The sequence below is a fragment of the Subtercola vilae genome (assembly GCF_004923255.1).
GTDB lineage: Bacteria > Actinomycetota > Actinomycetes > Actinomycetales > Microbacteriaceae > Subtercola > Subtercola vilae.
Genome location: NZ_QYRT01000005.1, coordinates 1 through 172,211, shown reverse-complemented (window position 1 = coordinate 172,211; position 172,211 = coordinate 1). Strand labels below are relative to the sequence as shown.

The following is a 172,211-nucleotide window of genomic DNA, read 5'->3' as shown; positions in this document are numbered from 1 at the left end:
ATGGTGGGTGTGTGTGGCCGGGCTGCGACCGCGGCCCGTCCTGGTGCGAAAGCCACCACGTCGACGACTGGAAACACCACACCTACGCACCAGGCCGTACAGACATCGATAACGGGGCACTGCTCTGTCACTTCCACCACACCCATGTGCATTCTTCTGAGTGGAAACTCGCCATGCAGAACGGCGTCCCCGTTTTGATCCCACCGAAAAGCATCGACTGGGAACAAACCCCCAGACCCTGCTCCCAAATCAGATCCAGACGACGCGGCCCACTACCAACGACACCATTACCGCCATGGGTCAGACAACCACGACCATACACAACCTGATTTCGGACTCTAAGTCCGAGCTTGCGAAGTAGCGCGTGCCCGCCACTGTGCGCGTCTTGCGTGCCCCGCTGAGTGCCTGCCGTCAACACCGTGTGGGGCGTGCCAGATCGTTCGCCGACCGGCGTAGCCTGTAACAGTGAGTACGAAACGAATCGCCCTTGTGACCGGTGCGACAGGGTATATCGGTGGCCGCTTGGTTCCACGGCTGCTCGAGGCGGGCTTTGACGTTCGGGTGCTGGTGCGATCTCCGCAGAAGCTCTCGGATGTGCCTTGGGCCGGCAAGGTCGAAATCGTGAAGGGTGACTTGAGCGAGAGGGCATCCATTGCCGACGCGTTCGAGAACGTCGACGTGCTCTACTACCTTGTGCACTCCATGGGCGGCAAAGGCAGCTTCGATGGAACTGAGTTGGCCTCGGCCCGAAATGTCGCCGAACTGGCTCTGGTCGCTCAGGTGAAACGCATCGTCTACCTGGGAGGGCTGCACCCGCAGGGCGTGAGCCTGTCGCAGCACCTGCGCTCGAGGGCTGCGGTCGGCAGTATCCTGATGCAGTCCGGCGTTCCAACGGTAGCTTTGCAGGCGGGCGTGGTCATCGGGTCGGGTTCGACGAGTTTTGAGATGATCCGCCATCTGACTGAGGTGTTGCCGTACATGCCGGCGCCGAAGTGGGTGCGCAACTTCATTCAGCCGATCGCCGTGCGTGACGTTCTCTACTATCTGATCGGGGCAGCAGATCTACCCGACGGGCTGAACCGAACGTTCGACATCGGCGGGCCGGATGTTCTGCGTTACGGCCAGATGATGAATGGGTACGCCGTCGAGGCTGGGCTGCATCAACGGCCGATCGCTCCGCTGCCGGTGCTGACGCCGTGGCTTGCCTCGCAGTGGGTGAATCTGGTTTCGCCGATTCCTCGCAACCTGGCCGTGCCGATCATCGAGTCGCTTCAGTTCGAATGTGTAGCGCAAGAACACGATATTCGGTCGCTCATCCCTGACCCGGAAGGCGGCCTCACGGGTTACCGCCGCGCAGTTCGCCTTGCGCTCGGCAAGATGCGCGATGGCCAGGTGGAGACGAGCTGGCAAGACAGCTATGTGCAGGGTGCACCGAGTGACACGCTGCCGAGCGACCCCGATTGGGCCGGCCACACCGTCTACACAGACCTTCAGGTGCGCGAGACCGATGCGAAGCCGGGCGACCTGTGGCGGGTCATCGAGGGCATCGGGGGTGACAACGGGTGGTACTCCTTTCCGCTCGCCTGGGCGGTTCGCGGTTGGATGGACAAGGTCGTCGGGGGAGTGGGGCTCCGACGCGGTCGCCGAAACCCCGATCACCTGCACACGGGCGATGCGCTCGACTTCTGGCGTGTCGAGCAAATCAAACGTGGCAACTTTCTGCGGCTCCGTGCGGAGATGAAGGTTCCCGGCCGAGCATGGCTCGAGATGACGGCGGCCCCTCGTGAAGGCGGCGGATCGCACTACACACAGCGGGCGGTGTTCTTTCCGCGCGGATTGGCCGGTCGGCTGTACTGGTATTCGATTCTGCCGTTTCACGGGTTCATTTTTCCCGGGATGGCGAATCGCATCACCGAGGCGGCGTTGCGTGAGGCGAAGCGAAAGAACGAGCATCCGGAGCCCACAGCACGGGTTGATGCGAGCAAAGCGACCACCGCCGAAGAGATCGCTTAGCATCTGCTTCGGTGCACACAGGGGTGGGCAGTCGCTGTGAAAGGTGCGTCGACTCTGGAGCTTTGGCTCGGCCAGCGAGAGAATGAATGACCGCGAAGCAGAACCATCACGGAGAAAACATCTCGGAGGCTCACATGCCCGAAAATTCAACACTCGTGTTTCTCGGCGACAGCCTGACAGCGGGCGGCAAGTGGCAAGAGTGGTTTCCTGATTTCGAAACCCACAACCTCGGAGTTGCGGGCGACACGTCAGACGATGTGAAGGCCCGACTCGACGAAGTCGTTGCCCTCGATCCAGGAACAATCGTCGTTCTCATCGGGGCCAACGATCTGGCCAAGAGGCGCACGGTCGAACACATCGTGCAGAACATCGAGACGACATTGGCGACACTGCGCAGTGAGTTGCCTGACGCCGAGATTCTGCTGCAGTCGGTGCTGCCGAGGGGGCACGAGTTCTCAGACGAGATCCGCGATATCAACCGCCATATCTGGCAGTTCGCGTCGAGCGTGCGCACGCACTATCTCGATCTCTGGCCGGCCCTCGGCCTCGCTGATGGCGAGTTGAACCCCGAATACACGACCGACCGGCTTCATCTCAATGAAGCCGGCTACGGGGCATGGCTCTCAGAGCTCGAGCCCGCACTCGAGCGAGTGCACGGGCTGCCGCCCAAGAGCCGCCCGATCCGGCTGCCGGAGCTGCGCAACATCAACAACTGACTCCGCCGAGGGTGCGGGGTGAGTGCAGCGGCACGAAGTGCGGCGGTCGGCCGCCAACGTGCCCGATGGCCTTCGACGCCGTCGCGACGCCGCGCTCGGCAGCCAAGGCACTGAGCGCTTCGAACCTCTTGGTATCGACCTCATCGCTGGCTGGCAGCCCACCCAGCAGCCCGCTGAGAAAGCCGGCGTTGAACGCGTCACCGGCTCCGGTGGTGTCGACAGGTTCGACGGGCACGCACGGGGCCTGTATGCGAAGGCCTGAGCTGGTGGCGACAAGGGCACCACGCCGACCCAGAGTGAGCGCCACGATTCGAAAGTGCTGCGTGAGGGCATCCACGATCGCTGCCGGCTCGGTGAGGCCGGTGAGGGCGATTCCCTCGTCGAGGTTCGGGAACAGGATGTCTGCCCCGCGCACCGCATCGAAGAACGCGGCTGCGCCGTGGTCGGCGATGAACCCTGACGAACCGGGGTCGACCGACACCGTGACCGAGTGCTGGGCTGCCCGCCGAATGAGTTCGGTGAACCCTTCGCGCGGCTGCCCGCTGAACAGCGTGTATCCCGTGAAGTGGAGGTGCGTCGCGGCCCGCAGCAGCTCGTCGCTGACATCGTGCGGTGAGGTGTCGACGTTCGCACCTCGCTCGGTGAGCATCGTGCGGGTGTCGTGTTCGTCGACGATCACCACGATAGTGCCGGTCGGCAACACGTTCTCGCCCAGCAGGTGAGGAGTGACCCCGGAGTCTCGGAGGGAGTTCTCGTGGCGCTGCGTGTCGACGACGTTGGTGCGACCCACAAAGTCCACGCGGGTGCCGAGCGAGCCGAGCCAGGCGGCCGTGTTCGCCGCCGACCCGCCCGCCCGGCGTTCGATGCTCGACAGGGTGTCTGTGTCGCTTCGGATGGGCCCCGACGGCCTGACGATGATGTCGTCGAACACATCGCCCACGATCACCACACGGGTATGCGCGGCGGTCGCCGACGAGAAGTGCCCAGCGACCCGGCCCGCGAGTGGGCCGGAGTCACTCACGGGTGCTCCAGGCCGTGGCGATCTCGCCAGCGAGCCGCACGTTGTTGCGGGCGATGTCGAGGTTCACCTCGAGGCTTCGCCCACCCGACGCGCCGACGATGTACGACAGCAGGAACGGCGTCACCGCCTTGCCCCGGATGCCCTGCGTATCGGCCGCAGACAGAGCCTCGAGCAGCACCCGGTCGTGCTCCTCGGGAAGCCACTGCAGCTCGATCGGCAACGGATTCGCCACGATGATTCCCTGCCCGTGGCCCAGCTCGTCTTGCGCCTGCATGACTGCGGCTATCTCCGCGGGCGAGTCGGCCGACCAGTCGATCTGCTCACCCGACTCGGTGAGCCAGAAGCTCGGAAAGTTCGTGGTGCGGTACCCGAGCACAGGAACGCTCAGGGTCTCAAGCCGCTCGAGCGTGCCCGCGATGTCGAGAACCGACTTGACCCCGGCAGCCACCACCGTGACCCCAGCGAGAGCGAGCGAGCTGAGGTCGGCTGACTCGTCGAAGGTCGTGCTCGCCCCGCGGTGCACACCGCCGAGGCCGCCCGTCGCGAACACCCGCACACCCGCCTTGCCTGCCAGATACGCCGTTGCCGCCACCGTGGTCGCACCGCTGATCTTCTTGGCCGCCAGAATAGGCAGGTCTCGAACACTCGCCTTGACCATGTCTTCGTTTGCAATTCGCGACACCCCGTCGGCGTCGAGCCCGATGCGTGGTACCCCGTCGAGCACTGCGATGGTGGCCGGCGTGACACCCGCGCTGAGCAGAATCTCTTCGAATTCCTGCGCCGCCGCCAGATTGCGGGGCCGAGGCAGCCCGTGCGAGATGATGGTCGATTCAAGCGCAACGACCGGGCGCCCGGCGGCCAGGGCCTCGGTGACGGCTTCGGAGATGACGAACGGCTGGTGTGAGCTGGGAGGCATGTGGTGCTTTCGGTCTCGGGTGCGGCCTGAGGAGCGGGCTGGCGTGCAGTTATTCGTTCTAGGCTAGGGCTTATGCCCTCACGAGACGATGCCATTTTCGACGAAGCCGAACACCTCGAACGTCTACGGGCACAGGAGCGTCTGCTGCAGTTCGAATCGTTCGACTACGACGATGCGTGGGCCGTCGGTTCGCGCCTTCGCGATGGCGCACTCGAACAAGACCTGCCCATCGCCATCTCGATCGTCTTCGGGCAGCAGCGCGTATTCCACGCGGGCCTGAGCGGCTCGTCGGCTGACAACGACGGCTGGCTCGAACGCAAGTTCAACGTGGTGCGGCGGTTCAATGAGGCCTCGTTCACCGTGGGCACCCTTTTTCGTTCGCGGGGCACCACGTTCGAGGCGAGCTCGAGGCTCGACCCGAACCAGTTCTCTGCCCACGGCGGCGCATTTCCGATTCGCGTTCGCGGCTCCATCGTGGGGATCGTCGGAGTCTCGGGCCTCGCTCAGGCTGACGACCACGACCTCGTCGTCGAAGCCCTCACGTGGTTGCGGGGCGAGCAGTGAGCAAGTCGTACCGCGAGCCGAACCGCCGGCCCGTGCAACCGCCGGCACGCCGGCCCGGCAGCGCAACCCAGTCCCGATACCCCACCTTCACCAGAACCGCGCTGGCGCCGGGACTGCTGGGTGCGATCATCCTGCTGGCCGCCGTCGCCGTGCTCAACTCAGGCTGGTTCACCATTTTTCAGTACGCCATCAGCATTCTCGCGCTGATCGTGTGCGTCTTCGCCTGGCAGGCCAGGCAATGGTGGTGGCTCATCGGGTTGGTGCCCATCGCTGTGATCTGGAATCCCGTGTACCCGCTCACGTTCGACGTGCTTCTGTGGGACGTCATGCACCTTGCCGCGGCGGTCATTTTCGTGGCCGCGGGCCTGCTGATCAAGATTCCCGTGTCGACGAAGAAGTAACCCGCCCGCGTCGGGTAGAATGGTGTATGCACCGCGCAGTTGCTCTAGCGCCGACCGTCATGCGTTGAATTCAAACACGCAGAATGTTGCTCGGCCCTGACTGCCGGTGTGAACCTCGTGCTGGCGTGCAGACGCCAGCTTCGGCTCACTACTCCACAGGAGGAGCATGTCCCGATCAGGCGCCCGCCGATCTACCCGCACTGTTGACAACACCGGTCTCATTCCGATTCTCGCGCGCAAGGTGCGCGAGGTCGAGGCCGCAGCTCAGCGCGGCAAGGTCGTTCCGTCGAACCGCACCAAGTTTCTGGTTGTCGCGCTGCTCATGCGCGAAGAGCGGGCCCGCATCAAGGGTGATGCCGAGCTCGGCGACGGCGAACGTGCCGAGCAGCTGAAACGCCTCGACGGCATCGCGGGCATCCTGGCCCAGACGGCCGCCCGCGACACCTCGCTCATCACCCTGCTCGAGAGCGACGCCGCGGTGTCGCCGGTGGCGCAGCGCATGCGCCGCGAATACCTGACGGATGCCGGCATCGAGGTTCCAGAAGAAGAGGCACCGGCACCGGTTGCTGCTTCGCCTTTCGCCGCCGGGTTCGGCTCGGGCGCCGGTTTTGCTCCCGGTTTTGCCGCAGACTTCGCCGAACGCCAGGTCATGCCGCAGTCGGTCAAGGCCCGCCAGCTCGCAAACCCCTTTCTCGCTCCCGACTTCAACGCCGCGGCCGCGCAGAAGCCCGCCTCCCGCGGGCGCCTGTCGAGCTGGGAACTGCTCGGCCCGCTCTACCGGGCGTTCGAGTACGGCTCCGGTGGAACCGTGGCCAGCATGGATCTGCCGCCCGCCCCGACCATCGACCGCATCTCGCCTCCCGGTCGCGAGCTCATGCACCACCAGGCGCGGTTCATCGCCTCTGTCGCCGCCGGTCACCGCTCTTTTCTGCTCGCTGATGAACCAGGGCTCGGCAAGACCGCACAGTCATTGCTCGCCGCCAGCGTGTCTGACTCGTACCCACTGCTCGCGGTCGTTCCTAACGTCGTGAAGATGAACTGGGCCCGTGAAGTGGAGATCTGGACCCCGCACCGCCGCGCCACGGTCATTCAGGGCGACGGCGCCAATCTCGACGCCTTCGCCGACGTGGTGATCGTGAACTACGACGTTCTCGACCGCCACCTCGCCTGGCTCGGCTCGCTCGGCTTTCGCGGCATGGTCGTCGACGAGGCCCACTTCATCAAGAACCTGCAGTCGCAGCGCTCGAAGAACGTACTCGCCCTCGCCGACCGCATCCGCCAGTTCGCACCCGGCGGCGACCCCCTGATGATGGCTCTCACCGGCACCCCGCTCATCAACGACGTCGACGACTTTCGCGCCATCTGGCAGTACCTCGGCTGGATCGACGGTGACAAACCCACCGCCGGGCTCATGGAGAAGCTCGAAGAGACCGGGCTCACCCCGGCCGACTTCGGCTTCTTCGCCGAAGCGCGCGAGGCCGTCATCGACATGGGCATCGTGCGCCGCAAAAAGGTCGACGTTGCAGCCGACCTGCCGGCGAAGCGGGTCGTCGATCTGCCGGTTGAACTCGACGATGACCTCGGCCGATCCATTCGCCAGGCCGAAGCTGAGCTGGGCAAGCGTCTGGTCACGCGATACCGCCGCTCGGCATCCAGTGCCGTCGGCGCCAGCTACGACACGTCAGACGGCCCCAACCCCGAACTCATGCGCATGGTCGCCAAGGCCGAGCTCGAAGAGTCGAAGGCGTCGTCGTCGGGCGAGAACGTGTTCACCATGGTGCGGAAGATCGGCCAGGCCAAGGCCGGCCTCGCCGCCGACTACGCCGCGCAGCTGGCCCGCTCGGTGGGCAAGGTGGTGTTCTTCGCCAAGCACATCGACGTCATGAACCAGGCAGAAGAGGCGCTGGCGAAGGCGGGGTTGAAGACCATCTCGATTCGCGGCGACCAGAGCGCTACATTCAGGCAGACGCAGATCGACGCGTTCAACAACGACCCAGCCGTCTCTGTGGCCGTGTGTTCGCTCACCGCCGCCGGCGTGGGGCTGAACCTGCAGGCCGCCTCGAACGTCGTGCTGGCCGAACTCTCGTGGACTGCAGCCGAACAGACCCAGGCCATCGACCGCGTGCACCGCATCGGCCAGGCCGAGCCGGTGACCGCGTGGCGCATCATCGCCGCCCAGACCATCGACTCGAAGATCGCCGAACTCATCGACAGCAAACAGGGCCTCGCCGCCCGCGCTCTCGACGGGTCTGACGTCGACATCACATCGACCGACAGCGTTCAGCTCGACGCCCTCGTGCACCTGCTCGAGCGCGCGCTGCTGGCGGGGGTGCGCTGATGATCTCCACCGGCAGTGCCGCCACCCACAACGTCGCCCTCGAGAATTCGCTCGAACCGGATGCTCCCGAAGAACTCTTCGGTGAGATCTCGGGTCTCACCGGGGCTCCGAGGTCGTGGCCGAAGCGTCACGGGCGCCCCGACGTCATCGTGCGAAAGGGCATGCTCGCCCTCGTCAACACCACACTCACGCCGCACGACGCCATGGTCGAAGACCTGCTGTTCGTCCGTCGCGCACTGATTGATTCGGCGATACCGTTCTTTCTCATCCGCGGCAACGACGAACGGCCGGTCGTCGTCGTCGACAAAGCTCTGCGACGAAAGCTCGAAGGGGCTCTGGCCGCGGCGTGCGAAGACGAGCCGATGTACTCGAAGACGGTACTGAAGACCGTTCGTGGCACCAAGCGCCCGCCGGTTCTGGTCAGTGAGGGAAGCCTTTCAGAGAGCCGAAAGGCGCGCATCTTCCGCGTGTATCGCCCCCGCGTCGAACCCATCGGCGGGCTCACCTACGGGTCGTCGATCGGCATCGAGCTGCAGCTGTGGAGCTTCGACGACGAGAACATCATCTGCCCGGTCGAGAACTCGCTCACTCGGCAGATCCTGCCCCGCAGCGAAGCCATTCCCACCACCGTCGACCTGTACGGCGTGCGCTGGAACACCCTTCGCGGCATGTTCGACGTGCAGGCCACCGACGTGGTGTTCGACATCGACATGGTCTTCTCCTGGGTCGACGGAAACGACATCGAGTACCAGCGTCGACGCAGGGCGCAGGCCAGCGAGTACGTCGCGGGCGACGGCGACGATTCGGATGCCCGGTACCGTCAGATCGACGAGCTGAAGTACGCCCTCAGATCGGTGTACCTGTTCGCCCCGTGGGTGCGGCGTATCTTCATCGCCACAGACTCTCCGAAGCCGACGTGGCTCGCCGAGCATCCGCGCGTCACCTTCGTTCGAAGCGAAGAGTTCTTCAGCGACCCGTCGGTGTTGCCCACACACAATTCGCAGGCCGTCGAGAGCCAGCTGCACAACATCCCGGGCATCAGCGAGCACTTTCTGTACTCGAACGATGACATGTTCTTCGGCCGGCCCGTACAACCGAACATGTTCTTCTCGTCGGGTGGGGTCACGAAGTTCATCGAAGCTCAGACGCGCATCGGGCTCGGTGAGAACGACCTCGAGCGCAGTGGTTTTGAGAACGCGGCGCGGGTCAATCGTCGCCTCTTGTTCGAGAAGTTCGGTCGCATCATCACGCGCCACCTCGAGCACGCGGCAGCGCCGCTTCGGCGCAGCGTGCTCACCGAACTCGAGCGGGAGTTTCCCGACGACTTCGCGCGCACCGCGGCGAGCCGGTTCCGGTCGAGCACCGACATCTCAGTGACGAACTCGCTGTACCACTACTACGCGCTCATGACGGGCCAGGCCGTGGTGCAGGAGGCCGCTCGGGTTCGCTACGTCGACACCACCCAGCGTTCGGGGCTCGGCATGTTGCCGGGGCTTCTCAACAAGCGCTCGTTCGACTTCTTCTGCCTGAACGATGGCAGCTACCCCGAGGTCTCGGCCGAGGAGCGCGCGTCGATCGTGCAGCTGTTTCTGGAGCAGTACTTTCCGTTCGCGGCACCGTGGGAGACCGGCGAGTAGAAGCGTTCGCGCTTATGTCGGGGTGCTACCCAACCGGGTATGCACCCCGACTACGCAGAGGCTCAGACGGAGACGCGAACCGCCGCAGCGGGCGCGAGTACCTTCTCTGCCGAGGTGCCGGGCGCCGAGACCGCGACGGGCGCGGCGACCGCAGCGATGGCGGGAACGGTGAGCGGCTCCTCGGCCACGACGGGCGCGCCGGCCGGGGGAGCGAACGAGACGCCGGCCTTCTCGAGGATGTCGGCAGTCTCGGCCGCGCTGACGAACGAGACCTCGGGGTAATGACCGATGGGCACGATCGAGTGCAGCACGGTGTTCTCGAAGACATGGATGAGGTTGAACGCCTGCGCACCATCTTGGGCGCGGGTGCCGCCGACCTCGACGTTCAGGTCTTGCGTGTAACAGGTGGCTGACGCGACCGACACGGGAACCCCGGCGAACATGGCCATGCTGGAGTAGTGCAGGTGGCCGGCGATGATCGAGCGCACGTCAGAACCCTGGATGACCTCGGCGAGGGACGCCTGGTCGCGAAGCTCCACCATCACGGCCAAATCGAGCACACTCGGCACGGGCGGGTGGTGCATGGCGAGAATCGTGCCGTGCGGCGCGGCCGTCGACAGCTCTTCGGCGAGCCAGTCGAGCTGCTCGGGCGTGACCTCACCGTAGTGCGACCCGGGAACAGTGGAGTCGAGCGTGATGATGCGGAGACCGTTCACGTCGTAGACGCGGTCGACCGGCTTCATCGACGGCAGCTGGTCGAGCAGGGTTGCGCGAAACGCCGCCCGGTTGTCGTGGTTGCCCATGACCCAGATAACCTCGGCGCCGAGCTCAGCTGCAGCCGGTTCGACAATGGCGCGCAGTTTCTCGTACGCCTTCGGATCACCCTTGTCGGCCAGATCTCCCGTGAAGACGATGGCTTCGGGGCGTGAACCCGAGGCATGCAATTCGGCGAGAATCTCGCGCAGATGGCCTTCGCTGTCGACCTTGCCGTACAGCAGGTCGTCATTGCCGACGAAGTGTGTGTCACTGAAGTGCAGAATGAAGTGGTCTGGCCGAGCGTACTGGGCCAAGCTGCTAGCCATCGAAGATAACCGTTTCGGGTAGTTTTACCGCGGTGTCAGGCGCATCGCGGGTATTTCTGAGTACCACCCAACCAGACGAAGCTGAACGTGTGGTAAACGCCACGCGGCAATGTGCACAAGTGTGTCATTCTGAATTCTTGTCTGAGGCAGCATGAGCGGTGACGAAAGCGGGTGTGCGGTGAAGAGTGTGAAATTCTCGAGCGTGATGAAGGGAATCACGGCCATTCGGCCGAGCAACCACCAGAACCCCTCGCGCGATACGGCGGCCCTCGCGGCAGATTCGGCTCCGGATGCCCGCGCCGAGGCCCGTCGCAACAGCACGATCGACAACGCCATCTACTCCGGTGGCACGCGGGTTCTGTCGCCCGCATCGCCGGCCGAGGCCATCACGGCACTCGAAACCATCCCCGATTCGCTCGGCTGGATCGGCCTCTTCCGGCCCAGTGCCGAAGAACTGTTGGCGATGGAGAACAGTTTCGGTCTGCATCCACTGGCCATCGAAGACGCGGTCGCGGCCCACCAACGGCCCAAACTCGAGCGCTACGGTGACGTGCTCTTCGTCGTGCTGCGCGCAGCCTTCTACGTCGATGAGCGCGAAGAGGTCGAGTTCGGCGAGCTGCACCTGTTCGTCGGGCCGAACTTCGTCGTCTCGGTTCGACACAGCGAGTCGCCCGATCTGTCGGTGGTGAGGCGCCGCATGGAGAGCGAGCCCGAACTGTTGTCGCTCGGCCCAGTGGCCGTGCTCTACGCCATCATGGACGCGGTGGTCGACCAGTACGCACCTGTCGTCGCCGGGCTTGAGACCGACATCGACCAGATCGAGGCACAGGTGTTCGAAGGCGACCCGTCGGTTTCGAGACGCATCTACGAACTCTCGCAGGAGGTGCTCGACTTTCAGCGGGCCACCCTTCCGCTCACCGCCATGCTGACGAACCTCCGCACACTGTTCGAGCAGGTCGAGGGCACTCTCGAACTCAAACGCGCCTTTCGTGACGTCGCCGACCACGTGACCGTGGTCAACGACCGCGTCGACGGCTTTCGGCAGACCCTGCGCGAGATTCTGACGGTGAACGCCACCCTCGTGGCGCAACGGCAGAACGAAGACATGAAGAAGCTCGCCGAGACGAGCAATCACCAGAACGATGAGGTGAAGAAGATCTCGGCGTGGGCCGCCATCTTCTTCGCCCCCACGGTGGTCACCGGAATCTACGGCATGAACTTCGACAACATGCCCGAACTGCACTTCACGTGGGGCTATCCGGCCGCGATCGGGCTGATGGTGGCGCTCAGTGTAGGCCTTTACGGCATGTTCAAGAAGCGCGGTTGGCTGTGAGCGAGTCGAGCGTACTGTGACTGCATGACGACATCGCTCTGGCTGGCCGAATCGAACCCGATCAGTACCGATCCGTTCGTCGACGGGGAAAAGTACGACGAGGTGATCGTCGGAGCCGGCCTCACCGGGCTGGTCACCGCGCTGCTGTTTGCTCGTGCCGGCAAGAAGGTGGCCGTGCTCGAGGCCCGCTTCATCGGCGCCACAGCGAGCGGAAACACCACAGCGAAGCTGTCGCTGCTGCAGGGCAGCCAACTGCAGAGCATCACGTCGCACACCTACCAGGCCGTGACCCAGGCCTACGTCGACGGCAACCGCGCGGGCCAGCGCTGGCTGCTCGACTACATCGAATCACGGGGCATCGCCGTGCAGTTTCGGGATGCCGTCAGCTACGCCGGTACGCCCGACGGGGTGTCGACGATCGCGAAGGAGTATCGGGTCGCGCGCTCGGTGGGGCTGGATGTTCGCCTCACGGCCGAGCTCGACCTGCCGTTCGAGACGTTCGGGGCCGTCGTGCTGCCCGAGCAGGCGCAGTTCGACCCGCTCGACGTGCTCACGGCACTGGCCGCCGACGTTCGCGCACTCGGCGGGGTCGTCGTCGACCAGACCCGCGTGGTCGCGGTGAAGGCGGGTGCCAGAGATTCGGGCTCCGCGCGGGTGCGCACGTCTCGGGGCGAGGTCTCCACCGATCATGTGCACCTCACCACGGGCTCGCCGATTCTCGATCGAGGGCTGTACTTCGCGAAGCTGAGCGCGAAGAGGTCGTACGTGACGTCGTACACGCTGCCTGGCAGTGGTGCGGGTGCGGCGCAGCTGCCCGAGGGCATGTTCCTGTCGGTCGACTCGCCGAGCCGGTCGCTGCGAACGGCGCCGGTCAGGCCCAGGCTCGGCGAGGCGGGCGACGGCGTTCAGTTGCTGGTGGGCGGCAACGGGCATCCGGTCGGCCGCGAACCGTCGACCCAGCTGATGATCGACGACCTGCACGAGTGGACCGAACGGTACTTTCCGGGCGCCCAGCCCACCCATTCGTGGAGCGCTCAAGACTACGAGACGCCGCACCGGGTTCCGTTCGTCGGCTGGCTGCCCCGCGGTCGCGGTCGCATCTACCTCGCGACGGGGTACGACAAGTGGGGTATGACCAACGCAGTCATGGCCGCACTCACGCTCGTCAGTGACGTGCTCGGCGACAGCCCCGAGTGGGCCGTCGTCATGCACCACCGCGCCACGTTGCCGGTGGCCATCGCCTCAGGCCTCGGCTCGAACGCGGCGGTGGGCTGGTGGGCCCTGAAGGGGTGGGCTGGGGCTCTGCTCGGCCCGGGTCTGGATGCCCTGCCCGAGCCGCACGAACGCGAGGGGTTGATCGGGCGTGCGGGGCTCCGCCCCACCGGTGTCTCGACGGTCGACGGCCGTACCTGCGCGGTCTCAGCTGTGTGCCCGCACCTCGGCGGGGTTCTGACCTGGAACAACGCCGAAGCGTCGTGGGACTGCCCTCTGCACGGCTCGCGCTTCGACGCGTCGGGTGCCCTGCTCGAGGGGCCCGCGACCCGCGACCTCAAGCGGTAGCCAGCGCGCGCGGCTGCGGGCGGGTCAGACGCCGGAGTCGCCTGCCAGCCGCGCGACGGCAGTGGTCGGGATCGACAGCCACGTGGGGCGGTTTCGCACCTCGTAGATGGCCTCGTACAGCGCCTTGTCGATCTCGAACGCATCGAGCAGGGCGTGATTGGCATGCAGGTCGAAACCCGAGCGGGCGATGTAACCGTCGAGGAACGCGGCGCGGGCATCCAGAGCCCACTGAGCGGCCGCCGTCACGGCATCATTCTGCGCGCTCTCGGCCGATGCGACCGCGAGGCTCTGGCCGTACGAGCCGGCGACGTAGTCGAACGAGCGCAGCATTCCGGCGATGTCGCGGAGCGCGAGGTCGGGCTGGCTGCGCTCGACCATCGGGCGCAGCGGCTCGCCTTCGAAGTCGACGATCACCCAGCCGCCGTTCGGCAGCGCGAGCACCTGGCCGAGGTGGTAGTCGCCGTGGATGCGCTGCAGTCGTGGCCACGGAGTCGCCTCGGCCGCCGCGAACAGCTTCTCGATGGCCGCGCTGTACTGGGCGAGTTCGGGTACTTCGCGAACGGCGCCTCCGTGGCGTCGGCGCATGCTCGCCATGACCCCCGCAATGAGATCGGGAGAGGGCTCGAGAGTGGGCAGCACGTCGGCGAGGGTCTGGTGGATCTCGGCCGTGGCCTCACCGAGCGCGCGGGCGGCGTCGATGAACGAGTGCCCGTTTTCGGCAACATCGCGGGCCACGGCGTCGAGGGCCACGCGCCAGGCGTCTTGCACACCCGGCAGGAACTCCTGCGCGAAGGCGAGGTGGCCCGAGGTGCGGCCGTCGGGCATGCGGGTGTCATCCCACTGACCCACGACGCTGCCGATCGACGCGGGAACCTTCGTCGACCCGGCTTTAGCGAGGGCCGACTGCAGCACGACGTCAGGATTGTTGCCGTGGTGCAGCACTCGGAAGACCTTGCAGATGACGGGCGTGTGCGGCTCGCCGCCGGGGCCCTCGACCCTGATGATGATCGACGTGTTCGACTGTTCGCCGCTCAGAACTTTGGCGCCGGTGGTGACGAGTGGATGCCCGGCGACCTGGCTGCGGCCCGACGCCGTCACTCCGTGTGAGGGGTCGGTCACGGCGTCAGCGGTGATGAGGTCGAGAAGCGCGGCGGCGTAGGCCGGGTCGTGGGCGCCGTCGTAGACGTGCAGGCGGGTGGGGGTGAGGGTCGTGACGAGCGAGGCGGCCAGGGCTGGGAGCGCTTCGCTTCGAAAGGTGAGCGGCACCTGGTAGAGCTTCGACTGCTGCCCTCCGGCGTCGAGCACGAGCCACGTCGCGACGCGAACGTCGGCGGCTTGCGTCGTCTCGGATGCAGTCGAGTCGACGTCGAAACTGCCGATGAGCCGGAGTGCGGGGGTGGTGCCTTTGCCTGCGAACCAGCGCTGCGCGGGCATCCATTCGGCAAGCGCAGCGAGAACGGCGTCACGATGGTCGTCGGTCAATGTTTCAGCCATGCTTACACCCTACAAGTCACGACCCTGCGCGGCCGGGGCGTGCGCGCACGCCCGAAACGGTATATAGGCTCAGGGGGTTTGGGTGCGGCCGAGAACGTCGAGCATCCAGGCTGATTCGTAGGCCGCTTCTTTCCAGCGCTCGTAGCGGCCGCTGACGCCGCCGTGGCCCGCGGTCATCTCGATCTTCAGCAGCGGGTCGGCGCCAGCTTCACGCAGGCGCGCGACCCATTTCGCTGGCTCGACGTAGAGCACGCGTGTGTCGTTGAGGCTCGTGACAGCGAGGATGCGCGGGTACCTGACCCCGTCACGCACGTTCTCGTAGGGCGAATACGTCTTCATGTACGCATACACCTCTGGGTCGTGGAGGGGGTCTCCCCACTCATCCCACTCGATGACGGTGAGCGGAAGCGACGGGTCGAGAATCGACGTCAGCGCATCGACGAACGGAACCTGCGCGAGAATGCCCGCGAACAGCTCAGGCGCGTCGTTTGCGACCGCACCCATCAGGAGCCCGCCCGCGCTGCCGCCCTGAGCGACGAGCAGTTCGGGGGTCGTCTGGCCGATCTCGACGAGGTGCCGCGCCGCCGCGATGAAATCGCTGAAGGTGTTTCGTTTCGTGAGGGTCTTGCCGCTCTCGTACCACCAGCGGCCGAGCTCTCCGCCGCCCCGAACGTGCGCGATGGCGAAGACCACCCCCCGGTCGAGCAGCGACAGCCTGGCGACCGAGAACGACGGGTCGATGCTCGCCTCGTACGACCCGTACCCGTAGAGAATCAGCGGAGCTGGCCCGGTGTGCGCGAAGTTGTCAACGCCAGGCGCGTCGGAGTCGCCCGGCGTCAGGTACACCAGCGACAAGGGCACGCGGGTTCCGTCGGGCGCAGTGGCCCACTCGCGCCGCTGCGTGTACCGCGACGAGTCGTACCCGCCCAGAACGGGTTGCTGCTTCAGCAGGCGCAGTTCACCCGTCGCCACCACGTAGTCGTACACCGTCGACGGCGTCACGAACGAGGTGAATCCCACCCGTAGTGTGGGCTGCCGCCACTCGGGGTTGCCGCCGGTGCCCGACGCGAACAGCGGCTCATCGAACGGAAGCTCGACGAGTTCGCCGTACCCCGCCGAGTCATGTACACCTGCGCCATCAGCTGTGCCATCACCAGTCCCAGCCAGCCGGATGACCGCCACCCTGCTGAGCGCATCGCGGCGGTATTGAACGCTGAGGTGGGTCTCGAACGCGTCGACGCTCTCGAGCCGGCGTTCGGGGTCGTGCGCCAGAACGGTGTGCTGGCGGGCGGAGTCGGTGGGGGCATCCACCGGCACCTCGACCAGCTCGAAGTTGTCACCGTTGCGGTTGTGCGTGATGAGGAGCTTGTCGACGCCGCCGATGACGGCGTGCTCGACCGAATACTCGACGCCCTCGACTCGCGGCCAGACGACAGCGAACTCGCCCTCGGGGTCTGCCGCGTCGAGCAGGTAGGCCTCGCTCGTGATGCTCGAACCCACGCCGATCTCGAGATACCTACGGCTGCGCGTGAGCCCCACCCCCACCCAGTAGCGCTCGTCGGGCTCGGTGAAGACGGAGACGTCAGCGTTCGTCTCGCCCTGAACGCCGCCCACCCGGTGCCGCCACACCGTGTCGGGCCGCCACGCGTCATCGACCGTCGGGTAGAACACGTGCGACGCATCGAGAGAGAAGGTGGCCCCCGGCGCCGTGTTCTCGACCACATCGGCGAGGTCGGCGCCCGTCAGCAGGTTTCGGATGCGCAGGGTGTACCGCTCGTCACCGACAGTGTCGATCGCATAGGCGAGCAGGGTTCCGTCGGTGCTCACGTCGAAACTGCCGAGCGAGTAGAAATCGGTGCCCTCGGCTTCGACGTTGTCGTCGAGCACCACCACCTCGCCCGGTACCGGCTCACCCGCGACGAGTTGCGGCGGCTGCCAGTCGTCTCGCCCGCTGATGGGTGCCCGCGCGTGAACGCCGTACTGCTTGCCTTCGACCGTGCGCGTGTAGTACCACCACTCGCCTTCCCGCACGGGCACCGACAAGTCGGTCTCGAGCGTTCGAGCCTTGATCTCGTCGAAGATGCGCGAGCGGAGCCCGGCCAGATGGGCGGTCTGCTGGTCGGCGAACGTGTTCTCGGCGGCGAGGTGCGCCAGCACCTCGTCGTTCTCGGGGTCGCGCAGCCACTCGTAGTTGTCGACGAACTCGTCGCCGTGGTGGCGGCGGGTGTGTGCGATCTTCGCGGCTACCGGCGCCGTGGCCGGTGCGACAGCGGGGGTACGGGCAGGGGTGCTCTCAGGCTCGTGCATGTGTCTACGCTAGCCGCTGCGTTAGCGTAGAAAGCATGAACCATCAGGTGCACATCGAGATCGAGCGAAAGTACGACGTGGCAGATTCGAGTGTGGTGCCCGACCTCATCGGGGTAGCCTCGATCGCCAGCGCGTCTGAGCCCGACACGGTGACCCTTGAAGCCGTCTATTTCGACACTCCAGACCTCGCGCTCGCAGCCCAGCGCATCGTGCTTCGGCGCAGGGTTGGCGGCGCAGACGAGGGCTGGCACATCAAGCTCCCGGGCGACGAGGGGCGCACGGAGCTGCACTGGCCGCTCGGCGACGAGTCGCCCATTCCCGAAGCGGTGCTCGACCTGGTCATGGTGCACGTTCGCGACCGAGAGGTCTCACCCGTCGCGCGCCTGACCACCACGCGCACCACAACCTGTCTCTTCGACGACAGCGGCCGGGCGCTGGCCGAGATCTGCGACGACCTGGTGTCGGCCGGCGACGTGATGTCGGGCCAGGTGCGGGTGTGGCGTGAGTGGGAGGTCGAGCTCGCCGAGGCAGCCCCTGGCTCGCCGAAGAAACGCCAGGCACTACTCGACGCGATCGAGCACGAACTCGGCCGCGCCGGGGCCATGCCCGCCTCGAGCGTGTCGAAGCTCGCCCACGCCCTCGGTCGTGAGCGGCTGGGCGACCCCGCCCCCCGCTGGGAGCTGACGTCGAAGAGCAGCGCGGGCGACGTACTGCGAGCGGCCGTGGCCGAACAGACGCTGAGGCTCAAGGCGGCCGACCCTCTGGTGCGCCAAGACGAGGCGGGTGCCGTGCACACCATGCGCTCATCCGTTCGTCGACTGCGCAGTGTGCTGGCCACCTACCGTTCAATTCTGTCGTCACCAGAGGCGAAACACCTGGAAAGCGAGCTGAGGGCGTTCGGCGGCGTTCTCGGCGACGCCCGCGACCCGCAGGTGATGCACGATCGGGCGCGCGACCTGGTGCGCTCGCAGTCGAACAAGCGCATGCACGAAGCCGTGTTGGCGCGGCTGGTCGTCAGCAAAGAGGCCGAGTACCAGCGTGCGCTGGCCTACCTTCGCCGTCTGATGTCGAGTGCGCGGTATTTCAGGCTTCTGGATGCCCTCGAAGCGTTCAGCGCCATGCCTTCGTTCAACCCGAAATCTGAACGGCCTGCCGCGAAGGCCCTCGCCAAAGGAATTTCAGACGACTATCGGCGGGTACGGGAACGCATGGCGGCCGTGAACGACGCGGCGAATCCCGAGGAGTGGAACCTGCGCATCCACCACGTACGAAAGGCCGCCCGCCGACTGCGCTTCGGTGTCGAGGCCGTCAGCTCGGGCGACACCGCCATTTTCGGCGACAAGGCCAGGCGTCTCGCGGGCGCTGCCGAACGGGTGCAGGATGCGCTGGGGGAGTACCGCGACAGCCTCACCCTGCAAGAGCTGCTGGTCAGTACCTCAGCCGTCGCTTCTGCTGAGGGAGAGAACACCTTCGGATTCGGCCGGCTGCACGCCCTCGAGCAAGTACGCTCAGACCAGGCTCTCGCCGAGTATGCGCGGGCCCGGGCCGAATTCACAGACGCGAAAAAGTGGTTGCCGTCGAGGTGATGTGACCCGCCGTGAACAGGCGGGTTGCCCCGAACGAGGGTGAGGCCGGTCGTGGCCGTGATGGGTAAACTTCAGACCATGCTCTGCCCGTTCTCGGTACAGGGCAGCGCCTACGAGACGGGGGCGGTTCGATGTTCGGCTTCAGACGCGGTGCAGAGGGTCAGCTGGCCTGGAACACGATGATGGAATGGCCGCTGACGGGGGTGTCGCTGCTCTTTCTGGTCGCGTACTCGTGGGATGTGATCGGCAACCTGCAGGCGAACTCGCACATGTACGCCGAGATTGTCATGTGGGCGGTGTGGGGCGTCTTCGTTGTCGACTACGTGGTCGAACTCCTGTTGGCACCTCGCCGTCTGCACTGGTTCTTCGTGCACTTTCTCGAGTTTCTGATCGTGGCGCTTCCGCTGCTGCGGCCGCTCAGGCTGCTGCGCCTCGTGATGCTTTTCACGGTGCTGCAACGCACGGCCGGTACGGCATTCCGCGGCCGGGTCGCCGTGTACGTCATCGGCTCGGCGGGCATGCTCGTGGTCATCGCAGCGCTCGGTGTGCTCGACGCGGAGCAGAACGTGCCGGGTGCGAACATCCGCACCATCGGTGACGCCCTGTGGTGGGCCTTCGTCACCATCACCACAGTGGGCTACGGCGACTACACACCCGTCACGTTCGAGGGTCGGCTGATTGCGGTGGGGCTCATGATGGCCGGCATCGCCCTGCTCGGTGTGGTCACCGCCACCCTCGCGAGCTGGCTGGTCGAGCGGGTGCGCAGCGGCGAGACGCGCGGGCTTCGCGCGAACGTCGAACACATCGACGCACTGTCGGCTCAGATCGAGGAGATGCGGCTCGAACTGGCCCACTCGCGTGAGCTGTTCTCCCAGGAGCTGCGTTCGTTGAAGCGCAGCCAGCCCAGCCGAAACCAGCCCAGCCGAAACCAGCCCAGCCGAAACCAGCCCAGCCGAAACCAGCCCAGCCGAAACCCACTCGGCCGCAGTCAGCTCACGTGGACCGCGGGGCGCAACCTGACGTCTTTCTCGGCCTCGCGCAGCACTTCACGGGTGACCGGGGCCACCTCTCCGCCACCGGTGATCAAGAATTTCAGCATGTTCGACACCGGGTTGCCCTCGGTCCACTCGAAGTAGATCTCGGGCACCACTCCGGTCTCGTCTCGAATGGTCAGCAGCACCACCGCGAGCGTGTTCGGCACGTTGCCGCTTCGCACCTCGAGCACGCGATAGCCGTGCTTCATGACCCCGCGAACCACCAGGTCTTCTTCGAAGTTCGACGAGTCGGCCGGGTACACCTCTACGAAGATGATCTTCGCGCTGGTGGGAATGTGGCTGTCGTGGCGTTCCTCTTTGTTCTTGATGCGGTACTCGAGCGCGCTGCCGTCGTCAGGCTCGTTGGCGATCAGGTGGATGACCCCCCGCTCGGCATCGGCGCGGAGAAACTCGAGCGCCGACTCGTCGAGCGTCACCGAGGTGGCCCGCAACTGAAAGCTGCGCTGCACCCGTGACACCAGCGAGATGACCAGGATGCCCAGAATGAACAGGGCGGCGATACGAACACCGTCGGGCCGTTCGAACACGTTGGCGACCGTGGTGTAGAGAAAGACGATCGAGACGATGCCGAATCCGATGGTGCGCTTGGGCTGCTTCTGCCGCTTGGCCGACAGGGTCACCGCAACCGACGCCGACGTGATGAGCACGAGCACTCCGGTCGCATAGGCGCCGCCCTGGGCATCCACATTCGCTTTGAAGGCGACGGTGATGAGAAACGCGATGCCCGTGAAGACCAGCACGAGCGGGCGCACGGCCCTGACCCACTGCGGCGCCATGCCGTAGCGGGGGAGGTAGCGCGGCACCAGGTTCAGAAGGCCGGCCATGGCTGACGCACCGGCGAACCACAGAATGCAGATGGTGCTGATGTCATAGAAGGTGCCGAACCCACTGCCGAGGTACTCGTGGGCGAGAAAGGCGAGCGCGCGGCCGTTCGCCGCGCCGCCGGGCTGAAACTCGGCCTGCGGTATGAGCAGCGTGGTCACAATGCTCGTGGCGATCAGGAACGTGCTCATGATCACCGCGGCCGTGGTCAGCAGTCGCCAGGTGCCCCGGATGCGCGCGGCTGGGTTCGCGGGGGTATCGGTCGCTGCGCCGGTGATCTGCGGCATCACGGCGACTCCGGTCTCGAAGCCTGAGAGGCCGAGCGCGAGCTTCGGAAACACGATGAGAGCAATGCCGACCATCACCAGTGGATTGCCGTGCTGCGCGTTCAGGGCGCTCCACCAGTCGGTGATCACGACGGTGTTGCCCACGACGTGGCCGACGGCCACGATGACCACGACGAGGTTCAGCACCAGGTAGACGGCGACCAGAACAGTGGCGATGCCGATGGCCTCTTTGAAGCCGCGGATGAACACGGCGCCGAGCAGAGCGATGAGCACCAGCGTGATGATGACCTCGTTGCCGTGGAACCACGACGGAGCGAACGGGTTCTCGATCGCGTGCGCTGTGGCATCAGCGGCCGACAGGGTGATGGTGATCATGAAGTCGGTGGCGGCGAATCCGAGCAGCACGAGCACGAAGAGCTTGCCGCCCCACCAGGGCAACAGCCGCTCGAGCATGGCGATCGAGCCTTCGCCCTTGAAACTCTCGCGGGCTACACGGCGGTACACCGGCAGGGCGCCGAACAGTGTCAGCAACACCAGAACGATGGTGGCGAAGGGCGACAGCAGCCCGGCGGCGAGAGCCGCGATGGCCGGCTGGTAGCCGAGGGTCGAGAAGTAGTCGACGCCGGTCAGGCACATGACGCGCCACCACGTGTGCGTCTTTTCGGCCTTGACGCCGTACGAGCCCTGGTAGCGGCCCGACTGGTCGACGAGCCCCTGCAGCAACCAGTGCCGGGCCCGGCCGTGCGAGGTCTTCGCAGGGTCGGCCACGACGTGGTGTGCTGATCCGGCACCGGGTTCGACGTTGGCCGAAGAGGGCCCGCGGGCGTCGGCGCCCGGGGAATCGGCATGCGGGGAATCGGCACGCGGGGAATCGGCACCGAGGAAGTCAGGTGGGTGCGTGCTCATCAGTGTGCTCCCGGTTCGAGACGTGCGTGCTTCAACAATACGAGGTGAAAGGCCGACGCGTTGCGCCCGCCGGTTGGCAGGCTCCGGATGCTCAGTGCAGGTTCCACGCCGGAACCGTGTCGAATCCGTCGGTCACGATGCCGCGGTCGAGGAACGCCACCAGATCGGCGAGCGAGCGCGCTGCAGTCTTCACCGCGCGGGGGTAGTCGGCCCAGCTGAGGGCAGATGCGGGGTACTCGATGGCCCGAACGGCAACCCCGGCCTGCTTGAGCAGCTCGGGTAGGTCTTCGGCGAAGCTCACGCCCTCAGCCACCACTGCCTCGCCCGCGCCCGCACGGGACGTGCCCAGCCGGGTGGCGCTCTGCTGGACGAGAGTGGGCGGAAGCTCGCTGAGCCGGGCCACCAGTGACGTGCGGAGGGCGACGGCTGTGCTCGGTGGGCCGAGCAGCAGCTGAAAGTCGGAGTCGATCAGCGCCTGGCGGAGCACCTGCACGCCACCGGCATCGAAAGCAGGGTCGTCGCGCAGGCGCATGGCCGTTCGAGAAGCCAGCGCAGCCCCGGTACCGACGCCGACCAGAGCGATTTTCGTGTACGCGCCACCCAGGAACGACGTGAGAACCTGAAAGGCCGCTTCCCGGTCGTCGATGACCGACTGCTCGATCTGCACGACCACGACCGTCACCGGCAGGGCGTGGGCGATCGAACTGGAGAGCCATTCGCCGCTTCGCGAAGCGAGTCCGGCAAGACTCGAGGCATCGGGAAACACGAGTACCAGCGGTGAATCGTCTGGCGTCGAAGGAGTAGCGAACCTCCGCAGTCGCACACGGTCTGGGCCGCCGGTGTTCTCGGTGTTCTCCGTGAGCACGGTGAGCATGCTGTCGTGCACCTCGACGCCCGCCGCGCGCCGACCGGCGTAGTGCCGCCGGGAGAACCCGAAGCGTGCCACCGCCCACGCTGCACTGAATGGCCTGGGGGAGGGCAGACCCGAACCCGGCGTTGTCACCGCATCGCGAGAGATCATGTCAGCACAGCCTAGTTTCGCCCGCTCAGTTTCGGTTGCGGGTCATCGTCGAGGTGTCGAGGGCAAGCTCCTCGGCGTCGATTCCGCGCAGCACACTGCGCATGACCTCTTCGTCGAGCTCGCCAGCGTTGCGCTCGCGCAGCACGATCGAGCGGCGGTGTTCGATGAGTTCGTGCCGCAGCTCTGTGAGCTGCGGGCCGCTGAGCCGAGGATGCGAAGCAGCGGTCGTGTCGACTCCGGCCGCGTCGATCTCCTGCTGCTCGAGTTCGTTCTCGTCGAGCAGCACGGCGACCTGCCTTTCGTACTGCTTCTGCAGAATGGAGAGCGACCGGTCGAGTTCTTCTCCGCCGTACTTGGCCGCCCACTCGTCGTGGTGCCTCTCCACGTATTCGTTCGTCTCCCGCACCGTGAGCTCGAAGATACGCACCTCGTCTTCGCGGTCTCGTTCGTCTTGACCCGAGTCGATGACACCCAACCGGGTGATCACCCACGGCAGCGTGAGCCCCTGCAGTAGCAGCGTGCCCACCGTCACCACGAACGCCACAAGGGTGATCGTGTCGCGCTCGGCGAACGCCCCGGCCGCGGTCATCGCGGGCACGGCCGCGGCGGCGGCGAGTGTCACCACACCGCGCATTCCCGTCCACGAGATCACGGTGAGTTCCCGCCAGCTCAGGTCAGGCTCCGGCTTCTCAAGGCGTGACCGCAGACGCCGAACGAGCGGCAGGCTCCGGATGCCCGGCTGGTTTCTGATGCGCCCGTACCGTAGCCTCGTGCGGTAGTACGCCGCGAACACAAATGCCGGGCGCACCAGAATGACCACCGCGAGAACCACGACCGCGAGTGTCAGCGACGGCAGCAGGCCGAGTGAGCTGCGGGCGACATCCGAGGCCACACTGCTCACCTGTAAGCCGATCAGAGCGAAGACGAATCCCTCGAGCAGCAGGTCAATCGACGCCCACACCGGCCGCTCCTGCAGACGAGTCTCGTAACCGGTTCGCGGTGAGTTGTAGCCGATGTAGAGCCCCGCTGCGACCACCGCCAGAACGCCAGACCCGTGCAGCGCCTCACCCGCGGCGTAGGCGCCGAACGGCACGAGCAGCCCCAGGGTCGCGCCCACGAGGGAGTCGCCGATGCGCACGCGAATGAACTGCACCACGTAACCGAGGGCGAGCCCCACGGCGATTCCGACGACGATGGTCACGACGAACATCCAGAGCACACCGCCGAAGCTCAGTGCCGAGCCGCCGATGACGGCCACGAACACTTTGAACAGGGTGAGCGAGGCGGCATCGTTGATGAGGCTCTCGCCCGACAGCACCGTCATCACCCGGCGGGGCAGGCCGAGACGGCGGCCGATCGCGCTTGCCGACACGGCGTCGGGTGGCGAGACCACCGCACCGAGCAGCAGTGCACCGGGGAGGGTGAGGGAGGGTACGAGCAGATAGGCCACCCCACCCACCACGAGAGCAGTCACGATGACGAGGCCGATGCCGAGCCGGCGAATCTGCCGGAGGCTCTGGTTGAAGTTCTGAAACGACACGTCGAGCGCGGCCGAATACAGAAGCGGCGGCAGGATGATGGTGAGAATCACCTCGGAGTTGATCTCCACGTCGGGCACCGCCGGAATCAGCGAGACTCCGAGCGCCACAGCCACCACCAGAAGCGGGGCCGGCCAGCCCCGCCAGCGCGCGAAAGCGCTGACCGCGAGCGATCCGGCCAGGATGAGCAGCAGTTCAGGGGTTTCCATTGCTGCTCACCCTAAGTGGTTCACAGGGCTCACGCCGTTGCGCCTGTTCCCACTCGTGCTGGTGAGCTGATGACGGGTATGCTTGCCGTCTCATAAGCGGGTTCGCGACGCGGAATGAAGAACGCGGCAACGACGCCGAGCAGCGCCACGACCGCCGCGATGGCGAAGCAGAGCTGAAACGAGAACTGCGTCGGAATGGCGTGCCCGTTCACGACAACAGCACTCGAGGCAAGAATGAGGCCGAGCACGGCGGCGGCCACGGTGGAGCCGAGGCTGCGCATCACCGAGTTCAGCCCGTTGGCGGCCGCCGTCTCGTTGGCCGGCACCGCGTGCATGATGAGGGTGGGCATTGCCGCGTAAGCGAAACCCACGCCGAAACCGACGGCTGTGGCGACCACCACTGCGTGCCAGACCTCGGTCATCAGCCCGATTGCCACTGCGTATCCGATGGCGATGATGACCCCGCCGAGAATGAGGCTGACCCGCGGGCCGCGAGCTGCACTGAGGCGGGCGGCGACCGGCGACATGAAGAACATCACCAGGCCGCTGGGCATGAGGCAGAGGCTGGCGACGAGCAGGCTCTGGCCGAGTCCGACCCCCGTGGAGGTGGGCGACTCGAGCAGCTGGGGCAGAACGGCTGCGCTGGCGAAGAACGCGAACCCCACGGTGATCGAGGCGAGGTTGGTGAGCAGCACCGGTCGGCGGGCGGCGATGCGCAGGTCGACCAGAGGGTTCTTCGAACGCAACTCGAACCAGCCCCACGCGAGCAGTACGAGCACGCCACCGGCGAGCATCCCGAGCGTGACGGGGCTCGACCAGCCCCACTCGCCACCCTTCGAGACGGCCAGCAGGATACCCACCAGGCCGATGGCGAAGCCGACCGAACCAATGATGTCGAAGTGACCGCCGGTGCGGAGGGTGCTGACGGGAACGATGAAGTAGACCAGGCCGAACCCGATCAGCGCGAGCAACCCCGAGAGCCAGAACAGGTAGTGCCAGTCGAGGTTCTGGGCGATGAGCGCGGAGACGGGCAGGCCCACTGCGCCGCCGATGCCGAGTGTGGCGCTCACCAGGGCGACGGCTGCGCCCAGGCGTTTCGGGTGCAGCACGTCACGCAGAATACTCACGCCGAGGGCGATGACGCCGAGGCCTGCGCCCTGCAGAACGCGGCCCGCGATCATCGGAACGATGTCATTCGACACGGCAGACACGATCGACCCGGCGAGCAGCAGCGCGAGAAGAACGAGAACAAGGCGACGCTTGCCGAACATGTCGCCGAGTCGGCCGCTGATGGGGGTGGTGATGGCGGCAGAGAGCAGTGTCGCGGTGAGAACCCACGTCGAGTTCGACGCAGTCGTGTTCAGCAGCTGGGGCAGTTCGGGCACGATGGGCGTCACGAGCGTCTGCATGAACGCAGCGATCAGACCGGTGAACGCGAGGGTGGCGATGATGGCACGTTCGTTCTCAGGTCGGGTGAGGCGCCTCCTCTCGCGGGCGGTCAGGATGCTCGGGCCGTCGGTCTGGGAGGAGTCAGTCACTCGTTAGCCAACAGCAACTAACCGGTTTGTATTCCCGTAGGGGAATGGATACCCGGCGAGGCCCGTGTTCCCGCCGATCCGGGCCGGATAGGCTGCAATCATGACCACCGTTTCTGGCGCACGTAGCCCGCATCTCCTGACCGAACCGATCAGAACGGCGGTGATCGGTTTCGGGTTGTCGGGGCGGGTGTTCCACTCGCCGTTCGTTGCGGCAGACCCCCGGTTCGCGCTGTCAGCCATCGTGACGGGCAACGCCGAACGGGTGGCAGAGGCGGGGGTGCTGCATCCATCGGCCCGCGTTCTCAGAAACACCGATGAACTGTTCGACCACGCCGACGAGTACGACCTGGTCGTGATCGGTTCGCCGCCCGTCACGCACTACCCGCTGGCGCTCACGGCGCTCGAAGCCGGGCTGGCCGTCGTCGTCGACAAGCCGTTCGCCGCAAACTCGTCGCAGGGTGCGCACCTCGTTGCCAGGGCGGCCGAGCTGGGCCAGGCGCTCACGGTGTTCCAGAACCGGCGATGGGACGCCGACTACCTCACGTTGGCCAAGCTGCTCGGCGCGGGCGAACTCGGCGACGTGTACCGGTTCGAGTCGCGGTTCGAGTGGTGGCGGCCCCAGGGCGGCAAGGCGTGGAAGAACGAGGCCACGGTGAGCGAGGGTGGCGGCATTCTGTTCGACCTCGGTACCCACTTGATCGACCAGGCGCTACAGCTGTTCGGGCCGATCGATGAGGTGTACTCCGAGGTGCGCACGCGCCGTGCGGGCGGTTCGGCTGACGACGACGCGTTCGTCGCCCTGAGGCACACCTCGGGAGTGCAGAGCCAGCTCTGGATGAACGGGCTCGCCGCCCAGAAGGGTGCACGGTTTCACGTGCTGGGCTCGCGCTCAGCCTTCACGAAGTGGGGGCTCGACGGCCAGGAGGCCGCGCTGAAGGGCGGAATGCTGCCGACCGACGCTGCGTACGGCATCGAGCCCGAGTCGGCATGGGCCGAAGTGGGCGTCGACGGTGACACTCGCCGAGTGCCGCTTGAACGCGGAGACTACTCTGCGTTCTACTCACAGCTGGGTGACGCTCTGACAACGGGGTCGGCGTTGCCGGTGGATGCGGCAGATTCGCAGGAGGTTCTCGAGATCATCGAGCAGTCGCACGCGGGCCGCGCGTAGGGTTTCTGCATGACAACAGAACGAGGGCTCGGGGCTGACGCAGCGAACAGGGCTGACGCAGCGAACAGGGCTGACGGGACGAGCAGGGCGTACACGATCGGTGTGACGGGAGTGACGGGCAACATCGGCGGTGCCGTCGGGCGTCTGCTCGCCTCGCACGGGCAGGGCTTTCGTGCGATCGTGCGTGACGCTGCTCGGGTTCCCGACTTCGCGGGTGCTGCGACGGCTGCAGGAAGGGCGGGTGACGTCGACGTCACGGTCGGGGTGACCGAATACAGCGATGCCAGGGCTGGTCGGGAGGCGCTCGAGGGTGTCGACGTGCTGTTCATGGTGTCGGCGGCCGAGTCGACCGACCGGGTCGCCGAGCATGTGCAGTTCATCCAGTCGGCCATCGAGGCCGGGGTTCAGCACATCGTCTACACGTCGTTCACGGGGGCCGGGCCCGCTGCCAGTTTCACGCTCGCGCGAGACCACGGCAGAACCGAAGAAGTCATCCGTGCCAGCGGGCTCGATTTCACGTTTCTGCGCGACAATTTCTATCTCGACGTGCTGGTCGCGTTCGCCGACGAGAACGGCGTCATCAGGGGCCCGGCCGGTGACGGGCGCATGGCCGCCGTGGCGCGGGCCGATGTCGCCGACGCCGCCGTGACCGTACTGCTCGCACCGGGCGAGCATCGCGGTGCGCTGTACGAGCTGACCGGCGGCGAGACCCTCACGTTCGGTGAACTGGCCGAGCGAACGACGAAGGCCACCGGGCGAACGGTGACGTTCCAGAACGAAAGCGTCGACGAGGCTTACGCGTCGCGAGCGAAGTTCAACGCGCCGGCGTTCATGGTCGACGCATGGGTGAGCACGTACACGGGCATCCGTGACGGCGAGCTCGAGACCGTCTCGGCCGACGTGGCGCTGCTCACCGGGCACGCGCCGCGCACCCTCGAAGACGTGCTGGCGGGCCGGTGACCGACGTCGGTGCGGCGGTGGGTGCAGGTGCAGGTGCAGGTGCAGGTACGGGTGCAGGGGCTGGTGCGAGTGCTGGTGCGGGTGTACCGATCGGCGGGGCACCGGTGACGGCGGGCGGATGGCCGGCAGCGCCCGAGGGGGCGGCTTCGTACGACGTGGTGACGGCATCCGGAACCCTGCGGGGCTCGATCGAGGGCGAACTGGTTCGATTTCGCGGGGTGCGGTATGCGACGGCGGAGCGATTCGAGGCTCCCGTGGCGGCACCGGAGTGGACGGGCATCCGGGAGGCGCGCGCAGACGGGCCGATGTGCCCGCAGCCGCCCTTCGGGCTCGCGCTGCTGGCGTTGCCCAAGCGCACGCCGCCGATGGCTGAAGACTGCCTTTTTCTGAACATCACCATTCCGCGGGCGGCGTTAGGTGAGGGTGCGCCCCTGCGGCCCGTGATGGTGTGGATTCACGGTGGAGCGTACGTGAACGGTTCTGGCGCGGGGGAGATCTACGACCCGGCGCGGCTGGTGGCCGACGGCGACGTGATCGTAGTGGGCCTGAACTATCGGCTCGGCGTGTTCGGCTACGTACCCCTCGCTCCCGGTGAGCCCGAGGCAGGCGATGCCGTACCGGCGAACCTGGGGGTGCTCGACCAGCTCGCTGCGCTGGCGTGGGTGAAGCAGAACATCGCCGCGTTCGGGGGAGACCCATCGACGGTGACGCTGTTCGGGCAGTCAGCCGGGGCAGACGCGATAGCCCAGCTGCTCGCCATCCCCGAGGCCGATGGCCTTTTCTCTCGTGCAATTCTGCAGAGCCCACCCCTCGGGCTCGACACCGCCCGCGAGGTGCTGGCCGTCGAGCTGGGCGCCAACGTGGTGAGTGCCCTCGGCCAGGTGCACCCCCGCGACGCGACCGTTCAGCAACTACTCGAGGCGCAGGTGCGCGCGGGTGAGGGCCTGCACGGAGACCGGCTCACGAGCGGGATGCCCTACGCGCCCACCCCGGGTGTCTGGCCGGTGCCGGCGAAAGCCGAGCGGGCCGAGCGCTGGGCCAGACGTGCTCCGGGCGTCGACGTGTTGATCGGGTACAACCGTGACGACTTCAGCGCGTTTCTCGAGGTGGTCGGCGCGCTCCGCCGGGCTCGGGCCTCGCGGCTGCTGCGCCCCGCCACAGAACCACTGTCGGCTGCCCTCACTCGGCGCGTGTTCGGTGCCCCGAGCCTTGCGCTCGCGGGAGCGTTCGCGGCGGCCGGAGCGCGGGTGTTCACCTATCGCCTCGACTGGCGACCAATGGGCACTCCGTGGGGAGCGTGCCACTGCCTCGAGCTGCCGTTCTTCTGGGCCGACGAAGAGTTCTGGCGCGGCTCGCCGATGCTGGGGGGCGCAGTATGGGCCGACCTCGAGAAGACTGGGCTCCAGCTCCGACGGTCGTGGGCGGCTTTTGCGCGCACCGGCACTCCGACGCCCATCGGCGACCCCGGGCATCCAGAAGCAGAATGGCCGCCGTACAGCTCACGCCGCCGCGTCGGCAGCGCCATCACTCTGCACCCGCGCTACACCGTCTGATTCGGCTGAGGAGCGGAACGATCGCACTGCACCCGCGCCAGGGAGCATGATCGGCATACGATGAGTCATGAGCATCGACGCACCGAGCCAGCAGGGCACCGGTTCTGAGGCAACGCCGCCTTCTGCGGCTCGCCCCACGGCCGTCACCAGCACCAGCAGCATCACCAGCATCATCAGCACCGTCGAGCGGCTGCGCGGCACGTTCGACCGGGGCGTCACGAAGCCGACTGCGTGGCGCATCCGGCAGTTGAAGGCACTGCGCGCGCTGCTCATCGACAACACGAGCGACATCGAGCAGGCGCTGCTCACCGACCTCAAGAAGAACCCGGCCGAGGCCCAGCTCACCGAGATCGGATTCGTGATCGCCGAGATCGACCACACCCTGAAGCACCTGCGTCAGTGGCTGCGGCCGAAGCGGGTCTCGACCCCGCTGCTCATCGCCCCCTCGTCAGCGCACGTCGTGAAAGAGCCGCTGGGCGTGGTGCTCGTGATCGCGCCGTGGAACTACCCCGTTCAACTGCTGCTCGTGCCCATCATCGGGGCGCTCGCCGCGGGCAACGCTGTCGCGGCGAAGCCCAGCGAGCTCGCCCCCGCCACCTCGGCGGTGTTCGCCCGCCTCTTCGCCCGGTACTTCGACAGCAACGCCGTCGCGCTCATCGAGGGCGGAGTCGACGAGACCACCCAGCTGCTGGCTGAACGCTTCGACCACATCTTCTACACCGGCAACGGGCGCGTGGGCCGCATCGTCATGCAGGCAGCCGTCGCGAACCTCACGCCCGTCACCCTCGAGCTGGGCGGCAAATCACCGGTGTACGTCGACGACACCGTCGATCTTCGCGTGGTTGCCCACCGCATCGCGTGGGGCAAGTTCATGAACGCCGGCCAGACCTGCGTCGCACCCGACTACCTGCTCACCACCCCGGCCATCGCCGCGAAGCTGGGAGCGCTGCTGGTCGATACGATTGCCGAGTTCTACGGCAGTGACCCCGTATCGAGCGACAGCTACGGTCGCATCGTCAACGACAGGCAGTTCGAGCGCCTCGTCGGCCTGCTCGAGGGCGAAACGGTTGTCACCGGAGGCGACTCGGATGCCCGCACCCGCTACATCGCCCCCACCGTGCTCTCGGGCGTCAGCCGTGACGCACCCATCATGTCAGAAGAGATCTTCGGCCCGATTCTGCCGATCGTCACGGTCGACTCGCTCAGCGACGCCATCGACTTCATCAACGCCGGCGACAAGCCGCTCGCGCTCTACGTGTTCAGCGAGTCGAAGACCACCCGGCGCCGGTTCACCACACAGACCTCTTCTGGCGCTCTGGCATTCGGCGTGCCCGCGGCCCACCTGCTCGTGCAGTCGCTGCCGTTCGGGGGTGTGGGCCAGAGCGGTATGGGTTCGTACCACGGCGAACGAAGTCTCGCTGTGTTCAGCCACGAGAAGGCCGTGCTGAGCAAGATTCTGAAGCCCGACACGTTTAACCTCGTGTATCCGCCGTTCACGCAGAAGAAAGACGCGTTCATTCGCGGATTCCTCAGAAAACTCACCTGACCCGGCCGCCACCGAGTAACGTTTTTGTAGTGCCGAACAACTACGAGACAAGCCCTGACGTACCGCTGAGCAGCACTGGTGCTGCCCTGACCCGCACCGAGACAGACTCTCTGGGGTCGGTCGAGATTCCGGTCGACGCCTACTGGGGCATCCACACCGCCCGCGCGCTCGAGAACTTTCCCATCAGTCGCCGGGCCATCTCGGTCTACCCCGACCTCGTGAATGCTCTTGTCATCGTGAAGCAGGCGGCGGCGCGGGCGAACGCCGAGATCGGTGTGCTGAGCGCCGAGAAGGCGCGCGTCATCGACGAGGCGTGCCAGCTGGTTCGCGACGGCCGGTTTCACGACGAATTCGTGGTGGGGGTCATCCAGGGCGGTGCCGGCACCTCGACCAACATGAATGCCAACGAGGTGCTCACGAACATCGCGCTCGGCCTGCTCGACGAACCCAAGGGCAGCTACAGCGTGCTGCACCCGCTCGACGACGTGAACCGCAGCCAGAGCACGAACGACGTGTACCCCACGGCGGTGAAGCTCGCGCTGTGCTTCGGTCTGCAGCGCCTGCTTGCCGAGCACGAGTTGCTGCGCGACTCATTCGCTCTGAAGGGCGTCGAATTCAACGACGTGCTGAAGATTGGCCGCACACAGCTGCAAGACGCGGTGCCCATGACCCTCGGGCAAGAGTTCCATGGCTTCGCCACGACCCTCACCGAAGACAACCAGCGCATGGCCGAGACGGTTCCGCTGCTCTGGGAGATCAACCTCGGCGCCACGGCCATCGGCACCGGCATCACGGCAGACCCGCGCTACGCCGACGCGGTGCGGCGGCACCTGCGCCAGCTCACCGGCTTCGAGTACGTCACGGCCCCCGACCTCATCGAGGCCACAAGCGACGCGGGGGTGTTCATGCAGCTGTCGGGCATCCTGAAGCGGTCTGCCATCAAGCTGAGCAAGATCTGCAACGACCTGCGCCTGCTCTCGAGCGGCCCGCAGGCGGGGTTCGGCGAGATCAACCTGCCGCCGCGCCAGGCCGGCTCGAGCATCATGCCGGGCAAGGTGAACCCGGTGATTCCCGAGGTGGTCAACCAGATCGCCTTCTCGGTGGCGGGTGCCGACGTCACGGTCACCATGGCGGCCGAAGGTGGCCAACTGCAGCTCAATGCCTTCGAGCCCGTCATCGCGCACTCGCTGCTGCAGAGCATCGCCTGGATGACGCAGGGCTTTCGCACCCTGCGTATCAACTGCGTCGACGGCATCACCGCGAACGTCGACCGGCTCGACCGGCTTGTCTCCACCTCGGTGGGGGTCGTGACAGCCCTCACGCCCTACATCGGCTACTCGGCCTCGTCGGCGCTGGCGAAGACGGCGCTGCTCACGGGTCGAAACATCGCCGACCTCGTGGTTGAGGCGAACCTGATGACCCGCGAGCGCGTAACCAAGCTGCTCTCACCCGCCCGGCTGTCGGGGCTCGAGACCATCACCTCGGCCATTCCCATCGTGGGCGCCGATGCCGAAGCCGTTCTCACGGGCGGCAACGCCGTGCTCAGTTCGCTGGCGGCCGCTGGCGGCGAAGGCGACGTGCCTCCCCGCGAATAGCCACGCCCTCCGAGGTGTCGCGCTCGAGCCGCCGGGCGAGAATGAGGTTGCGGTGATTGTCTCTGAGGGGCACCTGGATGCTCTCCTCAGCCGGCATCTCCCGAAGCAGTTGCCGGGCCCTCGTCAGCTCGGCGTCGACCTCCACGCCGATGACCAGCACGAGGTTCGACAGAAAGAGCCAGATCAGCGTGATGATCGCCCCGCCCAGCAGCCCGTAGAACTTGTCGTACGCGGCGAAGGTCGACACGTAGAACGAGTACCCGGCCGTCGTGAGGCTCCACGCGACGATCGAGAATGTGGCGCCCACCGACAGCAAACGGATGCGTGGGCGCCTCAGGTTCGGAGTGCCGTAGTGAAGCACAACAACAGTGAATACCGCAAGTAGCGCGAGGGCGGGCCACTTGAGCACACTCCACACCAGACTGGCCACGGGCGGCCAGCCGAGGGTTGTCACGATGGTCTTCGCCACGTCGGGGGTGATGATCACGATCACCGCGATGGTGAACAGCAGCACGATGAGCACAACTGCCTCGAGCAGCATGAGGAGGCGCAGCTTGATGAAGCGGCGGCCCTCTTCGACTCCATAGACCCCGTTGACGATGCGGCCGAACGCGGTGGCATAGCTGGCGCCGGTCCAGACGGTGAGCGCCAGGCCCACCACGAGAGTGAAGAACGGGTCGGGCATGCGTGTGAACTGCTCGAGGGCCAGCCGAGTGGTGCCGACTGTCGACTTCGGCACGAAGGTGTCGATGACGTTCAGAATGACCCGCACCGCGTCACCCTGTGGGTCGAGCAGGCCCACCGTCGAGACCACCGCGAGCGTGGCGGGAAAGAACGCCAGGGCCGAGAAGAAGGTAAGGGTCGCGCCCGCGTCGATTCCGCGATGCAGAAAGAAGCCGTGAGTGGCACGGCGCATGGCGTACAGAATCGCCCGTCGGTCGAGTGCACGAAGCGCACTGCTGGCGCGGCGCTCCCGCAGGCTGAGCCCGGAGACACCCCGCTCGCCAGCCATGCCCCCGAGCTCGCTCATCGCGGGCGAACCGCCAGCGGCAAGGCCACCCAGAGAGCCGCGAGTACCACCAGCGCAGCGATGCCGGCCACGATCGCCGCAACGTCACCGGCCACCATGTCGAACACGAACACCATGGTTCCGGTCAGTACGAGAGACACGACCGTGAGCGTCGCGATGGCCAGGCGGTTGCCGGTGTTCACGATCTGCGCCTTGGCCCGGTGCCGAAACAGCGCCCGGTGAACGCTCACCGGTGCCAGCGCGAGTGCTGTCGCGAGTGCCGCGCCCACGACGAGGCAGAGGTACAGCGTCACTTGCGCGCTGCCGAGGGTCTGGAATTTCGCCTGAAAGGGCAGTGTGAGCAGAAACCCGGTGAGAATCTGCGTACCGGTCTGAATCACCCGCAGTTCTTGCAGCAGCTCGGTCCAGTTGCGTTCGAGCTTGTCTCTTTCAGACTCGGTGAGGTCTTCGGGGCGACGACTGGTGTCGTAGGCCGACAATTCGCTCGATTCGCTCACGTTTCGATGCTAGCGGTCGAACCAGCGCCGCACGCCCGTCGACGGTGCACCGTGAGCTGTGCGCTTTAGCATGGGGTGCATGACCACCTCCACCGCCGTTCTCCACCGGTTGCGGGCCGAACTCGGCTCTCGTCTCAGCACAGACCCCGCTGAACTGCAGGGGGCTCGGGCCGACCGTTCGGGCTACACCGCCCCGGGCATGCCGCTCGCCATTGTGCGGGCCGAGAGCATCGCTGACGTGCAGGCCGTCATGCGTATCGCGACCGAGTGGCGCGTGCCGGTAGTGCCCCAGGGGGCCGCGACCGGCCTGGCCGGGGGAGGCGCCGGTTCTGACGGAGCCATCGTGCTCTCGACTGCGTCGATGAACCGCATTCTCGAGGTGGCGCTCGCCGACGAACTGGCTGAGGTCGAGCCCGGCGTCATCAACCAGGCGCTGAGCGATGCGGTCGCACAGTACGGGCTCGTGTTCTCGCCCGACCCGGCCAGCAAGGCCATCTCGACCATCGGCGGCAACATCGCCACGAACGCCGGCGGCCTGCTCTGCGCCAAGTACGGGGTCACCCGTGAGGCGGTGCTCGGCCTCACCGTTGTGCTTCCCGACGGACGGATGCTCGAGACGGGCCACCGCAGCATCAAGGGCGTCACGGGCTACGACCTCACCGCGCTCTTCACCGGCTCAGAGGGGACCCTCGGCGTCATCGTCGGGGCCACCGTACGGCTGCGGCCCATCGCCGCCGGAACCGTCGTCACGATCGGCGCGTTCTTCGACACGATCGTGGCGGCCGCCGCGGCCTCGGCTGCCGTCACAGCTGCTCGCCTTCGACCGGCCGTGATGGAACTCATCGACCATGAGGCGCTCAAAGCCATCGATGCCTTCAACGGCACCACGCTCTCGGCATCGGGCGGTGCGTACCTGCTGGTGCAGACCGATGGGGGAGCATCCGTTGACGAAGCCGACCGTATTCTCGCGATCGTCACGGGCGCGGGCGGCACGGCAGAGCTCACCATCGACCCCGAGGTCGGCGAGCGGCTGCTCGCGGTGCGGCGGAGCGTTCACCCCTCGCTCGCCGCCAGGGGTGAAGTGCTGATCGAAGACGTCTGTGTGCCGCGCTCGCAGCTCGCGGCGATGTTCGGCGAGATCGAGCGCATCGGGGCGAAGTGGGGCCTGAGCATTCCCACTGTGGCGCACGCCGGTGACGGCAACCTGCACCCGAATTTCGTCATCACGCCCGAACTGGCTCTCGCATCAGGTGAGGTGCCCGACGTGGTGTGGCAGGCCGCCGGGGAGTTGTTTCGGGCCGCCCTCGACCTCGGCGGAACCCTCACCGGCGAGCACGGTATCGGCGTGCTGAAGAAACGCTGGCTGCGAGACGAGGTGGGCACCGACAGCTTCGACCTGCAGCGGCAGATCAAGGCCGTCTTCGACCCGCTCGGCATCATGAACCCGGGCACGATGTTCTGAGCGGTGACGCTCACCCCCCTCAGCGCCGGGATAGAATAATCTGCCGGATTTTTGAGGGGTACCGAACGTGGCTTCAGCCGAACTTGACCGTGAACGTGCGTATGTAGAGAAGCTGTATGAACGGCTCGATGAACTGAGAACGGATGCCCACAAGCAGCTTCAGCGAGTTCACAGCCAAGACGTCGGTGGCAACCACCAGAGCCGCTCGGAGCGCGACGCGTTCGCGCGGGTGTTCGAAGACCGCATCGCCCAGCTGAACGAGGTCGACGAGCGGCTCGCGTTCGGGCGCCTCGAGTCGGACGCAGACGCCGACGCCGACAGAGACGCCGACCCCGACGACGACACCCCGTTTCGCTACATCGGCCGCATAGGCCTTCGCGACGAGAACCTGAAGCCGATACTGCTCGACTGGCGTGTACCCCAGGCGGGCCCCTTCTACCAGGCCACTGCGGCCACTCCGATGGGCATCCGGTCGCGGCGTCACCTGCTGAGCAAGGGCCGGCGCATCGTCAAGATCGAAGACGAGATCTTCGACAGCGAGGGCCTCACCGACGATGAGGCGAGCCAGCTTCAGGGCGAGGGTGCGCTGATGGCGTCGCTCACCACCGAGCGCACCGGTCGGATGCACGACATCGTGGCGACCATCCAGGCCGAGCAAGACCGCATCATTCGAAGCGACCTCGCTGGCGTGCTCGTCGTGCAGGGCGGCCCCGGCACCGGCAAGACCGCCGTGGCGCTGCACCGCGCCGCGTACCTGCTGTACTCGCACCGCGACCGGCTGAAGTCGTCGGGTGTACTCGTGGTGGGCCCGTCGCGCGCTTTTCTGCAGTACATCGAGGCGGTGCTGCCGAGCCTCGGCGAGACCGGCGTTGTGCTCGCGAGCGTGGGCCAGCTCTACCCGGGGGTCGACGCGATCACCGAAGACGAGCCAGAGGTCGCCGTCGTGAAGGGCGAGACCGCTATGGCGAGCCTCATCGAACGCGCCATCCGCTCGCGCCAGCGGGTACCCGCCGAGCCGCAGCAGCTCGACGTGAACGGCGAGCCGCTCACCCTCGAGCCGCACGTGATCGCGAATGCCATCGCCCGGGCCAACGAGAAGCGAAAGCCGTACAACGAGGCCCGGGTGTCGTTCGTCAAGACCGCCCTGAACGACCTCACGCGTGCCCTGGCCGCTCAGCTGCGCTCGCACGGCAACACGGTCGACGAAGACGACTACGGCATGCTGCGCGAAGACCTGCGCTCGGCGTACGACGTCAAGGTCGCGCTGAACACCGCGTGGATCCCGCTCAGCCCGCAGAAGCTTCTGCAAGACCTCTACGCCCGGCCGCAGTGGCTCGCCGAGCTGACCCCGACCTGGAGCCCAGCCAAACGCGCCCTGCTGCGCCGCGACAGAGACGCGCCGTTCACGGTGTCCGACATTCCGCTTCTCGATGAGGCGGCCGAGCACCTCGGAGAGCACAACGAGCGCTCGGCGGCGCTCGATCGGGAGAACAAGCAGCAGCGCAAGCGCGACATCGAGAACGCCGAGAACGCCATTCGCAACATGGACGTCGAGGGTCTCGTGCACGCCGAAGACCTCGCTGACAACTTCGCCGAGCTTGCCTCCCGCGGCACGACGGCCGAACGCGCCGCCGCAGACCGCACGTGGACGTACGGGCACATCGTGGTCGACGAGGCCCAGGAGCTGTCGCCGATGCAGTGGCGGCTGCTCCGCCGCCGCGGGCCGATGCGCTCGTTCACCATCGTGGGCGACATCGCCCAGGCCAGCGCGGCCGCGAGTGCCAGCAGCTGGCGAGAGGCCGTTCTGCCGCTGGTCGGCCGGGCGAAGCTCGGCGACGGCTGGCGCCTCGAAGAGCTCACGGTGAACTACCGCACTCCCACGCAGATCGCCGACGCGGCACAGCAGATGGCCGAAGAACACGGGCTGCCGGTGACCCGGTCGACGTCGGTGCGGCAGAGTGAATGGCCGATTGTGACAGTGCGGGCATCCGGTGCCGGCGATGACGTGCTCGCCCAGGCGGTTCTGGATGCCGTCACCGCCGACCGCGAGATCGACAGTCGCGGCACCATCGGTGTCATCGCTACGCCCGCCGCCCTCGACTCGGTCTTCAGTGCGCTCGCGCAGGCGTTGCCCGGCGAAACCGGCCTCGGTGCGGTCGGACTCACCCGCCAGGTCGCCGTGATGACCCCGCAAGAGGCGAAGGGCCTCGAGTTCGACTCGGTGGTGATCGTCGATCGCACGGCCATTCTCGAGGGCAGCACGCGCGGGGCGTCGGCGCTGTACGTGTCGATGACCAGGCCGACGCAGCGGCTCACCATCGTCGAACGCGGGTCTTCGCTTTGACGTCGGGGCCGCGGCCCGGTTTGATAGAGGGATGACAGATCTCAACGCAAAACCCGAAATCGAATTTCCTGACGGCCCGGCCCCCGAGGGCCTCGAAATCATCGACATCGTCGTGGGCGACGGCGCTGAGGCGGCCGCCGGCTCGACCGTCGACGTGCACTACCTCGGTGTCGACTACGAGTCGGGCGACGAGTTCGACTCGTCGTGGAGCCGCGGCTCGTCGATCAACTTTCCGCTGCGCCAGCTCATCGCCGGCTGGCAGCAGGGCATTCCCGGAATGAAGGTCGGCGGGCGCCGCAAGCTCACCGTTCCGCCGCAGCTGGCGTACGGCCCCGCGGGCGGCGGCCACCAGCTCTCGGGTCGCACCCTCATCTTCGTGATCGACCTGCTGGGCGTCAGCTAGAAAACTGCACGGCTGCTGCATCTCTGCGTCAGTTCGCTTGCCACTCGCGCCGATCCTAAGGGGTCGGCGCGAGTGCGTCGTAGGCCCTGAACCGCTTGTTCGCGCGCATCAGCACCACAATGAGTGCCATGATCACGAAACCGCCCAGCAGCGGCGGAAACCACACCGCCGCGACGGTCGCCAGAATGCCCACGTAGGCATCGCCGAGGCGTGGGCCGCCGCTGACCACCACGATGAACACACCCTGGATGCGGCCGCGCATGTTGTCGGGAACGGCCGCCTGCAGCACCGTGTTGCGAAAGATCGAACTGACATTGTCGGCCGCACCAGAGCCGGCCAGGAGGATTGCCGCAACGATCAGCGCCGGAATGTTCGCATCGTCGATCGACTCGGTCACCGGGTGCAGCCCGCCGGTGCCGAGCCTGCTCGCCACCAGCAGCACGACACCGAAGGCCGCGATGAACGCGCCGTAGACCGTGATGGCGCGGCCGATGGCCCGGCCCTGCCAGCGCACGTGACCGAGTCGCCCCGAGAAGACGCTGCTGAGCAGCGCACCGATGGCCGCGGCCGCGGTGAGAATTCCCACGGTTATCGCGCCGCCGCCGAGCAGCAGCGCGCCGACAGCCGGGAACAGAACTCGGGGCTGCCCGAAGGTCATCGCGACGATATCGACGATGAACGACATGCGCACGTTCGGTGAGCTCTTCAGAAACGCCATTCCGTCGACCAGCGACGAGAAGCCGGGCCGGCGTTTGTCGCCCTCGGGAATGATGGCGGGCAGCGCGACGATGCCGAGGAACGCGAAGACGAAGAGGGCGACGTCGACGGTGTACGTCCACTGCAGCCCCACGCTGGCGACGAGCACACCCGCGAGGGCCGGCCCGACCGTGATCTGCGCGCCCACGCTGATGCCGCCGAGGGCAGAGGCCGCGGGCAGCAGGCGAGCGGGCAGCAGGCGCGGCACGATCGACGAACGGGTTGCACCGATCACCGTCGCGGCGACCGCGATGAGGGTGGCGAGCAGGTAGAACGGCCAGACCACATCGACGTGCATCCAGGCCAGCAGGGCCAGCGTCGCGGTCGACACCCAAGCGACGATGGCCGAGATGAGCGCTACGAGGCGCCGGTCGAACGAGTCGGCGAGAATGCCGCCGTACAGCCCGAACACGATCATCGGCACGAGGGCGAAGACGCCCACCAGTGACACGGCGAAGGTGGAGTTCGTCAGGTCGTAGATGTGCAGCCCCACAGCGACGATGGTCATCTGGCCGCCGATGCCCGAGATCGCGCCGCCGAGCCACAGACGGGCGAACGCCGGGCTCTCCTTCAGCGGGGTGAGATCGACGAAGCGGCTGTGCTTAGCCGGGGCCTCGGTCAGCACAGGATGGTTCGGGTCGCTCACTATTTTTTTCGCATTCGGTTCAGTTGACTGTGGGAGGTGCGCAATGCACGCGGCCATTCGCTGGCGAGAGCGATAACCTCACCTCGCAGACGCGCATTCCCGTAAAGGACACACTATGACTCTCGCTGACGAAGCCGCTCCCGCCCTGACGGGCCTCGAACAGATGCGCGCAATGCTGGCGCTCGGTCGCCGCCCAGCCATCGGCGAGACGATGGAGTTCGACTTGGTCGAGATCGATGCGGGCAGGGCGGTGTTCGTGGGCACCCCGACGGCTCGGGTGTACAACCCCATCGGCTCGGTGCACGGTGGGTATGCCGCCACCCTGCTCGACTCGGCCTGCGGCTGCGCGGTTCACTCGCTGCTCACGGCCGACCAGGCGTACACGACCCTCGAACTGAAGGTGTCGTACCTGCGGGCCATGACGGTCGACACCGGCGAGGTTCGCGCCGAGGCCACCGTCATCAAGATGGGCGGCCGGGCGGCATTCACCGAGGCGCGACTGACGGATGCCCAGGGCCGCCTGCTGGCCACGGCCACGTCGACCCTGCTGGTCATGCAGCGCTGACACTCAGACGGTTCAGCGCCGCATGAGCGCAGACGCAGTGGGTCAGTCTTTTCGGTTCCAGTCGTCAGCCCGCTCGACATACCCGCTGACAACCTCGATGAGGTCTTTGTCGGGAACGTACGCCGGGTCGCGGTCGTACTTGACCAGTTCTTTCTGCAGTCGCTCGATCTCTTCGTCGATCTCGAGAACGACAATGGCGTTGGACTGCACCTGGTCGAGGTTCACCAGCATGTCGAGTGCTTTTTCGATGTCTGCTCGGCCACCGAATTCGTAGTTGCTCATGGGCTGAGTTTAGGCTGTGCTGGTGAGTTCACCGCAGCAGCTTCCCCTCGACAGCGATGTCGAGGTCGACGACTCCACTGCCGCGGGGCGCTTCGAAGTCGCCGTGCACCTGCGCCCGTCATCTCTCGGGTTGGTCGCACTCGGCGGTGCCGTCGGTACTGCGGCGCGCTACCTCCTCTCGGCCGCCTACCCCGCCATCGACGGGTTGCCCGTCACGACCTTCGGCATCAACCTGATGGGCGCCTTCCTCCTCGGTGTGCTTCTCGAGTCTCTCTCCCGCAGGGGCAGCGACGCGGGGCGGCGGCGAGCGCTGCGGCTTCTGCTCGGTACCGGCGTGATGGGCGGCTTCACGACCTACAGCGCGCTCTCGGTCGACACCGTGACGCTTCTCGGGGCGGGGCGCATTCTCGAGGGCATCCTGTACGCCCTCGGCACCGTGGTTCTGGGTGCCCTGGCCAGCATCGGGGGCATCGCCCTCAGCTCGTGGCTTCACACGCGTCGGCGCCGGATGCCCGCCTCGTGAACCCCGTCATGTTGGCCATCGCCGTTGCGGTGTGCGGCGGCGCGGGAGCCGTGGCTCGGTTTGTGCTCGATGGCGTGATTCGCTCGCGCACCTCGGTGCGGTACCCGGTCGGAACGACCGTCATCAACATCAGTGGTTCGCTGCTGCTCGGCCTCGTCACCGGGCTCGCGCTCGGTGCGGTCATCTCGAGCGACGTGCGGCTCATCCTGGGCACCGGTCTGCTCGGCGGCTACACCACCTTCAGCACGGCGAGCTTTGAGACGGTTCGGCTGGTGCAGGGGCGGCGGTACGGCGCGGCACTGCTGAACGGCGTCGGAATGCTCGTTGTGGCCGTGGCCGCTGCTGCCGGGGGTTTTGCGCTGGCAACACTCATGGGCTGCTCATAGAAAGCTCCGATGGTTCTTCACGTCAGCGCATGCAGACTGACAGCACGAAAGAACCATGTGGCGCCGTCGAATGTCAGGGCGGTACCACGATCACCGGGAGGCGCCAGATGAATCTGAGACAGTCGGGCAAGCGACGAGCCACTGTGGTCACCGTCGTCGTCGGGGGAGCCAGCCTGGTTGCGGCCGCCTTCACCACGGCCGCCCTGTGGGTCAGCACGCCCGGTTCGTCGAGCTCGAGCACCGTGGCGACGAGCGAGCAGAGTACGTCTGACTCTTCGGCCGCGACAAACTCCGGCAGCTCCTCCGTCTCGACCGGACGCGGCCATTCCTCGCACGCGACGTCGGGTGGTTCCTGAGATGGCCGACACGCGTGACACGGCCGACCAGCTGCCGGAGAACATCACCGCACCCGACACCGCGGCGCGCGAGTGGAGCGTGTGGAGCACCACCGCCCGGGTGGTCGTCACCGACGCCCTGGCGATCGACCGGGCATCCGAACTCGTCGCCGAGGTGCTGGGCGAGGTGGGGCGTGCCTGCAACAGGTTCTCGCCCGACTCCGAACTGGTGCGCCTGCAACCCCGGCTGCCCGAGGGTGCCGAGGTGAGTGACCTGCTCGCGCTGCTCGTTCGCACCGCGTTGGGCGCCGCGCAGTTCACCGACGGCGCCGTCGACCCCACCCTCGGCGCGGTCTTGGCCCGGCTCGGGTACGACCGTGACATCGGAGAGCTGCGGGCGCCGCGGGCCGGTGTCGGCGCGCTCTCCGACCTTCGCGGGGCAGCTGGTGCGTCTCCCGTCGTCATCCTGTCGACCTCGATTCCCGGCTGGCGGCGGGTCACTCTCATGGCCGTGCCCGTACGCCCCGATGCAGCGCCGTGCGAGGCATCGCAGCGAGATCGGCCACTGCGGAGCGCCCGCCGACACCTCCTCACTGTGCCCGCCGACCTCACCCTCGACCTCGGAGCAACCGCCAAGGCCCTCGCCGCCGACCTCGCCGCGGCCCGCGTGTTCGCCGAGCTCGGCTGCGGTGTGCTCGTGAGCCTCGGCGGCGACATTGCCACCGCAGGCGCTGCCCCCGACGGCGGCTGGCAGATCACCGTGTGCGACCTGCCCGGCGACCCGTCGTGCTTCATCACCCTGGCAGCAGGCCAGGCCCTAGCCACCTCGAGCACACAGAAGCGCCGCTGGGTGTCGAACGGGCGGGCGCTGCACCACATCCTCGACCCGGCACAGGGGCTGCCCGCCGCACCCATCTGGAAGACGGTCACGGTGGCCGCCGCGAGCTGTGTCGAGGCGAATTCGCTGAGTACGGCATCCATTGTTCGCGGGCGAAGCGCCATTGCCTGGCTCGCTCGCCGAAACACCGCAGCGAGGCTGGTGACCGCCGAGACCCGCGTTCTGAGCCTCGGCGGCTGGCCCGACGAGAACAGCGTTCACGTACGGGCGGCGGGTTGAACCATGGATGAGGCACTCTGGGCCATTGGCCGCGCAACCGGCATCGTCTCGATGGTCACGCTCACCCTGGCCGTGGTGCTGGGTATTGTCACGCGGTCGGGCCGCCCGCTGCCGGGGCTTCCCCGCTTCTCTGTGACGCTCGTGCATCGCAACCTGTCGCTCGTTTCGTGCGTCTTTCTGCTGGTGCACATCGTCTCGCTGTTCTTCGATTCTTTCGCCCAGCTCACCCTGCTCGACTTCGTCGTACCGTTCTTCGGCAGTTTTCTGCCGTTCTGGCAGGGCCTCGGAACCGTGGGAGTCGATCTTCTGATCGCGGTCGTCGTCACGAGCCTGCTGCGCAACCGCATCGGCCTCCGCGCTTTTCGCGTCGTGCACTGGCTCACCTATGTGCTCTGGCCTGTCGCCCTCGCGCACGCCATCGGCAACGGCACCAACGGTACGAGCGGCTGGTTTCTCGTCATCGCCGGCATCAGCACGGCCCTTGTTCTCGGGGCCGTGGCCTGGCGGGTCTCGGCCCGTTTCATCGAGTTTCGAACCGTTCGAACGGGTGAGGTCTCGTGACGGTGATGGATGCAGCACCACACCTCCCCGTGAACACCTCTGCGCCGCGGGGCACGGCTCGCCTGTTTCTCGCCGCGGGCACGTCGTTCGCCGCCCACCTTCGCGCGTACGGAGCACTCCCACCGACCCTCCCCGCCGCCACCCGGGCTGGTGCCGGCGCTCCCGCCGACGCAGAGACCGTCATCGAGCAGCTGCGGGCAGCCGGCCTCGACGGCCGGGGCGGCGCCGGGTTTCCCGTGTGGCGAAAACTCGCCTCCACCCGCTCACACGCCAGCGGTCGTGGTTCGCGCCCTGCCGTCGTGATAGCGAACGGCTCAGAGGGCGAACCGCTCAGCCGCAAAGACCACGCGCTGCTGAGCCTTGCGCCGCACCTCGTGATCGACGGGCTGTTGCTCTGTGCCGCGGCGGTGGGGGCATCCGATCTGCACTTCTTCACGACGGCCGAGCTTGCTCCCGGTGTGCAGCACGCCCTCGGCGAGCGGCCCGATGCCCGGCACGTGAAGGTGCTCGTCACCCCCGAGGCTTTCGTCGCGGGGGAGGCGACGGCCGTGGTGAACGCCGTCGAGCGGGCGGTCAGTGTTCCGCGCGACCACGTGTTGCATCTCAGCGAGGCGGGGCTCAAGGGCCGGCCGACACTCGTTCAGAACGTCGAAACTCTCGCCCAGCTGGCACTCATCGCCCGATTCGGGGCCGAGTGGTTTCGTTCGATCGGCACCGAGCAGGAGCCGGGAACGCGCCTGGTGACGGTCTGCGGAGACGTGGCCACGCCTCAGGTGCTCGAGGTGGCCGGTGGTACGCCACTGAGCGTACTCATTGCCGCCGCGGGTGGAGCTTCGGCACCCGTCAGTGCCGTGCTCGTCGGCGGCTACCACGGCGCGTGGGTTCCCGCCCCGGCCCTCGACACGCCCCTGTCGCGCGAAGCGCTCAGCCCCTTCGGCGCGGCGCCCGGTGCCGGTGTGGTTTTCGTTCTGTCATCTGCGCGCTGCGGGCTCGAGACGGCCGCGGGCATTGCCACCTACCTTGCCGAGCAGTCGGCCGGGCAGTGCGGTCCCTGCGTGAACGGGCTGCCGGCCATGGCCGGCGTGCTCTCCCGCATCGCCTCGCGGTCACGCGACCCGCCGTTGCCCGCCGAGGTCGCCCGGCTCGCCGACCTCGTCACCGGCCGCGGTTCGTGCTCCCACCCCGACGGCACGGCGAGATTCGTGCTCAGCTCGCTCTCGGTGTTCGCCTCGGATGTTCGCGCGCACCTGGCCTCAACCTGCGAGGTGCACGGTGCCTGACCCGCGCCCGCCCCGACCGAACGCCGCAGCCGCAGCCGCCGCGGCCGATGTCGCAGCTGACCCGACCGTCCTCCACATCGACTGGACTCTCTGCGACGGCCGCGGGCTCTGCACCGAACTTCTGCCCGAGCTGCTGGGCCGCGACGAGTGGGGCTACCCGCTCGCCCTGAACCGACCCGTCTCCGAGAGATCGAACGTTCCCGTCCAGAGGTCATTGCTGCCCGCAGCACGCGATGCGATCGCCCTCTGCCCCCGCCAGGCCCTGCGGCTCACAGAATCTGCTAAACTCACGAGGTTGCCGTCAAACGGCCGCGGATAAAGAGAGCTCACGCACCCAGCGACGAGCGCCGCGCAACTAAGAGAATAGGGGTCATCTATGCCGTTAACGCCAGATGCCAAGAAAGCCATCATCGACGAGTACGCCACCCACCCAGGTGACACCGGTTCTCCCGAGGTTCAGGTCGCAATGCTGACCACACGAATCCTCGATTTGACCGAGCACCTGAAGTTTCACAAGCACGACCACCACTCACGTCGTGGCCTGTTGCTGCTGGTCGGCCAGCGTCGCCGTCTCCTCGGCTACCTGCAGAGCGTCGACATCGAGCGTTACCGCTCGCTGATCGCCCGCCTGGGCCTTCGCCGATAGTCGCTTTGTTTGGCAGAGTGGGCCGTTCTCCTGCGGGGGAGCGGCCCATTTTCACACCATGACCATGTCACCGAACCTCCCGCCGGCCCGCGACTTCTCGCGCCCGCGCCGCGCACCCCGGCAGAAGCTGCCGCTCTGGCGCTGGGATCCGTTCCTGGTCGCCGCCGTTCTCGGCTTCTCGATTGTCGCCGCTCTCTTCCAGCGCCTCGACATCGCGGTCGTGAGTCCCATCGCCCTCACGCTGCTGCTCAGCGCGGCGGTGCTCGCCGCGCTCCTCGAGGTGCTGCCGTTCTTCGTGCCTCGCCTGCGCCGCGACGGTGAGGGCTCGCTCGCTCTGAGGCAAGAGACCGAGCTGCTGCCCCCCGGGCATCCGGTCGCCGCGGCTGGCAGCGCGCCGCGTGACAGCACCGCCCACGACAGCACCGCCCACGACAGCACGCTGCCGGTCGTGGATGCCCAGCGGCACCAGGGCAGCATCGAAGCCGCGCTGGCGAGGGGCGGCCCCGAGTTCGTGGCAGTGCTCGTTCCGCGCGCCACCGCCTGGATGGGCCGCGACTACCGCGTCGCCGTCGATCTTCTCGTGGGGGAGCGCCTGTACCGTGCGGGCTTTCTGCCGCGGGAGTCAGACCAGGCCATCGCTGCCCAGCTGGTGCCGTTTGCCGACCGGAAACAGTACCGAACCGTGCCGGTGGGCATCCGTACCACCACGAAGGGCCGCGTCATCACCGTCGACGTCGGCCCCCTGCTCGCGCCGTAGCCGGCCGGGCACGGGCCACACCCGCACGCAGCCGACTCGCGCTCAGCGTGTCTGGGCCCGGTTGAAGTACTCGTCGCTGCCCGTGATGCCGGCTCGCAGCCCCGAGTCACCGATCTGCAGCGCGAGGTTCACCCAGGTCTGTAGGCCTGACGGGTCGAGTGAGCGGCCCAGATAGACCTTGTACATCGCGTTCACGCGCTCGGTGATGGGCTCGGTCGAATCCCAGAAGCATGCGATGACCTAATCGCGACCGTTCTGGGCAGCCAGCTTCGACCAGAAGCTATAGTCTGACGCACCACACTGGCGCCCCAGCAGAGTTGGATACAGCGATGCAACAAATCCGGTGTTGGTGCTGCCGTGCTGCAGTGCTGCAAGAAGTACTCCTGCGAGGCGTACAGGCTGGTCTCGATGTCGTCGGTGGTGATCACGCCTGCGCGCATGGTATTCAGCCAGTTCACTCGGCCGCTTGGGTCAGGGGCGCGGCCCAGAATGCTCTGGTACGCCGCGTCGATGCGGTCGAGTCGGTACTCATCGCTGCCGACGAAGCCGGCTGAGATCGAGCCGCGCGGGTAGCCGGCCGCCAGTCGTGCCTCCCAGAAGTTGATGTCGTCAGACGAGGGCGCTCGACCGAGGTAGTCGCCGTACAGCGCGGTGATGTATCTCGCGTCGAGTGAGGTGCCGCCGGTGGGCGTTGCCCCGTTCGAGGCGAACAGGTTCAGTGACGAGTAGTCACCGTTGAACAAGGTCTTGGTCACCGAGGAAGACGCCCGAATCGGCGTACTGCCAGAGCGAGTACGTGTTCCAGGTGGCCGGTAGCTGGCCGGCGCCGGTCGACAGATTGTCGACCCAGTAGGCCACCAACAGCGAGTTCGAGGCGAAACTGCGGTTGCCGCCGGTGCAGAGGTTCCACCAGTTGGTGGTGGTGTAGATGGCTGGCAGCGTGCCGGTGAGCGAGAGCACAGTGTTCGAGAACTTGGTGATCCAGGCCACCATCGCGGGCTGGCTGAGGCTGTAGCAGCTGTTGGTGCCGTCTGAGGAGGTGTAAGGGTCGTACTCGATGTCGAGCATCGGTGGCAGTGTTTGGCCGTCGTTCGACCAGGTACCGCCGTGGGTGACGAAGTACGAGGCCTGCACGGCACCGGTCGACTCATACGTGTTCGCGAAGTGGTAGGCACCGCGCACCATGCCCACTTGTTTGGCATTGCTGAACTGGCTGCTGGACGAACTGCTGGTGCAGTCGTTGCTCGGTTGCCTTGATGTACACGAAGCGGGCACCGTTAGCCCACGCTGCGTTCCGGTCAGAGGAGTTCAGCTGCTGCCAGCCGCTGATGTCTATTCCGAGAACGTGTGTGCTCGAGACGGCGTTGGCTGTGGCATCCGGTGTCGCATTCTCGGGCACGGCCTGAATGCTCGCTTCGGCCGATGACCTGCCGCCCGCGGCCGACGGCTCGAACGTCGGAAGGGTCGACCCGAGCGTGTGGTTGTGCGCTGCGTTCATCTGATCGAGTGCGGAGTCGCCCGTCGGTGCGACCGGCGAACCTCCTGGGGATGTGGGAACGGGTGATGGCGACGTGACCGCGAACGACGGTGCGGCTCCGCCGAAGACGGCGACCGCAAGAGAGAGGAGGCGACGGCAGCGATGCCCAGACGCAGAGCTTTGTTCATAATGCGCAACCATATGGTGCTCCCGGCGTGCTGCCTAGGTCTGCGGCGCGCGCGCTGATAGACTGAGCTTGCAACAAATGGAGTGGGCTGGTATGCGTCTCGCTGTTCCCCCGCTCCCAGGAAGATCGTGTTCCACACGGGAACACGACGTTCTTCGCGCCGGTATGGTGCGGAACAACACAATAAGGAGAAACCCCCATATGGAGGGTCCAGAAATCAAATTCGCCGAAGCCGTTCTTGACAACGGTTCATTCGGCACCCGCACGATTCGCTTCGAGACCGGCCGCCTCGCGCAGCAGGCTCAGGGCGCTGTCGCTGCGTACCTCGATGAAGAAACCATGCTGCTGAGCGCCACAAGCGTCTCGAAGCACCCGAAAGACAACTTCGACTTCTTCCCCCTCACCATCGACGTCGAAGAGCGTTCGTATGCTGCGGGCAAGATCCCCGGCTCGTTCTTCCGCCGCGAAGGCCGCCCCTCGACCGAGGCCATCCTGGTCTGCCGTCTGATCGACCGGCCGCTGCGCCCGTCGTTCGTCACCGGCCTCCGCAACGAGGTTCAGGTCGTCATCACCGTGCTGTCGATCGCTCCTGGCGAGTTCTACGACGCACTGGCCATCAACGCGGCATCCGCGTCGAGCCAGATCTCGGGCGTTCCGTTCTCGGGCCCCATCGGTGCCGTGCGCCTCGCGCTCATCGGCTCGCAGTGGGTTGCATTCCCGAACGCCGCCCAGCTGCAGGAGGCCGTCTTCGACATCGTCGTCGCCGGTCGCGTTGTGACCGACAAGAACGGCCAGACCGACGTCGCCATCATGATGGTCGAAGCTGAGGCCACCGAGCACAGCTGGAACCTGATCCAGGCCGGCGCCACCAAGCCCGACGAGGCTGTTGTCAGCCAGGGCTTGCAGGCGTCGAAGCCGTTCATCAAGCAGCTCGTCGAGGCCCAGGCCTCACTTGCGACGCAGGCCGCGAAGCCGGTTGCCGAGTACCCCGTGTTCCTGCCGTACTCGAAGGCCTCGTACGACGCGGTCGCCGAGCTCAGCTACGACGAGCTCGTCGCCATCTACCAGATCGCCGACAAGATCGAGCGCCAAGACGCCGACGACGCGCTCAAGGCTCGCGTGAAAGAGGCCATCACAGCCAAGGTTGAGGCCGGAACGCTCGACGCCATCGTGCTCTCCGAGTTCTCGGCTGCATACAAATCGGTCACGAAGGTGGTCGTTCGCGGCCGTATCCTCCGCGACGGAATCCGCATCGACGGCCGTGGTCTCAGCGACATCCGCCCGCTCGATGCCGAGGTCGAGGTCATTCCCCGCGTGCACGGTTCGGCTATCTTCCAGCGCGGCGAGACCCAGATCCTGGGCGTCACCACGCTGAACATGCTGAAGATGGAGCAGCAGATCGACTCGCTGAGCCCCGTCACCAAGAAGCGGTACATGCACCACTACAACTTCCCGCCCTACTCGACCGGTGAGACCGGCCGCGTGGGTACCCCGAAGCGTCGCGAGATCGGGCACGGCTTCCTCGCCGAGCGCGCCCTCGTGCCGGTGCTGCCGTCGCGTGAAGACTTTCCGTACGCCATCCGCCAGGTGTCAGAGGCCCTCGGGTCGAACGGCTCCACCTCGATGGGTTCAGTCTGTGCATCCACCCTGTCGCTGCTGAACGCCGGTGTGCCGCTGCGCGCTCCCGTCGCCGGTATCGCCATGGGTCTTGTCTCCGACGAGGTCGACGGGGAGACGCGTTACGCGGCCCTCACCGACATCCTCGGTGCAGAAGACGCGCTCGGCGACATGGACTTCAAGGTCGCCGGTACGAGTGAGTTCATCACGGCCATCCAGCTCGACACCAAGCTCGACGGTATTCCCACGTCGGTGCTCGATGGCGCGCTCGGCCAGGCCAAGGCTGCCCGCACCGCCATTCTCGAGGTGCTGAACGCTGCGATCTCCACCCCCGACGAGATGGCGCCCACCGCGCCTCGCGTCATCTCGGTGCAGATCCCCGTCGACAAGATCGGTGAGCTGATCGGGCCGAAGGGCAAGACCATCAACCAGATCCAAGACGACACCGGCGCCGACATCTCGATCGAAGACGACGGTACCGTCTACATCGGTGCGGTTGATGGCCCCTCGGCTGAGGCCGCTCGCATGGCGGTCAACGCCATCGCGAACCCCCTCAACCCCGAGGTCGGCGAGCGCTTCCTGGGTACGGTCGTCAAGATCGCCACCTTCGGCGCGTTCGTCTCGCTCATGCCCGGCAAAGACGGCCTGCTGCACATCAGCGAGGTTCGTAAGCTCGCCGGTGGCAAGCGTGTCGAGAACGTCGAAGACGTGCTCGGCGTCGGCCAGAAGATCCAGGTCGAGATCACCAAGATCGACGATCGCGGAAAGCTGTCGCTCGCTCCGGTGATCGACGAGGCCGAGCTCGACAATAACCTTGTTGCCGTCTCTGCCGACACCGAGGGTTCCGCCGCCCACAGCGAGGGCCCCTCGGCTCCCGCCGAAGGCTAGTCACCTCGCGCTGCAGCACGATCGCAGCGCACGTACCACCCGCCGCGCCGACGCCCAGCGTCCTGCGGCACCGGATGCCCGTCACCCTCCTCGCCTGCGAGAAGTGGTGGCGGGCATCCGTCGTTCCCCGGGTCTGCCCACCTGATGCCGAGGTAAACTCACCCAGTGAATCACGAGCGTGAGCGTATTCGGGCAATGGAGGGGCTGCGGCTGGCATGCACCGCTGCCGAAATTGCCTTTCCCCGGTACGTCGAGTGGTCAGCATCGCCATTCGGCGGCGCTCTGGCCGACGCGAGGCTGTTTGCCCGGTGCACAGCTGACCGCTCGTGCGCAGGCGAACCGCACGAGTCTGATGTCGACCGGGTGTGGTGGCGGGTGCGCGAACGGCTCGTCGAGCGTTTTGGCGCTGCACGTGTCGATCAGGCCACCGAGGCAGCCTTCGCGGAGCCCGCATTCGTGCGCTCCGAACGGGTCTTCGACGCATTGTGCGCCGATGTGCCGCCTGAGGTTGTGTGGGGCACCGGCGAGGGCGGGTCGCTGCTCGCCAGAACGCGCACCGTGGAACTGCTTTCGGGGTTCAGTGCCGAAGGGTACGGCGCGTGGCAGGGGTACGCGATGATCGCCCACAGCACCGAGTGGTGTTGGCTCCGCCGTGCCTACGCTGTTTTTGTGCTGCCGCCCGGGTAATGGGCTTGTACCACGCGGGCCGCTGGGCGACGGACATCGGCCAGAGCCTTGTTGTGAGGCAACGGCGGCGGCATGATCAGGATGAGAGAGAAGGCATCCCATGAGCCGCATTGCTGCAACAACGAAGTCAGTCCAGTTCTCGGAGTTCGGCGGGGTCGAGGTTCTTGACCTGGTCGAGACCGCGATGCCGCACCCGGGCCCAGGCGAAGTTCTCGTCGAGGTTCTCGTGGCCGGCATCAACCACATCGAAGCCTATATTCGGCGAGGGCTCTTCGCTGACGAGGTCGCCACGGCGAACCCGCAGACGCAGGGCAGCGACTTCGCTGGCATCGTGCTCGAGGTGGGGGAGGGCGTGACCAAGTTCCGCCGCAACTCCGAGGTTCTGGGGCACGCCCGCATGAGCTCGCAGGCCTACCACGTGGTCGTGTCGGCAGACAATCTGGTGGAGAAGCCCCGCCAGCTGGCGTGGGAAGTCGCGGGTGCGCTTTTCCTCGCGGGTCTGGCGGCTCACGAGCTGATCGACGCGGTGCACGTCTCAGAGGGTGAGACCGTGGTCGTATCGGCCGCCGCGGGCGGTGTGGGCAGCATGGAGGTACAGCTGGCAAAGGCGCGCGGAGCGAACGTCATCGGCACCTGCGGTGAGCGCAATTTCGACTACCTGCGACAGCTCGGCGTGAAGCCGGTCATCTACGGCGACGGCATCGTCGAGCGTATCGAGAAGCTCGCGCCCGACGGGGTGGCAGCGTACATCGACAACTTCGGGCAGGACGGCAGCGAGATCGCCGACAAACTCGGCGTCGACAGCAGCCGCTTCCGCTCGAGCAATGACCGCAAGATCATCGAACTGGCGGCCATCACCCCCGACGCCGAGCTGGCCCGGCACAACACCCAGGTGCTTGAGAAACTCACCAAGATGACGGCCGAACACAGCCTGACCGTTCTGATCTCGGGCTACTACCCCATTCATCTCGTGCGTCAGGCCTTCGACGACCTCGAGAAACACCACGCCAGAGGCAAGATCGTTCTCGGCATGAGGCCGGCCCACAACGTCAGTGTGATGAAAGCACGCGACATAGCGGATGCCCGGCCCTGAGTCCATCCCTCCCGCTGCGACGCCACCCGCGCCGCGCCCTCCGGGGCACCGTCAGCCCCATCGGCTAGGGTGGGCAACGATGAACGGTGCTGTTGCTCTCCCACTTGACCTGCCCGAACTCTCTCTGACCGCGTCGGGGGAGGCCCTGGTCAGGCGATCGGTGCTCCCCAGCGGGGTGCGCATCCTGAGTGAGCGGGTACCGGGTGCCCGCAGCGCCACCATCGGGTTCTGGGTGGCGGTGGGTTCGCGAGATGAGCTCGGTGCCGAAGCTGCTCGAGGCTCGGGCGCCACGTTCGTCGACGCACTGCCGTCGCGGTTCGGCTCCACGCACTTTCTCGAACACCTGCTGTTCAAGGGCACGCCGAAGCGCAGCGCCCTCGACATTGCGGTGGCCTTCGACGAGGTCGGCGGCGAGCACAACGCGCTCACCGGCAAGGAGTACACCTGCTACTACGCCAAGATCCAGGACAGTGACCTGCCCATGGCTGTGGCAGTGCTGGCCGACATGTTCACCTCGTCTGTTCTTGACGAGACCGAGTTCGAGAACGAGCGCGGCGTCATTCTCGAAGAACTGGCGATGGCCGACGACGACCCGAACGATGTGGTGGGTGAGAGGTTGTTCGAGGCGGTGCTGGGCGAGCATCCACTTGGCCGGCCCGTCGGTGGCAGCAATGACACGATTCGCGCGGTCACCCGTGACGCCGTATGGCAGCACTACCTCGCGAACTACCGCCCGAACGACCTGGTCGTGACTGTGGCCGGTGCCGTCGACCACGACGAGCTCGTCGGGCTGGTGGTAGCTGCCGTCGAGAGCGCCGGGTGGGATCTCTCGGTGCCCGCCCGCCCCGTCGAACGCCGCGGTGCCGACTCGGCCACGGTGACCCGTGGCTCGGCCCTCTCGCTCACGACCCGCCCCAACGAGCAGGCCGTGCTGATGATCGGCTACCCGGGCTTCGTCGCCTCAGACGACCGCCGATCAGCCCTCAGCGTGATGAACTCGGTGCTGGGCGGCGGCATGTCGTCGCGCCTGTTCCAAGAGGTGCGCGAGAAGCGCGGGTTGGCCTACTCGGTGTACTCGTTCGCGTCGGGATACTCTGACGCGGGGGTGTTCGGCATGTACGCCGGATGCTCGCCGAAGAACGCGGGTCGCGTCGCCGACCTACTCGTCGCCGAGTTCAGCCGGCTCGCACTCGACGGCATCACCGACCTCGAACTCGCGCGCGCCCGCGGGCAGCTCTCGGGCTCGGCCGCGCTCGCGCTCGAAGACTCCGACACCCGTATGTCGCGCCTCGGCCGGTCAGAGATCACCACAGGTGAGTTCGCCGACCTCGACGAGGGGCTCCGCCGCCTCGACGCGGTCACCACGGCCGACGTGCAGCACCTCGCGCAGCTGATCGTCGCTCGACCGCTGTCGATCGCCGCCGTCGGGGCTCTCGACGCAGACGCCTTCTCACAGGTGGTGACCGCGTGACCCAGGGGCACGTTCTCTACCTCGTTCGCCACGGTGAACAGGTCGATGCCGAGTACGGCGTCGCCGACGGGCCGCTCTCGCCCCGCGGCGAACGCCAGGCCCGGTTGATTGCCGATCGGCTGGGCGGCGTGCCGTTCAACAACGTCTGGCACTCGCCACTTCAGCGCGCGGCCGAAACTGCAGCCATCATGGGTCAGCAGCTGCCGGCCCTCGACCCCAAGCCCACGGCTCTGCTGTTCGACTGCGTGCCCACCGAGTACTCACCCGAGATGCCGAAGACCTTCGAGCCGTTCTTCAACGCAGTCACAGACGAGGAGGTCGATGCGGGTCGGGCGCAGATGTCCGATGCGGTGGCAGAGTTTCTGACCCCCTCGCGGGAGACCACCCATGACTTGCTCATCACGCACAACTTCGTCATCGGCTGGTTCGTTCGCGAGGCCATGAGTGCACCGCACTGGCGCTGGGTGGGTGTGAACCAGGCGAACTGCGCCCTCACGATCATCCGGTACCGCAGCGGGCGCATGCCCGAGCTGGTGACCCACAACGACCTCGGCCACCTGCCGGTGGAGCTCCGTACCGGCCTGACCGACCCGCAACCGTACTAGTCCGCTCTTCGCGGCTGCAGCTCTGGCTGCGGCCGGGCCAGAGCCAGAGCTGCGCTTGGTAGATTGGATCACATGACAACGAAGGTCGCCATCGTCGGCGCGACGGGCACGATGGGCACGCTGGCCGCTGGCCTCATCGAAGCCAACCCAGAATTCAGCGTGTTCGCCTCGCTCGGCTCGAAAGACAGCTTCGACGGCATGCTCGGTGCCGATCTGGTGCTCGACGTGACCGTTCCGGGTGTGAGCCAGAGCGTGGTCGACTTCGCGGTGTCTCACGGTATCAACGTGCTCGTCGGTACGTCAGGATGGTCGGGCGACCGTATTCTCGCCCTCGAACACCTTCTGCGGGCCACGCCCGACGTGGGCGTCGTGATCGTGCCCAATTTCTCGATGGGATCGGTGCTCGCCACCGCTTTCGCCGCCATGGCCGCCCAGTTCTACGACTCGATCGAGATCATCGAGGCGCACAGCGCGTCGAAGCTCGACTCCCCGTCGGGCACAGCCGTGCGCACGGCCGAGCTGATGGCTGCCGCCCGGTCGGGAGTCGGCCCGGTGTCAGCACCTCACACCGACCAGCGCGCCCGCGGCCAACAAGTGGCCAGCGTGCCCATTCACAGCTTGCGGCTGCAGGGCGTCATAGCCAAACAGGATGTCGTGTTCGGCGGCACCGGCGAAGTTCTCACCCTCAGCCACGAGACCATCTCTTCGAGCGCATACGAGGCCGGTATGCTGCTGGCCCTCCAGGCTGCTCGCACGGCCACGGGTGTCACGGTCGGTCTCGACAGGGTGATTGATCTGCCGAAGCTTCTTGCGGCCAGAACGGCGGCAGACCCGCAGCGGGGCGACGAGAAGTGGGCGCCGGTACCCGAGCAGGTCTCGGGTCAGGCCGCTCGGGTGACGAGCGCGTGAAGAGTCGCATCGCCGCGTTCGTGATGGCGGCGCTGCTCATCGTCTATCTCGCGCTCGTCTTTCAGCACGCAGTGTTGTTCATCGGTACCGGTCAACCTGCCGGGGTCGGCATCGGGCTCGCGCTGCTCGTCATGCCGATCGTGGGTGCGTGGGCGCTCTACCGCGAGCTGCGGTTCGGCTTCACCACCCAGAAGCTGGTGGGCATCCTCGAGAGCGAAGGCGGCTTGCCCGTCGACGACCTGCCGAAGCGCCCGAGCGGCCGGCCGTTCCGCGCAGAGGCCGATGCCGAATTCGACGTCTATCGCGATGAGGTCGAGGCTGCCCCCGGGAGCTGGCGCGCCTGGTTTCGGCTGGGGCTGGCGTACGACGCGAGCGGTGACCGCAAGCGTGCCCGCAAGGCACTGCGACAGTCGATCGCGTTCTACGAGGCCGACGCGAAGGCCCCTGCCGCACAGTGATGCGCGGTGCGGTGCGCCGAACCGGGCCGGGAGCGAACTACTGAGCCAGAGCCTGGTCGAGCGTCGCGCCGAGGTCGGTGTCGGCGAAACTGAAGCCGTCGGCAGCGAGCAACTCTGACGACTGGTTCTGGTCGGCCAGAATAAGCTCGCGCCCCGCGTCTGCAAGTGCCGTCGTGATGGCCCAGCGCGGCGCCGGAAGCCAATACGGCCGATGTACCCGGTGCGCGATCTCCCGCATGATCTCTGCGGCTGTCGCCGAGATGGGAGCCGCGAGGTTCACCGGCCCGGAGAGCTGGGAGGTGATCAGGTGGCGAATCGCAGCCGCCTCGTCGTGCAGGCTGATCCACGGCCAGTGTTGCCTGCCTGAGCCGAGGGGCCCGGCCCCGCCGAGCTTCGCAATCGTGCTGAGAGTCGACACGATGCCGCCCTGGCCGAGTACCACACCGGTACGAAAATTCACCACGCGGCTGGCAGGGGAGGCGATGCGCGAGGCCCGTTCCCACGCATCCACGACCTTGGGCAGAAAGCCGGTGCCGACGCTCGACTGCTCGGTGAGAATCTCTCCCGGTCTGTCGCCGTAGAAGCCCACCGCAGACCCGCTCAGAAAAACCTCGGGCGGGTTCTTCGCCTTGGCAATCACACGGGCAAGGGTGTTGGTGGCGTTGACCCGCGACTCGAGAATGGTGCGTTTGTACGCCAGAGTCCAGGGCAGACGCGAGATGGATGCCCCCGACAGGTTCACGACGGCATCTGAGCGTTCGACCGTCTCTGAGTTGAGCCAGCCCGCGTCGGGATCCCACATGCGTTCGTTCGGGTTTCGGGTGGGATGCCGCACCAAATGCACGACCCGGTAGCCGTCAGCCACCAGCTGCCGTGTCAACTCCGTGCCGATGAAGCCGGAGCCACCCGAGATGAGTACGGTCTTGTCGTTCGTCTGCACGCTGCCACAGCCTTCCGGTTCGGATCTTCAACACTACCCGCGCAGGCCACGCCGTGCCTGCTCGGGCCGCGTATCCTGTGGGGCCACGCACGGTATTCGGCTCGCACGTGTGGTGGCGCTTCAGAGGCGCAGTCGGGCATCCAACTCATCGTCAGAGCAAACGCCCAGAATGTCACGACACACTGGGGGCTTTGTGATTCGCAACGAGTGAGGTGCCATGGGTTCTCTCGGGAGCGCCAACATCATCACGGGCCCTCTCGTCATCATCGTCTACGCCGTCGCCCTGGTGTTGGCACTGTTCTTTCTGGCACAGAAGCCCGGCCCGCGGTGGCGTCGCCGAACCTACACCATCGTCGCAGTCGTCGTGGTGCTGGGCGGCGCTGGTCTCGGGTGGCTGATGACGTGGGTGTTCGACGTCTGGCTCGACGTCTTCGGCGTGGGTCTTTCGGCGAACACGATTGCGTGGGTCGCGGCGGGGTTCGCCGGCCTCGCTCTCGCCGTTGTGTCGTTCTTTCGTTCGCGGTGGTGGCGCCGGATCGCGGGCGTCGTCGGCATTGTCGTCTTCGCGGCGACAACCGCACTCAGCGTCAACATCGACATCGGTGAGTACCCGACGCTCGGCAGCGTGTTCGGCCAAAGCCCCGTCGATCCGCATCCGCTGCCGAGCTTGTCGCCGACGGTCGCTCTCAGCTCGCCGCTCATCGAGAGTTGGGTGCCCCCCGCGAACATGCCGCTCGCTGGCGAGGTCAGCACGGTGAGCATCCCGGGCAGAGTCTCGCACTTCGCCGCCCGCGACGCCGTGATCTACCTGCCGCCGGCCGCGCTCACGGCGCACCCGCCCGTTCTGCCGGTGGTGGTGACTCTCTCCGGCCAGCCCGGGTCTCCGTCAGACCCGCTCGTCTCGGGCCACCTGACCGAGACGCTCAATGCGTATGCCGCGGTGCACCACGGCCTGGCCCCGATCGTGGTCTCACCCGACCAGCTCAGCCAGTCTGATTACAACCCGATGTGCGTCGACGGCCCGCTCGGCAACTCTTCGACCTATCTGACGGTCGACGTGGTGGCATGGGTGACTGCGCACCTGCCGGTGAGTACTGACCCGGCACAGTGGGGCATAGCCGGGTTCTCGCAGGGCGGTACCTGTGCCATTCAACTGGGGGCGGCGCATCCGGAGTTGTTCCGTTCGATACTCGACGTCTCAGGCGAGTTGAAACCCGCCATCGGCGACGACGCGACTACCATAGCCACGGGGTTCGGCGGTGACGCGAAAGCGTATTCGAATGCACTGCCCCTCACTATTCTGAAGAAACACACACCATACGCGAGCACATTCGCAGTTTTCGCAGCGGGGGAGAACGATGCGATCTTCAAACCGTTCGCAGAGCAGATGACCGCGGCCGCCCGTGAAGCCGGTATGACGGCCTTGTACCTCGAGGCGCCGGGCAGCGCCCACGACTACACAACGGCCAGCTATGCGTTCGCGCACGGGTTCGACCTGCTGTCGGCGCGCTGGGGGTTGGGTTCGTGAAACAGATCCAATTCGGCCGGGGCGTGCGCGCCGTCGGTGCGTGGGCGCGCTCGATACCCTTCACCTGGGTGATTGCGGGCGTGGCCGTGGTCGTCGGCGTGTTGCAGGTGCTGTTCCACGCCTCGCTAGCGAAGCTGTTCGACAATATGCTCTCGCTGAGTTTCGACTCCGTGGTCAGCCAACACCACTGGTTCGCGTCGCTCACCTCGGTACTGTTTGCTCCTCGAGCGCTGAACATTCTCGTGGTGGTGCCCATCATCCTCATTGTGCTGGGCACGGCCGAACGACTGATGGGCACCTGGCGAGCCGTGCTCGCCTACGTGGTGGTCGCGGTGCTGGGCGGCACTCTCGGGCTCGCGCTGCAGGGAGCGGCGCTCTGGCTCAACATCGGTGTCGCCCAGCAGGTGCGCGGTCATTCCACCATCGATCCGCTGATTCCCATCGTCGGAACCATTATGGTGGCGAGCGCGTTCGCCACTCCTCTGCTTCGCCGGCGTATTCGGGTGATCGGCTTCGCTGCCCTTCTCATGTTCGTTCTGTACTCAGGCCAGCCGTCTGACCTCTACCGCACCCTCTCGGCCGTAGTGGGAGTGTTCCTGGGTGTGCTCATGCAGCACCTGCGTGCCCGGCGCCTCCTGGCCCGGTCTCCGGATGCCCCGCAGACGGCCCCGTTCGCACCCCGCCGCGCGGCGGGCGACCGGGGCTCGGGTCGTGCGTCGAGGGTGCTCCGCCGCAGCAGCCACCGCGAGCAACGCTCGCTGCTCGCCGCCATCGTGGCCATCACCGCGGTGGGCCCGCTCATCACCATCATCGCTCCGAACGGATTCGGCCCCCTGCAGCCGCTCGGGCTGCTGTTCAGTCAGACGCTGATGACCAACCAGGGCATCCGGCAGTCGATTGCGGGCGCGAACGGCCTGGTACCGTTCTGCGAGGTAACGAGCTATTCCGATGCCTGCGCCGATGCGTTCGCGTTGTCGCGTCTCGACGGGCTCGGCCCGGTGCTCGTCACTCTCTTGCCGCTGGTGGTGTTGCTGATCGCCGCGCTCGGCGTGGTGCGAGGGCGGCGCGTGGCGCTCTGGCTGGCCGTCGCCGTGAATGTGTTCCTCTCGATTCTCGGGATCATCTATTACGGTGTCTTTCCTGCGGTCGGCGCCAATTCCTTCTTCGATTTGTCGAACGGGCAGTTCGACCAGTACAGCGTGTCGGTGATCATCTCCGTGGCTGTGCCGCTCATGGTGGCCGCTCTGCTTCTGGTGAACCTCCGAATCCTCCCCCGCGAGACCCGGGCGGGCGCGGTGTGGAGCTTCTTCATGACCGTTGCTGTCGCATTCGTCGTGATCTCGGCGATCTATCTGGTCATCGCGTTTGCGATGAGGGCCCAGTTCTCGCCAGTCGTGTCGTTCACCGATTTACTCGCTGACCTGCCCGAACGATTCATGCCTGTCGGCTTTCTGTCGCTCGAGCGGGTCGACGTCTTTCCCCTCGGCGGTGGCGCGCAGTTCGTCTACGAGTGGGTGGGGCCGCTGTTCTGGTTCGTCGTGTGTGTGGCAGCGATACTTTCGATCTCGCACATCACACTCGGCTCGACAGTGAGCCAGGGCGCACGCATCCGGTCGCTGCTCTACGAAGGTGCCAGCGGCTCGCTGTCGTGGATGACCACCTGGAGCGGCCACCAGTACTGGTTCTCAGAGCACAGCACCGCGGCAGTCGCGTATCGCGTGATCAACGGCGTCGCCATTGCCACCGGCGAGCCGCTGGGGGCACCGGATGATCGGGTGCCGGCCATTGCCGAATTCGCCGAGTTCTGCACCAACCACGGCTGGACACCGGTGTTCTACGCCGTCTCCGGCACCCTGCAGCCGGTGTTCGACGAGTTGCACTGGTCGATGATGCAGATCGCCGAGGAGGCCGTGATCGACGTAGCCACCTTCTCGCTCGAGGGCAAGAAGATGCAAGACGTGCGCACCTCGATCAACAAGGCGGTCAAGCTCGGCGTGCGCGCCGAGTTCACTTCGTACGCGAGGTTGAGTGCGGCCCACGTCAACCAGATCCGAGAGATCTCCGAGGGCTGGGTGGCCGAGAAGAACCTGCCAGAGATGGGCTTCACGCTGGGCGGCATCGATGAGCTGACTGATCCCGATGTGCGGCTGATGCTCGCCATCGACGCCGACGAGAATGTGCTCGGTGTCACGAGCTGGCTGCCCACCTATCGCCGGGGCGTGGTGGTGGGGTATTCGCTCGACTTCATGCGGCGGGGGTCGAACACGATGAACGGTGTCATGGAGTTCACGCTGGCCGAGAGCATCCGGGCCGCCCGCGAACAGGGTCTGGAGTTCATCAGCCTGTCGGCAGCGCCGCTGGCCCAGAGCGAAAGCCAGAGACCGGGGGGCGAAGGCTCGGCAGCGGTCGTGCTCGGCATTCTCGGCCGCGCCCTCGAACCGGTGTACGGTTTTCAGTCGCTGCTCGCCTTCAAACAGAAGTTCCGGCCCGAACGGGTGCCGCTGTACCTCGCGTACGGCGACCCGCTCAGTCTGCCGGCGGTGGGGGTGAGCCTCGCACGCGCCTACGTTCCCACGTTCTCGGCGCGGCACGCGATCGGCTTTCTCACCCGCGGGTGACCCCCATCGGGTGACGTGACACAGCTGAGGGTGCTAGCGTTGAACTGTGTTTTTCGGTCTGCTCCTTCTTAGCTGCCGCGACGGGTCTTAACAGGCCTTCCCCGTCGCGGAGTCTGTCGTTGGCCCACCACCAGACAAGAGCTTTGCAAACAGGAGATGTGCACCATGTTCAACAACCAGACACCATCGGCCATGCCGACCCACAAGTATCGCCCGTACAAAGACACGTTCGCCGTCGATCTGCCCGACCGCACCTGGCCGTCGAAGACCATCACTGTGGCGCCACGCTGGTGCGCCGTCGATCTGCGTGACGGCAACCAGGCCCTCATCGACCCGATGAACCCCGAGCGCAAGCGCATCATGTTCGACCTGCTGGTGCGCATGGGCTACAAAGAGATCGAGATCGGCTTCCCGAGCGCGAGCCAGACGGACTTCGACTTCGTACGCAGCCTCATCGACGAGAACGCCATCCCCGACGACGTGACCATCCAGGTGCTGACGCAGGCCCGCGAGACGCTCATCGCGCGCACCTACGAGGCCATCGCGGGCGCAAAACAGGCCATCGTGCACCTCTACAACTCGACCAGCACGCTGCAGCGTGACGTGGTTTTCCGAAGCTCCAAGCAGGGCATCATCGACCTGGCGCTCGAGGGTGCGCGGCTCTGCCGCCAGTACGAGAAGACCATCCCCGAGACGGTCGTCTACTACGAGTACTCGCCCGAGAGCTACACCGGCACCGAGCTCGACTTCGCCCTCGACATCACCAACCAGGTCATCGAGGTGTTCGAGCCCACCGCTGAGCGAAAAGTCATCGTGAACCTGCCCTCCACCGTCGAGATGTCGACGCCGAACGTCTACGCCGACTCCATCGAGTGGATGTCGCGCCGCCTGGCCCACCGTGAGAACGTCATTCTCTCGCTGCACCCGCACAACGACCGAGGTACCGCCGTGGCGGCGGCCGAACTGGGCTACCTGGCCGGTGCCGACCGCATCGAAGGCTGCCTGTTCGGCAACGGTGAGCGCACCGGAAACGTCGACCTGGTCGCCCTCGGTATCAACCTGTTCACGCAGGGAATCGACCCGCAGATCGATTTCTCCGACCTCGACGCAGTTCGTCGCACGGCCGAGTACTGCACCCAGCTCAAGGTGCACGAGCGCAGCCCCTGGGCGGGCGACCTGGTCTACACCGCGTTCAGCGGCTCGCACCAAGACGCCATCAAGAAGGGTTTCGAGGCCATGGAGGCCGACGCTGCCGCGCAGGGCGTCGATGTCGACTCGCTGGTCTGGGCCGTGCCCTACCTGCCCATTGACCCGAAAGACCTCGGCCGGTCGTACGAAGCCGTGATCCGGGTCAACTCTCAGTCGGGCAAGGGCGGCGTGGCCTACCTGCTGAAGAACGACCACAAGCTCGACCTGCCGCGCCGCCTGCAGATCGAGTTCAGTGGTGTGGTTCAGGCCAAGACCGACGCCGAGGGTGGCGAGGTGACGAGCGAGCAGATCTGGTCGGTGTTCCAAGACGAGTACCTGCCGGCACCAGCCGAGCGTGCCGACGAACGCTGGGGCCGGTTCGAACTCACCCGCACCAGCACATCGAGCGACCTGAGCGGCGAGACCTCGCTCTCGGTCGCCCTGCGGGTGAGCGATGAGCACCGCGACATCGTCGGCCACGGCAACGGGCCCATCGCTGCCTTTCTCGATGTGCTCGCGCAAGAGGGTGTCGAGGTGCGGGTGTTCGACTATGTCGAGCACGCACTGAGCGCCGGCGGCGATGCTCTGGCAGCCGCCTATGTCGAGTGCCAGGTCGAGGGCGTCACCTACTGGGGCGTCGGAATCGATGCCGACATCTCCACCGCGTCGCTGAAAGCCGTCGTCAGTGCCGTGAACCGGGCGATTCGGGTCACCGGGCGCGACCGCGAACTGGCTTCGGTCTAGCTCGGTGCGGGGCTGGCTGGCCCTTTCGACCACGCGTTCTCAGGGGCGGGGCTTTGCGCGAAAGTGCAACCCCGTCACCCGGGGCATTCGGGGCAGCCGCTTGAGGGCGCGCTGCTCCGGCAGGCTCCAGCCGTACCTCACCGCCAGCAGCCGGATGAGCGTGGTGATGACTACGCAGACAATCGCCGCCGCCACCGCCGGTACCCCCAGCTTGAAGAGCACGAGCAACGTCGTGGCCCCCACGCCGGCCGCCACCGCGTAGAGCGACCCCACGTGCATCAGGCCGATGCGGGTGCCGAGCAGCAGGTCTCTGACGACTGATCCGCCGACGGCGCTCACCATGCCGATGAAGAGAGCCGGCACCACGGGCAACCCGAGCGACAGGGCCTTCGTGGTGCCGATTGCGCCGAAGAGGCCGATGGTCAGAGCATCCAGAATCGTGATCATCACATCGAGCCGGTTGAACAGCTGCACCAGCAGCATGCCCACCAGGGCCGAGATCACCGCCACGACGAGGTACCAGTTGGTGCTCAGTGCAACCAGCGGAACCACGAGGAAGATATCGCGGAGCAACCCACCGCCGAGTCCCGTGGCCACCCCGATGATGGCGATGCCGAGCAGGTCGAGGCGGCGGTCTCGAAAGCCAGAGGCGAACATGGCGCCCTGCAGCGAGCCCACCCCGACGGCAACGAGATCGGCCCAGAACGGAATAGCGAAGGTAGCGTCTGGCACCTCACGTTTCTACCATGCCGGGGTGGTTCGGGCCTCGATGTCAGCCGCAGGGCGGATAATTGCGGTGTGCCCCTCTACCGAGACGACGTGGTCGTGCTGCGCACCCACAAGCTGGGTGAAGCCGACCGCATCGTCACCATGCTCTCGCGGCAGAACGGCAAGATTCGCGCCGTAGCCAAAGGGGTGCGCCGCACCGCCTCGAAGTTCGGTGCCCGGCTCGAGCCGTTCATGGTGGCCGACGTGCAGTTCTTCGAGGGCCGCACGCTCGACACCATCACCCAGGCCGTGACCATCGCGTCGTACGGGGCCGACATCTCGGCCGACTACGCCAGCTACACGGCGGCCAGCGCGATGGTCGAGACGGCCGACAAGCTCACCGAGGCCGACGCCACGCAGCAGCAGTACCTGTTGCTCGTCGGGGCGCTCCGCTCGCTCTCGAGGGGGGAGCACGGTTCGAGCCTCACGCTCGACTCGTACCTGCTCCGTGCGCTGTCGCTCGCCGGCTGGGCCCCGAGCTTCTCCGACTGTGCGGTGTCGGGGGTTCCCGGCCCGCACTCGGCGTTCGTCGTGCAACTCGGCGGCGTGGTCAGCGACGCTCTGGCGCCGCCCGGTACGCCGCGACTCGACCACGAGACCCTGGGCCTGCTGTCGGCGCTGCTGTCAGGCGACTGGGTGACGGCCGACGCGGCGGGCGAGAGGGTACGATCGCAGGCCAGCGGTATTGTCGCGGCCTACACCCAGTGGCACCTCGAGCGGGGGCTGCGCTCGCTCGAACACGTCGACAGATCGAATTCCACCGTCAACACGAACAAGAAAGTGCCCGCTGCATGAGCCGAGTCGGCAAGACCTCACCCCTGGCCGCCGAGTTTCGGCCCCTCGACTACACGGGTGTCTACCCGCCCGCGATTGCGGCCAAAGAGGTTCCGGCGCACGTCGCTGTCGTGATGGACGGCAATGGGCGCTGGGCGAACAGCCGCGGCCTCACGCGGGTCGAGGGGCACAAGGCCGGAGAGGCGGCGTTGCTCGATGTGGTGGCGGGGGCCATCCAGATCGGCGTGAAACACCTCAGTGTGTACGCCTTCTCGACCGAGAACTGGAAGCGTTCGCCCGACGAGGTGCGCTTTCTGATGGGCTTCAACCGCGAAGTACTGCACCGGCGCCGCGACCAGCTCAACGAATGGGGCGTGCGGGTGCGCTGGGCGGGCCGGCGGCCGCGGCTCTGGGCGTCGGTGATCAACGAACTGCAGTTCGCCGAGCGTCTCACAGCCGACAATTCGACCCTGACCCTCACCATGTGCGTGAACTACGGCGGTCGCACCGAACTGGCCGATGCCGTGCAGCAGATCGCGGGCGAGGTGGCGGCCGGGCGGCTGAAGCCGAGCGGCATTTCAGAGAAGCTCATTCAGAAGCACCTGTACGTGCCTGACCTGCCCGACGTCGACCTGTTCGTGCGCAGCTCTGGTGAGCAGCGCACCAGCAACTTCATGCTGTGGCAGTCGGCGTACGCCGAGATGGTGTTTCTCGACCGGCTCTGGCCTGACTTCACCCGCGCCGACCTCTGGCAGGCCATCGAGCACTACACCGGGCGCACCCGCCGCTTCGGCGGCGCGATCGACGCGCCCACGGCCTGACGGCCAGGCACCCCATACCCTCCGCCCACGCCCACGCCGACGCCCGCCCACGCCCCACCCACGGCTCGACGTCGATGGTTCAGGCGCGCGGCTTCAGCGGGTCGGTGATGTCGGCGACGGTGGCGTCGAAGGCGGCGAGCAGAGGGTTCGCGTCGGTGAGTAGGCTGAGGCCGTGTGAGCCGGCTCCGAGCGCGACGCGTTTGCCGAGCATCCGTTCGTCGGCGAAGACGGGCAGGGGCGTGAGGCTGCCGAACGGGGTGATGGTGCCGCGTTCGTACCCGGTGGCTCCGAGCGCGAGGTCGGCGGAGGGCAGTGAGAGCTTGTTGACGCCGAGCAGTGCGCGGAGCTTCGACCAGCTGATCTGGCGGTCGCCCGGCACCAGGGCGAAGAGGTAGTCGCCGTCGTGGCGCTTCACGACCAGAGACTTGATCACGTCAGACGGCTCGAGCCCGAGCAGCGCTGCGGCCGCCTCGAGGCTGTCGGCTTGGGGGCGTTCGACGATCTCGATCTCGAGCGCGCGGGCGAGGGCATCGGTCTCGACGCGTTCGCGGCCGGTCGGGGTCTCGCGGCCGGTCGGGGTCACCTGGTCGGTGGTGGGCATGCTGTCGGTGGGGGTCATGCGCACGGAACCTGGGTCATACTGCTATCCAACCGCAGCGGGGGGAATACCCTTCCCACGGAGCCTGTTGCTCTGAACATGAGCGACATCACCGAGCTGTCCCCTGCTTCTGTCCCCTCCGCGATCAAGGTCGACGTGTGGTCTGACATTGCGTGCCCGTGGTGCTACATCGGCAAGCGTCGGCTCGAAGAGGGTGTTGCGGCGTATTCGGCGTCGCTGGGTGGTGTCGGTGCCGCCCTCGGATCCGATGGCGTGGCGGGTACGACTGCTGCCGACGGTTCGTCGACTCCGGATGCCCGGGGCACGGCCATCCCCGTCGAGATCGAGTACCACAGCTTCGAACTCTCACCCGATACGCCGGTCGACTTTGCGGGCACTGAGATCGAGTTTCTCGCCCAGCACAAAGGGTTCGCTCCCGCGCAGGTCGTCGAGATGCTCGAACGCGTCACCGGCATCGCCGAAAGCGTGGGCCTGCACTACGACTACGACGCCCTGCAGCACACGAATACCGTGAAGGCGCACCAGGTCATTCACTACGCCAAGGCGCACGGAGTGCAGCTCGCGGCGAAGGAACGGCTGCTGAAGGCGTACTTCGAAGAGGGCAAGCACGTGGGTCGCGACGAAGACCTCGCCGACCTGGCCGCCGAGATCGGGCTCGATCGCGACGACGTTCTGCGCTCGCTGGGCGAGAACGAGTACCTCGACGCGGTGCGCGCCGACCAGGCGCAGGCCATCGCCTACGGTATCCAGGGCGTGCCCTTCTTCGTGTTCGATCAGAAGTACGGCGTCTCGGGCGCCCAGGAGGCGGCGGCGTTCGCCGAGGTTCTGGGTCAGCTGACCGCCGAGCGGGCCGAACTCGCAGCTGCGTCGGCCGACGCCGGAGCCGCACGATGAGCGCTCTGCAGGGGCCCACGCTCGCATCGATCGGGGCGGGGTCGCCGCTGTTGCAGATGCTCGGCACCGATTCGCCCGACGGCATGGTCTGTGATGTGAACGGCGTGTGCGCCATACCGGGCCTGGCCGCATCTGACGGGCCCGTGTCGGCCGGCGACGACTCCTCCACAACGCAGGAGACATGACGCTTCTGCACCGGGTGGGCCCTGTCGGCACACAGACGGTCAAACTCTGGGAGAATTGACGTGATGCCAGCTACACCGACTCTCGCCCCCGCACCGACACTCGCACCGAAGCTCACGATCGGCCCGATCACCCTCGACGTGCCCGTTGTTCTCGCGCCCATGGCCGGAATCACGAACACCGCTTATCGCAGGCTCTGCCGCGAGTACGGCGCGGGCCTGTATGTGAGTGAGATGATCACCAGTCGGGCGCTCGTCGAGCGAACCCCCGAGTCGATGCGGCTCATCGCGCACCACCCCTCAGAGACCACTCGCTCCATTCAGCTCTACGGTGTCGACCCCAAGACAATGGCCGAGGCCGTCACCATGCTGGTGGCCGAAGACCGCGCCGACCACATCGACATGAACTTCGGCTGCCCTGTTCCGAAGGTCACCCGGCGCGGCGGCGGGGCTGCCCTGCCGTGGAAGAGCGACCTCTTTCGTTCCATCGTCGAGGCAGCGGTGACGGCGGCCGGCGACATCCCGGTCACGGTCAAGATGCGCAAGGGTATCGACGACAACCACCTCACGTACCTCGAAGCCGCGCGTGCCGCCGAGGGGGCTGGGGTCGCCTCGATCGCCCTGCACGCCCGAACCGCTGGCGACTTCTACTCCGGCCAGGCCGACTGGTCGGCCATCACCAAACTCAAAGAGACCATCACGAGTGTTCCGGTGCTCGGCAACGGCGACATCTGGTCGGCCGACGATGCGCTCCGCATGGTCGACGAGACCGGTTGCGACGGTGTCGTCGTGGGCCGCGGCTGCCTCGGTCGGCCGTGGTTGTTCGGCGACCTTGCGGCGGCGTTCCGCCACCGGGCCGGCGAGATCACCGATGCCGAGGCGACTGCAGCCCGCGCGTTCCCGCCGCTCGGCCAGGCCGCAGAGGCGCTTCGCCGCCACGCCGAGCTGCTCACCGAGTTCTACGACGGCGAAGAGCGGGCGTGCCGCGACATCCGCAAGCACGTCGCATGGTACTTCAAGGGCTACCCGGTCGGCCACGAGGTGCGTGCCGCCCTCGCCATGGTCACCACGCTCGCCGAGATGGATGACCTGCTGGCCACCCTCGACCCCACTCTGCCCTACCCCGGAATCGATGCCGAGGGCCCCCGCGGCCGAGCCGGTCGCCCCAAGCGCCCGGCCCTGCCCGACAAGTGGCTCGACTCACGCACACTCGACACCACGGGCCGCGCCGAACTCGCCGGTGCCGAAGTGGAGCACAGCGGTGGCTGAACGGGTGGCGGTAGCCAGCGGGTACACGCTGCACGACACCGAGCGGCCCCAGCCCGAAGAGCACTACAGCCGGCGCAGCGATTTCGCGAGAGACCGGGCGCGTCTGCTGCACTCCGGCGCGCTCAGGCGGCTCGCCGCCAAGACGCAGGTGCTCTCTCCGGCGGCCGACCTCGACTTTGCGCGCAACCGTCTCACGCATTCGCTCGAAGTGGCCCAGGTCGGGCGGGAGTTGGCGGCGAGCCTCGGGCTCGACCCCGACGTGGTCGACACCGCGTGCCTTGCACACGACCTCGGGCATCCGCCCTTCGGGCACAACGGCGAGCGGGCCCTCTCAGAGTGGGCGGCCGACATCGGCGGCTTCGAGGGCAACGCGCAGAGCCTGCGCATTCTCACGCGGCTCGAGCCCAAGGTGTTCGGGGCTGATGGCGCCTCCTTCGGGTTGAACCTCACCCGCGCGAGCCTCGATGCGAGTTGCAAGTACCCATGGTCGGTCGCTGATGCGGTGACTGACGCCAGCGGTCGGCAGAAGTTCGGCGTCTACGCCGACGACATACCGGTGTTCACCTGGTTGCGTGAGGGCGCGCCCGTCGGGGCGCTCTGCGTCGAGGCGCAGGTGATGGACTTGTCAGACGACATCGCGTATTCGGTACACGACTTCGAAGACGCGGTTCTGAACGGCTACATCGACGTGCCGGCCCTTGGCAGCAGGGTCAACCACGACGAACTGGTCACAAGCATGCATTCGTGGGTGGGCGGTTCATTCAGCCACGCCGAGCTCATCGCGGCATTCGACCGGCTCGACTCGCTCGACGTGTGGATCGACGAATGGAACGGCAGCAGAGTCGACCAGGCGAAGCTCAAGAACCTCACCAGCCAGCTCATCGGTCGATTTGCGGGCGCAGCCACTCACGCCACGCGCGAGGCATACAGCTCAGAGAATCTCATTCGTTTCGGAGCCGACATTGTGGTGCCGCGCTCGGTATCGGCTGAGATCGCCGTGCTCAAGGGCATCGTCGCTGCCTTTGTCATGTCGAGCACGAAGCGCAAGCCCATCTACCGCAGACAACGGGCCCTGCTCGTCGATCTTGCCGAACTGCTGCTCGCCACAGGCGAGACGAACCTCGAACCGGCCTTCAGGGGCGACTGGGCCGCCGCCGAGGGCGACAGTGCCCGCAAGCGGGTCGTCGTCGACCAGGTTGCCAGCCTCACCGACCAGTCGGCGCTCTCGTGGCACGCCCGGCTCGTGCCGGGTCGAGAGTAGGGCGTCGTGGCAGGGCTCATCCGGCGTGCCGACATAGACGAGGTGCGCTCTCGTGTGAACATCGCCGACATCGTGGGCGAATTCGTCACCCTGAAGAGCGCCGGGGTCGGCTCAATGAAGGGGCTCTGCCCCTTTCATGACGAGCGTTCGCCTAGCTTCCACGTGCGCCCGCAGGTCGGCTTCTACCACTGCTTCGGTTGCGGCGAAGGCGGCGATGTCTTCACCTTCCTGCAGAAGATGGATCACCTCACCTTCAGCGAGGCGGTCGAGCGCCTCGCTGGCAGCATCGGCTTCGAGCTGCACTACCAAGACGGCGGCCAGGCCAGCGACCACACCAACCGTGCACGGCTGCTCGCTGCCAATGAGGCAGCACGCGAGTGGTTCATCGAGCAGCTGATGACAGAAGGGGCGGATGCCGGGCGGCGCTTTCTCGGCGAACGCGGTTTTGACGCTGCCGCAGCCGAACGTTTCGGCGTGGGCTACGCCCCGCAGGGGTGGGACAACCTTGGCAAACACCTGCGCACCCGCGGGTTCACGACCGAAGAGCTCAGCACCGCGGGTCTCACAAGCCAAGGCGACCGGGGCTCGTACGACCGGTTTCGTGGGCGTCTCGTCTGGCCCATCCGTGATCAGACCGGCCAGACCGTGGGGTTCGGCGCCCGGCGCCTGTTCGACGACGACAAGGGGCCGAAATACCTCAACACCCCCGAGACGCCGGTGTACCACAAGTCGCAGGTGCTCTACGGGCTCGACCTGGCGAAGCGAGACATCTCACGAAGTCGCCAGGTGGTCGTGGTCGAGGGCTACACCGACGTGATGGCCTGTCATCTCGCTGGGGTCACCACCGCGGTTGCCACCTGCGGCACCGCGTTCGGGGTCGATCACATCAAGATCATGCGGCGCATCCTCGGCGACGACACCGCCGGCCTCGGCGAAGTGGTCTTCACCTTCGACCCCGACGCCGCGGGCCAGAAGGCCGCCCTCCGCGCCTTCAGCGAGGAGCAGCGCTTCGCCGCGCAGACCTACGTGGCCGTGGCGCCCGACGGTCTCGACCCGTGCGACCTGCGCCTGAACCGCGGTGACGATGCGGTGCGCCGGCTCGTGAAGTCGAAGAAGCCCATGTTCGAGTTCGTCATTCGCCAGAAGCTCTCGAACTACGACCTCAATACCGTCGAGGGCCGGGTGGCGGCCTTGCGAGAAGCTGCACCGGTTGTGGCCGACATTCGAGACCCCGCGCTTCGCCCGGGGTACACGCGCGAACTCGCGGGCATGCTGGGTGTTGAGATCGGCGATGTCGAGCGAGCTATTCAGGCAAGCAGCACCGCGGGTGCGAGTGACGCCCGCAAGGCCGCTGTCGACCGCGACAGCCGTGACCGGGCGACCCGGCAGGGCGACAACGCGCAGAGCCAGGGCGTGCAGGGCGGCGGCGGGCAGGGCGACAGTCGCGATCGCGGCGGTCAGGGTGGCTCTGGCCAGCTCCGCGATCAGCGCCCAGGCGCCCCCTCGGGGGTGGGTGATGCCCCACTCGCGCGGGTCTTCTCGCTCACCGATCTGCCCATCACCACATCATCGAGGCTCGAACGCGACGCGCTCATGGCCATGCTGCAGTACCCGAAGTCGGTGGGTAAAGACCTCATCGCGCGCGCCTCGACCGTGAGCTTCAGCAACGCCCCGCTCGCCGCTGTGCGGAACGCCATAGCGGCCTCCCTCGACCTCTTCGACCAGCCCGACTGGGTATCGGCCGTCGCTTCGTCGCTTGACCCCGAGTACTCGACCCTCGTGGGGCAACTCGCCGTGGCGCCCATTCCCGAACGGCCAGAGCGAGAGCTCGACGTCTACCTCAGACGAGTGACGTCGTCGCTCATCGAGCGTCACCTGGTACGCCGCAAAGAAGAGCTGCTCGGGCAGTTGTACCGTATCGATTCCAGCGTCGACCCCGAAGGCTACCGACGCATCCAGCGCGAACTGATGAACGTCGAGGCCGAGCGGCGCACGCTGAACGGTGAGTAGCGCATGCCGACGGCCCGGTATTCACGGCGCGGGGCGGGCCGGCTCGCAGCATGTCGGGTTAAGCTCATGCAATGAGTGAGCCCGTGCTGGTCGCGTCTGACGTGACCATCGAGTACCCCGCCCACAGTGTGAGCGCCGCCTACACCGCCGTGCGAGGGGTGAGTCTGCGCATTGAGCCCGGTGAGATCATCGGCCTGGTCGGGTCGAGCGGGTCAGGCAAATCGACGTTCGCGCAGGTTGCCGCGGGCCAGGCTGGCCGGGGTTCGCGCGAATCTGTTCCCCGCATCGTGGGGGGAGGGCTCCGCACCCTTGGTTTCGACCTCCGCAAAGGCGTGCGCGGCCGCACGTTCAACAAACTGACCTTCGGGGTCGGCTACCTGCCACAAGACTCCTCGAGCGATCTCACCTCGAACATGACCATCGCCGAGTCGATCGCCGAGCCGCTCTTCTCACGAGACAAACGTTACAACGAGAAAGACGCGAGCCTGCGGGTCGCCACGCTTCTGGATGCCCTGCTGCTGCCGGTCGGCACAGCCCGCAAGTTGCCCCACGAACTCTCGAGCGGGCAGCGCCAGCGGGTCGCCATCGCACGGTCGCTCATCCTCGATCCCGTGTTCTACGTCGCAGACGAGCCCACCGCCGGAGTGGATGTCTCCGTTCGCGGCCCTGTCATCGACGTCATCTCTCAACTCCAGCGCGACCGCGGCGCGACGACGCTCATCGTGAGCCACGATCTCGAGGTGCTCAGGCGCTCGGTCGACCGCATCGTGGTGCTGCACGAGGGTGTGGTTGTGGGCCTCGGTACGATTGATGACGTGCTGAACGATCCGCGGCATCCCTACGTCGCCGGCCTCGCCAAGGCCATCGGCGGCCGCGGGCAGTGAGCGGAGCACACCTCACCTGACGACGACGGAGACGAATGAGTACCTCTCGCTACGACCAGCCCAGTACCGCCGGCCCCCTGGCCGGGCAGCACGCGGCGGTTCTTTCGATCGACGTGACACCCGTCGCCGATGAGCTTCGCCCGACACCGGGCCCCATCGCCATCCTTCCCACCCCCAACGCCCTGTTCGTTGATGCGGTCACCGCGGGCGGGGGTGTCGTGGCCGCGATCAGCGCCGAGACGCGGGCGATCGTCTGGCTCACCTCCGTCAACGCCGACGATCTCGCCGTACACCTGCAGGCCAACCCGCAGGTGCAGTGGGTGCAGCTGCCCTGGGCGGGTGTCGACGCATTTGCAGAGCTTCTGAAAATCCAGGACAGGCCTCATCTGCTCTGGACCAGTGCCAAAGGCGCCTACGCGCAGCCGGTCGCAGAACACGCGCTCATGCTCATTCTCGCGCTCATGCGCCGCATTCCCGAGCGGGTGCGGGCGACGTCGTGGGCGCCATCGACGGGGGAGTCGTTCTACAGCCGCAGCGTCGTCATCATCGGCGCTGGGGGTATCGCGGTCGAGCTGCTGAGGCTCTTCGAACCGTTCGGTGTCACCACCACCGTTGTCAGGCGCAGTACAGCGCCTCTCGCGGGCGCCGCGCGCACGGTGGCAACCGAGTCGCTCGACGAAGTGCTGCCGGGGGCTGACGTGGTCATCGTGGCCGCCGCCATGACGGGAGACACCCGTCACCTCATCGGTGCGAAGCAACTCGCCCTGATGAAGCCCTCAGCCTTTCTCATCAACATCGCCCGCGGCGGTCTGGTCGACACGGATGCCCTCACCGAAGCACTGGCGAGCGGCCAGATCGCGGGTGCGGGCATCGATGTCTCTGATCCGGAGCCACTGCCCGACGGGCATCCGCTCTGGTCGGAGCCGAACATCATCATCACGCCCCACAGCGCAGACACCCCGGAGATGACGGCACCGCTGCTCGCCGCCCGCCTGCAGCAGAACGTCGAAGCATTTCTCGGTTCCGGAGGATTCGTCGGAGTTGTCGACCCGCAAGCGGGGTACTAAGCTCGCGGAGGCAGTTGTTCGTGTGAACGTCAGAAGCTTCTCGTACCGGGAGGCGGCCGACCAAGCACGTGGCAGATTCGTGATAACGTAATCAAGCTGTTTCAGCATTCCTCGATAGCTCAATTGGCAGAGCAGCCGGCTGTTAACCGGCAGGTTCTTGGTTCGAGTCCAAGTCGGGGAGCGAAAAGGTCGTCAGGGCTCCACCCCGGCGGCCTTTTTTGTTGCCCAGACGTCTTTGCCGGGTTGTCGGCGGGCGAACCGCTCCCGCGTCGCGGCGCCACCACACCCGCATTTGCGACTCGGCCGGGCATCCAACACACTGTCAGAGTGCCCGAAACCCCCGCCACCCGTACCGCGCTGCGAGCCGGTGTCGCCGTCGGGGTGGCCACTGCAGCGTACGGAATCTCTTTCGGCGCCCTCTCCGTCGCTGCCGGTCTCGACGTCTGGCAGACCTGCTTTCTGAGCCTCGTGATGTTCACCGGCGGTTCGCAGTTCGCGTTCATCGGCGTGATTGCGGCCGGCGGGCTCGCTGCAGCGCCGAGCGCCATCGCCAGCTCAACCCTGCTGGGTTCCCGCAACGTGATCTACGCGCTCCGAATGTCGCCGGTCGTCGGCTCCGGCTGGTTCACCCGACTTGCCGCCGCACACCTCACCATCGACGAGTCGGTAGCCGTCTCGACCGCCCAGCCCACGCTGAAGGCCCAGCGCGTGGGGTTCTGGATGACCGGCCTGGTGGTCTTCGTCGGCTGGAACCTCACCACCCTCGTCGGCGCCCTCATCGGAAACCTGATCGGCGATGTGAGTGCCTACGGACTCGACGCAGCCGCAGCAGCCGCCTTCCTCGGGCTGCTCTGGCCCCGCCTGAAGCAGTTGCAGGCCCAGGCCGTCGCCGTACTGGCCGCCGTGGCCGCGGCGCTGCTGACGCCCGTTCTGACGCCCGGGGTTCCCGTGCTCGTCGCCGCCATCGTCGCCGTGGTGTTCGGTCTCACCAACTGGCTCGGCCCGAAGACAGGCGACCAGACCGCAGAGTCGCCGCCCATCGAAGGCATGCCGTCGTGACGCTCTGGCAGCTCATCATTCTGGCGTCGATCGTGTGCTTCGCGCTGAAGTTCGCCGGCTACCTCATCCCGCCCGCACTCATCCAGCGGCCCACCCCGGCGCGCGTGGCGAACCTGCTCACCGTGGCGCTGCTCGCGGGCCTCATCGCCGTGCAGACCTTCGGCAAGGGCGAGCACCTGGTTCTGGATGCCCGTGTGTCAGCGATTCTCGCCGCAGCCGGCCTCTACGCGCTGAAGGTGCCGTTCATCGTGGTGGTGATCGTGGCGGCAGCACTCGCCGCCGGCATCCGGGCGCTCACCTGACGCGGGTCAGCTCCTACCAGAAACGTCAGGCCCACTAGAAACGTCAGGCCCACCAGAAACGTCAGGCCCCACCCTCGAACGTGTCGACCCCGGGCATCCAGCTCTGGCCGGGGCTGCCCCAGCTGCGCTTGCGCGAGATCTTCGCCGCCGCCTTGGCATACGGAAACTCGAGGCGGTCGACGTACAGGTACCCGTTGAGATGGTCGAATTCGTGCTGGAAGATGCGTGCCAGCCACCCGCTCGCCTCGACCTCGAACGCCACGCCATCGACGTCGAACGCTCGCAGCACCGCGTCGGACGAGCGCACCAGCGGAAACCGTTCGCCGGGAAACGAAAGGCAGCCCTCTGAATCGGTATCTTCGTCGGCGTCGGCCACCGGGGGCGGGCTGATCAGCAGAACCGGGTTGATGGCCGCGCCGCTGTGCACCACCGCATCCGAGTCGGTGTACTCGTAGACGAACAGCCGAAGCGGCACCCCCACCTGCGGCGCAGCGAGACCGACGCCTGGCGCGGCGTGCATCGTGTCGATCATGTTCGCCACCAGTTCGTGCAGCTCGGCATCGAAGGCGGTCACGGGCAGGGCGGGAGCGTGCAGAACAGCATCACCCGAGATACGAATGGGAAGAACGGCCATTCGCTAAGCCTATCCGCGCACTTCCCACGCTAGTGTCGTTGGGTGCCTCCCGAACTCGACTTCGTCTCAGCGCAGCTGGCCCTCGATCCCCGACAGTTCATCGGCATTCCGATCGCGCTTGTCGGCGCGGTCTTCCTCTCGTTCGGTGCGCAGTTTCAGCACCGCGGTGTCAATAAGGTCGAAGCCGCGGGTCAACAGGTCACCGGCGGCCTCGACGTGCGGCAGCTGCTCGCTCTGCTGCGTCGACCCTCGTGGGTGTTCGGCAGCCTCATGCTGGGCCTCGCCATCGTCTTTCAGCTCACGAGCCTGAACTTCTCGCCCATCATCGTCGTTCAACCACTCGGCGCGGTGGCCCTTGTCATCACGTCGATTCTGAACTCACGGGTGACCAAGACGAAGCTGAATCGCCGGTCGGTCATCTCGATCGTCATGTGCGTCGGCGGGGTTGCCCTGTTCGTGCTGATTGCCGCCTTCACTGCCGTCGACCGGCCGGTGAGCGACCAGAACCTGGTCACCATTGTCATCGTGCTCGCTGTGGTTCTCGCGCTGTTCATTGCACTGTTCGTGCTGTTCCGCAAGCGCATGACGGCAATCGCCTACATTCTGGGCGCCGGAGTTCTGTACGGCTTTGTCGCAACGCTCGCCAAAGTGGTCATCAGCCGGCTGCAGCAGAACGACTTCGAGTGGCTCACCCTCACCTGCCTGGTGGGCCTACTGGCCGCTGCGGCGGCGGGTGCGTACTTCGTGCAGACCGCCTATGCCGTCGGTCCGCCCGACCTGGTGATCGCCGGTCTCACCGTTGTCGACCCGATGGTAGCCGTCGGAATCGGCATCATCGTGCTCGGCGAAGCATCGCAGGCTCCCGTTTTTGCGCTCGTCGGCTTTGTTCTCACAGGAATTTTGGCGATACTGGGAGTCTTCGGGTTGGCCAAATACCACCCGCAGAGCGAGCACTAGAGTAAGTTTTTTGCAAGGTGCATCCAGATACCGGATGCCCGGCCGACCGCCTCCGAACCAGAAAGACATCACTTGTCAGCTTCCTCCGCATCCGGTTCCTCCTCTGAGGCCGCGGAAGCCGTGAAGCCCTTGAAGATCGTCATCGGCGCAGACACTTTCACGCCGAACGTCAATGGCAGCGCGCGCTTCTCCGAACGCCTGGCCTCTGGGCTCGCCGCCCGCGGGCACGACGTGCACGTCGTCGCCCCGGCGGCATCCCGCCGACACGGCACGTGGACAGAGACCTACGACGGCCAAGACATCACCGTTCACCGTCTCCGCAGCTTCCGCTGGTACCCGCACGACTGGTTGCGCTGGGCCGAGCCGTGGTTCATCAACAAGAACTCAGACCGCATCCTCGACGACGTGAAGCCCGACGCCGTGCACTTCCAGTCGCACATCATCGTGGGTCGCGGCCTCTCGATTGCGGCCAAGAAGCGCGGTGTGCGCATCATCGGCACCAACCACTTCATGCCCGAGAACCTGCTCGAGTTCACCCTGCTGCCGAAGTCGTGGCAGGTGCGCGCCGTCGGTATGGCGTGGCGCGCCGCCAAGCGCACCTTCGGCCGCGCCGACGTGGTCACCACTCCCACGCAGAAGGCCGCAGACTTCCTCGAGAAGTACACGGGCCTCTCCGGCGTTCTGGCCATCAGCTGCGGAATCGACGCCGAGAACTACACCCCCGACTTCACCCCGCGAGAGGGCAACCACATTCTCTTCGTGGGCCGCATCACGGGCGAGAAGCAGATCGACGTGCTGATCAAAGCTGTCGCCCTGCTGCCGGCCGACCTGAACGCCAAGCTCGACATCGTCGGCGGGGGAGACCTGCTGAAGAATCTTGAGCACCAGGTCAAAGTGATGGATATCGAAGACCGCGTCTCGTTCACCGGCTACGTCACCGAAGAGGAGCTGCGCGCCTCCTACACGCGGGCCACCGTCTTCGCTATGCCCTCGATCGCCGAGCTGCAGAGCATCGCCACCATGGAGGCCATGGCGTCGGGCCTGCCTGTCGTCGCGGCGAACGCCATGGCCCTGCCGCACCTCGTGAAAGACGGCCGCAACGGTTTTCTCTTCGAGCCCGGCAATTCGCAGCAGATGGCTGACCAGCTCGAGTTCATCCTCCGCCTGCCGCAAGAAGAGCTCGACGCGTTCAAGAAGCAGTCTCTCGAGCTCATCGAGGCCCACGACCTGCAGCGCACCATCGTCACGTTCGAGAGGTTGTACCGCGGGGCATCCGATGTCGACGACGCAGCGATCGATGCCGAACTCAACGCCGAGACCCGCGCCGCGCTGGGATCGCAGCCCGATACCGTTCCGGGTGGCGCCGACCCTTCGCACCCCTGAACACCGCCACCGCCCAAACCCTGTATCGTTTATTCGCGGCAGCACTGCCGTTTCGGGGCGTTAGCTCAGCTGGTTAGAGCATCGGACTCATAATCCGTCGGTCGCGGGTTCAAGTCCCGCACGCCCCACTTCTCGCCCCTCGCTCCTCGCTCCTCTAGCCTCGCCACGCTGGTACCCCCAATTGGGGTGAGATTGGCGTTCGAAGCTCAGAAGTTGTTGACTCCGGCCGGGCGGGCCGCTAACGTGACGAAGGCTCGGTTAGCTCCTGCATGCTCAGGGGAGCCGGGCGACAGCCGACTTCAGGGGTAGACGAAGGTTCACGAATGACGTACCTGACACACGATGTTCCCGTAGCGAGTGGATTGATGCGAGTGGGCGAGTGGCGGCCCGACGAGGTCGATGCGCCGGTCATCCTAGCGCTGCACGGCATGACCTCCACCCATCACGTGTGGTCGACGCTTGCAGAGCAGCTGCCCGACGTGCGCATCATCGCCCCCGACCTGCGCGGCCGGGGCCTCAGCAACGATCTCACAGGGCCGTACGGGGTCGCCCAGCATACGAGTGATGCGCGGGCGGTGATGCGTGCGCTCGGCATCACGCGGGCCACCGTGCTGGGTCATTCGCTCGGTGCGTTCGTGGCTGTCGAACTGCTGGCGCGAGATGCAGCCGAGAGCTCGACCGGTGCTGCCGGGGGTGGTGTCTTCGAACGCGGCGTACTGGTCGACGGCGGGCTGCCCGTCACTGTGCCCCTGAACCACTCCGAGGCCGATCTGCTCGAGGCCGTTCTGGGTGCCGGGGCACGCGGGTTCACCCTGTCGTTCGCCGACCGCGCGATGAATCGCAAGTTCTGGAGTCTGCACCCTGCGCTCTCGGCCGCCTGGAGCCCCGCCCTTGCCGCTTACGCAGACACTCACGTCACTGAGTACCTCACCGCAGAGGGCGCGATCGAGTTGCAGTTGGCGGTGTCACCGGATGCCCTGGCCGCCGATTCACGTGAACTCTTCGGTAGCACGGCGGCGCGAGCTGCCCTCGATCGCGTACGGGTTCCGCTGACCGTGCTGACGGCCGGCCGCGGACTACTCAACGAATCGCCGGGCGTCTACACGCCCCGTGAGATCGACGGGTGGAAGCTCGAGCTGCCGCACGTGCGCTTTGTCGAACTCCACACTGTGAACCACTACACCACGGTTCTGGGCGAGCAGGGCGTTGCCGCTCTCGCCCACGCGCTGCAGCGCACTCTGCTTTCCAGCTGAGCCGTTCGCAGCCGAGCAGCCGACCCGCGGACCAGCTGACACGCTGACACGAATGCCACACTAACAGCGCTCCACTTCACCGCGACAGTAGTGCACCGCGGCGTCGCCGCACCAGCCCGATATCAGCGCGGACGACGCCCGCGCCGGGGCCGGTTGTCGTCGTACCCGCGTGCCACGAGCTCGCCGGTCGCACACCGGGCCTCCACATCGTCGAGCCATCTCCTGGCAGCAGAGGCGAGCAAGTCGTTCGCGTACGCAGCACTGGGAGCGAGCGCGCCGCCTTGTCCAGGCGAAGTCCACGCCGCGCGGTACGCCCGGATGAGCTCGCGGAGGCCGTCAGGAACCCCCGGCAGACTGGCGGCCAGTAGCACGTGCGCCACCATGGCCGACCACTCGGCCTCGACCGTGTGCCCCGCGAGCCAGGCCTCAGCCTCAGCCCGGCCGGCATCGGTGAGGCGGTAGAGGGGGAGTGCGTCATCCGTCACTCCGGCCGGCGCGACATAGCCGGCGATGGTGAGCCTGCTGAGGGTCGAGTACGTCTGGCCTACGTTGATGCAGCCGACCCGCGACGTGCGAGCCTCGATCTCGTGGTGCAACTGCAGGCCGTAGGCGGGGCCGAGGGTGAGAACCGCCAGCATGCTCGAACGAAGCGACACGGCGACACACCCTTTCTGACAATGCCCTACCGAGTATAGGGAGCGCCGCGTTGCAGCCTTGTGATTTACCGAGCGGGTGGGCATACTGGTTGCAGCTTGACGTGGCAGTAAGACTGCTGGCCGCGTCACAACTTCATACCGGTCACGCTTTGTTGGGCATCCATTCACGCCAGGTCGTTGGGGAAGACGTACCTCACGAATGGAGAAAACAAATGGTGGCATCAGTCGCACGCGGAGTGATCTATGTTCACTCCGCTCCTCGCGCGCTCTGCCCTCACGTCGAGTGGGCGGCAGGTCGCGCTATTGGTCGTGCAGTGAACTTCACCTGGATCGAGCAACCCGTACTGCGTGGCTCGCAGCGTGCAGAGTTCTACTGGGAGGGCCCTGCCGGCACCGGCGCAGCCATCGCCTCAGCCCTCCGCGGCTGGGAGCACCTGCGTTACGAGGTGACCGAAGACCCGGCTCCGGGCCGTGACGGCGGTCGATGGATGCACACTCCCGACCTCGGCATCTTCTTCGCCCAGACCGACAGCGCCGGCAACACGGTCATTCCCGAAGACCGTATTCGTTCGGCCATGGAAACGGCGGGCACCAACGCGCTGGAACTGCATCGTGAACTGCGCCTCGCCCTCGGCCAGGCCTGGGACGACGAGCTGGAACCGTTCCGTTACGCGAGTGACTTCGCCCCCGTCGTCTGGCTGCACTCCGTAGGCTGAGTTCACCACCTCGGCCCCACCCCACGCCACCCCACCCAAGCATCCACTCGGCGAAGTTTGCGGGTGCGACAGCCCGACACCCGCAAACTTCGCCGACCCGAAGTGGTGTGAGCGCTGGGGTCAGCGAATGGGGACAGGGCAGGCAGCCGACTAGAGGGTTTTGAAGGCCGCTACGGCGTTGTGGCCGCCGAAGCCGAACGAGTTGCTGATGGCGAGCAGGTCGCCGTCGGGCAGCTTGCGGGGCGACGTGATCACGTCGAGCCGAATGGCCGGGTCTTGCTCGGTGAGGTTGATGGTGGGCGGGGCGAGACGCTCGTAGAGCGCCTTGATCACGAAGATCGCCTCGATGGCGCCGGCACCACCGAGCAGGTGGCCCGTCGATGCCTTCGTGGCCGACACGGGAATGCCTTCGACAGCCTCGCCGAATACCCGGCGAAGCGCGTTGTACTCGGCGATGTCGCCGACGGGAGTGGAGGTGGCGTGTGCGTTGATGTGTGCCACGTCGGCGATCGAGAACCCGGCGTTGGTGATCGCCGCGATCATGGCACGAGCCGCCGCCGAACCCTCGGGGTCGGGCGCGGTGATGTGGTACGCGTCGCTCGTCACTGAGCCCCCGAGAACCTCGGCGTAGATGCGGGCGCCGCGGGCGACGGCGTGCTCGTAGGTCTCAAGAACGATGGCCGCGCCGCCCTCGCCGAGAACGAAGCCGTCACGGGTGACGTCGTAGGGACGCGACGCGGTGGCTGGGTCGTCGTTGCGCTTCGAGAGCGCCTGCATGGCGGCGAACGAGGCGATGGGCAGGGGGTGGATGCACGCTTCAGAGCCGCCCGCGATGATCACGTCGGCGAGGCCTGCCTGCAGGTGGTCGAACGCGTTGGCGATCGACTCGGTACTCGATGCGCAGGCCGAGACGTCGGTGCGGCTGAAGGCACGAGCGCCGATGTCCATGCTGATCGCGGCGGCAGCGCCATTGGGCATGAGCATGGGAACGGTCATGGGAAGCACGCGGCGGGGGCCACGCTCCCGCAGGGTGTCCCACGCGTCGAGCAGGGTCCAGAGGCCGCCGATGCCGGTGGCCCAGTCGACGCCGAGACGCTCGGGTTCGACCTCGGGTGAGCCGGCGTCAGCCCACGCCTCGCGCGCTGCGGTCAGCGCGAACTGACTGTTCGGGTCGAGACGCTTGGTCTCCTGGCGGGTGAGCACGTCGGCCGAGGGCACAACGGCCTGCGCCGCCATGGTGATGGGAACCTGCCACTTCTCAACCCACTCCTGCTCGAGGGTGCGGTTACCCGAAACGCCGCCGAGCAGTGCCTGCCAGCTCTCTTCAGCCGTTCCTCCGAGGGGAGAGGTGGCGCCGATGCCGGTGACGACGATTCTTTTGGTCATGAGAAGAGCTTCCTGTGGTTCAAGTCTGTCTGTGGTTCAAGTCTGTCTGTGGTTCAGGTCTGTCTGTGGTTCAGGAGGGTCTGTGGTTCAGGAGGGTCTGTGAGCACAGCGAGGAGGCCGGACGAGTGTCGCCCGGCCATCCTGCGGTCGGGTTCAGCCCTGGGCGTTGGCGATGAAGTGAACTGCGTCGCCGACGGTCTTGAGGTTCTTGACCTCTTCGTCGGGAATCTTGACGTCGAACTTCTCTTCGGCGTTGACAACGATGGTCATCATCGAGATGGAGTCGATGTCGAGGTCATCGGTGAACGATTTGTCCAGCTCAACCGTGTCGGCTGCGATACCCGTCTCGTCGTTGATGAGCTCGGCGAGGCCGGCAAGAACTTCTTCGGTGGACAATGCCATTATTTTTTCTCCTTGTGGTGTCATTTGAGGCGACATTCAGTTTAGGGCAGCACGACGACTTGGGCCCCGAAGACGAGGCCCGCGCCGAAGCCGATCTGCAGGGCGTAGCCGCCCGAGGCTTCCGGATGCTCGGAGAGCAGCCGGTGCGCAGCGAGTGGAATCGACGCCGCCGACGTGTTGCCGGTCGTCTCGATGTCGTGCGCGACGAGCACGTGTTCGGGCAACTTCAGCACTTTGGCGAACTCGTCGACAATGCGCATGTTGGCCTGGTGCGGGATGAACGCGGTGAGGTCGTCGGCGGTGATGCCCGCGACCTCGAGCGCCTGGCGCGCGACTTTCGCCATCTCCCAGACGGCCCAGCGAAAGACAACTTGGCCGTCTTGACGAAGGTGCGGCCACTCGTTGTCGCCGGCGCGGAAGCCCGCGTGGGTTCCGCTCATTCCCACGGCACCCCACTTCGAGCCGTCGGAGCCGAGGATCGAGCGTGAGATGCCCGGGAAATCGCTCGGGCCGACCACGGCAGCACCAGCACCGTCGCCGAGCAGAAAGGAGATCGAGCGGTCGGTGGGCTCCACGAAGTCAGAGAGCTTCTCAGCTCCGATGACGAGCACGTACTCGGCCACACCCGCGCGAATCAGGGCATCGGCCTGTGCAATGCCATACGCGTAGCCCGCACACGCCGCCTCGATGTCGTACGCGGCGGCAGTCTTTGCGCCCACTTGCTCTGCGACGAGGGTGGAGACCGAGGGGGTGACCACGGGGTTGCTGATGGTGGCCACGATGACGGCACCGATCTGGTCGGCACGAATGCCCGACTTCGCGATGGCCTCGATGCCGGCTTCGGTGGCGAGGTCGACGGCGGTGATGTCTTTCGGAGCACGCCGGCGTTCGATGATGCCGGTGCGCTGGCGAATCCACTCGTCTGACGAGTTGATCGCCTCGATCAGTTGGTCGTTCGGTACGACGAGTTCACCGCGAGCGGCACCCATCGCGTAGATGCGGGTGAACTCGTGTCCGTGTGACTGCTGCAGTGCGGGGCGGGGCATGCGCTTCTCTCAGGAATCGTGGGGTTAGGCGACGGCGCCGGTGAGGAGCTCGATAGCCGGTGGCAGGTCATCCGGTGTCTTGATGGCAACCGACGGCACACCCTTCAGACCCCGTTTTGCAAGACCGGTGAGGGCGCCGGCGGGCGCGACTTCGATGATACCCGTGACCCCGGCTGCTGCGAACGAGGCCATGCAGCGATCCCAGCGAACGGGAGACGAGACCTGGCCCACCAGCAGGCGCAGAAATTCGTCGCCGGAATCGACGACGCCGCCGTCGCGGTTGCTCCAGATGGGCAGTGTGGGGTCATGCGGGGTGAGCCCGCGGGCAACCTCGGTGAGCCGGTCGACAGCGGGTTGCATGAATCGGGTGTGAAAGGCACCGGCGACCTGCAGCGGGATCACCCGCGCGCCGCGAGGGGCGACCTGCGGCAGCTGCGCGAGGGCTTCGAGCGAACCGGCGACAACCACCTGGCCTCCGCCGTTGAAGTTGGCCGGCTGCAGGCCGAGCGCTTCGAGCACGCCCAGAAGCTCGCTCTCGTCGCCGCCCACAACGGCGCTCATGCCGGTGGGGGTGAGCGCTGCGGCCTCAGCCATGGCCAGCCCGCGCTCACGCACCAGCGTCACCGCGTCGACCTCTGTGAGAATTTCGGATGCTGCGGCAGCGGTGATCTCGCCCACCGAGTGGCCGGCCACACCGCCGACGAACGACCGTCGACCGTCAGCCAGAAGTGCCTTCAGCGCAAGCAGCCCGGCGGCCACGATGAGCGGCTGGGCCACTTTGGTGTCGCGGATGGTGTCGGAGTCGCTCGTGGTGCCGTGCTTCAGGAGGTCGAGCTCGGCGCAGTACGACAGCGCTTCGAGGTGCTCGCGAAACTGCGGTTCGGCAACCCACGGGTCGAGAAAGCCGGGGGTTTGTGAGCCCTGGCCCGGGCAGACGATCACGATCATGTTGTCAGTCTTTCAAGTGTGGAGGAGGAGTCGGTGGTGAGAACCAACCAACCTTTTCGAGTTTCGTTGTCGGTATCGACCAGGGCCGAACCGGCTTTGGTCAGGTGCGGCGGCGGGGAGCAGGGTCAGGGTCGTTCATCGACCCGAGAATCAGGGCCGACTGCAGAATGAGGGCCTCCCGGGCGCCGGTGGCATCCCAGCCGATGACCTGAGAGACGCGCTTCAGACGGTAGCGAACGGTGTTCGGGTGCACGAAGAGCTCGCGCGCGGTGCCTTCGAGCGACCGGCCATTGTCGAGGTAACACCACAGCGTGGTCATCAGTTCGGGGCTCTGGTCTTGCAGCGGCCGGTACACCCGGTTCACAAGAGTCGACCGGGCCAGCGGGTCACCGGCCAGCGCCCGCTCGGGAAGCAGATCGTCGGCGTACACCGGGCGGGGGGCGTTGCGCCACGATTTCGCCACGGCGAAACCGGCGAGCGCTGCCTTCGCGCTTCGGGAGGCCTCGACGAGGCTCGGCACCTCGTGGCCGAGAACCAGGTGGCCCGGGCCGAATCCGGGTTCAAGGGCGTTCGCGATCTGCATGAACGTCAGGGCTGGTTCGCTGGAAGCGGCAGTGGGCTGATCATCCGGAGGCAGGCCCGCAGGCTGCGAACGCCCGATGACCAGCACCAGTCTGCCGCCCTGAACACCGATGAGCACGTCGGCTGAGAGGTGGCGTGCGGTGCGGCGCAACTGGTCGACGTCGAGCATGCGGGGCGTTGTTCCGACGAGAACGCTCACCTCGCCGTGGCCGTGCCAGCCGAGAGCGGCGATACGGCTCGGCAGCTCGTCGTCGTACTCGCCGCTGAGAATGGAGTCGACAACGAGTGCCTCGAGCCGGGCATCCCAGAGCCCGCGCGCTTCGGCGGCTCGGGCGTACACATCAGCCGAGGCGAAGGCGATCTCGCGCGAATAGAGCAGGATGCCTTCGCGGAGGTCTTGGTCGGCACCGGCGACGCGCTGCTCGACCACCTCGACCACCACGCGGATGAGCTGGAGCGTCTGCTGCAGGCTCACCGAGCGGAGCAACTCGCGCGGCGCGGAGCCGAACACGTCTGAGGCGATCCACGTGGTGGTCGTGGGGTCGTCGTACCAGGTGATGAACGACTTGATGCCGGCCTGGGCGACGAGGCCCACGGCGGAACGCCTCCCCGGCGGCATGTCGCCGTACCAGGGAAGCGTTTCGTCGAGGCGCTTGATGGTCGCTGTCGAGAGTTCTCCCGACACCGTTCGCAGCCACGCAAGGGTCTGCTCTTTGGTTCTCGACATGGGGTGAAAGCGGTTAGCTCTCGCCGCCCGCCGAGCCAGAGGTGCCGGCCGACACGTCGTGCAGACGGTACTTGTCGATGGCCCAGGCCGGGGCGTTCTGGTCGACCTCGCCGCGGGCGGCGAGCTGCTCGAGAACACGAACGACAACCGAGGGGCCGTCGATCTTGAAGAACCGTCGGGCGGCCGGGCGCGTATCAGAGAACCCGAACCCGTCGGCACCGAGCGTCGCATAATCGCCGGGAACGAACTGGCGAATCTGGTCGGGCACGGCGTGCATGTAGTCGCTCACCGCGACGAACGGGCCCTGGGCGCCCGAGAGCTTGTTCGTGAGATACGGAACGTGGCGCTCGTCGTTCGGGTAGAGAAAGTTGTGCTCCTCGGCCAGCAGCCCGTCGCGGCGCAACTCTGTCCAGCTGGTGACCGACCAGACGTCGGCCGAGACGCCCCAGTCGTTCGCGAGCAGCTCCTGAGCCTCGAGAGCCCACGGTACGCCCACGCCCGAAGCGAGGATGTTCGCCTTCGGGCCTTGGCCGTTGCCGGCCTTGAGGTGGTGGATGCCGCGCACAATACCGTCGGCGTCGACGTTCTCGGGCTCGGCCGGCATGACCATCGGCTCGTTGTAGAGCGTGATGTAGTACATGACGTTCGGGTCGGTGTGCGTTCCGCCGTACATCCGCTCGAGGCCCGAGCGCACGATGTGCCCGATCTCGTACCCGTACGCGGGGTCGTACGACACCACGGCGGGGTTGGTGGAGGCCAGCAGGTGGGAGTGGCCATCCGCGTGCTGCAGGCCCTCGCCGGTGAGCGTGGTGCGGCCAGCGGTTGCGCCCATGATGAACCCGCGGGTCATCTGGTCGCCCGCGGCCCAGAGGGCGTCGCCCGTGCGCTGGAAGCCGAACATCGAGTAGAAGACGTAGACCGGGATGAGCGGTTCGCCTTGCGTCGAGTACGAGGTGCCCGCTGCGGTGAACGCTGCCACCGCGCCGGCCTCGTTGATGCCCACGTGGATGATCTGGCCCTGGGGGCTCTCTTTGTAGGCGAGCAACAGGTCGCGGTCGACACTCGTGTAGTGCTGGCCGTTCGGGTTGTAGATCTTCGCGCTCGGGAAGAACGCATCCATGCCGAACGTGCGCGCCTCGTCGGGGATGACGGGAACCACGCGGTTGCCGAAGTCCTTCGAGCGCGTCATCTCTTTCAGAAGACGCACGAACGCCATGGTCGAAGCGATCTCCTGCGTACCGGAGCCCTTCTTCATGATGGCGTAGGCCGAGTCGTCTGGCAGCGTGAACGCGGTGTGCTTCGTGCGACGCTCTGGCACGTAGCCGCCCAGTGCGCGGCGACGCTCGTGCATGTACTCGATGGCCTCGTCGCCGGGGCCCGGGTTGTAGTACGGGGGAGTCCAGTGATCGTTCGCCTCGAGCTGCGCGTCGGTGATCGGAATGCGCATCTCGTCGCGGAACGCCTTGAGGTCGGGCAGAGACATCTTCTTCATCTGGTGGGTGGCATTGCGGCCGGCAAAACCCTTGCCGAGGCCGTAACCCTTGATGGTGTGCGCGAGGATGACCGTGGGCTGGCCCTTGTGCTCGCTCGCGGCCTTGAACGCGGCGTACACCTTGCGGTAGTCGTGGCCACCGCGCTTCAGACCCCAGACCTGATCGTCGCTGTAATCCTCGATGAGCTTCAACGCACGCGGATCGCGCCCGAAGAAGTTCTCGCGAACGTACGCGCCGTCTTCGGTCTTGTACGTCTGGAAGTCGCCATCCGGAGTCTGGTTCATCAGCTTGAGCAGCGCACCGTCGGTGTCGTTCTGAAGCAGCGAATCCCATTCGCGCCCCCAGATTACCTTGATGACGTTCCAGCCGGCACCGCGGAAGAAGCTCTCGAGTTCCTGGATGATCTTGCCGTTGCCGCGCACAGGGCCGTCGAGGCGCTGCAGGTTGCAGTTGATCACGAAGTTCAGGTTGTCGAGGCCCTCATTGGCCGCGACCTGCAGCTGGCCGCGACTCTCGACCTCATCCATCTCGCCGTCGCCGAGGAATGCCCAGACCTGCTGGTCGCTGGCGTCTTTGATGCCGCGGTTGGTCAGGTACTTGTTCGCCTGAGCCTGATAGATGGCATTGATCGGGCCGATACCCATCGACACCGTCGGGAACTGCCAGAACTCCGGCATGAGACGGGGGTGCGGGTATGAGCTCAGCGCGCCACCGTGGTGCGACTTCTCCTGGCGAAAACCGTCGAGCTGGGTCTCGCTCAGCCGGCCCTCGAGAAACGCGCGGGCGTAGGTGCCGGGGGAGGCGTGGCCCTGCACGAAGATCTGGTCGCCACCGCCCGGGTGGTCTTGGCCGCGAAAGAAGTGGTTGAAGCCCACTTCGTAGAGGCTCGCGCTCGAGGCGTACGTCGAGATGTGGCCACCGACGGCGATGCCGGGGCGCTGGGCGCGGTGCACCAGCATTGCCGCGTTCCAGCGGATCCACGCACGGTAGCGGCGCTCGACATCTTCGTCGCCCGGGAATTCGGGCTCGTTCTCGGGAGCGATCGTGTTGATGTAGTCGGTGGTGGGAACCATCGGAACGTTCAGGTGCAGATCTTTGCTTCTCTTCAGCAGGCTCAGCATGATCTCGCGAGCACGCCCGTGGCCACGCTCTGCGACCAGCGCATCGAGCGATTCAGACCATTCGGCGGTTTCATCGGGATCGGAATCGATGTTCGTCACCGAATAGGGGTCTTGATCGTTGACAGTCAACGTCAACCTCTCTCTTTTGGGTTGTAGAGATCATTCAACTGGAGGCCCTCCGGTTCACGGAATGCACACCACCGACAAGCCTAACGAATCTGTCAGACCAGATTCGCCCTCCGGGGCAGCGATCGGTCGGTTTCGAGGTTTAGACTGGCTGTTTGGGTCTGGCGGGCAAGTTACCCGTCGCCGAAAGGATCGCCTCTATGGCACTCGAAAACGACACGTGGGCACCCGACTTCGAACTGTCGAACCAGTACGGCGAAAAGGTTCGTCTCAGCCAGTTTCGTGGTGTGAAGCCCGTTGTCCTCGTCTTCTACCCACTCGCTTTCTCCGGTGTCTGCACCGGTGAGTTCTGCCAGCTCGAAGAGAACATCGCCCTGTTCAACGACCAGCACGTCGAACTGCTCGGAATCTCCGTCGATTCCAAGTCGTCGCTTCGTGCCTGGAGCGACCAGCGTGGGTTCGACTTCAACCTTCTGGCCGACTTCTGGCCCCACGGCGGCGTCGCAAAGGAATACGGCGTCTTTCTCGAGGGCAAGGGTTTCTCGAACCGTGCGACCTTCGTCATCGACACCAAGGGCATCATTCGCGCCAGCTTCATCACCGCCCCGGGCGAGGCCCGTTCGATTGAGGCCTACCGCGCCGCCCTCGAAGAACTCGAGCCCGCCGCGGTCTAGTATGCTTTCAACGCGTCTTCGGGCGTGAAGGGCCTTTAGCTCAGCTGGTAGAGCGCCACGTTTACACCGTGGATGTCATCGGTTCGATCCCGGTAGGGCCCACTTCAGCACAGGCATCCTTTCAGCATGGGCGTCCGTTCAGCATGGGCGTCGGACGCGACGCAGGTGTTTCCGTCGGGGGACTTTCGGCCCTGTTCGGGGAGCTGATCCGGGGCATCCTTGACGTTCGGGAGCACCGCATCAGGCAGTGCTCCTGTCAACAGCGAGAGCCGGTACGAATGTTCGTCGCACTCCGTGATCTGAGGTTTGCCAAGGGCCGCTTCATCCTGATTGCCGCTGTCGTCGCCCTCATCACCCTCCTCGTCGGCTTTCTCGCCGGCCTCACCGCTGGCCTCGCCAACCAGAACATTTCCGCGGTGCTCGCACTGCCCGCCGACCGGGTCGTGTTCTCGCAACCCGCTGACGGCAACAGCCTGAGCTACTCCGACTCAGCCATCACATCGACGCAGGCCGCGACGTGGTCGAAAACCTCAGGAGTGAGCGCGGTGCATCCGGTCGGTATCAGCCAGACCAAGCTCTTTGCGGGTTCACGGCAGGCCTCCGTCGCCCTTTTCGGCGCCGACACCTCCTTCGGATCGGCCGTACCGACCCGGGACGGCCACATCACCGTACCGGAGACTGCCGCTTCGACCCTGCATGTTGTAGCGGGCGGCACGATCACCCTCGACGGCGACGTCTACGTCGTCGATGCCGTGACGACGGACGCATGGTATTCGCACACGGCCGTCGCCTGGGTCTCACTGGCCGACTGGCAGAAGACCGCCAGCGCCTCCGGCAACCCCGACGCCTTCGCCACCGTTCTCGCGGCCGACGGTACAGACAGTGGCTTTGCGGCCGCCGACCTGGCCGCCGACACCACCTCCCAGAGCCTGGTCGGTTCGCTGACCGCGCTCTCCGCGTTCCGCTCGGAGATCGGGTCGCTGCTGCTGATGGTGGCGATGCTGTTCGGTATCTCGGCGCTTGTCGTGGGCGCGTTCTTCACGGTGTGGGGCATGCAGCGACAACCTGACGTGGCCGTTCTGAAAGCGCTCGGGGCATCGAACAGAATGCTTGTCACCGACTCGCTTGGCGAGGCGGCTCTTGTGCTGGTTGTGGGGGTGGGAGTCGGGATCGGCGCGACGGCAGCTTTCGGAGCCGTTGTCGGCGGTGTTCTGCCCTTCATTCTGGCCTGGTACACCACTCTCGCCCCGGCTGTCGCGATGATCGCCCTCGGGCTGTTGGGTGCGGCGTTCGCTCTTCGTTCGGTGACGCACGCCGACCCTCTGACCGCTCTGGGAAGCAACCGATGATCACCCTCTCGAATGTCACCCTGACCTACCCGGACGGGGCCAGCAGAATCATCGCCGTCGACAACGTCTCACTCGCCGTCGCTCGCGGGAGTGTTGTGGGGCTCAGCGGCCCGTCGGGTTCGGGTAAGTCGAGCCTGCTGGCCGTCATCTCGACCCTCATCCGGCCCGACTCCGGGTCGGTGCGCATCGATGATGTGGAGGTGACGGGGCTCTCGCTCTCAGAGCGTGCCGAGCTGCGCCGCGATCACCTCGGGATCGTCTTCCAACAGTCGAACCTGCTGCCGGCGCTGACCGCTCTCGAGCAGCTGTTGGTCATGGAGAAGCTCGGGGCCAGAACGCCAAGAGGGGGAGCGAGCAAGGCGGAGACGCGGCGTCACAGCCGTTCGCGTGCCATGGACCTGCTGGCAGCGGTCGGAGTCGAACGGCAGGCGCACAAGTTCCCGGCGATGCTCTCCGGGGGTGAGCGCCAACGCGTGAACATTGCCCGAGCCCTGATGAATGACCCCACCGTATTGGTTGTCGACGAACCGACCAGTTCACTGGATCAGGCGAGAGGTACGAGCATCCTGAACCTCATCACCCGACTCACGATCGAGCAGAACACCGCAACCGTGCTGGTCACGCATGACGAGCAGCAACTGCAGCGCTTCGAGACCTACTACGTGATGGTCGATGGGGTTGCGACCCGTCAGACGCTCGCTGCCGACGCTCAGCAGACACCCCCACCCGCATTGTTGACGACCGGAATCAGTGGTATTCCCATCCGTATTCCATGATGTTGCTTCTGGTAGTTGTGGCGCTGACCAGTCGCTTTACCCGTCGAGACCGACGGCGATGCACGTAGTCCGCGGTCGCAGGACGATTCGCAGGACCTTCGGCCCCATCGGAGAGAGCGCATCCGGGAAGGGTGGTGGTATGACCGACAGTGCTCGTTCCTCTGCCCCAGTGCCTCGCCCAGCGGTGCCCTATTCCCGGGTGTCGGCGTCTTTTCGACGAAAGTCATCGTCGACGGCCTGGCGTGCATTACTGGTTCTGCTGTACTTCGGTGCCGCTTCCTCGTTCGCGGGCGGATGCCTCGGCGCAATCGCAGACGGCGGGCCGATACCGCTTGCATACCTGGCAGACACACCGTTCACTTCATACCTCATCCCGGGTCTGCTGCTCGGCGTGGTTGTCGGCGGCACCCAGTTGGCAGGCGCTATCGCTCTACAGAGGGGCAACGCAGCCAGTCTTTTGTGGTGTGCGGTCGCGGGGTTCGGGATGATGGTGTGGATCTTCATCGAGATCGCAATGATCCGGCAGTATTCGTTTCTGCAGAGCATCTACTTCGGGCTCGGCGTTCTCGAACTCGCCTTGGTGCTCGCCTTGTTGGGGATCGCCCCCGCGGTAGTCGCGCGGCGGTTGCCCTCCCGTACCGGCACGGGTCGCCAGTAGCAATGTGGGAACACTGCTGGTGGCAACAGTTCGAAGGTGCACGTTCGGAACGTTCCGGTACTCCTTACCCGCAGGGCGTGTGTACTGCGCCTCCGCTGTCGCTGACGGGGGCTCAGCGCTGAAGACTCTCCGAATGGTAGTCGTGAGCGCTCACGCTGGAAGGCAGCAAGCGGGCGTCGGCATCAACAAATCCGGGCCCAGCCGAGCCGCAACATCCATCGAGCCGTCAAGCGCAGCCTAGCTTTGTGATTGACGTGTTCAGCCAAGGAGACTGTTGACGTCTCGCCGCATGGTCTGTGGGTAGTCGGTCGTGCTGGTGCCGAGTCTCACCATCATCTGGATCGTCTGCCCGTCGGGTGCGTACTCGGCGCGGATAGCGTCATACGGTGCGGCCATTGACGGGTACTCCTGAAGTACTTGGCTGAGGGGCTGCATCACGAGGCCGAGCGAGCGGGCACGGAGCGAGAAATTGCCGTAGAGGATGCCCGCCGAAACCTGCTCCGTGCGAGTATTGCCTGCCGTGCTGATGAGGGCGTAGTTCGGCGTGTGTGCCACGGCCGCGGCTGTCGAGTCGATTGAGCGCTTGGCGCCAGTCGCATCGTCGTTCAGTGCTGGATCGATCGTGATCATGCCCTGAATTAGATACTTCATGAATCCGCTGGTTCCCTGCCCCTCGACCGCGAAACCCGATCTCTCCTCGTTTTTGGCCGATTCGGTTGCGTAGAACAACCTGTCGAACTCTTTCGTCGCTGCGTCGTACTGCGTCTCGATGAGAGTCCCCTCGGTGCCGAACGCTGCGAAAGCCGCAAGATCTTTCGGCTTGTCGTAGATCGTCAGGGCCGCCCCGGAGCTAGCGGCGAGGCGGCTGAGCTCAGCCGACTGATTCGCTGTCACGGGAGCTGGGGTGTACGGGCTTCGGTTGGTGTCGGACAGAAAAAGCGAACCGTAGTCGGTCGACTCTGTCGACAGTGATTTCGTCAAGGTGATCTTCGCAACGGGAACGGCGCGCATGCTCGAGGCAAGGTCTGTTTCGTCGTACGCCCCCTGCGGAAACAGGTCGAAGGTGCTGCTGTATCCGAGATGAAGGGCCGAGACGCGCAGGTATGACAGGAACGTGCCCTGCGAGAGCATCGTTTGGCGATCCTCCGGGTCGACGGCGGGCGTCAGCCGGGAGGGGTCGGCGTAGAGGTAGAGCACGTCGGGGTCTGACGGGTCGAGCCGGATGGTCCATGGCTGCATGTTATGGCTGCTCGGTGCCAGCAGCGCTTGCGCGGCAACCTGCATCCGAGGATCAGCGAACTGCCCTGCGTACTCTCTGCTCCACGGTTGGAGGTAGTTCGCCGGCACGAAGAGGCCGCCGACCGTCAGAACGACGAGAAGTACGACACCCAACCCGCCGATCACCGACGCCACACTGATGAGCACGATCTTCTTACCACGCTGTCGCCTTATTCCCATGGACACCACTGTGTCGGATGCGCTACTCACCAGCAGAGTCGAAGGTCCCACCGAACAGATAAGTGACCACGATGATCGCAAGAGCACAGTGTTCCTCACCTGCGCTGCTTCGTGTCACCGACTGATCTGTGTGCCGGCGAGCCCGTTGACGACCGCTTCTGCATCGTCGAGGCTGCCGATTGCGGCGCGGCAACCGGTCTCTCGGACGAAGGCGGTAGCGGCGGTCACTTTTGGTCCCATCGAGCCCGAGCTGAAGTGTTGGGCATCGAGCTCGTCCGCTGTGGTTTCGAGAATGGGGTGTTGCTGCGGCGTGCCGTACCCTCGCATCACGGCGCTGACATCGGTGAGGATGATGAGGCGGTCGGCTGTGAGGGTGATTGCAAGGAGGGCGGCGACACTGTCCTTGTCGATGACTGCGTTCACCCCGATGAGCTGGCCGCGAGTTCGTACGACGGGTACGCCTCCGCCACCGGCGCCGATCACGATCATTCCGGCGCTGAGGAGGTTTCCGATGACGCCTTGTTCGATGATGTCGATGGGTGCGGGGGAGGGCACGACGCGTCGCCAGGTCACCTCGTCGGTCACGAACGTCCAGCCGTGTCGCTTCGTCAGGGTGTGGGCGTCGTGCGCGGAGTAACTCGGTCCGATTTGTTTGGTCGGATGCTGCCATGCCGGGTCGGCTTCGTCGACGACGGTCTGGCAGACGAGCGAGACAACGGGTTTGGTTGACTTCGCGTTGAAAAGGGCACGTTGCAGCCAGAGACCGATCAGGCCCTGGGATTCAGCGACCATGTCCCCGAGCGGGTAAGGGGTTGCGATGGCCTCATCTGTCACGTTCTCGGCGGCGAGCAATCCCACTTGCGGGCCGTTTCCGTGAATGAGGAGGAGTTCGTGTTGTGCTGCGAGGCGCACAAAAGCTGGCGCGGCGGCCGCCAGGCGCCGGGTTTGGGTCAACGCCTCTGGGGGTTCGCCTCGGCGAAGAAGCGCATTGCCTCCCAGGGCGACGACGAGTCTCACTGTCTGCCGTCCGTATCTTCAGGCAGGAGAGAGGCGAGCATGAGCGCTTTGATGGCGTGCACCCTGTTCTCTGCCTGGTCGTAGACACGAGACGCCAGGGATCGGCGGCCGTAGAGCGCCCGTCTTCCTCTGGGTCTTCAGCAGCGCAGCAGCTGCGAACGGTCGTTCGTAAGCCGCCCGGGTCAGGTCTGTGCCTTTCAGCAGATGACTGATCGCGGCAACATGTATTGCCGTCTGCGTCATGACCGCGCCTCCTGGTCTGCAGGATCGCGCTGGATCGGGCACGACATGCACCGTGAACCGCCTCGCCCCCGGCCGAGTTCGCCGCCTGCGACTGTGATCACTTCGATTCCATTCCTTCGCAGCAGCGTGTTCGTGGTGACGTTCCGGTCGTAGCCGATGACGACACCCGGTTCGACGGCAAGGTAGTTGTTGGCGTCGTCCCATTGCTCCCGCTCCGCCGCACGAGTGTCCTCCGTTGCTGACAGTACGTGAACCTCAGACACGTCAAGGGCTTCGGCGATGAGCTCGAACAGATCCTGTTCGGGGCCGACGATGAGGGAAGACTCTCCGGGCAGACCTGCCGGGGCGATTGTTCGGCCACGGAGATCCGTCTGGCTGAGGTTGGGATAGAGAACGAAGGTGTCGATGTCGATCATCGTCATCACCGTGTCCAGGTGCATCATCGCGTGGGATTTCGGTAACTCGACGGCAATGATCGAGGTTGCCTGCCCGGCCTTGAACAGTGCTGAGGCGAGTAGCTCGACGGCCATTGGTGTTGTTCGTTCTCCCATACCGATCAGTACGGCCCCGTTGCCGAGAACATGGATGTCGCCGCCTTCGATACTCGATCGGGTGCGCGTCTCGTCGATGTTGTACTGAAGGAACGGGTCACCGCTGAAGAGCGGATGGAACGAGTACACAGCCCGCACATGGTCTGTTTCACGCACCCGCGCCGGCTTCGCCATCACGTTGACGTTCACTCCGCCGTAGATCCACGCCGAACTATCCCTGGGAAACAAGGAGTTCGGAAGAGGCGGAATCAGAAAGCCATCCTTGTCAAGACTGTCGAAATACAGACTCAACCCGGGTGGTGTCGGCACGTCTTCAGGGAGAAGACCACCGGTCAGCATCCCGGTAAGCCGGCGAGGTTCTTGATCGTCGAGGAAGCTGCGAAGGTAGGGAGCGAAAGAGGGCCCGAACGAATCTGTCGTGCAGACCCGTTCGAGCACGAAGTTGCGTGCCTCGGCGACGTGCAGGGCCTGGCTGAAGAGGTCGTCGAAGTGATGCACCACGATTCCGCGTGAGGCGAGCGCATCGGCGAAACCGTCGTGCTCGGAACGTGCGCGCGACGGCCAGAGCACATCGTCGAACAGGAGCTGTTCGCGGTTCTCGGGGGTCAGCCGGTTCAACTCGGTTCCCGGCCGGTGGATGATGACCTGACGGAGCCGTCCGACCTCCGAGTGGACCCCCAAGCCACGAACGCTCGCTGGATCAGCCGGAGCGGCCATCCTGATCGGCGCGGGTGCAGGGGTAGTGAGGGTCGTCATGAGATTTGCTCCAACTCCGGTGCATCCGTCGCTGCGTTGCTTGCGATGGCGTCGGGTGCGGCGTTGGGCGCGCCGACGGAGAGCGTGCTGGACAGGGGCGCGGGACTTTCGGCGCCGTACCCGTTCTTCTTCGACGCGCGAAGCCAGATGTAAAGCGGAATACCGAGTAGGAAGCAGAACACCCCGTAGTAGGCGGCTTGAGCGCCTGTTCCGGCGAGGGCCCAGAAGGTGAATGCCAAAGCGACCCCGGCTATCGTGACGTCTTTCGCGAAGTGCGGCCAGGAGGTCTGCCGGCGGTGGGTGACGAGCCAGAACACTTGGGCTGCGGCCGAAAACATGTAGGGGATGACCGAGGTGAAGACGGTCAGCAGCAGAACGGTCGTGAACACGTTGGAGAAGTTCGTGTAGGCCAGAACGGTCAGCAGCGTCGCGAGAATGGTGGAGGCCAGGATGCCGAAGATCGGAAGCCCGCGACGTTCACGAGCGAAGGCGCGGGGGAACATACCGTCTTTCGCTGCGGCATTCGGCATCTCACCAACGATGAAGGTCCAACCGACCAGGCAACCAAGGCCCGACACGATCGCTGCAACAGCGATGATCTGGCCCCCGAGGTCGCCGCCGAACATCGCGTTCGCGGCGTCGCTGAACGGTGCCGTGGATGTTCGAAGCGCCTGGTTGCTGACGGTACCGAAAACGGCGAAGGTACCCAGAATGTAGATGACCGCGCAGATGACGGTGCCCCAGACGGTCGCCCGGGCAATGTTCTTCTTCGGGTTACGCACACGGCCGGCGGCCACGGAGGCGGTCTCGATTCCGAGGTACGCGAACAGGGCGATGGCGCCTGCCCCGGCGATGGCGCTCCAACCGTCGGTTCCGGAGGAATTGAACGCTCCGAAGTTTTCTGCCTTGATGAAGAAAAGGCCGACGAGTGCGATGAATACGAGCGGCACCACCTTCAAGATAGTGAAGATGACTTGTGCTGCGCCGAGGGTTCTGATGCCGACAACGTTGATCAGCACGGGAATCCAGAGACCGATGGTGGCGATCACGATCGACCACCCGATGTTGTGGTCGGTGTTGACGAACACCTCGACGTATCCGGTCAACGCGACGACGATCGCGGCGTTGCCAGCCCACGCGGTCACCCAGTACGACCAGCCGTTGATGAAACCGGCGAAGTCACCGAATGCGTCCCGGGCGTACAAGTAGGGGCCACCGGAGCCGGGGATGCGTGCGGCAAGCCGGCCGAACACCACCGCAAGTGCCAACGCACCGACAGTCACCAACGCGAATGCGACCAAACTGATTGGTCCGAACATGGCCAGCGCTGCGGGGATCCCGAACACGCCGGTACCGATCACAGAGCCGATCACGAGAGCCGAAGCGGTTGGCAGGCCCAGACTGCCCGGCGTTGCAGGCTTCCGGGGTGGGCGGGACTCCTTTGTTGTCTTCATGCCCCGATCATCCAGCGTCGCGCCAAGCGGCATAGAGGCTTTAGTCCCGGGAACCACCACCGTCCGCGGCAGCGCATCCGGAAACGGATCAGCAGATCGACGATGTCAACCCGGCTGTGTGAGCCGGCTGCAGAGTGAACGTGTACGGATTCGAACAATCCGATCCGGCGACAGATGTGGCCTTGACCCAATCGGACCCAATCGGACCCGATTCCCCGAATCGGACGTCCATCGCGGCTGTGTGTGGGCTGGGAGTGGGCGGCAAGGGTAGGCTGCCCGACCTATCTTTCCCGAGGACCGCCTGCCTAACGTGGCCACACACAGCAGCTGCTGTCTACTTCTGATCGGAGATGCACATGACTGACGCGCCCACGCCACCCACCACCACGACGGATTCGGGAATCCCCGCCACCAGCGATGAGTACTCGCTGACCGTTGGGCCCGCAGGCCCGATTGCGCTCCACGACGCGTACGTGGTGCAGAAGATGCAGCAGTTCAACCGGGAACGCACACCCGAGAGGGTCGTGCACGCCAAGGGCACTGGGGCCCATGGTTATTTCGAGGTCACCGACGATGTGTCGTGGTTCACAAAAGCCGCGTTCCTCGGCGAGGTAGGGAAGCGCACGGAGATGTTCGCCCGGTTCTCGACCGTCGCCGGTGAGCAGGGCTATGCCGACACGGTGCGTGACCCGCGCGGCTTCGCTTTGAAGTTCTACACCGAGGAGGGCAACTTCGACATGGTCGGGAACAACACGCCCGTGTTCTTCGTGCGCGACCCCTCGAAGTTCCAGGATTTCATCCGCTCGCAGAAGCGGCTCCCCGACACGGGGCTCCGCGACAACAACATGCAGTGGGACTTCTGGACCCTCTCGCCCGAGAGCGCGCACCAGGTGACCATCCTGATGTCCGACCGCGGTACGCCGAAGTCACTTCGCACAATGAACGGTTACAGCAGTCACACCTACTCGACGATCAATGCGGCTGGCGAGAAGTTCTGGGTGAAATGGCACTTCAAGACCGAGCAGGGCCCGGAGAACTTCACGGATGCCGATGCCAAGGCCATGACAGCGACCGACCCCGACTACCACCGTCGCGACCTCCGGGCCGCGATCGATCGGGGTGAGCATCCGGTATGGCGGCTCGAGATGCAGGTGATGCCGTTCGCCGACGCGGCGAAATATCGCTTCAACCCGTTCGATCTCACGAAGGTGTGGCCGCACGAAGACTACCCGCCGGTGCAGGTGGGCCGGATGGTGCTCGACCGCAATCCGGAGAACTTCTTCGCCGAGGTCGAGCAGTCGAGCTTCTCGCCCGCGAACCTTGTGCCCGGCGTCGGGCTGAGCCCCGACCGGATGCTCATGGGCCGGGTCTTCTCGTACCACGACACGCATCTGCACCGCATCGGCACGAACTACCAGCAGCTCCCGATCAACGCGCCGAAGGCCGAGGTGCACACCTACAGCAAAGACGGTGCCATGGCCTACAAGCACTCAGGCGCTCAGCCTGTGTACGCCCCGAACTCGTTCGGTGGCCCGGTTGCTGATCCGCAGAGAGGTGCCGATCTGACGTGGTGGGTCGAGTCGGGTGAGCTCGGCCGTTACGCCTACGAGAAGCACTCCGAAGACGACGACTTCGGTCAGGCCGGGTCGCTCTATCGGAACGTGATGGACGACACCGACCGGGAGCACCTCGCTGCCAACATCGTCGGCCACGCCAGCGATGGTGTGACGTCTGAGATGCAGCAACGCGTTATCGAGTACTGGACCCTGGTGGATGCCGGACTCGGCAAGAAGGTCGCCGACGGGCTTCGGGCCGCAGCACCGGCAGTGTGAGGCGTCGTGGGGACCTTTGACTCTATTCGACGATCCACAGGAAGGGCACAGTGGACGCATGGACATCAACGGACGCACCCACCCTCTCATCGTCGTCGGTGTCGACGGCTCGCGATCTTCTGTCGCTGCACTCGCATTCGCGAAAGAGTACGCAGAGAGGAGGCATGGGCGCCTTCGAGCAGTGTCAGTATGGAGCTACCCCATCTCCTACAACCCGCTGCCGGTGACCTGGTCTCCGAAGAAGGACGCAGAGTTCCAGCTCCGGATGGCCTCCAAGGAGGTCTTCGGGCACGTTCTTCCCGATTGGTATGAGCAGGCCGTGAGAGAAGGGTCCGCCGCCCGGAACCTCCTCGACGAGAGTCGCACCGCCGATGCTCTCATCGTCGGCAGTCGAGGACACGGCGGTTTCGCTGGCCTGCTCCTGGGCTCCGTGAGCGCGCAGTGCGCCGCCCACTCGCAGTGCCCGGCCATCGTCATCCACGCCGACCACACCGCTGCAGGCGTAGGCTCCGATCAGACCGAGCACCCGCTGTCAGCGCGGGGCGGTGCGCTGGTGGTCGGGTACGACGGCTCAGCGAATGCCGACGACGCTCTGGCGTGGGCGCTGGCCGCGGCAGAAGATCTCGGCGCACCCGTCACGGTCGTTCGCACGTGGAGCATCGACCGCATCCCCCGAGAGTCCAGCGACGAATTCGGTCATGGTCACTCATTCGATGACGTGACAGCGCAGGTGCGCCGCGACCTCGTCTCTGAGACTCAGAGCCTCATCGACGCGCATCCGCGAGTCGCTGTCACTCTGCAGGCAGCACTGTCGCAGCCTGCCGAGGAGTTGATCAGAAGATCGAAGGACGCCTCGATGGTGGTCGTCGGCTCACGCGGCCGTGGTGGATTCGTCGGGCTTCTCCTCGGTTCGGTCAGCGCCGAATGCGCCTCGCACGGGATGTGCCCCGTTGTCGTTGTGCCTGCTGGTTCACGCACCGGGAGCCGGGCGGCGCTCAACGTGGCCGCCGTAGATGGATGACGCACCAGGGCCACCGCCGACTGTGATCCTCCGCTACGCGTCAATCCGTGTCTCTTCAGGTGAGGGCGTGATGAATTCCAAATCGGACATCCGCCTGCAGGGGAAAAGAGCACATGAGAATCAAACGCACAACCGCCGGAGTCGCAGTTGCCGGCCTGGCCATCGGAGGAGCATTGTTTCTGCCATCCTCCGCGTCTGCGGCGCCGCGGCTTCCCAGCCACAGGCAGACTGGGAGTTCATGAAGTGGGATGAAGCGAACAAACAGTTTCTGATCAACGCTGATCTCAGCGCGACGTACAACACGGGACAAGACGGCGCCGATGCGACCTACCTCGGGTACTCGGTCTACGCGACCCAAGCTGGCAGCGCCAGCCCGATGACGTACAAGACAGTGGCGTCCAACGGCGTGCTCAGCGAGCCCGGCGATCCGTTCAGCCTCAGCCCCACGGATGCGCTTCCGACGTATGCTCTCGGCGACGTCGCCACGGGGTCGACGGCTACAGCGGACTACATGATCGCCGTAGAAATGGGCACTGCGAGTGGTACCGGCTGGGGTATCGATTTTCACTACTCAGGCAAGTTCCAGTGCCCCGTCATCACGGGGGCATACACGACCGACGGCACCGTCGGCACGACGTATGCATCGACCGTGGGAGCAACGGCGGAGGGTGCGGTGACTTACTCGGTCGCTGCGGGATCTCTGCCTGACGGGCTCACGCTCGACCCGACTACCGGCGCGATCACGGGAACCCCTACGACGGGCGGCACGACGTCGTTCACGGTCTACGCCACCGATGCGTGGGGCGAGTACACGAGTATCGATGCCACCATCGCTGTTCCTGCGGTTGCCGTCGTGACACCGACTCCAACCGCAACACCGACAGCAGCACCTGCCGTGGTGGCCGCGGCCCCGACAGCAACCGCAGTTGCGGCGTCGAAGACGTCGTCGCTCGCTGAGACCGGCAACGATGTCATTGTTCCGATGTCGGCAGGCGTACTGCTGCTGCTGGCGGGAATTGCTGGTTTCGTTCTCCGCCGTCACCGACGAACTGGCGCAATCGAGTAGTCGGCATCGAAGGTGAAGGCCCGGTCTCAGCGCAGTGCGTCTGAGGCCGGGCCTTCCGCTTGTTGGGCCGGTGTCGACCGTTGTGCCCGCCGACCCTGACCCCGTCCCCGTCCCCGTCACCGGGAGCCGTGCATCCGGTGACGCTTAGGTGTACCAGCTCGGCTCGGGAATCTCGTTGAGCAGCACGTACTGGCCGACTTCGCGTTTCTTGTAGGGCAGGGGATCGTGAAGGGTGTGGGTTCGAAGGTTGCGCCAGAAGATGTCGAGACCGACGGTGTTCGAGGATGCCCGGGCCCCCGTCAGCTCGAATACCTTCGTCGTCGCTTCGAGGCCGTCTTCTGCGATGCGCAGTTTCGCGGCGGCAATCAGTACCGCGATTTCGCCACGGCGACGCTCGGTCAGTGTCTCCCGCGGAGCATGGAGCACGGCGCTGATCTCGGCACCCGCCTTGTCGATGAGGGCCTCGTCTGCCCACAGCTTCGATGCCAACTCGCCGTAACCTTCGAGCAGGTACCATTCCTCGCCGGCCGACGGCTTGTTGTCGCCGCCGTACGGCCACGACCGTGTCTTCTCGCGGGTGTACTCGGTTGCGGTCGCGATGGCGCCCTGCGCGATACCCAGATAGAAGTTTGCGAATACGAGCTGGATTGTGGGCACATTCAACGTGTTGTACACCAACGGCTGAAAGACTTTGCCGACGAATCCGGCCGCGGAGGCCCAGTCGACACGCACTCCGCGAATGTCTACTGAACCCGATTCGGTGAGGCGCTGACCGAGGTTGTTCCAGTCGTTGCCGAAGACAATAGCCGGCTGCTCTGTTGGCACGATCGCGAAGATATGGGTGTCTGTGCCTTCGAGAATTCCTTCGAGCACCGTCAGATCGGAGACTCGACCGCCGGTCGAGAACGACTTGTGACCGGTGAACACGAGCTCGTCGCCTTCTTCGACGATGATGAGGTCACTGTCGCGGGGGTTCACTGCACCGCCGAACAGAAGGTTGTTGGTCGTGTAGAGCTCTTCGACGGCGGAGATCTGGTCTTCGGTGGCGACGAGGCGAGCTGCCCACGCCCAGAGGTAGTGGTATCCGAGCAACTGCCCGATGGAACCATCGCCGCGAGCCACCTCACGAATGACCCGGTACGCGGTGTCCCACGTCTCGCCGCCACCTCCGTGCCCGGCGGGCCCGAGCAGTGTGACGAGCCCCGAGTTCTTCAGCAGCTGCACCTCGGCGAACGGCGGCTGATTCGCGTTGTCGCGTTCGACCGCGTCAGCAGCGAGAATCGTGCTGACCTCGGCCGCTCGCCGAATCCAGCCCGCTGCGGTAGACGGTCGGGCTTGGTTCGCCCAACGATTCTCTGGGCCGGAATTGTTCGTCGTGGGTGACGCAGTGTCAGTGATCGTCATGGGAGCCTCCTGCTCAGTGGTGCGGATGGCCTAAGCGTGCCCCCTCAACCGCCCGCGAAACGTTTTGTTTCAGGGCGTGACGGAATACGTCGCCATGTGTCACCCACTTCGCGGTGACACATTCAGCGGAGACCAGACGGCGGAGACCAGACGGCGGCGACCAGACAGCGGCGCTCGCCCCGGGCGTGCTCAGCTTCTGACCCCGCTCAACCGATTCGGATGAGCTTCTTGTTCACGAACTCTTCGGCGCCGAGCCGGCCGAGCTCCCGGCCGAAGCCGGAACGTTTGACACCGCCGAACGGCAGCTCGGGTGAGTCGGCGAGCACAGTGTTGACGAACACCATGCCCGCGTCGAGCCGGTCGGCTACCCGCAGCGCCTGAGCTTCGTCAGTGGTGAACACGTACGAACCGAGCCCGAACGGGGTGTCGTTCGCCACGCGCACTGCGTCGTCTTCGTCGGCGGCACGATAGACGGCGGCAACGGGCCCGAAGAACTCTTCACGGTAGGCCGGGTTCTCGGGTGTGATGGATGTCAGCACTGCGGGCGAGAAGAACGTTCCGTTTCTCTCGTGCGGGCCCGCAATCACGGCACCGGCTTGCACGGCGCGCTCGAGCTGCTCTGCGAGCCGGTCTGCCGCTGCGGTCGACGACAGCGGACCCAGCTTCGTCGTCTCGTCGGTCGGGTTCTGTGGCTGCACGGCCGAGAGTGCGGTCACGAACTTGCCGAGGAACGACTCGTAGAGATCGTCAGCGACGATGAACCGTTTTGCCGCGTTGCACGACTGGCCGTTGTTATCCAGTCGCGCCGCAACAGCGGCTTCGACAGCACCATCGAGGTCGTCGGTACTCAGCAGGATGAACGGGTCGGAGCCGCCCAGCTCCAGCACGACTTTGGTGAGGTTTCGCCCCGCGATCTCGGCGACGGCCGCACCGGCGCGTTCCGATCCGGTGAGCGAGACGCCCTGCACTCGGGGGTCTGCTATTACCGTCTCGATCTGCTCGTTCGACGCGAAGAGATTCGTATAGGCGTTCGCTGGGAACCCCGCGTCGAGAAACAGCTGCTCGAGAGCGATCGCGGTTTCGGGGCACTGGGGTGCGTGTTTCAGGAGAATGGTGTTGCCCACGATCAGGTTGGGGCCGGCGAACCGGGCAACCTGGTACAGCGGGAAATTCCACGGCATGATGCCGAGCAGCACTCCGAGCGAACTGCGCCGAACGAGTGCAGAGCCGGCGCCCCCTCGGAGAGAGATGGGTTCGTCCTGCAGAAACTGTTCGGCGTTCTCGGCGTAGTACGCGTAGATCTCGGCGCTGAAGTCGACCTCGGCCAGGGCCTGGTCTAAGGGCTTTCCCATCTCTCGCACGGCCGTTTCAGCCAGCTGCTGACGGCGCTCAGTGTGCAGCTCGGCGACGCGGGCCACCAGGGCGGCCCGGTCGGCGATGCTCGACGGCCGCGACCACTGCCGATGAACGGTGTCGGCACGCTCGATGGCACCCACGAGATCTGAGTCGGAGATCAACGGATACTCGACACCGGTTTCTGCGGTGGCGGGATTCACAACACTGTAAATGCTCATGGTGCCTTTCAATTCGGAATCAGGGTGTACTTGGTCGAGAGATATTCGTGAATGCCTTCGGCTCCGCCCTCCCGGCCGAGCCCCGATTGTTTCACACCGCCGAAGGGCGCGGCGGCGTTCGACAGCACACCCACGTTCAGGCCCATCATGCCAGTGTCGAGCCTTTCGATCATGCGGTGCCCGCGCGCCAGGTTCTCGGTGAAGACGTAACTGACCAGCCCGTACTGGGTGTCATTCGCCAGCGCGACGGCCTCCTCCTCAGTATCGAACTCGACGATCGAGAGCACCGGCCCGAAGATCTCCTCGCGCAGAATGTCGCTTCCCGCCGGGGTGTTCGTGATGACGGTCGGCTCGTAGAAGCTGCCGATGCGTTCTGGCCGGTGGCCGCCCGCTACGAGCCGCGCGCCACGGTCGAGCGCATCACGAACCAGCTCGTCGACCTTGTCGACAGCGCTGTCGTTGATGAGCGGACCGATGTTCACTCCGGGCTCGGTGCCCCGCCCGAGGGTGAATGTACCGACCCGTTCGGCGACGGCCTCGGCGAACGGGGCCGCAATCGAGCGGTGCACGATGAAGCGGTTGGCAGCGGTGCATGCCTGCCCGATGTTACGGAACTTCGCGGCCATCGCCCCCTGCACCGCCGTGTCGAGGTCTGCGTCGCCGAACACGATGAACGGCGCGTTGCCGCCCAACTCCATCGACGTGCGCAGTACGTTCTCGGCGGCCTGCGCGATCAACTTTCGGCCGACGGCGGTCGAGCCGGTGAAACTCAGCTTGCGTAGTCGTGGGTCGGCGATGATCGGGCCCGAGACCGCTGCCGAGTTCGATGTGGTGATGACGTTCAGAACGCCGGCCGGCAGCCCGGCCTCTCTGAAGAGCGTCGCGAGGTACAGGGTGGTGAGAGGCGTCAGCTCTGCCGGTTTGACAACCACCGTGCATCCGGCTGCCAGCGCTGGCGCTATCTTGCGGGTCGCCATTGCGAGCGGAAAGTTCCACGGTGTGATGAGCAGCGCGGGGCCGACCGGGCGCTGGGAGACGATGATCTGCCCGGTGCCTTCAGGGTTCTGCCCGAAGCGCCCCGAGATGCGAACGGCCTCTTCGCTGAACCAGCGCAGAAACTCTGCCCCATAGACCACCTCGCCGGCGGATTCGGCCAGCGGTTTGCCCATCTCGAGCGTCATCAGCAGGGCGGCTTCATCAGAGCGCCTCGTGAGAAGGTCGAAAGTGCCGCGCAGTATTTCGCCGCGCACCCGGGGTGCGGTGGCGGCCCAGTCGTCAGCGGCGGCAGCCGCGGCATCGAGGGCGCGAATGCCGTCGGCGGGAGTCGCATCGGCGATGCTCTTCAACACCCGGCCGGTTGCCGGGTCGAAGACGTCGAGCGTTCTGCCCGCCTCGCTCGGCACCCACTCGCCACCGATGAAGAGCAGACCGGGTACGGCGTCGAGCAGGGCGGATTCGGTGGTCGTCACGAGAGCTCCTTCAAATTCGGGTGGGTGCGGGCCAGCGCCAGGCCTAACGAGAGGGCCATGTGACGGGTTCGGCTGCGGGCGGCGCCGCTCACGGGTAGAGTCCCCGCAGGCGGTGGGCTTCGGTGACCCGCGCCACTGCGAGGCGCGTTGCCGCTGCCCGAAGGGTGAGCTCGTGCGCCCGTGCGTGTTCGTTCACGGCGGCCCAGGCGGCGAGCATCCGCTCCTCCAGACGTGCCTCAACGTCACGTGCCTGCCAACGGTACGACTGGTTCGCCTGAACCCATTCGAAGTACGACACGATCACGCCGCCGGCGTTCGCGAGAATGTCAGGCGCGACGAGCACGCCATGTGATGCCAGAATCGCATCGGCCGCACGCGAGGTTGGCCCATTCGCGCCTTCGACGATGATGCGGGCCCGGATGCTCGCGGCATTGCCCTCATGGATGACACCCTCGACCGCAGCGGGCACCAGCAGGTCGACATCGAGTTCGAGTAGATCTGCCGCCTCCAGTTCGTCGGCGCTGCCGAAGCCCACGACGGAGCCGGTGGTATCGACGTGCGCACCCAGCGCGTGGATGTCGAGCCCGGCCGCCCGGTGAATGGCGCCGTACTGGTCGCTCACCGCCACGACCCGGGCGCCTTCGTCGGCCAGAAAACGGGCTGCGTCACGCCCGACCTTGCCGAAGCCCTGAATTGCCGCGGTCGACCCGTCGACCCGAATGCCGAGGCTGTGGAGTGCCGCCTTCGCGATGTGCACGACCCCGCGCGAGGTTGCGCTGGCACGGCCGAGCGACCCGCCGAGGCTGAGCGGCTTACCGGTGACGATGCCGGGTACGGTGTGGCCCTGGCTCACCGAGTAGGTGTCCATGATCCAGGCCATCGTACGCTCGTCGGTGCCGATGTCGGGGGCCTGGATGTCTTGCTGCGGCCCGATGATGGGCAGAATCTCGCTCGTGTACCGGCGGGTCACGCGTTCGAGTTCACCGATGCTGTACTGCCGTGGGTCGAGGGCGATTCCGCCCTTCGCGCCGCCGTAGGGCACATCGAGCAGCGCACACTTCCAGGTCATCCACATGGCCAGAGCGCGCACCTCGTCGAGGGTCACATGCGGGCTGTAGCGCAGGCCCCCCTTGGCGGGCCCGCGAGAGATGTTGTGCTGAACGCGGTACCCCGTCAGCACCTGCATGCTGCCGTCGTCTCGCCGTAGCGGAATCGTCACCGTGAGCTCGCGGCGCGGCTTCGCGAGCATCGTGTGAAGGCCTTCGTCGTAGCCGAGAGCGGCCGCGGCCTCGGCGAGCTGGGCCTGGGCATCGTCGAGGGCCGAGGTGCGGCCGGTCAAGCCGGTCTGAACGACGGCGGGCTGAGTGGGCGAGGGCTGAGTGAGGGAGGGCTGAGCGAGTGTCATGAGGTGGCCAGTGCCTTTCGCACCACGGCGATGCCGTCGCGAAGCAGTTCGTCAGAAATGGTGAGCGGGGGCAGAAATCGAATCACGTTGCCATACGTTCCGCAGGTGAGCAGGATGACGCCGTCGGCGTGGGCCGCCTGCGCCACGCGAGAGGTCAGCGCCGCATCGGGCTCGTTCGTCTCGGGGTCGACGAGTTCGATGGCCACCATTGCGCCGCGCCCCCGCACGTCGCCCACGCGTCGGTCGACACGGGCGATCGCCTGTAGCTCGTCACGCAGCACGGTCTCGATCTGGCGGGCGCGCTCGATGAGGCCGTCATCCTGATAGCTCCGGATGCTCGCCACCGCCGCCGCGCAGGCGATCGGGTTGCCTCCGTAGGTGCCGCCGAGGCCGCCCACGTGGGCGGCATCCATTATCTCGGCACGGCCGGTGACTGCCGAGAGCGGCAACCCGCCGGCGATTCCCTTGGCCGTCACGATGAGGTCGGGAACGACCCCCTCGTGCTCGGAGGCGAAGAGCGAACCCGTTCGCGCGAACCCGGTCTGCACCTCGTCGGCGATGAACACGACGCCGTTCTCGCGGCACCACGCGGCGATGGCCGGCAGAAAGCCGGGGGCGGGAACGATGAAACCGCCTTCGCCGAGAATCGGCTCGATGATGACGGCGGCAAGGTTTGCTGCGCCGATCTGCTTCTCGATCTGGCTGATGGCGCGGCGTGCCGCCTCGGGGCCCGCCAGGTCGCCGTCGCGAAACGGGTACGACATCGGAGCCCGGTAGACCTCGCCGGCGAACGGCCCGAAGCCGCTCTTGTACGGCATCGACTTCGCGGTGAGTGCCATCGTGAGGTTCGTGCGGCCGTGGTAGGCGTGGTCGAAGGCGACGACGGCCTGCTTGCCGGTGAAGTACCGCGCGATCTTCACTGCGTTCTCCACGGCTTCGGCGCCCGAGTTGAACAGCGCGCTGCGCTTCTCATGGCTCCCGGGAGTCAAGGAGTTCAACAGTTCGGCCACCTCGACGTAGCCCTCGTACCCGGTGATAGTGAAGCAGGTGTGGGTGAACTGCGCCACCTGGTGGGTGACAGCGGCAACCACCGCTGGGGCCGCGTTGCCGACGCCGGTGACAGCAATGCCCGATCCGAGGTCGATCAATGTGTTGCCATCGATGTCGAGAACCACGCCGCCGCCGGCCGCCTGCACGTAGATCGGCAGGGTGACGCCCACGCCCCGTGCCACGGCCGCAGTCTTGCGTGCCGTGAGAGCGCGCGAACGCGGCCCAGGAATCTCGGTGACGAGGTTGCGGCGCTGCGCCAGCTGTGGCCCGCCGAGCTGTAGAGGCTCTGTGGCCTCGGTGGTCAACGTCATTATTGTCCAATCGCATCAGGTGGTCAGGGAACCAGTCTGGCTTCCGGATGCTCACCGACACAGTGCCATACTGGTTCAGTATCTCGAGGCTGATGCCACACTGGCAGAACGGAGGGCGCTATGCCCGCAACACTCCGATCGCTCGTCGATCACGACGCGTTCGGTGTCACCGAGCGGTCTCCGCACGACGAAAGCGCTGCCGTCATCGGCTGGGTGCACAGTTCAGACCTCGAAGACCCGTCGCCCTTTCTCTCGCCCGGCCAGATGCTCCTCACGACCGGCCGCCAGTTTCCTGACAACGACAGCGAGCTGTATTACAGCGATTACGTCGAACGCCTGGTACGAGCCGGAGTCGTGGCGCTGGGGTTCGGCACTGAGGTCATTCGTGCCGGAACCCCCGCTGCCCTCGAGGCCGCCTGCCGGAGCGCCGACCTGCCGCTGGTCGAAGTGCCGTATCGCACCCCGTTCATCGCGATCAGCCAGTGGGTGGCGGGCGTTCAGGCCGCAGAGGCCCGCAGCCGCGTCGACTGGGCTCTCGCCACGCAGAACGCGGTTTCGGTGGCGGCCCTCGGCGCCGGCGGCGTGCGGGCCGCGATTCAGAAAACGGCCGACCACCTCGCGTGTGAGATCGCCCTGTTCGATGCCGATGCCGAACTCACCGATGCTGCAGCGGCATCCGGAATCGGCCACAGCACGGTTCCCGACGAAGTCGTGGCGCACCTCGGCCGGCTGCTCGGCGCCCAGCATCGCTCGCGCAGCGATCGTGTGGTGGCAGGTGCATTCGTCACCGTGCAGACGCTGGGCAGCACCGGATCGCTCACCGGCGCGCTGGTACTCAGCCGCGCCGAACCTTTCGATTCGGCGGACTTCTCGGTGGTGACCACTCTGGTTGCCCTCGCCGAAGTCTCGCTCGAACACCGGCAGAGCCTGCGGGTGAGCCTTCGGGCTCTGATGGAGCAGCTCTTCCTGCTGCTGCGTGACGGTCGTGTCGTCGAGGTTCGCCGTGCCATCGAAGCGATTGCGGCCGGCATGCCGGGGGAGCGCTTACGAGTGGTCGAGGTGCGTCTCGACCTCAGCCGCCCGGCGCTTCGTGACGCACTCGAACGCCGGGCATCCGAACCCCACAATCGATTGTTCATTACGGGCGGCCCCACGCGGCTCACGCTGCTCATTGAGCCGTCGTACTGGCCTGATCTGGCGGCGTTCATCCGTCGTCGAGGGGGAAGCGCGGGGGTCTCTGACGCCATTGGCTGGCAGAGTCTTGCCATCGGCGTCGTTCAGGCCCGGCGGGCGCTCGAGCGCACGAACCCGGGTGAGGCGACGCAGTTCAGCGAACTCGTGTCAGCCAGCTTTCTCGGGCTGCTCGCCTCGTCGAGCGTGGCCGAAATCGCGGATGCCCGGCTTTCGGTGCTGCGGGCGTCGGCCCACGGCTCTGCTCTGCTCACCGACGCGGTGGTCTGGCTCGGCCACAACGCCGCCTGGGATCCGGCCGCCCGGGAGCTTCACATTCACCGCCACAGCCTGAAGGCGCGCATGGCCGAGCTCGGCCAGCTCGTCGGGCTCGACCTGGAACGCTTTCAAGACCGGGCTGAGTTGTGGGCCCTGCTCTCATCGCTCAATCTCTATGACGTCTGACCTGCTGGAGTCTCGGCCGGTCGCTCGGTGGCGGGTGAGAGATCGCGGGTCAGCGTCTGGCCGGTGAAGAACGCGGGGTTCACCGCCCGCATGACGAACATCAGAACGACTCCGGCCAGCAGAAGGCAGATGCCCAGAATGAACACCAGGCCGAGCCCGGCGACATTCGAACCGCTGCCGAAGTCGGGGTTCGCCGAGTCGATGAGAGTGGTCACGAAGATCACCGCCAGAATGACGCCCCCCACGAGCGGCGCCAGGAATTTGAAGAAGAACGAACGGATGCTCTCGAATGCGTTTCGGCGAAAGTACCAGACGCACGCGAATGCCGTCACGCCGTAGTAGAAGCAGATCATCATGCCGAGCGTGAGGATCGTGTCGGTGAGCACGTTCTGAGACAGCACCCGCATGACGGCGTAGAAGCCCCAGGCCACCGCCCCTGCAACCACGGTGGCGAAGCCGGGCGACTTGTAGCGCTGGGTGATCGACGCGAATCGCTTGGGGAAGGCCTGGTAGTGACCCATGGCCAGCATGGTGCGAGCCGGGCCGACGAACGTCGACTGCAGCGATGCCGCCGAACTCGAGAGCACGGCCAGCGACAGCAGAATGGCGAAGGGGCCCATGATCGGGCCGGCGAGGGCCGCCAAGACGTTGCCTGAAATGTCGGCGTTGCCGAGGCCGAGCGCCCCGGCGCCGATACCGGAGAACATCAGCGCTGCTACGGCGACGGCCACGTAGAGAACGAAGATGATGACGACCGTGAGGGTGGCAGCGCGGCCGGGGGTGGTTTTGGGGTTCTTCGTCTCTTCGTTCATGGTGAGGGTCACGTCCCACCCCCAGAAGATGAAGATCGAGAGCGAGACTCCGGCCGCGAAGGCCGAGAAGGTCGGCACGGCAAATGGGTTGAACCAGTCGAGACTGAACGATGTCGCGTCGAAGGCTGAGCCGTTCGAGACGTGCACGATCGCCGCCACCGTGAACCAGACGAGAACAATGAGCTGAAAGCCCACGAGCCAGTACTGAACGGCCTTCGTCGCCTCCATGCCGCGATAGGCCACATAACAGGCGGCCACCATGAAGGCCAGACAGGTCACGATATTGAGGGGCAGATTCAGCGCGAGGTCAGCCAGGCTGGGGTTGCCGAAGATCTGAGCGAGCGCCAGATAGAAGAAGTCGACGGCGACGCCCGCGAGGTTCGAGAGCACCACCACCGTTGCGACGATGAGGCCCCAGCCGCCGAGCCACCCCACCCAGGGGCCGAACGCCCTGGTTGCCCAGGTGAACGAGGTGCCGCTGTCGGGCATGGCGTGGTTCAGTTCGCGGTAGCCGAGGGCGACGAGCAGCATCGGCAGAAAGCCGACGAGAAAGATGCCCGGCATCTGAGTTCCGACGACGGCCACGGTGGGCCCGAGCGACGCGGTGAGCGTGTACGCCGGAGCGATGCACGAGATACCGATGACGGTCGCCCCGAGAATGCCGATTGTGCCGGCAGACAGGCCTTTGGCCGAGAGCCCCTTGCCGGCCAGCCCGTCTGAACTCGAGTCGAGGGGGGCATCCATACCCGTCGACGATGATGCGGGCACCGTGTTGTTCGTCATGCGTTTGATGGTCACTCCTTTGTGATCTGTTGGCTGGGTTCTACTGGCTAAGAATCTCGGCGGCGATGCGGCGGCCCACACGAATGGCGCCGTCGACGTGTTGGTATCCCTCTGCGGCCAGGTCACTCGACCCGAAACGGATGGGGCCGACAGGCTCGAGTTGCAGGGCGCCGTAACGGGTGAGCCCACCCAGGTCGAAACTGGTGGCGTAGGCGCCCTGGGTCCACTCTTCTGCCGCCCAGTCGCTCTCGAAATAGACGGCCGGAGCAAGGGCTTCTGGGCCGAAGTATGCGGCCAGCGAAGCAAGAATCTGGGCTCGGCGGTCTTCGGCGTCGAGGGTGAGCATGCGGTCGGCCTTCTCATCGGAGACGAAGCCGACGAGCGTGCCTCGGGTCTCTCCGTAGTTCGAGTTGTCGTACGCCTCGTGCACGATCTGGTACGGGCTGAACGCCGTTCCCGACAGGCCTTTGTCGCGCCAGAACGGAGTTTCGTAGCTTGCGTGAACCTTGATGACCAAGCCGAGCGACTGATGCTGGGCTGCCTGCTGGCGAAGCCGGGGCAGCGCCGGAATGTAGTCGATGCGTGAGTAGAGGTTCGGCGGCACTGCAACGATCACGTGGGCGGCACGCACCTCGAGGGTGTCGGTCGAGACGATGACCGAGTCGTTCTGCCAGGCGATCGATCGCACCGGCTGGCCGAGAAGAACGACGCCCTCGCCGAGCCGTTCAGCGAGCGAGAGGGGCACCCGCTGCAGGCCTCCGATGACGCGCTTGTCGAGAATGAAGTCGGCGTCGACCAGGTTGCTGAACGAGCCGGCGCTTGCCGCCATCAGCAGCGCCTGGAGCAGCGAGAAGGCGTGCGCCGGCTTCGTGAGCATGGCGTCGGCGATGAAGAGCGCGATGTTGGCCCGGGCCTCTGCATCGTCGGTCTGAGATTCGAGCCAGCTCAGAAACGAGACGTGATCGAACTCTGCGGCCCGCGGCTGTGACCACGGTGCGGCAGGGTCGGTCGCCGCCGTCAGCTCGTCGAGCAGAATTATGAGGCGCTCGATCTCGTCACGGGTGTGCTGGCTTGCCGGAAAGATCTCGCCGGTGAACCGCCGCGCTTCGCCGTCAGTACCGATGTAGACACTCTCACCCTCGCGGTAGCGGGAGTACGTCTCGAGCCCGAGGGTGTCGAGCGTTTCAAGAAGAGCGGTCTGATCGGGTGAGACCCACTGGCCACCGATCTCATACAGCTGGCCGTCGACGGTGTCGGTCCAGACTCTGCCGCCCACTCGGTCTCGGGCCTCGAGAACGAGCACACGCTGGCCCGACCGACTCAATTCGGTGGCCGCGGTGAGCCCGGTTACACCGGCACCCACAACCACAACGTCGACTTCACGTATCTCGGTGACCATTCGATCTCCTCCTTAAGATCCAACGCCTAAAATAAACGGCGTTAATTTAGCAAAGTACTGGAGCAGATGCACGATTGCAAGTTAATGTTGAACAGCGAACAAAGGAATGACGTGCATCCTGTCGACCATCACCGGGGCGCCGGTCGACCGGCGACCGCGCTGCTGAACCGCAAGCGCATCACTGATGCGGCGATGCGCCTGATTCGAAGCAAGGGCCCCGATGGCTTGACGATGGCCGGCCTCGCCAGTGCGCTCGGGGTTTCTGCCGCAGCCCTCTACAACCACGCCGATTCGAAGAACATGATTCTGCGCTGGGTCGAAGACCGGCTGATGCAGATGATCGACGTGAGTGCCTTTGGCGAGATCGACTGGCGTTCGGCGACGATCGTGTGGGCGCGAAACTACTGGCGCGTCATGCGAGACAACAACCAGTTCGTCGAAGCCATCGCGAAGACCCCCATCGGCGGCGCGCCCCAGACCATCGCCATGTATGAAGCGGTGGCGGCGGGCCTGCTCGCCGGCGGATGGCCACTTGAGCGCATCGTGCCGGCGATCATCGCGATCGAGTCGTTCATCTACGGGTCGGCGTTCGACGCGCAGGCACCCGAATCACTGCTCGACCCCGGCGAGTTGTCGGCAGACGCGCCGGTGTTCAGCCGGGCGGTCGGGCACTATCGCTCGGCCGACTACAACGTTGCGGCCGAGCACACCTTCGAAGACGGCTTGGCGGCTCTCCTCACCGGGTTGGCGCTCAGCGCGGGTGTTCGGGGTTAGTGCCCGCGGGCGATCCACTCGTCGAGGTGAGGTGACTCGCTGCCGATGGTTGTCGAGTCGCCGTGCCCGGTGAGCACGACGGTGCCGGCGGGGAGCGTGAGCAACCGTGTCGTGATCGATTCGATGATTGTGGGAAAGTCGCTGTACGAGCGGCCGGTTGCCCCCGGTCCGCCGTTGAAGAGGGTGTCGCCGCTGAACAGGGTGTTGAGGCTGGGAGCGTAGAAGCACACGGCACCGGGGGAGTGCCCGGGGGTATGCAGCACCTCGATGTCGACCCCGGCTACGGTGACGATCTCGCCGTCGACGAGGGCGGCGTCGGGCTCGGTGTCGGGGTAGACCGCGTGCCAGAGCATCCGGTCGCCGTCGTTCAACAGTACTGGTGCGCCGGTTGCAGCCTTCACCGCGGCGACCGCGTCGATGTGGTCGTCGTGCGCATGGGTCAGCAGGATTGCCTTCAGCGAACGGTTGCCGACGGCCGCGAGGATGCCCGCCGCGTCGTGTGCCGCATCGATGACGATGCACTCGGTGTTGTCGCCGATGATGAAGACGTTGTTGTCGACGTTCCAGGTGCCGCCGTCGAGGCTGAAGGTGCCGTTCGTCACGAGGTTCTCGATGCGGGCGGTCATCAGATCACCACCACCGAGCGCAGTACGTCGCCGCGCGCCATGCTCGTGAAGGCCTGCTCGATGTCGGTGATCGCGATGCGCTCAGACACGAACTCGCCCAGCGGCAGGCGGCCCTGCAGAAACAGGTCGGTGAGCATCGGGAAGTCGCGTTCGGGCAGGCAGTCGCCGTACCAGCTCGATTTGAGCGAGCCGCCGCGGCCGAAGACGTCGAGCAGGGGAATCTCGAGCATCATGTCGGGCGTGGGCACGCCCACGAGCACCACCGTGCCAGCGAGGTCGCGGGCGTAGAACGCTTGACGCCAGGTGTCGGGACGGCCGACCGCATCGATCACGACGTCGGCGCCGAAGGTATTGGTGAGCGCCTGCACTGCGGCGACGACCCCGGCCTCGTCGAGACTGCTCGAATCGATGACATGGGTGGCGCCGAGTCTCTGGGCGGTGACGAGCTTCTTCGGGTCGCGGTCGATGGCGATGATGGTGCTCGCACCAGCCAGTTCGGCGCCGACGATGGCGGCTGTTCCCACGCCACCGCAGCCGATCACGGCGACCGAATCGCCGCGCCCCACGTTGCCGGTGTTCATCGCGGCACCGAGGCCCGCCATGATGCCGCAGCCGAGCAAGCCGACCGCAGCGGGGTCGGCGGCCGGGTCGACCTTCGTGCACTGCTTCGAGTGCACGAGCGTCTTCTCGGCGAACGCGCCGATACCGAGAGCGGGGCTCAGCTCGGTACCGTCTTCGAGCGTCATCTTCTGGGTCGCATTGAACGTGTTGAAGCAGTACCACGGCTCGGCGCGCACGCAGGCGCGGCACTCGCCGCAGACGGCGCGCCAGTTCAGCACGACGAAGTCGCCGACCTTCACATTCGTGACACCGTCGCCGATGGCGCTGACTCTGCCCGCGGCCTCGTGGCCGAGCAGAAAGGGAAAGTCGTCGCTGATGCCGCCCTCGCGGTAGTGGTAGTCGGTGTGGCACACCCCGCAGGTCTCGATGTCGACAACCGCTTCGCCCGGCCCGGGATCGGGCACGACGATTGAGACGAGTTCGACGGGCGAGCCCTTGGATCGGGCGATGACGCCGGTCACTGTTGTGGGCCTGGGGGATCTCCTTCGAGCGTGGCGATTGGTGCTCGGATCACCCTACCCGCCGAAACTTTGGCCGGGTGTCTACGCCTCGGGCTCGGCGAGAAGGGTGAAACGCGACACCGTCGCGCCCTCGATCTCGACGATCTCTTCGAACATGTGCCGCGGCCTGACCCAGAGGCCTTCCAACACTTCGGCCCGGTAGATCACCATCTCGGCGAGCGTCTCCGAATCTGTGGCCGTGCCGATCGCGTGATAGAGGCCGCCTTTGAAGTGGCGGTAGCGGCCGGTCACGAATTCGCTCATGCGCTCAATTCTGTCAGGTGTGCCGCCGAGTGATGCCCCGGCCTGCCTCCTGTTCGAAATGACCCCAGCTCAGGGCGTCTCCTCGTCGGGCCTCTGTGCGACAGACCCAATCAGGCGCACCAGCAGCGTCGCCGTGATGGTGGCGCCGGCGAGGATGCCCGCCAGCACCACGATCTGAAAACGGCCCGCCTCAAGTGGTGACGAGCCCCCGAAGATGGCGCCGACGAATGCCCCCGGCAACACCACGATTCCGGTGGTCTTCGTCTGGTCGATGGAGGGCACCATGGCCGAGTAGATCGCGCTGCGCGCCAGCTGTCTGGTCGACTCGATGGGTCGAGCGCCGAGGGCCAGCCAGCCCTCGACTTCACTCCAGTGGTCGCGCACCGATGCGCGAAAGGTTCTGCCGGTGAGCGTGGCGATGCTCATGGTGTTGCCGACGATGATGCCGCCGATGGCGAGCGCGTAGCGCGGCGAGAACTCGATCGCCCCGGTCGTGAAGACGATGACAAGCACGGCAGCGTTGCCCGCGAGCATCGACAGGCCCACCGCCATCGTCTGTCGCCGGTCGGCGTGGATGCGCCGCGAGGCCGTGTAGACCGCCGCCGTGAACATCACCAGCAGCCCCACGGCCACCCACACGGGGTTGCCGATGATGCCGCTGAGCACCAGGCTGAGCGCCGCGAGTTGTAGCGTGCCCCGCAGAATCGCCCACACGGGGGCGGATGCCCGGGGCACCCGTGCCGCACTGAGACCGGCTACGGCGATGGCCGCCAGCAGCACCAGAGCGACGATCGTCGGAACGAGCCCGCTCATCACTTCCACAGCGGCAGACTACGCCCTGCGTCGGCGGCGGAGGATGTCGATGGCGATCGGCAGCACCGACACGATCACGATCAGCACAGCGATGATCTCGATGTTGTTGGCCACGAACGGGATTCCGCCCAGAAAGTAGCCGGCGAGCGTCAGTATGAGAGCCCATGCGACACCCCCGATGGTGTTCCACAACACGAACGACCTGAACGGCAGCTTCGACATTCCCACGGTGGGCGGAACGAACGTTCGCACCACGGGTACGAACCGTGCCAGCACGAGTGCCCGCCCGCCGTAGCGCACAAAGAACTCGTCGGCCTGGTCGCGATACCGGGTCTTGAAGAGGCGCGCATCGGGTTTGAACAGCCTCGGGCCGAACCGCCGCCCGATGTGGTAGCCCGTCTGGTCGCCGAGAATTGCCGCGATCGACACACAGACGACGAGCACGGGCAGTGTCAGGCCGAGAGGCGCAGCGAGAATCGCAGCAGTGAAGACGAGAGTGTCGCCCGGCAGAAACGGAAACAAGAGCCCGGTCTCGACGAAGATGATGGCCATCACGACCACCAGCACCCACGGCCCCGCCCCTTCGAGAAGCGAGGTGGGGTCGAGAATGCTGGCGCTGACCATGTGGCTTGCGCTGACGAGGGAACCGGCGCTGTGCAGAAGGCTCACTCGATGGCCAACGCTCTGACAGGCGACACACGCACGGCCGAACGTGCCGGCACGGCCGACGCGACCACGGCGAGAACAACGGCGCCGGCGACGATGCTGATGATGATCCACGGCGCGATCGTGGGCCAGAAGAATCCGCCGATGTGGTGGTCGCTGGCAATGGCGGCGAGCACACCGGCCCAGCCGTAGAACACTCCGAGAACGAGCCCGGCGACGCCGCCGACGACGGTCAGCTGGATGCTCTCCGCCAGAATCATCGTGCGAACCTGCTTCTTCGTGAAACCGAGGGCGCGCAACAGGCCGATCTCGCGTCGGCGCTGAATCACGCTCAGCGAGAGCGAATTCACCAGCCCGATCGCGGCGATCACGAGCGAGAACCCGATCAGAACGGCGAGAATGCCCATGGTCAGTTGCAGGAATGCCTGGTCGCCCGCTTCGTCTGCGGCACTGGCACCGGCCGCAACGGGGCCCGTCTGGGCGAGAAACGACTGGCCGGCCACCGAGAACATCGTGACGAGCGTGACGCCGATGACCAAGCCGATCGTCGATCGAGCCGAGCGGGCAGGGTATCGCAGCGCATTCGCACTGGCCAGCACGCTCGGGGTCGACGAGCCGGTGAGGCGCCCTGCAACGGTGAGCAACGCCGGGATGAAGAAGCTCGAGCCGAGCACGAAGCCGACGAAGCTCAGGGCGCCGCCGGGTGCTGCGACGAGCAGACCGAGGGGCGTCTTGAGCCCGAGAGCAACACCGGCCACGAGCAGCACGATGCCGCCGACGAAGGCTGCGATGACAAGGCTTCGGAGTCGCTTCGGCATTTCGGAGACGGTGACGACCGGGGGCTCCTGGGTGGCACCGGTCGCCTCGATCGGCGAGACGCCGAGAATCTTTCGCGAACCGAACCAGGCTGCGCCCGTGGTGCTGACGACACCCACGAGAATGGGCGCGACCAGCAGTGGTGACAGCGTGTTGATCGACACCGCGACGAAAGTTCCCGACGAGACGAGCGCGCCATACGCGATCTGCGTCACGAGCAGACCGACGACCAACCCGAGAGCCGAACCGACAAAGCCCACCACCGCGCCTTCGATGGCGATCGCGCCGCGGAGGGTCTTCGCCGAGGCACCGAGCAGCCGCATGAGTGCGATGTGTTTTGCTCGGCCGGCCATGATGATGCCGAAGGTGTTGGCGGTGACGATGCAGGCCACGAACACCGCGATGAAGAAGAACAGCAGATCGAGCACGTCGAGCAGTGCCACGACGTACCCGTGCTGGATGAACTTGCCACCGATCGACTGAACGCGCAGCACCACATCCATCTCGATCATCATGGTGGCGAACACCGAGGTGATGAACGCTACGAGCAGACTGGAGGTGTGTTGGCGGCCGCCGTGCCAGAGCTCGCGAAAGGCGAGGGCTCTCACGATGCGACCTCGAGGTTCAAAATGATGTCGGAGAGCGTCTTCGCGTCGCTCGCCCCGACATCGTGCGCGATGGCCCCGTCGGCGATGAAGATGACCCGGTCGGCGTGTGAGGCGGCGACGGGGTCGTGGGTGACGAGCACGACGGTCTGCTGGTATTCACGAGTGAGGTCGCGAAGCAGTCCGAGTACTTCGCGGCTCGACTTCGAGTCGAGGTTTCCGGTCGGTTCGTCGGCGAAGATGAGTTGGGGGCGCATGGCGAGGGCCCGGGCGATCGCGACGCGCTGCTGCTGCCCCCCAGAGAGTTCGTGCGGGCGACGCTCTTCGAGCATCCCGATGCCGAGGCGACCGAGCAGCACACGCACCCAGGCGAGTTCGTCGGTGCTGGGCTTGCGGCCGTCGAGCTCGAATGGCAGGGTCACGTTGCCGAGCACCGAGAGGGTGGGCACGAGGTTGAAGGCCTGAAAGACGAAGCCGAGATGGCGGCGGCGCAGCAGGGTGAGAGCATCGTCGTCGAGGTGTGTGATATCGGTGTCGCCGATGCTGACCGAGCCGCTCGTGGCCGTGTCGAGGCCCGCGAACACGTGCATGAGCGTCGACTTGCCTGACCCGCTCGGCCCCATGATGGCGGTCAGCGTGCCGCTGTGGATGTCGAGGGTGACGGTATCGAGTGCGGTGGTGGCGCTGTCTCCGGTGCCGTAGACCTTGCTGACGTCGACCGCCCTGGCGGCGACCTTTGCGGGTGTCTCACTCATCTGCGCCTCTTTCTTGTGGGTACTCTTCACGGTAGCCAGCATGTCTGGCGCGGCGAATCAGTCGATGGGGGTAACTCGGCCTACATCGATGTGATGATGACCGCCGACTATCGGCTGCCGATAAGCCTCCCGCTTCTTTATGCCGAATATAAGTCTTAGGCTTATATATACGTTATATAAGCAGTATGCTTATGAAATGCCTTTCCTTGTGTCGTCGCCGGTAGCGGTCATCGTCGACCTCGTACGCTCGCGCCAGATCGCGTCGCGAGCCGAGGCGCAACCCCTGATCGAAGACACGTTCGGGTTCGTCAACGGGCGGGTGAACCCCGTGCAACCCATCAGGGCCACCATCGGCGATGAGTTTCAGGGCGTGTTCAGCACCCTGGGTGACGCTCTCGAGGCCACGCTTCTCACCCGGCTGGCGCTACCGTCAGGCCTTGACTGCCGGTTCGGTATCGGCAGCGGCGCCATTGAGACGGTGGGGGAGGGAATGGCGGGGCGCCTGCAGGATGGTCCGGGCTGGTGGCTCGCCCGGGAGGCCATCAACGAGGCGCACACGCGCGAGAAGCTGCGAAACCCCACCCTGCGCAGCTGGTTTCGTGCAGCGACAGACGAGGGCGGGGCATCCGGAGCCCGTCTCGAACCCGCGTACGAGTCGGTGGTGAACGCCTACCTGTTGACCCGCGACCACCTCATCAGCACCATGAACGACCGGGCCCGGCGTGTCACACTCGGCACAGCGCTCGGCAGGTCGCAGAGTGAACTCGCGGCTGACGAGAAGGTCTCGCAGTCGGCCATTTCGCAGGCGATGAGAAATTCGGGCGGTTCGTCGCTGCTGTCGTCGCTCGATGCCCTGAAAGGTGGTGCCCTCTGATGCTGGCCGCACTGCTGCTTCTGCTCATCGGGTCGGCCGACCTCGTGCGCCCGCGCCGCGCCAGGCGCTCGGCCGCACAGATCATCGCCGTGGTCTGGCTCCTGCTTGTGGTGCTCGCGTGCGTCGGCTGCGGTGTGCCGTTCTGGGCCGCGGCGATAGCTGTCGTGCTGGCCGGGGCGTGGCTTCTCACCACTACCTCGCGCGAACAGCTGCGGCAGTCGGCGGGGCTCTGGCCAGTGGCCGGCCTCGTGGCGGCGGTGGTGCTCGCCCTGGCCTTCGACCGCACCGGCAGCTCGCTGTCGGGGTTCGTTGTCGACTGGCATGCGGATGCCCCCGCCGGCGCCCTGCGAACCCTCAGCCTGCCCACCCTCGCTCTGGCCCTGGCCGCCATCGTGTTCCTGACAGAGAGTGGCAATATCGTGGTGCGCACCGCATTGCATCCGCGCGTGCCCGAGCCGGTCCCCGAGCCAGGCGAGCGTGCCGAACTGGCGGAGAATGACTCGTCAGTAGTCAGCCCTTCGGCCGATCTGCGGGGCGGCCGCCTCATCGGCCCGCTCGAGCGTCTGCTGATCGTCGCCCTCACCCTCTCTGGTTCGTACGCCATCGTCGCTGCCCTCATCGCCGCCAAGGGAATCGTGCGGTTCCCCGAGATCTCCCGCGACGGCGTCGCCGGCTCGAAGGCCGAATACTTTCTCGTCGGCAGCCTTGTGAGCTGGACGGTGGCCATCGCCGCCGCCGGCCTGCTCTGGCTGTCGGTACAGCCCCACTGATACCCGAAACCCCGGAGACCATGACTTTCTCGTTCGAAACCCTGCGCCGCCGACCCGACGTCGAATCTCCCAACCTGTTCGCGTTCGACGCGAGCGATCGGCTGATTCTCGACGAAGCGCGCGAAGCGCTGGGGGAGGCGGGCTCCGGCGAGGTGGTCGTGCTGGGCGACCGGTATGGCGCACTCACGCTGGGGGCTGCGGCCGAGCACGAGCTGACGGGCATCCGGGTGTTCCAGGATGCCCTCACCGGTGAGCAGGCTCTGGCCTCGAATGCCGACGCCGCGGGGCTGGCCGGGGTCTACTCCTCGCACGCGCTCGATGCGGGCCTGCTCACCGGGGCGCGTGTCGTGCTGCTGCAGCTGCCGCGCTCGCTCGCCGAACTCGAGGAGATCGCCGACGCCATCGCCAGGTACGCCCACGAAGGCGTCGCGGTGTTCGCCGGCGGCCGCATCAAGCACCTCACGCTCGCCATGAATGACGTGCTCGCTCGGTTCTTCGGCGAGGTGCACGCCACACGGGCGCGCCAGAAGTCGCGCGTGCTCATCGCGCGAGGTGCGTTGCGACCGACGGATGCCCCGCCCTACCCCCGGTTCGAAGAGCACCCCGAGCTCGGCCTCACTGTCGCGGGGCACGGCGGTGTGTTCGCCGCCACCGGCCTCGACATCGGAACGCGCTACCTGCTCGGCTTTCTCGACCGGGTCAGCCCCGACGCGGGCGTCGCCATCGACCTCGGCTGCGGAACCGGCATTCTCGCCGCGGCCCTCGCCCAGCGCCTGCCGAACCTTGCCGTCACCGCGACAGACCAGTCGGCGATCGCCGTCGCCTCGGCGCGCGCCACGCTGCTCGCCAACGGTCTCGAGCGCGTCACCGTGGTGCGCGACAATGGCCTCTCCCAGCAACCGGATGCCCACGCCGACGTGATCGTCTGCAACCCGCCATTCCACGTGGGTAGCTCGGTGCACACCGGGGCAGCCCTCGCCCTGTTCCGCGACGCCGCACGGGTTCTGGCTCCGGGCGGTTCTCTCTTCACCGTGTTCAACTCCCACCTCGCGTACCAGCCCGACCTGCGGCGAATCGTGGGCCCGACCACCGTGCTCGGGCAGAACAGTAAGTTCACCGTGACCGTCTCGACGAAGCCCGCCCCGCGCACTCGAGACAACTAGGCTGGGGCTGTGTCAGTAACGGTTCGCGAAGTCAATGAGGTGATCGAGCGGCTCTGGCCTGTCGAGAACGCCGAGCAGTGGGATTCGCCGGGGCTCGTGACGGGGTCGCTCGCGGCTGAGGTGACGAGCATCCACCTGGCTGTCGACGCCGTGTCAGACACGGTGAACGAGGCCATTGCCCTCGGCGCCGGCCTGCTGCTCGTGCACCACCCGCTGCTGCTACGCGGGGTGACCACGGTGGCTGAGAACACCTATAAAGGGGCGATGCTGGCGAGGCTCATCCGAGCGGGGTGCGCCCTCGTTGCGGCGCACACCAATGCCGACATCGTCGAGAACGGTGTGTCTGCCGTCATCGCCAGCCGACTGGGGCTCGAGAACGTCGTGCCGCTCACGCCGAGCGCGGTGCCCGGCACCGGAATCGGCCGGGCAGGAGATCTGCCGGCACCCGTCACACTCGGGCGCCTCGCACTCATTCTGGCCGAAGTGCTGCCGGCCACGGCCACGGGCATCCGGGTGGCCGGGCACTACGACACACCGGTTTCACGCGTGGCGCTCTGCGGGGGAGCAGGCGACTCGCTGCTCGGCGAACCCGAGGTGCGGGGCGCCGACGTGTACATCACGTCAGACCTGCGTCACCACCCCGCGTCTGAGGCCAGGGAGCAGGCCGAGCTCGGCAACGGCCCCGCCCTCATCGACGTCTCGCACTGGGCCAGCGAATGGCTCTGGCTCGAGGTTGCTGCCGCAGAGCTGCGGCACGCGCTTCCGGGAGTGAGCGTGACAGTCAGTGACCTGCGCACCGACCCCTGGGATTTCGTCGTCACGCAGTGAGGCTCGTACTCACCGCCAGACGCACAAAACATCTTCGGCTGCACCCGACAAACAGCCACAACTGTAAGGATTGAACCATGAAAGCACCCGTCTCAGAACAGCGGTCGTTGCTCGAGTTGCAAGCTGCCGACAACCGGCTCGCCCAGCTGGGGCACCGCGCCAAGACGCTGCCGCAGCAGAAACGCCTCGACGAGCTGGCGGCACTCGCCGGCGCCGTCTCGCGCACCTTCGCCACCGTCAGGGGCGAGCTCGAAGACGCGCAGCTCGAGATCTCCCGGGTCGAATCCGACGTTCAGGTGGTGGCCACGCGCCTCAGCCGTGACCGCGAGCGGCTCGAGGTGAGCTCGTCGACCAAAGACATCCAGGCCCTCGAACACGAGATTGTGTCGCTCGAGAAGCGACGCTCCGACCTTGAAGACATCGAACTCGCCGTGATGGAGCGCACCGACGAGATCTCCGGCCGACTGCAGGTTGTCGAGTCAGAACTCGGTGCACTCGCGGCCGAGCGTGACGAACTGCTGGTCTCGCGTGACGCCGAACTCGCAGAGATCAACTCTGAGCGCCGTGGTGTACAGGTCAACCGCGACCTCATTGCCGGCGGGGTGGGCGACGAGCTACTCGCCCTCTACGACCGCCAGCGCGCCCGCTATGGCATCGGTGCCGCGCTTCTCACGCGGGGCATCTCGATGGGCAGCAACGTGAAGCTGCACGAGTCCGATCTCGCGAAGATCAGGCTCGCTGAACCCGACGACGTGGTACTCGACCCTGACAGCAGCTGCATCCTGGTGCGTACCGAGGAGTCGGGGCTCTGAGCCAGGCCGCGCGCGCCTGAGCTACCGCGCCAGAACCTGTAGGCTGGGGGCGCGAATGGGTCGGCAAGACGGTCGCGTTGGGTCGGGCATCCGTGAGGGTGTGCGGGTCACCGAGGAACGTCCGGGCTCCAGAGAGCAGGGCGGTGGGTAACACCCACCCGGGGTAACCCGAGAGATCAGTGCCACAGAGAACAGACCGCCACGGGCGCCTTCGGGTGCCTGAGGTAAGGGTGAAACGGTGGTGTAAGAGACCACCAGCCGCCGTGGTGACACGGCCGGCTAGGTAAACCTCGCCCGGAGCAAGGTCAGACAGAAGGCGATACGGCTGCTCGCCGTGTCTTCGGGTAGACCGCTGGAGGCGTGCGGCAACGTACGTCGTAGATAGATGGCCGTCCATGGGCCTGAACCCTCACGGGTTCGGCCCAAGACAGAACCCGGCGTAACAGCCGGCCCACTCGCACTACCGCAGCGCCCCCCAGTGACCAGAGGCGGCTCAGCGCACGCTGTGCGCGCTCTCGCCGGGGTCGCCCACGAGCTGGCTCGCATTCGGCAGCACCTTCGGCTCGAGGGCCAGCGAGGCTGCTCCCAGAATTCCGGCGTTGTTGCGGAGCGTCGCTGGAACCATCGGCGTGTCGATCGAGATCTTCGGCAGAAACTCTTCGTAGCTCTTCGAGACGCCCCCGCCCACGATGAACAGGTCGGGCCAGAGCAGCTTCTCGAGCTCGGCGTAGTAGGTCTGCAGGCGGGCTGCCCACTGGGTCCAGTTCAGGTCTTCACGCTCTTTGGCGGCGTAGGAGGCCTTGTGCTCGTAGTCGCCGCCGTCGATCTGGATATGCCCGAGCTCGGCATTCGGAATCAGAACGCCGTTGTAGATGATCGCGGTGCCGATGCCTGTGCCGAGCGTGGTCATGATGATCAGGCCGTTCTTGCCTTTCGCGGCACCGAAGCGCACCTCGGCGTACCCGGCGGCATCGGCGTCGTTCACGAACGTGATGTCGCGGTGCAGGGCGTCTTCGAACAGTTTCTCGGCTTCGAGCCCGATCCACTTCTTAGACACGTTCGCGGCCGACATGGTCTTGCCGTTCTGCACCACGGCAGGAAAGTCGATGCCGATGGGAGCATTGGCCGGGGCATCCGAGAGCTTTGAAAGCAGTGTCTCGACCGTGTTCACGACGTCTTTGGGCTTGCCGCCCTCGGGGGTGTCGAGCTTGATGCGGTCGCTCAGTAGTTCGCCCGTCTCAGTGTTGACAATGGCACCCTTGATGCCGGTGCCGCCGATGTCGATGCCGATGGCAATGGGGGAGGCTTTTTCGTCGCTCATTCGTCTTCCTTTGTGTCTCGGCCTCCGCAGCGAGGCAGGTTCGAGTCTATTGTGACCGCATGCTCGGGGCAGTGCCCAGACACCCGCATTTAGACAACCGTCAGTATCTCTGCGCCGCGCTCGGTGACCACGAGAGTGTGCTCGAACTGAGCGGTGATCGAGCGGTCGCGGGTCACCACTGTCCAGTCGTCGGCCCACATCTCCCAGTCTTGCGAGCCGAGCGTGAGCATTGGCTCGATCGTGAAGACCATTCCCACCTCGATCACGTCGTCGAACCGGGGAGCTGAGTCGTAGTGCGGAATGATGAGCCCCGAATGGAACTGCTCGCCCACGCCGTGGCCGGTGTAGTCGCGCACGACCCCATAGCCGAACCGTTTCGCGTACGACTCGATGGCGCGCCCGACGACGTTCACCTGACGCCCAGGGGCCACCGCCTTGATGCCGCGGTTCATGGCCTCCGCCGTGCGCTCGACCAGCAGACGCACCTCTTCGCTCGGTTCGCCGACGAAGAACGTGGCGTTCGTGTCGCCGTGCACCCCGTTCTTGTACGCGGTGATGTCGACGTTCACGATGTCGCCGCTCTCGAGAACGGTGTTGTCGGGAATTCCGTGGCAGATGACCTCGTTCACGCTCGTACAGAGCGACTTGGGAAAGCCGCGATACCCGAGGGTCGACGGGTAGGCGCCGTTGGCGATGAGAAAGTCGTGACCCAGGGCATCCAGTTCATCGGTCGTCACGCCGGGCTTCACATGCTCGCCCACCCACGCCAGTGCCGCTGCGGCGATGCGCGACGACTCCCGGATGTCGGCGATGCGCGGTGCCGAATACACATCGCTGGCCCCGCCCTCGTTGGGCTCAGCGTGCCCCACGTATTCGGGGCGTTCGATGGTCGCGGGCACCGAGCGGAGCGCTGAGATGCGGCCGGCGCTGAGCTGGCCGTTGGGGAGCTTGGGCATAAGATCTATCGTAGTTCAGCACCGAAACCACCCTGGGAGTACACATGTCGGGCGACCCGTCGAAGCAGTACTGGTACAACATCAACACCGGCGCCGTAGAGCTCGGCTACGTATCGCCGTCACCCGACAGGGTCGGCCCCTTCGAGACCAAGCTCGAGGCAGAGCACGCCCTCGAGACCCTGCGAGCCAATTCGGCCAAATGGGCCGAAGAAGACGCAGCCAACGACTGAAGCAGCCAACGACTGACGCTCGACGCGCTCTCTGCTGAGTGCGCCGCGCGCTCACCCCCGCCGGCCAGCCGCAGCTTCAGCGCGGGCCAGGCGTGCGACCGGTGAACTCGCTCATGGTCGAGTAGAGGTGAAAGACGCGGTCGGCCATCTGATCCCACACGGCCGTCGGCAGCAGGCCTTTGGCCACCTTGCCGATGTGCACGCTCCGTGGCATGAGCAGCAGCGGCTTGCCCGCGAGCATGGCCTTCCAGACCTGGTCGACCACGTATTCGGGCGTCATAATGGGCGTCATGACGGGCCCCTTGGCGCCCTCGAACATGCCGGTCGAGATGTAGCTCGGCGCCACCGTGGTCACCTTCACGTGGTCGTGCCCCTGCTGCGCCAATTCGAGGCGAACCGAGTCGCTCCAGCCGATGACGGCCCACTTCGAGGCGGCGTACACGCTCATACGGGGGTTCGAGATGAGCCCGGCCGCTGAGGCGATGTTCACGATGCGCGCGGGGCGCCCTGTCGCCTGGATCATGGCGGGCAGAAACTCGCTTGTCACGAGCATGGGCCCCACGGCGTTGATGGCCATCGTGTCGACGGTGTCGGCGGTCTCGTGCTGCCAGAAGTACTTGCCGCGCACGATGCCGGCATTGTTGATGAGGATGTCGGGCACGCCGATCTCAGTGCGTACGCGCAGCCCGGCGGCTGCGATGTTCTCGGCGTCGCTCACGTCGACACGGTCGGTGTGAACGCGGGTTGTGCCGGGCAGCGTGTTCAGCCGATCGGCGATCACGGCGAGCCGGTCGGCATTGCGATCCCAGAGCACCACGTCACTGGCGCCCTCGGCCACGGCGCGCTCGGCATAGAGCTGGCCCATTCCACCAGCGGCACCCGTGATCAGCACGCGGGCATTTCGAACAGTTCGACGTGTCTTCGCCACCGGCCCTAGCCCTCGTACTCGTGCTCGGGTGCCGGGTAGGCACCGGATGCCACGTCGGCGCGATAGGCGCCGACGGCGTCGCCCAGCACCTGGCTGAGGTTCGCGTACTGTTTCACGAAACGGGGAACACGGCCGATCGAGAAACCGGCGAAGTCTGTCCACACCATGAGCTGGCCGTCGACCTGGGGGCCGGCGCCCACGCCGATGGTGGGGATGCGCAGCTCTTTCGTGATGCGACCGGCAATGTCGCTGGGAACCATCTCGAGTACGACGGCGAAAGCCCCGGCATCCTCGACGGCATGCGCATCGGCGAGCAGCTGTTCTGCCCCTGCGCCTCGCCCCTGGATGATGTGCCCGCCGAGCCCGTGCTCGCTCTGCGGCGTGAAGCCGATGTGCCCCATGACCGGAATGCCCGCGTCGACGATGCGCCGAATCTGCGGTGCGCTTCGAACCCCGCCCTCGAGTTTCACGGCGTGGGCGTACGACTCCTTCATGAACCGCACCGCCGTGTGCAGCGCGTCGTCGGGCCCGCCCTCGTATGAACCGAACGGCATATCCGCGATCACCAGCGCGCGACTCACCGCGCGCGCCACGGCACGGGTGAGAGGGATGAGCTGGTCGACAGTGACGGCCAGCGTTGTCTCGTCGCCGAAGACGTTGTTGCCGGCCGAGTCGCCCACCAGCAGAAAGTCGATGTCGGCCGCGTCGAAGATGGCCGCCGACAGCTGCTCGTAGCTGGTGAGGCCCACGATGGGGATTCCCTGCTCCTTGGCGTTCTGAAAGTGACGCGTTCGAACGCGCTTGCGAGGGGACTGCTCCGTCATGAGGCTCATTCTAGATGTCGGTGGGGTGGTAGGTGATGGGCAGACGGCGGTCGCGACCGAAGGCCGTGCGCGAGATCTTCGTGCCGATGGCCGACTGGCGCCGCTTCCACTCCGAGTGGTCGACGAGGCCGATGATGCGGTCGACCACCGCGGCGTCGAACCCGTATTCCACGAGCTCATCGCGGCCGAGCCCGCCGTTGATGTACTGCTCGAGCAGCGCGTCGAGCACGTCGTACTCTGGCAGCGAATCCTGGTCGGTCTGATCGGGCCGCAGCTCGGCCGAGGGCGGCTTCGAGATGGAGTTCTCGGGGATGCGTGGGGTCTCGCCCCGACGCGCTGCGAACGAGTTGCGCCAGCGCGCCAGCTCCCACACCAGCATCTTCGGCACGTCTTTCAACGGCGCGAACCCGCCCACCGAGTCGCCGTAGATGGTCGAATAGCCCACCGCCAGCTCGCTCTTGTTGCCCGTGGTGAGCACCAGGTGCCCCGACTGGTTCGACAGGCCCATCAGAATGATGCCCCGGATGCGCGCCTGCAGGTTCTCGGCCGCGACACCGTCGAGCTTCAGCTGTTCTTCGATCGGGTCGACCAGGGTGGCGATCGCCTGCGTTGAAAAGTCGAGCCCCACCCGTTCGGCCAGATCGTCGGCGTCGGAGCGCGAGTGCCCCGACGACCACTTGCTCGGCATCGACACCCCGAACACCTTCTTCGCCCCGATGGCGTCGGCCGCGAGCACCGCGCAGACGGCGGAGTCGATGCCGCCCGACAGCCCGAGAATGACCGAACCGAAGCCGTTCTTTCGCACGTAGTCGCCGAGCCCCAGCACCAGTGCGTTCCACACCTGCTCGAGTTCGTCGGGCACCACCGCAATGTCGGCGGCGAGCGGCTTCAGATCGCCGGACTCCGACCCGGTGGCGGGCAGCGCGAGTTCGATCCGCGCCACGTTCTCGGGCAGGTCGGTGAGCGTTGCCGCCTCAGGGTCGATGTCGACCACGAGAAGATGCGGTACGAACTGCGGCGCACGCGCCACTATGGCACCCGTGCGGTCGACCACCACGCTGTCGCCGTCGAAGAGCAGATCGTCTTGGCCGCCCACGATGTTCACGTAGGCGACCATCGTGTCGTTCTCGCGCGCCCGTCGGGTGACCAACGGCAGTCGAACCTCGTTCTTGTCGCGCTCATAGGGCGAGGCATTGATCACCAGCAGCAGCCCGGCATCGGCCGAAGCGACCCTGTTCACCGGCCCGCCGTCTTGCCAGAGGTCTTCGCAGATGATGAGTGCGACATCTACCCCCCGCATGCGCAGCACGAGCAGCTCGTCGCCGGCGATGAAGATGCGGTACTCGTCGAACACCGAGTAGTTCGGCAGGTGGTGCTTCGCGTACCGCGCCTTGATCTCGCCGTTCTGCATGACAGAGGCCACGTTCTGGGCGATCGCCGTTGGCGCGTTCGAGGTGGTGAACCGGCGCGGTTCGAAGGGGCCATCCGGATGCCCGACCACGACAACCACGTCACCGAGGCCTGCCTCGTCGAGCTCTTTCGCGAGCCCTCTGGCCCGCCGCCGGCACGCGGCCAGAAACGATGGGCGACCCGCGAGGTCTTCGATCGGATACCCCGAGAGCGCCATCTCACCGAAGGCGACCAGGTCTGCTCCGGCATCACGGGCACGGCGTACAGCAGCGACGATCTCGGCAGAGTTGCCTCCGAGGTCACCGACAATGGGGTTGGTTTGGGCCAACGCTAAGCGAAGTCTCGGCATGTCCACTAGCCTAATAGCGGCAGGTTACGTGCCGGAAAGAGGTTCGGATTGTCGATGGATAAACAGCGTGATTTCGTTCTTCGCACCATTGAAGAACGCGGAGTCAAGTTCGTGCGGCTCTGGTTCACCGATGTCATCGGCACTTTGAAGTCTGTGGCCATAGCTCCCGCCGAGGTCGAGGGTGCGTTCGCCGAAGGCTTGGGCTTCGACGGCTCGGCCATCGAGGGTCTCACCCGGTCGTTCGAGGCCGATGTGCTCGCGCATCCAGACCCCACCACTTTTCAGATCCTGCCGTGGCGGGGCGAAGTCGACCCGACCGCACGCATGTTCTGCGACATCACCACGCCCGACGGCCAGCCGGCCGTGGCTGACCCGCGCAACGTTCTGAAGCGCACGCTCGCCAAAGCGGGCGACCGCGGCTTCTCGTTCTACACACACCCCGAGATCGAGTTCTACCTGCTGAAGTCGTCGCAGTTCGGCCCCGACGGCCCCGAGCCGGTCGACAAGGCCGGCTACTTCGACAACGTTCCCGGTGGCACCGCGCACGACTTCCGTCGCCGTTCGGTGCGCATGCTCGAAGACCTCGGCATCTCGGTTGAGTTCAGCCACCACGAGGCCGGCCCCGGCCAGAACGAGATCGACCTGCGCTACGCCGACGCGCTCACGACGGCCGACAACATCATGACCTTCCGCACGGTGATCAAAGAGGTCGCCATCGAGCAGGGCGTCTACGCCACGTTCATGCCGAAGCCGCTCTCGGGCCAGCCGGGCTCGGGCATGCACACGCACCTCTCGCTCTTCGAGGGCGACTCGAACGCGTTCTTCGAGGCCGGTGCGCAGTACCAGCTGTCGAAGATCGGCCGCCAGTTCATTGCGGGCCTCTTGAAGCACGCCCCCGAGATCACCGCGGTCACGAACCAGTTCGTGAACTCGTACAAGCGTCTCTGGGGTGGCGACGAGGCCCCCAGCTTCGTGACGTGGGGCCACAACAACCGCTCGGCGCTCGTGCGCGTGCCGCTCTACAAGCCCAACAAGGGCCAGAGCTCGCGCATCGAGTACCGCGCCATCGACTCCGCTGCGAACCCGTACCTCGCCTACTCCCTGCTGCTCGCGGCCGGGCTGAAGGGCATCGAAGAGGGCTACGAGCTTCCGCCTGAGGCCGAAGACAACGTGTGGAGCCTCAGCGACTCCGAGCGCAAGGCGCTCGGCTACAACGCGCTGCCCACCAGCCTCGACCAGGCCATCGTCGAGATGGAGCGAAGCGAACTCGTCGCCGAGACCCTCGGTGAGCACGTCTTCAACTACGTTCTGCTGAACAAGCGGCAAGAGTGGGCCGCCTACCGCGACCAGGTCACGCCGTTCGAGCTGCGAACCAACCTGGAGATGCTCTAAGCCGCACCATGGCACGAGTTCAGACGACGCTGACTGACCTTGCACGCATCGGGTTCTCCGACCTCGGGCGCGCTGCCGACGACCTCGAGCTCGCGGTGCAGCTCGGGTCGGTGGCTCCGGATGATCTCCTCGCGTCGCTCCGGCTGACCGCCGACCCCGACCAGGCTTTGTCGTACCTCGTGCGGCTGCTGCGCCTGCCGGCCACGCCGGCCGTCGGGCTTCTGGGTGCCGAGCCCTCCCGCACCCGGCTGCTGCGCGTGGTGGGCCTTTCACGTGGGTTCGGTGACTTCTTTCTTCGGCACCCCGAAGAGCTGGCCGCACTCAGCGAACGGCTGATCACCCTGCCGACCCTGGCAGAACTCACCGGCGCACTGCTCGACTCTGTGGGTGCGGTCGACGGGTTCGCCACGATCGACGGTGACGCCGCATACACCCTGCTGCGCGTGCGGTATCGGCGTATCCTCGCCCAGGTGACGGCGTTCGACCTCGAGCAGCGCGACCCGGTTGCGGGCATCGATTCGATCGCCGACACGCTGGCCGATCTGGCGTCGGCGGCGCTCGACGCTGCGCTGGCGTGCGCGAGGGCCCGGGCATCCACTCGCGGGCAGAGTCGGTGGCTCTTCGGGCACGACGAGGTGGCGGCGACGAAGCTCGCCATCATCGGTATGGGCAAGGCGGGCGCCCAGGAGCTGAACTACGTCAGCGACGTCGACGTGATCTTCGTGGGGGAGGGCGACGACGAGGCCGGTCTCGCCACGGCGCGCGCCATCGACATCGCCACCGCACTGGCCATGATGATGATGCACGCCATCTCCGAGCCCGGCATGGAGCCGTCTCTCTGGGAGGTCGACCCGAACCTCCGGCCCGAGGGCAAGGCCGGGGCCCTGGTGCGCTCGCTCGAGTCGCACATCGCGTACTACGAGCGGTGGGCGAAGAGCTGGGAGTTCCAGGCACTGCTGAAGGCGCGCCCGCTCGCCGGCGACCTCGAATTGGGTGAACGCTATGTCGACGCCGTGCGGCCGAAGGTGTGGAGCAGCGCGTCGCGAGACGGTTTTGTCGAATCGGTACAGAAGATGCGCCAGCGTGTCACCGACAACATTCCGGGCGATGAGGTCGACTACCAGCTGAAACTCGGCCCCGGGGGCCTGCGTGACGTCGAGTTCACGGTGCAGCTGTTGCAACTCGTGCACGGGCAGAACGACCCGCTCGTTCGGCAGCCCGCCACGCTCCAAGCGCTGGTGGCATTGGCCGACCAGGGGTACATCGGTCGTGTCGAGGCGCAGGAGTTCTCGCACGACTATCGAGTGCTGCGGCTCATGGAGCACCGCCTGCAACTGCGGGAACTGCGCCGAACCCACCTTGTTCCCCGCGATGAGTTCGAGCAACGGGTGCTCGCTCGCGCCACCGAGCTGGCGCCGAGCGCGGTGGCACTGCTCGAGCTGTGGAACGGAATCAAGAGTCGCGTCAGATCGCTGCACGAACGGCTGTTCTACCGGCCGTTGCTGGCCGCCGTCGCCGCGCTCGGCACCGATGAGATCGGGCTGACCAGTGAGCAGGCCGTTGCCCGCCTCGCTGCCATCGGTTTCGGTGACCCCAAGGGTGCGCTCGGCCACATCGCCGCGATGACGGCGGGAGTCTCCCGGCGCGCGGCCATCCAGCGGCACCTTCTTCCCGTCATGCTGCAGTGGTTCGCGGCCGGCGCCGACCCCGACTACGGGCTGCTTGCGTTCCGCCGGCTCAGCGACCGCCTCGGTGAGACCTACTGGTACCTTCGCATGCTGCGCGACTCATCGGGCGCTGCCTTTCGCCTCACCCAAGTGCTCTCGGGCTCGAGATACGCCGCCGAGCTGCTCGAACGCATTCCAGAAGCCGCCGCCTGGCTCGAGAACGACCACGACCTCGCGCCGCGGTCATTCGAGGTGCTCTCGGGTGAGACCGCCGCCATCATCGCCCGGCACGACACTCCGGATGCGGCGGCAGCCGCTCTGCGCACAGCCCGCCGCCGCGAGGTGCTGCGGCTGGCTTTCGCCGCCATCCTCGGTCTCGTCACCGTGCAAGAACTCGCGCGCGGCCTGACCGACGTGACCACAGTGCTGCTGCAGGGCACACTCGGCGTCATTCGACAGTCGTCGGCCATCTCGTCGGGCGACGGCATCGAGTTCGCCGTCATCGGCATGGGGCGCTATGGCGGCCGCGAGATCGGTTTCGGCAGTGACACCGACGTGATGTACGTCTACCGGGCCAGGTCGGTGAACCAAGAGACGGCACAGTCGGTCGCACGCTTCATCGTCAACGAGCTCGTGCGCCTCACTGAAGACCACCGACTGCCGCTCGACCTCGATATCGACCTGCGGCCAGAGGGTAAGAACGGCATTGTGGTGCGCTCGCTCGACTCGTATCGCGCGTACTACGAGCGCTGGTCGCTCACCTGGGAGGCCCAGGCTCTGCTCCGCGCGCGCGGGGTCGCCGGCGATCAGGCGCTCATCGACGACTTCGAAGAGCTGGCCGACAGCGTTCGCTACCCCGTAGAGATCGCACCGCAGGCCGTGCGTGAAGTGAAGCGCATCAAGGCCCGCGTCGAGAAGGAGCGGTTGCCGCAGGGTGCTGACCCGGCACGTCACCTCAAGCTCGGCCGCGGGTCGCTGAGCGACGTGGAATGGTACGTGCAGCTTCTGCAGCTCGAGCACGGCGCCGAGCATCCGGAATTCAGAACGACATCGACACTGGATGCCCTAGAAGCCGAGGTCGCGGCCGGTTTCGTCGAGGCGGCCGATGCCCAGAAGCTGCACGATGCGTGGATCTTCGCGTCGCGAGCCCGCTCGGCCATGACGCTCTGGACAACGCGCACCACCGATGTGCTGCCGGTCGACCGGCGTCAGCTCGAAGGCGTGGCCCGTCTGCTCGAATACCCACCCGACTCGGCCACCGAGCTCGAGGAAGACTACCTCGGGGTGACCCGGCGGTCGCGTGCGGTGTTCGAGAAGGACTTCTACGGCTCGCTGTGAACCGGTAGAGTGAGGTTACCTCACTTAAATCGAAGAAAGAAGTTGGTGCAATGACGGATCAGCGCAGGCAGTCTGTGCTCAGCGGGCTGAGCGGCAACGAGATGTACTGCATCGACCTGCTCGGCTACCACCCCGGCAACCTGCTGGTGGGCAACAGCGTGTTCTCGCGCGGGTTTCTCGGGTCGCTGAGCGCCGGCTTCAGGGGAATGGTCGGCGGCGAGCTCACGGCGGTCACCGAGATGATCACGCAGGGGCGTCATCTCTCGATGCAGCGGCTCATCGGCGAGATGCAGCAGAACCAGGGCCACGGGGCGACGAGCGTCACGACAGAGCTCATCTTTCACGCTCAGAACATCGAGTTTCTGTCGGTGGCGTCGACCGTGCACCAGAAGGTGGGGGTACCGGCCACGGCGTTCACATCGTCGAGCGACGGGCAAGAATTGTACTGCCAGGTCGACGCGGGGTACCAGCCGGTCTCGTTCGTGATGGGCAATGTCGCCTACTCCATTGGTGTGGGCCGGGGCATCACCGGGGCGTTTCGCCAAATGGCGCGAGGCGAGGTGCGCGAGTACAGCGATCTGTTCGCGCAGACGAGAAACCTGGCCCTTCAGCGCATCGTCGGAGAGGCGCAGTCGGTCGGGGCCAATGCGGTGGTGGGCATCACCACGAACATCCTGCCCTTCGGCGGCAGCGCCGTTCAAGAGATGCTGATGGTCGGTACGGCGTCTCGGCACGAGATCAGCGACCCGGCCCTGGCGGCGATGGGTGTGGTGACGAGCGATCTCACCGCCGAAGAGATGTGGAGCCTTGCGCGCATCGGCTACGCGCCGATGAAGCTCGTGATGGGCACCTCGGTGTACTCGCTCGGGCTCGTGGGCAACATCACGTCGGCGTTCAAGAACTTCGTGAAAGGCGAGATCAACGAACTCACGCAGCTCATCTACGGCGCCCGCGAAGAGTCGCTCGGCAAGGTGCGGCAGCAGGCCACGGCCATCGCTGCCGACGATGTCATCGGCATCAAGACCTACGTCTACGACCTCGGCGGCGGGCTCATCGAGTTTCTGGCCATCGGCACGGCCGTGAAGCGCACGAGCGCGGCAACAACGAGGTCAGAACAGTTGCCGCCGCAGGCGATCGTGCGCGACCGCGACACGTTCTTCAACACCGCCGAGGCCTCGTACGGGGTCACGCTCACGCAGAACCAGCAGTAGGCGGATCGCGGCGGCGGCGGAGCAGAATCCAGAGGCCCACCGCGAGGCCGACGGCGAGTACCACGAGGAGGCCGATACTGGCGATGAGGGTGAGTGCGGCATCCGGTGCCGAGGCCTCGGGCGTACGGGGTGATGGAGGCAGAGTAGGGCTCGGCGTCGCGGCCGGGGGCGAGGCCAGCGTGTAGACCACCAAAGGCTGCGGCGAGGGAGTCTGCAGAACCGGCATGTCTTGGTTGAGGTACTGCGACTGCCACTTCAGAACGTAGTCGGCGCCGGTCGTCGGCGCGTAGACCAAGCGCACGCTCGTTGAGGGGTCTGTCTTCGTTGCGGCAGTGACCTGCGCGGGGATGGGCGTGGGGGTGTTCGGCACCTGGGCCACCGGCTCGAATGTGGTGCTGTTCAGAACGATCACTGCGCTGGCGGGCGTGCTGCCGGCGCAGCTGAAGTTCAGGCGAAGATTGCCGTCGGGCAGCCTCGCGGTGCCGCCAACACCGACCTGCGCAGAAAGGGTGCTGACGCCGGCCACGCGCCAGGCGCCCACCCAGTGGGTGATCTGCGTCGAAATCCACTGATTCGAGCCGTTGAGATGGGCGACGAACAGCTGGTTCGACCCCGCACTGTCGTACTTCGAGTAGCTGACGGTCGGCGATCCGTTCGCGTCGACACCAACTCGCTCCTGGTTGTTGAAGACGCCGCTGTTCTCTGGCATGTCGTCGACCACGACGCCGGGTGTGTCGTAGGTGACCGGCAGGTTCACGGGCGCGCCGGTGACCGTCTGCCAGTGCACGAGGTCGCGGCTCCGCATGTACGACAGGCGGCTGTTCGTCGCCACATCGGCAGTGCTCCGCCACACCCAGGTCATCTCGTAGTAGCCGGCTGCGTCGGCGTGCGAGCTGACGGTGAAGTAGGCGCTGCGGCTGACCGCGCCCGACGCGCCGCTGAACAGAGCCGTGCTGAGCAGGGGAGACCAGGTCTTCGTGCCGGCGTCGTAGTCGTCGAGGTAGCTGTCGCCGTCGCCACTGCCGCCCTGCCGGTAGCTGAACACGAGGTCGCCGTTCGCTCCGTGCAGAAACTGCGGGTAGGTCACGCGTGTCTCCACGGCCTTGTCGGTGAGCATCGGCACATTCGTGAGCGAGCTCACGTCGCGCGCTTTCGTAGTCGCCCAGTAGGCCAGAGGGGAGTCGTGCATGTTGCCGGCGACGTGCAGCTGGCCGACGGAGTCGACGCCGAGGGCGATGTAGTCGTGCGAATCCCACCCGGTCACCGCCTGGTCGCTCGGTAGCGCGTAGGTCTGCCAGCTGGTCGAGCTCGAGCCGAGAGTGCGGTGCGCCACTGTGAGCCGACGGTTCGCGTCGTAGAACCCCACGTACTGGTCGTCTCCGTCGGTGACCAGTGCCTGCTGCACGAAGTGGCCCGACCACGTGGTGCCCACCTGGCTCTCGCCGACCACCTGCTGCGCGGGCGCCACCGGCAGGGTGTAGCTGCTGTCACCGGATGCTGGTGTGCAGATCAGCGTGTTCGGTTCGGCCTCGGCTGCGGTAGCGCTGCCGGCCCCTCCCACCAACGCCGCTCCGACCAATGCCGTTCCGAGAAGCCCGGCCGCGCCCAGAACAAGCGCGAACCGCTGCCACCGCGAGCGGTGTCGGCGTGAAGCGGTGATGGCGGGCATCCTCTCGGGCGGCAGAGATGAATGGATCGGTGTACGAAGTGGTTGTTCGAGCTGGGCGGCGCACACAATCGTGCCGTCATACCCTCTGATTTTGCCGTGTATCGGCGCGGTCGGCGCCTGAGGGAGACTGTGAACCTGATGAAGGTTTTGGCGGATATGAATGGGCGGATCAGGCCAACGGTTGTGGCGATGCGATCTTGCGCGGTACGCATACAGCCGAAAACAGACGAGTCCGCAAGAGATGCGGAAGCTGCACTGTGTGCAGATCTCGCAGTTCTTGCGGACTCGGAGCGGACGGAAGCCTGGTTATTCAGGCGACAACCCAGTGTTCAAGCGGGATGAATGCTAGACCCCGTAGTAGAGCTCGAACTCGAACGGGTGCGGGCGCTGGGCGATCGGCTTGATCTCGTTCTCGCGCTTGTACTCGATCCACGTTTCGATCAGGTCGGGCGTGAAGACGCCTCCCTTGGTCAGGAACTCGTTGTCGGCTTCGAGGGCCAGCAGTGCTTCGCCGAGCGAAGCGGGAACCTGGGGGATGTTCTTCGCTTCTTCGGGCGGCAGCTCGTACAGGTCTTTGTCGACCGGCTCGTGCGGCTCGATGCGGTTCTGGATGCCGTCGAGGCCGGCCATGAGCTGCGCCGCGAATGCGAGGTACGGGTTACCCGAGGCATCCGGAGCCCGGAACTCGATGCGCTTGGCTTTCGGGTTCGTTCCCGTGATGGGGATACGGATCGACGCCGAACGGTTACCGGCCGAGTAGACCAGGTTCACGGGAGCTTCGAAGCCCGGAACCAGGCGGTGGTACGAGTTGACGGTCGGGTTCGTGAACGCGAGAACCGCGGGGGCGTGCTTCAAGAGGCCACCGATGTACCAGCGGGCGAGGTCGGAGAGACCGCCGTAGCCGGCCTCGTCGTAGAACAGCGGCACGCCGTTGTTCCACAGAGACTGGTGGGTGTGCATGCCCGACCCGTTGTCGCCGAAGAGCGGCTTCGGCATGAATGTGGCGGTCTTGCCCCACTGCGTAGCCGTGTTCTTCACGATGTACTTGAATTTGAGGATGTCGTCTGCCGCGTGCACCATGGTGTCGAAGCGGTAGTTGATCTCACCCTGGCCGGCGGTGCCGACTTCGTGGTGGGCGCGCTCGAGGATCAGGCCGGCGTCGATGAGCTTCAGCGAGATGTCGTCGCGAAGGTCGGCGTGCTGGTCGACGGGGGAGACGGGGAAGTAGCCGCCCTTGAAGGGCGTCTTGTTGGCGAGGTTGCCGCCGGGCTCTTCGCGGCCCGAGTTCCAGGCGCCTTCGCTGGAGTCGACCGAGTAGAAGCTGCTGTTCTGCTTCACTTCGTAGCGCACGTCGTCGAAGATGTAGAACTCGGCTTCGGGGGCGAAGAACGCGGTGTCGGCGATGCCGGTCGAGGCGAGGTACTTCTCGGCCTTCTTGGCAACCTGGCGCGGGTCGCGGTGATAGATCTCGCCGTTGCGCGGGTTGTAGATGTCGAAGATGATGATGAGCGTGCGCTCGATACGGAACGGGTCGATGTACGCGGTCGACACATCGGGAATCAGCTGCATGTCGGATTCATGAATCGAGGCGAAGCCGCGAATGGAGGAACCGTCGAACATCTGGCCGACGGAGAAGAACTCTTCGTCGACGGTCGAGGCGGGAATGTTGAAGTGCTGCTGCACACCGGGGAGGTCGGTGAAGCGGATATCAAGGAACTTGACGTCGGTGTCCTTGATGAACTTGAGCACCTCGGAAGAATCACTGAACATTTGAGAGACTCCAAATGGTTGGTACTGAATGGCTGAAAACTGTTCGGTCGCAATCGCAACTACCCGTCAGGGTATCGGTATGCCATTACTCGGTCGTGTCGCCGTTGTTTCGAGCATGTTACGTGCAGTTACATCGCAGGTGCCCGACTAGCAGACCGAGCCGGCACGAAGCCAGCGCGAAGCCGGCACGAAGCAGCGTCGCTTAGACTGACGCGGTGTCAAACCCACAGTCTCCTTCACGCTGGTCTGGTGCTGCACCGAGCAAATGGCCGGGTGAGAGGCTGGGTTTTCCCCAAGAGGGTCGGGGCTCCGTGGCGCGACCGGGGCGGCGCATCGGTGCGCTGCTCATCGATTGGGCGGTCTGCTTCGTTGTGTATGCCGCATTCTTCTTCGGAAACGCCTGGGCGTCCACCATCATCTTCGCGGTCGAGCAGATCGTGCTGATCGCTCTCACCGGTGGCGGCTTCGGTCACCTCGTGACGGGCCTGCGCGTAGTGAAAGTGAACGGAATGTACGCGGGGTGGTGGCGGCCGATCATTCGCACCGCATTTCTGATCCTCACGATTCCCGCGCTCATCTGGGATTCAGACCAGCGCGGGCTGCACGACGTCTTCGCCGGAACGGTACTCGTTCGTCGCTGAAACGGAGAAAGGGCCGGCCGGGAGGATGCCCGGGCGGCCCTTTCTGTGTGATGTGTGAGTTCTACAGGATGAAGAGCATCTCCTGGTACGTCGGCAGCGGCCACAGGTCGTCTGCCACGATCTCTTCGAGTGCGTCGGCCGCGAGGCGAACCGCCGCCATGGCGGGCAGCAAGGCGTCGCGGGCGTGCTCGGCCTCGCCGAGAGCTTCGTGGCCGGTGTCGGTGGCCAGGGCATCCTTCAGCGTCGCCAGGGCACTGCGCAGAGCGTTGATGGGCACAGAGACCTCGTTGAGGGGAGCCGTCTCGGCCTCCACGCCCGCGGCTTTCAGCGCACCGATGTTCAGCGCGATCTCGGTCTGATGCCGAACAGCGGCAGGCAGGATGACCGTCGAACCGATTTCGAGAGTAAGGCGTGCCTCGACGCCGATGGTCAGCGCGTACTGTTCGAGGCCGATCTCATATCGGCTGTGCATCTCGCGGTGGTTGAACACCTTGTAGTTCTCGAAGAGTTCCATCGCGGGTTCGGTGATGAGCTCGGGCAGGGCATCCAGAGTCGTCTTCAGATTGGCGAGACCACGCTTCTCGGCTTCGATGGGCCACGCGTCGGCGTACCCATCGCCGTTGAACACCACTGCGCCGTGCTCGTTGATGATCTCGGTCAGCAGAGCCTGAACGGCCTCATCGAAGTCGGTTCCGTCGGCGACGGCCGTCTCGAGCGCGGTGGCGATGTAGTCGAGCGACTCGGCCATGATCGTGCTGATCGTGGTCATCGGGCCGGCGACGGTCTGCATCGATCCCGGAGCGCGGAACTCGAAGCGGTTGCCCGTGAATGCGAACGGGCTGGTGCGGTTGCGATCGCCCGGGTCAGTGGGCAGCACCGGCAGTGTGTCGACGCCGATGACCATCGTGCCTTTGCCCTTCGACGAGGTCGCCGGGCCTTTTGCGATCTGCTCGAACACGTCGGCGAGCTGGTCGCCGAGAAAAATCGAGATGATGGCCGGGGGAGCCTCGTTGGCACCGAGCCGGTGGTCGTTCGTGGCCGATGCGACGGATGCGCGAAGGAGGCCCGCGTACTTGTGCACGCCGCGGATGACGGCGGCGCAGAACACCAGGAACTGGGCGTTCTCGTGCGGGGTGTCGCCGGGAACGAAGACGCTGCCCACCTGCGCGTTGCCGAGCGAGAAGTTGACGTGCTTGCCCGAGCCATTGACGCCCTGGAAGGGCTTCTCGTGAAAGAGACACTCCATGCCGTGCTTCTTGGCGATCGTCTTGAACGTCGACATCAGAAGCTGTTGGTGGTCGGCCGCGAGGTTTCCGCGCTCGAACATCGGCGCAATCTCGAACTGGCCGGGGGCTACTTCGTTGTGGCGGGTCTTGGCAGGGATTCCGAGCTTGAACAGTTCGCGCTCGGTGTCCATCATGAAACCGAGCACGCGCTCGGGAATCACGCCGAAGTAGTGGTCGTCGAACTCCTGGCCTTTGGGCGGCTTCGCTCCGAACAGGGTGCGACCTGCGTTCAGCAGGTCGGGGCGAGCGAGAAAGAAGTGACGGTCGACAAGGAAATACTCCTGCTCGGGGCCGCAGTAGGCCACCACATGGTCGGGGTTCTCGTGACCGAAGAGGCGCAGAATGCGCTCGGCGTGAGTGCCCATAGCCTGCTGTGAGCGCAGCAGGGGTGTCTTGTGGTCGAGTGCTTCACCGGTCATCGACACGAAGACGGTCGGGATGCACAGGGTGTTGCCGTTCGGGTTCTCGAGCACATAGGCGGGGCTCGTGACATCCCAGCCGGTGTAGCCGCGGGCCTCGAACGTGTTGCGGAGGCCACCGTTCGGAAAACTCGATGCGTCGGGCTCGCCCTGCGTCAGTGTTTTGCCGGCGAACTCGGCCAGGGCCGTGCCGTCACCCATCGGCTCGAAGAAGCTGTCGTGCTTCTCGGCCGTGAGGCCGGTCAGTGGATAGAACACGTGGGCGTAGTGGGTGGCACCCTTCTCGAGGGCCCAGTCTTTCATTGCGCTGGCGATCGCGTCGGCGACGAGGGGGTCGAGCATCGCACCGTGTTCGATCGTGGCCATCACCGATTTGTACACCGACTTCGGCAGACGCTTCTGCATGACGACCTGGCTGAAGACGTTCTCTCCGAAGATCTCGCCGGGCGCTTCAGAGTCGGTGAAGCTGGCCGACGGAGGCACGTACGCCTCGACATCTTTGATCGCGTTCAGGCGTACGGTATTTCCACTCATTAGTGCCCCTTTGACCCGGCATACTGGCTCGCAACTGTTTGCGTAACCTCTGGGGCAAATCTACGAACACGCTGTGGCGGGAATGTTTCGGGCTCGTGACGGTCTCGTGCGCAAAACGACTGACGCACCCCGCTTTCGGGGGTGGTGGTGTGTGCGAAAGCCCGCTCAGCGACCGCGCTGCGGGCGCGCTTTCATCGGGTCGACACCCTTCGGAATCGGCAGGTTTCCTGCGCCGAGGGAGGTGAGGCGGTTGCTCACGGCCAGAACCTCCGGCTTCGTCAGGCTGGGCTTCAAACGATTCAGCTTCGCCGGCACCTTGGCGAGCGAGAGCGAATCGGGGTCGGGGCCGACGTAGAGAAAGGTCACCGGAACGTTCGGCAGAACACGCAGAACTTTGCGACGCTCGTCTTCAAGCATGCGAGTGGTTCGTGACTTCGGGCCCTCACCGATCAGCACCACGCCGCCCCGGCCCACCGCGCGGTAGACCGCGTCTTGCGACTTGCCGTTGACCGCCACGGGCATCTCGCTGCCGCGCCAGCTGCGCTTCAGTGAACTGCGGAGCACCGCACCGACCGCGCCGGGCTGGCCTTCGATCTGGCCGTACGCGGCCGCTTCGGCACGGCGACCGAGAACGATGAGCGCCACCAGGAAGCCGGCGAGCAGACCGGCGACGATCCACATCGCAATGACGAAGCCGTTGCCCTCGCCGAAGATGAGCGCCAAGATGAGGCCGACGGCCACCGGACCGAGCAGGCTCAGCAACAAAAAGGGCACGATGTTCTTGTCGTACCGACGGGTCATCTGAAAGACCTGCCACATCTGTTTGATGCGGCCGTCTTCTTTCGGCTTCTTCGGTGCTTTTTCTTTGTTGCGTGCCATGACTCCATGGTACCGAGTTGCGCCGACTCCGGCGGTCGTCCGCCGGTATCTCCTCGCTCACTTCGTCGGCTGTGGGCGAACACTGCACAGATCTGGGGCCCCGGATGCCCGGCGGCACCCCTGCGGGCCACCCTCGCTTCATGACCTCTGTTCTTCGCCGTCTCGGCCGCCGCACCGTTCCCGAGCCCCTTCCGTCTCCCGTCTCACTCGCCCAGCTGCTCTGCCGGCGCAGCATTTCCCCGGGCGAGGCCCTCACCCTCCTCGTGCCGCTCCTCTACGCACTCGACGAGTTTCACACCGACCGTCTTTCTCACGGGGGTGTCTCGTCGACGGCGGTAACCCTCGACGCCGACGGTTGCGCACGCCTTGGCCCACCGCCCGTTGCGCCGGCAGGCGAGCTGCACGGGGCAGCGGTGTTTCGAGACCTGGCCGACTTCGCCGCGCTCATCGGTGAGGTCTTCGCCGCCATTGCGCCCACTGATTGCACTGATCCCGCTGCGCCCACTGCACCCATCGCGCCTACTGCGTCCGCTGCGCCCATCGCGTCCACTGCGCCCCTCGCGTCCACTATGCCGATTGCGTCGCTACTCCAACACGATCTGGCTGCGGTTCTGGCGTGCGAGCTGTTCGACCCGCAGCTGGTGTTGCACGACCGTGCACGGTGGGTGCGTTGCTGCGAAGACCATCTCTTCGCCCTGGCCGAACCCGAGCCGCTCGCCGGGCCCGAATTCGCCACGGCGCCGACTTCCATAGTCGCTCTCGCGGGTGCCCAGCCCGCCAGATCTGGCCGCGTAGAGATGCGCTCTGCATCCGCACGCGAGTCTGCACCCGCACCCGAGTCTGCATCCGCACCCGAGTCTGCATCCGCACCCGCGCCTGCACCCGCACTCGCGCCGACGTCGGCGGTCGAGCCGATGAGCGTTGAGCCGCAATCGGCCTGGGGCAGGGGAGATGGCCGAGAACTCGCCCGCATCGAGACCGATGTTGCTGTGATCGTCGAACGCGAGCGCCGCTTCAACCGGGCCGAGGTACGCGCTCTCCGGCTACTGTCGCGCCTTCCCTCGTTCGTGAACGAGCGCGGAGCGACCATTCGTACCGTGCTCACCCATCGGCGCCACCTCAAGACCGTCGTCGTCGGTGCGATCGTGGCGGCCGGTGCCGTCACCGGGGCCCTCCTCAGCGTGCCGCCGGGCGCCACGGCACACCCGTCCACGCACCCGTCAGCGCAACCATCAGCACAACCGTCGGCACACCCGCCAACGCAACCGTCAACGACCACGATGCCTTCATCGGCACCGACGACTGGGCCGGGTGCGACGACTGGGCCGGGCGAAACTGCGCCGTCTACGATGTCAGCCACGGTTCCTAGCGATCCCGACAGCGGGAGCTTCAGCGACAGCGCGAGCGCGGCGGCCGTCGGGGAAGACGATCCGTTGGTAGCCCTCGGTGTGCTGCTCGCGCGTCGCAGCCACTGTTACGACGGCTCGTCAGCAGCCTGCTTCGATGACGTCGACGAACCCGGCTCTGCCGCACTGGCCGTCGACCAGCGCGCATTTTTCGATCTTGTGCGCTCGGGCACACCCTTCGTGACGCTGTCGCCGACAGTACTGCCCGACCTCGGCGACGGGGCAGCGGCGCAGCGGGTCGGCGACGCAGCCCTGGTCACGGTGTGGGCCGACAGAAAACCGGCCCCGCTCCTTCTGCTGAAGGGCGAGGCCGGTTGGCGTCTGCGGGAGATCTTCATCGCCCACGAAGCGGGCTCATGAGAGAACCCGGTGAATCAGTACCCGAGGTTGCCGGCGAAGTCGCCACCCTCGAGGCGGTTCTTGATTGCCACGAGGAACCGCGCAGCGTCTGCACCGTCGACGATGCGGTGGTCGTAGCTCAGCGCGAGGTAGACGGTCGAACGAATGGCGATGGCGTCAGACCCGTCGACCGTCACGACGACGGGCTTCTTGGTCACGATGCCAGTGCCCAGAATGGCGACCTGCGGCAGGAAGACGATGGGCGTGTCGAACAGCGCGCCGCGCGAACCGGTATTGGTCAGCGTGAACGTACCGCCACCGAGCTCGTCGGGCTTCAGCTTGTTGTCGCGGGTGCGCTCGGCGAGGTCGGCGATTTCCTTGGCAAGGCCCGCCAGGTCGAGCTCGCCGGCGTTGCGTACGACCGGAGTGAGCAGGCCGCGCTCGGTGTCGACCGCGATGCTGATGTTCTCGTGCTCGGGGTACACGATCGAGTCGCCGTCGATGGTGGCGTTGATGATCGGGAACGCCTTCAGCGCCTCGGCAGCTGCCATGGCGAAGAACGGCAGGAACGACAGCTTGGTACCGGTCTTCTCAAGGAAGGTGTCTTTCACCTTTCCGCGGAAGGCCGCGACCTTCGTGACGTCGACCTCGACCACAGAGGTGAGCTGGGCGCTCGTCTGCATCGAGATGACGGCGCGCTCGGCGACGACCTTGCGGAGGCGCGACATTTTGACCGTGGTGCCACGAAGGGGCGAGACAGCCAGCGGTGCAGGAGCTGCAGAAACCGCCGAGGCCGAGCTGGTCGAAGCAGATGCCTTGACCTCGACAGCCGCCAGAACGTCTTCTTTGCGAATGCGACCGCCGACGCCCGAACCGCTCACGGTGGTCAGGTCGATGCCGTTGTCGTGTGCGAGCTTCCGTACCAGCGGAGTGACGTACCCGGCGTTGCTGTTCGAAGCAGCGGGTGCCGCGACAGCAGGAGCAGCAGCAGGAGCCGCCGGTGCTGCAGCCGGAGCGGCGACAGCTGGCGCGGGGGCGGCAGCAGCCGGGGCCGGCACAGCAGCCGCGGGAGCCGGCTCAGGGGCGGCGGGGGCAGGCGCAGCGGCCTCAGTGGGAGCGTCGGTCGACGGCACCTCGGCAGCGTCAGCCGGTGCATCGGGAGCCGGGGCGTCAGACGTGACCTGAACGGGCGCATCAGGCACAACTTCGGCCGGCGCGGCCTCAGCAGCCGGCGCAGCCGCTTCAGGAGCAGCAGCCCCCGAACCGTCGCCGATTGTGACGAGCGGAGTGCCCACCTCGACGGTCTCGTCTTCTTGAACGAGAATCTGCTCGATGATTCCCGAAATGGGAGACGGGATTTCGGTGTCGACCTTGTCCGTTGACACTTCGAGAAGGGGCTCGTCGACCTCGACGCGGTCCCCGACGTTCTTGAGCCAGCGGGTCACCGTTCCCTCGGTTACACTCTCGCCGAGTGCTGGAAGGTTGACGGATTCGCTCATCAGTGTGTCTCCTCTTCAGAAACAGTTCAGTTGTTGATATTGATTTTAGGCTAGAGCGCGTGCAGCGGCTTGCCAGCCAGCGCGAGGTGGGCCTCGCCCAGTGCCTCGTTCTGGGTGGGGTGCGCGTGGATCAGCGATGCGACGTCTTCGGGGTAGGCCTCCCAGTTGACGATGAGCTGGCCTTCGCCGATGAGCTCACCGACGCGAGCGCCGATCATGTGGATACCGACGACGGGCCCGTCGTTCACCCGAACGACCTTCACCGAACCCGAGGTGCCGATGATGTGGCTTTTGCCATTGCCCGCGAGGTTGTAGTCGTACGACGACACCTTGTCTGCGCCGAACTTCTCGACCGCCTTCGCCTCGGTGTAGCCGACGGAGGCAACCTCGGGGTCGGAGTACGTGACCTTGGGAATGTTGACGTCTTCGACGACCTGCGGGTTGAGGCCGGCGATCTCCTCAGCCACGAAGATGCCCTGCTGGAAGCCGCGGTGGGCAAGCTGCAGGCCGGGAACGATGTCGCCCACGGCGTACACGCCCGGGAGATTGGTCTCGAGGCGCTCGTTGGTGATGACGAACCCGCGGTCGATGGTGAGGCCAGCCTCTTCGTAGCCGAGACCGGCAGTCGCGGGGCCGCGGCCCACGGCGACGAGCAGAAGCTCTGCTTCGATGACAGTGCCGTTCTCGAGCGTGACGACAACACCCTGGTCGTCTTGTGTCACGCTCTTGAAGCGAATACCGAGCGAGAACTCGATGCCGCGCTTGCGGTAGGCACGCTCGAACTGCTTCGAGATCGACTCTTCCTCGTTCGGAACGAGGTGGGGCAGCGCTTCGATGATCGACACGTCGGCGCCGAACGACCTCCACACACTCGCGAACTCGACGCCGATGACGCCGCCGCCGAGGATGGCAACCTTCTTGGGAATGTAGTCAAGAGCCAGAGCCGCCTCAGACGTGATGACCCGGCCGCCGATCTCGAGGCCCGGCAGCGAACGCGAGTACGAACCGGTGGCGAGAATGACGTTCTTGCCGGTGATGCGATCGTCGCCCACCTGAACAGTCTTCGGGCCGACGAGCTTGCCCTCACCCCGCACAACGGTGATGCCGCGGGCCTTGATGAGGCCCTCGAGGCCCTTGAACTTGCTGGTGACGATTCCCTCGCGGTAGGCGGTCACGGCCTGAATGTCGATGCCGTCGAACGTGGTCTTGACGCCGTACTTGCTCGACTCGCGTGAGACATCGGCCACTTCAGCCGAGTGCAGCAGCGCCTTCGTGGGTATGCACCCGCGGTGCAGGCACGTTCCGCCGAGCTTGTCTTTCTCGACCAGTGCCACGGTGAAACCCAATTGGCTGGCCCGGAGAGCTGCCGCGTAACCGCCGCTGCCCCCGCCGAGAACGACGATGTCAAAATTCTGGTCTGACACTAAGAGACTCCTTTGTGCATCAACATCTGTGAGACCCCGCCCGATCAGCAGGTGTCTTGATGGCGAGTTATTTTTTCGCCCGTTAGAGCCTACTACGCAGACTCGTGGCCCAGCCGCTCCGCCACTTCGAGAAGCGTACGAACCGTGACTCCCGTCGGGCCCTTGAGCGTGTAGCCGTAGCCATCGGCGCCATTCACGGCAGCACCGGCGATGTCGAGGTGCGCCCACGCGATCGGTCCGGAGCCGTCGGCCTTCTGCCCGATGAATTCCTGCAGGAAGGTCGCCGCGATCAGCATGCCGCCGGCCGTATTGCCCGGTTTGATGTTCTGCAGATCGGCGATGTCGGAGTTCAGCAGCGGCCGCAGCTCTGCCGGCAGCGGCATGGGCCAGAGGGTTTCGCCCACCGAGCTGGCAGCATCCACCACGAGGGAAACGAGGTCATCGTCGCCCATTGTGCCCACGTAGCGGTTTCCGAGCGCTGTCACAGCGGCACCCGTCAGCGTGGCGACGTCGATGATCGCGTCGGGCTGTTCGTCGCTCGCGGCCACGAGACCGTCGGCGAGAACCAGTCGGCCCTCGGCATCGGTGTTCAGCACCTCAACCGTGCGCCCGCCGTGCATCGTGAGCACGTCACCGGGGCGGATCGCCGACCCTGACGGCATGTTCTCCGCAATGCAGAGCCACGCCGTGACGCGCACCGGCAGTTCGAGCGCGGCTGCGGCGAGTACGACGGCCAGAACCGTGGCCGACCCCGTCATGTCGTTCTTCATACCGATCATCGAAGCCGGCGGCTTCAGTGAGAGTCCGCCCGAATCGAACGTGATGCCCTTGCCGACAAGCGCGAGGTGCCGGGATGCCCCTCGGGGCTCATAGGCCACCTTGACGAGTCGCGGGGGCCGCGTCGAGCCCTGCCCCACCCCGAGAATGCCGCCGAAACCGTCAGCCGCGAGCCGCTGCTCGTCCCAGACCGTCAGCGTCACCGGAAGGCCCTCTGCGGCGGCCTCGGCCCGCTCCACCAGCGACTGCGGGTACAGGTCGAGCGGCGACTCGTTCACGAGGTCGCGCACGAGCGAGACGGCTCGCGCCGTCTCACTGGCGACCGTCACGGCACGCTCCACGCTCGCTGTGTCTGGCGACGAGGCATCGGGGGAGGCCTGGTCGAGGAGCAACTGGATGCTCGCGGCGGGCAGAGGGCGGGCATCCAGTGACGTCGCCCGATACGTGAGGTAGTCGTAGGCACCCATTGCCGCGCCCTCGAGCACAGCCGTGACGTCGGCCGCACTCGCGACGGGAAACGCGAAGGCCAGCGAACCCGCGCCCCGCACTTTGCGCGTGGCAGCCCCTGCGGCGTAACGAAGCACGTCAGGCGTGACGGCACCAGAGCCGAGGCCCACAAGAGCGATCACAGAGGCAGAAACACCCGTGACGCCGGGCACCCGCTGAACTTCGTCTTTCTTCCCGCCGAAGCCGAGACCGTCGAACATCGCCTCGAGCGTGTCGGCGGCCGCTTCGTCGAGCGCAGCGGGGCGGATCAGTGTGGGCTGGTCGCCCACCCTGGCCACGGCGAGAACGAGCACGTCGGCCGTCGTTTCGGCGGGAGTCTGGGCGGTGACGGAAATATCGGGGAAGGTCATGGTGTTAAGTATTGCGTTCGCTCTGGGCAGTTGTGCCAACAGGGGTTCAACCCGGAGGTCGAAGTAGAGTGGAACGCATGAAGGATCCGACTGAAGTTTACGAATTGGCAGACGAGGTCGACCTGATCCCCGAGGGCCTGCCGCTCGTCGCTGCGCTCACTGGCTTCACCGACGCCGGGGGCGCCGTCAGCCAGCTCGGCGACTACCTTCTCGACACGCTGAACAATCGCGTAGTCGCCGAATTCGACACCGATGCCCTGCTCGACTACCGGGCCCGCCGCCCCATCATCTACTTCGATCAAGACCACCTCACCGACTACCAGCCGCAGACGCTGAGGCTCTACCTTGTGAGCGATGAACTGGGGCAGCAGTTCCTGCTGCTGCACGGGTTCGAACCCGACTTTCGCTGGGAACAGTTCACCGCTGCCGTGCTTCAGTTGATCGACCGCTTCCAGGTCAAGACCACGACATGGGTGCACGCCATCCCCATGCCGGTGCCCCACACCCGTTCCATCGGTGTGACCGTGAGCGGCAACCGGGTAGAGCTCACCGACGCCATGTCGGTGTGGCGGCCACACACCCAGGTGCCCTCGAATGCGCTGCACCTCGTTGAGTACCGGTTGCAACAGCTCGGGCATCCGGTCACCGGCTTCGTACTGCTGATTCCGCACTACCTCGCCGACACCGAGTACCCGTCGGCCGCCGTCGCGTCGCTCGAAAGCATCAGCGCGGCCACCGGGCTCATCTTTCCCACCGACCGGTTGCGTGAAGAGGGGCGTGAGTTCCTGGTGAAGATCGACCAGCAGGTCGCCGCGAACGCCGAACTCGAGAAACTGGTCGGCACGCTCGAAGAGCGCCACGACAGCTATATGCAGAACGCCGGCGTGCGTTCGCCCCTCACCGACGAAGACGGCGAGCTGCCGTCTGCCGATGAGATTGCGGCCGAACTCGAGAACTTCTTGGCCATCAAGCGCCGCGGCGACAATTCGGGCCCGGGGTTCGGCGGCCTGTAAGCCGCCTGCGGGCCGGTCGCTGCGGTGTGCACCCGAGCGAATGACATGCGGCCGTCACCCGGTCGGGTGCTCGCCCTAGACTTGGTCGAGTGAATTCGAAGCGATCGTGGGTGATATTCGCGGTCGCGGCGATCGCCTACATCTCAGCGGTTCTGCAACGCACCTCGCTGGGTGTCGCGGGGGTGTCGGCAGCCGACCGTTTTCACACCTCTGCGGCGATTCTGTCGAGCCTTGCCGTGGTTCAGCTCATCATCTACGCGGCCCTGCAGATTCCGAACGGCGTACTCATCGACAGGGTGGGCCCGAAATGGCTCATCGTCGCGGGCACAGCAGTGATGGTGGCCGGGCAGCTCACACTTGCCTTCTCGCCCGATATCGGCGCGGCCATCGTGGGGCGAGTGCTGGTGGGTGCCGGCGATTCGGCAATCTTCATCTCGGTCATCCGGCTCGTGAATTCGTGGTTCAGCGGCCGGATCGTGCCACAGCTGTCGCAATGGATGGGCAACCTCGGTGCCCTGGGCCAGATTCTGTCTGCCGTACCGTTCGCCATCATTCTGCACCAGGCCGGATGGTCGGCTGCCTTCACCTCGGCCGCATCGGTGGCCCTGCTGGCGTGCGTTCTCGGCCTTCTCGTGCTGCGCGACCGACCGGCGAGCACGGCGTCTGAGCCGCGGCCGAGTTTTGCCGAGGTGTTCGCCCGGCTTGGCCCCACTCTTCGACGGCCCGGCACGCAGCTGGGTTTCTGGTCGCACTTCGTCACCCAATCGTCGGGAACCGTGTTCAGCCTGTTCTGGGGGTTTCCGTTCATGGTGTCGGCTCTCGGGTACGACCCCAGCCTCGCCTCCGCGCTGCTTGTCGTCATCGTTCTGGTGGGCCTTGTCTCCGGCCCGGTACTGGGGTTGCTCACGGCGAGGTTCCCCACGCGCCGGTCGAACCTCGTGCTGGGCATCGTGGTCATGATGGCAGTGGCGTGGAGTGCAGTACTGCTCTGGCCGGGCTCCCCACCCCTCTGGTTGATCGTCATCCTGCTGGTCGCCCTCGGAATCGGCGGCCCCGGCTCGATGATCGGCTTCGACTTCGCTCGAACTTTCAACCCGCCGCGCACCCTGGGTTCGGCGAACGGCGTCGTGAATGTGGGCGGATTCACGGCCAGTTTCGTCATGATGTTCGTCATCGGTGTGCTTCTGGATGCTCAGCACAACCTCGGCTGGAGTGCCAACCTCTATGACGTCGGTGCTTTTCGCATTGCATTTGCCATTCAGTACATCGTGATCGGCACCGGTGTGCTGTTCCTCCTCCGTGCCCGCAAGCGAGCCAGGCGCCAACTTGAAGAAGACGAGGGAATATCGGTGGGCCCCCTGTGGGTTGCACTCTCTGGTGCGATCACGCGAAGGCGCGGTTGAGACCACTCTCAGTACGGTCGGCCGCCACAGGCAAACCGTGCAATAATTGTAGGTAGAGACCCGTTCTTGTATTGGGGTGGTCGGCAAACCGGCCACGCACACACCCAGCACTTGACATGGGTCTTAGTAATGTCAAAAAACAACTCTGGTTGACATTGGCGCGGGGCGCACACCGCTTCGAACCGTCATCTTGACCGGTGTGAAAGGTGATCGTATGGCCACCACGAAGGCTCCCGCCGCAACCAAGCCAGTCGCAGCCACAGCTGCCGCTGCAAAGACCCCAGCCACAAAATCGGCTGCGACAAAGCCGGCTGCAACGAAGTCGGCTGCAACAACGCCAGCTGCAACGAAGTCGGCTGCAACGAAGCCAGCCGCCACTAAGGCGCCTGCCACTAAGGCGCCTGCCACTAAGGCGGCCGCTACTAAGGCGCCTGCTGCCAAAGCTGCGCCCGCAAAGAAGGCGGCCACGGCCGCAAAGACCGGCCCCAAGGCGACAACCAAGGGCAAGGCAACCGCCAGCAAGGCGAACGACGACATCGACGCAGACGACGAAGACGCCGTCGACATCGAAGAGACCGACGACGACGAGACCGAAACCCTCGTGGTCGTCGCCGTTCCTGAGGCCTCCGCCGACGGCGCTGCCGACGACGACAGCGACACTGACGACGACAAGGTGAAACCGGCATCGGCCGAGAACCTGCCCACGGGCGCGCTCGTGCTCTCGCTGGTCGACGACGACGACGATGTGCCCGTCTACTCGAGCGCCATCACCGGCGCCACGGCCGACCCGGTCAAAGACTATTTGAAGCAGATCGGCAAGGTCGCGTTGCTGAACGCGGCCGAAGAGGTCGAGCTCGCCATGCGCATCGAGGCGGGCCTGTTCGCCGAAGACAAGCTGGCGAACTCCGAAGGCATGACCCCGCAGCTGAAGCGTGAGCTTCTCTGGGTTGCCAAAGACGGCCAGCGAGCGAAGAGTCATCTGCTGGGCGCGAACCTTCGCCTCGTGGTATCGCTTGCAAAGCGTTACACCGGCCGCGGAATGCAGTTCCTCGACCTGATCCAAGAGGGAAACCTCGGGCTCATCCGTGCCGTCGAGAAGTTCGACTACACCAAGGGCTTCAAGTTCTCGACCTACGCCACGTGGTGGATCCGTCAGGCCATCACGCGTGCTATGGCCGACCAGGCTCGTACCATCCGTATTCCGGTGCACATGGTCGAGGTCATCAACAAGCTGGCCCGCGTTCAGCGCCAGATGCTGCAAGACCTCGGTCGCGAGCCCACGCCCGAAGAGCTTTCACGCGAACTCGACATGACCCCTGAAAAGGTCGTCGAGGTGCAGAAGTATGGCCGCGAGCCCATCTCGCTGCACACTCCTCTGGGTGAAGACGGCGACAGCGAGTTCGGTGACCTGATCGAAGACACCGAGGCGGTCGTTCCGGCCGATGCGGTGGGCTTCACGATGTTGCAGAAGCAGCTCGAGTCGCTTCTCGACTCGCTCTCCGAGCGCGAAGCCGGCGTCATTCGCATGCGCTTCGGCTTGGGCGACGGCATGCCCAAGACCCTCGACCAGATCGGCGACACCTTCGGGGTCACCCGCGAGCGTATTCGCCAGATCGAATCGAAGACCATGGCCAAACTGCGTCACCCCTCGCGGTCGCAGTCTCTTCGGGACTACCTCGAGTAACGTGGGATTCCGTACCGCGACGGCCATTCTTGTCGGTCGCGCTGTTCGTGTCGCCGCGCGTCTGCGCGGCGGCGGCTCAGCGATACCCGGCACGATTGCGCTCAAAATAGCGCCCACCTTTCTCGAAGACACCATCTCGCGCATTCCACTGGGCGTGGTGGCCGTCTCTGGCTCGAACGGCAAATCGACCACCACGAACATGCTGGCGGCGATTCTCCGCGAGCACGGTCTGAAGGTGTTCACCAATCCCTCGGGCGGCAACCTGCCACAGGGCATTGCGTCGGCGGTGCTGGCCAGCGTGTCGGTGACGGGCGTGCTCGACGCCGACATTGCCATCCTCGAGGTCGACGAGGGCTATGGGCCCAAGATCACGAAGATGCTGAAGCCCACGACGGTGCTGCTGCTGAACATTCAGATCGACCAGCTCAACCGCTATCACGAGCCCGACCGCGTTGTTCGAATGCTCGAACAGGTCGCCGGTTCGTCGACCCGCGCGCTGATTCTGAACCGCGATGACAACCACCTGGTTGACCTCGACAAGCGGCTGCCCGGCACGCGCGAGGTCACCTTCTTCGGCGCTTCGCCCGAGCTCATTTCTGGTGCGGCCCACGGTGTGGCCTCTGCCGACCGATTCGATGAGGGTCACATCGATGCCGGTGCGCGGGAGGCCGAGGTCACTGTCACCGATGTGGGCGACCTGCAGGCTGTGCTTGCGATCGACGGGCGCGATGTGGCCGTTCGACTGCCTGCACGGGGGCTGCACTACGCTCTGGATGCCGCGGGAGCCACGGCCACGGCCAAAGCAATTCTCGGTGACACGTTTCGCCCGGGGCTCGTCACTGCTGCTCTCGGTGGCCTGTCGACCGTCTACGGCCGCGGCGAGTTGCTGCAGGTGGGCGACGAGTCGATCGAGATCATCATGATGAAGAACCCGGCGAGCCTGCAGTTGAACCTCGATTCGCTGCAGTCGGCTCCCGAGCAGGTCTTCATGGCGGTTGATGAGGGCACGCCCGATCCGTCGTGGATCTACGACATCGACCTGTCGAATCTTGACCACATCGACGTGATTACGGGCTCGAAGGCTTGGCAGTTCGCCACGCGATTCGGGTACGCCGACATTCCGGTCGGCACCGTCGACCTCGACGTGCGCGAGGCGTTGAAGCTGTTCCTCGCGCTTCCTCGCCCGACCATGGGTCGAAAGACCATGATTCTGAACTATGAGCAGATGATGTCGATTCGCAAGATTCTGGGTTTCAAAGAGCTCGAAGGAGGGGGCCAGTGATGAGCGATCTGACACTGCGCATCCTGCACCTGTTCCCGCGTACCCTGGGCATGAACGGCGAGAGCGGCAACGTCGACATCTTGCGTCGCCGGGCTTCATCGCGTGGCATCGCCGTCGAGATCACCCGTCTCGAGCCCGGCGTGGCCGTGCCGCTGCAGGTCGACCTCGTGTTCATCGGCAGTGGGCCTGTCTCGGCAGAGGTGCAGGCACATCCGGGTGTCGCCGACGTTGCTCCGGGGCTCCGGCTGCTGGCACAGCAGGGCGTTCCTTTCCTCGCGGTGGGCGCCGGCTTTCAGCTGCTCGGCGAGACCGTGACGCTTGCTGATGGAACGGTTCTGGCCGGAGCGGGCGTCTTTCCGGTTCGCACCGTCATAGCGGGCGAGCGTGTCGTGGGCGACTTCGTCGTCGAATCCCGCCTCGGAACCCTCGTGGGTTTCGAGAACCGAGGTTCGTACATCGACATCGGCGACGCTGCTCCCATCGGGCACGTGGTGTACGGTCGCGGCAATCTCGCGGCGTCAGGCCCAGGCGCGGGCGCGAGTGCGGCCGCTGCGGCGGCCTCCGACGGTTCGTCGACGGGTGCCACGCTGGTGGCTCCGGATGCACGGGTCGAAGGGTTCTGGGTCGACAACCTCATCGGCACCCACCTGCACGGGCCGGTGCTCGCGAACAACCCCGCCCTCGCTGACTGGCTGCTTGAAACGGCGCTCGCTCGTCGGGCATCCACAGCCCTGCCGCCGGCCACCCCCGACCTCGTCGAGATCGACCGCCGCGCTGCCGAGGCTCGCGCCACTATCGCCGCCGCGCCCCTCAGCGAGTAGCTTCCCGCGCGTGGCCGCCCGCTCTCCTGTCGGTTTCGGATCGAGGGGCTAAAGCTTGATCAGGTGTCGATGCGATCGCGGGAGAGGTCGGCCGAGCCCGCGATGATGAACTCTTTACGGGGGGCCACGTCGTCGCCCATGAGCAGCTCGAAGGTGCGTTCGGCGGCCACGGCATCGGTGACGCGAACACGGCGGAGGGCGCGGTGCCGTTTGTCCATGGTGGTGAGCGCGAGCTGGTCGGCATCCATCTCGCCGAGACCCTTGTAACGCTGGATGGGGTCTTGATAGCGCTTGTTGGTGCGCTTGAGGCCGGCCAACACACCGTTCAACTCGTTCTCGGAGTACGTGTAGATGGTCTCGTTGGGCTTCGTGCCCGGGTTCATGACCACCACGCGGTGAAGGGGCGGCACGGCCGCGAAGACCCGGCCCGCGTCGATCATCGGCCGCATGTAGCGGAAGAACAGCGTCAGCAGGAGGGTGCGGATGTGCGCACCGTCGACGTCGGCGTCGCTCATCAGAATGATCTTGCCGTACCGCGCACTGGTGAGGTCGAATGACCGGCCCGACCCCGCCCCGAGCACCTGGATGATCGACGCGCACTCGCTGTTCGACAGCATGTCGGCCACCGAGGCCTTCTGAACGTTCAGAATCTTGCCCCGAATGGGCAGCAGCGCCTGAAACTCACTGTTGCGCGCCAACTTGGCGGTGCCGAGCGCCGAGTCGCCCTCGACGATGAACAGCTCTGAACTCACAACGTCGCTCGAACGGCAGTCGACGAGCTTCGCTGGCAGCGATGAACTCTCGAGCGCGTTCTTGCGGCGCTGCGTCTCTTTGTGGGCGCGGGCAGACAGCCGTGACTTCATCTCGGCGACGACCTTGTCGAGCACCAGGGCGGTCTGGGTCTTGTCGTCGCGCTTGGTCGACGAGAAGCGTTCGGTGAGGGTCTTGGTCACGACGGCCGTGACGATGTTGCGCACGGCCGGGGTGCCGAGAATCTCTTTGGTCTGGCCTTCGAACTGCGGCTCGGGTAGGCGCACGGTGAGCACGGCAGTGAGGCCGGCGAGCACGTCTTCTTTGTCGAGCTTGTCGTTACCGACCTTGAGACGCCGAGCGTTGTCTTCGACCGTCTTGCGCAAGAACTTCAGCAGCCCGGCCTCGAAGCCCGCGAGGTGGGTGCCGCCCTTCGGCGTAGAGATGATGTTGACGAAGGTCTTCAGCTCGGTCTCGTAGCCGGTTCCCCAGCGGAGGGCGATGTCGACCGAGCAGTCGCGGGTGAGTTCGGTGGGCACCATGGCGCCCGCATCGCTCAGCACGGGAACGGTCTCGGTGAAGGTGCCAGAGCCTTCGAGGCGCCAGGTGTCGGTGAGTGGGGCATCCGGTGCCAGAAAATCGACGAACTCAGCCAGCCCGCCCTCGTAACTGAATGCCTCGTGCAGCGGCTCTTCGCCGCGGTTGTCGGTGATGTCGAGCGCGAGCCCTGACACGAGAAAAGCGGTCTGCCGGGCACGGTCGATGAGCTCGCTGGTCTGAAACTGGGTCTGCTCGGTGAAGATCTGCGGGTCTGCCCAGTACCGGATGCGCGTGCCCGTGACCCCGCGGGCGACCTTGCCCACCACCCGCAGTTCGCTCTTCTTCTCGAAGGGGGTGAAAGCGGCCGAGGGGGAGGGGTTCTTCGGGTCGGCATCGGCGAAGTTGCCGGGCTCGCCGCGGTGGAACGACATGGCCCACGTCTTGCCGTCGCGGTCTACCTCGACGTCGAGCCGTTCGCTGAGTGCGTTGACCACCGAAGCGCCCACGCCGTGCAGACCGCCCGAGGCCGCGTAGGAGCCCGAACCGAACTTGCCACCGGCGTGCAGCTTCGTGAAGACCACTTCGACACCACTGAGGCCTGTGCGCGGCTCGATGTCGACCGGAATGCCCCGGGCGCGGTCACGAACCTCGACGCTGTTGTCGGGGTGCAACACAATGGAGATCTCGTTGCCGTGGCCGCCGAGCGCTTCGTCGACCGAGTTGTCGATGATCTCCCAGAGGCAGTGCATGAGGCCGCGCGGGCCGGTCGAGCCGATGTACATTCCGGGGCGCTTGCGCACGGCCTCGAGCCCCTCGAGAACCGAGAGGTGCCTGGCGGAATAGTCAGACGATGCCATAGAAGTACTCCTGGGGGTCGGGGGCCGCACACAAGACTACTTTTGACCACCGACACTCTCGGACTCCGACACCCCAATGTCAACGGGGCGTACGCGCACAGCGAAACCCGCTGTGAAACACAGTGGTTTGTAGCGCGGAGGGAACATTGTCATGCTTGTATTGGTTACAGAGATTGTCTGAGGTATCGACCCGTGAGGAGCCAAAGAATGCAATCAATCGCAACAGAGACCAGCGTGGTAGGCGATCGAGAAGTGAATCGGCAACTGACTGGTGCCGACCGCTGCGACAGCTGCGGCGCTCAGGCTTACATCCGTGTCGAGATGGCGAGCGGCGAACTGCTGTTCTGCGCCCACCACGGCCGCGAGGTCAAGGCCAAGCTTGCTCCCATTGCAAAGCACTGGCACGACGAGTCAGACCGACTCCTCGAAGACCACCGCTCCTGATCCACCCCGCCTCGAAGCAGTGACTGCTTCGAGGCCCCGACAGCTTCACGGCGCGTTCGCGTCGAAGCGGCGCCGAGCATCTGATTCCGGATGCACGGTGCCGCTTTTTCATGCCCGGCAGCTACCCGGCGAGCGTCGGAGCGAAGCCGACAGAACCGACTTCGGCGGCCAGCGCGGTGCCTGAGGCGTCGCGCTTCGCGCCCGAGCCGGGCAGCGTACGCACGGCGCCGTCAGAGCCTACGGCCAGAGCCGGAGCCGGCCCCACCCAGGCGAGCTGCAGGCCGTCTTCGCCGCGGATGAACCTGTGCGCCCGAACTCCGCCCGTCGCCCGGCCCTTCGAGGGGAATTCGCTGAGCGCCGACACCTTGGCCGAGCCGAGGTCGGTGCCGGGTAGTGCCGAGGAGTTTGTGGCCACCGTGACCACGACGATTCCGGCGGCAGCGGCAGCGGCTTCGGTGCCAGCGGCCGCGCCCGTACCAGCTGCACCTGCCGCACCAGCCGCGCCCGCGCCACCAGTCGAGCCCGTACCAGATGCACCAGCCGCAGTCGCCTCGCCAGCCGCAGCCGCCGCACCCGCCGCAGGGTCGACCGCCGAGAACGCGATGACACTGGCCCCCGGCGCGAGGCTCATGCCCGCCATGCCCCCGGCCAGACGCCCCTGCGGGCGAACGGAGGCGGCCGGGTAGTGCAGCAGCTGGGCATCCGACGCCACAAAGACGAGGTTGGCCGTCTCGGCGGCCTGCTCCGCCCCGACGACCAGGTCGCCGGGCTTCAGCGCGATGAGTTCGAAGTCGGGCTTGTTCGGCCAGTCGCCCGGCGTCACGCGCTTCACGGTACCCATCAGTGTGCCCAGCGCGATCGGCGCTTCCGAGCTGAGCGACACGAGCGCGACGATGCGTTCGCGCTTGGCATCGATGGCGAGGTAGTCGGCGATACGCACGCCTGCGGCGAGCTGGATCGAGTTGAGCGGAGCGACCGGCAGGTCGAGCACCGACATGCGAACGAGCCGCCCGAGCGACGTGACAGCGCCGATCTCGGTGCGGGTGCTGGTGAGCACGGTCGAGCGCACGGCGTCGTGTTTGCTGCGGCGGGAGGGGGCTCCGGTGGCCGTCTGGGCGGTCGCCTCGGCATCGTCGCTCGGCAGCGGGAGGTCGACACGAATCGTGCGGCCAGTGGTTGAGAGAAACACACGGCACGGCGTGTCGGCCAGCTCGAGCGAGACCTGCTCCCGTCGGGCGGCAGCCGTCGACGCCGGGGCGGGTCGACCCTCGGTGAGCAACGTGCGGCGGGGTGTGCCGAGCCGATCGGAGGCCTCGTCGAGCTCTTCTGACACGGCCTGGCGGATGAGCGCCTTGCTCGCGAGAAGCGCCTCGAGGTACTCGATCTCTTTCAGCAGCGCGTCACGTTCAGTCTCGAGCTCGATGCGCGAGAAGCGCGTGAGGCGGCGCAGGCGCAGTTCGAGGATGTAGTCGGCCTGCAGCACATCGAGATCGAACACATCGATGAGGCGAACGCGGGCCTGATCGGTGTCGTCGCTGTTGCGAATGACCTGGATGACCTCGTCGATGTCGAGAATCGCAATGAGCAGCCCCAGCAGCAGGTGCAACCGCTCACGCCGCTTCGTGAGCCGGTACCGGGTACGCCGGGTGACCACGTCGATGCGGTGGTCGACGTAGACCTGCAGCAGCTCTTTCAGCCCGAGGGTCTGCGGCCCCCCGTTGACGAGCGCCACGTTGTTGATGTTGAACGAGTCTTCGAGCGGGGTCTGGCGGTAGAGCTGCTCGAGTACAGCATCCGGACTGAAACCGGTCTTGATGCCGATGACCAAGCGCAGCCCGTTCGTGCGGTCGGTGAGGTCGGTGACGTCGGAGATGCCCTGCAGCTTCTTCGAGTTCACGCCGTCTTTGATCTTCGAGATGACTTTCTCGGCGCCCACCAGATAGGGCAGCTCGGTGACGACGAGCCCCACCTTTCGCGCGGTGAGGGTCTCGACGCTCACCTTGGCGCGGGTCTTGAAGCTGCCGCGGCCGGTGAGGTACGCGTCGCGGATGCCCGCCAGCCCCACGATCGTGCCGCCGCCGGGCAGGTCGGGGCCGGGAATGAAGGTCATCAGGTCGTCGACCGTGGCCTCGGGGTGGGTGATGAGGTAGCGCGCACCCGCGACGACCTCGATGAGGTTGTGCGGCGCCATGTTCGTGGCCATGCCCACTGCGATGCCGCTCGCGCCGTTCACGAGCAGGTTCGGGTAGGCCGCCGGCAGCACGTCGGGCTGGGTCAACTGGTTGTCGTAGTTGGGCACGAAGTCGACGACGTCTTCGTCGAGCCCGTCGGTCATCACGAGGGCGGCGGGGGCGAGCCTGGCCTCGGTGTAGCGCGACGCGGCCGGGCCGTCGTCGAGCGAGCCGAAGTTGCCGTGGCCGTCGATGAGGGGCAAACGGAGAGTCCAGCTCTGCGCGAGGCGCACCATGGCGTCGTAGATCGACGCGTCACCGTGCGGGTGGAGCTTGCCCATCACTTCGCCCACGACGCGGGCCGACTTCACGTGCCCACGGTCGGGCCGGAGCCCCATCTCGCTCATCTGGAACAGGATGCGCCGCTGCACCGGTTTCATACCATCACGGGCATCGGGCAGGGCCCGCGAATAGATCACCGAATAGGCATACTCGAGAAACGAGCCCTGCATCTCGCTCGACACATCGATGTCTTCGATGTTCTCGGGCGTCTCAGCCTCAGGCTCAGGTGTTCTCGGTGTCATTCCAGCTGTTTCTCGGTATGCGGGTCATGCCAGAATGGGCATAATGCCCCCCACAATACCGGCCCTCGATCCCACCGCCCCGCACCTCACAGACGTGTTGCCGAGTTGCATTGCAGCGCTGGGAGGCGCGGCCAACAGGCTGGAGCTGCGGCCCGTCGACCGTGCCGTGGTCGTGCTGGTCGATGGCCTCGGGGCGGCGGCGCTCCGCGCGAACAGCGGCCACGCTCGCCATCTCGCCGCCCGCCTCACCAAGCGTGCCCGCATCGCGAGCGGGTTTCCCACCACCACCGCGGCCGCTCTCGCCTCGCTCACCACCGGCGTCTCACCCGGAACCCATGGCCTCGTCGGCTACACCGCCTACGTGCCCTCAGCCGACGCCGTGAAGAACCAGCTCACCGGCTGGGGCCCGACAATGCAGCCCGACACCTGGCAGGCACAGCCCACGCTGTTCGAGCAGGCCAGTGCAGCCGGTATCGGATGCTCGGCCATCGGTGCCCCGCGCTACACGTCGAGCGGGTTCACCCACGCGGTTCTGCGTGGTGCCCACTACGTGGCCGGCAAGAGCATCGCCGACCGTTTCGCGGCGGCCCGTGCCGTTCTCGACTCGGCCGCAGCAAGGTCGTCGAAGGCGCTCGTCTACGTCTACATTCCCGAGCTCGACATGGCTGCCCACGCCTCGGGCTGGCAGTCAGACAAGTTCACCGCTGCGCTCGAGACGGTCGACGCCGAGACCGAGGCGTTCGCTCTGAGGCTGCGTCAGGGCGAGGGCATGCTGCTGACGGCCGACCACGGCATGCTCGACATTCCGGCCACGTCGCACGTGCTGTTCGACGAGAACCCGGCGCTGGTGCGGGGAGTCGCGCACGTGGCGGGTGACCCGCGGTGCCTGCAGCTGCACGTGGCCGGGGGTTCTGGCCCGAAAGAGGCCGAACGGCAGGCGGTGATTGCCGAACTGTTGGCGGCGTGGCGCGAAGCCGAGGGGGAGCGAGCGTGGGTGTTGTCGGGCGATGAGGCCGTCGAGGCGGGGTGGTTCGGAGCGGTGCTGCCGGGCATCCGGTCGCGGATCGGAGACGTCATTGTGGCTGCGCGCAAGAACATCGCGTACTACGACTCGCGCACGACCCCGGCGGCGAAGCGCACGATGATCGGCCAACACGGGTCGTGGAGCGACGACGAACTGTACGTTCCGCTGCTCGGGTTCGGGGCCTTCGAACGCCCCTGACCCGAAGCCGGAACCTCAGCTGGTGAGGCGGGTGAGCCGCAGCCTGTCGCCGATGGTGCCGATTGCGTCTTCCCGGCGCGCTGGTCGGGTCGGGCTACGCCGGGTCAGTTCAGGTCGTCGTCGGTGCGGGCGCCAAAGACGATCTCGTCCCAGCTGGGCATTGCCGTACGAGCGCGTTTGGTGCGCGACTGCGGGCCGGTTTGGCGCTGGTCGCCGCGGGCAGGGGCGTCAGACCGGGTGGCCGAGTCGGCGCGAGCGTTGCCGTTGCCGGTACCAGTGCCGTTGCCGGTACCGGTGCCGGATGCGTCGACGTCGTCGAAACCGTCGAGCGGCGTCTCTGCCGACGCCGGGGCCGGGGTGGTGGCGGGCCGCAGCAGATGCGCGAGCGGCCGCGTCTCGGCCTGCGAGGCCGGAGTCGTGTTGTGCGTTCGCGGAGCGCCAGGGGCAGCGTGTGAGGGATGCGCGGGATGACCTGACGCGAGCGACGGATCACCCGGGCGCCCTGCGAGCGTGTCGAACTCGTCATCGTCGTCGGCTGTGCCGAGGTGGAACGAGGCAGATTCGCGTTCACCGCGTCGGCGGCGCAGTGCCTCGAGCAGGTCGGCGGTCTCGTTCTGGGCGGCCACGGGCACGGCGGCCCGTTTGACGGCGGCGGCCGCGGCGGCGGGCGACGACTCCTGCGCCGTGCGGTTGAAGGGGGTGGGTTCCGTGAGCACCGGTTCGACGGCAGGCCCGCCATCGTTCCACAGGCCCGACCCGGCAGCACCCGAGGCACCCGAATCACCCGACGAGCGGGACGCACCCGCACCAGAGGCACCGGGCGCACCGATGGCGTCGAGCTCGTCGAGCCCCAGGCCACTGCTCTGGGCGAGACGGCTGTCACGCTCGAGCTGCGCGTTCAGGTCGACGGCACGCAGCCGCGGAATGAGCCCATCGGAGATCTCACCGTGCTGCGACAGCGTCACCGCGCCGGCGTTGAGGGGCGAGAGCGAGTGACGCTTGGGGTCGTACTGCCAGCGCGCGTCGTGATCGATCTCGCTCGCGGTGAATGTGAGCTTGACGATCCAGCCAGACTCTTCTTTCCAGCTGGCCCAGCGCAGGTCTGTTGCGCTGAGGCCCGCGAGGCGCTCTTCGATGACATCACCGAAGGTCGACGACTGGTCTTCGCTCAGCGGGTCGGTCGATGAGGCCACCTTCACGGCCACCTTCAGCGCCGACGAGACGATGTGCAACCGCTCGGCGACCACGGGCCCCTCGAAGCGCTCGACGTACTCGAGCGAGGCTCCTGTGGCGCGTGCGACGTCTTCAGCACTCATGCCGGCACGAATCTGCGACTGGATCTCACGCGGCGACACCTTCACGCCCGTGGTGACACTGGTGGTGCTCTGTCGCAGGCGCGACTGCAGTACTTCGTCGATGGCGACGCGATAGCGCTCGCCTGTTTCAGAAGCCACGAGCAGGGAACCGTTCTCGATTCCTATGACAGTCAGATCTTGCATGATGATGGGCCCCGTCTTGGTCTGGAGTTCCCTGCAAGGATGCCATGACAAACCCCGTACAGACGGGAATGTTCAGGGCGTGCCGTAAGTTGCTACGGGCGTGGGATGCAAGCCTCCTCAAGGCGGTTTGCTATTCCCCTTGGAATGATGCAAACTAACGCCGCCGATTTTGTTTCAGCTGGCGTATGAGAAGTGGATAAGCATGGCAACCGATTACGACGCTCCGCGCAAGACCGACGACGATTCCGACTCGATCGAAGCGCTCAAAGAGCGTGTTCCAGACAAGATGTCTGGCGTCGTAGACGTTGACGACGCCGACAACCCCGGTGGCTTCGAGCTGCCCGGTGCAGATCTCTCAGACCTCGACCTCGACGTGGTGGTTCTTCCGCCGCAGGCAGACGAGTTCACCTGTGTGACCTGCTTCCTGGTGAAGCACCGTTCGCAGATCGATCACCAGACGAAGCTTGGGCCCGTCTGCATCGAATGCGAGATGTGAGCGACAACGTAGAAACGATGCACTGAGTCAGACGAACTGAGTCAGTGCTCTGAACCGCATCACTGTGCGAGCTCGTGGTTGGCCTTTTCAAGGGCGGCTACGAGCTCGTTTGGGTTTCGGGTCGAAATCAGCCAGTACGGCACCGGGTCGCTCGCATCGTGAATGCTCACTCGCACGACCGGTGAGATCCATCCCCGGATGCACAGCCATGCCCGGGCGTCGAGACGCTGCCCTCTGGCGAGTGTTGCCTCCGAACCCGTGAAGGCGACGGGCTCGCCCACGAGTTCGAGTGGAATGCGGGCTTTGCCGGCCACGAGCATCCCGTCGCCGACGGAGACGACCGGCGAGAGTACGAGCAGCACCCCGACGCTGCCGCCGTACAAGACGATGGCGCAGACGATGCCGGCGGTCATGTTGATGGGTGCGAAGACCCCGATGCTGGCGGGAATCAGCAGTACCAGGTACAGGTAGATGCGGCCCGACGGGCTCAGGCGTTCACGGTAGGTCGACATAGCTCTATTCGATCAGAGATTCGGCCCGGCAATCTGCACTACCCTCGACTCGTGACTGAAAGCGTCGAAGTTCTCATCAAAGCTGAGCACATTCCCAGCTATGCCAACCCCGGTGATGCCGGTGCAGACCTGCGCTCTGCCGAAGCACTCACCCTGCAGCCCGGCCAGCGACAGACCGTCGGCACAGGCGTCTCGATCGCACTGCCTGCGGGCTTCGTGGCGTTCGTGGTGCCGCGAAGCGGTCTCGCCAGCAAACACGGCATCACCATCGTGAATTCTCCCGGCACGGTGGATGCCGGCTACCGAGGCGAGATTCGGGTCGCTCTTCTGAATACTGACACTCAGGTGCCGTACGATATCGCCGTCGGGGACAGAATCGCCCAGCTCGTGGTGATGCCGGTCAGCCGGGCGGTGTTCGTGCCGGTCGACACCCTGCCCTCGTCAGTGCGGGGCGAAGGCGGTTTCGGATCGAGCGGCTACAACGAACCGCAGAGCGCCACCAATTCACAGAAAGTCGAAGTCAGTGACTGACAAGAACGATTCCGTCAAGAACAAGCGCGGGCGCATCAGCCGCGCTGGAAACAACAGCGCTGGCAGTGATGCCGCGGCCAGCCCCACAGAAATCGAAGCCGTCGAGACAGAGCCCAGCGAAGCCGAACTCAGCGAAGCCGAACTCAGCGAAGCCGAGCTCAGCGAGCCGGCTGACGCCGTCGAACTGCGCTCCGACGAGAAGTCGGCCCCCGAGAACCGTGCCAGCGAAGGCCCGTTCGACGCCGACGAAGCCAACCCCGCTCGGCCCTATGTCGATCTCGGCGGGGTCAAGATTCTGCCGCGTGAAGGGCTGCAGCTGCGGCTCGAAGTCGAAGAGGGAACCAACCGTGTTGTTGCCGTCGGTCTCGACTTCGCTGGTTCGACCCTGCAGGTGCAGGCGTTCGCGGCGCCCCGATCCACCGGACTCTGGCACGACATCCGCGCGCAGATCCGCGAGCAGATCGGCGGCCAGGGCGGCACGCTCGTCGAGCAAGACGGCGTGTTCGGCCCCGAGCTGATAGCCGAGGTGCCGGCGGCCGGCCCCGACGGCAAGCCCGTCACGCGCCTCGCGCGCTTCATCGGCGTCGACGGGCCGCGGTGGTTTCTTCGCGGCGTGATCGCCGGCGAGGCCATGCAGAGCGACGATTCACGGGCGGCCGTCGAAGAACTCTTCCGCAGCGTGGTCGTGGTGCGGGGCAGTGCTCCCATGCCGCCGCGAGACCTGATTCCGCTGTCGATTCCGAAGACCACGGCGGCGCCAAACCCGTCGAGCACGCTCTAGATGTCGGGGGCCGAGCAGCCGCAGGGTGGGCAGGCGCCGAACGAGCAGCACGGTGGCGCAGGCCGGGGGAACAGGCAGCAACAGAGCGAACACCAGGGGAGCGGGCATCCGGTGCCGAACGAGGCCAAGGCTGCTCAGCGCGTGAACGGTGCCGATGAGAGCGAGGCCCCGCTGTCGTTCTCCGCGGCGTTCGCTGCGGCCGCCAAGCGGTCGGGTATCGGCCAGGTCGCACCCGGCGAGGCACCCACGGTGTCGTCGCTGCTGCGGGCCATCGGCGGCGTGCGCGGGCTGATCGAGTCGATTCTGCCCGGGCTCGCGTTTCTGGTCATCTACACACTCACGAAAGATCTCACACCGAGCGTGATCGCTCCGCTCGCGGTGGCGGCCGTGTTCATCGTGGTGCGGCTCGTCACCCGCAGCCCCGTGATGCCGGCCATCGCCGGGCTGATCGGTGTCGCAGTGTCGGCAGGTCTGGCGCTGTTCACCGGCCGGGCCGAAGACAACTTCGTGGTCGGTATCGTCATCAATGCGGTCTCAGTGGTCGTGCTGCTCGGCTCGATCGTGGCCCGGTGGCCCCTGATCGGCCTGATTGTCGGTGTGCTGACCGGCGACGCCGCCGCGTGGAAGAGCGACGCCGCCAAGTTCAAAGTGGTGCTCATCGCTACGTGGTGCTGGGTCGGGCTGTTCGCTCTGCGGCTCGCGGTCGAAGTGCCGCTGTACCTCGCAGGGCAGGCCGAGGCGCTCGCTTCAGTGAAGCTGATTCTCGGTGTGCCGCTGTACGCGGGCATGCTCTGGGTGACCTGGCTGTTGGTGCGTGCCGCGTTCGGCCACGAGGGGTCGAAGACGGTTCCGGAACCCTCCGATCCGGCGTCGCCCACGCCATGATCGCACCGGCCGACCCCGGCCTGAGCCCCACCGAGGTTCAGCAGCGCATCGCGCGGGGCGACGTGAACGTCGTCGAGACGCCCACCTCCCGCACGTTCCGCAGCATTCTCGCCGAGAACGTCTTCACGTTCTTCAACGGCATTCTCACCGTGTGCTTCATCGCGGTGCTGCTGCTGGGCGACCTGCGTGACGGCTTCTTCTTCGGCGTTGTGGTGTTCAACGCCCTCATCGGCATTGTGCAGGAGCTGCGGGCCAAGCGCGCACTCGACCGGTTGGCGGTGCTCGCCTCGCCCGAGACGGCGGTTCGGCGGGGTGGCGTTCTGCTGGTCATCCAGCCCGGTGAGGTGGTTCTGGATGACCTGGTGATCGTTCGACCGGGTGACCAGATCACCGCCGACGCCGATGTCATCGTGACCACCGCGCTGTTCGTCGACGAATCGTTGCTCACGGGCGAGTCGGACCCGATAGCCAAGAAGCCCGGCGACCGCCTCATGTCGGGCTCGCTCGTCACGTCGGGAACGGCCGAGGCGCGGGTGGTGGCGGTCGGCGCGAATTCGTATGCCAGCAAGCTCACTGCGGAGATCAAGAGGCACAGCCTCGTGCACTCGGAACTGCGCGCTGCGACGAACCGCATTCTGGTGTACCTGTCGTGGATCCTGGTGCCGCTCATCGTTGTCATCGTCTTCGGGCGCATTGCGACGTACGGAGGTTTTCACGCGCTGGCCGACCCGAACGACCAGAGCTGGCGGCACGCCCTCGTCGACGCGGTCGCGAGCGTGGTGGGCATCATTCCCGAGGGTCTGGTGCTGCTGACGAGTCTCGCGTTCGGCGTGGCGGCGATTCGGCTGACCCGGCAGAAGGTTCTGGTGCAGGAGCTGGCCGCCGTCGAGGTGCTGGCTCGAGTCGACGTGCTGTGCCTCGACAAGACGGGCACCCTCACCACCGGGGCAATCGGGTTTCACGGGCTGCAGCAGTTGCCGGGGCGAGACGACGATCTGGGGCCCTGCCGGTCGGCGCTGGCCGCCCTGTCGACCGATGACGCCGGCAACGCGACGTCACGCGCCCTCGCCAACCAGTTCGAGCTGGGTTCGGCCGAGGTGCAGGCGCGGCTGGCGTTCAGCTCGCTGCGGGCGTTCAGCGCCGTGCAGCTGGCAAGCGCGGGCACAGACACCGTCACGTGGCTGCTGGGGGCTCCCGAGCGGCTGCTGGTCGGGCATCCGGAAGCCCTCGCAGAGGCGCACACCATCGCCGCGAGCGGGCGCCGCACGCTGGTGCTGGCCCGCTCGGCCGAGGCGCCCGAGCGCTACGTCGACGAACCCGAACTCGTGGGGCACGCGATGCCGGCCTGCTTCGTCATTCTCGAAGAGACCATTCGCCCGGAGGCCGCCGAAACCTTGGCCTACTTCGCGGCCGAAGGGGTACGCGTCATCATTCTCTCTGGCGACAATCCGCACACGGTCGGTTCGATCGCGCGCCAGCTGAACCTCGGCGACGAGGCCGTGGATGCGAGCACGCTGGTCGACGACGAATCGCTCACCCTGGCACTGGCCGCGGGTGGTGTCTTCGGCCGGGTCGCCCCCGAACAGAAACAGCGCATCGTGAAGCTGCTGCAGCAGCAGGGCCGCTCGGTGGCGATGACCGGCGACGGCGTGAACGATGCCATGGCCATCAAAGACGCCGACCTGGGCATCGCGATGGGCAACGCAACGCCGGCAACGCGGGCCGTGTCGCGACTGGTACTGCTCGACAGCCGGTTCGACCGTCTGCCCGAGGTGCTGATGCTCGGGCGCCGCGTGATCGCGAACGTCGAGCGGGTGTCGAACCTTTTTCTCTCGAAGACGGTCTACGGAATCGTGCTGGCGCTGTTCACGGCCATCTTTGCGTGGGAGTTTCCGTTTCTGCCCCGGCAGCTCACCCTGGTGTCGACACTCGCCATCGGCGTGCCGTCGTTCTTTCTCGCGCTGGCTCCGAACCGCCGCCGCTACCGGGCCGGAGTGCTGCCGCGGGTACTGAAGTTCTCGTTACCGACGGGGCTCATCGGCGCGACGGCGTGCCTGGTCGCGTATGCGCCGCTGCGCGGCACGCTGCCGCAAGTCGAGGCTCGCAGCCTCGCCACGATGGCGCTGTTCATCGTGTCGCTCTGGATCGTCTCGGTGCTCGCCCGCCCGCTCTCGAGGCCCCGGGTCGTGCTGGTGCTCTCCGTCACGCTGGCCTTCGCGCTGGCGTACCTGCTGCCGTTCACCCGGGCTTTCTTCGTGCTCGACGTGAGCATCGGCCCGTGGTTCTTCTACGCGCTGGCGGTGGGCGTGGCCGGGGCCTCTGGCATCGAGGTGTACTACCGGTTCGCGAAGCGGTGTGGTCTCGTCGTCGACCGGGAATGAGTGCTAAAGTTATCTCGACGTCAAGATAGTTTTGCGGCTTCTCGAGTAAGGCAACCCTTGCTAGCCACAGGTATCGCAAGACGCCCAAGATTGACGTAGTCAGCGAAGGAGAGACGTACGTGTCTGAAGTAAACAGTTTTGGGTCGAAAGACACCCTCACAGTCGGAGATCAGTCATACGAGGTCTTCCGGCTCGACACCGTTCCGGGCTATGAGAAGCTTCCGTTCAGCCTGAAGGTACTGCTCGAAAACCTGTTGCGCACCGAAGACGGTGCCAACATCACGGCAGAGCACATCAGAGCAATCGGCAATTGGCAGCCCACCGCTGAGCCCGACACCGAGATCCAGTTCACCCCCGCACGCGTCGTGATGCAAGACTTCACGGGCGTTCCCTGCATCGTCGACCTCGCCACCATGCGCGAAGCGGTCGGCGCGCTGGGCGGCGACCCCACCAAGATCAACCCGCTCGCCCCCGCAGAGCTCGTCATCGACCACTCGGTCATCGCCGACCTGTTCGGGTCTGAGAACGCTCTCGAGCGCAACGTCGACATCGAGTACGAGCGCAATGGCGAGCGCTACCAGTTCCTTCGCTGGGGCCAGACAGCGTTCGACGACTTCAAGGTCGTTCCGCCGGGAACGGGCATCGTGCACCAGGTGAACATCGAGTACCTGGCCCGCGTGACCTTCACCCGTGAGGTCAACGGGGTTCTGCGCGCCTACCCCGACACCTGCGTCGGTACCGACTCGCACACCACCATGGTCAACGGCCTCGGCGTGCTCGGCTGGGGTGTCGGCGGCATCGAGGCAGAGGCGGCCATGCTCGGCCAACCCGTCTCCATGCTGATTCCGAAGGTCGTCGGCTTCAAGCTCTCCGGCACCATTCCCGCCGGCGTCACCGCCACTGACGTGGTACTCACCATCACGCAGATGGTGCGCAAGCACGGTGTCGTGGGCAAGTTTGTCGAGTTCTACGGTGAAGGCGTCACGGCCGTCCCGCTCGCGAACCGCGCCACCATCGGTAACATGAGCCCCGAGTTCGGCTCGACCGCTGCCATGTTCCCGATCGACGACATCACGCTCGACTACCTGCGCCTCACGGGCCGCAGCGAAGAGCAGGTCGCCCTTGTCGAGGCCTACGCCAAGCTGCAGACGCTCTGGCACGACCCGAGCGTCGAGCCCTCGTTCAGTGAGTACCTCGAACTCGACCTCGGCACCGTGGTTCCCTCCATCGCCGGGCCGAAGCGCCCGCAAGACCGGGTCGAACTCAGCAACGCGAAGCACCAGTTCGAGAAAGACCTCAACGACTATGCCTCGCAAGACCTGTCACGGGTCGATGCGTCGCTCGACGGCTCGTTTCCCGCGTCAGACCCCAATGGCTTCACCTCACAAGACGAAGACACCGCTCACGAGGTCTCGCACAGCCATGTCAGTCATGCCCCGTCGACGGTGTCGGCTCCGACCGCAGTCACCACGCCCGCTGGCCTGAACTACACGCTCGACCACGGAGCAGTGGCGGTCGCCGCCATCACGTCGTGCACCAACACCTCGAACCCGAGCGTCATGCTCGCGGCCGGTCTGCTGGCCCGCAACGCCGTGAAGAAGGGCCTGAAGTCGAAGCCCTGGGTCAAGACCACCCTGGCGCCCGGCTCGAAGGTCGTCACCGACTACTACGAGAAGGCCGGCCTCACAGGCGATCTCGAAGCCCTCGGCTTCTACACCGTTGGGTACGGCTGCACGGTCTGCATCGGCAACACCGGCCCACTCATCGAAGAGGTGACCGACGCGATCAACAAGAACGATCTCGCCGTCACCGCCGTGCTCTCGGGCAACCGCAACTTCGAGGGCCGCATCAGCCCCGACGTCAAGATGAACTACCTTGCCTCGCCGCCCCTGGTCATCGCGTATGCGCTGGCCGGCTCGATGAACTTCGACTTCGAGACCGACTCGCTCGGTACCGGCAGCGACGGCGCCGAGGTCTACCTCCGCGACATCTGGCCCGACGCGGCCGAGGTGCAGCAGACCATCGACACGTCGATCAACACCGAGATGTTCACCCACGAGTACGCGAGCGTGTTCGACGGTGACGAGCGCTGGCGTTCCCTGCCGACACCCACCGGCCCCACCTTCGAGTGGGACGCCGAGTCGACCTACGTTCGTAAGCCCCCGTACTTCGAGGGCATGACCATCGAGACCACTCCGGTCTCGTCGATCGCCGGCGCACGCGTGCTGGCGAAGCTCGGCGACTCGGTCACCACCGACCACATCAGCCCTGCTGGCAACATCAAGGCCGACAGCCCCGCGGGCAAGTACCTCGACGCCCACGGGGTTTCGCGCAAAGACTACAACTCGTACGGCTCGCGCCGCGGCAACCACGAGATCATGATCCGCGGCACGTTCGCGAACATCCGGCTGAAGAACCAGCTGCTCGACAACGTCGAGGGTGGTTACACCCGCGACTTCACGGCTCCGGATGCCCCGCAGGCGTTCATCTACGACGCCAGCGAGAATTACCAGGCTGCGGGCATCCCGCTCGTCATCTTCGGTGGCAAAGAGTACGGTTCGGGTTCGTCACGGGACTGGGCGGCCAAGGGCACGTCGCTCCTCGGCGTGAAGGCGGTCATCGTCGAGAGTTTCGAGCGAATCCACCGCTCGAACCTCATCGGCATGGGCGTTCTGCCGCTGCAGTTCCCGGCAGGCGAGAGCTGGGCATCGCTCGGCCTCGACGGCACCGAGGTCATCGACATCTCCGGTGTCGAAGAACTCAATGAGGGCCGCACCCCGAAGACGCTTCACGTCACCGCGACGCCGAGCGAGCACTCGCCCGAGGGCAAGCAGCCTGTGGAGTTCGATGCGGTCCTCCGCATCGACACCCCCGGTGAGGCTGACTACTACCGCAACGGCGGCATCCTGCAGTACGTGCTGCGTTCGCTGGTCACCGCGGCGTAACCCGCATCCGCCCCGCAGAACGGCGGCAGAGCCCCTCCCACGAGGTCGCTCTGCCGCCGTTCTCGTCGCCCGGGCCCCAGCCTGGGCCCCAGCCCTCGCATTCTCCGTTGGGTGTCGGCTTTTGCACGCTTGGGCGCCCGTGAAGCGGGCAAAAGCCGTACCTCTCCGGGCGGGAAGGGGTGGGGAGGGAGGAT

147 protein-coding genes, 3 tRNA genes, 1 other RNA gene and 1 pseudogene are annotated in these 172,211 nt (G+C 65.9%); 90 read left to right on the top strand and 62 right to left on the bottom strand.

Annotation, left to right across the window (positions count from 1 at the left end):
• Positions 1-465 precede the first annotated feature (465 nt).
• Positions 466-2,013, top strand: coding sequence for an SDR family oxidoreductase (locus D4765_RS04215; protein WP_170225101.1), 1,548 nt, complete (start codon positions 466-468; stop codon positions 2,011-2,013).
• 134 nt (positions 2,014-2,147) lie between these two features.
• Positions 2,148-2,729, top strand: coding sequence for a GDSL-type esterase/lipase family protein (locus D4765_RS04210; protein ID WP_136640955.1), 582 nt, complete (start codon positions 2,148-2,150; stop codon positions 2,727-2,729).
• On the opposite strand, the gene D4765_RS04205 is transcribed toward D4765_RS04210, so the two are convergent.
• Together D4765_RS04205 and D4765_RS04200 are read right to left on the bottom strand one after the other, a co-directional pair.
• Entirely contained in the window at positions 2,719-3,750 is a 1,032-nt protein-coding gene (locus D4765_RS04205) for a carbohydrate kinase family protein (protein ID WP_161580355.1), read from the bottom strand. The two genes, D4765_RS04210 and D4765_RS04205, sit on opposite strands and share 11 nt — an antisense overlap.
• Entirely contained in the window at positions 3,743-4,666 is a 924-nt protein-coding gene (locus D4765_RS04200) for a pseudouridine-5'-phosphate glycosidase (RefSeq protein ID WP_136640953.1), read from the bottom strand. The genes D4765_RS04205 and D4765_RS04200 overlap by 8 nt, the downstream gene beginning before the upstream one ends.
• 72 nt (positions 4,667-4,738) lie before the next feature.
• On the opposite strand from D4765_RS04200, the gene D4765_RS04195 reads away from it, so the two are divergent.
• The 4 genes from D4765_RS04195 to D4765_RS04180 all read left to right on the top strand — a co-directional run bounded on the left by D4765_RS04195 (position 4,739) and on the right by D4765_RS04180 (position 9,606).
• Positions 4,739-5,230: a heme-degrading domain-containing protein gene (locus D4765_RS04195; protein WP_136640952.1), complete on the top strand. Its 492-nt coding sequence runs from the start codon at positions 4,739-4,741 to the stop codon at positions 5,228-5,230.
• Positions 5,227-5,631, top strand: a complete 405-nt coding sequence (locus D4765_RS04190) for a DUF6804 family protein (protein ID WP_237280249.1) — start codon at positions 5,227-5,229, stop codon at positions 5,629-5,631. The genes D4765_RS04195 and D4765_RS04190 overlap by 4 nt, the downstream gene beginning before the upstream one ends.
• Positions 5,632-5,797: 166 nt before the next feature.
• Complete coding sequence (locus D4765_RS04185; RefSeq protein WP_136640951.1) at positions 5,798-7,969, top strand: DEAD/DEAH box helicase; 2,172 nt, start codon at positions 5,798-5,800, stop codon at positions 7,967-7,969.
• A complete protein-coding gene (locus tag D4765_RS04180) occupies positions 7,969-9,606 on the top strand; it encodes a stealth family protein (protein ID WP_136640950.1) in 1,638 nt (545 codons plus the stop codon). The genes D4765_RS04185 and D4765_RS04180 overlap by 1 nt, the downstream gene beginning before the upstream one ends.
• Before the next feature lie 62 nt (positions 9,607-9,668).
• On the opposite strand, the gene D4765_RS04175 is transcribed toward D4765_RS04180, so the two are convergent.
• Positions 9,669-10,688 carry a phosphodiesterase gene (locus D4765_RS04175; protein ID WP_136640949.1) on the bottom strand — a complete coding sequence of 340 codons (1,020 nt, stop codon included), beginning with the start codon at positions 10,686-10,688 and terminating at the stop codon, positions 9,669-9,671.
• A gap of 178 nt (positions 10,689-10,866) precedes the next feature.
• Between D4765_RS04175 and D4765_RS04170 the strand changes: the two genes are divergently transcribed.
• Together D4765_RS04170 and D4765_RS04165 are read left to right on the top strand one after the other, a co-directional pair.
• A complete protein-coding gene (locus D4765_RS04170; RefSeq protein WP_237280248.1) occupies positions 10,867-12,021 on the top strand; it encodes a magnesium and cobalt transport protein CorA in 1,155 nt (384 codons plus the stop codon).
• Between the two features lie 24 nt (positions 12,022-12,045).
• Positions 12,046-13,581, top strand: a complete 1,536-nt coding sequence (locus D4765_RS04165; protein ID WP_136640948.1) for an FAD-dependent oxidoreductase — start codon at positions 12,046-12,048, stop codon at positions 13,579-13,581.
• Between the two features lie 24 nt (positions 13,582-13,605).
• Here the strand turns inward: D4765_RS04165 and D4765_RS04160 are convergent, their stop codons facing one another.
• On the bottom strand, positions 13,606-15,075 hold the full coding sequence (locus D4765_RS04160) for a maltokinase N-terminal cap-like domain-containing protein (RefSeq protein WP_136640947.1): 1,470 nt from the start codon (positions 15,073-15,075) through the stop codon (positions 13,606-13,608).
• Between the two features lie 69 nt (positions 15,076-15,144).
• Positions 15,145-17,382: a S9 family peptidase gene (locus D4765_RS04155; protein ID WP_136640946.1), complete on the bottom strand. Its 2,238-nt coding sequence runs from the start codon at positions 17,380-17,382 to the stop codon at positions 15,145-15,147.
• A gap of 35 nt (positions 17,383-17,417) precedes the next feature.
• Here D4765_RS04155 and D4765_RS04150 point away from each other — a divergent pair, with 35 nt between their 5' ends.
• Both D4765_RS04150 and D4765_RS19930 read left to right on the top strand, forming a co-directional pair.
• Complete coding sequence (locus tag D4765_RS04150; protein WP_136640945.1) at positions 17,418-18,968, top strand: CYTH and CHAD domain-containing protein; 1,551 nt, start codon at positions 17,418-17,420, stop codon at positions 18,966-18,968.
• A gap of 131 nt (positions 18,969-19,099) precedes the next feature.
• Positions 19,100-19,708, top strand: a pseudogene (locus D4765_RS19930) (potassium channel family protein); the annotation flags it as partial.
• Positions 19,709-19,956: 248 nt separating this feature from the next.
• Here D4765_RS19930 and D4765_RS04135 read toward each other — a convergent pair.
• The 4 genes from D4765_RS04135 to D4765_RS04120 all read right to left on the bottom strand — a co-directional run bounded on the left by D4765_RS04135 (position 19,957) and on the right by D4765_RS04120 (position 26,344).
• The gene (locus D4765_RS04135) at positions 19,957-22,038 is read right to left on the bottom strand and encodes an APC family permease (protein ID WP_420824521.1); all 2,082 of its coding nucleotides are present in this window, start codon (positions 22,036-22,038) and stop codon (positions 19,957-19,959) included.
• Between the two features lie 91 nt (positions 22,039-22,129).
• Entirely contained in the window at positions 22,130-23,059 is a 930-nt protein-coding gene (locus D4765_RS04130) for an alpha/beta hydrolase (protein WP_136640944.1), read from the bottom strand.
• Positions 23,060-23,084: 25 nt separating this feature from the next.
• Positions 23,085-24,806, bottom strand: a complete 1,722-nt coding sequence (locus tag D4765_RS04125) for a cation:proton antiporter (protein WP_136640943.1) — start codon at positions 24,804-24,806, stop codon at positions 23,085-23,087.
• A gap of 29 nt (positions 24,807-24,835) precedes the next feature.
• Positions 24,836-26,344, bottom strand: a complete 1,509-nt coding sequence (locus tag D4765_RS04120; protein WP_272898605.1) for an MFS transporter — start codon at positions 26,342-26,344, stop codon at positions 24,836-24,838.
• Positions 26,345-26,444: 100 nt separating this feature from the next.
• On the opposite strand from D4765_RS04120, the gene D4765_RS04115 reads away from it, so the two are divergent.
• The 5 genes from D4765_RS04115 (at position 26,445) to D4765_RS04095 (ending at position 33,166) form a co-directional block, all read left to right on the top strand.
• Positions 26,445-27,512, top strand: a complete 1,068-nt coding sequence (locus D4765_RS04115) for a Gfo/Idh/MocA family protein (protein ID WP_136640942.1) — start codon at positions 26,445-26,447, stop codon at positions 27,510-27,512.
• A gap of 9 nt (positions 27,513-27,521) precedes the next feature.
• On the top strand, positions 27,522-28,472 hold the full coding sequence (locus D4765_RS04110; RefSeq protein ID WP_136640941.1) for an SDR family oxidoreductase: 951 nt from the start codon (positions 27,522-27,524) through the stop codon (positions 28,470-28,472).
• The gene (locus D4765_RS04105) at positions 28,469-30,025 is read left to right on the top strand and encodes a carboxylesterase family protein (protein WP_136640940.1); all 1,557 of its coding nucleotides are present in this window, start codon (positions 28,469-28,471) and stop codon (positions 30,023-30,025) included. Before D4765_RS04110 ends, D4765_RS04105 begins: the two co-directional genes overlap by 4 nt.
• Positions 30,026-30,092: 67 nt before the next feature.
• Positions 30,093-31,571 carry an aldehyde dehydrogenase family protein gene (locus tag D4765_RS04100; protein WP_136640939.1) on the top strand — a complete coding sequence of 493 codons (1,479 nt, stop codon included), beginning with the start codon at positions 30,093-30,095 and terminating at the stop codon, positions 31,569-31,571.
• A gap of 65 nt (positions 31,572-31,636) precedes the next feature.
• Positions 31,637-33,166: an aspartate ammonia-lyase gene (locus tag D4765_RS04095; RefSeq protein WP_136640971.1), complete on the top strand. Its 1,530-nt coding sequence runs from the start codon at positions 31,637-31,639 to the stop codon at positions 33,164-33,166.
• Here D4765_RS04095 and D4765_RS04090 read toward each other — a convergent pair.
• Positions 33,114-34,196, bottom strand: a complete 1,083-nt coding sequence (locus D4765_RS04090) for a YihY/virulence factor BrkB family protein (RefSeq protein WP_136640938.1) — start codon at positions 34,194-34,196, stop codon at positions 33,114-33,116. The genes D4765_RS04095 and D4765_RS04090 overlap by 53 nt on opposite strands.
• Positions 34,193-34,693 carry a DUF6328 family protein gene (locus tag D4765_RS04085; RefSeq protein WP_237280247.1) on the bottom strand — a complete coding sequence of 167 codons (501 nt, stop codon included), beginning with the start codon at positions 34,691-34,693 and terminating at the stop codon, positions 34,193-34,195. The genes D4765_RS04090 and D4765_RS04085 overlap by 4 nt, the downstream gene beginning before the upstream one ends.
• Before the next feature lie 79 nt (positions 34,694-34,772).
• On the opposite strand from D4765_RS04085, the gene D4765_RS04080 reads away from it, so the two are divergent.
• The 3 genes from D4765_RS04080 (at position 34,773) to D4765_RS04070 (ending at position 38,902) form a co-directional block, all read left to right on the top strand.
• The gene (locus D4765_RS04080) at positions 34,773-36,155 is read left to right on the top strand and encodes an FAD-binding oxidoreductase (protein ID WP_136640937.1); all 1,383 of its coding nucleotides are present in this window, start codon (positions 34,773-34,775) and stop codon (positions 36,153-36,155) included.
• Positions 36,156-36,222: 67 nt separating this feature from the next.
• The gene (locus tag D4765_RS04075; RefSeq protein WP_136640936.1) at positions 36,223-38,499 is read left to right on the top strand and encodes a UvrD-helicase domain-containing protein; all 2,277 of its coding nucleotides are present in this window, start codon (positions 36,223-36,225) and stop codon (positions 38,497-38,499) included.
• Between the two features lie 31 nt (positions 38,500-38,530).
• On the top strand, positions 38,531-38,902 hold the full coding sequence (locus D4765_RS04070) for an FKBP-type peptidyl-prolyl cis-trans isomerase (RefSeq protein ID WP_136640935.1): 372 nt from the start codon (positions 38,531-38,533) through the stop codon (positions 38,900-38,902).
• Positions 38,903-38,957: 55 nt separating this feature from the next.
• Here D4765_RS04070 and D4765_RS04065 read toward each other — a convergent pair whose 3' ends face one another.
• Positions 38,958-40,304, bottom strand: coding sequence for an MFS transporter (locus tag D4765_RS04065; protein ID WP_237280246.1), 1,347 nt, complete (start codon positions 40,302-40,304; stop codon positions 38,958-38,960).
• Positions 40,305-40,419: 115 nt separating this feature from the next.
• On the opposite strand from D4765_RS04065, the gene D4765_RS04060 reads away from it, so the two are divergent.
• Positions 40,420-40,869, top strand: coding sequence for a PaaI family thioesterase (locus tag D4765_RS04060; protein ID WP_136640933.1), 450 nt, complete (start codon positions 40,420-40,422; stop codon positions 40,867-40,869).
• A gap of 42 nt (positions 40,870-40,911) precedes the next feature.
• Here the strand turns inward: D4765_RS04060 and D4765_RS04055 are convergent, their stop codons facing one another.
• Positions 40,912-41,151 (bottom strand): hypothetical protein, encoded by a 240-nt coding sequence (locus D4765_RS04055; protein ID WP_136640932.1) that lies wholly within the window; start codon positions 41,149-41,151, stop codon positions 40,912-40,914.
• Positions 41,152-41,173: 22 nt separating this feature from the next.
• Between D4765_RS04055 and crcB (D4765_RS04050) the strand changes: the two genes are divergently transcribed.
• The 9 genes from crcB (D4765_RS04050) to D4765_RS04010 all read left to right on the top strand — a co-directional run bounded on the left by crcB (D4765_RS04050) (position 41,174) and on the right by D4765_RS04010 (position 46,756).
• Complete coding sequence (crcB, locus tag D4765_RS04050; RefSeq protein ID WP_338054619.1) at positions 41,174-41,674, top strand: fluoride efflux transporter CrcB; 501 nt, start codon at positions 41,174-41,176, stop codon at positions 41,672-41,674.
• 8 nt (positions 41,675-41,682) lie between these two features.
• Positions 41,683-42,060 (top strand): fluoride efflux transporter CrcB, encoded by a 378-nt coding sequence (crcB, locus tag D4765_RS04045; protein ID WP_136640968.1) that lies wholly within the window; start codon positions 41,683-41,685, stop codon positions 42,058-42,060.
• A gap of 107 nt (positions 42,061-42,167) precedes the next feature.
• The gene (locus D4765_RS04040; protein WP_136640931.1) at positions 42,168-42,416 is read left to right on the top strand and encodes a hypothetical protein; all 249 of its coding nucleotides are present in this window, start codon (positions 42,168-42,170) and stop codon (positions 42,414-42,416) included.
• Between the two features lies 1 nt (position 42,417).
• Positions 42,418-43,512, top strand: coding sequence for an FAD:protein FMN transferase (locus D4765_RS04035; RefSeq protein ID WP_136640930.1), 1,095 nt, complete (start codon positions 42,418-42,420; stop codon positions 43,510-43,512).
• Between the two features lie 3 nt (positions 43,513-43,515).
• Positions 43,516-44,073, top strand: coding sequence for a ferric reductase-like transmembrane domain-containing protein (locus D4765_RS04030; protein ID WP_136640929.1), 558 nt, complete (start codon positions 43,516-43,518; stop codon positions 44,071-44,073).
• Between the two features lie 5 nt (positions 44,074-44,078).
• A complete protein-coding gene (locus tag D4765_RS04025; protein ID WP_136640928.1) occupies positions 44,079-45,353 on the top strand; it encodes an NADH-ubiquinone oxidoreductase-F iron-sulfur binding region domain-containing protein in 1,275 nt (424 codons plus the stop codon).
• Positions 45,346-45,672, top strand: coding sequence for a ferredoxin (locus tag D4765_RS04020; RefSeq protein WP_237280245.1), 327 nt, complete (start codon positions 45,346-45,348; stop codon positions 45,670-45,672). The genes D4765_RS04025 and D4765_RS04020 overlap by 8 nt, the downstream gene beginning before the upstream one ends.
• 57 nt (positions 45,673-45,729) lie before the next feature.
• Positions 45,730-45,999, top strand: coding sequence for a 30S ribosomal protein S15 (rpsO, locus tag D4765_RS04015; protein ID WP_104243121.1), 270 nt, complete (start codon positions 45,730-45,732; stop codon positions 45,997-45,999).
• 64 nt (positions 46,000-46,063) lie between these two features.
• Positions 46,064-46,756, top strand: coding sequence for a hypothetical protein (locus D4765_RS04010; RefSeq protein WP_136640926.1), 693 nt, complete (start codon positions 46,064-46,066; stop codon positions 46,754-46,756).
• A gap of 42 nt (positions 46,757-46,798) precedes the next feature.
• Here the strand turns inward: D4765_RS04010 and D4765_RS19115 are convergent, their stop codons facing one another.
• Genes D4765_RS19115 through D4765_RS19600 form a run of 4 tightly spaced genes read right to left on the bottom strand, consistent with a single transcriptional unit; the run spans position 46,799 to position 48,254 of the window.
• Positions 46,799-46,951, bottom strand: coding sequence for a hypothetical protein (locus D4765_RS19115; RefSeq protein WP_161580354.1), 153 nt, complete (start codon positions 46,949-46,951; stop codon positions 46,799-46,801).
• Positions 46,948-47,511: a DUF4214 domain-containing protein gene (locus tag D4765_RS19110; RefSeq protein WP_161580353.1), complete on the bottom strand. Its 564-nt coding sequence runs from the start codon at positions 47,509-47,511 to the stop codon at positions 46,948-46,950. The genes D4765_RS19115 and D4765_RS19110 overlap by 4 nt, the downstream gene beginning before the upstream one ends.
• Entirely contained in the window at positions 47,486-47,941 is a 456-nt protein-coding gene (locus D4765_RS04000) for a GH25 family lysozyme (protein WP_237280244.1), read from the bottom strand. The genes D4765_RS19110 and D4765_RS04000 overlap by 26 nt, the downstream gene beginning before the upstream one ends.
• Positions 47,904-48,254, bottom strand: a complete 351-nt coding sequence (locus D4765_RS19600) for a hypothetical protein (protein WP_237280243.1) — start codon at positions 48,252-48,254, stop codon at positions 47,904-47,906. The genes D4765_RS04000 and D4765_RS19600 overlap by 38 nt, the downstream gene beginning before the upstream one ends.
• A gap of 367 nt (positions 48,255-48,621) precedes the next feature.
• On the opposite strand from D4765_RS19600, the gene D4765_RS03995 reads away from it, so the two are divergent.
• The 7 genes from D4765_RS03995 to D4765_RS03965 all read left to right on the top strand — a co-directional run bounded on the left by D4765_RS03995 (position 48,622) and on the right by D4765_RS03965 (position 56,148).
• Entirely contained in the window at positions 48,622-50,925 is a 2,304-nt protein-coding gene (locus tag D4765_RS03995) for a polyribonucleotide nucleotidyltransferase (RefSeq protein ID WP_136640924.1), read from the top strand.
• Between the two features lie 165 nt (positions 50,926-51,090).
• Positions 51,091-51,612, top strand: coding sequence for a hypothetical protein (locus tag D4765_RS03990; RefSeq protein WP_136640923.1), 522 nt, complete (start codon positions 51,091-51,093; stop codon positions 51,610-51,612).
• A gap of 100 nt (positions 51,613-51,712) precedes the next feature.
• A complete protein-coding gene (locus D4765_RS03985) occupies positions 51,713-52,705 on the top strand; it encodes an NADP-dependent oxidoreductase (protein ID WP_136640922.1) in 993 nt (330 codons plus the stop codon).
• Between the two features lie 79 nt (positions 52,706-52,784).
• On the top strand, positions 52,785-54,176 hold the full coding sequence (locus D4765_RS03980; protein ID WP_136640921.1) for a M16 family metallopeptidase: 1,392 nt from the start codon (positions 52,785-52,787) through the stop codon (positions 54,174-54,176).
• A complete protein-coding gene (locus tag D4765_RS03975; RefSeq protein WP_136640920.1) occupies positions 54,173-54,781 on the top strand; it encodes a histidine phosphatase family protein in 609 nt (202 codons plus the stop codon). Before D4765_RS03980 ends, D4765_RS03975 begins: the two co-directional genes overlap by 4 nt.
• Positions 54,782-54,853: 72 nt before the next feature.
• A complete protein-coding gene (gene dapB / locus D4765_RS03970) occupies positions 54,854-55,690 on the top strand; it encodes a 4-hydroxy-tetrahydrodipicolinate reductase (protein ID WP_136640919.1) in 837 nt (278 codons plus the stop codon).
• Complete coding sequence (locus D4765_RS03965; RefSeq protein WP_162849199.1) at positions 55,687-56,148, top strand: hypothetical protein; 462 nt, start codon at positions 55,687-55,689, stop codon at positions 56,146-56,148. Before dapB ends, D4765_RS03965 begins: the two co-directional genes overlap by 4 nt.
• Positions 56,149-56,185: 37 nt before the next feature.
• On the opposite strand, the gene D4765_RS03960 is transcribed toward D4765_RS03965, so the two are convergent.
• Positions 56,186-57,088 (bottom strand): TIGR01777 family oxidoreductase, encoded by a 903-nt coding sequence (locus D4765_RS03960; RefSeq protein ID WP_136640918.1) that lies wholly within the window; start codon positions 57,086-57,088, stop codon positions 56,186-56,188.
• 217 nt (positions 57,089-57,305) lie between these two features.
• Here D4765_RS03960 and D4765_RS03955 point away from each other — a divergent pair, with 217 nt between their 5' ends.
• The 3 genes from D4765_RS03955 to leuA all read left to right on the top strand — a co-directional run bounded on the left by D4765_RS03955 (position 57,306) and on the right by leuA (position 63,166).
• Positions 57,306-58,616 (top strand): alpha/beta hydrolase, encoded by a 1,311-nt coding sequence (locus D4765_RS03955; protein ID WP_136640917.1) that lies wholly within the window; start codon positions 57,306-57,308, stop codon positions 58,614-58,616.
• Positions 58,613-61,234 carry a bifunctional lysylphosphatidylglycerol flippase/synthetase MprF gene (locus D4765_RS03950; RefSeq protein WP_136640916.1) on the top strand — a complete coding sequence of 874 codons (2,622 nt, stop codon included), beginning with the start codon at positions 58,613-58,615 and terminating at the stop codon, positions 61,232-61,234. The genes D4765_RS03955 and D4765_RS03950 overlap by 4 nt, the downstream gene beginning before the upstream one ends.
• Positions 61,235-61,399: 165 nt before the next feature.
• Positions 61,400-63,166 carry a 2-isopropylmalate synthase gene (gene leuA, locus D4765_RS03945; RefSeq protein WP_136640915.1) on the top strand — a complete coding sequence of 589 codons (1,767 nt, stop codon included), beginning with the start codon at positions 61,400-61,402 and terminating at the stop codon, positions 63,164-63,166.
• 39 nt (positions 63,167-63,205) lie between these two features.
• Here leuA and D4765_RS03940 read toward each other — a convergent pair whose 3' ends face one another.
• The gene (locus D4765_RS03940) at positions 63,206-63,898 is read right to left on the bottom strand and encodes a trimeric intracellular cation channel family protein (RefSeq protein WP_136640914.1); all 693 of its coding nucleotides are present in this window, start codon (positions 63,896-63,898) and stop codon (positions 63,206-63,208) included.
• Between the two features lie 66 nt (positions 63,899-63,964).
• Between D4765_RS03940 and recO the strand changes: the two genes are divergently transcribed.
• On the top strand, positions 63,965-64,729 hold the full coding sequence (recO, locus tag D4765_RS03935) for a DNA repair protein RecO (protein ID WP_136640913.1): 765 nt from the start codon (positions 63,965-63,967) through the stop codon (positions 64,727-64,729).
• Entirely contained in the window at positions 64,726-65,529 is an 804-nt protein-coding gene (locus tag D4765_RS03930; protein ID WP_136640912.1) for an isoprenyl transferase, read from the top strand. Before recO ends, D4765_RS03930 begins: the two co-directional genes overlap by 4 nt.
• Positions 65,530-65,608: 79 nt before the next feature.
• Here the strand turns inward: D4765_RS03930 and D4765_RS03925 are convergent, their stop codons facing one another.
• Positions 65,609-66,130 carry an aminoacyl-tRNA deacylase gene (locus tag D4765_RS03925; RefSeq protein WP_136640965.1) on the bottom strand — a complete coding sequence of 174 codons (522 nt, stop codon included), beginning with the start codon at positions 66,128-66,130 and terminating at the stop codon, positions 65,609-65,611.
• 96 nt (positions 66,131-66,226) lie between these two features.
• On the opposite strand from D4765_RS03925, the gene D4765_RS03920 reads away from it, so the two are divergent.
• The 10 genes from D4765_RS03920 (at position 66,227) to D4765_RS03875 (ending at position 75,076) form a co-directional block, all read left to right on the top strand.
• Positions 66,227-67,042 (top strand): DsbA family oxidoreductase, encoded by an 816-nt coding sequence (locus D4765_RS03920; protein WP_136640911.1) that lies wholly within the window; start codon positions 66,227-66,229, stop codon positions 67,040-67,042.
• The gene (locus D4765_RS03915) at positions 67,039-67,227 is read left to right on the top strand and encodes a hypothetical protein (RefSeq protein WP_136640910.1); all 189 of its coding nucleotides are present in this window, start codon (positions 67,039-67,041) and stop codon (positions 67,225-67,227) included. Before D4765_RS03920 ends, D4765_RS03915 begins: the two co-directional genes overlap by 4 nt.
• A gap of 63 nt (positions 67,228-67,290) precedes the next feature.
• Complete coding sequence (gene dusB, locus D4765_RS03910) at positions 67,291-68,493, top strand: tRNA dihydrouridine synthase DusB (RefSeq protein WP_237280242.1); 1,203 nt, start codon at positions 67,291-67,293, stop codon at positions 68,491-68,493.
• Complete coding sequence (locus D4765_RS03905; protein ID WP_237280241.1) at positions 68,486-69,754, top strand: deoxyguanosinetriphosphate triphosphohydrolase; 1,269 nt, start codon at positions 68,486-68,488, stop codon at positions 69,752-69,754. The genes dusB and D4765_RS03905 overlap by 8 nt, the downstream gene beginning before the upstream one ends.
• Before the next feature lie 6 nt (positions 69,755-69,760).
• Positions 69,761-71,764 (top strand): DNA primase, encoded by a 2,004-nt coding sequence (gene dnaG / locus D4765_RS03900; RefSeq protein ID WP_136640908.1) that lies wholly within the window; start codon positions 69,761-69,763, stop codon positions 71,762-71,764.
• Positions 71,765-71,835: 71 nt separating this feature from the next.
• Positions 71,836-72,648 (top strand): ATP-binding cassette domain-containing protein, encoded by an 813-nt coding sequence (locus tag D4765_RS03895; protein ID WP_136640907.1) that lies wholly within the window; start codon positions 71,836-71,838, stop codon positions 72,646-72,648.
• A gap of 35 nt (positions 72,649-72,683) precedes the next feature.
• Complete coding sequence (locus D4765_RS03890; protein ID WP_136640906.1) at positions 72,684-73,715, top strand: D-isomer specific 2-hydroxyacid dehydrogenase family protein; 1,032 nt, start codon at positions 72,684-72,686, stop codon at positions 73,713-73,715.
• Positions 73,716-73,823: 108 nt separating this feature from the next.
• Positions 73,824-73,896 (top strand) — tRNA-Asn (locus D4765_RS03885).
• A 146-nt stretch (positions 73,897-74,042) separates the two neighbouring features.
• Positions 74,043-74,774 (top strand): AzlC family ABC transporter permease, encoded by a 732-nt coding sequence (locus D4765_RS03880; RefSeq protein ID WP_161580351.1) that lies wholly within the window; start codon positions 74,043-74,045, stop codon positions 74,772-74,774.
• Positions 74,771-75,076, top strand: coding sequence for an AzlD domain-containing protein (locus D4765_RS03875; protein ID WP_136640904.1), 306 nt, complete (start codon positions 74,771-74,773; stop codon positions 75,074-75,076). The genes D4765_RS03880 and D4765_RS03875 overlap by 4 nt, the downstream gene beginning before the upstream one ends.
• 61 nt (positions 75,077-75,137) lie before the next feature.
• Here D4765_RS03875 and def read toward each other — a convergent pair whose 3' ends face one another.
• Positions 75,138-75,710 carry a peptide deformylase gene (def, locus tag D4765_RS03870; protein ID WP_136640903.1) on the bottom strand — a complete coding sequence of 191 codons (573 nt, stop codon included), beginning with the start codon at positions 75,708-75,710 and terminating at the stop codon, positions 75,138-75,140.
• Between the two features lie 42 nt (positions 75,711-75,752).
• On the opposite strand from def, the gene D4765_RS03865 reads away from it, so the two are divergent.
• From D4765_RS03865 to D4765_RS03850, 4 genes are all read left to right on the top strand, one after another.
• Complete coding sequence (locus D4765_RS03865; RefSeq protein ID WP_136640902.1) at positions 75,753-76,667, top strand: DMT family transporter; 915 nt, start codon at positions 75,753-75,755, stop codon at positions 76,665-76,667.
• Between the two features lie 72 nt (positions 76,668-76,739).
• On the top strand, positions 76,740-78,050 hold the full coding sequence (locus tag D4765_RS03860; protein ID WP_237280240.1) for a glycosyltransferase: 1,311 nt from the start codon (positions 76,740-76,742) through the stop codon (positions 78,048-78,050).
• 54 nt (positions 78,051-78,104) lie between these two features.
• Positions 78,105-78,178, top strand: a tRNA-Ile gene (locus D4765_RS03855).
• Positions 78,179-78,373: 195 nt separating this feature from the next.
• Positions 78,374-79,303, top strand: coding sequence for an alpha/beta hydrolase (locus D4765_RS03850; protein ID WP_161580350.1), 930 nt, complete (start codon positions 78,374-78,376; stop codon positions 79,301-79,303).
• A gap of 122 nt (positions 79,304-79,425) precedes the next feature.
• Here D4765_RS03850 and D4765_RS03845 read toward each other — a convergent pair whose 3' ends face one another.
• Complete coding sequence (locus tag D4765_RS03845) at positions 79,426-79,959, bottom strand: PadR family transcriptional regulator (protein WP_161580349.1); 534 nt, start codon at positions 79,957-79,959, stop codon at positions 79,426-79,428.
• A 212-nt stretch (positions 79,960-80,171) separates the two neighbouring features.
• Between D4765_RS03845 and D4765_RS03840 the strand changes: the two genes are divergently transcribed.
• The gene (locus tag D4765_RS03840) at positions 80,172-80,675 is read left to right on the top strand and encodes a DUF3145 domain-containing protein (RefSeq protein ID WP_136640899.1); all 504 of its coding nucleotides are present in this window, start codon (positions 80,172-80,174) and stop codon (positions 80,673-80,675) included.
• A 150-nt stretch (positions 80,676-80,825) separates the two neighbouring features.
• On the opposite strand, the gene D4765_RS03835 is transcribed toward D4765_RS03840, so the two are convergent.
• The 6 genes from D4765_RS03835 to aceE all read right to left on the bottom strand — a co-directional run bounded on the left by D4765_RS03835 (position 80,826) and on the right by aceE (position 88,509).
• Positions 80,826-82,061 (bottom strand): beta-ketoacyl-[acyl-carrier-protein] synthase family protein, encoded by a 1,236-nt coding sequence (locus D4765_RS03835; protein WP_136640898.1) that lies wholly within the window; start codon positions 82,059-82,061, stop codon positions 80,826-80,828.
• Between the two features lie 153 nt (positions 82,062-82,214).
• A complete protein-coding gene (locus D4765_RS03830; protein WP_136640897.1) occupies positions 82,215-82,463 on the bottom strand; it encodes an acyl carrier protein in 249 nt (82 codons plus the stop codon).
• A 41-nt stretch (positions 82,464-82,504) separates the two neighbouring features.
• Positions 82,505-83,509, bottom strand: coding sequence for a beta-ketoacyl-ACP synthase III (locus D4765_RS03825; protein ID WP_136640896.1), 1,005 nt, complete (start codon positions 83,507-83,509; stop codon positions 82,505-82,507).
• A gap of 24 nt (positions 83,510-83,533) precedes the next feature.
• Entirely contained in the window at positions 83,534-84,457 is a 924-nt protein-coding gene (locus D4765_RS03820) for an ACP S-malonyltransferase (protein ID WP_136640895.1), read from the bottom strand.
• A gap of 100 nt (positions 84,458-84,557) precedes the next feature.
• A complete protein-coding gene (locus D4765_RS03815) occupies positions 84,558-85,766 on the bottom strand; it encodes a PucR family transcriptional regulator (RefSeq protein WP_136640894.1) in 1,209 nt (402 codons plus the stop codon).
• A 13-nt stretch (positions 85,767-85,779) separates the two neighbouring features.
• On the bottom strand, positions 85,780-88,509 hold the full coding sequence (aceE, locus tag D4765_RS03810) for a pyruvate dehydrogenase (acetyl-transferring), homodimeric type (RefSeq protein WP_136640963.1): 2,730 nt from the start codon (positions 88,507-88,509) through the stop codon (positions 85,780-85,782).
• 197 nt (positions 88,510-88,706) lie between these two features.
• Here aceE and D4765_RS03805 point away from each other — a divergent pair, with 197 nt between their 5' ends.
• The 5 genes from D4765_RS03805 to D4765_RS03785 all read left to right on the top strand — a co-directional run bounded on the left by D4765_RS03805 (position 88,707) and on the right by D4765_RS03785 (position 91,963).
• Entirely contained in the window at positions 88,707-89,180 is a 474-nt protein-coding gene (locus tag D4765_RS03805; RefSeq protein WP_136640893.1) for a peroxiredoxin, read from the top strand.
• A 29-nt stretch (positions 89,181-89,209) separates the two neighbouring features.
• Positions 89,210-89,282, top strand: a tRNA-Val gene (locus D4765_RS03800).
• 176 nt (positions 89,283-89,458) lie between these two features.
• The gene (locus D4765_RS03795; RefSeq protein ID WP_136640892.1) at positions 89,459-90,529 is read left to right on the top strand and encodes an FtsX-like permease family protein; all 1,071 of its coding nucleotides are present in this window, start codon (positions 89,459-89,461) and stop codon (positions 90,527-90,529) included.
• The gene (locus D4765_RS03790) at positions 90,526-91,305 is read left to right on the top strand and encodes an ABC transporter ATP-binding protein (protein WP_136640891.1); all 780 of its coding nucleotides are present in this window, start codon (positions 90,526-90,528) and stop codon (positions 91,303-91,305) included. Before D4765_RS03795 ends, D4765_RS03790 begins: the two co-directional genes overlap by 4 nt.
• A 139-nt stretch (positions 91,306-91,444) precedes the next feature.
• A complete protein-coding gene (locus D4765_RS03785; protein ID WP_136640890.1) occupies positions 91,445-91,963 on the top strand; it encodes a hypothetical protein in 519 nt (172 codons plus the stop codon).
• A gap of 258 nt (positions 91,964-92,221) precedes the next feature.
• Here the strand turns inward: D4765_RS03785 and D4765_RS03780 are convergent, their stop codons facing one another.
• The 4 genes from D4765_RS03780 to D4765_RS03765 all read right to left on the bottom strand — a co-directional run bounded on the left by D4765_RS03780 (position 92,222) and on the right by D4765_RS03765 (position 97,442).
• A complete protein-coding gene (locus D4765_RS03780) occupies positions 92,222-93,421 on the bottom strand; it encodes an Acg family FMN-binding oxidoreductase (protein WP_136640889.1) in 1,200 nt (399 codons plus the stop codon).
• A gap of 114 nt (positions 93,422-93,535) precedes the next feature.
• Positions 93,536-94,438 carry a carbamate kinase gene (locus tag D4765_RS03775; RefSeq protein ID WP_136640888.1) on the bottom strand — a complete coding sequence of 301 codons (903 nt, stop codon included), beginning with the start codon at positions 94,436-94,438 and terminating at the stop codon, positions 93,536-93,538.
• Positions 94,439-94,677: 239 nt separating this feature from the next.
• Positions 94,678-95,988, bottom strand: a complete 1,311-nt coding sequence (locus D4765_RS03770; RefSeq protein WP_201799220.1) for an arginine deiminase — start codon at positions 95,986-95,988, stop codon at positions 94,678-94,680.
• Positions 95,985-97,442, bottom strand: a complete 1,458-nt coding sequence (locus D4765_RS03765; RefSeq protein WP_136640887.1) for an amino acid permease — start codon at positions 97,440-97,442, stop codon at positions 95,985-95,987. Before D4765_RS03765 ends, D4765_RS03770 begins: the two co-directional genes overlap by 4 nt.
• Positions 97,443-97,798: 356 nt before the next feature.
• On the opposite strand from D4765_RS03765, the gene D4765_RS03760 reads away from it, so the two are divergent.
• The 3 genes from D4765_RS03760 to mprA all read left to right on the top strand — a co-directional run bounded on the left by D4765_RS03760 (position 97,799) and on the right by mprA (position 101,361).
• A complete protein-coding gene (locus D4765_RS03760; protein ID WP_136640886.1) occupies positions 97,799-99,274 on the top strand; it encodes a catalase in 1,476 nt (491 codons plus the stop codon).
• 58 nt (positions 99,275-99,332) lie between these two features.
• Entirely contained in the window at positions 99,333-100,295 is a 963-nt protein-coding gene (locus tag D4765_RS03755; RefSeq protein ID WP_161580348.1) for a universal stress protein, read from the top strand.
• Positions 100,296-100,533: 238 nt separating this feature from the next.
• Positions 100,534-101,361: an MprA protease, GlyGly-CTERM protein-sorting domain-containing form gene (gene mprA, locus D4765_RS03750; protein WP_161580347.1), complete on the top strand. Its 828-nt coding sequence runs from the start codon at positions 100,534-100,536 to the stop codon at positions 101,359-101,361.
• 144 nt (positions 101,362-101,505) lie between these two features.
• On the opposite strand, the gene D4765_RS03745 is transcribed toward mprA, so the two are convergent.
• The 5 genes from D4765_RS03745 to gabT all read right to left on the bottom strand — a co-directional run bounded on the left by D4765_RS03745 (position 101,506) and on the right by gabT (position 108,574).
• Entirely contained in the window at positions 101,506-102,765 is a 1,260-nt protein-coding gene (locus tag D4765_RS03745) for an acyl-CoA dehydrogenase family protein (protein ID WP_136640884.1), read from the bottom strand.
• Positions 102,766-102,971: 206 nt separating this feature from the next.
• Positions 102,972-104,339, bottom strand: coding sequence for an NAD-dependent succinate-semialdehyde dehydrogenase (locus D4765_RS03740; protein ID WP_136640883.1), 1,368 nt, complete (start codon positions 104,337-104,339; stop codon positions 102,972-102,974).
• Positions 104,340-104,347: 8 nt separating this feature from the next.
• Positions 104,348-105,808, bottom strand: a complete 1,461-nt coding sequence (locus tag D4765_RS03735; RefSeq protein ID WP_136640882.1) for an NAD-dependent succinate-semialdehyde dehydrogenase — start codon at positions 105,806-105,808, stop codon at positions 104,348-104,350.
• An 88-nt stretch (positions 105,809-105,896) separates the two neighbouring features.
• Positions 105,897-107,213 carry a Glu/Leu/Phe/Val family dehydrogenase gene (locus D4765_RS03730; RefSeq protein WP_136640881.1) on the bottom strand — a complete coding sequence of 439 codons (1,317 nt, stop codon included), beginning with the start codon at positions 107,211-107,213 and terminating at the stop codon, positions 105,897-105,899.
• Positions 107,210-108,574 (bottom strand): 4-aminobutyrate--2-oxoglutarate transaminase, encoded by a 1,365-nt coding sequence (gene gabT / locus D4765_RS03725; protein WP_136640880.1) that lies wholly within the window; start codon positions 108,572-108,574, stop codon positions 107,210-107,212. Before gabT ends, D4765_RS03730 begins: the two co-directional genes overlap by 4 nt.
• A gap of 120 nt (positions 108,575-108,694) precedes the next feature.
• Between gabT and D4765_RS03720 the strand changes: the two genes are divergently transcribed.
• Positions 108,695-110,209, top strand: coding sequence for a PucR family transcriptional regulator (locus D4765_RS03720; RefSeq protein ID WP_136640879.1), 1,515 nt, complete (start codon positions 108,695-108,697; stop codon positions 110,207-110,209).
• Here D4765_RS03720 and D4765_RS03715 read toward each other — a convergent pair.
• On the bottom strand, positions 110,197-111,765 hold the full coding sequence (locus D4765_RS03715; RefSeq protein WP_136640960.1) for an APC family permease: 1,569 nt from the start codon (positions 111,763-111,765) through the stop codon (positions 110,197-110,199). The genes D4765_RS03720 and D4765_RS03715 overlap by 13 nt on opposite strands.
• 79 nt (positions 111,766-111,844) lie before the next feature.
• A complete protein-coding gene (locus D4765_RS03710; RefSeq protein ID WP_136640878.1) occupies positions 111,845-113,203 on the bottom strand; it encodes a flavin monoamine oxidase family protein in 1,359 nt (452 codons plus the stop codon).
• 111 nt (positions 113,204-113,314) lie between these two features.
• On the opposite strand from D4765_RS03710, the gene D4765_RS03705 reads away from it, so the two are divergent.
• A complete protein-coding gene (locus D4765_RS03705) occupies positions 113,315-113,977 on the top strand; it encodes a TetR/AcrR family transcriptional regulator (protein WP_237280239.1) in 663 nt (220 codons plus the stop codon).
• On the opposite strand, the gene D4765_RS03700 is transcribed toward D4765_RS03705, so the two are convergent.
• The 7 genes from D4765_RS03700 to D4765_RS03670 form a co-directional block, all read right to left on the bottom strand.
• On the bottom strand, positions 113,974-114,603 hold the full coding sequence (locus tag D4765_RS03700) for an MBL fold metallo-hydrolase (protein ID WP_136640876.1): 630 nt from the start codon (positions 114,601-114,603) through the stop codon (positions 113,974-113,976). The two genes, D4765_RS03705 and D4765_RS03700, sit on opposite strands and share 4 nt — an antisense overlap.
• A complete protein-coding gene (locus D4765_RS03695; RefSeq protein WP_136640875.1) occupies positions 114,603-115,685 on the bottom strand; it encodes an S-(hydroxymethyl)mycothiol dehydrogenase in 1,083 nt (360 codons plus the stop codon). The genes D4765_RS03700 and D4765_RS03695 overlap by 1 nt, the downstream gene beginning before the upstream one ends.
• 81 nt (positions 115,686-115,766) lie before the next feature.
• Positions 115,767-115,988 carry a DUF1653 domain-containing protein gene (locus D4765_RS03690; protein ID WP_136640874.1) on the bottom strand — a complete coding sequence of 74 codons (222 nt, stop codon included), beginning with the start codon at positions 115,986-115,988 and terminating at the stop codon, positions 115,767-115,769.
• A gap of 69 nt (positions 115,989-116,057) precedes the next feature.
• Entirely contained in the window at positions 116,058-116,801 is a 744-nt protein-coding gene (locus D4765_RS03685) for an ABC transporter permease (protein WP_136640959.1), read from the bottom strand.
• Between the two features lie 18 nt (positions 116,802-116,819).
• Positions 116,820-117,470 carry a VTT domain-containing protein gene (locus D4765_RS03680; RefSeq protein WP_237280238.1) on the bottom strand — a complete coding sequence of 217 codons (651 nt, stop codon included), beginning with the start codon at positions 117,468-117,470 and terminating at the stop codon, positions 116,820-116,822.
• Positions 117,467-118,891: an ABC transporter permease gene (locus D4765_RS03675; RefSeq protein WP_136640873.1), complete on the bottom strand. Its 1,425-nt coding sequence runs from the start codon at positions 118,889-118,891 to the stop codon at positions 117,467-117,469. The genes D4765_RS03680 and D4765_RS03675 overlap by 4 nt, the downstream gene beginning before the upstream one ends.
• The gene (locus D4765_RS03670; RefSeq protein WP_136640872.1) at positions 118,888-119,643 is read right to left on the bottom strand and encodes an ABC transporter ATP-binding protein; all 756 of its coding nucleotides are present in this window, start codon (positions 119,641-119,643) and stop codon (positions 118,888-118,890) included. The genes D4765_RS03675 and D4765_RS03670 overlap by 4 nt, the downstream gene beginning before the upstream one ends.
• 196 nt (positions 119,644-119,839) lie before the next feature.
• Here D4765_RS03670 and D4765_RS03665 point away from each other — a divergent pair, with 196 nt between their 5' ends.
• The 6 genes from D4765_RS03665 (at position 119,840) to rnpB (ending at position 124,548) form a co-directional block, all read left to right on the top strand.
• Complete coding sequence (locus D4765_RS03665; protein WP_161580346.1) at positions 119,840-120,517, top strand: SatD family protein; 678 nt, start codon at positions 119,840-119,842, stop codon at positions 120,515-120,517.
• Positions 120,517-121,287 (top strand): hypothetical protein, encoded by a 771-nt coding sequence (locus D4765_RS03660; protein ID WP_136640870.1) that lies wholly within the window; start codon positions 120,517-120,519, stop codon positions 121,285-121,287. The genes D4765_RS03665 and D4765_RS03660 overlap by 1 nt, the downstream gene beginning before the upstream one ends.
• Positions 121,288-121,307: 20 nt before the next feature.
• Positions 121,308-122,450, top strand: coding sequence for a class I SAM-dependent methyltransferase (locus D4765_RS03655; RefSeq protein WP_136640869.1), 1,143 nt, complete (start codon positions 121,308-121,310; stop codon positions 122,448-122,450).
• Between the two features lie 9 nt (positions 122,451-122,459).
• A complete protein-coding gene (locus tag D4765_RS03650; protein ID WP_136640868.1) occupies positions 122,460-123,278 on the top strand; it encodes a Nif3-like dinuclear metal center hexameric protein in 819 nt (272 codons plus the stop codon).
• A gap of 77 nt (positions 123,279-123,355) precedes the next feature.
• Complete coding sequence (locus D4765_RS03645) at positions 123,356-124,090, top strand: zinc ribbon domain-containing protein (RefSeq protein WP_136640867.1); 735 nt, start codon at positions 123,356-123,358, stop codon at positions 124,088-124,090.
• A gap of 56 nt (positions 124,091-124,146) precedes the next feature.
• Positions 124,147-124,548: RNase P RNA component class A (rnpB, locus tag D4765_RS03640), an RNA gene on the top strand.
• Positions 124,549-124,583: 35 nt separating this feature from the next.
• Here the strand turns inward: rnpB and ppgK are convergent.
• Both ppgK and map read right to left on the bottom strand, forming a co-directional pair.
• Positions 124,584-125,411, bottom strand: a complete 828-nt coding sequence (ppgK, locus tag D4765_RS03635) for a polyphosphate--glucose phosphotransferase (protein ID WP_136640866.1) — start codon at positions 125,409-125,411, stop codon at positions 124,584-124,586.
• Positions 125,412-125,500: 89 nt separating this feature from the next.
• Entirely contained in the window at positions 125,501-126,367 is an 867-nt protein-coding gene (gene map / locus D4765_RS03630; RefSeq protein ID WP_136640865.1) for a type I methionyl aminopeptidase, read from the bottom strand.
• Between the two features lie 44 nt (positions 126,368-126,411).
• Between map and D4765_RS03625 the strand changes: the two genes are divergently transcribed.
• Positions 126,412-126,597: an SPOR domain-containing protein gene (locus D4765_RS03625; RefSeq protein ID WP_136640864.1), complete on the top strand. Its 186-nt coding sequence runs from the start codon at positions 126,412-126,414 to the stop codon at positions 126,595-126,597.
• 76 nt (positions 126,598-126,673) lie between these two features.
• Here the strand turns inward: D4765_RS03625 and D4765_RS03620 are convergent, their stop codons facing one another.
• The 3 genes from D4765_RS03620 to D4765_RS03610 are packed head-to-tail and all read right to left on the bottom strand — an operon-like array spanning position 126,674 to position 130,108.
• Positions 126,674-127,525 (bottom strand): SDR family NAD(P)-dependent oxidoreductase, encoded by an 852-nt coding sequence (locus tag D4765_RS03620; RefSeq protein ID WP_237280237.1) that lies wholly within the window; start codon positions 127,523-127,525, stop codon positions 126,674-126,676.
• A gap of 5 nt (positions 127,526-127,530) precedes the next feature.
• Positions 127,531-128,349, bottom strand: a complete 819-nt coding sequence (gene panB / locus D4765_RS03615; RefSeq protein WP_136640863.1) for a 3-methyl-2-oxobutanoate hydroxymethyltransferase — start codon at positions 128,347-128,349, stop codon at positions 127,531-127,533.
• A gap of 10 nt (positions 128,350-128,359) precedes the next feature.
• Positions 128,360-130,108 (bottom strand): NAD+ synthase, encoded by a 1,749-nt coding sequence (locus tag D4765_RS03610; protein WP_136640862.1) that lies wholly within the window; start codon positions 130,106-130,108, stop codon positions 128,360-128,362.
• A gap of 54 nt (positions 130,109-130,162) precedes the next feature.
• Here D4765_RS03610 and D4765_RS03605 point away from each other — a divergent pair, with 54 nt between their 5' ends.
• Genes D4765_RS03605 through D4765_RS03595 form a run of 3 tightly spaced genes read left to right on the top strand, consistent with a single transcriptional unit; the run spans position 130,163 to position 135,716 of the window.
• Positions 130,163-131,500 (top strand): glutamine synthetase family protein, encoded by a 1,338-nt coding sequence (locus D4765_RS03605; RefSeq protein WP_136640861.1) that lies wholly within the window; start codon positions 130,163-130,165, stop codon positions 131,498-131,500.
• An 8-nt stretch (positions 131,501-131,508) separates the two neighbouring features.
• Positions 131,509-134,505 carry a bifunctional [glutamine synthetase] adenylyltransferase/[glutamine synthetase]-adenylyl-L-tyrosine phosphorylase gene (locus tag D4765_RS03600; protein WP_136640860.1) on the top strand — a complete coding sequence of 999 codons (2,997 nt, stop codon included), beginning with the start codon at positions 131,509-131,511 and terminating at the stop codon, positions 134,503-134,505.
• Positions 134,506-134,555: 50 nt separating this feature from the next.
• On the top strand, positions 134,556-135,716 hold the full coding sequence (locus D4765_RS03595) for a heavy metal-binding domain-containing protein (RefSeq protein ID WP_136640859.1): 1,161 nt from the start codon (positions 134,556-134,558) through the stop codon (positions 135,714-135,716).
• Here D4765_RS03595 and D4765_RS03590 read toward each other — a convergent pair.
• Positions 135,697-137,385 carry a BNR repeat-containing protein gene (locus D4765_RS03590; protein WP_136640858.1) on the bottom strand — a complete coding sequence of 563 codons (1,689 nt, stop codon included), beginning with the start codon at positions 137,383-137,385 and terminating at the stop codon, positions 135,697-135,699. The genes D4765_RS03595 and D4765_RS03590 overlap by 20 nt on opposite strands.
• 345 nt (positions 137,386-137,730) lie before the next feature.
• Positions 137,731-139,155, bottom strand: a complete 1,425-nt coding sequence (gene glnA, locus D4765_RS03585) for a type I glutamate--ammonia ligase (RefSeq protein ID WP_136640857.1) — start codon at positions 139,153-139,155, stop codon at positions 137,731-137,733.
• Between the two features lie 215 nt (positions 139,156-139,370).
• Between glnA and D4765_RS03580 the strand changes: the two genes are divergently transcribed.
• On the top strand, positions 139,371-139,796 hold the full coding sequence (locus tag D4765_RS03580) for an RDD family protein (protein ID WP_136640856.1): 426 nt from the start codon (positions 139,371-139,373) through the stop codon (positions 139,794-139,796).
• Positions 139,797-139,857: 61 nt separating this feature from the next.
• Here D4765_RS03580 and D4765_RS03575 read toward each other — a convergent pair whose 3' ends face one another.
• Both D4765_RS03575 and D4765_RS03570 read right to left on the bottom strand, forming a co-directional pair.
• Entirely contained in the window at positions 139,858-142,035 is a 2,178-nt protein-coding gene (locus tag D4765_RS03575; protein WP_136640855.1) for a glutamine synthetase III family protein, read from the bottom strand.
• 165 nt (positions 142,036-142,200) lie between these two features.
• The gene (locus tag D4765_RS03570) at positions 142,201-142,914 is read right to left on the bottom strand and encodes a DUF4191 domain-containing protein (protein WP_136640854.1); all 714 of its coding nucleotides are present in this window, start codon (positions 142,912-142,914) and stop codon (positions 142,201-142,203) included.
• Positions 142,915-143,054: 140 nt separating this feature from the next.
• Here D4765_RS03570 and D4765_RS03565 point away from each other — a divergent pair, with 140 nt between their 5' ends.
• On the top strand, positions 143,055-144,680 hold the full coding sequence (locus D4765_RS03565; RefSeq protein WP_136640853.1) for a hypothetical protein: 1,626 nt from the start codon (positions 143,055-143,057) through the stop codon (positions 144,678-144,680).
• Between the two features lie 14 nt (positions 144,681-144,694).
• Here the strand turns inward: D4765_RS03565 and sucB are convergent, their stop codons facing one another.
• The 3 genes from sucB to D4765_RS03550 all read right to left on the bottom strand — a co-directional run bounded on the left by sucB (position 144,695) and on the right by D4765_RS03550 (position 149,216).
• The gene (gene sucB, locus D4765_RS03560; protein WP_136640852.1) at positions 144,695-146,158 is read right to left on the bottom strand and encodes a 2-oxoglutarate dehydrogenase, E2 component, dihydrolipoamide succinyltransferase; all 1,464 of its coding nucleotides are present in this window, start codon (positions 146,156-146,158) and stop codon (positions 144,695-144,697) included.
• A gap of 50 nt (positions 146,159-146,208) precedes the next feature.
• Complete coding sequence (gene lpdA, locus D4765_RS03555) at positions 146,209-147,582, bottom strand: dihydrolipoyl dehydrogenase (RefSeq protein ID WP_136640851.1); 1,374 nt, start codon at positions 147,580-147,582, stop codon at positions 146,209-146,211.
• Positions 147,583-147,674: 92 nt separating this feature from the next.
• On the bottom strand, positions 147,675-149,216 hold the full coding sequence (locus D4765_RS03550) for a leucyl aminopeptidase (RefSeq protein WP_136640850.1): 1,542 nt from the start codon (positions 149,214-149,216) through the stop codon (positions 147,675-147,677).
• Between the two features lie 77 nt (positions 149,217-149,293).
• On the opposite strand from D4765_RS03550, the gene D4765_RS03545 reads away from it, so the two are divergent.
• The 5 genes from D4765_RS03545 to D4765_RS03525 all read left to right on the top strand — a co-directional run bounded on the left by D4765_RS03545 (position 149,294) and on the right by D4765_RS03525 (position 155,419).
• Positions 149,294-150,229 carry a proteasome assembly chaperone family protein gene (locus D4765_RS03545; RefSeq protein ID WP_136640849.1) on the top strand — a complete coding sequence of 312 codons (936 nt, stop codon included), beginning with the start codon at positions 149,294-149,296 and terminating at the stop codon, positions 150,227-150,229.
• A gap of 89 nt (positions 150,230-150,318) precedes the next feature.
• A complete protein-coding gene (locus D4765_RS03540) occupies positions 150,319-151,632 on the top strand; it encodes an MFS transporter (RefSeq protein ID WP_136640848.1) in 1,314 nt (437 codons plus the stop codon).
• Between the two features lie 214 nt (positions 151,633-151,846).
• Positions 151,847-153,316, top strand: coding sequence for an RNA polymerase sigma factor (locus tag D4765_RS03535; RefSeq protein WP_136640847.1), 1,470 nt, complete (start codon positions 151,847-151,849; stop codon positions 153,314-153,316).
• Position 153,317: 1 nt separating this feature from the next.
• Complete coding sequence (locus D4765_RS03530; RefSeq protein ID WP_136640846.1) at positions 153,318-154,598, top strand: MurT ligase domain-containing protein; 1,281 nt, start codon at positions 153,318-153,320, stop codon at positions 154,596-154,598.
• The gene (locus D4765_RS03525) at positions 154,598-155,419 is read left to right on the top strand and encodes a type 1 glutamine amidotransferase (RefSeq protein WP_136640845.1); all 822 of its coding nucleotides are present in this window, start codon (positions 154,598-154,600) and stop codon (positions 155,417-155,419) included. The genes D4765_RS03530 and D4765_RS03525 overlap by 1 nt, the downstream gene beginning before the upstream one ends.
• Positions 155,420-155,478: 59 nt before the next feature.
• Here the strand turns inward: D4765_RS03525 and D4765_RS03520 are convergent, their stop codons facing one another.
• Complete coding sequence (locus tag D4765_RS03520) at positions 155,479-157,566, bottom strand: DNA gyrase/topoisomerase IV subunit B (RefSeq protein WP_136640844.1); 2,088 nt, start codon at positions 157,564-157,566, stop codon at positions 155,479-155,481.
• Positions 157,567-157,773: 207 nt separating this feature from the next.
• On the opposite strand from D4765_RS03520, the gene D4765_RS03515 reads away from it, so the two are divergent.
• On the top strand, positions 157,774-158,010 hold the full coding sequence (locus D4765_RS03515; protein ID WP_136640843.1) for a DUF7455 domain-containing protein: 237 nt from the start codon (positions 157,774-157,776) through the stop codon (positions 158,008-158,010).
• 121 nt (positions 158,011-158,131) lie between these two features.
• Here the strand turns inward: D4765_RS03515 and D4765_RS03510 are convergent, their stop codons facing one another.
• Positions 158,132-160,765: a DNA gyrase/topoisomerase IV subunit A gene (locus D4765_RS03510; protein ID WP_136640842.1), complete on the bottom strand. Its 2,634-nt coding sequence runs from the start codon at positions 160,763-160,765 to the stop codon at positions 158,132-158,134.
• Between the two features lie 43 nt (positions 160,766-160,808).
• On the opposite strand from D4765_RS03510, the gene D4765_RS03505 reads away from it, so the two are divergent.
• Positions 160,809-161,987 (top strand): alkaline phosphatase family protein, encoded by a 1,179-nt coding sequence (locus D4765_RS03505; RefSeq protein WP_136640841.1) that lies wholly within the window; start codon positions 160,809-160,811, stop codon positions 161,985-161,987.
• A 104-nt stretch (positions 161,988-162,091) separates the two neighbouring features.
• Here D4765_RS03505 and sepH read toward each other — a convergent pair whose 3' ends face one another.
• A complete protein-coding gene (gene sepH / locus D4765_RS03500) occupies positions 162,092-163,486 on the bottom strand; it encodes a septation protein SepH (protein WP_136640840.1) in 1,395 nt (464 codons plus the stop codon).
• Between the two features lie 202 nt (positions 163,487-163,688).
• Here sepH and D4765_RS03495 point away from each other — a divergent pair, with 202 nt between their 5' ends.
• Complete coding sequence (locus D4765_RS03495) at positions 163,689-163,982, top strand: DUF4193 domain-containing protein (protein WP_136640839.1); 294 nt, start codon at positions 163,689-163,691, stop codon at positions 163,980-163,982.
• A gap of 59 nt (positions 163,983-164,041) precedes the next feature.
• Here the strand turns inward: D4765_RS03495 and D4765_RS03490 are convergent, their stop codons facing one another.
• Positions 164,042-164,494 (bottom strand): DUF3093 domain-containing protein, encoded by a 453-nt coding sequence (locus D4765_RS03490; RefSeq protein ID WP_136640838.1) that lies wholly within the window; start codon positions 164,492-164,494, stop codon positions 164,042-164,044.
• 51 nt (positions 164,495-164,545) lie between these two features.
• Between D4765_RS03490 and dut the strand changes: the two genes are divergently transcribed.
• The 5 genes from dut (at position 164,546) to acnA (ending at position 172,017) form a co-directional block, all read left to right on the top strand.
• On the top strand, positions 164,546-165,025 hold the full coding sequence (gene dut, locus D4765_RS03485; protein ID WP_136640837.1) for a dUTP diphosphatase: 480 nt from the start codon (positions 164,546-164,548) through the stop codon (positions 165,023-165,025).
• A gap of 184 nt (positions 165,026-165,209) precedes the next feature.
• Positions 165,210-165,806, top strand: coding sequence for a DUF3710 domain-containing protein (locus tag D4765_RS03480; protein ID WP_136640956.1), 597 nt, complete (start codon positions 165,210-165,212; stop codon positions 165,804-165,806).
• A complete protein-coding gene (locus tag D4765_RS03475; RefSeq protein WP_136640836.1) occupies positions 165,807-166,691 on the top strand; it encodes a DUF3159 domain-containing protein in 885 nt (294 codons plus the stop codon).
• Positions 166,688-169,072, top strand: coding sequence for an HAD-IC family P-type ATPase (locus tag D4765_RS03470; RefSeq protein WP_136640835.1), 2,385 nt, complete (start codon positions 166,688-166,690; stop codon positions 169,070-169,072). Before D4765_RS03475 ends, D4765_RS03470 begins: the two co-directional genes overlap by 4 nt.
• 119 nt (positions 169,073-169,191) lie before the next feature.
• Positions 169,192-172,017, top strand: a complete 2,826-nt coding sequence (gene acnA / locus D4765_RS03465) for an aconitate hydratase AcnA (protein WP_136640834.1) — start codon at positions 169,192-169,194, stop codon at positions 172,015-172,017.
• The last annotated feature ends 194 nt before the right edge of the window (positions 172,018-172,211 follow it).

Excerpts from the sequence above, each read along its gene's own strand:
- D4765_RS04210 (WP_136640955.1), top strand. The coding sequence starts at position 2,148 with ATGCCCGAAAATTCAACACTCGTGTTTCTCGGCGACAGCCTGACAGCG.
- D4765_RS04200 (WP_136640953.1), bottom strand. The coding sequence starts at position 4,666 with ATGCCTCCCAGCTCACACCAGCCGTTCGTCATCTCCGAAGCCGTCACC.
- D4765_RS04195 (WP_136640952.1), top strand. The coding sequence starts at position 4,739 with ATGCCCTCACGAGACGATGCCATTTTCGACGAAGCCGAACACCTCGAA.
- D4765_RS04185 (WP_136640951.1), top strand. The coding sequence starts at position 5,798 with ATGTCCCGATCAGGCGCCCGCCGATCTACCCGCACTGTTGACAACACC.
- D4765_RS04180 (WP_136640950.1), top strand. The coding sequence starts at position 7,969 with ATGATCTCCACCGGCAGTGCCGCCACCCACAACGTCGCCCTCGAGAAT.
- D4765_RS04175 (WP_136640949.1), bottom strand. The coding sequence starts at position 10,688 with ATGGCTAGCAGCTTGGCCCAGTACGCTCGGCCAGACCACTTCATTCTG.
- D4765_RS04165 (WP_136640948.1), top strand. The coding sequence starts at position 12,046 with ATGACGACATCGCTCTGGCTGGCCGAATCGAACCCGATCAGTACCGAT.
- D4765_RS04160 (WP_136640947.1), bottom strand. The coding sequence starts at position 15,075 with ATGGCTGAAACATTGACCGACGACCATCGTGACGCCGTTCTCGCTGCG.
- D4765_RS04155 (WP_136640946.1), bottom strand. The coding sequence starts at position 17,382 with ATGCACGAGCCTGAGAGCACCCCTGCCCGTACCCCCGCTGTCGCACCG.
- D4765_RS04150 (WP_136640945.1), top strand. The coding sequence starts at position 17,418 with ATGAACCATCAGGTGCACATCGAGATCGAGCGAAAGTACGACGTGGCA.
- D4765_RS04135 (WP_420824521.1), bottom strand. The coding sequence starts at position 22,038 with ATGAGCACGCACCCACCTGACTTCCTCGGTGCCGATTCCCCGCGTGCC.
- D4765_RS04130 (WP_136640944.1), bottom strand. The coding sequence starts at position 23,059 with ATGATCTCTCGCGATGCGGTGACAACGCCGGGTTCGGGTCTGCCCTCC.
- D4765_RS04125 (WP_136640943.1), bottom strand. The coding sequence starts at position 24,806 with ATGGAAACCCCTGAACTGCTGCTCATCCTGGCCGGATCGCTCGCGGTC.
- D4765_RS04115 (WP_136640942.1), top strand. The coding sequence starts at position 26,445 with ATGACCACCGTTTCTGGCGCACGTAGCCCGCATCTCCTGACCGAACCG.
- D4765_RS04110 (WP_136640941.1), top strand. The coding sequence starts at position 27,522 with ATGACAACAGAACGAGGGCTCGGGGCTGACGCAGCGAACAGGGCTGAC.
- D4765_RS04100 (WP_136640939.1), top strand. The coding sequence starts at position 30,093 with ATGAGCATCGACGCACCGAGCCAGCAGGGCACCGGTTCTGAGGCAACG.
- D4765_RS04090 (WP_136640938.1), bottom strand. The coding sequence starts at position 34,196 with ATGAGCGAGCTCGGGGGCATGGCTGGCGAGCGGGGTGTCTCCGGGCTC.
- D4765_RS04080 (WP_136640937.1), top strand. The coding sequence starts at position 34,773 with ATGACCACCTCCACCGCCGTTCTCCACCGGTTGCGGGCCGAACTCGGC.
- D4765_RS04070 (WP_136640935.1), top strand. The coding sequence starts at position 38,531 with ATGACAGATCTCAACGCAAAACCCGAAATCGAATTTCCTGACGGCCCG.
- D4765_RS04060 (WP_136640933.1), top strand. The coding sequence starts at position 40,420 with ATGACTCTCGCTGACGAAGCCGCTCCCGCCCTGACGGGCCTCGAACAG.
- D4765_RS04055 (WP_136640932.1), bottom strand. The coding sequence starts at position 41,151 with ATGAGCAACTACGAATTCGGTGGCCGAGCAGACATCGAAAAAGCACTC.
- crcB (WP_136640968.1), top strand. The coding sequence starts at position 41,683 with ATGTTGGCCATCGCCGTTGCGGTGTGCGGCGGCGCGGGAGCCGTGGCT.
- D4765_RS04040 (WP_136640931.1), top strand. The coding sequence starts at position 42,168 with ATGAATCTGAGACAGTCGGGCAAGCGACGAGCCACTGTGGTCACCGTC.
- D4765_RS04035 (WP_136640930.1), top strand. The coding sequence starts at position 42,418 with ATGGCCGACACGCGTGACACGGCCGACCAGCTGCCGGAGAACATCACC.
- D4765_RS04030 (WP_136640929.1), top strand. The coding sequence starts at position 43,516 with ATGGATGAGGCACTCTGGGCCATTGGCCGCGCAACCGGCATCGTCTCG.
- D4765_RS04025 (WP_136640928.1), top strand. The coding sequence starts at position 44,079 with ATGGATGCAGCACCACACCTCCCCGTGAACACCTCTGCGCCGCGGGGC.
- rpsO (WP_104243121.1), top strand. The coding sequence starts at position 45,730 with ATGCCGTTAACGCCAGATGCCAAGAAAGCCATCATCGACGAGTACGCC.
- D4765_RS04010 (WP_136640926.1), top strand. The coding sequence starts at position 46,064 with ATGTCACCGAACCTCCCGCCGGCCCGCGACTTCTCGCGCCCGCGCCGC.
- D4765_RS04000 (WP_237280244.1), bottom strand. The coding sequence starts at position 47,941 with ATGGTGCGCGGTGCCTACCACTTCGCGAACACGTATGAGTCGACCGGT.
- D4765_RS19600 (WP_237280243.1), bottom strand. The coding sequence starts at position 48,254 with ATGAACGCAGCGCACAACCACACGCTCGGGTCGACCCTTCCGACGTTC.
- D4765_RS03995 (WP_136640924.1), top strand. The coding sequence starts at position 48,622 with ATGGAGGGTCCAGAAATCAAATTCGCCGAAGCCGTTCTTGACAACGGT.
- D4765_RS03985 (WP_136640922.1), top strand. The coding sequence starts at position 51,713 with ATGAGCCGCATTGCTGCAACAACGAAGTCAGTCCAGTTCTCGGAGTTC.
- D4765_RS03980 (WP_136640921.1), top strand. The coding sequence starts at position 52,785 with ATGAACGGTGCTGTTGCTCTCCCACTTGACCTGCCCGAACTCTCTCTG.
- dapB (WP_136640919.1), top strand. The coding sequence starts at position 54,854 with ATGACAACGAAGGTCGCCATCGTCGGCGCGACGGGCACGATGGGCACG.
- D4765_RS03955 (WP_136640917.1), top strand. The coding sequence starts at position 57,306 with ATGGGTTCTCTCGGGAGCGCCAACATCATCACGGGCCCTCTCGTCATC.
- leuA (WP_136640915.1), top strand. The coding sequence starts at position 61,400 with ATGTTCAACAACCAGACACCATCGGCCATGCCGACCCACAAGTATCGC.
- D4765_RS03930 (WP_136640912.1), top strand. The coding sequence starts at position 64,726 with ATGAGCCGAGTCGGCAAGACCTCACCCCTGGCCGCCGAGTTTCGGCCC.
- D4765_RS03925 (WP_136640965.1), bottom strand. The coding sequence starts at position 66,130 with ATGCCCACCACCGACCAGGTGACCCCGACCGGCCGCGAGACCCCGACC.
- D4765_RS03920 (WP_136640911.1), top strand. The coding sequence starts at position 66,227 with ATGAGCGACATCACCGAGCTGTCCCCTGCTTCTGTCCCCTCCGCGATC.
- D4765_RS03915 (WP_136640910.1), top strand. The coding sequence starts at position 67,039 with ATGAGCGCTCTGCAGGGGCCCACGCTCGCATCGATCGGGGCGGGGTCG.
- dusB (WP_237280242.1), top strand. The coding sequence starts at position 67,291 with ATGCCAGCTACACCGACTCTCGCCCCCGCACCGACACTCGCACCGAAG.
- D4765_RS03895 (WP_136640907.1), top strand. The coding sequence starts at position 71,836 with ATGAGTGAGCCCGTGCTGGTCGCGTCTGACGTGACCATCGAGTACCCC.
- D4765_RS03890 (WP_136640906.1), top strand. The coding sequence starts at position 72,684 with ATGAGTACCTCTCGCTACGACCAGCCCAGTACCGCCGGCCCCCTGGCC.
- def (WP_136640903.1), bottom strand. The coding sequence starts at position 75,710 with ATGGCCGTTCTTCCCATTCGTATCTCGGGTGATGCTGTTCTGCACGCT.
- D4765_RS03850 (WP_161580350.1), top strand. The coding sequence starts at position 78,374 with ATGACGTACCTGACACACGATGTTCCCGTAGCGAGTGGATTGATGCGA.
- D4765_RS03840 (WP_136640899.1), top strand. The coding sequence starts at position 80,172 with ATGGTGGCATCAGTCGCACGCGGAGTGATCTATGTTCACTCCGCTCCT.
- D4765_RS03835 (WP_136640898.1), bottom strand. The coding sequence starts at position 82,061 with ATGACCAAAAGAATCGTCGTCACCGGCATCGGCGCCACCTCTCCCCTC.
- D4765_RS03830 (WP_136640897.1), bottom strand. The coding sequence starts at position 82,463 with ATGGCATTGTCCACCGAAGAAGTTCTTGCCGGCCTCGCCGAGCTCATC.
- D4765_RS03825 (WP_136640896.1), bottom strand. The coding sequence starts at position 83,509 with ATGCCCCGCCCCGCACTGCAGCAGTCACACGGACACGAGTTCACCCGC.
- D4765_RS03820 (WP_136640895.1), bottom strand. The coding sequence starts at position 84,457 with ATGATCGTGATCGTCTGCCCGGGCCAGGGCTCACAAACCCCCGGCTTT.
- D4765_RS03815 (WP_136640894.1), bottom strand. The coding sequence starts at position 85,766 with ATGTCGAGAACCAAAGAGCAGACCCTTGCGTGGCTGCGAACGGTGTCG.
- D4765_RS03805 (WP_136640893.1), top strand. The coding sequence starts at position 88,707 with ATGGCACTCGAAAACGACACGTGGGCACCCGACTTCGAACTGTCGAAC.
- D4765_RS03795 (WP_136640892.1), top strand. The coding sequence starts at position 89,459 with ATGTTCGTCGCACTCCGTGATCTGAGGTTTGCCAAGGGCCGCTTCATC.
- D4765_RS03790 (WP_136640891.1), top strand. The coding sequence starts at position 90,526 with ATGATCACCCTCTCGAATGTCACCCTGACCTACCCGGACGGGGCCAGC.
- D4765_RS03785 (WP_136640890.1), top strand. The coding sequence starts at position 91,445 with ATGACCGACAGTGCTCGTTCCTCTGCCCCAGTGCCTCGCCCAGCGGTG.
- D4765_RS03780 (WP_136640889.1), bottom strand. The coding sequence starts at position 93,421 with ATGGGAATAAGGCGACAGCGTGGTAAGAAGATCGTGCTCATCAGTGTG.
- D4765_RS03770 (WP_201799220.1), bottom strand. The coding sequence starts at position 95,988 with ATGACGACCCTCACTACCCCTGCACCCGCGCCGATCAGGATGGCCGCT.
- D4765_RS03765 (WP_136640887.1), bottom strand. The coding sequence starts at position 97,442 with ATGAAGACAACAAAGGAGTCCCGCCCACCCCGGAAGCCTGCAACGCCG.
- D4765_RS03760 (WP_136640886.1), top strand. The coding sequence starts at position 97,799 with ATGACTGACGCGCCCACGCCACCCACCACCACGACGGATTCGGGAATC.
- D4765_RS03755 (WP_161580348.1), top strand. The coding sequence starts at position 99,333 with ATGGACATCAACGGACGCACCCACCCTCTCATCGTCGTCGGTGTCGAC.
- mprA (WP_161580347.1), top strand. The coding sequence starts at position 100,534 with ATGAAGTGGGATGAAGCGAACAAACAGTTTCTGATCAACGCTGATCTC.
- D4765_RS03745 (WP_136640884.1), bottom strand. The coding sequence starts at position 102,765 with ATGACGATCACTGACACTGCGTCACCCACGACGAACAATTCCGGCCCA.
- D4765_RS03740 (WP_136640883.1), bottom strand. The coding sequence starts at position 104,339 with ATGAGCATTTACAGTGTTGTGAATCCCGCCACCGCAGAAACCGGTGTC.
- D4765_RS03730 (WP_136640881.1), bottom strand. The coding sequence starts at position 107,213 with ATGACACTCGCTCAGCCCTCCCTCACTCAGCCCTCGCCCACTCAGCCC.
- gabT (WP_136640880.1), bottom strand. The coding sequence starts at position 108,574 with ATGACGTTGACCACCGAGGCCACAGAGCCTCTACAGCTCGGCGGGCCA.
- D4765_RS03720 (WP_136640879.1), top strand. The coding sequence starts at position 108,695 with ATGCCCGCAACACTCCGATCGCTCGTCGATCACGACGCGTTCGGTGTC.
- D4765_RS03715 (WP_136640960.1), bottom strand. The coding sequence starts at position 111,765 with ATGGATGCCCCCCTCGACTCGAGTTCAGACGGGCTGGCCGGCAAGGGG.
- D4765_RS03710 (WP_136640878.1), bottom strand. The coding sequence starts at position 113,203 with ATGGTCACCGAGATACGTGAAGTCGACGTTGTGGTTGTGGGTGCCGGT.
- D4765_RS03700 (WP_136640876.1), bottom strand. The coding sequence starts at position 114,603 with ATGACCGCCCGCATCGAGAACCTCGTGACGAACGGCACCTTCAGCCTC.
- D4765_RS03690 (WP_136640874.1), bottom strand. The coding sequence starts at position 115,988 with ATGAGCGAATTCGTGACCGGCCGCTACCGCCACTTCAAAGGCGGCCTC.
- D4765_RS03685 (WP_136640959.1), bottom strand. The coding sequence starts at position 116,801 with ATGAGCGGGCTCGTTCCGACGATCGTCGCTCTGGTGCTGCTGGCGGCC.
- D4765_RS03670 (WP_136640872.1), bottom strand. The coding sequence starts at position 119,643 with ATGAGTGAGACACCCGCAAAGGTCGCCGCCAGGGCGGTCGACGTCAGC.
- D4765_RS03665 (WP_161580346.1), top strand. The coding sequence starts at position 119,840 with ATGCCTTTCCTTGTGTCGTCGCCGGTAGCGGTCATCGTCGACCTCGTA.
- D4765_RS03660 (WP_136640870.1), top strand. The coding sequence starts at position 120,517 with ATGCTGGCCGCACTGCTGCTTCTGCTCATCGGGTCGGCCGACCTCGTG.
- D4765_RS03655 (WP_136640869.1), top strand. The coding sequence starts at position 121,308 with ATGACTTTCTCGTTCGAAACCCTGCGCCGCCGACCCGACGTCGAATCT.
- D4765_RS03645 (WP_136640867.1), top strand. The coding sequence starts at position 123,356 with ATGAAAGCACCCGTCTCAGAACAGCGGTCGTTGCTCGAGTTGCAAGCT.
- ppgK (WP_136640866.1), bottom strand. The coding sequence starts at position 125,411 with ATGAGCGACGAAAAAGCCTCCCCCATTGCCATCGGCATCGACATCGGC.
- map (WP_136640865.1), bottom strand. The coding sequence starts at position 126,367 with ATGCCCAAGCTCCCCAACGGCCAGCTCAGCGCCGGCCGCATCTCAGCG.
- D4765_RS03625 (WP_136640864.1), top strand. The coding sequence starts at position 126,412 with ATGTCGGGCGACCCGTCGAAGCAGTACTGGTACAACATCAACACCGGC.
- panB (WP_136640863.1), bottom strand. The coding sequence starts at position 128,349 with ATGACGGAGCAGTCCCCTCGCAAGCGCGTTCGAACGCGTCACTTTCAG.
- D4765_RS03610 (WP_136640862.1), bottom strand. The coding sequence starts at position 130,108 with ATGCCGAGACTTCGCTTAGCGTTGGCCCAAACCAACCCCATTGTCGGT.
- D4765_RS03605 (WP_136640861.1), top strand. The coding sequence starts at position 130,163 with ATGGATAAACAGCGTGATTTCGTTCTTCGCACCATTGAAGAACGCGGA.
- D4765_RS03600 (WP_136640860.1), top strand. The coding sequence starts at position 131,509 with ATGGCACGAGTTCAGACGACGCTGACTGACCTTGCACGCATCGGGTTC.
- D4765_RS03595 (WP_136640859.1), top strand. The coding sequence starts at position 134,556 with ATGACGGATCAGCGCAGGCAGTCTGTGCTCAGCGGGCTGAGCGGCAAC.
- D4765_RS03590 (WP_136640858.1), bottom strand. The coding sequence starts at position 137,385 with ATGCCCGCCATCACCGCTTCACGCCGACACCGCTCGCGGTGGCAGCGG.
- glnA (WP_136640857.1), bottom strand. The coding sequence starts at position 139,155 with ATGTTCAGTGATTCTTCCGAGGTGCTCAAGTTCATCAAGGACACCGAC.
- D4765_RS03575 (WP_136640855.1), bottom strand. The coding sequence starts at position 142,035 with ATGAGTGGAAATACCGTACGCCTGAACGCGATCAAAGATGTCGAGGCG.
- D4765_RS03570 (WP_136640854.1), bottom strand. The coding sequence starts at position 142,914 with ATGGCACGCAACAAAGAAAAAGCACCGAAGAAGCCGAAAGAAGACGGC.
- D4765_RS03565 (WP_136640853.1), top strand. The coding sequence starts at position 143,055 with ATGACCTCTGTTCTTCGCCGTCTCGGCCGCCGCACCGTTCCCGAGCCC.
- sucB (WP_136640852.1), bottom strand. The coding sequence starts at position 146,158 with ATGAGCGAATCCGTCAACCTTCCAGCACTCGGCGAGAGTGTAACCGAG.
- D4765_RS03550 (WP_136640850.1), bottom strand. The coding sequence starts at position 149,216 with ATGACCTTCCCCGATATTTCCGTCACCGCCCAGACTCCCGCCGAAACG.
- D4765_RS03545 (WP_136640849.1), top strand. The coding sequence starts at position 149,294 with ATGAAGGATCCGACTGAAGTTTACGAATTGGCAGACGAGGTCGACCTG.
- D4765_RS03535 (WP_136640847.1), top strand. The coding sequence starts at position 151,847 with ATGGCCACCACGAAGGCTCCCGCCGCAACCAAGCCAGTCGCAGCCACA.
- D4765_RS03525 (WP_136640845.1), top strand. The coding sequence starts at position 154,598 with ATGAGCGATCTGACACTGCGCATCCTGCACCTGTTCCCGCGTACCCTG.
- D4765_RS03520 (WP_136640844.1), bottom strand. The coding sequence starts at position 157,566 with ATGGCATCGTCTGACTATTCCGCCAGGCACCTCTCGGTTCTCGAGGGG.
- D4765_RS03515 (WP_136640843.1), top strand. The coding sequence starts at position 157,774 with ATGCAATCAATCGCAACAGAGACCAGCGTGGTAGGCGATCGAGAAGTG.
- D4765_RS03510 (WP_136640842.1), bottom strand. The coding sequence starts at position 160,765 with ATGACACCGAGAACACCTGAGCCTGAGGCTGAGACGCCCGAGAACATC.
- D4765_RS03505 (WP_136640841.1), top strand. The coding sequence starts at position 160,809 with ATGCCCCCCACAATACCGGCCCTCGATCCCACCGCCCCGCACCTCACA.
- sepH (WP_136640840.1), bottom strand. The coding sequence starts at position 163,486 with ATGCAAGATCTGACTGTCATAGGAATCGAGAACGGTTCCCTGCTCGTG.
- D4765_RS03495 (WP_136640839.1), top strand. The coding sequence starts at position 163,689 with ATGGCAACCGATTACGACGCTCCGCGCAAGACCGACGACGATTCCGAC.
- D4765_RS03490 (WP_136640838.1), bottom strand. The coding sequence starts at position 164,494 with ATGTCGACCTACCGTGAACGCCTGAGCCCGTCGGGCCGCATCTACCTG.
- D4765_RS03475 (WP_136640836.1), top strand. The coding sequence starts at position 165,807 with ATGTCGGGGGCCGAGCAGCCGCAGGGTGGGCAGGCGCCGAACGAGCAG.
- D4765_RS03470 (WP_136640835.1), top strand. The coding sequence starts at position 166,688 with ATGATCGCACCGGCCGACCCCGGCCTGAGCCCCACCGAGGTTCAGCAG.